Genomic DNA, 228,863 nt, shown 5'->3' with positions numbered 1-228,863 from the left:
GCATCTGATCGGCCTCGGCGTGACGCCGTCGGCGGTGATTCCGATTTCCGCGCGCGACGGCGACGGCGTTGCCGAACGCACGCCGCGGATCTCCTGGTACCAGGGGCCGAGCGTCGTCGAGGCGCTCGATGCGCTCGAACCGGCACGGCCGCTGGAGCAGCTCGCGCTGCGGCTGCCGGTGCAGGCGATCTACAAATTCGACGACCGCCGCATCGTCGCCGGCCGCATCGAATCCGGCAGTCTCAGCGCCGGCGACGAGATCGTCATCATGCCCGCCGGCAAGATCGCGAAAATCAAGACCGTCGAGAGCTGGCCGGTAACCCCTGTCAACGGCAGCCACGGCGCCGGCCGCTCGGTCGGCATCACGCTCGACCGCGAATTGTTCATCGAACGCGGCGACGTGATCGCCCATGCCGGCGCGACCCCGCGCGATACGCGGCGGATTCGCGCCCGGATTTTCTGGCTGCACGACAAGCCGCTTGCCAAGGGCGAGCAGATCCTGATCCGCCTCGGCACCCGCGAAAGCCGCGCCCATGTGGTCGCGATCGAGAAGGCGGTGGATCCCGGCGAACTCTCCAATGAGGAGACCAAGTCGATCGCGCGCAATCACGTCGGCGAAATCGACATCTCGCTGGCGCAGCCGGTTGCGGCCGATCCCTATCAGGATAATCCGCGCACCGGACGGCTGGTGATCGAGGTGAACGGCCGCATTGCCGGCGGCGGCCTCGTGCTGTCGGTCGATGCCGGACAACGCGCCGTTCCCATCGATATCGTCCCCGTGGAATCTGCGCTGCGCCCCGAAGAGCGTTCTGCGCGCTACCGCCACAACGGTGCGGTGATCTGGCTGACCGGCTTGCCCGGTTCGGGCAAATCGACGCTGGCCCGCGCGCTGGAGCGCCGGCTGTTCGGCAATGGCGGTTCGCCCATCCTGCTCGATGGCGACACGCTGCGCGCCGGCCTCAATGGCGATCTCGGTTTTTCGGCGCAGGACCGCACCGAAAATATCCGAAGGCTCGCCGAGGTCGCGACCCATCTGGCGCGCAACGGCCACATCGCCATCGTCGCCGCCGTCTCGCCCTCCTCTGAGGATCGTGCCGCGGCGCGCCGCATTGCCGACGCCGCCTTCCGCGAAATCTATGTCGCGACACCGGCCGAAGTCTGCGAGAGCCGCGACCCCAAGGGTCATTACGCCAAGGCACGCGCAGGCACGCTGCAATCCTTCACCGGGATCGGCAATGACTATCAGCCACCGACCCAGAGCGAGCTGCGGATCGACACCTCGACCGGTTCGGTTGCCGACGCCACCGATACGATCGAGCGGATGCTGGCCGAGACCGGCGTTTTGTTCGACGAACTGGTCGATCTGGCGGCCAATATCTAAAGCGTTTTCAAGCGAAGCCTGCCCCGGACTTGATCCGGGGTGGGCACCGGTTCGCGTCAGGAAAGCGCGTCAAATCAAGAAGCTAGGGCTCCGTTCCGATTACCATCGGAACGGAGCCCTAGGCTTTTTGGGGCCTTCTCATCGACCCGGCTTTAGGGCTAAAAGGGCGGCCGACGCTGCCCCTTTTGGCGCGCTTTTTGCTGTTTTCACACTGAAAACGCCTTCCTGTTCGCCGTTTCTACTCCGAGAAAGCCCATCATGAATCGTGTCGATGCCCACGGATTGAAGATCGCCCCTGAACTGTTCGATTTCATCGCCAAGGAGGCGACCCCCAAGACCGGGATTTCCCCCGACGCATTCTGGGCCGGGCTTGCCGCCATCATCGCCAAACTGGGACCGAAAAACCGCGAACTGCTGTCGGTCCGCGACGCGCTGCAGGCCAAGATCGACGGCTGGCACCGCGCCAACAAGGGCAAGGCGTTCGACATGAACGCCTATACCGCTTTCCTCAAGGAGATCGGCTATCTCTTGCCGGAGCCCGCGACCCACAAGGTCGAGACGGCTGATGTCGACGAGGAAATCGGCAAGATCTGCGGGCCGCAGCTCGTCGTCCCCCTCACCAACGCCCGCTACGCGTTGAACGCGGCGAATGCCCGCTGGGGCAGCCTGTATGATGCTTTCTATGGCACCGATGCGATCCCGCACGATCCGAGCGAGGCTGGCCGCGGCTACAACAAGGCGCGCGGCGACAAGGTGATCGCCAAGGCCAAGGCGTTCCTCGACGCCGCCGCACCGCTCGCGACCGGCAGCCACACCGACGTGACGTCCTACAGCGTGATCGCGGGCCAGCTCGCGGTCAAACTGAAGAGCGGCAACGCCACCGCGCTCAAGTCACCCGAACAGTTCGCCGGCTACCTGGGCGCCCCTGACGCGCCGACCGCGATCCTGCTGGTCAACAACGGCATGCATGTCGAAATCAAAATCGATCGCAGCAGCACCATCGGCAAGGACGACCCGGCTGGTGTCGCCGACATGATCCTGGAATCGGCGGTCTCGACCATCCTCGACATGGAAGACAGTGTCGCCGCCGTCGATGCCGAGGACAAGGTGCTGGTCTATCGCAACACGCTCGGCCTGATGGACGGCACGCTGTCGGCGGATTTCGACAAGGGCGGCAAGACGCTCAAGCGTTCGCTCAACCCTGACCGCGTTTACAAGACGCCCGACGGCAAGGACCTGACGCTGCACGGCCGCAGCCTGCTATTGATGCGCAATGTCGGCCATCACATGTTCACCGACGCCGTGCTGGACTCCAAGGGCGAGGAGATTCCGGAAGGCCTGCTCGATGCCGCCGTCGCCGGCCTGCTGGCGATCCACGATCTCAAGGGCTCTTCGAAGACCAAGAACAGCCGCACCGGCTCGGTCTATATCGTCAAGCCGAAGATGCACGGCCCCGACGAAGTCGCGCTGACCTGCGAGCTGTTCGGCGAAGTGGAAAAACTGCTGGGGCTGCCGGAAAACACCATGAAGGTCGGCATCATGGACGAGGAGCGCCGCACCACGGTCAACCTCAAGGCCTGCATCCAGAACGCCTCGAAGCGGATCTGCTTCATCAACACCGGCTTCCTCGACCGCACCGGCGACGAGATCCATACCTCGATGGAAGCGGGTCCGATGATCCGCAAGAACGACATGAAGGCGCAGCCCTGGATCAAGGCCTATGAAGACTGGAACGTCGACATGGGCCTGATCGACGGCCTGCCCGGGCATGCCCAGATCGGCAAGGGCATGTGGGCAGCCCCCGACAAGATGGCCGACATGCTGACGCAGAAGCTCGGCCACCCCTCAGCCGGCGCCACCACCGCCTGGGTGCCGTCACCGACCGCCGCCACGCTGCACGCGCTGCATTATCACCAGATCAACGTGCAGGCACGCCAGCAGGAGCTCGCCAAGGGCGGCCAGCGCGCGAAGCTTTCCGACATCCTGACCATTCCGGTGTCGCAGTCGAACTGGGCGCCTGACGACGTGAAGCAGGAGATCGACAACAACTGCCAGGGCATTTTGGGTTACGTGGTGCGCTGGATCGATCAGGGCGTCGGCTGCTCCAAGGTGCCCGACATCCACGGCGTCGGCCTGATGGAAGACCGCGCCACCTTGCGCATCTCGGCGCAGCATCTGGCCAACTGGTTGCATCAAGGCGTCATCACCAAGGATCAGGTGATGGAATCCCTGAAGAGAATGGCGATCGTGGTCGACGGCCAGAACAAGGACGATACGTTGTACAAGCCGATGGCGCCAAGCTTCGACGGCATCGCCTTCAAGGCGGCGTGCGACCTGGTGTTCAAGGGCCGCGAGCAGCCGAACGGGTACACCGAATACATCCTCACCGCCCGCCGTCGCGAAGCCAAGGCGCAGGGCGGCGAATAGGGAGTGGCGAGTAGCGAATGGGGTTTTTCTATTCGCTATTCACTATTCGCCATTCGCGTCCTCTTCAGGCCGCGCGTATCATCTGCAGGAATTTTCCTACCTCGAGCTTGAGGGAATGGCCTTCCTGCGAGAGCGAACGGGCGGAACCATGAACCTGTTCGGCCGCCGCCTGGGTGTCGGCCGAACCACGGCTGACATCGGCGAGACAGCCGCCGACCTCGATGGCACCCTCGGCCGCTTGATGGACGTTGCGCGCAATCTCCTGCGTCGCGGTGCCCTGCTGTTCGACAGCGGCGGCGATCGCCGTTGAAATTTCGGAGATCTGCCCGATCGTGCCGCCGATCGCCTTGATCGCGGACACCGACTGCTCCGTTGCCGACTGCATCTGGGTGATCTGGGCGCTGATTTCCTCGGTCGCCTTGGCGGTTTGGGCGGCAAGCGCCTTGACCTCGGAAGCCACCACCGCAAAGCCGCGGCCCGCCTCCCCGGCGCGCGCCGCTTCGATGGTCGCATTGAGCGCCAGCAGATTGGTTTGCTCGGCCACCGCCGCGATCAGCTTGACGACTTCGCCGATGCGGCCGGCCGCCTGCGACAATTCCGCGATCCGCTCATTGGTCTGCCCGGCCTGACGCACGGCTGCATGGGTGATGTTTTCCGATTGCTTCACCCGGCGGCTGATTTCGGTCACCGACGAAGCCATCTGCTCCGAAGCGGCGGCCGCCGATTGCGCGTTGGCCGATGAACGGTCGGAAGCGGATGCCGCCTCTGCCGTATGCTTGTGGCTGGTTTCGGCCGTCCTGGTCAGGCTGCCGGCGGCGAGTTCGATCTCGGAAGACGCCGATGAGACGGCCTCGATGATCTTGCCTATCGCCTGCTCGAAGCCGTCGGCGACCTGGCTCATCGCCAGCTTGCGTTCTTCCTCCGCCTTGAGCTTGAGGCCGGCCTGTTCGGATTCCATGGCCTGAACGCGCAGTGCGTTCTCCCTGAACACCTGGACCGCGCGGGCGATGGCGCCGACTTCATCGGTTCGTTTGAGGGACGGTATTTCGATATCCAATCCGCCGCCGGCGAGCCGGGCCATCACGCCGGTCATGCGGGTCATCGGCCGGATCACACCGAGGCCAACGCCGACTAGGCCACCGCCGATGATCAGGAAGACCAGGCCCGAGATGCCCCACAGAATAACGTTGAACGTGCCGACACGCTGGGTCGCGGCACTCTCGATGGCCGCGTTGTCGTCCGTGGTCTTCTTGACGATTTCGTCGATCAGGGCGCGGTGCGCCAGATAGGCGGCCGAGATTTCCGAATACGCCTTGGCCGCGGCGGCGGCATCTGCCTTGGCCAGCGACGGCAAGAACGCCTGCTCGATGGCGTTCCAGAAACGCTGCACCTCGCGATGCGAATCCACAACGAACTTGGCCTTGACCCCAGGCTCGAGGTCCGACTTCACCCAGAATTCGTGGCGCTCGTCATACTCTTTTTTCAATTGCTTCAACCGCTCGCGGCGGTTGGCGAGTTCAGCCGGATTGTTCAGGGCAAGGGTGGCTTCGAGATAGGATTCGATCACATATTCCGGCGGCGGCAGGATGTCGGCGATCAGATCGTTGCCGAGCTTGAGCTTGTTGTAGAGGGGTCCGCCGACCTTGACCTCGCTGAGCGCGAAGATGCCGGTGAACACCACGGCCCCCAGACCGATGGCCGTGACCAAGCCGAATAGCACGATGGCGCGAGTGATCGTCAGGCGAAATTTCATTGCCGGCGTATCCTCAAAATTGATGCGGTTCCGCTCTTCAGCGCCGAACTTAAATACCCTTGAAACGCGAGGACTATTCACTACTCGCGTTAACGTTCAGTTTGTCTTCCGCACAACCTCCGCTCCACAGCCGGTCGGACGCCCCGTTTAAATTCGGGAGGCGGCGCGCGATCTGTCGCAGGGCTGGCGCCGCTTTGCCGCACGCAGGAACGTTTGGATCGTGCGCCCGTTGAGAATTCATCTCAACTCACAGGGAGAGATGACGATGGATTGGAACCGGGTTGAAGGAAACTGGAAACAGTTCAAGGGCGCCGCCAAGGAGAAATGGGGCAAACTCACCGACGACGATCTCAATGTGATCGAAGGCCGTCGTGAGCAGCTTGAAGGCAAGCTGCAGCAACGCTATGGCTTCGCCAAGGACCAGATCCGCAAGGACGTGGACGACTGGTTCGGGACACTGAGATAATCACTCCAAGATGAAAAGCCCCGGCAGCGCCGGGGCTTTTTGTTGCTAGATCACCGCGATGTATTTCAACAGCGAGATCACGCCGAGGATGATCACGACAACGCGCGCGATCTGTTTGGCGCGGCCATCAAGCGGCAGCAGGTTGATGAGATAGAGAACGAGGATAACGACGAGAAACGTGACGAGTACGCTGACAATCATGCGGGCCCCCTCGGCTGGAATAGCGCTGTTGGTATTTTGTTAACGTGTCACGTCCCATTGGGTTCCGGACAGGGAACCTGCGTGCAAACACAAAAACTACAACCATTTCAATGGCCCCGTAGTTCTACGGCGCCGGCGCTCTCTAAGTATTTACCCTTTTACCCCCAAATGACCGCGGCTTTTGGGGGAGCATCATGTTGAACCGTCTGACCGTATCCACGTTGCTGAAGACCGTCATCCTGGCCACCGCCTTCTGCATCGTGGTGGGGTTCTCGCTCAACGCCTGGGATGCCTGGGGCCGCCTGCAGGTGGCAAACCGCATCTCGGTGGTCACCGACGCATCCGCCAATATGTTCAAGGCGATGCACAATCTGCGCACCGACCGCTCCACGACCAACCGGCTGTTGAATGGCAACGCGCCGATGGACAGCGACATCGAAAAGTATCTGCGCAGCCTTCGTGACACCGAAATGCCGGCGATGAACAGCGCACTTGGTCAACTCGGCAAGATCGAGTTCGCGCAGCAAGCGACGCTGGCCCCCGAATTCGACCGCCTGTTCAAGCAACTGCAGGCGCAGCAGAAGGAATTCTGGGAAGCCATGGCTCAGCCCAAGGAATCCCCCCGCCGTCCGGCGCTCGCCAAGGAGTATATGGAGACGACGGGCGCGCTGCTCACCACGCTCGACAAGCTCTCGGGGACACTTGCCGCCAATGTCAACCATCAGGATCCGGTGATCGACCAGTTGCTCGCGATCAAGCAGATCGCCTGGTTGCTGCGTAATACCGCGGGCGAAGCTTCGCTGTTGATTTCCAATGGACTGGGCACCGGAAAGGCGACGGCGGAGACCCGCATGGCCCACACCAAGTTCAGCGGTGGCGCCGATGCCGCCTGGAATGCGCTGGAACTGACCGCAGCTGGCATGCAACTGCCGCCGGCGCTTTCGAGCGCGATGGCCGCCACCAAGAAAGCCTATTTCGAACCGGATTATCTCGCCTTGCGCGAACGCCTGGTGACGGCTCTGATCGCCGGCGAGAAGCCTGAACTGACGGCGAACCAGTGGAGCCCGATCACGGTGGGACGACTCTCTGCCGCCGTAAACGTCGCCGAGGCGGCGCTCGACGCTGCCCGGGACCATACCGTGATGCAGTATTCCTCGGCGCGGCGCGCGCTGGTGGTGCAACTGGTGCTGCTGGTCGGCGCGCTGGTGTTGACGTTCGGCGCGTTGATTCTCGTCACCCGCCGCGTCATCAAGCCGCTGCACAATATGCGCGACGCCATGCTGAAGGTCGCCGCCGGCGACCTCACCGTCGACACCGGCTATGCGGTGCGCAAGGATGAAATCGGTGCGCTCGCGGGCGCGCTGGAGACGTTCAAGCAGCAGGCCGAAGACAAGGTCCGGATCGAGGCGCAGGAGCGCGAACGCAACGCCGGCGCCACCGCGCGCCAGCAGGCGATCGAAAGCTATGTCGGCGAATTCGAGACCATGGTGCGCCAATCGCTCGACCAGCTGGGCGACGCCTCCGGCCAGATGCGGACCACCTCGGACGGCCTGTCCGCGGTTTCCCGCCAGACCAACGCGCGGGTTGAGGTGGCCGAAAAGGCCTCCAGCGAAGCCTCGATGAGCGTCGAGACGGTCGCGGCCGCGTCGGAAGAACTGAGCGCCTCGATCAACGACATCAGCCAGCAGGCCGCGCACGCCGCCGGCATCGCCAGCCGCGCGGTGAGCCAGGCGCGTGAGACCGACGGCACCGTGCAGGGCCTTGCCGCATCCGCAGGCCGAATCGGCGAAGTCGTCGGGCTGATCAACTCGATCGCCGCCCAGACCAACCTGCTGGCGCTGAATGCGACCATCGAGGCCGCCCGCGCCGGTGAAGCCGGCCGCGGCTTTGCGGTGGTGGCTTCCGAAGTCAAATCGCTGGCGAGCCAGACCGCGAAGGCGACCGAGGAAATCTCGGAGCAGATCTCCGACATTCAGAAGGTCGCGAACGAGGCCATCGAGGCCATCAAGGGCATCGGCGGCGAGGTCAACGAGGTCGCGACCGCGATTGCGGCCGCCGTGCAGGAACAGGGCGCCGCGACGCAGGAGATCACGCGCAGCACGCAGTTCGCCGCCCAGGGCACCAAGAACGTCTCCGACAACATCTCGGGCGTGAAGACCGACGCCGATGCGGCAGCAGCCGCCGCCGACGACGTCAAGCACGCCTCCGAGACGCTGGAAACGCAGAGCAAGCAATTGGGTACTCAGGTCACTCAGTTCCTCGGCAAGATCCGCGCAGCGTAGTTTGGTTGTCATGCCCGGGCTTGACCCGGGCATCCATCGCTCTTCGCAAGAGTCCTGCGAAGGGTATGGATTGCCGGGTCAAGCCCGGCAATGACGGACAGATCACTCCCGCGCCACCACCGGCACGCGTTCGTACTTCGCGCGTACCTTGTCCGACGCGGGCGAAAAATTCAGCTCGGCGCCGCGCTTGTCGGCGCTGCGGCCGGCCACCAGCAAGCCATTTTCGCCGGCGACGATGTCGCCCTTGCGCAAGGTCGGATCGGCCTCGATCTTGACCGGCGCGAGGCCGATCTGATCCTTGCCGTTGCAGGTGCACCCGGCCACAAGTTCATTGCGATAGCGGAACGCGTTCGGCAGTTCCGAATAGGGCTTTCCGTTCTCGGCGGCGGCGTTGTCGATGTTGCTGCCGTAGAACACTTTGGTCTCGCTGGCCGGGCAGAAGCTGTCGCAGGACGCCGCACGGCTGGCATTGTCGGAGGCCGTGACGGGGAAATAGCGCCCGTCGCAGGTACGCACGCAAAACGCCTGACCGCCGCCGCCATAACGCCGCGTCTCGCCGCGCTGAACCGGCATCGGTCCGTCGTCATTCGCAAACGGCAACGGAATATAAGGGCCCCTCGCCCGGCCCATGCCGCCGAACAGCGCCGAGAAGAAGTCCTGGGCCTGCGCCGCAGGCGCCAGCGCGGAAACGCCTGCCAAAGCCGCCGCGCCCAAAATTGCCATTCTACTCATGTGCATTCGTATCTCCCGTCAGGTCGTCGGCTCAGTTGAGCTGCGACGCCGTCAAATTCATTGCCTGCCGCCCCGACGGCGGCGTCGTCAGCGCCGGACGCGCCGGCCGCACGCTGATGGTGGTCCGCGTTTCCATGCGCGGCGCGTTCTTCGGCAGCACCACGACCCTGGTGCCGACATCGACCCGGCCAAAGAGATCACTGACGTCCTCATTGGTCAGGCGGATGCAGCCTGAGGAAACGAACTTGCCGATCGTCGAGGGATCGTTGGTGCCGTGGATGCGGTACTGGCTGGAGCCGAGATACATCGCCCGGGCGCCGAGCGGATTGCCGGGGCCTCCGGCCATGAAGCGCGGCAGATAGGGCTGGCGCGCGATCATCTCGGCCGGCGGATGCCAATCCGGCCATTCCGCCTTGCGGCTGATGGTCTGCACGCCGGACCAGGTAAAGCCTTCGCGGCCGACACCGACGCCGTAGCGAACGGCGCGGCCCTGGCCAAGCACGTAATACAGCGCGGTGTTGCCGGTATCGATCACGATGGTACCAGGCGCCTCCGACGTGTTGAAAGCGACGACGGCACGGCGCAGCCGCTCCGGCACGACGCCCGCGTCGGGCTCAACCATCACCTCATCGGTGGGAAACGTATTCGGCTGGGTGGAAGCGTAACCCAGCAGCTGCGCGCTCGCCGCGCTGGAAAATACCGAGGGGGCCAGCAGCATGGTGCTGATGAAGACGAGCGCGTGGGTTACGCGCGACTGACGCCGGCGATGAGAGGACTGTGTCATGGGACTGCCCCGGTTGGATACGCATCGTGTGATGCTCTGAATTGGCAACGCGACCGAAGCTGCACGGTTCCCTGCGACTCGAATTGACCGGCCTGCTGTCAAGCGCGCCGGTGTTCACGCTTCCGCGATGGAACTTCTGCTCCCGGCGCTCGTTGGGGCGGTTGAGAATTCGGTTCGCGGGCCGATGTCGCGGCTGCCATGTGAACACCGCCTCGCGCGGGGGAGAAACGTTGTGCGCGTATTGCCCCCCAAGCCTTTGCCTGAAGAACGCAGGGCGCCTGACGATCGCAAGGCACCGTCCAATGAAAGCAAGCGGACGGAACGCAAGCCGGCGCAAGGCGGGGACAAGGCAACCGAACGAAAGCCATCCGACCGCAAGCCTTCTGACAACAAGTCCTCCGACAACAAGTCCTCTGACAACAGGTCCTCCGACAACAGGTTCTCCGACCAGAAGACTTCGCAGGGCGACCGCCAGAAAGCCAATGCCGCAGAAGGCAAACCGCTGCCCGACAGCAATGTCGAACTGCCCCCGCTGATCAGCCGCGCCGAAATCGTCGCCTTTTCGCTGGTATCGTTGCTGATCATCTGCGTTGTCGCCGTGCTCTACGCCGCGAAAGCGTTCTTCCTGCCGGTCACGATGGCGTTCATCGTCGGCACGATGCTGTCGCCGGCGGCGAGCTTCCTTGAGCGCTATCGTATTCCCCGCGCGCTGGGCGCCGTCCTGATCGTTGCCGCCGTCGTCACCGGCGCAGCCTTCATGATCGGCCTGATTGCATCGCCGGTAATGGAATGGAGCAGCAAGCTTCCGGAACTGGGGGCGCAGCTGAAGGAAAAAATGCACGTCTTCGACCGGCCGCTGGCGCTGTGGCAGCAGCTGCAAGGCATGCTCGGCAGCTCCGACACGCTGGCGACATTCCACATGCCGAAGTTCGAATGGGTGCAGCCGACGCTCGAATTCCTGTCGCCGACCCTCGCCGAGTTCCTGCTGTTCGTCGCTACCCTGATCCTGTTCATCGCGAGTTGGAAGGACCTACGCCGGGCCATGGTGATGAATTTCGGCGACCGGCCGGTGCGGCTTCGAACGCTGCGGATCCTCAACGAGATCGAGGAGCACCTGGGCAGCTATCTGATCATGGTGACGATGATCAACGTCGGCGTCGGCATCGCAACCGGCATCATCTGCGCGGTCACGGGCATGCCCAATCCGGCAGGTCTCGGCGCGCTGGCCGCGACCTTGAACTTCATTCCGATCATCGGACCGGTCGCGATGTTCGTCGTGCTGGTCGTGGTCGGCCTTGTTGCCTTCCCGACGATCAGCGGGGGGCTGCTCGCACCGCTGCTGTTCGCCGCGATGACCTTCCTCGAAGGCCATTTCCTCACGCCGACGATCGTCGGCCGCAGGCTCGAGCTCAACGCGCTGGCGGTGTTCATCGCGCTGGCGTTCTGGACCTGGCTGTGGGGACCGATGGGCGCGTTCCTGGCGTCGCCGATCCTGATCGTCGCGCTGATCCTCAAGGAGCATCTGATGCCGGTCAATTCGCCGCAGTTGCCCTAGAATCAAAGGGTTTCGCAGCAGGAACTTCCGCTTCGGGCGGGCGTTTCCCCAATAGCTGAATTGAATGCCCGGGAGCCTTCGATGTCGCCGACCGACAACGCCACCTACGAACGCCTGGAAAAGGATGTAACCGCCGTGAAAAACGATATCGCAGCCCTCACCGACCAGATCACCGATGCGCTCAACAGTTTTGCCGGCACCGCGGGCAAGCAGGCCCGCCGCGGCTACAGGCAGGCGCGCGCCAATGCGGAGCAGGCGGTGGACGACATGTCCGAGCGCGGCAGCGCCATGATGGACGCGGCTCAGGATGCGGCCTCCTCGATCGAGGAATCGCTGGAGGACGTCATCACGCAGCGGCCGCTGGCAACGGTCGGCCTCGCACTCGGCGTGGGCTTCCTGCTCGGCGCGATGTGGCGCCGGTAATCAGGCGATGATGCAATGATGACCCGCGCCGGAAAGCCCGCCTTCATCTCCCGATGGCGGCGCTGGCGCGAGGTCGTTTCTTTTATTGATGTTCTTTTCAGATCGAGGCGGGCCCATGTTTCAGCGACTGATCGATGACTTCAAGGATTCGACCGGCACTGCGCTCCGGCTGACCTCGCTCGCGGCAGCAGCCGCAGTTGCTTTGCTCGTCACCACATCGTTTCTGTGCGCGGCCGCCTTCATCTTCGTGCTGGAGAAGTACGGCCCCGTTTATGCTTGCCTGACCGGCGCCGGCATCTTCTTCGTGGTGACGATGATCGCGGCGATCTCCTACATGGTGCGCAAGAAACAGATCGAGACGCGCGTCAAGGAGACGACAAAATCCGCCGCCCAAACCATGCTGGCCGATCCGATGCTGGTCGCCGCCGGCATTCAGGTGGTGCGCGCGATCGGCATCAAGAAACTGATTCCGATTCTCGCGGTCGGCGGCCTGGCGCTGGGATTCTTGGCGAGCCGCGGGCAAAGCCAGGCCGGTGGCGAGGCGCCGGCGGAGTGAAGGTCGTTCGCGAGAGGCGGTTAGCACGTCGCCGTGAGACAAGGCAAAGGTGCGTTCCCTCCCCCCTTGCGGGGTCGAGACGAGCGAAGCTCGCTCTTGAGTTAGGGAGAGGGGTGGCGTCATCGGGACTGCCCGTGTGAACCCCTCTCCCCCGCCCTCCCCCGCAAGCGGGGAGGGAGCCGACCATCCGTGTCGCTCGCATTTCCGATCCAATTTTCAAAGAGCAGATATGGCTTCGCATTCTCGCGACGCATAGCGCCCGAGCTTTGCCAGAATTCCTTGCCCTCGAAAACAGAGGGCGCAGGGAAGACCGGGTGCGCGCTGCACCCGCGGTCCCGCGTGCGATTTGCACAGAAAAATGCGCACACGAGCATACAGGGCAGCGGAGAACACCCGGCCTTCCCTGCGCAATGGCTTTACGGCTTATGCCGTGATCTCCCCGGAGACGATTCTTGGTTGACTCCGTCACCACCGCTTCAGCTTGCGCTTAGCCGACGGCTTGACGCCAGCAACGGGCGCCAGAACCACACGGTTTTGCCGTACGCTTTTGTCGCGGTACGTCTTCGCGACATCAGCGTCCACCGCAACCCGTCCAACGTCCGTGACGACGGCCGACGCCCTTCTGAGTAGGACGGGATGGCGATAGATGCGCACTGATTTGGGCCGGCCGACAACAGAAATATTTTTGATTTACAGAAATTTTCTACTTGACACGGTTTCCGAAAAACAGAACTGATTTGCCCGTCGGGTTGATTTGTCGCATCGCTCCCCGTCATTCCCCGATGTGCAATTGCACAACAGAGAATCCATCGGGCGACAGCGCATGCGGCCTAATGGTTTCCGGGCTCGCGCCAAGCGGTGCGCCCCGGGATGACGGAGAGAGAGAGAGAGAGAGAGAGAGAGGTGGCGACCAACCCCTTACGTCACGCACCGCCCGGGCTGGAGCAGCTTGGCCACATCGGTCAGGACGCTGACCGGCGGCTCGCAGGCGATGGCGATTTTCTTGGACGCGGGCTTCGTGGCCGGCGGGGTCGGCGCCGGGCCGTTGCGCGTTTCGTTGCGCACCGCTTTGGCGACAGGCACGCGGACCAGCACCGAGGTATCGGCGACGCCGTCGTGCCGCAGCACAATGGTCTGGGTCTGCCCGGCCGCCGCGGGAACCGATGCGCGGTCGGACTTGCCGGCGCGATTGACGCCGGTTTCGGGCGCCGCGGCCGTAGCCTGGCGACTGCCGATCAGGTCGTGGGCGAATGCGAGCTGGACCGCGCCCGCGCCAAGGGTCAGGGCGATCGCGAGCGAGCCGAAAATTCCCTTATGAATCTGTGACATGTTGGTGTGTCCCTCGCCCCATGGCGATCATGAACACAACACGAACCAGGCCGTGCGGGTTCGGCGGACAACCGATCACTTAACCGTGTACGAAAATATTTGAAGGCGGCTGGAACGACTCCCCAGGTTGTGAGTCTTTCCAAAAGCCGGTCATTCCCCCTGCCCCATAGACCGGTGATGTGGGGCGCGACCGTGGTGATGCCGGTCGCGCCCCGCTTTTTTTGAAAATTCAGGAACATCGGCGCGAGCCGAGCCACCCGCGTCAATAAAGCTGCACAGGGAGCGGGGTGCCGTCCTTGCCGACCACGAGGCCCCAGGTCTCGCCGGCAGCGAACTCGAACTCCCGGTTGTGCGCCGTGCCGCTCGCGAGCTTGAGGCTGACCTTGTATTTGCCGGGCGGCAGATTGACTTCCTGACCATTGGGCGATTTGCGTCCGCTATGGGCATCGTCAGTCAAACTTTCTCCGGCGCCAGCGGCCAAATTGATGGTCTGCTGGTTGACGGTGATGACGGCCGCTTCCTTCGCGCCGTTGCCAAGCCGCAACCGCATTTGCCCTGGCATCGGCAGGATGTCGCCATCCGCGTCCGCAGGCTTGCGCTGCGACAAATCGGCGATCGTCCTGTCGACCTGGCGGGTGAGCCGAAGCTGCGCCGGTCCATCCTTGGTGGCAAACGTGATCGTGGCCTTGTCTCGCTCGATGACCGCGCCTTCATTTTCCGTCCAGCCGCGCTTGGCGAGTGCCTCGCGATAGAAGCGGAGTGTGCCTGCGAGATCGAGCGGCGTTTCGACGTGAACCGCGTCAATGAACCGTGAACTCTTGCCCGTCGTGACAACCCAGGGCTTGGGCCGCGGCAAGCCGGAGACTAGATCGTCGCTCGCGGCCTCTGCGGGCTTGGCGTCCGAGCTGACGCTGCAGAGCAGCCGCCTGCCGATGGCATTCTGCGGACAGTCAGCAATGGCCCATGCCGTCTTGTCGGTATAGCTCCCCTGGAATTTGGGCGGCGTGTTCGACGGGATTGCCGGAGTCCCCTGAGTGGTGGTCTGCGATGACCAATGAAGGGCGCACGGGACGACCAGCGGTGAATAGCCGGTCGCGCAATAATCATAGGGATCCAGCACTTTCGCGAGCGCCACCGTCAGCACGCCTACCGTGGAAGCGGCCGCCGCAACCAGCAGGCCGCTGACCAGCAAAACAACTTTCGTTCGACGCTTCATTGGATGGATTTCCGGTGTTGAGAGGGCTGGGCTCAAGTGCCCGTCCTGAGCTTAGTGGCGCCAGCCATGCAAAGCGTTCATCGCCTGCGAGTCGTTGTTTTCTCTGGCGATTTTCGGGGGGCAAACCTCGCGCCTGTTGCGGCCTCATGCTAGCGATGGCGCCCATGACATCAGGAAAGCGACCCGCCATGCCCCCCAACCCCCAGCAGTTTGCGAGCGACAATTATGCCGGCATTTGCCCGGAGGCGTGGGCGGCGATGGCGGAGGCCAATCAGGGGCACGCGACCGCCTATGGCGACGATCCCTGGACCCAGCGCGCGTCGGACGCGTTCCGGGAGTTGTTCGAAAAGTCTGACGCCGAAGTGTTTTTTGCCTTCAACGGCACGGCCGCCAACTCGCTGGCGCTGGCGTCGCTGTGCCAGTCTTATCACAGCGTGATCTGCTCCTCGTCGGCGCATGTGGAGACCGACGAATGCGGCGCGCCGGAATTCTTCTCCAACGGCTCCAAGCTTCTGATCGCGGCGAGCGAGGACGGCAAGCTGACACCCGACCTAGTGCGCGGCCTTGCCACGGGCCGATCGGACATCCATTTCCCGAAACCGCGCGTGGTCACGATCACGCAGCCGACCGAGACCGGCCAGGTGTATTCGCTGGGTGAAATCCGCGCGCTGGCGGCGACCTGCCGCGATCTCGGCCTGCGGCTGCACATGGACGGCGCCCGGTTTGCCAACGCCTGCGCGTCGCTGAATTGCTCGCCGGCGGAGATGACCTGGAAGGCCGGAGTGGATTTGCTGTGTTTCGGCGGCACCAAGAACGGCATGGCGGTCGGCGAAGCGATATTGTTCTTCGACCCGCGTCTCGCCGAGGATTTTGATTATCGCTGCAAGCAGGCGGGGCAGCTTGCCTCGAAGATGCGTTTTCTGGCGGCGCCCTGGGTCGGCATGCTGCAGGACGGCGCGTGGCTGCGCAATGCGCAGCATGCCAACGCCGGCGCCGCCCGGCTCGCCGCCGCGGTGGCCGACTTGGCGGATTTCAACCTGATGTTTCCAGTGGAGGCCAACGCGGTGTTCCTGCGCGCCTCCGCCGACCGGCTGGAAGCGCTGCGCCAGCGCGGCTGGCAATTTTATACCTTCATCGGCGGAAGCGCGCGTTTCATGTTCGCCTGGGACGCCGATCCGGACAGGGTCGATGCGCTGGCGAGGGATATCAGGGAGGTGTGTGGGGCGCGTCGCTGAGAGCGCGGCTCACAATTATTGTCGTCCCTGCGGACGCAGGGATGACGGAAGAGTGCGAAAAAAAACGGCGCGCCGTGAGGCGCGCCATTCCGATTCAGAAGAACGCTGCGCCTAACCCGTCGCCGCCCGTGGCGCGCGGTTGCGGGAGTTGCGCTGGAAGAACAGCGCCTGGCTGGCGACGGCCGAGACCATCGCAGGCTGGAACGGCTTTGAGATCAGGAACGCCGGCTCCGGGCGCTCGCCGGTGAGGAAGCGCTCGGGGTAGGCGGTGATGAACACCACGGGGACCTCGAACACCTTCAACAGCTCGTTGACCGCGTCCAGACCGGAAGAGCCGTCGGCGAGCTGGATGTCGGCGAGGATCAGGCCGGGCTTCTTGTTCTTGGCCAATGCGACCGCATCGGCATGGGTGCGGGCGACGCCAATGACGTTGTGGCCGAGGTTCTTCACCAGGCTCTCGAGGTCCATCGCGATGAAGGTCTCGTCCTCGATGATGAGAACGTCGGTGGCGATTTCCGCCGCCATCTCGCGGCCGGCGGCGTCCGCAAGCTTGCGGGTCTCGGCGATGTCGGTGCCGAGGATGTAACCCACTTCCTCCTCGGAAAAGCCTTCCAGCGACAGCAGGAGGAAGGCCTGGCGCGGCAATGGCGTGATGTTCGAGAGCCGGCGCTCCGACGGCAGGGCCAGCGTCGCAACATCAGGGTTCTCGTTGACCGAGACTGAATTCCAGATCTGCGTGAACAGCCGGAACAGTCCGGCGCGCGGACCGTGCTTTTCGTCGAGCAGCGAGCCATCCTGCAGCAGGGCCTCCAGCATGGCCCCGACATAAGCGTCACCTGACGACTGGTTTCCGGTCAGCGCGCGGGCGTAGCGCCGCAACAGCGGCAAATGTTCAGCAACGAGCTGTGATCGGGACATCCCCACTCCATCCTTGTCTGAGGCCCGTGCGGGCCACATTGGGTCGAACCTGAACGCCTGGTCCGGCGTAACCTATCCTGAAACGGGGCGACCCGGTTCCCCTTGTCATTTCGGAATACGCCTGAGGGGCAAAAAAGTTCCTTCAAACAGTTCCCTAATTTCGGAACTTTTCTGAACCCATCGCATTAGGCTTGACCAAGAGCGCGGGCGGCCAAGGCCTAATTTCGAGGAAAAGTCTTGAAATACAAGGTACTTAACACTCGGGGAAGCGTGGATGACATCATGAAAGAAGTAAAAAAGCAGGGCGGTCTCAATGCCGAGATCCAGTCTAGAATCGGCCACCAGCTGCGCGCCATGTATGACGACGTGGTGCGCCAAGGGGTACCAGACCGCTTTGCGGAGCTGATCCGGAAGCTCGACGGGCCCGAAGCGGCAGTGGCTCAAACGGCCCAACCGGACCAAGCTGCAAAAACTGACGGGAGGGACTAATGCCTCTCACAGACTCCCTTCGCGACGACATCCTGGCGTCGGTACCGTCCTTGCGCGCGTTCGCGATCTCGCTCAGCGGCAATGGCGACCGTGCGGACGATCTGGTGCAGGAAACCTTGCTGCGCGCGATCGCCAACATCGACTCGTTCCAGCCCGGTTCGAACCTGCCGGCATGGCTGTTCACGATCCTGCGCAACCTGTTCCGCTCCGACTATCGCAAGCGGCGGCGCGAGGTCGAGGACGCCGAGGGCAATTACGCCAAAACCCTGAAGACCCAGCCGGCGCAGAACGCGCATCTGGAGTTCGAGGAGTTTCGCGTCGCGCTCGACAAGCTGCCGCAAGACCAGCGCGAAGCGTTGATCCTGGTCGGCGCCTCCGGCTTCTCCTATGAGGACGCCGCGGCGATCTGCGGCTGCGCGGTCGGCACCATCAAGAGCCGCGTCAACCGCGCGCGCTCGAAGCTGTCCGCCCTGCTCTATGTCGACGGCGCCGAGGATTTCGGTCCCGACAACACGGTGCGCGCGGTGATCGGCGGCAACAACTGACATGCACCGGTAAGCATGACACAAAAGGCGGCCCGGTTGGGCCGCCTTTTTTGTTGTCGGGAAGTTTCGGGTTTTCTAGTTGAGGCCGCCGAAGGCGTAGATCAGCACGAGAATCGGCAGAGGTATGCCGAGCAGCCACAACAGCAGATAGCGTCCCATGGTGCGTCTCCGTCATTGCGATGATGCGGATAAATGCGCGGGGGACGCGGGTGGTTCCGCACGTCGTAGGGTGAGCAAAGGCGCGCTTGCGCCGTGCCCACCATCGATCGGCGTCGGCGTTTGAATGGTGGGCACGCTTGCGCTTTGCCCACCCTACGAAGTCACTATTTCACCGGCCGCACCGGGGCGGAGAGCTGTTCGGTGCGGTCGCGTTCGGTCATGTCGACGACGGTGACCATGGGCGCGGTCAGCTCATAGACGTAGCTGACGTCGGTGAAGTAGCGCTTGGCGGTGCCGCCGAGCGCTTCCGGCGCCACGCGGTCGAGCAGGATCAGGCCGAAATCACTGTCCTCGCGCCGGGTCGCCGCTGACGTGTTGAACTCCTCCCAGCGGAAATGGAAAACCGTATCCGGCTCCTCGCCCGAGATTTCCCAGTTCGCGACGATATGCGGATGCTTGCCGACCAGCGACAGGCCCTCGTCGGAATGCGACGCCAGTTCGAAGAACAGCAGCGACAGCGATTGCGCGGCGCGCGCGCTCACCGCGATATCAGGACCGTTGACCGCGATGCGGTCGGCATGCGGAATCGCGCGCGCCTCGAACAGCCCCTTCAGCTTGACGCCCTGCCACTGGCTCTCGCTCAGCAGCGTGACCACGTTCGACATCGCATGGATGCGCCCGATCAAAAGTTCGCGCGAGACGTCGATGTCGGATCCGTGGCGCAGCGTTCGCGTCACGATCGACTGGATCACGGCGAGGATGTTCTTGACCCGGTGGTTGAGCTCGTCGATCACGGCCGTCAGCCGCCGCTCGAAGCCGATCCGCACCTGGATCTCGCGGCTGAGCCTTAAGTTGTTGTAGGCGACATAGCCGAACAGGCCGCAGACGATACCGGTCAGCGCCAGCCCGATCGCCGCCACGATCGCCGCCGTCTGCTGCGCCCGCACGGCCACGTTGGACTTGGCGTAATAGCCGAGCGCCCAGTCGCGGCCGCCGAAGGTCACGGTGCGAACCATCGACGGCGCCGGGCCCTCCGGCTTGACCGGCTGCAAGGTGACGACACCCTGGTCGTTGGCGACGAATTCGTCATTGACGTCAGTCGGGTCTTTCAGCACCACCGCAAACAGCGACCTGTCGTCATTGGTCAGCATCAGCGTCGCCAGTTCGTAGGAAAACGTGACGAAGCCTGCGGCCTCGCTGGAGCCTTCCTGATAGACCGGCGCGGCGAGCACGATTCCGACCGGACCATCCTTGCGCAACAGCGGGATCGGGTCCGACGCGACAGGCTTGCCGCCCTTCATCACCTGCGTCAGCACCGGCCCGATGATCGAGTGGCGGTCGTAGGCGCGGCCCGGAAAGCTCAGCGTATCCGCGCTGCGCGGCTCGAGGTCCATCAGCACGTTGATCGGTTTGTCGATCGACTTCATATCCAGCGGCTGATCGTCGAAATCGCGAATCGTCGGATCGGTGAATCCCGAGCTCTTCAGCACCGCACGTGCTGCTTCCAGTTCGTCCGGCTTGAGCCGCGCGATCCAGTTGGCGACCACGAAATCGGTCTTGAAGGCGTAGATCGACGCACGCAGCGGCTGCAGCATGTTGGCCTTGAGCACCGACGGCGCGCGAAACAGGCCGGAGGCGACGCGCGCCAGCAGTTCGCGTTCGGTCAGCCGGTCCTGCACCAGGCTGGCGTGAACGTCGATGGCGCGCGCCAGCGCGATGCCGTCAAGGGTCACTTCCTGTTCATGAACGCGATACGCCGCAAGACCGGAGAGCAGAACTCCGATCAGCGCGATGAAGCCGATAATGAAACCCAGCCGGACCACTCGCTTACTCGGGAATGAAGTGTTGGCGCAAAGAAGAAAACATTCGAGGTCTGCCGGGACGGCAACAAATGTAAACCGGACGACGGCCGATCGCGGGCGAATATGAATGAGCGATCATCAGCACGCAACTAACGGGTTGGCAGCGGGCAACAAGCGGCCGCCGCTAACGCTGATTTCGCGGGGCCAGAAGATGCTAATGAAGCCGGACCCGTTTGGTTCCAGGCGTCCCGGCAATATCTTGCGAAGCGACATCCTGTCACCGTCGCGCCCCGGGATGGCGGATTTAAGAAGGCGCGCCGACGCAGGGCCGTGGGCCGCGGCCGTTAACCAAATCCGGCGGCGTTAACCCGGCCCTAACCTGCCTCTACCCAGCCTTGCTCTACCCAACCTTGGCCTTCGGCGCCGGGCGCAGGCCGCCCTTGGTCTCGATGAAGCCGATGATGCGCTCGAGCCCCTCGCTCTTCTTCAGATTGGTCATCACGAACGGGCGCTCGCCCCGCATCCTCCTGGCGTCGGTATCCATCTTTTCCAGCGACGCGCCGACATGCGGCGCGAGGTCGATCTTGTTGATGACCAGCAGGTCCGAGCGGGTGATGCCCGGCCCGCCCTTGGACGGGATCTTGTCACCGGCGGCGACGTCGATGACGTAGATCGTGAGATCGGCGAGTTCGGGCGAGAACGTGGCGGCCAGATTGTCGCCGCCCGACTCGATCAGCACCAGATCGAGATTGGGGAATTTCGCGCGCATGTCGGCGACCGCGGCGAGATTCATCGAGGCGTCCTCGCGGATCGCGGTGTGCGGGCAGCCGCCGGTCTCGACGCCGGCGATGCGGTCCGCGGTCAGCGAGCCCGAGCGCACCAGGAACTCGGCGTCCCATTTTGTGTAGATGTCGTTGGTGATCGCGGCGATGTCGTAACGCTCGCGCATCGATTTGCAGAGCAGGTCCATCAGCGCGGTCTTGCCGGAGCCGACGGGACCGCCGACGCCGACACGCAGGGGGCCGTGAGAACTCGCCATTTAAATCGTCCCCTCAATTGTCGTCGTCATCATGACCTGAACAACCTGGTGTATTGTGTTTCGTGCCGCAAGCTCGCGAGATCGGCGCGAAAGGTCGCGCTGCCGAGATCGTCGAGCGAGGCGTGCAGCGCGTGCGAGGCGGTCGCGACCACCACGGGCTCGAGTGCTGCCAGAATGCGCTGGCTGTCGGTCTGCCCCAATGGCACCAGCCGCGCGCCTGCGGAAATCCAGTTCGAGACCACCGCATGCAGGAACGCATGCATCGCAGGCGCCAGCGGAATTTTATGCGCGGCACTGACGAGGCCAACCGCGACGGGATAGACAGTGACGCCGCCGCAAGCTGAAACCAGTTCGTCGAGGCCGTCGCAGGTCCAGGCTGCGCGCGCGATGTCGATGAAAGCGCGGCCCTGCGTCGAGGTTTCGAGCTGGCGCTCGCGCGACGGCACGAAGGCCGCGGCAAGCTCCGCGATCTCGCCCAACGCGGCCTTGTCGTTTGCAGTCGCCGCCCGGTGCGCCTGCGCCAGAAACACGCCGTCGCAAAAGCCCGAGCCGTCGGCCAGCATCGCCGTCAGCCACGCGCGCAACGAGGCGGCATCGGTGATGTCGCCGGCCTCCACCGCCCATTCGATGCCGCTGGAATAGGAAAACGCGCCAACCGGAAAGGCCGGCGACAGCCACGTCATCAGCCGGTACAGCGCCGCGCCCTCGTCTGCCGTCATCCCGTCAACCGGGACGGGCTCACTTGCGGTCATGAGCATGGGAATGATCGTGGTGGTGATGATCGTGGTCGCAATGCTCATCATGATGATGGTGGTGGTCGTGATCGTGTGAATGACCGTGCGAGGCATGGTCATGCGCAGAATGATCATGGCCGGTATGCCCATGCGCGGCTTCCGGTGCGTGGGCATGGCCGGCATAGGCGCCGCCTTCGGGATCGAACGGCGCCTCGATCTCGATGATGCGCGCGCCGAGGCCCTTCACCATCGCCTCGATCACATGATCCCGGCGGATGCGAAGGCCCTTCGGCATGATCTGGGTCGGCAGATGGCGGTTGCCGAGATGCCAGGCGACGCGAACCAGGTGCAGCGGATCGGCGCCGCGGATCTCGATCAGCGGCTCGGGGGCGGCAACCACCTCGATTAGGCGGCCGTCTTCCAGCACCAGCGCGTCGCCGCCGCGAAGCGCGATGGCGTTTTCCAGGTCGAGCAGGAATTCGAGCCCGCGCGTGCCCGTCATCGCCATCCGCCGCCGGTGCCGATCGTCGAAATCGAGCACCACGGTATCGGCGGCGGCTTCCGTCCAGCGATGCTGGCCCTGAACGCGTGTTGCCCTAATCATTGAGCCTTCTTTGTTTGATGCGTTTTCTACCGCAGATAAGTCTACGCAATCTGCGTAAACTCGATTGCTATGCGAACCGGTTCCCACTTCGCTTGAAAACGCTATGCTAAAACTTCTCCACCTTGCCGTCGCTGATGATCTCGATCACGGTCGGCGCCGTCTTCATCTGCGACGAATACTCCCGCCACACCTTCATGTGCGGCGCCTTGCCATGCGCATTGAGGTCGTCACGGGTTTCCCAGCGCTCCACCACCACATAGAGATTGGGATTGTTGACGCTGACATTGCCGTCATAGGAGAGGCAGCCCTTCTCCTTGAGCGTTTCAATGGTGCAGGCCTTGTGCCCCTTGATGAAGTCGTCCTTGTTTTCCGGCTTCATCGGTGTGGTGGCGATAACGTAGATCATGGATTTCTCTCCCATTACTTTTCTTGATTAGCGGGTTTCGACTTTTTCGGGGGTGATGTATTCGATCTTCGGCGGCGCGCTCATGCATTTGACCGCGACCCGGCCAAAGGTTTTCATGTGCTCGGCGGTGCGGTGCGGCCCCAGCGCCTCCATGTTCTCCCACTGCTCCACGAACACCATCTTGGAATGGTCGGTGACGCTTTCGTGCAGATCATAGGCGATGTTGCCCGGCTCTTTCCGGGTTTCCATGATGCAGGCGGTGGCCGCCGCGATGAAATCGGCGCGCGTTTCAGGCTTGATGGTCAGCGTGGCAACGACGTAGATCACGTGAATTCTCCCGGACTTTTGTTCTGGCTTGAAGATCGCCGGGCAGAACCCTAGTACATGAAATAGCGCTGCGCCATGGGCAGAACCTCCGCCGGCGCGCAGGTCAGCAGCTCGCCGTCTGCGCGTACCTCATAGGTCTCGGAATCGACCTCGATCTTCGGCGTGGCGCCGTTATGGATCATGCTCTTCTTGGAGATGCCGTCCCGGGTATTTTTGACCGGATAGAGCTTTTTGGCGATGCCGAGCTTGCGCGCCAGCCCGCCCGTGATCGCCGCCTTGGACGTGAACACCACGGATGAAGCGGTCAGCGCCTTGCCGTAAGCCGCGAACATCGGCCGGTAATGCACCGGCTGCGGCGTCGGGATCGATGCGTTGGGATCGCCCATCGGAGCTGCCACGATCGAGCCACCCTTGATGACGCAATCCGGCTTGACGCCAAAGAACGCCGGCGACCACAGCACGAGATCGGCCATCTTGCCCTTCTCCACCGAGCCGATCAGTTTCGACACGCCATGCGCGATGGCGGGGTTGATGGTGTACTTGGCGATGTAGCGCTTGACGCGAAAATTGTCGTTGTTGCCCTTGTCCTCGGGCAGCGAGCCGCGCTGCTTCTTCATCTTGTCGGCGGTCTGCCAGGTGCGGATGATGACCTCGCCGAGCCGGCCCATGGCCTGCGAGTCCGACGACATCATCGAGAGCGCGCCGAGATCGTGCAGAATATCTTCCGCCGCGATGGTTTCTTTCCGGATGCGGCTTTCCGCGAACGCGAGATCTTCCGCGATCGACGGGTCGAGATGGTGGCACACCATCAGCATGTCCAAATGCTCGTCGATGGTGTTGCGCGTGAACGGCCGCGTCGGGTTGGTGGACGACGGCAGCACGTTCTTCAGGCCAGCAATTTTTATGATATCCGGCGCGTGGCCGCCGCCGGCGCCTTCGGTGTGGAAGGCGTGGATGGTGCGGCCCTTGAAGGCCTTCACCGTGTCTTCGACAAAGCCGGACTCGTTCAGCGTGTCGGAATGCAGCATCACCTGGACGTCGTAATCGTCGGCCACCGACAGGCAGTTGTCGATCGCGGCCGGCGTGGTGCCCCAATCCTCGTGCAGCTTGAGCGCACAGGCGCCGCCCTTGATCATCTCCACCAGCGCCGCCGGGCGCGCCGCGTTGCCCTTGCCGGATATGCCGAGATTGACCGGGAAGGCGTCGAACGACTGGATCATCCGCCCCATGTGCCACGGGCCGGGCGTACAGGTGGTGGCAAAGGTGCCGTGCGACGGGCCGGTGCCGCCGCCCAGCATCGAGGTGACGCCGCTCATCAGCGCGTGCTCGATCTGCTGCGGGCAGATGAAATGGATGTGGCTGTCGAAACCGCCGGCGGTGAGAATCTTGCCTTCGCCCGCGATGATGTCGGTGCCGGGGCCGATCACGATGGTGACCCCCGGCTGGATGTCGGGATTGCCGGCCTTGCCGATCGCGGCGATCATACCCTCCTTGATCGCGACGTCGGCTTTGACGATGCCCCAGTGATCGACGATCAGCGCGTTGGTGATGACGGTATCCGCCGCGCCCTGCCGGTTGGTAACCTGCGACTGCCCCATGCCGTCCCGGATCACCTTGCCGCCGCCGAATTTCACCTCCTCGCCATAGATGGTGAAATCCTTTTCCACCTCGATGATGAGATCGGTATCGGCCAGCCGCACCCGGTCGCCGGTGGTGGGCCCGAACATGTCGGCATAGACGGAACGTTTGATTTTTACGGACATGAACTGCTCCAGCCTTCAGATCGGCGGTTTGAAATCACGCACATTTAGACTCGCGGCTTACCCCTCTCCCCAACCCTCCCCCGCAAGGGGGGAGGGAGTCTGAGAAGTGTGCTCACCTCACATCGTGTTACGCCAGCCAACCGGCACATCACGGTTCCTCCCGAATGTCGTCGGGATCGGTTAGGGACGCATGACCGGAAGGGTTCCCTCCCCCCTTGCGGGGGAGGGTTAGGGAGAGGGGTGCGGCTTGCTCCGCTGCCAGACCAATGGCCGTCACAACACCCTCGAGATTCTTCATGACGTCGTCATTGGTGAAGCGCAGCACGCGATAGCCACGGGAAGAAAACCACTCATCGCGCCTGGCGTCGTGACGGATACGTTCTTCGAAATCATGGCTCTCACCGTCGAGTTCGACGATCAACTTGCAGGAATGGGCGACGAAATCCGCGATGTAGTTGCCGATGGGGGTCTGGCGTCGGAAGGCCAGGCCTGCGAGACGATCGGCCTTGAGGTGACGCCACAGCAGGGTTTCGGCACGCGTCATCGTGCGCCTCAATTGCTTGGCACGAGTTCGCTGAACCTTGCTGACCTCGTCATGCGGCATACCCCTCTCCCCTGCCCTCCCCCGCAAGGGGGGAGGGAGCCCGACTTGCGTGCTCACCTCACGTAAAATGGCGAAACCAGCGATCACAGCTTGCCCTGTACCTCGCCGCGAAAGCCGTAGATGACTCGCTTGCCGGCGAGAGCGACGAGTTGCACGTCGCGGGTCTGGCCGGGTTCGAAGCGGACCGCGGTGCCGGCGGCGATGTCGAGGCGCATGCCGCGGGCTTTCTTGCGGTCGAACTTCAGCGCCGGGTTGGTCTCGAAGAAATGGTAGTGCGAGCCGACCTGGATCGGGCGGTCGCCGGTATTGGCGACCGTGAGCGTCACGGTCTTGCGGCCGGCGTTGAGTTCGATCTCGCCGTCCTGGATGAAGCGTTCACCGGGGATCATCTTTTCTCCTCCGTCATTCCGGGGCGAGGCGAAGCCTCGAACCCGGAATCTCGAGATAAATAACTTCTGGATTCCCCGATGTGCACTTGCACATCTGAGGTCTGCGCCTGCGGCGCATCCCGGAATGACGATTTCAATCTCACCTGATCGGCTCATGCACGGTGACGAGCTTCGTCCCATCCGGAAACGTCGCCTCGACCTGGATGTCGTGGATCATCTCGGGAATCCCATCCATGCACTGAGCCCGCGTAATCACCTGCGCACCGGCCTGCATCAGGTCGGCGACCGTGCGGCCGTCGCGCGCGCCCTCGACGATGAAGTCGGAAATGATCGCGATCGCTTCGGGGTGGTTGAGCTTGACGCCGCGCTCCAACCTGCGGCGCGCCACCATCGCGGCCATCGAGATCAGGAGCTTGTCTTTTTCGCGGGGGGAGAGATTCATGCAGGCACTCGGGTAATTGGATCGATCTTAGTTGAGCCAGAGACGTTAGTTGAGCCAGAGACGTTAATTAAGCCAGAGTCTTGGCAGCGGCACATCGGAGGCGCGGCCGAGCACGGTCATCATGTCGGCGCGGAGCCGCGCCGCATCTTGGGCACAGAAGCGCGCCATTGCAAATCCATTCCACGCGGAGATTCCGACCTCACCACCAAAGGTGTCGGCAGCTTCGCGGATCCGCTCCACCACGGCTTCGTCGCCGGGTACGATCAACGCAGTGCCGACCGCGACGCCGCCTTTGGCGATGGCAGGTTGTGCGAGCTTTGCGCCGATATCGCCGTCGAGCCGGATGGTTTCGGCAAACACCAGCCGGCCACCACGGCGCAGCCGCCAGCGGTCAACGAACTCGCCATGCAGCATCTTTTCACCCATCGCGGCGCGGCCGAACACCACGATTTCGCACAGCAAAAGCGAAGCGTCATCGGCCAGATCGATATCGATGCGCCGTGAGATCCGCGCGCGGTCGAACAGGATGGTTTCCTGCGGCAGCCAGGAAAGGTGCGCGCCCGCCTCGGCCCTGAGCGCAATGTTGAGCCGGGCCGCAGGCCCCGGCGCGCGATAGACCTTCTCGGCCGCCGCCGTCGTCAGCGTCAGCCGCGCGCCCTCACCCGCCACAATGTCGATGTCGAAGCGGTCGCCGCCGGCGATGCCGCCCGCCGTGTTAACGAACACACCGGACAGGCCGTCGTCCTCGGGTGAGGGAAATCTTACGCGGAGCGAGCCGGATTCATGCAAGACGCCGCGGCGGGTGACACCGTCCTGCAGCCGCACGTCGAACTTCACCGCGCCCCGGGCCCGGTTGTCAGCGAAAGTCGATGAAGCTGCGCCCGTCGTTTCGGTCCGCATCCGTTCCCCAAAACCGGCCGCCGCGGCTCAATCCGTTTTAACGTTACAGCGCCATCTGGCGGCTGATCTCGGCGGGATCCATCGCACTCCGGTCGCACGCATATTTCACCGCGCCCCGGTCCATGACGGCGAAATTGTCGCCGAGCTCGCAGGCAAAGTCGAGATATTGTTCGACCAGCACGATCGCCATGGTGCCAAGGCTGCGCAGATAGGAGATGGCGCGCCCGATATCCTTGATGATCGAGGGCTGGATCCCCTCGGTCGGCTCGTCGAGCAGCAGCAGTTTCGGCCGCATCACCAGCGCCCGGCCAATCGCGAGCTGCTGCTGCTGGCCGCCGGAGAGGTCGCCGCCGCGCCGGCCGAGCATCGAATTCAGCACCGGAAACAGCGAGAACACGTCGTCGGGAATATTGCGGTCGTCACGCTTCAAAGGTCCAAAGCCGGTCTTGAGATTTTCTTCCACCGTCAGCAGCGGAAAAATCTCGCGGCCCTGCGGCACGAAGCCGATGCCTTTTCGCGCCCGCTCGTACGGCTTAAGGCCGGTGATATCGTCGCCGTTGAGCGTGATCGAACCCGAGGCAATCGGGTATTGGCCGACCATGGCGCGCAGCAGCGAGGTTTTGCCGACGCCGTTGCGGCCGAGCACACAGGTCACCTTGCCGGGCTCGGCCTTGATCGAGACGCCGCGCAGGGCCTGTGCTGCGCCGTAATAGAGGCTGATATTATCGACGTTCAGCATGGATCACCGCCCCAGATACACTTCGACCACACGGTCATTGGTTGAAACCTGGTCGATCGATCCTTCGGCCAGCACGGTGCCTTCGTGGAGGCAGGTCACCTTGACGCCGAGTTCGCGCACGAAGGTCATGTCGTGCTCGACCACCATGATGGTCTTGTCCTTGTTGATTTCCTTGAGCAGTTCGGCGGTCTGATGGGTCTCGACGTCGGTCATGCCGGCAACGGGCTCGTCGACCAGCAGCAGTTTCGGATCCTGCGCCAGCAGCATGCCGATCTCGAGCCATTGTTTCTGGCCGTGCGACAGGCTCCCGGCGAGCTTGGTCCGCGAATCCTTCAGCCGGATGGTTTCCAGCACGCGCTCGATGCGCTCGGCGTCGGGCTTGCTGCCGCGCCAGAACAGCGTGCCCTTGACGCTGTGATCGACATTGAGCGCCAGCAGCAAATTGTCCTCGATGGTCTGGCTCTCGAACACCGTCGGCTTCTGGAATTTGCGGCCAATGCCGAGTTCGGCAATGCGGGTTTCATCCAGCCGCGTCAGGTCGGTGACGCCGTCGAACAGCACCACCCCCTCGTCCGGTTTGGTCTTGCCGGTGATGATGTCCATCATCGTGGTCTTGCCGGCGCCGTTCGGGCCGATGATGGCGCGCATCTCGCCCGGCTCCAGCGTCAGCGACAGATTGTTGATGGCGTGGAAGCCGTCGAACGAGACGTGCACGCCGTCGAGATAGAGCAGCGCGGACGTCGTCCTTGTACCGATGACGTTCATACGCTCACTCCGCCGGATTCGGTTCGTTGACGCCGTCTTCGCGCGCCGCACTTTCAGCCATCAGCCGCTTCGCGCTCCAAGGCTCATACCAGGCATTGAAGGTGCCGATGATGCCCTTGGGCAGCAGCAGCGTCACCAGGATGAACAGCGCGCCCAGCATGAACAGCCAGTACGGCGCCAGCGGACCCGAGGTGAACACGGTTTTCGCGTAATTGACCACGATGGCGCCGAGCGCAGCCCCGATCAGCGTGCCGCGGCCACCGACCGCCACCCAGATCACCGCCTCGATCGAATTGCCCGGCGCGAACTCGCCGGGATTGATGATGCCGACCTGCGGCACGTATAGCGCGCCGGCGACGCCGGCCATGCAAGCCGACAGCGTGAACACGAACAGCTTGTAGGATTCGACGCGGTAGCCGAGGAAGCGCGTGCGAGACTCGGCGTCGCGGATCGCGATCAGCACCTTGCCGAGTTTCGACGTCACCACCGCGCGGCAGATCAGGAAAGTGATGATCAGCGCCAGGCAGCTCAGGATGAACAAAGCGGCGCGGGTACCGTCGGCCTGAACGTTGAAGCCCAGAATGTCCTTGAAGTCGGTCAGGCCGTTATTGCCGCCGAAGCCGAAATCGTTGCGGAAGAACGCCAGCAGCAACGCGTAGGTCATCGCCTGCGTGATGATCGACAGATAAACGCCGGTGACGCGGGAGCGGAACGCCAGCCAGCCGAAGCAGAAGGCGAGCAGGCCCGGCACCACCAAGACCATCAGCGCCGCGAACCAGAACATATCAAAACCGTACCAGTACCAGGGCAGCGACGGATAGTTCAGGAACACCATGAAGTCGGGCAGGACCGGATTGCCGTAGACGCCGCGGCTGCCGATCTGTCGCATCAGGTACATGCCCATCGCGTAACCGCCGAGCGCGAAGAACGCGCCATGGCCGAGCGAGAGAATGCCGCAATAGCCCCAGATCAGATCGATCGAGAGCGCCAGAATGGCGTAGCAGACATATTTACCGAACAGCGCCACCAGATAGGTCGGCACCTGGAACATCGAACCTGCGGGCAGCAGCAGGTTCGACAGCGGGATCAGCACGCCGAGACCGGCGACGATCAGCAGGAAGACGGTCGCGCTGCGATCCAGCGAGCGGGTAAGGACATGCGGCGTCATGCTTCGATCGCCCGTCCCTTGAGCGCGAACAGGCCGCGCGGCCGCTTCTGGATGAACAGGATGATCAGCACGAGAATCGCGATCTTGCCGAGCACGGCGCCCGCCACGGGCTCCAGGAACTTGTTGGCGATGCCGAGCGTGAAGGCGCCGACCAGCGTGCCCCAGAGATTGCCGACGCCGCCGAACACGACCACCATGAAGCTGTCGATGATGTAGCTCTGGCCGAGGTTGGGGCTGACATTGTCGATCTGCGACAGCGCCACGCCGGCGATCCCGGCGATGCCGGAGCCGAGGCCGAAGGTAAGCGCGTCGACGCGCGAGGTGGCGATGCCCATCGACGCCGCCATCCGGCGGTTCTGCGTCACCGCGCGCATCTCGAGCCCGAGCGCCGTGTAGCGCAGCATCGCGAGCAGGATCGCGAACACCGCCAGCGTGAAGCAGAGGATCCAGAGCCGGTTATAGGTGATGGTGATCTGGCCGAGTTCGAACGCGCCGCTCATCCAGCTGGGATTGCCGACCTCGCGGTTGGTGGGGCCGAACGCGGTACGCACGGCCTGCTGCAGCACCAGCGAGAGACCCCAGGTCGCGAGCAGGGTTTCCAGCGGGCGGCCGTAGAGGAAGCGGATGATGCTGCGCTCGATCACCACGCCGAGTGCGCCGGCAACGAGGAAGGCCAGCGGGACCGCCATCAGCAGCGAATAGTCGAACAATCCGGGATAGCTGGTGCGGATAACCTCCTGCACCACGAAGGTGGTGTAGGCGCCGATCATCACCATTTCGCCATGAGCCATGTTGATGACGCCCATCACGCCGAAGGTGATCGCAAGCCCGATCGCCGCGAGTAGCAGCACCGAGCCCAGCGACAGGCCGTACCAGGCATTCTGCACCATCGACCACATTGCAAGATTGCTCTGGATCGAGGTGATCGCACCGGCCGCGGCCTGCGCCACCGGCGGCGACGCGTCGCTGCCAAGGCCCGTCAACAGCGCCAGCGCTTCCTGATCGCCGCGCGCCTTGATGATGGCGATGGACTCCAGCTTCTCGGCGTCTGACGCATCCGCCTTGTAGAGCAGGATGGCGGCGCGGGCCTCGGCAAAAGCCGATTTCGCGGCCTTGTTGGTCTCTTTCGCCAGCGCGCCGTCGATGACCGGAAGCGCGGCCTCGTCATGGCTCTTGAACACCTGTTGCGCCGCCGCGATGCGCTTGGCGGGATCGGGGGACAACAGGGTCAGGCTGCCAAGGGCGGCCTCCACGGTGCGGCGCAGGCGGTTGTTGAGGCGAACGGCGGCAGCACCGGCAGGCAGGCTGGCCACCGCAGCCCCGGTCGCAGCATCGACGATCTTGCCGTCGGCCCCGGTGACGAAAACTTTCTTGGATTCCGGATCGGCCGACAGCCGGCCATCCTGGAGGGCGCTGATGATCGGAAAGGCCAGCGCGTTGCCTGACGATGCGATCAGGCCAATCGCTTCGTCGGTGTCGGAGAATTCGTCATTGGCAAATTTGGCGACCGCGTCCTCGAACGGACCGGCCAATGCCGGCACGGCGAAGGCTGCGATCAGGAAGACGGAAAGAACAAGCGCGCGAAGGCGGTCAAAGACATTGGCAGGCACTTTACGACCCCGGCAGAGGTAAAAGGAAGGCGGCGACATCGCCGCCTTCCGGTCTTCTCTTGGAAGTTTCTTCTTGCAGTCAGATTATGATCCTTCGGATCAAATCGGGATCATGATCCTGTCGATCAGATCGGGATCAGGAGCCCTGACCGCCGCACTTGTTGGTCTTGGTGTTGTAGTTGCCGCACTTCTTGCCAACCCAGTCGCCGATCAGGTCCTTGGAGCCGTCGAGCTCCTTCGACCATGCATCGCCGGCCACCAGGCCCGGGGTCTTCCACACCACGTCGAACTGGCCGTTGGCTTTGATTTCGCCAATGAACACCGGCTTGGTGATGTGATGGTTCGGAAGCATCTTCGAGGTGCCGCCGGTCAGGTTCTTGGCTTCGATGCCGGGCAGCGCGTCGATCACCTTGTCGGCGTCGGTCGACTTCACCTTCTCGACCGCCTTGACCCACATTTCGAAACCGATGACGTGCGCTTCCATCGGATCGTTGGTCACGCGCTTCGGATTCTTGGTGTAGGCCTGCCAGGCCTTGATGAACTTCTCGTTGGCCGGATCCTTGATCGACTGGAAGTAGTTCCAGGCGGCCAGATGGCCGAGCAGCGGCTTGGTGTCGATGCCGGCGAGTTCTTCTTCACCGACCGAGAACGCGACAACCGGAATGTCGGTCGCCTTGATGCCCTGGTTGCCGAGCTCCTTGTAGAAGGGAACGTTGGCGTCGCCGTTGATGGTGGAAACGACAGCGGTCTTCTTGCCGGCCGAGCCGAACTTCTTGATGTCGGCCACGATCGTCTGCCAGTCACTGTGACCGAACGGCGTGTAGTTGATCATGATGTCTTCCTGCTTGACGCCTTTCGACTTCAAGTAGGCTTCGAGGATCTTGTTGGTGGTGCGCGGATAGACGTAGTCGGTGCCGGCCAGCACCCAGCGCTTCACCTTCTCGTCCTTCATCAGGTAGTCGACCGCGGGGATCGCCTGCTGGTTCGGCGCCGCACCGGTGTAGAACACGTTGCGCTCGCTCTCCTCACCCTCGTACTGCACGGGGTAGAACAGGATCGAGTTCAGTTCCTTGAACACCGGGAGCACTGATTTACGCGACACCGAGGTCCAGCAGCCGAATACGACGGAGACCTTGTTCTTGGTGATCAGCTCGCGGGCCTTTTCCGCAAACAGCGGCCAGTTCGACGCCGGATCGACCACGACGGCCTCGAGCTTCTTGCCGAGTATGCCGCCCTTCTTGTTCTGCTCGTCGATCAGGAAGAGGACGGTGTCCTTCAGCGTGGTTTCGCTGATGGCCATGGTGCCGGAAAGTGAATGCAGGACGCCGACCTTAATGGTGTCGTCGGCCGCTTTGGCATTGGTGAACGCAGCGAGGCCCAAAACCAGACCAGCGGTCGCCGCCAGCCAACGGCGGCGGCTCAGCGTCGCTATATCGTGGGTAAGTTGTGTAAGCATGAAATGTCATCTCCCTGACGCAGGCGTGAAACGCTGCGAAACGGCCCCAACGGCCGCCTGCGTTAACGGAATCGCAAGAACCATGCCACGGTCTGAGCACAGGGTAAGCCTATAGAACTGCAGCGGAATCTTCCGCTTGCGGGGAAATCGCCGAAAAACCTGCCTATTTTTTGGACCCGAGAAATGTATTCTTTTGCGGCAAGCAGTCTATATTTTAGGCAAAATAGGCCATTTGTCTAATTTTACGGCACGAAAATTTGGCGATGCGGTGGCCAACGAGAGGTGCGCATGGCCAGTGGAACGAGCGAATTTCCGGCTGTTTCTGAACCGCGCCAAGCATATCCGGCGATTTACCTTGAAAGCGCCGCGTTCATGTTCCATATGAGCCCCGTGACCTAGAGAATCATCAGGTCCTTGCGAGCCGCGTGTTCTGATCCCGTTCAACGGTTTCTGGCTTGCCCCTTCAGCCTAGCAAAACCGACGCCCCAAACACGCGGGTGTCTCAGACACCCCCTCGCGCGCTCCTGGCTGTATCGGCCGGGCGCCTGCCTTTTTTAATGGAAAGAACCCCTCTTTTGACCTCCTTTCAGGATTTCGGCCTTGCCGATCCCATTTCGCGTGCCCTCAAGGAAGAAAATTACCTCACCCCGACGCCCATCCAGGCCCAGACCGTCCCCCTCGCAATGACCGGCCGTGACGTCGTCGGCATCGCCCAGACCGGCACCGGCAAGACCGCAGCCTTCGCGCTGCCGATCCTGCACCGCATTCTGGAGAACCGCGTCCGGGTGCAGCCCAAGAGCTGCCGCGTGCTGGTGCTCTCGCCGACCCGCGAATTGTCGGGTCAGATCCTCGACAGCTTCAACGCCTATGGCCGCCACATCCGCCTCTCCTCGGCACTCGCGATCGGTGGCGTGCCGATGGGCCGTCAGGTCCGTTCCGTGATGCAGGGCGTCGAAGTCATGGTGGCCACCCCCGGCCGCCTGCTCGATCTCGTGCAGAGCAACGGCCTCAAGCTGGGCCAGGTCGAGTTCCTGGTGCTCGACGAAGCCGACCGCATGCTCGACATGGGCTTCATCAACGACATCCGCAAAATCGTCGGCAAACTGCCGATCAAGCGGCAGACGCTGTTCTTCTCGGCCACCATGCCCAAGGACATCGCCGAGCTCGCCGAAGCGATGCTGCGCGACCCCGCCCGCGTGGCGGTAACGCCGGTGGCCTCCACCGTGGAACGCATCACCCAGCGCATCATCCAGGTCGATTTCGCGGCCAAGCAGGGCGTGCTGGCCCAGCTCCTGAAGCAGGAACCGGTCGACCGCGCACTGATCTTCACCCGCACCAAGCATGGCGCCGACAAGGTCGTGAAGGCGCTTGCCAAGTCCGGCATCAACGCCAACGCCATCCACGGCAACAAATCGCAGAACCACCGCGAGCGCGTGCTGGCGGCGTTCCGCACCGGCGAGATCCGCACCCTGGTCGCCACCGACATCGCCGCCCGCGGCATCGACGTCGACGGCATCAGCCATGTGTTCAATTTCGACCTGCCCAACGTGCCGGAAACCTATGTCCACCGGATCGGCCGCACCGCACGCGCCGGCGCCGAAGGCGTTGCGATCTCGCTGATCGCAGGCGCCGAGGAAATGGGTTATCTGCGCGACATCGAGCGGCTGATCCGCGTGGCGCTGCCCCGCGAAGACCGCCGCACACCGGGCACGCGCGATACTGCGCCTGCGACGTCCCAGAAGCCGTCCCAGAACCGGGGCGCACGCTCCGCGCCGCGCGGCCATTCCAATGGTCACAGTCATGGCGGCCGGTCGCATGAAGCCGCACCGGGCTCAAAAGGCCCTCGCCGTCCCCGCCGCGGTGGTGGTAATAATGCCGCGTCGCAGCCGACCCGGCATGAGTCGCCGCGTCCGGCGCAGGGTGGCAAGAGCGAAAGCATACAAGGCGTCGCCTTCTTGCATCGCGAGAGCCGCCCGAATACCCAACCCAACCGTACCCATCGGCCGCAGCGCTAGCCTCGATCGATCTGGAGACAAATATGGCTAAAGAAGAGCTGATCCAGTTCGAAGGACTGGTGACCGAAATCCTCCCCGACGCGCGCTACCGCGTGCAGCTCGACGCAGGACACGAAATTGTTGCCTACACCGCCGGTAAAATGAAGAAGAACCGGATCAAGACGCTGGCAGGCGATCGGGTCACGATCGAAATGTCGCCCTATGATCTGGAGAAGGGCCGGCTGATTTTCCGGCACAAGGATGAGCGTCCCTCGACCGGTGCCCCGCGTGGTGCACCGCCGCGCGGCGGCCAGTTCCGCCGCCGGTAACGGTTTCCCACGACCGATTGCCATCGTGCCCGACAGATGATGTCGGTGCGCGATGGCCAGGGCTTGCCCTGTTCAAAAAATCGTGCACGTCAGGATTGTTTTGGACCCCTTGATCGAATAATATTGAGCATCGATTTTCGGCCGGACGACATTAGCTATCCACCGGTACAGCCGGTTTAGACGCTGACGACCCTTCCAAAAATTCGATCTCACCAGCCCATCGAAAGGTGGGCTACGACTAGTATATCTGAGAAGGGACTACCCCCGTGAGCATGGGAACCGTGAAGTGGTTTAACGCAACCAAGGGCTATGGCTTCATCCAGCCGGATGACGGCGGCAATGACGTGTTCGTGCACATCAGCGCTGTCGAACGTGCCGGTCTTGGTACGCTGCGTGAAGGCCAGAAGATCAGCTACGAAATCGTGGCCGATCGTCGCTCTGGCAAATCTTCGGCCGACAATCTGCGCGCCGCTGGATGAGTGATTTTTCAGGACGCCCGGCGCGCCCTTGAAAATTGCTTCGAAATAACGAAAGGCCGCGCCCATGGCGCGGCCTTTTTTCGTACCGTACCGGCGGCTGCTTTTTGGTTTGACGCGTTTTCTTCACGCGAACCGGGCAACCACTTCGCTTGAAAACGCTACGCCTTTGTTTAACGCGTTTTCTTCACGCGAACCGGGCAACCACTTCGCTTGAAAACGCTACGCTTACGATTTTGTGCAGACCGTGGTGTTGTACATCACGCAGGTCGACTGGCGCGGGCGCGTATAGGTGAAATCGGTCAAATTGATTCCCGCCTTCGCCATCACATAGCCGATGGCCGGGACGTATTTGTAGCTGACCTCGCTGTAAATCAGATAGGTGTCGCCGACCTGCAGCGCGGCCGGAAATCGCCACCGTGCTTCCGGTCCCGCGCGGCGCCGCGCCCTTGCTCCACTGCACCCGGGCGATCTTGGTGGTGGGATCGACATACAGTTCCGTGATCGTGGAATTGAGCGGCGTGGCCGAATAGGGCGTCATGATGCCGGTGGAGGCGTTGAAGATGTTGGTCAGCTGGGCGTCGGTGACCGAGACGTTCTGTGACGTCAGATCGGACAGCGTCCGCGCCATCAGCGTCACCTTGCGGTCGACCGCGACGCCGGACGAGAACTCGACCGTGCCGAAAAACAGCACCAGCATCAGAGGTACCACCATCGCGAATTCGACGGCGGCCAGCCCCCTGGTATCGTCGGACAGATCGAGCGCCGAGCGCCGCATGCGAAGCCAGATTCTACTCATCAGACTCATCGCCTTGCCTATCTTGTCTTGACGCGTTTTCTCAACGCAAACCGGGTCCACTTCGCTTGAAAAATGCTTTTAGAAAGGTTCGTTCTGGAACGCAGCGGTCGCGCTCAACAGCCGCTTGCTGCCACTCAGGTTCGAGATGTCATAGCCGAACTTGGTGACCAGTATCGGCCATTGATAGAACAGCCGCACCACGACGATGTCGCCGGGGCCGCCGGGGCTATAATTGTTCGTCGGCACGAAATTCTTGCTGGCGTCGATCGGGTTGCTGACGTTGACGCTGCTGAACTGGGGATAGCTCTGCACGTCGACGGAGATTTGGTTGCAATCGAACAGCGCGGCGACCTTGCCGCAGACAAAGGTCTTGAACTGCGCCGGGGTGTAGGCGGCGTTCTGCGCCTGACCGGTCATGATCATGCGCGCCGAATCCTGCGTCACGGTCTCGAGCACCTGGCTGGCAAAGAACATAAAGGCCGTTTCGATGATCGCAAACAGCAGCGCAAAGAACATCGGCGCGACCAGCGCGAACTCGACGACGGTGGAGCCGCCGCGATTGCGGCGGAAACGGCGCAACAACTGGCTGAAAGAGCGGATATGCGACGGCATCGAAGCGACCTCAGGCGCGAGCGGAACTGCCGTCATAAGTAGCCGAAACAGATTGTCGAAGTGTTTCGCCGGATAGAAGCAGAACGACCCGCGCCGTTAAGCGGGTGTTAACCCTCTATCGCCTGGCGCAAAGCGGCGTGCAGCTCAGCACGTCGGCGCTGGTGCTTCCGCGGTAAACCGTGACCAGTTTGCTGTTGCCGGTTGAAGCAACGGCGGTCGTTTTGCTGTCCGCGATGCTGCGCAATGCCAGCGACAAAGTCCCGCTCAGGCGCGCTTTTCCCAGCACCTCGACGTCATCCGGCGTCATTTCCAGCGTCGCCGTTTTTCCCAGCACCGCGTTTTGGCCCTCTTTTTCCTTGGGGGCCTGGTCGATGGCGAGAACCCGGACATTGGTCAGAACGGTCTGGGAGGAGATGATATCGGGCGGCTGCCCCGCGCCATCGGTACTCTGCTGCTTCTCGCGCTTCGACAGAATCACGTCGACGCGGTCGTTCGGCAGAATGAAGCCGCCCGCCCCGGTTTCGGCCGAGATTTCAGTCGAGACGGCCCGCATTCCCGTCGGCAGGATCGCCGCCATGAACCCTGAACCGTTCGCCTTGACCAACTTCTGCTCGCGAATCGGTTCTCCCGCGATGAACGGCATGCGGGCGATGGAGCCAACGATTTGGGTGATGGCCTCGGGCCGGTCCTTCTTGCGAATGAAGCTGCCGCTCGAAGACGACTCGGTCCAGGTCTGCCACTGCAGGTTTTCGGCGGCGACAGTCTGGCCAAGGCCGATGTCATCTTTGGCCACGAGCACATCCACCGTCGGCAGTTGTGGTGCTGCTGCGACCGGTGCGGGAGCTTCTTTGTCGATACCGCTTGCGAGGTATGCGGCAACACCACCAGCACTGATTGCGATGGCCAGAACGACAATTCGGGCGGTATTCATACGCTTTTACTCATACATGACGCAGCGACGCTTCCGGCGCTGAAGCGAGTCTGCCGGATATAGGTCAAAGCAAGGTTAAGGGAGCGCATCGAAGTCGCGTTAACAAGCCCCGTTGTCCGGAACCGGACCGACGCCTGACGCTTCGCGTTCCCTGTCTATTTCCGGAATGGATAGGCCAGTTGCCCGGCGATCTCGCGCGGGAAGGTCGACTGATCGTCGACACCGTAATTGTCCGGCAAACGGTCTTTGGGCATCCGGAAGGTTCCGAACAGGATGTCCCAGAGCGGAAAGGTGCCCGCGAAATTGGTATTGCCGCCCTCTTCCTGCGCGGTGTGATGCCAGCGGTGGAATACCGGGGTGGCAAGCACGTATTTGAACGGGCCGAGCGTCCAGTTCAGATTGGCGTGAACGAACGCCGAATGGAAAATGTTGAAAGGGCCAAGCCACAGCATCACGTTCGGCGAAATACCCGCCATCAGCAGCGCGACGTCGATCCCGATGGTCCCGAGCAGCAGGTTGACGGGGTGAAAGCGCGCCGCCGAAATCCAGTCCACATCCTCGGAGGAATGATGGATGGCGTGGTATTTCCAGAAGCCGCCGCCATGGAACATGCGGTGCAGCCAGTACATCATGAAATCAGCAAGCACCAGGAACAGCACCGCCTGCAGCCACAGCGGCAGCGTCGACAGTGGCCCATGACCATTGTCATAGAAGGCGATCAGCTCGTCGGCATCATGAATTTGAAACACCAGGGCGGCGCCGAGCACCAATAGCCCGATCCGGAACACGCGGGCGAACAGCGGCACCAGAAACCAGTAGGCGAGATCGGTCACCAGCTCGCGCTTGCGCCACCACGGCCGGCCGGGATTGCAGGCCCAGAAATGCGCCAGCACCGAGAATACCAGCGCCAGGGCGATCGTCACCGGCACCACGATGGCCATCGTCTGGCCAAGCATCTCGACGATTTCCAGGCCCAGGAACATTGCCGCTTCTTAGCACCTTGCGCGATAAAGCGCCCCGCATAACTCGATTTCTGCAAGGCTCACGGCACGCAGCGTGCCGTGATCGCATTGGGCGGTCAATTCCGTCGTCGGGAGAACTTCCGGCAGAAATCTGCCGAGCCCCGCGCAGATCTTTCCGGACGGATGCCCATCCCCGGATCAAGTCCGAGGGCATGCTTCGCTCCAACGCGCGCTAATGGCGAAACGGATAGGCCAATTGCCCGCCGATTTCGGTCGGGACCGATTGATCGGCGTCGACGCCGTAATTGTCCGGCAGCACGTTTTCCGGCATCCGGAACGTTCCGAACATAATATCCCAGAGCGGGAAGGTGCCGGCAAAATTGGTATTGCCGCCCTCTTCCTGCGAGGTGTGATGCCAGCGGTGGAACACCGGCGTCGCCAGCACATATTTGAACGGGCCGAGCGTCCAGTTCAGATTGGCGTGGACGAAGGCCGAGTGGAAGGTCGTGAACGGCCCGACCCAAAGCATGATGTTGGGCGAGATGCCCGCCATCAAAAGGATGACGTCCACCATGATCGTTCCGATGAACAGGTTGACGGGATGAAACCGCGCCGCGGAAATCCACTCGAGATCTTCCGATGAGTGATGGATCGCGTGGTACTTCCAGAAGCCGCCGCTGTGAAACATCCTGTGCAGCCAATACAGCATGAAGTCGGAGGCAACCAGGAACAGCAGCGCCTGCACCCAGAGCGGAAGCGCGGCCAGCGGCCCGTGGCCATTGTCGTAGAATGCGATCAGGGCGTCGACATCATGAATGTTGAAGACGACACCGGCGCCGAGCACCAACAGCCCGATGCGGAGCACACGGGCGAACACGGGAACGAAAAACCAGTAGCAGATGTCGGTGATGAGTTCGCGCTTGCGCCACCACGGCTTGCCGGGATTGCAGGCCCAGAAATGCGAGAGCACCGTGAACACCAGGGCGAGGCCGATCGTAACCGGCACCACCTTCGCCATGGTCTGGCCCATCATCTCGATGACTTCCAACGGCATACCCGACATGACGGCCTCGCTTGATGGGGAGATTTAGGGGGTATCACCCTCGCGCTTAAGGAGCGGTGAATCCGGCACTGTCCAGGCCCTGCGCGGCTGCGACAACAAGGCCCGCAATACTACGCGCATTTTATCAACTGGCTTAATTCCGCGTTTACTCTGAGTGAGAACAGCGAGTTCCCCCCGGTTTTGCGCAATCGAATTAACTGCGCCGCAATGGTCGGGTTTTAGGGTGGCGTCATGGTCACGGTGCTGAGAACGCCGGCGAGACCAAATGATAGTTCGACCAGCCACGTGTACACAGGAGTTATCTATTATGAAGAATCTCGTTTCGCGTTTCGTCAAGGATGAGTCCGGCGCGACTGCCATCGAATACGGCCTGATTGCCGCCGGTATTGCGATCGCGATCATCACCGCCGTTCAGGGCGTCGGCGGCAAGCTGTCGACCAACTTCGGCACGATCTCGACCTCGCTGAAATAAGCGATCGTCGCAATCTGCTTCAAAGGCCCCGGGTCACCCGGGGCCTTTGTCGTTTGCACGACTTAGGGGTTCTTTTCCAAGACTCGGGTTTTGCGGGGGCCGTCTCGTGCAGGCCGTTTTCCGATTGTTCACTTCTCGTCGATAGGTTTGCCGGATGCTGGAACGTCTTCTTTCAGGTCTTCCCGGCCTTCGCGTTGGCAGCACGGGCTGTGTGAATCCATGATCCTCGATATTGCCCGCCTCATGCTGTTTCCGGCCCTGATGGCATTCGCGGCCGCGAGCGACCTTTTCACCATGACGATTTCGAACCGTATATCGCTGGCCCTGGTGGCCGGCTTTCTGGTTCTGGCGCCGCTGGGCGGAATGGGCCTGCACGATTTCCTGATGCATCTCGGCGCCGGCGCCACCGTCCTCGTCGTGGCCTTTGGCTGTTTCGCGATGGGCTGGGTCGGCGGCGGCGACGCCAAGGTCGCGGCCGGGGTGGCGCTCTGGTTCGGCTTCGATCACCTGCTCAACTATCTGCTCTATGCCTCGCTGCTCGGCGGCGCCCTGACGCTGCTGCTGCTCTATGCCAGACAATGGCCGCTCCCCCGGCCGCTCACGGGCCAGGCCTGGCTGCTCCGCCTCCACGACAAGCAGACCGGAATCCCTTACGGCATCGCGCTCGCGATCGGCGCGTTGATGGTCTATCCGGAGACCGAGTGGATCAAGTCGATCGACGTCACGCACCTCGCAATGCGTTGATCCTTCGAACGGTAACGCACCGTTAAGGCAATTTACTCACGCCTCATTAACCATGCTTTGACGAATAGCTGGTCAACTCCCATCACGGCGACGGAAGCGTCGCGGCGTAATGTGGAAAGTGAAGCGTATGAATACCGCTCGCATTGTCGTTTTGACCATCGCCATCGGCGCTGGCGGCATTGCCCCATATCCGGCCAGCGGATCCGCCGCGCCGGATCCGGTCGCGGAGCTGCAGACCACCGGTATTCTGGTCGCCAAGGGCGACATCGGCCTCGGCCAGTCGCTCAAGGCTGAGAATGCGCAATGGCAGACCTGGCCGGCCGCGACCGCCAGCGGCAGTTTCATCAGCAGGGCCAACAAGGCCGGAAACAAGACGGACGACCAGCCTAACCGGCGCGGCGACAGCATCAGCCTCGTCAGATACGGCGTGGCCAGCCAGCAGTCGGTGCAGACGTGACCGAAAGGACGCTCGTTATGAAGTGCAGGGGAAATCAGCCGATGCTGCGGACATTTATCGTCCGTGCCCTGTCGTTTTCGGCGGTCGCAGCACTGACGCTCAATCCGGCCCTGACCCCGGTCAAGGCAAGCGACTATCGCGCCGCGGCGCCGGTCGCCATGGACGGGCAGATGAACGCGCGCGCGGTTTCGCTCGGGATCGGAAAGTCGATCGTGATCGACCTGCCGCGCGACATCAAGGACGTGCTGGTCGCCGATCCGAAGATCGCCAACGCCGTCGTCCGTTCCGCCCAGCGCGCCTACATCATCGGCGCGGCGGTTGGCCAGACCAACATCGTATTCTTCGATTCGGCAGGCCAGCAGATCGCGGCCTATGACATCGCGGTCACGCGCGACCTCAACGGCGTGCGCGCGGCGCTAAAGCAGACGCTGCCGAACTCGGACATCCGTATCGACGGCGTCGGCGACGGCGTGGTGCTGACCGGCACGGCGGCAAGCCCGATCGACGCGCAGCAGGCCTTCGATCTGGCCTCCCGCCTCGCCGGCGGCACGGACAAGGTCGTCAATTCGATCGCCGTCCGCGGCCGCGACCAGGTGATGCTGAAGGTGACGGTTGCCGAAGTCGCGCGCAACATCATCAAGCAGATGGGCATCGACCTCACGGCCAGCATGACCTACGGCACGGCGGTGGTGAACTTCAGCAACGCCAACCCGTTTACCGCCTATGGCCGTCCGCTGGTCCCAGGCAACGTCGCATCGGGAACGTTCGGCGGCGGCAACGTCCCGTCGGTGACGGCTACCCTTCGCGCCATGGAAAGCGCCGGCGTGGTGCGGACACTGGCCGAACCCAATTTGACCGCTATTTCCGGTGAGTCCGCCACCTTCATCGCCGGCGGCGAGTTTCCGGTTCCCGCAGGCTATTCCTGCGACCCGGTCACGCGCGTTTGTACGACCCAGATCCAGTTCAAGAAGTTCGGCATTTCGCTCAATTTCACGCCGGTCGTGCTGACCGAAGGCCGCATCAGCCTGCGCGTGATGACCGAAGTATCCGAACTGTCCAACGACAACTCGATCACGTTGACCCAGTCGCTCAGCTCCGCGGGCACCAACTCGCTGACCATTCCCTCGATCAAGACCCGCCGCGCGGAGACGACGCTGGAAATCCCGTCGGGCGGCGCGATGGCGATGGCCGGCCTGATCCAGGAGCAGACCAAGCAGGCCATCAATGGCTTCCCGGGTCTGGCGCAATTGCCGGTGCTCGGCACGCTGTTCCGCAGCCGCGACTTCGTCAACAGCCAGACCGAGCTGATGGTCCTGGTCACCCCCTACGTGGTTCGCGCGGTGGCGCAGAAGGATCTTTCGCGCCCCGATGACGGGTTCGCCAACGCCTCCGATCCGCAGACTGATCTGCTCGGCAGCATCAATCGCGTCTACGGCGTTCCGGGCCGCAGCAATGAGCCGGGACGGAAGTATCGCGGCACCTACGGCTTTATTACGGACTGAGGCGGGACGATGACACGACAAAGCACATCCGCATTAACCGCCGACCGCAAGCGCGCTCTCCGCCTCGCGGGAGCGCTGATCGGTCTTGCCGTGGTGCTGGGCGCCTGCAAGCACACCGACCCGGTGGCGACGGCAAGCGTGCCGGACGATTATCGGCTGCGCCATCCGATCGCGATTCAGGAAGCCGATCGCACGGTGATCGTATTCGTCGGCCGTGGCCGCGGCGGACTTTCCGCGAACCAGCGCTCCGATGTGATGGGAATGGCCCAGACCTGGCTCAAGGAGGGCACCGGCGGCATCACCATCGACATGCCCACCGATACGCCGAACGCACGCGCTGCCAGCGAATCATTGCGCGAGATCCAGGCGACGTTCGCCGCTGCCGGCGTCCCGCCGCGCGGGGTCGCCGTACGCCAGTACCGTCCCGAGGACCCCAGGCATATGGCGGCGATCCGGCTGACCTATCCGAAGATCTCGGCCACCGCCGGCCCCTGCGGCCTGTGGCCCGACGACCTCGGACCGTCCGTCAACAACAGGGGCTATTTCGAAAACAAGCCCTATTACAATCTCGGTTGCTCCAATCAGCGCAATCTTGCCGCGATGGTCGATAACCCGTCGGATCTCGTGCAGCCGCGTGAGGAGACACCCGCCTATACGCCGCGGCGCAACATCGCCTTCGACAAATATCGCAAGGGTACGTCAACCACGACCGCTTATCCCGAAGCCGACAAGGCCAAACTCAGCGATACAGGCAAATGATCAGCTACTCGCGCCAGACCCCCGAACAGCAGCCGGACGGCCCGTCGCCGTCGACGGAAGATCATATCGCGCCGGCGCCGCGGGTGTCCGTCCAGGCATTCTGCGAGACGGTGGAAACCGCTGCCGCCGTGCAGTCGGCCGGCGAAGACCGCCGTCTCGGCAAGGCTCATTTGAAGATCCAGATGGGCGGCATGGCCGCGGCCATCGAGGCCTATCGCTCCGCGCCGACACCGAACGTGATCATCCTGGAAACCGAAGGCCGCAACGATATCCTGCTCGGCCTCGATCAGCTGGCCACCGTGTGCGACGCCGGAACGCGCGTGATCGTGATCGGCCGCATCAACGACGTCACGCTGTACCGCGAGCTGGTGCGCCGCGGCGTCAGCGACTATGTCATCGCCCCGGTCACCGCCATCGACGTCGTCCGCTCGGTCTGCAACCTGTTCTCGGCGCCCGAAGCCAAGGCGGTCGGCCGCATCATTGCCGTGGTCGGCGCCAAGGGCGGCGTCGGCTCGTCCACCGTCGCGCATAACGTCGCCTGGGCGATCGCCCGCGATCTGGCGCTGGATTCGGTGGTCGCCGATCTCGACCTTGCCTTCGGCACCGCCGGCCTCGACTACAACCAGGACCCGCCGCAGGGCATCGCCGACGCGGTGTTCTCGCCCGACCGGGTCGATACCGCCTTCATCGACCGCCTGCTGTCGAAATGTACCGACCATCTCAGCCTGCTCGCGGCGCCAGCGACGCTCGACCGGGTCTATGATTTCGGCGCTGACGCTTTCGATGCGATCTTCGACACGCTTCGCACCACGATGCCCTGCATCGTGCTCGACGTCCCCCATCAATGGTCGGGATGGACCAAGCGCGCGCTGATCGCAGCCGACGATATTCTGATCGTGGCGGCCCCCGATCTGGCCAATCTGCGCAACACCAAGAACATCTACGACCTATTGAAGGCGTCGCGGCCGAACGACCGCGCGCCGCTCTACTGCCTCAACCAGGTCGGCATTCCGAAGCGCCCCGAGATCCCGGCCAGCGAGTTCGCCAAGGCCATCGAGAGCCAGCCGATCGCCACGATCCCGTTCGAGCCGCAGATGTTCGGCTCGGCCGCCAACAACGGCCAGATGATTGCGGAAATCTCCGCCAATCACCGGACCACCGAGATGTTCCTGCAGATTGCGCAGCGGTTGACAGGCCGCGGCGAGACCAAGAAGCCGAAGGGGTCGTTCCTGTCGCCCCTGATCGAGAAGTTGCGGGCCAAGAAGTAAGCCGTCCGCGTGGAGTACGATCGTGTTTGGTAAGCGTAGCGGAGACAACGACACGCGGGCGCCGAAGCCCGCCATTCACGCGCCGGAGCCCTCCGGCATGGCGGCCGTTTCGCGCGAAATAACCGCGCCGACCGTCTCTTCACCGCCGATCGCGCCCTCGAAACCGCCGCCGGCGCCCGCCATGGAAGCGCGGCGCTCCGACAATTATTACCAGGTCAAGGCCACGATCTTCGGCGCCCTGATCGAGGCGATCGACCTTGCCCAGCTCGCCAAACTCGACGGCGAGTCGGCGCGCGAGGAAATCCGCGACATCGTCAACGAGATCATCGCGATCAAGAACATCGTGATGTCGATTGCCGAGCAGGAAGAACTGCTCGACGACATCTGCAACGACGTGCTGGGTTACGGTCCGCTGGAGCCGCTATTGTCGCGCGACGACATCGCCGACATCATGGTCAATGGCGCCGGCACGGTGTTCATCGAAGTCGCCGGCAAGATCCAGAAGACCGGCATCCGGTTTCGCGACAACCAGCAGCTGCTCAACATCTGCCAGCGCATCGTCAGCCAGGTCGGCCGGCGCGTCGACGAATCCTCGCCGATCTGCGACGCGCGTCTCGCCGACGGCTCCCGCGTCAACGCCATCGTGCCGCCGCTGGCGATCGACGGGCCCGCGCTCACCATCCGCAAATTCAAAAAGGACAAGCTGACCCTCGAGCAGCTGGTCAAGTTCGGCGCCATCTCGCCGGAAGGCGCGGAAATCCTCCAGATCATCGGCCGCGTCCGCTGCAACGTGCTGATCTCCGGCGGCACCGGCTCCGGAAAGACCACGCTCCTGAACTGCCTGACCCAGTTCATCGAGCATGACGAGCGCGTCATCACCTGCGAAGACGCCGCCGAGCTCCAGCTGCAGCAACCGCACGTGGTGCGGCTGGAAACCCGGCCGCCCAACATCGAAGGCGAAGGCCAGGTCACGATGCGCGAACTGGTCCGCAACTGCCTGCGTATGCGGCCCGAACGCATCATCGTCGGCGAAGTCCGCGGACCCGAGGCGTTCGACCTGCTGCAGGCGATGAACACCGGCCATGACGGCTCGATGGGAACGCTGCACGCCAACAACCCCCGCGAAGCCATGTCGCGCTGCGAATCGATGATCACGATGGGCGGATTCTCGCTGCCGTCCCGCACCATTCGCGAGATGATCTGCGCCTCGATCGACGTCATCGTGCAGGCCGCGCGTCTGCGCGACGGTTCGCGGCGCATCACCCACATCACCGAAGTGATGGGCATGGAAGGCGATACCATCATCACCCAGGACCTGTTTGTGTATGACCTGATCGGCGAAGACGCCAACGGCAAGATCATCGGCAAGCATCGCTCGACCGGCATCGGACGCCCGCGGTTCTGGGAGCGCGCACGATATTATGGCGAGGAGAAGCGTCTCGCGGCCGCGCTCGATGCCGCCGAAGTCACAGCTGAACCCGGAGCACGCTGATGTCCATGCAAGCGCTCGCACTGGCCTTTCTCGCGTTCACCGCGATCGGCGGCATCGCCTGGGTTTTCGTCTACCCGTTGCTGTCCGGCGAGAAGAAGGCGGAATCGCGCCGCGCCTCGATCGCGCGGTCCGAGCCCGCGGCAGCGCGTCAGGCCGACAAGAGCCAGCGTTCACGCCGCGAACAGGTCGAGGGGTCGCTGAAGGATCTCGAGTCGCGCCGGCTGAAGGAAAAATCCGTTCCCCTGAGCACCCGCATCACCCAGGCCGGACTTTCCTGGTCGACGCAGAAATTCTGGATCATCTCCGGCGTCCTGGCTGCGGTCGCCGGCTTCGCTGCGCTCAGCGCCGGCGGCGGAATTTTGGGCGCCGTCGGGATGGCCTTCGGCGCGGGCTTCGGACTGCCGCGCTGGCTGCTGGGCTATCTCAAGAAAAAGCGCGAGAAGGCATTTTTGAAAGCGCTGCCGGACGCCGTCGACGTCATCGTCCGCGGCATCAAGGCCGGACTGCCGCTGTTCGAATCGATCAAGGTGGTCGCGGCCGACTCGCCGGAGCCGCTGAGGAGCGAGTTCCTGGCTATCATCGAGACCCAAACCATCGGCATGCCGCTCGGCGAAGCCTGCGCGCGCCTTTATGAAAGGATGCCGGTGCCGGAAGCCAACTTCTTCGGCATCGTGATCGCGATCCAGCAGAAATCGGGCGGCAACCTGTCGGAAGCGCTCGGCAACCTTTCGAAGGTGCTGCGCGACCGCAAGAAGATGGCGGAGAAAATTCAGGCGATGTCGATGGAAGCCAAGGCCTCCGCCGCCATCATCGGCTCTCTGCCGCCGGTCGTGATGGTGCTGGTCTGGATTACAACGCCCGACTACATCTCGCTGCTGTGGACCGACCGGCTCGGCCAATTCATGCTTGTGTGCTGCGTTGGCTGGATGACGATCGGCGTTCTCGTGATGAAGAAAATGATCAACTTCGACTTCTGACGGTGTAGCATGGTTGAGTTCCTCATAAACAAGATGCACGACGCCCGGTTCATGACCATGTTCCTGGCCGCCATTGCCGCGACCCTGACCGCCTACACGCTGGTCACGCCGCTGTTTGCCGGCGAAGGCCTCGCCAAGCGCATGAAGGCGGTCGCCAGCGAGCGCGAACGGATCCGGCAGCGCGAGCGCGACCGTCTTGCAAAGACGGAAAAGGTATCGCTGCGCCAGAGCCCGAAGCAGCTGGTTTCCAAAGTGGTGGAAGACTTCAACCTGACCAAATGGCTGGCGCAGGAAGCCGCGCGCGACAAGCTGATCATGGCCGGCTACCGCGGCCACGCGCCCTACGTCACGTTCCTGTTCGCCCGCGCGGTGGCGCCGCTGGTGTGTCTCATTGGCGCGGTCCTCTACGTCTTCGTGATCACGCACATGGACAAATCGATGCCGGTCAAGATCGGCATCTGCCTCGGCGCGGCCTATTTCGGGCTGCAGGCGCCGATGCTGTTCCTGCAGAATGCGATCACCAAGCGCCAGCTTTCCATCAAACGCGCATTCCCCGACGCGCTCGACCTGCTCTTGATCTGCATCGAGTCCGGCATGTCGGTCGAAGTCGCCTTTCGCAAGGTCTCCGTCGAAATCGTCTCGCAATCGGTGGCGCTGTCGGAAGAATTCGCGCTGACCACGGCCGAACTGTCCTATCTGCAGGACCGCAAGGTGGCCTATGAGAACCTGGCGAAGCGCACCGGCCTCGACGGCGTCAAATCGGTCTGTCTGGCCTTGCAGCAGTCCGAACGCTACGGAACGCCGCTCGGCCAGAGCTTGCGCGTGATGGCGCAGGAAAACCGCGACATGCGCATGAACGAGGCCGAGAAGAAGGCGGCCGCCTTGCCGCCGAAGCTGACCGTGCCGATGATCCTGTTCTTCCTGCCGTGCCTGTTCATCGTCATTCTCGGGCCGACCTACATCAAGCTGCAGACGACGACGATCCTCTAAAGCATCATCGGTTCTGATCGAATCAGAACCGATAGCTCCTTTGGCCCGTTTTCTATCGCAGATGAACCTACGCAAGCTGCGTAAACTCCATTGCTGGGCGAACCGGTAGCCACCCCCGGATCAAGTCCGAGGACATGCTTCGCTCGAAAGCGTTCTAGATCGGGATTGGTGCGCCGGAAAATCTGGATTGAGCGGTCCGGCCGATCGACCCACCGCGCAGGTGTCAGTCGGGCCGGTTGAGCGCGGCCACCGGAACCGTCTTGCCGCCGCGCGGATCCTTGCGGCTCAGCATTTCGCGCAGATAGGCCACGTTCGCCGCGGCTTCCTCGGACGGCAGATCGCCCTTGGCGATGGTTTCGGCCTCAGTGAAGCGGCCCTGCAGACCGACCACCAGCGCCAGATTCTGCCGCACCCGCGCGTCCGCCCGCGGATTGCCATAGGCACGCCGCAGCGCAGCCTCGGCGTCGGGCAGTTCACGCGTCAGCATGTAGGAGAGTCCGAGATTGGACAGTACCGACGGTTCTTCCGGCGCGATCTTCAGTGCGCTGGCATAATAGCGGCGGGCTTCTTCGTGCTTGGCGAGCTTGTCGAGCACGGTGCCCTGCACCGAGAGGATGCGCCAGTCGGGGTTGTCGGGCGAATGGGCGCGGCTGAGAACGTCGAAAGCGGCTTGCGAATTGCCGTTATCGGCAAGCGCGCGGCCATAGCCGGCGAGCAGCGCCTTGTTGCCGGGATGGGCGATGGTGGCCTGTTCGAGAACGGCGGCGGCCTGCGAACGCTGGCCTGTGGCACGCAGCGCCTGGCCATAGGCCAAGGCGGCGTTGGCATCCTTGGGATTGGCGCGATAGCGCTCGCCATAGACTTCGACGGCACGGCGCGGATCGTCTGGAATGGCGGGAGCGGCGGCGCTGCTGCTGGACTTCTGGGTCAGCGCGCCCGTCACATCGGACATGGTCTGGCAGCCGCCAAGGCCTGCGGCCAAAATCGCCGTCACGGCCGCGGAGGCGAGAAACCGGGCCACATTGGGCCGGACAAGGCTGGACGATGGACGCATGGCACTTCAACTCACGATTTCGGGTGGAGCCGAACACGCCAGCAATAGACTGTTAACCCTAACGGCTGGTTAATCCGCAGGCGGGAGCTGCGGCGCCGGCATCCGCCGACGCGCTTAGGCTAAAGATGGAGCATCGCCACCACCACGCGTCAGGGCTCGCACCGCTGAGAGATGCCGCGGATCGCATATTGCGAGCACGTGATGCCGCCGAGCGACTGGCGACGCAGTGCTGATCATCCCTACGATACCACCCGTTCGGTTGTACCTGGACATCACTTGGCATTATTGGCGATCCATCCGAGCACGAAATCCGCCACCTGAAGGTTGTTCCTGTCCTGCATCATCATGTGGGAGTTACCCTTCATCCCTACATCGGGAAGCCGAATGAGCGTGGCCTTACCCTCTTGCTGCTTGTTGATGCGCTCCACGACTGCCTTTCGTCCTTCGTAGCGCGCGCGGCCGGTAAAGACGGGAGCGTCCAGGTGATCGCCGAACAGTTCGAGCACCGGGATGCCGCGGTAAGCCTCGATCTGGGCCTCCGTGGGAACGATGGCCTGCGCGCCTTCGATGTTGACCACAGCCTTGACCAGACGAGGTCGCAGTTCGACGAGGGCATCGGCAAAGGGGCCGGCGAGCGAATGCACGACGACCACGGCCGGACCGATCTTGTCGAGCAGCGCTGCGAGTGCTCGAGGAGCGGTTGCCATCGCGCCACCTTCGAGCGTGGCCTCCCCGAAGGGCACACCTTGCGACCCGAAGGCAGCGAACGCTTCGGTCGGGTACTGGCTGTCAGGAAACGCCGTGCCGGCTGCCGGCCCGAAGCGAAACAGCGGCCACCCCAGTTCGGCCGTAACCATGAGCAGGTTGCCCGGCAAAGCGGCCACGCTGGACTCGGCCTTCGCCTGGTTGATCGCCGTCGCGTTGAACCCCGAGCGGCCACGGCCGGGCGTGTCCACGACATAGACCGCGTATCCCTTGCGCGCCAGATAGGTCGCCCAGCCCTCGCGACCATCAGGCGTCGTCTCATAGCTGGCGCCGGTCAAGCCGCCGCCATGCACGAGCACGATCGGCAACGGACTGGTGAGTTGGGCCGGGACCCGATAGTGCACATACATCTGGTTGATCGTCACCGTGCCGGGCCGCGAAGGGCCCGCAGGAGAGGCGCCCGGATGCGTGGAGAGCAAGGACGTTCCGCTGACGAAGAACATGCCTTCGTCTGCCAGATTGAGCGCCCCGCCCAGAGATTTCGCCGGCGCCGGCTCGCTTGTGGCAGAACCTGCCAGGAGAACGACGCCAACAGACAACAGAACGCGCGATAGTGGGTTCATGAAACTGCCCTCCCCTTGTGTTTGATCGTCAGACCTGAGGCGGCGCGATCAGGCCGCCTCGCTCATCACCGGCTCAAGTGCGGGCGCTCGTGCGGGGCACCCCTCAGCAGATCCAGCGCCACGTCGACGATCATGTCTTCTTGTCCCCCAACCATCTTGCGCCTGCCCAGTTCTACCAGGATGTCGACGGCCTTCAGTCCGTACTTGTGTGCCGCAGCCTCCGCGTGCCGCAGGAAGCTCGAGTACACGCCCGCATATCCGAGGGCGAGCGTCTCACGGTCAACGCGCACCGGCCGGTCCTCCTGCAGTGGCCGCACGAGATCGTCCGCCGCATCCATCAGGGTGTGCAGGTCGGTGCCGTGATTCCAGCCCATGCGATCGGCCGCCGCGATGAATACTTCCAGCGGGGCGTTGCCCGCACCGGCGCCCATGCCGGCCAGGCTGGCGTCGACTCGGTCGCAGCCTTCCTCCACGGCGACGATCGAGTTCGCGACGCCCAGGCTGAGGTTGTGATGGGCATGGATGCCCGTCTGCGTCTCGGGTTTCAGCACCTCCTTGAAAGCCCGGAAGCGGTCCCGCACATCGTTCATCTTGAGCGCTCCGCCGGAGTCGACGACGTAGACGCAGGTTGCGCCATAGCTCTCCATCAGCTTGGCCTGCTCGGCGAGCTTCCGGGGCGTCACCATGTGGCTCATCATCAGGAAGCCGACCGGCTCCATACCCAACTCGCGCGCGTACTCCAGATGCTGGCGCGAGACGTCCGCTTCGGTGCAGTGCGTGGCCACGCGCACGACGCGGGCACCGGCGTCGTAGGCTTGGCGCAGGTCGTGCGTGGTGCCGATGCCGGGCAACAGCAGCGTAGCGACCTTGGCCTTCTTCACCGTCTCGGCGACGGCCGATATCCACTCCACGTCGGTGTGCGCACCGAATCCGTAGTTGAAACCGGACCCTTCGAGACCATCGCCATGTGCTACCTCGATGCTGTCGACACCGGCCGCGTCCAGCGCCGCGGAGATCGCCTTCATCTGGGCGATGCTGTACTGATGGCGAATTGCGTGACTGCCGTCGCGGAGCGTCACGTCCGAGATGTAGAGCTTCCTGTTCATGCCGACACTCCCTGGTGGTTCGGCGAAACTCGCGTCGGCTGCTTCAGGCCGCGGGCGATTCTCGCCTCGATACGTCGGCGAGCCATCATGTCGCCGCATGCCAGGGCCGCCGAGGTCATGATGTCCAGGTTGCCGGCATAGGACGGCAGGTAGTGCGCCGCGCCCTCGACTTCGAGGAAGACCGAAGTCTTCAGGCCATGCCGGGGCCCGAGCTTCGGCACGTTGAGCGGCGCGACCGGCGGAATGATATCGAACTGAACCCGCTGCTTGAGCCGGTAACCTGGCACATAAGCCTGCACGCGTGCGACCATCTCGGAGATGCTGGCCTCGATCGCGGCCTCCTCTGCGAGTTCGGACAGCACGAACACGGTGTCACGCATGATGAGCGGCGGCTCGGCCGGGTTCAGGACGATGACCGCCTTGCCCCGCTCGGCACCGCCGAGTTTCTCGATCGCCGTACGCGTGGTCTCGGTGAACTCGTCGATGTTGGCCCGCGTACCCGGCCCGGCCGACTTGCTCGAGATGGATGCCACAATCTCCGCGTAGTGAACTTTGGCCACACGGGATACGGCAGCGACGATGGGGATCGTGGCCTGTCCGCCGCAAGTGACCATGTTCATGTTCGAGGAATTCTCGGCCTCCAGGTTGATCGCCGGAATCACATAGGGCCCGACAGCCGCGGGGGTGAGATCGATCACCTGGATGCCATGACGCTGCAGCACCTTGTTGTGATGTCGGTGAGCACCCGCCGACGTGGCGTCGAAGACGACGTCGATCTCGGGGAATACGTCCAGCTTGAGCAGCCCTTCGATGCCTTCGGCGGTGGTCGCGACGTCGAGGCGTTTTGCGTGTGCGAGGCCGTCCGACTGGGGATCGACGCCTACCATCGCCCCCATTTCGAAGTGTCTGGCCTGGCGCATCACCTTGATCATGAGATCGGTGCCGATGTTGCCGGAGCCGATGATCGCGGCCTTGACCTTGTGGATCGTTGCGTTGGGCATAAGTCAGTGCTCCATGTGGAAACCGGCGCCGCCCAGCCGTTCCATCTCGATCGAGACATACTCGCCGGGCTTGATCCACTCGGCCGGCGTGGCGCCGCCCGCCATCACCACCCAGCCGGCCTGTAGCGGCTCGCCCGCCGCATCAGAAAGGCGCGCAGCGGCGACCAGCGACCGAAGCGGGTGACCGAGAATTGCCGCCGTCGATCCCACGTGCACGACGCGGCCGTCGATGCTCATGGTAAGGCCGAGGTTGCTGAAGTCCTTGCGTGGGTCGGTCCACGGCCCAACCACGATCCCACTGGATGACGCGTTGTCGGCGATCACTTCTGGCAACGTGAACTTGAAGTCGCGATAGCGCGAATCGATAATTTCGAGCGCTGGCGCGACCGCCTCCACGCTGGCGAGCGCCTCCGCCGCAGTGACATGGCCTGGCAATGGCTTCTTCAGGAGGAACGCGATCTCCGGTTCCGCGCGCGGATGCACGAAGCGTGCGAACGATGCGGCCATGCCTTCCTCGATCAGCATGTCACTGGTCAGGCGCCCCCAGATGACGTCGCTGAGGCCCATCTGGACCATCTTGGCGCGGCTCGTGAATCCCATCTTCACGCCGACCCGCCGCGCGCCACGTGACACGCGGCGCTGGATTGACGCGCGCTGGACCGCGTACGCATCCTGCAGCGACAACTGCCCCTCAGGATCGATCTGCGCGACTTCGCGACCGTCGCGCGCCGCGGCGTCGAGTTGCTCTGCCAATTCCTCGACACGGCTCATGTGAGTTGCCTTCCTGTCGGGTCAGTCTCGAATACGGCTTTGACGCTGCCCAAGCCGTTGATGCGGGTCTCGAAGATGTCGCCTGCGTTCACTGCGACCATGGGTCCAAGCGCACCTGACAGCACCAGGTGGCCTGCGCGGAGCGGCTGCCCAACGGCGGCCATCGTTCGGGCAAGCCAGACCACTGCATTGAGCGGGTTGCCGAGGCACGCGGCACCGGCGCCCACGGACACGGGTTCACCGCGCCGCGTCATCACCATGCCGCAAAGCCGGAGGTCGACGTCGGACAATTTTTTCGGCGTGCTTCCAAGCACGTATGCGCTTGAAGAGGCATTGTCCGCCACGGTGTCGACAAAGCGGATGTTCCAGCCCGCGATACGGCTACCGACAATCTCGAGTGCGGGCAGCAAATGATCGATCGCCTGGATGATTTCGGCGTGTCCGGGCTTCTCCATGTTCAGGTCGCGCCCGAGAACGAAGGCCACCTCCGCCTCGATCTTCGGCTGCTGCAACCCTTCCATCGAAACCGGTTCGCCGTCGCCGAACCCCATGTCGTCGAACAGCATGCCGAAGTCGGGCTGGTCGACGCCGAGTTGCGCCTGCACTGCCTTCGCCGTCAGGCCAACCTTGCAGCCAACGACGCGTCGGCCTTCCTCACGTATGCGGTGTTCCGTATTCGTGCGCTGGATCGCATAGGCGTCAGCCGCCGTTATCAGCGGGAACGTCTCGCGCAGCGGAGCGATGAAATTGCCGGTGCGGGCTGCATCGCGCAGCGAACGTGCGGCGCCGACAGTATCGATGCAAAATGTCGTCATGGCGTTGACCTGCATGATCGTCACAAGGAACGGTCGCCGAGACCCACCTTGGCGTAGATCTCGTTGACATGCCGCTTGACGCTCTCGGGCGTGGTGTCGTGCTCCGCCATGTGAATCCAGCCCACCTTCTCGCGCGCATACCGACCGATCTCTTCGTCCTGATCGCCGGTAGCGCCGCTGATGCCGTAGGCGCCGACCATCTCGGCGCCCTTGAAGACCGGCGCACAGCCGCCAGAAGCGACAACCTGGCCATTGGTAAGTACAGCGGCGTTCATCAGCATCTGAGGGTTGCGCTCCTTGAACCACTGCTGGATGACCAGCCCGTCCGCGAAGCGCGGACTCATCGATCGGAAGGCGGCGACGGTAAATGCCTTGGCGCGCGCCGTGTCGGGCGTGATGAAGCCGGCATCGTCCATGCGCTCCAGCGCAATCAGGTGCCCCTCGGGTCCGACGATCGCGACCGAGACGGGGACGCCCATCTCGGCCGCCTTTTCAGTGACGGCCTGGATGAACGCGCGGCACTCCTCGGCTCGAAGCTTGGCCATGTGCAATCTCCTTTGATGTTGAGCGGTTATTCGCGCTTGATGCCGGCGGTCTGGATGACCTTGACCCACTTGCCGGTTTCGCTGCGGATGTAGTGAGAAAACTCGTCCGGAGTGGACTTGACGACCTCGATGCCCTGGACGCGGAACTGATTCTGGATATCCGGCTGGTCGAGCGCGGCATGGGTCGCAGCCTGAATCTTCGCCACCACATCGGGCGGCGTGCCCACCGGCATCAGAAGTCCGAACCACACCGAACTTTCGAAGTCCTTGAATCCGAGTTCCTGGACCGTCGGCAGATCGGGCGCGAGCGGCGTTCGCTTCACACCGGTCGTCGCCAGCGCCTTCAGCGTGCCGGCGGCGATGTGCGGCAACACGGTGGAGGCCGGCGAGAACATCACCGCTACCTGACCGCCGAGCAGGTCGGTCACAGCCGGCGTGCTGCCACGGTACGGCACGTGCAGCATCTTGATGCCAGCCAGGGCGGAGAAGAGCTCACCGGATAAATGCGGCGACGTCCCGTAGCCCGAGGAGGCATAGGTGATCTGGCCCGGCTTCTCCTTCGCGGCACGGATCAACTGGTCGACCGATGTCACGCCGAGTGAGGGATTCACCACCAGTATGTTCGGCACGCTGCCAATCATCGTGACCGCGGCGAAATCCTTTGCCAGGTCGGGAGAGTTAGGGTCCGCGAATGCGACGTTGATCGTGTTCGCGACCGTTCCAACGAAGATCGTGTAGCCGTCGGGAGCAGACGTCGCCACCGCCTTGGCCGCGATGCTGCTCGCTGCGCCGGGCCGGTTATCGACGATGAAAGGCTGACCCAGCCGTTTGGCCAACGCTTCCGCGACGGCACGGGCTGCAACATCGGCGGCGCTTCCCGCCGGAAACCCGACGACCACCTTCACCAGGCGGGAGGGATAGCTGTCTTGCGCCGAGGCGGCGGGCGCGATGGTTGCCGCCGCTGCGAGCAACATCGCCCCAAGGCACTGACGTCGATCCATGTCGTTCCCTCGTTCTGATTGTTGCGCCGTTGTGCTCACTAGAGGCGCACGCGACACATGATTCAAACGAATATTTTCAATCAATTGATTGGGTAAACTCATGAATGTGATCGGACGTTAGACAGGAGCATTCGCGCGCCGGTATTCTGCGCCACGCGCAACCTTCCGATGTCGTACGCGGCAAAAACAGAGAATTTGACGCTACGGAGCGTCGACGTTGTAAGTGGCGGAGAGCGAACCTATAATGCAAGGAGGTTCTTCGGCCAGATTTATGAACTTTGCCAATGAATGTGACCGTCCGTCAGTTGCGTGCCTTCGTCTTCGTGGCTCAGCTCAAGAGCTTCACGAAGGCGGCGGAGCGCCTGTACCTGACACAGTCCGCCTTAAGCCTGCTGATCCGTCAGCTGGAGGACAACCTGCAAGTCCAGCTGATTGAGCGCTCCACTCGCAAGGTCGAGTTGACTGCCGCCGGGCTGGAGCTCATGGGCAGCGCTGAACGACTGTTGGATGATCTCGATACGACGCTTGCCAGCGTCGCGGAACTGGGCGCGAAACAGCGCGGCAAGGTCGTCGTTGCCGCTCCGTATATCCTCGCCACCACTTTCCTCGTCGAAGTGATCGCCGAATTCAGGGCTCGCTATCCGACGATCTCGGTGCACCTGAAGGATTCTTTGCCTGAGCAGGTTTTGATGCAGGTCCGCAGCGGCGGAGCCGATCTCGGCATAGGTAGTTTCCGCGAGTGGGAGTCCGGGCTGCAATGGAGCCCGCTGTTTCAGGAGCCGCTGGTGGGGGTCTATCCACGCGGCCACCCGATCGGGAAGCTACCGCAACTCAACTGGAGTGATCTTGCCAGCCTGCCGGTGATCTCGCTTAACCGCGACAGCATCTTCCGCGATTTGGCCGAAGACGGCTTTTCCCAGGCAGGCGTGACCTTAACACCGGCCTATGAGGTAGCCTATGCGGGGACGGCGCTAGCCCTGGTTCGGGCCGGCTTGGGGATAGCCATCTTGCCTCAATGCGTTGGCATCCTGATCGACCCGACAATCGGCCTCCGGCCGCTCGAAAACCCGCAGATCCTGCGCTCCGTCGCGGTGATCACACGAAACGGCCGATCCCTTTCCCCCGCCGCCGAGGCTTTCGTCGACATGCTGCGCAAGTCTGCGAAAGTGCCGGCTAGTCTGGCGGCGCCGCTGACTCAACAACGACCCCGACGCGCGGCGCGACGCGAATCCTGATGCGGATCCCCATCGGAAATTTGCCTTCAGCCGTCCCCCGCGCGCTGCGGCGGAGCATTCGGATTGGTAGCCGGGATCCGGGCGGATTTTCACGAACAATTTTGCAGCTTCACCATTGAAGTCACACGAATATCCTGCAAGCTCGGCAGCTGACCGAGCCGCCCCTTTTCCGCGAGACCAGCATGCAATCCCCGTTCGAGACCGCACCCGCCGCCTCCAGCATTCCGATTTATTTTGCCACCAAGGCGACATGGGCCACGGTCAGCAAGGAGCTTCCTCCACACGCCCAGCAATTTGCGCTCGCCAACGATTTTTCGGCCAAACCCGGCAAGTGCCTGACGCTCCCCGCGCCCGACGGACAGATTGCGCAGGTCATTTTCGGTCTCGAAGAGGAGGCAAGCAAATCCCGTGACCTGTTCCGGCCCGGCGCGCTGCCCGGGCTGCTGCCACCGGGCGTCTATCGCTTCGCCAATGCGCCGCACGACACGCGTCTCGCCACGCTCGCTTTCGCGCTCGGAAGCTATCGCTTCGGCCGCTATCGCAAGGCTGATAGCCCCGATGTGCGGCTGGTGCCGCCCGATGGCGTCGACATATCGGACATCGCGCGGATGGCAGAAGCAGCCTCGCTGGCGCGCGACCTCATAAATACGCCATCGAACGACATGGGTCCGGAAGAGCTGGCGGCCGCCGCCGGGCAACTCGCGGATCGTTTCGGCGCCAGCTTCAAGGCCATCGTCGGCGACGAATTGATCCAACAGAATTTCCCGCTGATCCACGCCGTCGGCATGGCCTCGACGCGCGCACCGCGGCTGATCGATATGAGTTGGGGCGACGCTTCGCACCCCAAGGTCACGCTGGTCGGCAAGGGCGTGTGCTTCGACACCGGCGGGCTCGACCTGAAACCCTCCAGCGGCATGCTGATCATGAAGAAAGACATGGGCGGCGCGGCCAACGTGCTGGCGCTGGCCCAGATGGTGATGGACGCCAAGCTGAAAGTCCGCCTGCGGGTGCTGATCCCCGCAGTCGAGAACGCGGTGGCCGGCAACGCCTTCCGCCCGCTCGACATCTTCAAGTCGCGCAAGGGGCCAACGGTAGAGATCGGCAACACCGACGCCGAGGGCCGGCTGGTGCTGGCCGACGCGCTGGCGTTTGCCTGCGAAGAGAAGCCGGACCTGCTGGTCGATCTGGGAACCCTGACCGGCGCGGCGCGTGTTGCATTGGGGCCGGATTTACCGCCTTTTTACACCAATGATGAGACGCTGGCGCAGGACGTTGCGCGTTTCGCGGTGGAGGAGCGGGATCCGTTGTGGCGCATGCCGCTGTGGCCGGCTTACGATTCCTGGCTGGATTCGAAAGTCGCCGACATCAACAACGCGCCGTCCGGCGGCTTCGCCGGGTCGATCACCTGCGCGCTGTTCCTGCAGCGCTTCGTCTCGGACGTCAAAAGCTGGCTGCATGTCGATATCTACGGCTGGACCCCGTCGGCCAAACCCGCGCGCCCCGAGGGCGGCGAATGCCAGGCCGCGCGCGCCATCTACAAACTGTTGAGTAAACGCTATGGATGATCCACGCCTGACCCCGGCACGTCCTGATCTCGCCGCCAAATATCTCGAAGGCAAGGTGAAGGCGGCGCGTTTCGTGACGGGCGTAGAATACTGTGTGATCGATGCGATCGCGCCGCTGCGCGAGGCGCCGGCCGCCGATGCCCCATTGCTGACGCAGGCGCTGAAAGGCGAACGCGTCACGATCTACGACCGCAACGGCGAAGGCTTTGCCTGGGGCCAGCTGAACAGCGACGGCTATGTCGGCTGGATCCCCGATGCCGCGCTCGGCAAACCAACTGCCGCTCCGACCCACAAGGTCACGGCGCTGCGGACCTTTGCGTTTCCCGCCGCCTCGATCAAACAGCCTCCAGTCGACACGCTATCGATGGGGGCGCTCATCGCCGTGGCACGCGAAGACGGCGCGTTCGCCGTGACGCGCGAAGGCTGGTACCTGCCGCGCCGCCATGTCGGCAGCATGGAGACGATGGAGAAGGATTTCGTTGCGGTCGCGGAGAAATTCGTCGGCACGCCCTATCTATGGGGCGGCAAGAGCAGCCTCGGCATCGATTGCTCCGGCCTCGTGCAGGTTTCGCTCAACGCCGCCGGCACTGGCTGCCCGCGCGACAGCGACATGCAGCAGGACGGCCTCGGCCGCACCTTGAATCCTTCGGAGACCAAAACGCTGCAACGCGGCGACCTGATCTTCTGGAAGGGCCATGTCGCGATCGTGCGCGACGCCGATACCATGGTCCACGCCAATGCGCATCACATGACGACAGTGATCGAAAACACGGCCGAGGCCATCGCGCGCATCAAGGCGGCAGGCAGCGAAGTCACGGCGATCAAGCGGCTTTAGTTCTTTGACGCGTTTTCTTTACGCGAACCGGTGTCCACTTCGCTCGAAAACGCGATCTAAACCTCCACTGTCCCGTCCGGCACGGCTTCGATCCGGAACGCGGCGGCGAACAGCGCGCGGGTGTAGTCGCTCTGCGGATTCTTGAACAGCTCCGCGGCCGGCCCTTCTTCCACCACCTTGCCGTGGCGCATCACGATCAGATGGCTCGCGAGCGACGCGACCACGCGCAGGTCATGCGAGATGAACATGTAGGTGAGGTCGCGCTTGCGCTGCAACTCGCGCAGGAGGTCGACCATCTGGGCCTGGAACAGCATGTCGAGCGCGCTGGTCGGCTCGTCCAGCACGACGAAATCCGGCTCCAGCACCACCGCGCGCGCGATGGAAATGCGCTGGCGCTGGCCGCCGGAAAATTCATGCGGATAGCGAAACCGGGTCTTGGGGTCGAGGCCGACATCCCTGAGGGCCTTGATGACGCGTGCCTCGCGCTCCTCATAGGTCAGCTTGGGCTGATGCACGGTCAGACCCTCGGCGACGATATCGCCGACCGACATGCGCGGTGAGAGCGCGCCGAACGGATCCTGAAACACGATTTGCATGTCGCGGCGGAACGGCAGCATCGCCTTGAAACGCAGGCCCTGGATGTTGTTGCCGAGGAACACGATCGGCCCCTCCGACGAGATCAGCCGCAGCAGCGCGAGGCCGAGCGTGGTCTTGCCGGAACCGGACTCGCCGACAACGCCGAGCGTCTCGCCCTTGCGCACCGCAAGGCTGACGCCGTCCACCGCCTTGATATGATCGACCGTCCGGCGCAGCAGGCCGCGCTTGACCGGAAACCAGACCTTCAAATTATCCGCCGACATCACCACCGGCGAATCGGGCCGCGGCGGCGCCGGGTCTGGCTTTGGTTCGGCCGCGAGCAAGTCTCGCGTGTACGAATGCTTCGGCGCGGTAAAAACCTGTTCCACCGGCCCCTGCTCGACGATCTTGCCGCCGTTCATGACGCAGACGACGTCGGCGATGCGGCGGACGATGCCGAGATCATGGGTGATGAACAGCATGCTCATGCCGAGCCGCGTGCGGATCTCGGCCAGCAGCGCCAGGATCTGGGCCTGCACCGTGACATCCAGCGCCGTGGTCGGTTCGTCCGCAATCAACAGGTCCGGCTCGTTGGCGAGCGCCATCGCGATCATGACGCGCTGGCGCTGGCCGCCGGACAATTGATGCGGATAGCTTTGCAGCCGCCGGCCCGGATCGGGAATGCCGACCTGGGTCAGGAGTTCGAGCGTGCGCGCCCGCGCCACCGCGCCGCGGACGCCGTTGTGGAGAAACAGTATCTCGCCGATCTGCGCCTCGATCGTATGAAGCGGATTGAGCGAGGTCATCGGCTCCTGGAAGATGATCGAGATGTCGTTGCCGCGGATTCCGCGCATCTCGTTCTCGGGCGCCGTCAACAGATCCTGGCCGCGGAAGCGAATGCTGCCGGAAGGATGCGAGGCACTCGGATAAGGCAGCAGTCTCAGGATCGACAATGCACTGACAGATTTTCCGGAGCCGGATTCGCCGACCAGCGCCACGCACTCGCCGCGCCGAATCGAAAACGAGACATGATCCACCGCAAGGCTGTCGCCGAACGCCACCGAGAGGTCGCGGACATCGAGCAAAGGCTGGTTGATGGCGTCCATGCGATCCTACCTGAACGTCTTGCGCGGATCGAAGGCGTCGCGCGCGGCCTCGCCGATGAAGATCAACAGCGTCAGCATAATCGCAACCGAAAAGAACCCGGTGAGGCCGAGCCAGGGCGCCTGCACGTTGGCCTTTGCCTGTGACAGCATTTCACCCAGCGAGGGCGAGCCCGGCGGCAGGCCGAAGCCGAGAAAATCCAGCGCCGTCAGCGTCATCACCGACGACGATACGATGAACGGCAGGAAGGTCATGGTGGCCACCATCGCGTTCGGCAACAGATGGCGGAACATGATCCTGGCATTGGAGACGCCGAGCGCCCTTGCGGCCTGGATGTATTCGAAATTGCGGCCGCGCAAAAACTCGGCACGAACCAGGCCCACCAGCGACACCCAGGAAAACAGCAGGAGAATGCCGAGCAGGATGAAGAAGCCCGGCGGCAGCACCGCCGAGATGATGAGGAGCAGATACAGCGAGGGAATCGCGTTCCAGATCTCGATGAAGCGCTGAAACAGCAAATCGGTCATGCCGCCGAAATAGCCCTGCACGCCGCCGGCGGCGATGCCGATTATCGAGGAGAAGATCGTCAAGGTCAGGCCGAACAGAACCGAGATGCGGAAGCCGTAGATCAGGCGCGCAACCACGTCGCGGCCCTGGTCGTCGGTGCCGAGCCAGTTGTATTCGAGGTCGCTGCAGCCATTGAGGCCCTTCTTCGTCACCACTTCCTTGCACTGGGCCTCGGTCAGCATCCAGGTCGGCTTCGACGGCGCCGGCGTCGGTAGATCGAGGTTATGCGTGCTGTAGGAATAGCGGATCAGCGGCCAGATGATGGTGCCGCCCTTGTCGGCGATCTGCTTCTGCAAATAGGGATCGCGGTAGTCGGCGGCGGTCTCGAAGTCCCCGCCGAAAGTGGTCTCCGAATAGCTGACGAAGGCGGGCCAGTACAGATGGCCTTCGTACTTGATCAGGAACGGACGATCGTTGGCGATCAGCTCCGCAAACAGCGAGATCACGAACAGGACCATGAAGATCCAGAACGACCAGTAACCCCTGCGGTTGGCCTTGAAGTTCTGCCAGCGGCGGCGGTTGAGCGGCGACGGCGTGAAGGCATGGCGCGTCATCGGCACGGCCTCGCCGAGCGGCGATTGCGTCGTGGCCTCGACCGGCTGGGGTGCGGTGATCGTCATCAGACCTCACGCGCCTCGAAGTCGATCCGTGGATCGACCCACATATAGGCGAGGTCGGAGATCAGATTGACCACGAGGCCGACCAGCGAAAAGATGAACAGCGTACCGAACACCACGGGATAGTCGCGGTTCAGCACGCTTTCGAAGCCGAGCAGGCCGAGCCCGTCGAGCGAGAAAATGGTCTCGATCAACAGCGAGCCCGAGAAGAAGGCGTGAATGAACGCGCTCGGGAAGCCCGCGATCACGATCAGCATCGCGTTGCGGAAGATGTGGTTGTACAGCACCTGCCGCTCCCCGCAGCCCTTGGCGCGCGCCGTCATCACATATTGCTTGCGGATCTCGTCGAGGAACGAGTTCTTGGTCAGCAGCGTCATGGTGGCGAAGGCGCCGAGCGCCATCGCGATCAGCGGCAGCGTGATGTGCCAGAAATAATCGATGATCTTCCAGTACCAGGGGAACTGCGCCCAGCCGTCCGAGGTCAGGCCGCGCAGCGGGAAGATGTTGAAGAACGAGCCGCCGGCGAACAGGATGATCAGCAGGATCGCGAACAGGAAGCCGGGAATCGCAAATCCAACGATGATGATCGCCGAGGTCCAGGTGTCGAACCGGGATCCGTCCTGCACGGCCTTGCGGATGCCGAGCGGGATCGAGATCAGATAGGTGAGCAGCGTCATCCAGATCCCGAGCGACATCGAGACCGGCAGTTTCTCCTTGATCAGCTGGATCACGCTGACGTCTCGGAAATAGCTCTTGCCGAAATCGAACCGCGCGAAATTCCATACCATCAGCGCGAAGCGCTCATACGCCGGCTTGTCGAAGCCGAACTGCACTTCCAGCTTCTTGATGAATTCCGGATCGAGCCCCTGCGCGCCGCGGTATTTGGAGCTGACGGCATCCGCCGACGCGCCGACCTGGCCGCGCGGGCCCATATCGCCGCCGCCGCCCGATATTCTGGAAGTGCCGCCGGTGTCGGCGCCGGAGAGCTGCGCGAGTACGCGCTCGACCGGACCGCCGGGGGCGAACTGTACGACGATGAACGACACGAACAGGATGCCGAGCAGCGTCGGGAGCATCAGGAAAATACGGCGGGCGATGTAAGCGGCCATGAATTATTTCGCCTGCTCGAGTTTCGCAGCCTTGTTCGGATCGTACCACCAGTTCTCGGGCGCTCCGGTGCCTTGTGTGTAGCGTGCCGGCTTGGGCGGATGCGCAAATTGATCCCAGTAGGCGATCGGGTGATTGGTGCGAAACCACTGCGGCACCCAATAACGGCCGGCCCGAAACACCCGATCGAGCGCACGGCACGCGATCGTCAGATCGGCACGCGTTTCGGCGCCGATGGCCTTGTCGACCAGCGCGTCAATTGCAGGATTAGCTACTCCCGCCAGATTGTACGAGCCCTTGGTGGCCGCCGCATGCGACGTGAAGTAAGGCCGCAGGCTGTCGCCCGGCGTCGGCGACATGCTGAGGCGCATCGTCGTCATGTCGAAGTCGAACGACTCCACCCGCGCGCGATACTGCACGGCATCGATCAGCCGGATTTCCGCCTCGATCCCGAGCAGTTCCAGGTTCTTGATGAAGGTCGCGTGATGCGGCTTGAACGAGGGCTCGTCGAGCAGAAACTCGATCTTGAAGACCTCGCCGTTCGGCAGCAGGCGCTTGCGGTCCTTCACGACAAGTCCCGCGTCCAGCAGCAACTGCCCGGCCTTGCGCAGCAAGGTGCGGTCCTGGCCGGAGCCATCCGACACCGGTGGCACGAACGGCTCACCGAACACCTCGTCGGGCACTTGCCCGCGGAACGGCTCGAGCAGCTTCAGCTCTTCAGGCGACGGCAGCCCGGTCGCCACCATGTCCGAATTCTGGAACGGCGAAACCGTGCGCGCATAGGCGCCGTACATCACGGTCTTGTTGGTCCATTCGAAATCGAACGCGTTGATGACCGCTTCGCGTACCCTGGGGTCTTTCAGCTTGTCGCGGCGGGTGTTGAAGAACCAGCCCTGTCCACCCGAGGGCAGCTCATCCGGCAGGGTTTCACGCTTGACCCGGCCGTCCTTGACCGCGGGAAAATCGTAACGGGTGGCCCAGATGCGCGCCGTGAATTCCTCGCGGTAGAGATAATTCTTGCCGGTAAAGCCTTCGAACGCGACATCGCGGTCGCGATAGAATTCATAGCGCACGGTGTCGAAATTGTAGCTGCCGCGATTGACGGGCAGATCGGCCGCCCACCAGTCCTTGACGCGGTCGTATTCGACGAAGCGGTTGATCTCGTATTTGCCGACCTTGTACGGTCCCGAGCCGAGCGGGATTTCGGTGGTCGATTCCTCGAATGGCCGCGTCGCGTAATAGGCTTTGGAGAAGATCGGCAGGCCAGCGACATAAAGTGGGACGTCGCGCGCGCGGTTCGGCGCGAACATCACCGCCACCGTCGCATCGTCGAGCGCCTCGGCCTTCACCATGTCGCGCAGCTGGACCACGATCAGCGGGTGGCCTTTTTCCTTCAGCGTATTGAGCGAGAAGGCGACGTCATGCGCCGTCATCTTCGAGCCATCGCGGAAGCGAGCCTCAGGACGCAGGGTGAAGCGGTAGGTGAGCTTGTCGGGCGAGATCCGCACCGACTTCGCCGCAAGGCCATACATCGCGTCGGGCTCATCATTGGCGCGCGCCATCAGCGTATCAAATGTCAGCTCCATGCCTTTGGCGCCTTCGCCCTTGAGGACGAAAGCGTTGAACGAATTGAACGTCTGGAAGGACTGGTTGTAGGCGCGGATCGACGGAATCGTTGAAAACAAGCCGCCCTTCGGCGCATCCGGATTGACGTAGTCGAAATGCTTGAAGTCAGCCGGGTATTTCAGGTCGCCGAAGACCGACATGCCGTGCATTTCGGTGCCGCCATTGTCGGCGGCGGCGGGACGAAACATGCCGGCACTCAGGGCGAAAACGCCGAGGCCAAGCGCCCGGCGGCGAGACAGCAGCGGCCCGCGCATGATTCGGTTCAAGATCGACCACCCGTCTTGGCCGCCTTGGCCGCGTCCCACCACCACAGCGTAGGAAAGCCCGTAACCCCGTATTTGGGCAAAGGCTCCGGACGACTGAAACGGTCCCATCGGGCACCGCGTTGAAATCCGGCGGCGAATTGCGGGACGACGTAAGCGTTCCAGAGCAAGACCCGATCCAGCGCCTTGCAACTCGCGACCAGGTCGGCGCGGTCTTTTGCAAAAATGATGCGCTCGATCAGGGCATCGACCGCCGGATTCTTGATGCCGGGAATATTACGCGAGCCGGGCCGGTCCGCCGATTCCGACCCGAAGAAATCCCGCTGCTCGTTGCCCGGCGACAGCGACTGTGGCCAAACGGTCGTCACGATGTCGAAGTCGAAACTGCGCACGCGATTTTGGTACTGCACGCTGTCGACGGCACGGATGTTCACAGTGATGCCCAGCCGCTCGATGTAGGGCTTGTAGAAAAGGAGACTCCGCTCGTCACCCTGGGCCTGGCTCAGGAACTCGACGCTGACGGGTTGACCTGCCTTGTCGACCAGCTTGCGGTCGCGCGTCTCGAACCCTGCCTCCTTGAGCAGGCGCGCGGCTTCACGAAGATTGTTGCGAGCCGCCTCGTCATTACCACCAACCGGATTCTTGTACGGCGCCGTGAACAGCTCGGCCGGCACCTTGTCGCGCAGCGATTCGAGAATTTTCAGTTCCGCGCCTTCCGGGAGACCAGTGGCCATGAATTCGGGGATACCATCGAAATAGCTGTTATCGCGGTGGTATTCCCCGTTCGAGAGCACCCGGTCCGACGTCTCCCAATCATAGGCAAGATTGAAAGCACGGCGCAACCTGACATCGGAAAATAGCGGCCGGCGAAGGTTGAACGCGTAACCCTGCATCACCCCCGAACTCGAATTGACGAATTTTTCCTTGATGACGCGCTTGTCGCTCACCGCGGGAAAATCGTAAGCGGTCGACCATTGTTTGCCGCTACGCTCGGTAAACCAGTCCAGCTGGTCGCCCTTGAAAGCCTCGCGTCCGACGGTATCGTCGCGAAAGAATTCATACCGGAGCTGGTCGAAATTGTTCTGTCCGACCGATACCGGAACGTCCTTGCCCCAGTAGTCGGGGACGCGCTCCAGCACGACCGATCGGCTCGCGACAAATTCCTTGATGCGATAGGGTCCAGACCCCAGCGGAATTTCCAGCGTGGTGGCGGACACGTCGCGCTTGCGCCCCTGCGGATCGTTTCCTTCCCACCAGTGCTTGGGCAGCACGGGCAATTCGCCGGCAATGCTCGGCAGTTCGCGATTCCCCGGACCATCGAAGGTAAACTTGATCTCGCGGTCGCCGACCTGTTCGGCCTTGACGATATGCTGGTAGTACGCGCTGTACATCGGACTGTTCTTCTTCAGCACCTCGAACGAGTAGACGACATCATCCGGCGTCACGGGTTTGCCGTCGTGCCACCGTGCGGCCGCGCGCAACCGGTAGATGACATAGGAAAAATCGTCGGGGTGGGCGGCAGCCTCCGCGAGCAATCCGTAGGCGGTCGACGGCTCATCAAGGGACTTGGTCATCAGCGTCTGGAAGATCAGCCTGACGCCGTCGGCCAGCGATCCCTTCAGCCCTTCGATGACAATATTAAAGTTGTCGAAGGTGCCGAATTCGAACATGCGGACGACGCCGCCCTTGGGCGCGTCTGGATTGACGTAGTCGTAACGTTTGAAATCGGCGGGGTATTTGATGTCGCCAAAGGTGGAGACGCCGTGGCGCCATTTCAGTCCGTCCGGCGCGGATTGCGCGTGCGCGGTCCCAATCGCGGAAAGACCTGTGTTGAGCCCCAGCGCCGGAGCCATCGCGGCGACCGCGCCGCCTTGCAGGAGATGTCGTCGGGTGATCGCCAAATGCGGAATTCCTGTGCTGCGGGCCGAGGGCATGATCCTAATCGGAAAACCGGTGGCCCCTTTTCCGGATCATGCTCCAGTGAGGACCCAATATAAGGCAAGGGTTCGACAAATTACGTTGCTTTTTCCTCATGTTATCAGCCAACGAAACGCGCCGGTGCGGCGAAAGGTCCCGATAACAACAACGCGATCCAGGATACGCAAACTGCGTATCCGGATATGCAAACGGCCAGGCAATGCCTGGCCGTCATGTCGCCGAAGTCCGTGCAGGACTGTCGAAATGTTATTTCGCCGCCGTCGGCAGCGGCACCGGCTTGTCCGCCAGCGTGGCCAGATAAGCGATCACGTCGGCGCGCTCGCTGTCTTTGGTGATACCGGCAAAGCCCATCGCGGTGCCCGGAATAAAGCCCTTCGGATTGGCGAGGAACTTGTTGAGGTCGTCAAAGGTCCAGGTGCCGCCCTTGCCCTTCATCGCAGCAGAGAAATTGAAACCGCCGCGCCCCTCGCCCTTCTTCTCGTTGATGACGCTGAACAGGTTCGGACCGACCCGGTTGGGGCCGCCCTTTTCGAAGGTGTGGCAGGCCGCGCACTTCTTGGCGGCGCCGAGACCCTTTTCAACCGAGGCGGTCTGCAGCAACTTCTCGATCGGCTCGGACGGCGCCGCGGCTTCCTTGGCCCCGCCCTGCGCCACTTCCTTCACGGCAATCTCGAAGCCCGGCTTTTCCGGCATATGGGGCGCGAAAATCGCGTTGGCGGCAAAGCTCGTCACCAGGACGAGAAGACAGGTGGCGAGAATGGCGCCGAGAATTTTGTTGAGTTCGAAGGAGTCCATAGCGGATCAGGCTCCAGGCCTTAAAGGATCGACTTAAAGGCCGGCAGAACGGCCGCGGTTTAGCCTCAGGAATCAGGCTTTCGCGCCGCACCCTCAGCAGGGTTGAGATATCGGTTTGCCCGGGCTCTGGCAACCCGTATAAACGCCCCGACTTTCCGCCAATCCCCATTATTTCCGGCCTGTTTTCGCTAGCCCGTGACCTCGCGCCCTATGACCGAAACCCGCAACCTGGTGCTGATTCCCGCCCGCATGGCCGCCACAAGGCTGCCCGGCAAGCCGCTGCTGGACATCGGCGGGGTGCCGATGATCGTCCATGTGCTGCGGCGGGCGGAAGCCGCCAACATCGGCCGGGTCGCGGTCGCCACCGACACGGCGGAAATCGCCGCCGCCGTGACATCCCATGGCGGCCTGGCCGTCATGACCCGCCCCGAACACCCTTCCGGCTCGGACCGGATTTACGAGGCGCTGAAAACCCTCGATCCCGAGGGCCAGGTCGAGATCGTGGTCAATCTGCAGGGCGATTTTCCGACCATTTCGACCGACAATATCCGCGACGTGCTGCCGCCGCTTGCCGACCCCGCGGTCGATATCGCAACGCTGGCGGCCGAGATTCACACCGAGGAAGAAGCCAACAATCCGAACGTGGTGAAGGCGGTCGGCTCGCCGATCGCCCCGCGAAGGTTGCGCGCGCTGTATTTTACGCGGGCAACGGCACCTACCGGCGTCGGGCCGCGCTACCATCATATCGGCCTCTATGCCTACCGCCGCGCCGCGCTGGAGCGTTTCGTGGCGCTGCCGCCCTCGCCGCTCGAACAGCAGGAGAAACTCGAGCAGCTCCGCGCGCTGGAAGCCGGCATGCGGATCGACGTCATGATCGTGGACACGGTCCCGCGGGGGGTCGATACCCCGGCCGACCTCGAAACCGCCCGCCAGATCCTGGCCAAAACCTGAACGGCTGATACAAGGCCCCCAGAAAGACGACATGACAAGCAAGCTGAAAATCGCGTTCCAGGGCGAACCTGGTGCCAACTCCCATATCGCCATCGTCGAGGCCTATCCGGACGCCGAGCCGTTGCCGTGCCCGACCTTCGAGGACGCGCTGGCCGCGATCTCCTCGGGCGAGGCGGATCTGGGGATGATCCCGATCGAGAATTCGGTCGCCGGCCGCGTCGCCGACATCCATCATCTGCTGCCGCATTCCGGGCTGTTCATCGTCGGCGAATGGTTCCTGCCGATCCATCACCAGCTGATGGCGCCGCGCGGCGCCAAGCTCGCCGACATCAAGACCGTCGAGAGCCACGTCCACGCGCTCGGCCAGTGCCGCCGCATCATCCGCAAGCTCGGCATCAAGCCGGTCGTTTCGGGCGACACCGCCGGAAGCGCGCGCATCGTCGCCGAACGCGGCGACAAGCATTGCGCCTCGATTGCGTCACGCCTCGCCGCCAATATCTATGGTCTCGACATTCTCGCCGAGGATGTCGAGGACGAGGCCCACAACACCACCCGCTTCGTGGTGCTGGCGCGCGAGGCCAAATGGGCCGAACAGGGATCGGGACCGCTGGTCACGACTTTTGTTTTCCGGGTGCGCAACCTTCCCGCCGCGCTCTACAAGGCGCTCGGCGGTTTCGCCACCAACGGCGTCAACATGACCAAGCTGGAAAGCTACATGGTCGACGGCGAATTCTCCGCCACGCAATTCTACGCCGATGTCGACGGCCATCCCGAGGACCGGGGCCTCGCGTTTGCGCTGGAGGAGTTGAAATTCTTCTCGCGCGAATTCCGCATCGTCGGCGTCTACCCGGCGCAACCGTTCCGCGCCACGTTCAGCGAGATGGTGGATTAGTCCCAACGTTCTCAACGCGTCGGGACCCATACCGCGTGATCTCTCGATGGGGCAGGCTGGCTGACGACTTTCGCAAAACGAGCGTCGGTGGCTATGGGTCCCGGCCTTCGCCGGGACGACAGGCGTTACGCCGCCGCTTTGCTGCTGAGCCCGAACGCATCCGACAGCAAGCTATACGACTTCTTGCGCGCGTCGTGGTCGTAGACCGCCGTGATGATCATCAGTTCGTCCGGCTGGCTTGCCGTGATCATCGGCTGCAGCTTGGCCATCAGCGTTGCCGGGCTGCCGACGAACAGCCGCGAGCGGTTGCGGGTGATCGAGGCCCGTTCGGCGTCCGAATAGGGATAGGCCAGCGCCTCCTCGACGCTTGGCAATGGCAGATACTGGCCGCGGTCGCGGCGCAGGCGATTGAGATCCATCGAGGACGCCAGCTTTTCGGCCTCCGCGTCGGTTTCGGCGGCGACGGCTGCGATCGCCAGAATGCCGTGCGGCGCCGGGCGCCAGCCCGACGGCTTGAAGCGCGCGCGGTAATGCGTCATCGCCTCGATCGCGTCATAGGAGGCGAAGTGATGCGCGAACGCGAAGCCCATGCCGACTTGGGCAGCGAGTTCGGAACTGTAGTCGCTGGAGCCGAGCAGCCAGATCGGCGGCAGCGGCGAGTCGTCCGGCATCGCCACCACATTGTTGTAGGGATGGCCGGCCGGGAAATCGCGCGTCTCCCATAAAATCAGTTCCTGCAACCGTTCCAGGAAATCGTCACCCTCGCGTTTATCGAGCCGGCTGCGCAAGGCGTAAGCCGTGGCGCCGTCGGTGCCCGGCGCGCGGCCGAGACCGAGATCGATGCGGCCGGGGAATAGCGCCTCCAGCATCTTGAAGCGTTCGGCTACCACCAGCGGCGCGTGATTGGGCAGCATCACGCCGCCGGAGCCGACGCGGATGTTTTTCGTCACCGCCGCGATCTGTCCGATCATCAGATCGGGCGCGGGGCTCGCGACCGAGGCGAGGTTGTGATGCTCGGCGAGCCAGTACCTGACATAGCCAAGCCCATCGACATGGCGCGCCAGATCAATGCTGTTGCGCAAGGCCGCAGCGGGTTTGGTGCCGGTGGTGACGACGGAGAGGTCGAGGACTGAAAGCGGGATCATCGCGCTAACCTAGTGCGGCAGGTGGAAGCCACAAAGGCCCGGCCTCGCGCAGATCAGGCCCGCGCTTCCGGTGACGGGGATCGGGATTGGACGCTCTGCCGCGTGGGACACTGTTCCATTTGACAGATCGATATCGATATGGCCCACCACTGCCTGAAGACCTGCCTAAGAACTAGAATTGGACTAAGTGACTGTATTTCGTGATATTTTGTACTGTTTGCCTCGAAGAGCATTCTGCCCATCAACATGCTGCGATGGCCTAACAATTCCCTATTCATGTAACAAGTGGGCAAATTCCCATCCTTGATGGGCTATTGAGACGGCCCCGTTTGGCTTATTTTAGCTGATGGCCGCTAGGCCTGATGCCCGTCCCGCCTGTGGAGCCAGTGAGTGCCATGACCGAAGTTACGTCCGCCGCGTCCAACGGCCACCGTGCGCTGCAATCGCCGAAAATCTCCTTTGAGTTCTTCCCGCCGAAAACCGAGGAGATGGAGCGCTCGCTCTGGGAAACCATCAACCGGCTGGCGCCGCTTGCCCCCAATTTCGTGTCGGTGACCTACGGCGCCGGCGGCTCGACCCGCGAGCGCACCCACTCGACCATCGCCCGCATCCTGAAAGAGACCAATCTGACGCCGGCCGCGCATCTGACCTGCGTCGGCGCCCCGAAGGGCGAGATCGACGACGTGGTCGCGCGCTATCACGAGATCGGCGTCCGCCACATCGTGGCGCTGCGCGGCGACCCCACGACCGGCATCGGCACCGCCTACAACGCGCATCCCGACGGCTATCAAAGCTCGCCCGACCTGATCGCCGGCATCAAGAAGCGCTACCCCGATTTTGAAATCTCGGTCTCTGCCTATCCGGAGAAGCATCCGGAGAGCCCGAACCTCGACGCCGACATCGACACGCTGCAGGCCAAGGTCGACGCCGGAGCGGCGCGCGCCATCACCCAGGTGTTCTTCGATAACGACCTTTATCTGCGTTACCTCGACCGGGTCCGCGCCCGCGGCATCAACATCCCCGTAGTGCCCGGCATCATGCCGATGCATAATTTCAAGCAGGCGCGCAGCTTCGTGACCCGCGCCGGCACCACGGTGCCATCCTGGCTGGCCGACAAGTTCGAAGGGCTCGACGACGACGCCGAGACGCGCAAGCTCGTGGCCGCAACTGTCGCGGCGGGCCAGGTGCAGAAACTGGCAAAGCAGGGCGTCGACACCTTTCACTTCTACACCATGAACCGCGCGGACCTCGTGTTCGCGATCAGCCATTTGCTGGGCATCCGTCCCAATGGCGCACAGAAAGCTGCCTGATCCGATGACCGTACCCGTGTCCCCGAAGCGAACCGCCCTGCTCGCTCAAGCCCGCGAACGCATCCTGGTGCTCGATGGCGCCATGGGCACCATGATCCAGGGCCTGCAATATGACGAGGCGGCGTTCCGCGGCGAGCGCTTCAAGGATTTTCACCGCGACGTCCGCGGCAACAACGATCTGCTGATCCTGACCCAGCCGCAGGCGATCGAGGACATCCACGCCGATTATCTGCGCGCCGGCGCCGACATCGTCGCGACCAACACGTTCTCCTCGACCTCGATCGCGCAAGCCGATTACGACATGTCGGATCTCGCCTACGAACTCAACCGCGACGGCGCGCGGCTCTGCCGCAATGCGGCCGAGCGCGTCACCGCCGAGGACGGCAAGCCGCGTTTCGTCGCCGGCGCCTTGGGCCCGACCAACCGCACCGCCTCGATCTCGCCTGACGTTTCCAACCCCGGCTACCGCGCCGTCACCTTCGACGATCTGCGCAAGTCCTATGGCGAACAGATCAACGGCTTGCTCGACGGCGGCGCCGACCTGTTGCTGGTCGAAACCATTTTCGACACGCTGAACGCCAAGGCGGCGCTCTACGCGATTGCTGAAATCTGCGAGCAACGCGGCATCGACGTGCCCGTGATGATCTCCGGCACGATCACCGATAAATCCGGCCGCCTCCTCTCCGGGCAATTGCCGGAAGCGTTCTGGAATTCGGTCAAGCATGCCAAGCCGGCCACGATTGGCTTCAACTGCGCGCTCGGCGCCGAGGATCTGCGCGCCCATATCGCCGACATCGGCCGCGTCGCGGACACGCTGGTGTGCGCCTATCCCAACGCCGGCCTGCCCAATGAATTCGGCCAGTATGACGAGAGCCCGGAATTCATGGCCGGACTGATCGGCGAGTTCGCAGCTGCCGGCCTCGTCAACATCGTCGGCGGCTGCTGCGGCACCACGCCCGCGCACATCGCGGCGATTGCGGCGGCCGTCGCCCCGCACAAGCCCCGCATCGTTCCCGTGATCGAGCCGCGTCTGCGGTTGTCCGGCCTGGAGCCGTTCGAGCTCACGCCCGCGATCCCGTTTGTTAACGTCGGCGAGCGCACCAACGTCACGGGTTCGGCGAAATTTCGCAAGCTGATCACCGCCGGCGATTACACCGCCGCGCTTCAGGTCGCGCGCGACCAGGTCGAGAACGGCGCCCAGATCATCGACGTCAACATGGACGAGGGCTTGCTGGATTCCGAAGCCGCGATGGTGACGTTCCTCAACCTCGTCGCCGCCGAGCCCGACATCGCCCGCGTCCCCGTCATGGTGGACTCCTCGAAATTCAGCGTGATCGAAGCCGGCCTGAAATGCGTTCAGGGCAAGCCGGTGGTGAACTCGATCTCGATGAAGGAGGGCGTGGAGAAGTTCATCCACGAGGCCCGCATCGCCCAGCGCCACGGCGCCGCCGTGGTCGTGATGGCGTTCGACGAGGTCGGACAGGCGGATACATTTGCGCGCAAGACCGAAATCTGCAAGCGCGCCTATGACATCCTGGTCGACCAGCTCGGCTTCCCGCCCGAAGACATCATCTTCGACCCGAACATCTTCGCGATCGCGACCGGGCTTGAGGAGCACAATAATTACGGCGTCGACTTCATCGAGGCGACGCGCTGGATCCGCCAGAACCTGCCGCATGCCCATATTTCCGGCGGCGTGTCGAACCTGTCGTTCTCGTTCCGCGGCAATGAGCCGGTGCGCGAGGCGATGCATTCGGTGTTCCTGTATCACGCCATCAAGGCCGGCATGGACATGGGCATCGTCAATGCCGGGCAGATGATCGTCTATGACGACATCGACCCCGAGCTGCGCCAGGTGTGCGAAGACGTCATTCTCAACCGCGATCCCGGCGCGTCCGAAAAACTGCTGGCGCTGGCGGAGAAATTCCGCGGCAAGGAGAAGCAGACCAAGGAACAGGATCTGGCGTGGCGCGAATGGCCGGTCGAAAAGCGGCTTTCGCACGCGCTGGTGCATGGGATCACCGAATATATCGAGGAAGACACCGAAGCGGTGCGCAAGACCGTCGAGCGGCCGCTCAACGTGATCGAAGGCCCGCTGATGGACGGCATGAACATCGTCGGCGACCTCTTTGGCGACGGCAAGATGTTCCTGCCGCAGGTGGTGAAGTCCGCCCGCGTGATGAAGCAGGCGGTGGCCTATCTGATGCCGTTCATGGAAGAGGAGAAGGCGCGCAACCTCGCCAATGGCGTCACCAGCAACGGCGGCCGCAACGCCGCCGGCAAGATCGTGCTCGCGACCGTCAAGGGCGACGTCCACGACATCGGCAAGAACATCGTCGGCATCGTGCTGCAATGTAACAATTTCGAGGTGATCGACCTCGGCGTCATGGTGCCGGCGGCCAAGATCATCGAGACCGCCAAGGCCGAGGGCGCGGACATCATCGGACTGTCCGGCCTGATCACGCCCTCGCTGGACGAGATGAGCTTCCTTGCCGGCGAGATGCAGCGGCAGGGCATGAAGATGCCGCTGTTGATCGGCGGCGCCACCACCAGCCGCGTCCACACCGCCGTCAAGATCGACCCGAACTACAAGGGTGGCCCAGTGGTGCATGTCAACGACGCCAGCCGCGCCGTCGGCGTGGCGTCGTCGCTGCTGTCGCCGGACCGCCGCGAGGCCTATGCCGCCGACATCAGGACCGAATACGCGAAAATCTCCGCGGCGCATTTCCGCGCCCAGGGCCGACAAGAAGCGGCTGAAGCTGGCCGACGCCCGCGCCAACGCGATGACTATCGACTTCGCCAAGACGCCGCCGAAAAAGCCGGCATTCTTCGGTATCAAGAGTTTCGACGCCTACGATCTGGCGGAGCTGGCCGAATACATCGACTGGACGCCGTTCTTCCAGACCTGGGAATTGACCGGGCGCTTCCCGGCCATCCTCGACGATCCCAAGATCGGCGAAGTCGCCCGCTCGCTCTATGATGACGCGCGCAAGATGCTCGACCTGATCATCAAGGAGAAGTGGTTCACCGCGCGCGCCACCATCGGCTTCTGGCCGGCCAACGCTGTCGGCGACGACATCAAGGTGTACGCCGACGATACGCGCAAGGCCGAGATCGCGACCTTCCACACGCTGCGCCAGCAGCTGGAGAAGCGCGAAGGCCGCTTCAATTCGGCGCTGTCGGATTTCATCGCGCCGGCATCTTCCGGCGTGCCCGACTATATCGGCGCCTTCGTGGTCACCGCCGGGATCGGCGAGGACGTCGTTGCCGACCGCTTCAAGAACGCCAATGACGACTACTCCTCGATCCTGTGCAAGGCGCTGGCCGATCGTCTGGCCGAAGCCTTCGCCGAGCGGATGCACGCGCGCGTGCGCCGCGAATTCTGGGGGTATGCGCCGGACGAGGCGCTGGCGCCGGATCAGCTGATCCTCGAACAATATGCCGGCATCCGTCCCGCGCCCGGCTATCCCGCGCAGCCTGATCATACCGAGAAGGCGACGCTGTTCCGCCTGCTCGACGCCGAGAACACCGCTGGCGTGAAGCTCACCGAGAGTTATGCGATGTGGCCGGGCTCGTCGGTGTCGGGGCTTTATTTCAGCCACGCCGAGAGTTTTTACTTCGGCGTCGGCAAGATCGAGCGCGACCAGGTCGAGGATTACGCCGCGCGCAAGGGCATGAGCGTCGCCGAAACCGAGCGCTGGCTGGCCCCGGTGCTGAATTATATTCCGTCGCAGGATCAACCGGCGGCACCGGCGCCCGCGCCGATCGCAGCCGTCCCCGCCAACGATGTCGCCTCGCATCCGCCCGGCTGCACCTGCGCGGTGCATCTGGCGTATCGCAAGAAGGCGGTGGGAGCGTAAGGCACATACCGCTGTCATCACCGGGCTTGACCCGGTGATCCATCTTCAAGAGACTCTTGCGAAGGTTGATGGATGCCCGGATCAAGTCCGGGCATGACAGAGTGTGCCGAGGCCTCCCCATGAAATTCTTTTCCTTCTGGCGATCGCTGGCGAGCTTTCGCGTTCGCATCGCGCTCAATCTGAAGAACCTCCCCGCCGAAGTCGTGTTCATCGATCTCGACGCCAACGCGCAGCGCGGCGAAGAGTATCGCCGCGTCAATCCGCAGATGGCGCTGCCGTCGCTGGTGCTGGATGACGGCACCGTGCTGTTCCAGTCGCTCGCGATCCTCGAATATCTCGAGGAGACCCACCCCGCCCCGCCGCTGCTGCCGGCCGATCCGCGCGGCCGCGCCCGGGTGCGCGGGCTCGCGCAAATGGTCGCCTGCGAAGGCCATCCGCTGCTGACGCCGCGGGTGCGCCGCTATCTCGATCACGAACTGAATTTGCGCGACACCCAGCAGGCCGCATGGCGGCGGCACTGGACCGTCGAGACGCTGGCGGCGCTGGAAGGCCATCTTGCCGGCCACGAGGACACGGGGCGCTTCTGCCACGGCGATGCGCCCGGCATGGCCGACATCTGCCTGGTCACCCACGTCACCGCCGCGGTCAATCAGCAGATCGACCTTGCGCCCTATCCTGTCCTGAAGCGCATCTTCGAGACCGCTATGGCGCTGCCGGAATTCGCAAGCGCGCATCCATCGATGCAGCCGGATATGCCGGAGGCGATGCGGAAGAAGGGGTGAGTGAACTTGTCGTCCCGGCGAACGCCGGGACCCATACCGCGTGATCTCTCAATGAGGACTCGGTAACAGAGACCATTCGCAAAACCTCTTCCTGTGGTTATGGGTCCCCCGATGCGCAATTGCGCATCTGAGCTCAAGGCCGGGACGACGGCGGTGTTTGTTGCGACACTGTACACTGAACGCACCTTCGCATTCTCGCGACGCATTACGCCCGAGCTTTGCCAGAAACTTCCTTACCCTCCAATGAGAGGGCGCAGGGAAGACCGGGTGCGCGCTGCACCCGCGGTCTCGTGTGCGGTTAGCACAGGAAATGCTGCACACGAGCATACAGGGCAGCGGTGAACACCCGGCCTTCCCTGCGCAATGGCTTTACGGCTTATGCCGTGATCTCCCCGGAGACGAGTTCTTGGTTGACTCCGTCGCTGCCGTTTCCGCTCACGCTTCTCCGACAGCTTGACGCCGGCAACGGGCGCCAGGACCACACGGTTTTGCCGTACGCTTAATCCACGCCGTCGTCAGACGTGAACAAGCGTCCACCGCATCCCGCCGCGCGTTCGTGACGTGCGCACGCCCCTCTTGTCGGGCGGGACGCGACGATTCAAACCGCTGATTTGCCCGACGAGGGAAGCGGAATTTTGCCCGTCGGGTTAATTTGTCGCAGCGCGATCACTTACCCTCCCCTGAAGGGTAAGAAAGAAGCTCATCCCTTCTGCAAGATCTCCGGGAACGTGGTAAGACCTCGCAGTACGCATCGAACTTCCGTCATTTTTGACCGCCATGATAGGACCGGTAGTTTATACGAAGCGTGCCCTCGGAGGGCCGCGATCATTGATTTCAGATCGGCGGTTTTTGGTATGCGAATAAAAAACGCCGCGGCACTGTTTGCCATCGGATTTTTGTCCGTCAGTTTTTGGCTGCCTGAGAGCGCGAGATGCCAAACCTCGCTTGCTCCACCGCTTTCGCTTGCCCGGCCGGCACCATCGCCGGACGAGGCTGTGCCGCCGCCTCCGGCTGTCATCCTGGCTTCGCCGCCAGCGGCAGCCGAGGACGCGCCTCCACCGAGGGCAACCGCCAAGCGCGCGGCGTCGCCGGTCGCCAGGGACGCGTTCCCGCCAGCGGCAACCGAGGACGCTCCTCCACCAAAGCCAACCGCCAAGCGCGCGCCACCGCCGGTCGCCAGGGATGCGTTCCCGCCAGCGGCAACCGAGGACGCTCCTCCGCCAAAGCCAACCGCCAAGCGCGCGCCGCCGCCGGTGGCCAGGGACGCGTCACCGCCAGCGGCAACCGAGGACGCTCCTCCACCAAAGCCAACCGCCAAGCGCGCGCCGCCGCCGGTCGCGAGGGACACACCGCCGCCGAAACCAGCCACCGACCACGACGGCTTGATCACAAGCATCGAGGACGAGCCCGTCGCAAAGTTACCGGACCTGCCACGCACAGCCAAACGGTCGAAACCCATCAAGGAGCCCGATAGCACCGCCCGGGGACCGTGGGCGGATTCCCCGGAAGATGAGACGCTCAGGCGCAAGCTGACGATCTGCCGCGACTGCAAATAATGGCGCCCGGAATGATGGGGAGATTCACCCCTTCGGCGGATCGAGCCGCTGCAAAATTTCCTGGAACGGCGGCAGCGCCTCGCATCTGATGGCGTGGGCCTGCAGCGCCGGATAGCGCGCATCGAACAGCGCTGGGTGCGCTTCGCTGATGAAGCGCAACGCGCAGGCCACCATGATGTCGGCGTGGCCGATGCGCTCCCCGAACCAGTATGGCGTCGGGATCGGCTCGCGCTCTCTCTCCAGCATCGCGAGCACGCCGCCGATCTGCGTCTGGCAGCGCTCGACCCAAAGCTGCAGCTGCTCCTTGCGCAGCACCCGCTCATAGATCAGGCTGACCGCCTTGTCAGCGAGGCCACTGCCGAGCGCGCAGATCCGCAATTGCCGGCGGCGCAAATCGCCGCGCTCGGCCATCATCGCCGCTTCCGGGCCGACCAGTTCATCGAGCGCATCCAGAATCGCGGCGCTCTCGACGACAGCCTCGCCGCTGGCGAGCACCAATGTCGGCACCCGGCGCAACGGATTATACGGCGCGATCTTGTCCGCATCGCCGAAGGTCGACCACGGCCGGTGCTCGAACGGCAAGCCATACAACCGCAGCGCAATCGCGACGCGGCGGACGAAGGGGGAGTCGTATTGGCCGATCAGGAACATGTTGTGTCTTTACCCTGCTTGTCATGGCCGGGCTTGACCCGGCCATCCATCTGCTTTGAAGGTATATCTTGAAGGCTGATGGATGCCCGGATCAAGTCCGGGCATGACATTCCCCAAACGGAAGGACGGCCATGCGCCTGCCACTCAACGTCCTCGGGCTTTTGTTGCTGCTCCTTGCCGGCTCAGCTCACGCCCAGAGCGGCCCCGCCGGCTTCGTGTCGCCATCGAAAAACATCGCCTGCGCTTATTTCGACTACGACAAGCAGAACACGCTCCGCTGCGACATCATGGAAGCCACGGTGACCGCGCGCCGGCCGGCCGATTGCGATCTCGAATGGGGCAAGGCGTTCGAGATGCGATCCAGGGGCAGCGCCGCGCGCCTGTGCTACGGCGATACAGTGATGGACCCCAAGATGCCGATGCTGGCCTATGGCGAAGTCTGGCAGCGCGGCGGATTTACCTGCACGTCGGAACAATCGGGCGTGACGTGCTTCAACGCGGACAGGCGCGGGTTTTCGCTGTCGCGGGCGAAGCAGGATTTGTTTTGATGTCTGACGAGCAGGAACCGCCGACCCTCGAAATTATCGGTGTGTATTCGCTGACCTCCGACGCAGAAGATTGCAAGCGTTTCATCATAGAGCAGGTCAACAAGCAGGCTTCAGCGGTTTTTACAGAAGAGCAGAAGGCGACGCTTTGCCGGATCGGCCGGGAAGGCGTGCTAGAACCGTACTCTGTCGAAGAAAAAGAGGAAATGGCGGCCGAGCTCTACGATCACCTAGCCGATGCGACCATGTTTGAAGTCCTGGTCAGCAACCCTCATTCAAACTTCGATGTCTGGGCATTCGTTCAACGAAATCCCGCTCAACCCGAAACCCTTTGGCAGGTTGCCTGGAATGAGAAATTCCTGACCGTGGATGGAGAGAATCTAATGGAAGTCGACCCGGGTGCAAAAGCGCCGGCCGCGCGAGTGTTTCGTGTTGCATTCATCATACATTGCTGGCGACCGGACCTTCCTCCGTTGCGCTACGGCGACAGGGAACTTTCGCTTCCACCCATTCATACCCTGCCCGAGCGCCTGTGGCGCCTGGCGCCATATGTACCGCCGCACTGAGAAACCATCTTACTCAATCACCGGCACATGCCTCGCCGCGTCACGCGGCGCGGTGCCATCAAGGCGCGGGTCGTCCTCGATCTCGATTTGCCGCCGGAAGGCGCGAAAGCCGGAGCGCTGATAGAACGCCACCGCTGATGGATGATCGTGCGTGCAGGTGTGCACCCAGAAACGCTCGATCGGCCGCGACCAGGACAGCTCCAGCGCGCGGTTCATCAGCCAGCGGCCGGCGCCGCTGCCGATCAGTTTTGCGGTGACGCCGAAGAAACCAAGCTCGCATTGGCCGGCCTCGCGAAAGTCCAGTTCCAGCAGGCCCTCGCCGCGCCCCTCATGCTCCAGCGCATAGACCTCCACCAGCGGTGAATGGATGATTGCCGCGAGCCTGGCATCCGGCATCCGCGTCCGCGAAATCCATAGCCATTCCTCGCCGACGCGGCGAAAGACGTCGCGATACCAGTCGAGCGCGGGCGTCTCGACCCGGCGCAGCGTCCATGCGCCCTCAGGGTCGGACGGGATCGCGGGAAGTTCGGTCATCTCCAGATGCGTAACGACGGTGGCGATCTTGCCGGAGGGGACGTCGAAGTTGCCGTCGGGGAGAATCATGCGTTCGCTCGCTGCCAGAGGACATCGACCTGCCCGCCACGCGGGAGGCGGACAGTCAATGTCAGTCGATCCTGAATAAGTTCGAAGACCCGCTCCTGATCGGTCCCGTTCCAATTCGGAAAGGAGCTGGCTTCGACGTGGATGGCAAGAACCCGGCGGGGTTCGTCGATGACGTAGGTGCCGAAATAGGTGATGGTTCCAAGCGCGGTCTTTTTTGCCTCTTCCGCCGATATCTGCGCGATCTGGCCGAAGTTCTCGATCTGGTAGTTGACGCGATCCGAGCGCATGACCGAGATCATGTAGTGGCCGGCCGTATCGAAGAAGGCCAGGCCCTGGGGATTCTCGCCGAATTGCTCCAGTTTGGTTCCATCACCGTTGGTCTGCTTCCATGAAACAAGGGTCCAGGTGCCGGCAAGCTGCTCCTTGAGCGGTCTTCCGGCGGCACCTTGCGTCATCAGCCCTCCCCCTCATCACTTGCCAGCACGCCCTTCACCGCCCGCATCCAGCCCGCCAGTTTCCGCTCCCGCGTCGCTGCACTCATCGCCGGTTTGAACCTGTGCTCCAGCCGCCAGTTGTCTGCAAACTTCGCGGGCTCGGGATAGACGCCCGCCTGCAGCCCCGCGAGGTAGGCGGCGCCCAAGGCCGTGGTTTCCTGGATCATCGGGCGATCGACCGGCGCGTCGAGCAGATCCGCAAGGCGCTGCATGGTCCAGTCGGAGGCGGTCATGCCGCCGTCGACGCGGAGCACGTTGGCGGCCTTTTCGCCCGGCCAGTCGGCACGCATCGCCTCGCGCAGGTCGTAGGTCTGGTAGCAAACGCTTTCCAGCGCGGCGTGCGCGAGTTCGGCCGGGCCGGTATTGCGGGTGAGGCCGAACAGCGCGCCGCGGACGCGCGGATTCCAGTAGGGTGCGCCGAGGCCGACGAAGGCCGGCACCAGATAGACGCTCTGCATCGAATCGGATTTGTCGGCGAGCGGGCCGGTCTCCGACGCCTGCTTGATGATGCCGAGGCCGTCGCGCAGCCATTGCACGGCGCTTCCAGCGACGAAGATCGAGCCTTCGAGCGCGTAGGTGCGCTTGCCGTTCAATTGATAGGCGATGGTGGTGAGCAGCTTGTTCTTCGAGGCCACCGGCGTGGTGCCGGTGTTGAGCAGGGCAAAACAGCCGGTGCCGTAGGTCGATTTGATCATGCCGGGCGTGAAGCAGGCCTGGCCGATGGTCGCGGCCTGCTGGTCGCCGGCGATGCCTGATATCGGAATCGCGCCGCCGAACAGGCCTGGCTCGCTCTCGCCGAATTTGGCGGAGGAATCCTTCACCTCTGGAAGCATCGAGCGCGGCACGCGCAGCAGCTTTAGCAGGTCGTCGTCCCATTCGCCGGTGTGGATGTTGAACAGCAGCGTGCGCGAGGCGTTGGTGGCATCCGTCGCATGCACCTTGCCGCCTGACAGACGCCACAGCAGATAGCAATCGACGGTGCCGAACATCAGTTCGCCGCGCACGGCGCGTTCGCGCGCGCCGGGCACGTGGTCGAGGATCCATGCAACTTTGGTGCCCGAGAAATAGGGATCGATGATCAGGCCGGTCCTGGCCGAGATCGCCGGCTCATGGCCTTCGGCCTTCAGCTTGGCGCAGATGTCGGCGGTGCGGCGGTCCTGCCAGACGATGGCGCGGTGCACGGCCTGACCGGTGGCGCGGTCCCACACGACCGTGGTCTCGCGCTGGTTGGTGATCCCGATCGCGGCGATGTCCTTTGCCTTCAGGCCCGCCTTCTCCAGCGCCTCGCGGCAGACCATCACCGTCGAGGTCCAGATATCCTCCGGCTCGTGCTCGACCCAGCCGGAGGCCGGGAAATGCTGCGGGAATTCCTGCTGCGCCGTGGCGGCGATCGAGATGTCGCTGCGAAACACGATGGCGCGCGAGGATGTGGTGCCCTGATCGATCGCCAGCACAAAGGACATGATGGTGCTTCCCGGAAAGGTTGGTGGTGGCCGAGAGGCAATCCGATTGAGAGGCGAAGGTCAATATGGGGGAACGGCGGTGCGCTCCCTCTCCCGCGCTTGCGGGGGAGGGTTGGGGTGGGGGCTCGCGCGGCGATGGGACTCGTGGAGAGAGCCCCCACCCGCCTTCGCTTCGCTACGGCACCCTAAGAGCGAGCTTCGCTCGTCTCGACCCCCGCAAGCGCGGGAGAGGGGAAGAAAAACTACGTCGCCGCTGTCGTCACCCCGCCATCCACCACAATCGTCTGGCCGGTCATGAACGTCGAGGCGTCGGAGGCAAGATACGCCACCGCGCCGGCGATTTCGTCGGGTTCGCCGATGCGGCGCAGCGGCGTTGAGGCGGTGCGGCGCTTCAGGTTCTCAGGATCTTCCCACAACGCCTTGGCGAAATCGGTTTTCACGAGGCCCGGCGCCACGCAATTGACGCGAACGCCCTTCGGGCCCCATTCGCCGGCGAGGCTGCGGCACAGCGAGAAATCCGCGGCCTTGGAGATGCCGTAGGCGCCGATCACGGTGGAGCCGCGAAACCCGCCGATCGAGGAGATGATGACCACCGAGCCGTTGCCGCGCTCCGCCATTTGCGGGATCGCCTGCGCGCACAGCCAGATGTTGCTCTTGACGTTGGAGCCCATGATCTTGTCGAAGGCCTCGTCCTTGATGTCGAGCAGCGGGCCGTAGTACGGATTGACCGCCGCGTTGCACACCAGGATGTCGACCTTGCCGTAATGCTTCGTGGTGCCCGAGATCAACGCGTCGACTTCCTCGCGGCGCGAGATGTTGCAGGGAATGACATGGGCATCGCCGCCGGCCTTCTTGATGCCTTCGGCGACCTCGTGACAGGCATCCGCCTTGCGGCTGGAGATCACGACCTTGGCGCCGAGCTTTGCGAGCAGTTCCGCCGAGGAGCGACCGATGCCGCGGCTCGAGCCGGTGATGACGGCGACACGGCCGGTGAGATCGAACGGGGTTCCCTTCACGATACGCTCCCTTTTTGTTTTTAGTCGTTTGTCATTCTCTGTCCGTCATGCCCGGGCTTGACCCGGGCATCCACGTCTTTCTTTGCCGCCAAGACGTGGATGGCCGGGACAAGCCCGGCCATGACGACGAATTATGTTCGTCATTCCGGGGCGATGCGAAGCATCGAACCCGGAATCTCGAGATTCCGGGTCTGGTCCTTCGGACCATCCCGGAATGACGGAAACCTACATCAACCCACCCGCATCCGTGACACGGCGGAGGTGGTAATCCGTGTCGCCAAAAGTGTTCTCGATCATGGTCAGGCGCTTGAAGTAGTGGCCGATCTTGGCTTCCTGGGTCATGCCGATGCCGCCGTGGAGCTGGATCGACTGCTGGCCGACGAACTTCAGCGATTTTCCAATTTGCACTTTCGCGGCCGCCACAGCCGTCGCGCGCTCCTTGGCGTTGTCGAAATCGGCCGCCATGGTCGCGAACATCGACATGCTGCGGGCCTGCTCGACGGCGACGAACATGTCGGCGGCGCGGTGCTGCAGGGTCTGGAAGGTGCCTATCGCGACACCGAACTGTTTTCGCGTCTTCAGGTACTCGACGGTGGATTTCAGCGATTCATCCATCGCCCCGACGGCTTCGGCGCACATCGCGGTGCGGGCGTCGTCGACCACGCGCTCGATCAGATCAAGCGCGTTCTCGGGATCGCCGATCGCAGCCTCGGCGCCAACCTCGACGCCGGTCAGCGTGATGTCGGCGGCGTGCAGGCCGTCCTGGGTCGGATAGCCCTTGCGGCCGACGCCCTTGGCATTGGCCGGCACCAGGAATACGCCGATGCCGTTCCTGTCGCGCCGCTCGCCCTTGGTGCGCGCCGTGACGATCAGGGTGTCGGCGTTCTCGCCGTTGATCACGACGAATTTTTCGCCGTCGATCACCCAGCCCGCGCCCTTCTTCTTCGCCGTCGTCGCGACGTCGGAGAGATCGTAGCGCGAGTTCTTCTCGAGCTGCGCAAACGCAAAGGTCTTGCTGCCGTCGATGATAGCAGGAATATGCGCGGCCTTCTGCTCGGCCGAGCCGCCATGGCGCAGGAAGCCGCCGGCGATCACGACGGTGGCCAGATAAGGCTCCAGCACCAGCGCCTTGCCCATCGCCTCCATCACGATCGCGGTTTCCACCGCGCCGGCACCGAAGCCGCCGTCTTCTTCCGAGAACGGAAGGCCGAGCAGCCCCTGTTCGGCAAGCTTGCCCCAGACGGTCTTGCTCCAACCGCCCTTCTCGGTGCGGTATTTCTTGCGCGCCTCGAAGTCGTAGGAATCGTTGAGGAGACCGTCGACGCTTTCCTTGAGAAGCCGCTGCTCCTCGGACAAATCAAAATCCATGTTCGTTACTCTCTCCGGCTATCCAAATTCTGTTGTCATGCCCGGGCTTGTCCCGGGCATCCACGTCTTCCTTTTCCGCATCAAGACGTGGATGGCCGGGTCACCTAGCGCGAAGACGCGCTTCGCGCTTTTACCCGGCCATAACGACGATGCGCCGCGCGGCTTACAGCCCCAGCACCGCCTTGGTGATGATGTTGCGCTGGATCTCGTTGGAGCCGCCGTAGATCGAGACCTTGCGGTTGTTGAAGTAGCTCGGCGCGATCTGGGCGGTCCAGTCCATCGCCTCGTTGGAGCCGTCGTCGCCATGCTCGTCATAGGGCGCGGCGAACGGGCCGATCACTTCCATCAGGAGTTCGGTCGTGGTCTGCTGGATTTCCGAGCCCTTGATCTTCAAGACCGAGGACGCGGGATTGGGCTTGCCCTTGCCGTGCTTGCCTTCATCGGCGACGACGCGCAGCTGGGTGAGTTCGAGCGCCTTCAGCTCGATCTCGCAGGCCGCGAGCTTCTCGCGAAAACCCTGGTCCTCGAGCACCGGCTTGCCGTTGGATTCGACCTTGGCGGCGAGATCCTTGATGCGGCGCAGCCGCTCCTTGGAAACGCCGACCCGGGCGATGCCGGTGCGCTCGTTGCCGAGCAGGAATTTTGCGTAATCCCAGCCCTTGTTCTCCTCGCCGATCAGGTTCTCGACGGGAACCTCGACGTCGTCGAAGAACACTTCGTTGACCTCGTGGCCGCCGTCGATGGTCTCGATCGGGCGCACCGTGATGCCCTTCGACTTCATGTCGAACACGATGAAGGAGATGCCCATCTGCTTCTTGGCGTTGTTGTCGGTGCGGCAGAGGCAGAAGATCATGTCGGCGTGCTGGGCCAGCGTGGTCCAGGTCTTCTGGCCGTTGATGATGTATTTGTCGCCACGGCGCTCGGCCTTGGTCTTCAGCGAGGCGAGGTCCGATCCGGAGCCCGGCTCGGAGAAGCCCTGGCACCACCAGTCGTCGACATTGGCGATGCGCGGCAGATACTGCTTCTTCTGCGCTTCATTGCCGAAGGTGTAGATCACGGGCCCGACCATGCTGACGCCGAAGGCGAGCGGCGCCGGCGCCGGGTGCATCTGCAGTTCTTCGTTGAAGATGTAGTGCTGCACGGAGCTCCAGCCGGTGCCGCCATATTCCTTCGGCCAGTGCGAGACGCCCCAGCCCTTCTTGTTCAGAATGCGCCACCAGGTGACCATCTCGTCCTTGGACAGGTGGCGGCCCTCCTGCAGCTTGCGCCGTGTATCCGGCGGCACGTTATCCCTGAAGAAGGCCCGCACTTCCTCACGAAACGCTATTTCTTCCTTGCTGAAAGCGAGATCCATCGGATCCTCCTTACTGAGCTAATCGTTGCTTGGGTTGAACCGCCTGCGGCGAAGGTTGCCGCAGACGCAATTCGTGACGCGACAATTTTCCGACCGGCGTGCGCGGCAATTCATCGACGAAATCGACCGCCGCCGGGATTTCATGCTTGCCGAGCTTGCCGGTGAGGAAGCTGCGCAGCTCTTCCAGCGCGAACGGTTTTGCATCCGCGCGCAGCTTGATGAAGGCTTTTGCCGCTTCGCCGCGGTAATCGTCGGGAATCCCGATCACGATCACTTCCTGCACCGACGGGTGCGTGTAGATCGCCTGCTCGATCATCTGCGGATAGACGTTGAACCCGCCGGAGATGATCATGTCCTTCTTGCGGTCGACCAGATAGAAATAGCCGTCGCCATCCATGTAGCCGATGTCGCCGGTCAGGAAGCGGTCGCCGACGAAGGCTTCCGCGGTTTCCTTCGGCCGGTTCCAGTAGCCTTTTGTCACATTTGGTCCGCGGATGCGGATTTCACCGACTTCGCCGACCGGCATCAGTTGCTTGGGATCGTCGAGCGACACCACGTCCATCTCGATCCCCGGCAGCATCAAACCGATCGAGCCCGGCTTGTCCGGGCCTTCCTTGGGATGCGCGGTGCCGGGCGAGCAGGTCTCGGTCATGCCCCAGCCGCTCTTCAGCTTCATGCCGACGCGTTGCTCCAGTATCCGCGCGACCTCGACCGGCAGCGGTGCGCCGCCCGAGCCGACGCTGACCAGCGAGGAGAGATCGCGCTTGTCGAGATCGGGCAAGGCCGCGATCGCGATCCACATCGTCGGCACGCCGGGGAACGCGGTGGCGCGCTTGACTTCGATGTCGCGCATGACGGACTCGACATCAAAGCGTTGATGCAGCGAGATCAGATGGCCGCGACGGATCGAGGACAGCAGCACCACCGTCAACGCATAGATATGGAACAGCGGCAGCACGCAGATCACGCGCTCGATCGGATTGTTGCGCTCGGCGCGCGACGGCTTGCCCCAGACGTCGTAGACCGAAACGGCAGAAGTCAGGTTGCCGTGGCTGAGCATGGCGCCCTTGGGCAGGCCCGTTGTGCCGCCGGTATATTGCAGCAGCGCGACATCGTCGGCGCTCATGACAGGCCATTGCGAAGGCTTGGCCGCGCCGTCGGTGAATTGTTTGTAGGTGATGACAGCGGGATTGTTCGGCAACGCCGTCTGCGGTGTGCCGACCTTGCCCCAATCATCGTCCTCGCAAACGATCAGGCGATCGAGCAGGCCCTTGTCGAGAAATTTCAGCGCGGTTGGCAACAGCGCCGACAAATTGCTGGTGACCAGCACGCGCGCGCCGGAATCCGAGAGCTTGTGCGACAGCGCGATCTCGCCGTCGAGCGGGCTGAGATGCACGATGCGGGCACCGGCCTTCAACGCACCGAAGAAATTAATGGGATGGTCCGGCGAATTGCCGAGGAACAGCGCGACCGAATGACCCTTGCCGTAGCCGGCGCGGAGGAAGGCCGAGGCTGCCGTCTCCACCAGGGATTCGAGCGCGGCGTAGCTGATCGGCCGGTCGCGGAATTCAAGCGCAGGACGCGATCCGAACTCGGCGGCTGCTGCCGACAACAAATCAGGCAGCGTGCCGCGCGGCAGCGGATCGTCCCAGTGAACGCCGTGCGGATAGAACTGTTCGCCGGGATGGGTCATGCAAATTCTGCGACGCGTGAGGTGAGCACAAATCTACGGGCTCCCTCCCCCCTTGCGGGGGAGGGTTGGGGAGAGGGGTCCACACGGGCAGTCCCGATGACGCCACCCCTCTCCCTGACCTCGAGAGCGAGCTTCGCTCGCCTCGGACCCCGCAAGGGGGGAGGGAACGGAGAGTGCGAGCCTGTGTCGCCTTCGGCCATCAAGCCGCCTTCGACTGTGCCAGCGACGCAAACGTCTTACCTTCGGCGGCGAGACGCTTGAGCAGCGGCGCCGGTTCGAGCGAGGGATCGTTGGTCTCCTTGGCGTAGTACGACAAGCGGTCCGCGATGTGCTTGAGGCCGACCTGGTCGGCATAGAACATCGGGCCGCCGCGATAGATCGGCCAGCCATAGCCATAGAGCCAGATCACGTCGATATCGCTCGGACGCGCCGCGATGCCCTCCTCCAGGATCCGCGCGCCTTCGTTGATCATCGGGTACATCATGCGCTCGAGGATTTCGTCGTCGCTGACGACACGGGTCTTGCGGCCGAGGCGCTGCAGGGTTTCCGCGATCAGCTTCTCGACTTCCGGATCGGGCATCGGCGAACGCGAGCCGCCTTCATACTTGTAGTAGCCCTTGCCGGTCTTCTGGCCGAAGCGGCCGGCTTCGCACAGCGCGTCGGCGATTTCCGACTTGAGGCCGCGGTCCTTGCGCGAGCGCCAGCCGATGTCGAGGCCGGCGAGATCGCCCATCGCGAACGGGCCCATCGGCATGCCGAATTTCGTCACGACAGCATCGACCTGCTGCGGCAAGGCGCCTTCGAACAGCAGCTTTTCGGACTGCTTGCCGCGCTGGGCGAGCATGCGGTTGCCGACAAAACCGTCGCAGACGCCGACCACCGCCGGAACCTTTGCAATTTTGCGCGCGATCGAGACGGCCGTGGTCAGCGCATCCGGCGCAGTCTTGTCGGCGCGGACGATCTCGCACAGCTTCATCACGTTGGCCGGCGAGAAGAAGTGCATGCCGAGCACGTCCTGCGGACGGCTGGTGACCTTCGCGATCTCGTCGATGTTGAGATAGGAGGTGTTGGAGGCGAGCACGGCGCCCTTCTTGGCGTATTTGTCGAGCGCGGTGAACACTTCCTTCTTGACCGCCATGGTTTCGAACACGGCTTCGATGACAAGGTCAGCGTCCTTGACGTTCTCGAGGCCGACCACGCCGGTGATCAGGCCCATGCGCTTGGCCGGAGCGTCGGCTGGGATGCCACCGCGCGCGGCGGTCGCCTCGTAATTCTTCTGCATCACGCCCATGCCGCGCTTGAGCTGCTCTTCGCCGGTTTCGATCAGCGTCACCGGGATACCGGCATTGGCGAACGACATCGCAATGCCGCCACCCATGGTGCCGGCGCCGATGATCGCAACGCGCTCGACATTGCGCGGCTTTGTGCCTTCGGGAACGCCAGCGACTTTTGCCGCCTCGCGCTCGCTGAAGAAGGCGTAGCGCTGTGCCTTCGACTGGTCTGATGACACCAGCTTGAGGAAACCTTCGCGCTCCTTCTTCAACCCTTCGTCGAACGGCAGTTCGATCGCGGCGCGCACGGCGTCCGCGGCGGCGAACGGGGCTTCCAGCCCGCGCGCCTTTTTGGTGAGGGCCGCGACGGCGTTGGTGAAGATCGAAATGTCGGCCTTCGCCGCGGCGAGCTTTGAATCGTCGTCGCGCAGCTTGCGCAGCGGGCGCTTCTCCGCCAGCACCTTGAGGGCAAAGGCCTCGCCGCCCGAGGCCGGGCCTTCGACGATTTCCTCGATCAGGCCGTTCTTGAGGGCATCGGCGGCGCTGATCGGATCGCCGCTGACGATCATCTTGACCGCCATTTCCGGGCCGATCGCGCGCGGCAGGCGCTGCGTGCCGCCGGCGCCCGGCAACAGGCCGAGTTTCACTTCGGGCAGGCCGAGTTTTGCCTCTTTGGTCGCGACGCGGTAGTGGCATGCCAGAGCGACTTCGAGACCGCCGCCGAGCGCGGTGCCGTGGATGGCGGCAATGATCGGCTTCGGGGAATTCTCCATCGCGACCAGCACTTCATGCAGGCCGGGCGGCTTCGGCGGCTTGCCGAATTCGGTGATGTCGGCGCCGGCGATGAAGGTGCGGCCGCCGCAGGTCAGCACGATCGCCTTTACCTCGGGATCAGCGATCGCGGCCTTCATGCACTCGAAAATGCCGCCACGCACGGCGGCGCTGAGCGCGTTTACCGGGGGGCTGTTGACCGTGACGATGGCGATGGCGTCATGACGTTCGAGTGTTACGACTTCGTTCACGGGACTCTCCCTTGATCCTTGTTCTTGGTTTGCCGCTCGACTTGCGTTGAGTAGCTACGGAGTTTTGTTGATTTCGCACTGCGAAATTCAATTCCACATCTTGACAGCGAGGGTTATTTTGAAGCACGTCCCTTGTCAACGAGCTCGGCACAGCAGCAGGCAATGAAACGTCCAGGGAAGAAAGCGGCGACTGACCGCAGCTTCGTCGTCGCGCTCTCCCGCGGACTTGATGTGTTGCGCGCATTCCAACCCAACGACGGGCTTCTCGGCAATCAAGAGATCGCTGCCCGTACTAAATTGCCGAAGCCAACCATTTCCCGGCTGACCTACACCTTGACCAAGCTGGGTTATCTTACACCCGTTCCGCGGTTCGAAAAGTATCAGCTCGCGCCATCAGCCATGGCCCTGGGGTATGCCGCGCTGGCCAATCTCGGCGTTCGGCATTTGTCCGAACCCTACCGTGAAGCGCTGATGCGCGAGACCGGCGGCGCGGTTGCGGTCGGCGGCCGCGACCGTCACAGCATGATCTATTTCGGCCAGAGCCGGACCGGCTTGCTTGGCGTGCAGCTCGACGTCGGTTCGCGGGTACCGATCGCGACCACCGCGATGGGACGCGCCTATATCTGGGCACTGCCCGATGACGAGCGCGCCGCTTTGTTGCGTGAACTGCGCGATCATTACGGCAGCCGCTGGGCCCGGATGCGCGACGGCATCGAACGCGCAGGCGAAATGGTGGTGCGTCAGGGATTCACGATCTCCGCAGGCGAATGGCAAGACGATGTGCACGCGGTAGGCGTCGCGTTGAAGCTCAGCGATGGAACCGGGCCGTATGCCTTCAATTGTGGCGCGCCTGCTTTCCGTTTCACGGAAGATCGCTTGATCAACGACATTGGACCTCGCCTTGTGACGATGGTAAGGAACATCGAGGCGGCGCTGGGCGGCGCAGCCCCGCAATCCAAAAAAGAAGAGAACAAGAAGTTGAAAGCAGGAGGGAAAGTTGCACGTGTGGTCGAGGGGATCAGGTAGCCATCATCATGACCAGCGCAGTTTTTCGCGCGGTCATTCCCGCCGCATGAGTCATGTGGGCGAGACGCGATGACGCAGGCACAGCTCGCGCAGGGAAATGCTCCCCTGCTTGCGGTTCGCGACGTCAGCGTCGTGTTCGGCGGCATCATCGCGTTGAATGGCGTGTCCTTTGACATGCACAAGGGCGCCATCCTCGGCCTGATCGGACCGAACGGCGCCGGCAAGACAACGCTCTTCAATTGCCTTTCCAGGCTTTATCAGCCGAGCACCGGCGACATCCTGATGGAAGGCGCCAGCATCCTGACGCGGCCAGCGCACAAGATCGCCGAGATCGGCATCGGCCGCACCTTCCAGAACGTCGCGCTGTTTCCCAATCTCTCGGTGATGGACAACGTTCGCGTCGGCTGCCACGCGCGCTCCTCAAGCGACATCATCTCGGATTCGCTGAAGCTCGCCTGGGTTCGCCGCGGCGAAGCCGAGATCAACAGGAAGGTTCATGAGATCCTCGATTATCTGGATCTCGGTGACGTCGCACACACCGTGGTATCCGGCCTGCCCTTCGGCACCCAGAAGCGCGTCGAGCTGGCGCGCGCGCTGGCTGCCGATCCGAAGATCCTGCTGCTCGACGAGCCCGCCGGCGGTCTCAACCACGAGGAAGTTCACGTGCTCGGCGATCTGATCCGCCGCATTCGCGATGAACGCCATATGACCGTGCTGCTGGTCGAACATCACATGGGCCTTGTCATGTCGATTGCCGACCATGTCGTCGCACTCAACTTCGGCCGCAAGCTTGCCGAGGGAACCCCGGCCCAGGTCCAGGCCGACCCGGATGTCATCAAAGCCTATCTGGGGAGCAAGGACGACCAATGACCGCGATGCTCAACGTCAAGGATTTGCGGGCCTATTACGGCCAGGTCCAGGCGCTCCATGGCCTGTCCTTTGCCCTCAACGAGGGCAGCCTGACCACCCTGCTCGGGGCCAACGGCGCCGGCAAGACCACCACTTTGCGGGCGATCTGCAACATGGTGCGCTCCACCGGCGCGATCGAATTCGAGGGCAAGTCGCTCTCCGGCCGCTCGACCGAAAACGTCGTCCGTCTCGGCATTGCGCATGTGCCACAGGGCCGCGGCACCTTCACCACCATGACGGTGGAAGAGAACCTGCAGCTCGGCGCCATCACGCGCAGCGACTCCAAGGCCATCGTTTCCGACATCGAGCGCATGTACGCGCATTTCCCGGTGCTGAAGGAACGCCATACCCAGCAGGCCGGAACGCTGTCGGGCGGCGAACAGCAGATGCTCGCCGTCGCGCGTGCGCTGATGTTGCGGCCGCGGCTGATGCTGCTGGACGAGCCGTCGTTCGGTCTCGCCCCCCTGATCGTGCGCGACCTGTTCAAGATCCTCGGCAAGATCAACCGTGAGGACAAGGTTACCATTCTGGTGGTGGAGCAGAACGCGCAACTGGCGCTGGAGCTCGCCGACCAGGCCTATGTGATCGAAACCGGAAAAATCGTGATGTCGGGGAACGCGAAGGAAATCGCGAGCAACGAAGACGTCCGCAAATCCTATCTGGGCTACTGAGGAGCACGGCCGTGGAACTATTTACCAACCAAGTCCTGGCCGGCGTCGCCACAGGCGCGATCTATGCCTGTATGGCGCTCGCGGTGGTCATGATCTACCAGGCGATCGACCATCTGAATTTCGCCCAGGGCGAAATGGCGATGTTCTCGACCTTCATCTCCTGGCAATTGATGCAATGGGGCGTGCCCTATTGGTGGTCATTCCTGCTCACGCTGGCGATTTCGTTCGCAGGCGGCATCCTCATCGAGCGGCTGCTGTTCAAGCCGCTCGCCAAGGCCCCGGTCCTGACCAACGTCGCCGGCTTCATCGCTCTGTTCGCCATCGTCAACTCGGTCGCCGGCCTGATCTGGGATTTCACCATCAAGCAGTATCCGACGCCGTTCGGATCCTCGCCCTTCCTCGGCAGCCAGCTGATCTCGACCCACCAGGCCGGGATGATCGGTGTCACTCTCCTGATGCTGGTCGGGCTGTACCTGTTTTTCCAGTTCACCCGGATTGGCCTTGCGATGCGCGCTGCTGCGGCGTTGCCGGAATCGGCGCGGCTGGTCGGCGTCAACACCTCCTGGATGATTGCGCTCGGCTGGGGCATGGCCTCCGCGATCGGCGCCGTCGCCGGCATCCTGATCGCCCCGGTCGTGTTCCTCGAACCGAACATGATGGGCGGCGTCCTGGTTTACGGCTTTGCCGCCGCCGTGCTCGGCGGACTTAGCTCGCCGCTTGGCGCCGTCATCGGCGGCTTCCTGGTCGGCGTCTTCGAGAACCTCGCCGGCACCTACATCCCCGGCGTGGGCAATGAACTGAAACTGCCGATCGCGCTTGCGCTGATCATCACCGTCCTGGTCTTCAAACCTGCCGGTCTCTTCGGCCGAGCCATCGTCAAGCGAGTCTGATCATGAGCGCAGCTGCAGAAGACGCCGTTACAGAATCCCCGGCCGTCGAGGCCGTTCCGAAGCGCGCCATGACGCTTGGCACCGGCACCTCGCTGGTGATCCTGGCGGCGCTGCTCGTTACCCCTATATTCGTGAAGAACTTCGTCGTCTTCCAGATGACGATGGTCATGATCTACGGGATCGCGGTGCTGGCGCTCAACATCCTGACCGGTGGAAGCGGTCAGTTCTCGCTCGGCCAGAGCGCGTTCTACGCGCTCGGCGCCTACACGTCAGCGGTCCTGATGGAAGTCGCCAACGTGAACTACGCGCTGACGTTGCCGATCGCGGGGCTGGTGTCGTTCGGCGCCGGCTATTTGTTCGGCAAGCCCGCCTTGCGGCTTTCCGGCATCTACCTGGCGCTGGCCACCTTCGCGCTGGCGGTCGCCATGCCGCAGCTCCTGAAGCTGCATTTCCTCGAGGCTTGGACCGGCGGCGTGCAGGGCCTCACCGTCATGAAACCCGATGCGCCGTTCGGCCTGCCGATCGGACAGGACAAGTGGCTCTATTACTTCACACTGGCGATCTCGCTGGCGATCTATATCGGCTCGATCAACCTGCTGCGCTCGCGCTCGGGCCGCGCCTTCATGTCGATCCGCGACAATGAGATCGCGGCCTCAGCCATGGGCGTTGACGTCGCACAGTACAAGACGCTCGCCTTCGGCGTGTCCGCGGGCATCACCGGCATCGCCGGCGGGCTCAGCGCCATCGTCGTGGCGTTCGTGGCGCCCGACAGCTACACGATCAACCTCGCCATCGCGCTGTTCCTCGGCATGGTGGTCGGCGGCGTCGGCTGGCTGCCGGGCTCGTTCGTCGGCGCCGCCTTCATCATCTTCGTGCCCAACATCGCCGAGAGCATCTCCAAGGGCCTCTCCGGCGCCGTGTTCGGCGTGCTGCTGTTCCTTGTCATCTTCCTGGTGCCGCACGGCGCAAGGCAGGTCGCAATGGTTGCCCAGCATTTGCTCGGCAAACTAACGAAGAAGAACTAACCTCAAACTCGAAGACAGGAATCCGGATATAATGATGCTTTCGACAAGAAGCGCCGCGTTCGCGACGGCGCTCATCGCCTCTGTTGCCGTCAGCGGCAGTGCCCTCGCCCAGAAGAAGTACGACACCGGCGCGTCCGATACCGAGATCAAGATCGGCAACATCATGCCCTACAGCGGACCGGCGTCCGCTTACGGCGTGATCGGCAAGACCGAAGAGGCCTACTTCAAGAAGATCAACGCGGAAGGCGGCATCAACGGCCGCAAGATCAACTTCGTCACCTACGACGACAGCTACAGCCCGCCGAAGGCCGTCGAGCAGGCCCGCAAGCTGGTCGAGAGCGACGAAGTGCTTGTGGTGTTCAATCCGCTCGGCACGCCGTCCAATTCCGCGATCCAGAAGTATCTCAATTCGAAGAAGATACCGCAGCTGTTCGTCGCGACCGGCGCCACCAAATGGAACGAGCCGAAGGACTTCCCCTGGACGATCGGCTGGCAGCCCAGCTACCAGAGCGAAGCGCGGATCTATGCCAAGTTCCTGATGAAGGAAAAGCCGGATGGCAAGATCGCGGTGTTTTATCAGAACGACGACTTCGGCAAGGATTACCTCAAGGGCCTGAAGGACGGCCTCGGCGCCAAGGCGTCGATGATCGTGGCCGAGGAAAGCTATGAGACCTCGGAGCCGTCAATCGACTCCCACATCGTCAAGCTGAAAGCCACCGGCGCTGACGTCTTCATCAGCATCACGACGCCGAAGTTCGCCGCCCAGGCCATCAAGAAGATCGCCGAAGTCGAATGGCGGCCGCTGCACATCGTCTCCAACGTCTCGGCCTCGGTCGGCAGCGTGATCAAGCCGGCGGGCTTCGAGAATGCGCAAGGCATTCTCTCGGCCAACTACGCCAAGGACGGCGCGGACGCGCAGTGGGACAATGATCCCGGCATGAAGAAGTTCTACGAATTCCTCGCCAAGTATTATCCCGAAGCCAACAAGCTCGACGGCTCGGTGGTCTATGGCTACGGCGCGGCGCAGACCATGGTGAAGGTGCTGGAGATGTGCGGGGACGACCTGACCCGCGCCAACGTAATGAAGCAGGCCGCCAGCCTGAAGGACTTTGCGCCCGACACCCTGCTGCCCGGCGTCAAAATCAACACGTCAGCCAAGGACTTCGCCCCGATCGAACAGCTTCAGATGCAGCGGTTCAAGGGCGAAAAATGGGAGCTGTTCGGCGACATCATCAGCGGCGAACTCAATAATTAGTCTTTCTTTTTGACGCGTTTTCTACCGCAGATAAGTCTACGCAATCTGCGTAAACTTGATTGCTGGGCGAACCGGTACCCACTTCGCTCGAAAACGCTCTGATATTCCGCGTCACGGGCAGTCCGCCCGGGACTTGAGACTAAAATATCGCCCCCCGCGACACCGTCGCGGGGGGCTTTTTGTTGCCCGGCGCGACCGAAAGGTATTGAATGATGGCAGGGGCCGCAAAGTGCTCCAACTTCAAGAAAAAACGACACATTCATCGTGGTCTCCAGGGAGAGAAAAACATGCCTGCTATCAACTTGCGATTGGGGGCCTTTTCGGCCGCCCTCGCATTGCTCGCCGCCACCAGCAGCGGCGCGATTGCCCAAAAGAAATACGACACCGGCGCATCCGATACCGAAATCAAGATCGGCAACATCATGCCCTACAGCGGACCCGCATCCGCCTACGGTGTGATCGGCAAAACGGAAGCCGCCTATTTCAACAAGATCAATGCAGAGGGCGGCATCAACGGCCGCAAGATCAACTTCGTCTCCTACGACGACGCCTACAGCCCGCCGAAGACGGTCGAGCAGGTGCGCAAGCTGGTGGAGAGCGACGAAGTCTTGCTCGTCTTCAATCCGCTCGGCACGCCGCCGAACTCGGCGATCCAGAAATACATGAACCAGAAGAAGGTGCCGCAACTGTTCGTCGCCACCGGCGCGACCAAATGGAACGACCCCAAGGAGTTTCCCTGGACCATCGGCTGGCAACCGAACTACCAGAGCGAAACCATCATCTACGCCAAGTACATTCTGAAGCACAAGCCGGACGCCAAGATCGGCGTGCTGTACCAGAACGACGATTACGGCAAGGATTACCTGAAGGGCCTGAAGGACGGACTTGGCGCCAAGGCGGCGTCGATGATCGTCCTGGAAGAGAGCTTCGAGGTTTCGCAGCCGACCATCGACTCCCATATCGTCAAGCTCAAGGCGAGCGGCGCCGACGTGTTCATCAACATCACGACGCCGAAGTTCGCTGCGCAGGCGATCAAGAAGAACATGGAGATCGGCTGGAAGCCGCTGCACTTCCTCAACAACGTCTCGGCCTCGATCGGCAGCGTCATCAAGCCTGCCGGCTTCGAAAACGCCCAGGACATCATTTCGTCGAACTACCTGAAGGATCCGACCGACAAGCAATGGAAGGACGATGCGGGGATGAAGGCCTGGAACGAGTTCCTGGACAAATACTACCCCGAAGCCAACCGCGCCGACGCGTCGGTCATGTACGCCTACACCGTGGCCCAGGGCCTCGTTCACGTGCTGAAAGCCAGCGGTGACAACCTGACCCGCGAAAACATCATGAAGCAGGCCGCCAGCATCCAGAACCTCGAGCTCGGCGGCTTGCTGCCCGGCATCAAAGTCAACACCTCGGCGACCGACTTTGCCCCGATCTCGCAATTGCAGCTCATGAAGTTCAAGGGCGAGGGCTGGGAACTGTTCGGCGAAATTCTCACCGGCGACGTCGGCGGCTAGTTCGACTGCCTGACTACTAAAGGAGCAGCCCCTGCGGCATCGCCGCAGGGGCTTTTTCTTGATGCTTTCCGCTAAATCGTATTCAATCCCGTCCACGTCATGCGCGAACTGCAATCAACAACAGAGCATGACGCTTGCACAAAAAGACAATCTCAAAAAGGGAGACTTGGAATGCCTATTGCTACCAGCAGACTCGCCATTGCCTCGGCCGCGCTCATTGCGTTCGCAGCCACGAGCAACGGCGCGCTCGCTCAAAAAAAATACGACACCGGCGCGTCCGATACCGAAATCAAGATCGGCAACATCATGCCCTATAGCGGCCCTGCTTCGGCCTACGGCGTGATCGGCAAGACCGAGGAGGCCTATTTCAAGAAGATCAACGCGGAAGGCGGCATCAACGGCCGCAAGATCAACTTCATCAGCTATGACGATACCTACTCACCGCCGAAAACCGTCGAGCAGGCACGCAAGCTGGTCGAGAGCGACGAGGTGCTGCTGGTGTTCAACCCGCTCGGCACTCCGCCGAATTCGGCGATCCAGAAATATATGAACAGCAAGAAGGTGCCGCAGCTGTTCGTCGCCACCGGCGCCACCAAGTGGAACGATCCGAAGAACTTCCCCTGGACCATGGGATGGCAGCCCAACTATCAGAGCGAAACGCAGATCTATGCGAAGTACATCCTGAAGGAGAAGCCGAACGCCAAGATCGCCGTGCTCTATCAGAACGACGACTACGGCAAGGACTATCTGAAGGGCTTCAAGGACGGGCTCGGCGCCAAGGGCGCGTCGATGATCGTGATCGAGGAGAGCTATGAAGTCTCCGAGCCGACGATTGATTCCCACATCGTCAAGATGAAGGCGACCGGCGCCGACGTGTTCATCAACATCACCACGCCGAAATTCGCGGCGCAGGCGATCAAGAAGAACGCTGAAATCGGCTGGAAGCCGCTGCACTTCCTCAACAACGTCTCGGCCTCGATCGGCAGCGTCATCAAGCCGGCCGGCATGGAAAACGCCCAGGACATCATCTCGTCGCAGTACCTGAAGGATCCGACGGATGCGCAGTGGAAGGACGATCCCGGCATGAAGGCCTGGAACGCGTTCCTGGACAAGTATTATCCGGAAGCCAACCGCGCCGATGCGTCGGTGATCTTCGGCTACACCGTGGCCCAGGGTCTCGTTCATGTGTTGAAGGCTTGCGGCGACGATCTCACGCGCGAGAACGTCATGAAGCAGGCGGCCAACATCAAGAACCTCGAACTCGAAGGCTTGCTGCCGGGCATCAAGGTCAACACGTCACCCACCGACTTTGCGCCGATTTCGCAGGTGCAACTGATCAAGTTCAAGGGCGAGACCTGGGAACGCTTCGGCGAAATCCTCTCCGGTGACGTCGGCGGCTAGAGCCTTTTCCGTTGAATCGGAACGGGGCTCTAGATTCTTGATCTGACGCGTTTTCTTGACGCGAACCGTTGGCCACTTCGCTGGAAAACGCTCTAGCTATTTGGAATTTCGATCGGCCCATTTGTGGCCTCAAGCGCCCCCGCGGTCTCACCCGCGGGGGTTTTCTTTTGCGGCGATTGGATGGATAACCGGTCTTCCATTCGCGATCTCTGGCGTGAAACCGATGACCGACCGACGTCCCCTCCTGCGTGCGATCTTCGATGCGGCCGTCGCGGCCGCGCATCCCGATGTGGTGCTGTCGGCGCATTTGCCTCCCGCACCCCAAGGCCGGGTGATCTGCCTCGCCGCCGGCAAGGGCGCCGCGGCCATGGCCGCGGCCGCCGAGCGCTACTATCTCGATACGCTCGGGCTCGACCCGGAGCGCCTCACCGGCATTGCCACCACCCGGCACGGCCACGGCGTGCCGACGCGGCGGATCAGGGTGGTCGAAGCCGGCCATCCCGTGCCCGACGAAGCCGGGCTGAAAGCCGCCGACGACACGCTGCGTCTCGCGGCCGAGGCTACCGCCGACGACCTGTTGCTGGTGCTGCTGTCGGGCGGTGGCTCGGCGAACTGGATCGCCCCGGTCGAGGGCGTGTCATTTGCACAGAAGCAGCAGGTGAACCGCGCGCTATTGCGTTCGGGCGCGCCGATCGGCGAGATGAATGTCGTCCGCAAGCATCTGTCGCGCATCAAGGGCGGCCGGCTGGCCCGCGCCGGGCACCGCGCCGCCGAAATCGTCACGCTGGCGATCTCGGACGTGCCGCACGACGATCCATCCGCGATCGCGTCGGGGCCGACGGTGCCGGATCCGACCACGCTGGCGGACGCCCGCGCGCTGGTCGCGAAGTACAATCTCGCCGTCGACGATGCGGTTCGGCGTGCGCTGGACGACCCGAAGAACGAGAGCTGCAAGCCCGGCGATCCCGCGTTCGCGCGAGCGCGGTTCGAACTGATCGCGCGGCCGAAGGCCTCGCTCGATGCGGCGATCAGGATCGCCCAGGATGCTGGCTACGCCATCATCGGTCTCGGCGCCGACCTCGAAGGCGAGGCGCGCGAGGTCGCGGCCGCGCACGTCCGACTGGCGCTGAAAGCGCGCAGCGAGGGCAAGCGCACCGCGATCGTGTCGGGCGGCGAACTCACCGTGACCGTGCGCGGCAATGGCCGCGGCGGCCCCAACCAGGAATATGCGCTGGCGCTGGCGGACCTCTTGAAAGAGATACCGGACGTTAGTGCTCTGGCCGGCGACACCGATGGCGCGGATGGCGGCGCCGGCAGCGCGAGCGATCCCGCCGGGGCCGTGATCGACCAGACCACATTTGCGAAGATGAAATCGCTTGGCCTCGATCCCAGGGCGTATCTGGACAATAACGACGCCACCGCCTTCTTTGTGGCAACCGGCGACCTGCTGCTGACCGGTCCGACGCTCACCAATGTCAACGACGTCAGGGTGATCCTGGTCGATTGAATTTAGGGCCGCGGTCCTTCGGTTTGTTCCTTCGGTTTGATATCCGCCCGGGCCGGCGGCATTAACGTTTTGTTGAGGACATTCGCAGGAACCCGCAAGCAATTGCCGCCTCTCAAAGCTGCAATTCACCAGCCTGGTCCTTAATAGGACCCTCCTTATTGCCGGGGTGCCGCAAATCGCGGCAGGGGGAACGCGGAAATGGTGGATTCTGTAGCGGGGGCGATCCGCCCCGAGCCCGCTCACTTGAGTGCGCGGCTCGAGGAGGCGATCAATCATCTGTCGCTAGGCATTGTCGTCTTCGACGAGAAGCGGCAAGTCGTCTTCTGCAACAGACGTTACATGCAGATGTACGGGCTTTCGCCGGAACAGGTGAAGCCGGGAACGCCGACCAGCGAACTGATCCGGCACCGACTGAAGCTCGGCCTGAAGGTGGCGGTGGCGCCGGATGATTACGTTCGCGCCCGCGTCGGACAGGACATCGCGCTCGACACCACGTTCCAGGAATTCACCGACGGGCGGATCATCGCCTACACGGTCTACCCGATGCCCGGCGGCGGCGGGATGTCGACCCACGAGGACATCACCGAGCGCGAAGAACTCCATGCGCGCCTGAAGACCCAGTACGACCTGGGACGGGAGCAGGAAGAGGCGCTGCGGATACGAAACTTCCAGTTCGACACCGCGATCAACAACATGTCGCAGGGGCTGTGCTTCTTCGATTCAGACCACCGCCTGATCGTGTGCAACGACCGCTTCGTCGAGATGTACGACATCCCGTTCGGCCGCGTCGGCCCCGGCACGCCGCTGACCGACATCGTCGATCTTCGCTTTGAAGCCGGCAGCTTCCCCGCGATGACCCGGGATGAATATCTGAACTGGCGTACCAATGTGGCGGTTTCCAACGTCGCCAAAGACAGCATCGTCGAACTGCAGAACGGGCGCACCTTCAAGATCCGCCATCGGCCGATGCCCGGCGGCGGCTGGGTCGCCACGCACGAAGACATCACCGAGCAGCGGCAATCCGAGGTCAAGATCGAATACATGGCTCACCATGATTCGCTCACCGAGCTCGCCAACCGGGTGCTGCTCAACGAACGGCTCGAACACGCCCTGGGCCGCGAGGAAACGGTCGCGGTTCATCACCTCGATCTTGATCAGTTCAAGGCCGTGAACGACACGTTTGGCCATCACGCCGGCGACAAGCTTCTGAAGATCGTCGCCGAGCGCCTGTGCGGGCTGGTTCGTGACACCGACACCATTGCGCGAATGGGCGGCGACGAATTCGTCATCGTGCAAGCGCCGATCGCGGACCCGGCCGACGCAACGTCGCTGGCGCAGCGCGTCATCGGCCTTTTGAGCGAGCCCTACGACCTTGACGGCCACCAGGCCGTGATCGGCGCCAGCATCGGCATCTCGGTCGGACCCGGCGACGGCAACAGCCCCGACAAGTTATTGCGGAGTGCGGACCTTGCGCTGTACCGCGCCAAGGGCGACGGACGCGGCACGTTTCGCTTCTTTGAGCCGGTGATGGATCTGCAGATGCAGACGCGCCGCGTCATGGAACAGGATTTGCGCAAGGCGCTGCCGGCCGGCGAGTTCGAACTGCACTATCAGCCCGTCGTCAATCTGGCGAGCAACGAGATCAGCGGATTTGAGGCCCTGATCCGCTGGAATCATCCGACCAAGGGCATGATTTCTCCGGCCGCGTTCATCCCGCTGGCGGAGGAGATCGGATTCATCGTCCCGATGGGCGAATGGGTCATCCGCCAGGCCTGCGCGACCGCGGCGCAATGGCCCGGCAACCTGCACATCGCCGTCAACATTTCGGCGGTGCAGTTTCGCAACCCCGGCCTGATGCAGGTGATAACAGGCGCGCTTGCCGCCTCGGGACTGGACCCGGCCCGGCTGGAGATCGAAATCACCGAGACCGTGCTGCTGCACAACAAGGAAGCGACACTCGCGGTGCTGCATCAGTTGCGCGAGCTCGGCATCCGGATCGCGATGGACGATTTCGGCACCGGCTATTCCTCGTTGACCTATTTGCAGAGTTTTCCGTTCGACAAGATCAAGATCGACCGCTCCTTCGTCAAGGACATCACCGAGAACTCCGGCTCGCTCAACATCGTGCGGGCGGTCGCAGCGCTCGCCAACGGCATGGGCATGACGGCCACCGCCGAAGGCGTGGAGACCAAGGAACAGCTCGACAGCATCGCGTCCGAAGGATGCACGGAGATGCAGGGCTTCCTTTTCAGCAAGCCGCTCCCCGCCCGCGAGATCGAGCGGCTGTTCCTGACGGGAAACGGGGCGAAGGCAGTTGTTGGACGTATCGTCGCGGCTTAGTCGCGGCCGTCATTCCGGGGCGCGCGAAGCGCGAACCCGGAATCTCGAGATTCCGGGTTCGCGCTTCGCGCGCCCCGGAATGACAGCTGGGTTAAAACTCCGCCGCGATCTTCGACAGCATATCGAGCAGCGCGACGCGATTGGCCGGCCCCAGCACTTCGTTGAGGCGGGCTTCGTGCTTGGTGGCAACGAGCTTCTTGGCGCGCGCCAGCACCGCCCGTCCCTTGTCGGTCAGCATCAGGATGTGGGAACGGCGGTCGTTGGTCGAACGCATCCGCGTGCAGAGATCGCGGCTTTCCAGCGCGTCGAGCATCGCGACGAAATTCGGCCGGAGGATGCCGAGCGTATTGGCGATCTCGGTCTGGTTGCGGCCGGGATTCTTGTCGAGCAGCAGCAGCACCGAAAACTGCGCGGGCGTCAGCTGCAGCGGCGCGACGCAGCGCAGGAAGTCCTCGAACACCCTCAGCTGTGCGCGCTTCAGCGAATAGCCGAGCAGGTCGGACAATTCGCCCATTTGCAGAGCGACGTTTTCCGCAGCGCCGTCGACAGGATCCTTGCCGCCTGCGCGGGAAGGCTTGACGGCGTCAGTGGCCGCCTTGGAAACTGTCATCGCAGGGGGCTCGCAATCCCGATAAAAAGGTCCGCCAGTGGTCCGGGCCTTGAGGTTATGTTTGATAATTGTTATAGACTATATCAAATGTCGGCTTCTTTCAACTGCCGATATCGGACCGCCGGCTAGCCCTAAAGGGTCGAGATCGGCGCGACGCCTGAGGGGGAGCGCCAAGTCTTGAATACGACGATCATGCTGTTCCTGCTGCAGGACGGCATCACCAATGGCGCGATCTATGCGTTGCTCGGGCTTGCGCTGGTGCTGGTGTTTGCCGTCACGCGCGTGATCCTGATCCCGCAGGGTGAATTCGTGACCTTCGGCGCGCTGAGCTACGCCATGCTGGCGACCGGTCAGGTGCCGGGTACGGCGCGGCTGGCGGTCGCGATGGGCCTGGTCGCCTTCGGCCTTGATCTGTATGCGGCGCGGCGGTCGCTCCGCCTCAAGCTGTTGGCGCGCTCGGTGCTGCTCAACATCGTGCTGCCGGTGGCGATCCTGGCGCTGACCTACGCCCTGGCCGGTCCCAAAACCCCGATTGCAATCAATATCGCATTGTCGCTGCTGATCGTCGCGGCGATCGGGCTGTTTCTCTATCGCATCGCCTTTCAGCCGCTCGCGCACACCTCGGTGCTGGTGCTGTTGATCGCCTCGGTCGGCTGCCACCTCGCGCTGCAGGGTCTTGGCCTCGTGTTCTTCGGCGCCGAAGGCCTGCGCGGACCTGCGCTGTCGAATGCCGCGTTCACGGTGGGACCGCTGCGGTTCACCGGCCAGAGCATCGCCGTCTACGGCCTGACCATCGCCTTCATCATCGCGCTGTGGCTGTTCTTTGGCTTCACGCTGATGGGCAAGGCGCTGCGCGCCACCGCCGTCAATCGCCTCGGCGCCCGCCTCGTCGGCATAAGGACCACGCTGTCGGGACAGATCGCCTTCCTGCTGGCCTCCGTGATCGGCGCGATTTCGGGCATTCTGATCGTGCCGATCACGACGCTCTACTACGACACCGGCTTCCTGATCGGCCTGAAAGGCTTTATTGCCGCCATCATCGGCGGGCTGGTGAGTTACCCGCTGACGGCGGTCGCGGCCCTGGTGGTCGGCAGCGTCGAGGCCTTCTCCTCGTTCTACGCCAGTAACTTCAAGGAGGTCATCGTCTTCACGCTGATCCTTCCCGTGCTGGTGCTGCGTTCGCTCGCAGCCCCCGCGGTCGAGGAAGAGAAGGACTGACGGCGATGACGCAGCGGCTTCCCCTCATCATCTTCGCGATCGTCATGGCGGTGATCCCGTTCCTTCCGGGCATACCACCGTTCTGGATCGTGCTCCTGGACAATATCGGCCTCGCCGCACTGGTCGCGATGGGCCTCGTGCTGCTGACCGGCGTCGGCGGCCTCACCTCGTTCGGCCAGGCCGCGTTTTGCGGCTTCGGCGCCTACACCACGGCGGTGCTGACCACCGCCTATGGCGTGTCGCCATGGCTGACGCTGCCGCTCTCGCTGCTGGTCAGCGGCATCGCGGCGGTCCTGCTCGGCATCGTCACTGTGCGGCTGTCCGGTCACTATCTGCCGCTCGGCACCATCGCCTGGGGCATCGGGCTGTTTTACCTGTTCAGCAAGCTCGAATTCCTCGGCCGCAACGACGGCATTTCCGGCATTCCGCCGCTGAGCATCGGCGGCTTCCGGATGCTCGATCCCGGCACGATCTATTTCGCAATCTGGATCGCCGTGCTGCTCTCGGCGTTGCTGACCATGAACCTGCTGGATTCCCGCACCGGCCGCGCCATCCGCGCGCTGCGGCGCGGGCATATCGCCGGTGAAGCGTTCGGCGTGCAGACGCCGCGCGCCAAGCTTCTGGTGTTCATCTATGCGGCGGTGCTGGCCGGGCTTTCCGGCTGGCTCTATGCGCACTTCCAGCGCGCCGCCAACCCGACGCCGTTCGGAGCCCAGGCCGGCATCGAATATCTGTTCATCGCCGTCGTCGGTGGCGCCGGCTATGTCTGGGGCGCGGTGCTCGGCGCCGGCATCGTGGTGATCCTCAAGGAGATCCTGCAGAGCTATCTGCCGTATATTTTCGGCGGCCAGAGCCAGCTCGAGACCATCGTATTCGGCATCCTGCTGGTGGTTCTGCTGCAGCTGGCGCCCACCGGCGTGTGGCCCTGGCTGATGTCGAGGCTGCCGTTCAAGCCGGCCCGCAAGATCCCTGACACCTCCCTCGAGCTGCCCGCGCGGGTGCGGGCGCCGTCGACACCTTCGGTGCTGCTGCATATCGACAAGGCGCGCAAGCAATTCGGCGGCGTCATCGCCGTCAACGATGTCTCCTTCGACGTCGGGGCGCGCGAGATCGTCGCCCTGATCGGCCCCAACGGCGCCGGCAAGAGCACGACCTTCAACCTGATCACGGGGGTTTTGACGTCGACCAGCGGCGCGATCTCGGTGCTCGGCACCAAGGTCGACAACGCGCCGCCACAGGAAGTCGTCAAGCTCGGCGTCAGCAGAACCTTCCAGCACGTCAAGCTGGTGCCCGACATGACCGTGCTCGAGAACGTCGCGATCGGCGCGCATCTGCGCGGCCATGCCGGCGCGATATCAAGCATGTTCCGGCTCGACCGGGCGGATGAAGCCCGATTGCTGGCGGAAGCCGCGCGCCAGATCGAGCGCGTCGGCCTCGGCGACCAGATCGACCAGCTGGCGGGAAGCCTGTCGCTCGGCCAGCAGCGCATCGTCGAAATCGCCCGCGCGCTGTGCGTCGATCCGCTGCTGCTGCTGCTCGACGAGCCCGCCGCCGGCCTGCGCCACATGGAGAAACAGCGGCTCGCCGCATTGCTGCGTCAATTGCGCGACGGCGGCATGTCGGTGCTTCTGGTCGAGCACGACATGGGTTTTGTGATGGATCTGGCCGACCGGATCGTGGTGCTCGACTTCGGCACCAAGATCGCCGAGGGCACGCCGGCTGATATCAAGACCAACCCCGACGTGATCAAGGCCTATCTCGGAGCCACCACATGACCGCGCTGTTGAAGGTGAGCGATGCGCATGTCGCCTATGGCAAGGTCGAGGCGGTGCGCTCGGTGTCGCTCGAAGTCGCCGACAACGAGATCGTCACCATCATCGGCGCCAATGGGGCCGGCAAGACCACGCTGCTGAACGCGATCATGGGCATCCTGCCGCTCACGGGATCTGCGGCTTTCGCCGGCGCGGACATGGCTTCCCTCGACATCGAGGACCGCGTCGCTGTCGGACTCAGTCTCGTGCCCGAGCACCGCGAACTGTTCGGCACCATGAACGTCGAGGACAATCTGCTGCTCGGCGCGTTCCGGATTCCGAAGGCGATTGCTGCCAGATCGTTCGAGCGGGTCTACACGCTGTTTCCGCGGCTGAAGGAGCGACGCAAGCAGCTGGCCGGCACGCTCTCCGGCGGCGAGCAGCAGATGCTGGCGATGGGGCGCGCGTTGATGGGCGCGCCGAAGCTGCTGATGCTGGACGAGCCGAGCCTTGGCCTCGCCCCGATCATCGTCGCCGACATCTTCCGCACCATCGGCGAACTCCGCGCCGCCGGAGTCTCGGTGCTGCTGGTCGAACAGAACGCGCAAGCCGCATTGAAGATCGCCGACCGCGCCTACGTGATGGAGCTCGGCGAGTTCGTCCTGAGCGGCCCGGCCAGCGAGATCGCCACCAACGCGCGCGTCGCCGCGAGCTATCTCGGTTTTACGCACGAGGGCGAGAGCGCGATTTAGGCAGTAGGGTGGGCAAAGGCGCTCTTGCGCCGTGCCCACCATTCTTCGTGGAGATAGTGGTGGGCACGCTTCGCTTTGCCCACCCTACGATTCCCCTCACTTCGCCGGAACGTACTTCCCGTTGTTCACCGTCAGGATGATGCGCGAGCGGTCATCCAGGCCGTAGCGGTCTTTTTCGGTGAAGTTGTAGACGCCCTGGCTGGCGGCGATGTCGCGTTCGGTCAGCAAGGCCTGACGGATGCCTTCGCGGAATTCCGGCGTGCCGGGCTTGCCGGCCTTCAGTGCCGGCGGAATGACGCGCTTGAGGACTTCAAAGGCGTCGTAGGAATGGCCGGCGAACTGGCTGCGGCTGTTGGCGCCGTACTTGGCTTCATAGGCGGTGTTGAGCGCGAGGCCCGGCTTCTTGGTCAGTGCGCTGTCGGGCTGGGTTTCCGGCGACATCACCGGACCGGAAGACATGATCACGCCTTCCGCCGCCGCACCCGCAATACGGATGAAGTCCATGCTGGCGGCGCCGTGGGTCTGATAGATCAGGCCCTTGTAGCCACGCTCACGCAGCGCGGCCTGCGGCAAGGCGGCGGCGGTGCCGGAGCCGCCGACGAGGACCGCGTCGGGATTGGCGGCGAGCAGCTTCAGCACCTGGCCGGTGACCGACGTATCGGTACGGGCATAACGCTCTTCAGTCGCCAGGGCTATGCCCATCGGAACGGCCTGGGCCTTGAAATCATTGAACCAGAGGTCGCCGTAGGAATCCGAGTAACCGATGTAACCGACGGTCTTGATGCCGTGGGCCTTCATGTGCTCGTACAGCACCTTGCCCATGATCGGGATCGGCTGCGGCATCGCGACCGACCATTTCATGCGCGCCTCGTTGATCGGCAGCGGCGCCAGCGCGAAATGAGGAATGCCGGCTTCGTTGGCGACGGTGGAGACGGCGATCGTCGGCGGCGTGGTCGACGAACCCATGATGATGTCGGCCTTGGATTCGGTGACGAAGCGCCGCGCGTTGGTGGTGGCGGCGGTCGGATCGCCGCCGTCGTCGAGCACGATCAGTTTCAGCGGCACGCCGCCGATTTCCTTCGGCACGAATTCCAGCGCATTGCGCTCGGGAATGCCAAGGGCCGCGGCCGGGCCGGTGGTGACGATGGTGATGCCGATGACGATTTCATTGGCTTGCGCCAACGCGGGCACGGCCGGCAGCGCCAGCGACGCCGCAATCACGGCAGCGGACAGATAAAACTTCTTCATTCATTCCTCCCTTGGATATTGTTCTAATTTTAGATCAAAAATTGGTAGCCAATTCAGCCCCTTCTTTAGGTCATGCAACACGCCGAGTCAGCTAACAAGTCAGCCATATACGCCTCAGCCCCGCGAAAACCGCTCGATGATCTCCGGCGGCATCGGAGCCGATTTCAGCCGCGCGGGATCGTCCGGATGCTTGCCGACCAGCACGCGGGTCTCGAACGCCTCGATCGCCAGCGCCTCACCCTTGAACACGTTGTGGACCACCTCGAAGCTGGAGCGCTTGAAGCTCTCGATCCGGCTTTCGATTCTGATCCAGTCGCCATGGGTCGAGGGGATGTGGAATTTCGCCCGCGTATCGACCATGGGAATGCCGACGAGGCCGTATTTGTGGATGATGTCCTGCTTCGAAAAACCGGCCGCCTCGAACATGATCGAGGTCGAATCGTCGAACATCGCGAAATAGCGCGGGTAGTAGACGATGTTGGCGGGGTCGCAATCGCCCCACTGGATCTGCACGTCGCGCTTGTTAACGAACATTGTTGTTCTACCTCAACGTCGCCGCAACGAAAGTTTTCTTCCCTTCTCCCCTTGTGGGAGAAGGTGGCCCATAGGCGGCCGCTCATTCGATCCACCCTCTCCCACAAGGGGAGAGGGGAAGTAGCCAAGCGCAGTCCTGCCGACCATACTTAGCGCGGGGCCATGCGGAGCGCGGCATCGAGCCGCACCACTTCGCCGTTCAGATAGGGGTTGTCGATCATGTGCAGCGCCAGCGAGGCAAATTCATCGGCCTGCCCGAGCCGGCGCGGGAACGGGATCGCGGCGGCGAGCGAGTCCTGCGCCTCCTGCGGCAAATTGGCCAGCAGCGGCGTGAGGAACAGGCCGGGCGCGATGGTCAGCACGCGAATGCCGAACTGCGCCAGCTCGCGCGCGATCGGCAGCGTCATCGCGACAATGCCGCCCTTGGAAGCCGAGTAGGCAGATTGCCCGATCTGGCCGTCATAGGCCGCGACCGAGGCGGTCGAGATCACGACGCCGCGCTCGCCTGACTCAAGCGGCTCCAGCTTCGACATGCCTGCTGTCGCAAGCCGCAGCATGTTGAACGAGCCGATCAGATTGACCCTGATCACGCGGTCGAAATCGGTGAGCGCCATCGGGCCTTCCTTGCCGATCACGCGCTTGGCAACGCCGATGCCGGCGCAATTGACCAGCACGCGCGCCGGGCCGTGCGCCTCGGCGGCGGCGGCGACCGCCGCTTCGGCCGAGACGGCGTCCGAGACGTCGCAGACCACGGCAACGCCGCCGATTTCGGCGGCGACGGCTTCAGCGAGCTTGGCGTTGAGGTCGCACACCGCGACCTTGGCGCCCTGCGCGGCAAGCCGGCGCGCGGTGGCGGCGCCCAATCCGGATGCACCACCGGTGACGATGGCGGCCTGATCTTTCAACTGCATTGTGTTTCTCCCTGGTAGAATCTTCTCGAAGTTGAATTCCCTGAATTCATTTCAGCGCGATGACCTGCGCCGGCGGCGCCGGTGAATAGATCTGCTCGATCAGCCCACTGCGATGCTCGATCACCGCACGCTGGTTGATGGAACCCTTGTCGGTGACTTCGCCGCGATCGATCGACAGCGCCGCATCGAACAGCACCGCGCGCGTGATCCGGTTCGACGAGCCCGTGGCATCGGCCAGCAGCTTCTGGAACCGCTCGCGGAATGCCGCGCGGATCAGCGGATCGGCCGCCGCCGCCGCGAGATCGTTCGCCGGAAGCTTTGGGTTGACGAGACGGCAGCCGTCGAGATCGAGCATCACCAGCGCCGACAATTCATCGCGGTTGATGCCGGCGATCACGACGTCGCGCACCAAAGGCGCGCAGGCCGCGACGAAGCGCGCCCTCAAGGGGCCGACACTGACCCAGGTGCCGCTGGCAAGCTTGAAGTCCTCGGCGATGCGGCCATCGAAGTCGAAGCCGGCGTCGATATTATCGGGATCGACCGGCTTGAGCGCATCGCCGAACTTGTAGAAACCTTCCTCGTCGAATGCCGCCGCGGTCAGCTCGGGCTGACGCCAGTACCCCGGCGTGACGTTCGGCCCCTTGGCGCGGACCTCCAGCTTGCCGTTGTTGGGCAGCAATTTTGCGTCGTTGCCTAGCACGGGAAGGCCGACATGGCCGGAGCGGCTGGTGTCGGGACGTACCGACATGAAGAACGGCGAAGTTTCCGTGGCTCCGAGGCCGGTCAGCATCGGCACCCGGAAACCGGTCTCCTGCACCGCGAGCTCGTCGAGGCTGTTCCAGACGAACGGCGACAGCGCCGCGCCGGAGAAGAACATCGCGTGCAGCCGTCCGAAGAACTTTGCGCGCAGCGCTGAATCTTCGCGCAGATAAGGCAGCAGCGATTCATAGCCCTTGGGGACGTTGAAATAGACCGTCGGCGAAATCTCCCGGAGATTGCGCACCGTCTCCTCGATGCCGCCGGGCATCGGCTTGCCCTCGTCGAGATACATCGAGCCACCGTTGAACAGCGTCAGCCCGATATTGTGGTTGCCGCCGAAGGTGTGATTCCACGGCAGCCAGTCGATGATCACAGGCGGCTCGTCCATCAGGAACGCCAGCGTTTCGCGCAGCATCACCTGGTTGGCGCAGATCATGCGCTGGGTGTTGATGACGGCCTTGGGATTGCCGGTCGAGCCCGACGTCAGCAAGAACTTTGCAATTGTGTCCGGGCCGATGGCCTCGTGGGCCGCGTCGAGCCGCCAATGCTCCGGCGTCGCCAGGAGATCCGACAGCAGCGTCACGTCGCGGCCGGGCACCTCGCCGCGTGTTGCTGCGATCTCTGTTCCCTGCGAAACGTTGGTGGCAAGCGCATCGGCGAATTTCGTGGCGTCGTCGGCGAAGACGAGGCCGGGTGTCAACAGCTTCATCAGGAAGGCGAGCTTGCCGTAGTCGCGCGACACCAGCGAATAGGCCGGCGACACCGGGCAGAAGGGAATGCCGGCATAGAGCGCGCCGAACGCCAGCAGCGCATGGTCGACCGAATTGCCTGACAGGATCACGATCGGCTTTTCCGCCGAGAGCCCGCGCGCCAGCAGCGCCGAGGCGATGCGCCGCGTCGAGGTCAGGAGTTGCGCGTAGGTGATTTTTCGCCAGCCGCCCGTCGTCGCGTCGCGTTCCGCCATGAAGACGCGCTCGGGCGCCTCAACGGCCCAATGATGCAGGCGATCGGTGATGCGCACGGGATAGTCGCGCAGTTTGAGCTTCGGCCGCAGATAAATGGTGCCGTCATCGCGGCGCTCGACCGTGACGTCGGGATTGCCGAACGAGATGGCGCGCAGCGGATGGGCGCTGCCGGTGCGCGCGGCGCTTTCACTCGGGGACATGTTGGGCTTCGCGCTCATGTCAGGTCGGTTTCACTTTGGCGGTCTTGCGATCGAGAAACTCGCGGATACGGCGTTTTGCCTCTTTGTCGCTCTGCGCTACGGTGGCCATCAGCGACTCCATCAGGAGACCGGCCTGTGGATTGGCTTCCGCGATCATCGGCAGCGCCTGCAGCACCGCAAAATTGGTCAGCGGGGCGTTGGCCGCGACGCGCTCGGCCAGTTCCAGCGCCTTGGGCAGCGCGCCGCCGGCCTCGGTAAGATATTGCGAGAAGCCGTAGGCGGCGCCTTCGGTCGCAGAATAGACCCGCCCGGTCAGCATCATGTCGGTCATCCGCGCCACCCCGATCAGCCGCGGCAGCCGCACCGAGCCGCCGCCGCCAACGAAGATGCCGCGCTGGCCCTCGGGCAACGCGAAATAGGCTGACGGTTCGGCGACGCGGATGTGCGCGGCGCAGGCCAGCTCCAGCCCGCCACCAATCACCGCGCCCTTGAGCGCCGCGATCACAGGCACCGGGCTGTACTGAATGCGGTCGAACACCCGATGCCACATCTGCGAGTGCCGCAGGCCCTCGGTGGCGTCGTGCTCGGTCAGTTCAGACAGATCGAGGCCGGAGGAGAAATGGTCGCCGATGCCATGGATGACCACGGCGCCGGTCCCTTCGGGCAGATTGGCGAAGCAATCCTGGATCGCAAGGATGATGCCGTCGTTCAGCGCATTGCGCTTGGCGGGGCGATTGAGACCCACGGTCAGCACCGCGCCTGATTTCTCGATGGTGAGCAATCCGGCCTGGTCAGCGGTTGCGGAAGCGGCGTTTCCCATGGATTATTGTTTCCCGTCCAGAATAGTTATATTTTATAACTATTGGCGCGGGAGTCAATCCTCTAGCTTTTGTCGTCCCGGCGAACGTGCGGCCCCACATTCCGCTGTCATCCCCGCGCAGGCGGGGATCCAGTACGCCGCGGCCTATCGGTTCAATCATGAGTGTCTCTGGAATACTGGGTCGCCCGGTCAAGCCGGGCGATGACACCTGAATGTGCGTTCGCATTCTCGCGACGCATTGCGCCCGAGCTTTGCCAGAAATTTCCTCGCCCTCCAATGAGAGGGCGCAGGGAAGACCGGGTGCGCGCTGCACCCGCGGTCCCGTGTGCGGTTTGCACTAAGTAGGCTGCACACGAGCATACAGGGCAGCGGAGAACACCCGGCCTTCCCTGCGCAATGGCTTTACGGCTTATGCCGTGATCTCCCCGGAGACGAGTTCTTGGTTGACTCCGTCGCTGCCGTTCAGCTCTCGCCTACCCGACAGCTTGACACCTGCAACGGGTGCCAGGACCACACGGTTTTGCCGTACGCTCATCCACGCCATCGTCGAGGCGTAAACAAACGTCCACCGCAACCCCGTCCAACGTCCGTGACGACGGCCGACGCCCTTCTGACCAGGACGGGATGGCGATAGATGCGCACTGATTTGGGTCGGTCGACAACAGAAATACTTTTGATTTACGGAAATTTTCTACTTGACACGATTTCCGTAAATCAGAACTGAGTTGCCCGTCGGGTTGTTTTGTCGCACGCAAGTATCGAAATTGGTCTTGCATGCCAAGCGACGCCGTTTCGGGGTTTCGTAGGATGGGTTGAGCGAGACCGTAGCCCGGATGAGCAACGCGACATCCGGGTCTTGTTTCGCAATGCTCCGGATGTCGCTCCGCTCATCCGGGCTACGGTTGCTCATCGGAACAATCCCGGGCAAATTACGATGCCGCAGCACGTGAACGCCGCCCTCTCCGAGCGACACACAATAAAAAGCGGATGAACCATTCTGGTATTCCCACATAGCGCGCCGTTTCGACCATGCCCTGATCGTCGCGTTCTTGGGAGTTTACATCGGAAAAATAGTCGCTGTTGCTGCCATACCATTCCACGGTGCTCGCAATCTCCTGCTGGAATGGCTCGCTGTTCGGCAATTTAGTGAGGAAATTCAACTCCCGCCTAAGGCAGATCGCCTCGATCCTGAAGCGCGCCGTCTCGACGTAGTCGATGCCCCATTTGTCCAGCCTTGCATGGGTTGCTTCGTGAACAATCGCGGATGCAATCCGTTCTAGCGTCGTTGTTTCCGAAAGCACAAAACGCTTATCAAGTACGCAAGCGTTCAACGACAGCTGGTAGTGGGCGAGCGCGCCGGGGATCAGATGGATACATATGCGATCGAGATTTTGGATGACGCGGCCATAGTGAAGTGAATCGTGGTCCTTTATCAATCGTAGCGCATCCTCGACGCGACGTAAGGCGGGCTGAGGTTTGCTTTCCGTACTCCCCACCCAGAGGCCATCAACCTTGTGGCCTGTGGATATCCAGAGGCCAAATCGGTCGGCCAGAGATGGCTTAGGGTGCGGCTTGCCTGCCAAGCCGACGCCGCGCAAACCCCGCAGCGCTTTCGTATGTTGCAAACGTCGCCCCTTCGTCACGGCCGGGTCCGTTTTCCGATGACGATCTATAAGAGAATCGCTCTTACGGGTTACTTAAAGGCTTGATTCAAATCACATCGATCGTCACGCGGCCCATCCCTCGGGACGCCGCTGACGCGGTTCCTCGGGATGAGGGGGGTATGAAAGCCCTCACAACACCTGATGCACGTCGATGACGACGCGGTCGGCGTGGCGGGCGGCGGAGCCGATGAAGAGGTTTTCCATCAGCCAGCGGTATTTTTCGTGGCCGGTCTCGAATTTCGGGACGGTGCGGAAGTAGATCAGCCTGGGATCGACCGGCTCGCCGCGCTTGAGTTTTTGCAGCAGATCGAGCGGGCCGAAACGCAGACCCTTGTTCTCGACATAGACGGTCGCACCATCGTCGGTCTCGAAGGCGTATTTGGCTTCGAGCTCGATCAGCTCGTTGGGGCGGATAATCTGAAAATCCGCGCCGAACGCGCAGATTTTTCCGCTGATGCCCTCGCCGCGCACCTCACCGCCGAGGATCGGGATGATCCGGCGCACGCCGTGACCGGTTTCGCCGGCTGACGTCACCTCGCCGATGCGGACGGTGAGCGTGAAGACATACTTTGTCTCGAGCTGAGGAGTCATGGAAGTCCTTTAGTGGAGCATGATCTTGATCGGAAAACCGGTACCCACTTTTCCGGATCATGCTCTACCCCATCATGCGTTGCGGCAGCCAGAGCGCCAGGATCGGGAATGCGATCAGGATCACGAGGCGGATCAGGTCGGTCACGACGAACGGGATCACGCCGCGGAAGATCGTGGTGAACGACACGTCCTTGACCACGCTCTTGATGACAAAGACATTCATGCCGACCGGCGGATGGATCAGGCCGAGCTCGACCGTCATCACGATGATGACGCCGAACCAGATGGGGTCGAAGCCGAGATGCATGATGACCGGGAAGATGATCGGCACCGTCAGGATGATCATGGCCATCGCGTCCATCAGGCAGCCCAGCACCAGATACATCACCATGATCAGCGCGAGGATGCCGTAGGGGCCGAGCCCGAGGCCGGTGAGCAGTTCGGTGACCTTTTGCGGAGTCTGCGTCACCGTGAGGAAATAGCCGAAGATCAAGGCGCCGATCAGCACGGTGAAGACCGCCGCGGCGGTGCGGGTCGCCTGCAGCAGCGAGTTCAGGATTTTTTCCTTGTTCAGCCGCCCGGTGAGCACGCCGATCAGGAACGCGCCGGTGGCGCCGACACCGCCGGCTTCCGTCGGGGTAAAGCGCGGCAGGAACGGCAAGCCGTAAAGTCCGCCGATCACGAAGACGAACAACAAGACCGGCGCCCAGATGTCTTTCAGTCCGGCAAAGCGTTCGCGCCAGGTGGTTTGCGGTCCCTTCGGCAGGAAATCGGGCCGGAACCAGCCGATCAGCGAGATCGTGATCATGTACATGGCCATCGCGAGCAGGCCGGGAATGATGCCGGCCATGAACAGTTTGCCGATGTCCTGCTCGGTGATGATGCCGTAGACCGCCAGCACCGTCGACGGCGGCAGCATCGCGCCCAGCGTGCCGCCGGCCGCGATCACGCCGGTGGCGAAGGATTGCGGATAGCCGAAGCGGCGCATTTCCGGATAGGCAACGGCGGAGAATGTCGCGGCCGTCGCCACCGACGAGCCGCAGATTGCGGCAAAGCCGCCGCAGGCCGCGACGGTGGCGATGCCGAGACCGCCGCGCAAATGGCCGACGAAGCCGTTGGCGGCGCGAAACAGTTCGCGGCTCATTCCGGAATTGCTGACGAAGGCGCCCATCAAGAGGAACATCGGAATGACGCCGAACGTATAGTCGGTCACCGTGCGCATCGAGGTCTGGCCGACCATCTTGAGCGCCGGGGAAAAGCCGACGAGATATCCAAAGCCGGTGACGCCGACGAGGCCCATCGCCATGCCGACCGGCACGCGCAGCAACATCAGCGCGAACAGCGCGACAAATCCGAGAATGGCGACGGCGTCGGTGCTCATGATGCCCTACTCCACCGTGGTTTCTTTGGCATCATGGATGTCTTCCGGATGGAAGATCAGGCGATAGGTGCGGATCGCGATCAGCAGCACCGCGGAGGCGTCGCCGGCCCACGCGATCGCGAAGAACGGCCAGGTCGGCATGCGCATGTCGAAGGTCAGGACGTTGTCGTTGTAGGTGCCCTGCACCTTGTCGAACAGCGTCCAGGTCTGCACCGCCACCACGAACAGCAGAACCAGGGTGGCGAAAACGTCGATCATCCGCTGGTATTTCGGACCGACATTGGCCCAGACCAGATCGACGGTGATGTGCCCGCCGCGATAGCTGGTCGCCGCGATGCCCCAGAAGATCAGGATGCCGAGCATCATGCGGCCGATGTCGAAGGAATCCGGGATCGAATAGTTGAAGATGTTACGCAGCAGCACGGCCAGGAAGATATTGGCGGCGACGATGCCGACAAATGCCGCCGCGATCCATTCGATCGTATCGATGAAACGATCCATCGAAGCGCGATTCATGTGGGGAGGTCCTGTGACTTCGAATTTAAGCGGTGTGGCTTGGGGCTGACTTACCTCTCCCGCTTGCGGGGGAGGTCGGCACGCGCAAGCGTGACGGGTGGGGGAAGCTCTCTCCACACGAACAGTGTGACTCGCGGCGGCACCCCCACCCCGACCCTCCCCCGCAAGAGCGGGAGAGGGGGCGCAGCGGAGTGCGTTACTGCGCCAAAGCGTTGTGCTTGGTCAGTTCGGCGCGGAGCTCGGTCATCGCCGCATCGGGGTCGCCGCCGGCTTTCTTGACGTTGTCAGCCCAGGTCTTGATCAGCGGCTCGGACGCCTTCTTCCACAGCGCGGTCTGCTCCGGCGACAGTTTGTAGACTTCATGGTCGGGCAGCGCCTTGATCTTTGCGACACCTGAGTTCTCGTAGATACCCCAGGGTTCGCCGACGCGGCCGGCGGCCTCGGTGTTGCAGTTGTTGTCGATCGCCTTCTTCTGGCGGTCGGACATCTGGTTGTACTTGTCCTTGTTCATCACGAAGGCGAAGGTCGTGACGTAGATCGGCGCCTCGATGTGATACTTCGTGACCTTGTCGATGCCGAACAGCAGCACCGATCCCCATGGGAAGGTGACGGCGTCGGCGACGCCGCGCTCGATGATGTCGCGGACCTCGGGCGCCGAGGACTGCACGTTGGTGCCGCCGAGCAGGGTGACGTAATTCGCCATGGTGGCGTGGGCGGGGCGGATCTTCATGCCCTTGATGTCGTCGGGCACCACGATCTTCTTGGTGCGCGAATGGAAGGTGGAGGGCGAGTGAATGAAGCCAAGGCAGAACTTGACGTCCTTCATCTCCTTCTCGGCATATTTGCGGTACCAGGCGTCGAGCGCCATCGAGCCGCCCTTGGCGTCCGACATCAGGAACGGCAATTCGCCGGCGCCGATGATCGGGAAGCGGCCGGGCTGATAACCCGGATTGATATAGGTGACGTCGGCGATGCCGTCGCGCGCCATGTCATAATGGTCGAACGCCTTGCCGAGCTGCTGGGCCGGGAACACCTTGTACTTGATGGTGCCGCCGGATTCCTTTTCGACCGCGGAGCCCCAGTCTTCCAGCGCCTTCTGCAGCGGGTGCGACGCCGGCACCCAATGCGACAATTTCAACTCGAAGTTTTTTTCCTGCGCCATCGCAGGCGTCACACTGGCGGCGAGCAGCAGCGCCAAAAACGCTTTTCTCATCGGCATTCTCTCCCTTTGCGCATGAAGGCGGGCTTGGCGCCCGGTCTCGTTAGTTAACATGTTATATAGTTGGCGAGGCTTTTCAAGCCGGACGTTTGGCGCGGCGCTTCCACGCGTCCGTCGACAGGACGGCCTTGCGGTGCAGCGCAACAAACGACAATGTTTCGCGCCAACGCCCTTTGCGAAAATTGTTATATGATATAATTATCATTGCAACACCTCGCGCAAGCGTCGGCGTGTCAATCTGTATCAGACCATGGGAGCAAGCAATTGCGGACTAAAGTCGCAATCATAGGCGCCGGGCCGGCTGGATTGTTGCTTGGGCAACTACTTCACCGCTACGGCATCGATAACGTCATTCTCGAGCGCCAGACCCCGGAATATGTGCTCGGCCGCATCCGCGCCGGCCTGCTGGAAGAGGGCACCGTGGCGCTGCTCGACGAGGTCGGCGCCGGGGCGCGCGCCCATCGCGAGGGCTTGGTGCACCATGGCGTGGAACTGGCTTTCGGCGGCGCGCGGCACCGCATCGACATGCATGCGGCGACCGGCAAGACGGTCATGATCTACGGCCAGACCGAGGTGACGCTCGACCTGATGAACGCGCGCAAGGCCGCCGGCCTCACCACGGTCTATCAGGCCAGTGAGGTCAAACCGCATGATTTCGACACCGATCATCCGCGTGTCACCTACACCAAGGATGGCGCCAGCCACGAGATCGCCTGCGACTTCATCGCCGGCTGCGATGGTTTCCACGGTGTCAGCCGCGCCAGCGTGAAACCCTCGGCGATCCAGACCTTCGAGCGGATCTATCCGTTCGGCTGGCTCGGGATTCTTTCGGAAACCCCGCCGGTCAGCCATGAGCTGATCTACTCCAACCACGCGCGCGGCTTTGCGCTGTGCACCATGCGCTCGACCCAGCGCAGCCGCTATTACGTGCAATGCCCGCTCGACGACCACATCGACCAATGGCCGGACGAGCGGTTCTGGGACGAACTGAAGCGCCGGCTCGACCAGAAGGCGGTCGATGAACTCGTCACCGGGCCGTCGATCGAGAAGAGCATCGCCCCCTTGCGCAGCTTTGTCGCCGAACCGATGCGGTTCGGAACAATGTTCCTGGCCGGCGACGCCTCCCACATCGTGCCGCCGACCGGCGCCAAGGGACTGAACCTGGCCGCCAGCGACGTGCATTACCTCTCGAGCGCGCTGCGCGAATATTACGACGAGAAATCCAGTGCCGGGATCGACAATTATTCGGCCAAGGCGCTGACGCGGGTCTGGAAGGCGGTGCGGTTCTCGTGGTGGATGACCTCGATGCTGCACAAATTCCCCGATCAGGGCGAGTTCGGCGCGCGGATTCAGCTGGCGGAACTGGAGTACCTGGTCAGTTCGAAAGCGGCGTCGGCGTCGCTGTCGGAGAATTACGTGGGGTTGCCGTTGTAGCTCACAACCGTCATTGCCTGCGACAAACGCGAAGCGTTTGCGCAAGGGAGCACTTGCGACGAAGCAATCCATCTCTCCCGGAGTTCGCAGTGGATTGCTTCGCTTCGCTCGCAATGACGAGATCAGGCGCAACGTCGGATACGAATTACCAGCGTGATGGCTCCGGCGATTTCAAACACCCATGCGAATCCCGTTTAAAACTTTGTAGGCAGTGACTTTGCAGGCGCGTTGCGTTCAATGACGAGAAACATCGTCAGCACGTGGGCCACACATGACAGTCAGCGAAATCCCCGATGGTTTTGAGCTTCACACCCGCAAGAGCCCGCTCACCGAGCCATGGGAGCCGCTCTATGCCAGGCGGACCGACAAGGCCGTCATCATCGGGCTGCGACTTGCGAAACCGCACACCAACGGCCGCGGCCTCATTCATGGCGGACTGATCGCGGCCCTCTCCGACAACGCGATGGGCTATAGCTGCGCGCAGGCGACGAACTGGACGACGTCATTCGTGACGATCGGGCTCGCGGTTGACTTCATCGGCACCGCGGAGGTCGGGCAATGGCTCGCGATCGAGACCGAGGTGATCAAGACCGGCCGCACGATCTGCTTTGCACAGAGCCTGATCAAGGCCGACGACGTCGTGATCGCGCGCGCCAATGCGACGTTCCGTGTGGTGCCGAGAAAGGCGCCCGTCGCAACAGAACAGGCGTGACGCGGACGGTCAGCCGAAATGCCAATCCGCAGTCTCGGTCACCAGATCGATGAAGGTGCGCACTTTCGCCGACAGCAGCCGCGAGGTCGGATAGACGATGTGGATCGGCAGCGCCGGCTGCTCGAATTCCGCCAGCACTATACGGAGCCTTCCCGCTTTCAGTGAATCGGCGGCCTGATAGGCCAGCACCCGGGTCAGGCCGCCGCCCGCTTCCGCATACTGGATCGCGGCGTCGGCGCTGTTGGAGGTAAAGCGCGGCGTGCTGGAGACGCGGATCTCACGGCCGTCGGCGTCAAAGCGCCAGTCCGGTGCAGCGGTCATGGCGCCGAAATGGATGGTATCGTGGGTCGCGATCGCCTCCGGCGTTTTGGGCTCGCCGCGCCGCTTGAGATACTCCTTCGAGGCCACCACGATCCGCCGCATCTCGCCGACATGGCGCGCGACCAGCGTCGAGTCCGGCAAATGGCCGATCCGCACCGCCAGATCGACGCCCTCTTCCACCAGATTGATCATGCGGTCCGATAGCCTGAGATCCGCCGAGACGTCGGGATAGCGGTTCAGATAGGCCGTCATCACAGGGCTGACGTGCAGCCGCCCAAAACCGTTCGGGGCGGATACCGACAGCCGGCCGCCCGGCCTGGTGCGCTCGCCCTCGGCGGCGCTTTCGGCCTCCTCGACATCGCTGAGGATCTGGCGGGCACGCTCCAGGTAACGGGCGCCGGTGTCCGTGAGCGTCAGGGATCGCGTGGTCCGCTGCAGCAGCCGGGCGCCGAGACGGTCCTCCAGCGCCGCGATCAGCCGCGTCACGCCTGATGGCGACAGCCCGAGCTTGCGCGCGGCGGGAGCAAAGCCCTGCAAATCGGCGACGGTGACAAAGGCCTGCATGGCATCGATACGGTCCATGCCATTATTTCATATATTGCAATAGTGTCGTGTCAACCGGGATGATTGTTTTAATTCCTGGTGAGAGCATCTTATGACCAGCAGAGGCGCACCGGCGCCGCCGAACTTGGCAGGAGCAACTCCAATGTCAGACGTTCACACCTATTCCAGCGATGTCGCCTTCACCCCGGCGGTGAAGGCGGTGCAGGCCCGCAAGGGATCGCGCGACGCCTATGCCCGCGTCGAAGAGAACGGCGGCTGGCGCACCGAGATCGATGAAAACCTCGCGGGCTTCCTGGGCGAAACCAACAGTTTCTATTTCGCCACCGCCTCGGCCGCCGGCCACCCCTACATCCAGCACCGCGGCGGCCCGAAGGGGTTTGTCAAAATCATCGACAAGAACACGATCGCGTTCGCCGATTACAGCGGCAACCGGCAATACATCACGCAAGGCAATCTCTCGGAGAACCCGCAGGCGCATATTTTCGTGATGGACTATGCACATCGGAGGCGCGTCAAGATCTGGGGCGAGGCGCGCGTCGTCGATGACGACCCGGCGCTGACGCAGGCGTTGATGCCGAAGGGATACAAGGCGCGGCCTGAACAGGTCATCCTGTTCCGGATCTCGGCGTGGGACACCAATTGCCCGCAGCACATCCCGCAAAAGTTCGACGCGGGCGACGTTGCGGCGGCCTTGGCCTCTCGCGACGCCCGCATCTCCGAGCTTGAAGCAGAACTGGCCGCCCTGAAGGGCCAGCCTGCATCGGCGACCTGAGCTGTGCAGTGATCAATCGATCATGCCGCTTGGCCGCAAGGCGCGGTAGTATCAGGCTGAAGCAGCACCGACCTGGAAACCGGAAGCCTTCGCACCCGCTGGACGACCAGGCGAACATTCAGGGGAGACGCCATTGCCTGGAACCGTCGCTTCCCGAGCCGCGGCATTGCTGATGCTTTGGTGGATCCCAGGTGCGCTGATGGCTGATGCCTGGGCCGCACCGCTGGAGCGCGTAGAGTTTGAAAGCGCCTCTCAGCGGCTCGTTTCAGGCACGCTCATTCTGGGCGAGCGCATCCAGGGCGATCTGGCCAGGCCGGATGGCGCAGGGCCTTTTCCGGCGGTCGTCGGACTGCACGGCTGTGCCGGGATGCACGACACGACAAAGCAAAAACTGACCGATGAACTTGTCGCCCGGGGCTATGTCGTCCTGCTCGTCGACAGCTATGCAACGCGTCTCGGGACCGATCACGCCTGCACATCAAGCGCGTTTGCCACCTTCGTCAGGCGCAGACCGGATGCTTACGGGGCGCTCGTCTTCCTGGCCGGGCAAAGCTTCGTCGATCCGAGCCGTGTGGCTGCGGTCGGCTTCTCGGCAGGCGCTCGGGTCGCCCTCTCTGTGGCGGAGCCCAATTCGTTCGAACTGTTCGGCCCTCCAACCAATCTCCGGTTCCGGGCGGCGGCTGCGTTCTATCCTCCGTGTCAGCAAGCCATGGCGCGGCCGGGGATACCCACGCTCATTTTCACCGGGGCCCTGGACGATTGGACGCCGGCGGCAGACTGTTCCGATAAAATTGCGAGTTGGGGCAATGAGGGGCCGCCGGTCGAGCTAATTGTCTATCCCGGCGCGTACCATGGATTCTATTACGCGCACCTGAAACCCGGCACGACCCTGTTTGGTCACTGGCTGGAATACAACAGTGAGGCAGCGGACAATGCAAGTCAGCGCCTGCACCAGTTTCTCGATCGCCATCTCAACTGAGGGGATGCCGATCGCTGTGAGTCCACGTCACGGCAAGTTGGATCAAAATGAAAACTCGCCCGTGTCGTCCACGGGCGAGTTCTCAAACGTCATCCGATCAATAATAGCTGCGGCAAACGTTGATCACGCCGTAGGAGGTCACCCGCCAGCAGCCGTAACCATGGGCGTGGTGGTAGTGGCCGTGATGATGGTGGCCGTGGTGGTGATGGCCATGGTGGTGGTGGCCGTGATGGTGGTGGCCGTGGTGATGATGGCCATGGTGATGGCCGCCATGCCCGTGGCCGTGGCCGTGCCCACCGGCAAACGCCGCGCTATTGACAGACAGCGAGGCAGTGCTCAGAGCGAGAACTGCAATCGCCGAAACAATGAGCTTCCTGATCTTGGTCATAGTCATTCTCCCGATTTGTGCAGCGCGAGTATCGCCTGCCATGATCGGGAACGTAGACGCCCTCAACTCCATGCGATGTGACGGAGGTCACTCAGGCCGCTGGAGCGTGCCGGTTCCTGCCCGGCACGCCGGAGATGCGTGAAAAGACCTGCTTACGCAGCCTCCTGCTGCAGCGGCGCCCACCTGAACTCGGGATAATATCGCAGCATCATCCGGTCGACATAGGCGGTCAGGTTGCCGAACTTCTCGGTCTGCTGCCGCAGCGGCGATTCGAAGTACGGCGTCAGGATGCCGGCAATCGCACCGAAGGCGGTGGCATCGGTGCCGCAAGGCGTGTCGCCGAACAGATAGGGCTTGTCGCCGAGCTGAACCGACAGCGCAAACAGCGAACGGACCGCAAGGTCGACATCCTCTTCCGGGGCATGGCGGCCGAGACCGCTCAGCAGATAGTTCTCCGCCACCCGGAACTGCGCGTCCTCGCGCAGCTTCTCACGCAGGTGCTCCGGCGCGCCGTCGAAGAAGTGCGCCGGTCCCTTGGCGAAATTCTCGGTATCGACCCAGCGCGCGCCGACCAGCGCCCAATAGACATGGTGCTCGATCATCCGCTCGAACGCCCAGGCCTGCGCCCGCGCCTGCAGCGACAGCGGCGCGTCGAAATCGAAGCCGTATTTGCCCTCGATATGGGCGCGGATGAAGGTGGAATCGGCGATGCTCTCGGCCTCGTCGACGATGTATGGCAGCTGCCCTTTGGGCGATGCCGGCGGCATCGCCTTCTCCTTGCGATACGCAAGTCCAGCCATCTTCAGCTGGACCTCGGTCTTGGTCACAAAGGGGCTGATTTCCGGCAAGCCAAAGCCCGCGCCAAAGCCATAGAGCGTGATCATCCGAAAAACTCCTGATTTCTTAAGAACGTGGGAAAAGCCTAGCGACGCCCTGCTGCCACCGTGGTGTCAGCAGCAGCAATGCCGGCCGCGACCTTCCTCTTCTCGCGGCGCACGGCGCCCACGGGCCCACGACGGCAACTGCCCTTGCGCAAAGGCGAACATTGCTGTGAATGAACGCCATGCCAGCTCGACCATCGCCCAGCGCAGATCTGACGTGACGCAGTGGATGGAAACCAGCTGTTCCAGGGCGAAGACCTCGCTATTCGCAAGACGCCGGCGGCTTCCCAGGGGGCCAAATTCGCTGAAAATCGTCATGGACAAATTCCCTTCAGTTGAGGTGTTGTCCCGATATACCGACCCCCTGCTGCCAACATGCTGTCAGCATCGGCCAGGCGGACCTATGAAAAGTGGACTTGCGAAAAGCGACCAGAAAAGAGACTCGCCATGAGACGCGCCGACCGGCTGTTCCAGATCATTCAGGTGCTCCGGCGCACGCGAAAGCCGCTGACGGCGGACGCGATCGCGGCCGAACTCGAGACCTCGAAACGCACCATCTATCGCGACATCGCCACGCTGATCGAACAGCGCGTGCCGATCCGCGGCGAGGCCGGCATGGGCTACATCCTGGAGAAGGGATTCGACCTGCCGCCCTTGATGCTGACGCCCGACGAGATCGAAGCCGCCGTACTCGGCGCGCAATGGGTCGTAGGCCATGCCGATCCCGTGCTGGCACGCGCCGCGCAGGACCTGATGGCGAAGATCGCCGACACGGTCCCGGAGCGGTTGCGGCCTTTCGTTCTCGAACCCGCAAGCCGCGCGCGGTCGGTCTGGAACCGGGAACCAGACCGTATCGACATGGTGCGGACACGCGCCCAGATTCACGAGGGCAAGAAAATCACCCTGGACTATCGCGACGAACATGGCCGCGAGAGCAAGCGCACGATCTGGCCGATCGCCATCGGCTATCACGAAGCGGTGCGGATCATGGCGGCGTGGTGCGAGCTGCGGAAGGATTTCCGGAGCTTTCGCACCGACCGGGTCGTCGACGCGGTGTACCACGACGAAAAATATCCGGAGCGGCGCGATTTGCTGCGGGCGAAATGGCGGCGCAGCCTGGTCTGGGAAGCCCCGAGGGATACGTAAAGCGACCTCCACACGAACAGTACGAATCGCGGCCGCACCCCCACCCCAACCCCAACCCTCCCCCGCAAGCGCGGGAGAGGGAGTGCAGTTCCATTGTGGACGCAGTTCGATCTTCTCGTCACGCACTCGCCGCGACTGGCCGGGCGCTTCATTCCGCGCTAAACGGCAGCGATGGATGAAACCGGATCAACGATTGCCAGCGAAAGCCCCTGCCAGGCCTGCGGCGCCTGCTGCAGCTATTCGCAGAACTGGCCGCGCTTCACGACCGAGGATGACGCCGACCTCGACCTGATCCCGGAAAAATTCGTCAACGACCGGCTGTCGGGAATGCGCTGCGACGGCGACCGCTGTTCGGCGTTGTCGGGCAAGGTCGGCGAGGCGACGGCGTGCACGATCTATGCGGTGCGGCCCGAGGTATGCCGGACCTGCATGCCCGGCGATCCCGAATGCGCGATGGCGCGGAAGAGGCATGGGCTGGCAGTGTTGGTGTAGCTCACCGCTGTCGTCCCTGCGAAAGCAGGGACCCACACGCCGCGGCAGGAATTGCTGGAAAAGGAAGACAACTTCCAGCGTGTGAAATAATCTCGGCTGGTGGTTATGGGTCCCTGCGTTCGCAGGGACGACGGATGGAAAAACTTACGCCGGCACCGCTTCGGCGAGGTCTTCGTCGTCGAGATCTTCAATCGGAGCGAAGGTGGAGAGCGGCTTGGTCGAGAGCGTGATCGGCTTGCGATTGCCGTAGGACGACGAGGGCGTGGAGCGCGCGGCCGGCTCGCGGGACAGTGCATAGAGGGTCGAGCCGACGCGCCCGCCCAGCGAGATCAGCTCGCGCTCGGTGCAGCTGGCGGCAATGGCGAGGGCGAGCGAATGCAGATGGCTGCGGCGGTAGCAGAACAGCGCCAGCATCGCGCGCGTCTCCGAGGAGACGCTCTCCACCAGAAGCGGCAAGCCGTTGGCGTTGGCGCGGTACATCTCGCCGAGCAATTCGTCCCGGACCGGGCAGAAATCGTTCTCGAAGGCTTCGCGGCTTGAAAACATTGCGGTTCTCCCTATTCGGAAGATGCAGTGCAATACTCTAACGAAAGGTTAACCACCCGTACCAGTAGTGTTCCGGTGCTCTTGCCAGTTTCGACCAAATCGGACCGGCGCAGCCGGTGATTCGCGCGGCGCGAATTGCGCCTAAACCCCGCCGCCACGGGCTGGCTGGCGGTCACGTGCAGACCAGGGAAGGCTATGCGTGAGGGAGGCTGGTGCCTATCCGGAATACTGCGGTCCGATTGTTGTTTTGACGCGATTTCTTTACGCGAACCGGTATCCACCCCGGATCAAGTCCGAGGGCATGCTTCGCTGGAAAACGCTCTGGCCGGATCAGTTCGCCGCCATGTAGATCGCCAGGCCGAAGCCGGTGAGATGGTGCAGCGCCTGGTCGACGCCGATCAGCGTCCAGAACCAGGGATGCTCATTCTCCAGCGTCACGCCGAAGGACGATGCGCAGATCCCCTTGATGCGGTCGATCGTGATGTGGATCGCGAAATCGATAAAGGCGACGAACCAGAACCGCGGCGCGACCACCATGATCAGCAGCAACGATGTCACGAGATGCACCGAGCAGTGCGCCAGCAACGGCATCGCCCAGCCGGTCTTCTGGTCCTTGCCGATCGCCATCCAGGAAGTCTGAAAAATGAAGTCGGCAATGATGTGCTTCACCGTGAGAAGCAACATCCATCCCACCAGCGCAGCAATCGGGACCGACGACGACATGGAAGGAAACAACAAAGCTGACGCCCTTTGCTGGGACTAACGAGGTGGCAATAAACCGGGGGTCTAGGCTGTCAGCGAATTTTCTTCTCGAACCCGGACGTGAACGTTGCCGGTATTTATGGCACCTCCCGGACCGGAATGCACCTGTGGGTGGTTGGAAAAAAACATGGTGTGGCCCAACAGCGATACTGCGGCATCGGCGCCCGGCTTGCGCGGGTAAGGTTACCCGCGGGGGGACGGTTTGCAATCCGACGGGGGCAGGATATCATTGCCGCGCAGGAAATTGTCGTTCGTTTCTAGGTATTTACGAATTCATTTGGATGGCCTGCGCCGCCGATTTGGCGGCGGGATGTCCTCCGACCGGGTATGGCCATGAGTGCTGAAGCCCCAACACCAAGACCCGGTATGCCACGGCGCCTGCGTATGCCGGTGGTCAAGAGCAACCGCTCCCAGATCGTGCTGTTTTCGATTCTCACCCTCGTCCTCACCGCCGCAACGGTGTGGGCCGGCCGGACCTGGGTGCGAAATGCCGAAACGCTGGTCTTCGCCGTCGGCCAAGCCAACGGCCCCGAGGCGCGCTTTGCGGCCCGGCTTGCCACCGTCCTGAAGAACAATTCGTCGCGGCTGCGCCTCAAGATCGTGCCCAACAGCGACAGCGCCAAGGCGATCGCCCAGTTTGACCGTAAGGAAGCCAACCTTGCGATTCTGCGTACCGACGCAAAAATCCCGCCCCGGGCGCGCGCGGTCGCGATCCTCGAACATGACGTGCTGCTGCTGGTCAGCCCCGCCGGCAAGAAGATCAAGACCCTCGCTGAACTTAAGAAAAAGAAGATCGCCGTCCTCGCCGAGAACGAAAGCAGTGTCACGCTGATCCGCACCATTCTCGACCTGTCGGAGGCGCCGGCGGCGGCACGAGTCCAGATGGCGCCGCCGGGTACGACGCTAGACAAGCTGCTCACAACATCGGGCTTTGGCGCAGTGATCGCGGTCGTCCATGCCTCGCGGACCGTAAAGGACAAGAACTTCGAGCAAATTGCGCGGCGCGGTACCTTCGCCCTCAACGCCATCGATGCGGCAAAGGCCCTGACGCGAAAATATCCGGTCCTATCGGAAGAAACGATCGCATCCGGTACGCTTTCGGCCTCACCCACCATCCCAGAAGAGGATGTGGAGACGGTGGGCCTGCAGTGGTTGCTGGTCGCGCAATCTGGTCTGTCGACGCCGACCGTGAGCGATCTCGCGCGCATCATCTATGAAAACAAGTCGGAACTGGCGCTCGACGGCGGCTTCGCCTCGAAGATCGAGCCGGCCGCGACCGACAAGGATGCCTTCATCGTCGCGCATCCAGGGGCAACCGAATACATCAACGATGAATCCAAATCATTTATCGAGCGCTACAGCGACCTGATGTACGTCGCCCTTGCTGCACTCGGCATCATCGGATCGCTGTTCGCCGCGCTGTACGCCAAGGTGACCCGGATCGCGCCGGAGAGGGCCAGTGAACTGGCAACCGCCGTTCTCGATGTCGGCGAGCGTATAGCGGATGCACAATCGCTCGGCGCGCTCGACGATCTGCAGGATGAACTCGAAACCATCCTTCGGCGTGTGGTGATGGGGATGCGCGACGGCACCATCTCCGGCGACGGGATGGACACATTCAAGCTCGGCTACGAATTCGTGCGCGACGAAATCGGCATGCGCCGCGATCACCTGAAGCGGCACCCGCCGCCCCAGGACGACAAGGTGGTAGCCGTGAAGACTGCGCAAAGCGCGTAATCACGCCACCGCTCACCCCGCCACGGCGCTCGAGCCGCTGGCCGACACCCGCGCCCTGATTTCCTCGATCTTGCGCTTGAGCGTGGCCCGCCGCGGATCGGGCAGCGCCGCCGCGCGGGCTTCCGCTACCGCTCCGGCGAGATCCGATAGCGCCAGCACGCCGTCGAAGGTCGGCTTGGCCAGGCCGTCGATGATCGCGTTCCAGTCCGCCATGCCCTGGCGGTAGACGTCGCCATAGCCCTCGATCATGGTCGCGGTCTGCACGATTTCAGAAGCTGCGGCCGGCTGTTTGTCCAGGCTGCGGCTGACCATGTGCAGCCAGCGTTCGACCCACAGCCGTTCCTTGGCGTAACGCACCGAATAGCGCCGCCACCGCTTCAGCCCGGCTTCAATCTTGAGGCGGCGAACGCCGAGACGGCTTGCTGCGCTGAAACGCATGGAAATCCGCCTGTGCGCCCACCCCGCCCAGTCAAGCGCATCGATCAGATATTCCGCGATAATGGCGGGGAGCGCGCTGACCAGTTCGTCGACCCGGAACTTCCTGATATCGACGACCGGATTGTAGTTCCCGCCGGCCCCCTCGTTGAATTCGGCAAGCTTGAGCTGCGCGATCCGGATCGGATCCTCGTAGCTCATGCGCACCGCCATCAACCGCGCAATCTCGACCAGCATCGCATCATCGACCCCGTTGCGGCCGACGAACCGCCGCAGCCGGTCGACGTAAAGCTGCGCATAACTCGTGCTCTGATAGTCGATCAGCAGATGGATGGCATCGCTCGCGGTATCGGTCACCGCCTCCGGCAAGCCCTCAGGCAGGAATGGCGGGGTGTCGTCCTCCTCACCGATGAAATCGGCGAACAGATAACGCAACGACGACATGAAACCGCGGTCTGACACTCCCGTAGCTCCCGGCCTCTATGCGGGTTTCGGCGCGGCGGCAGATGCCGCCGTTTGCTGGGCCAGCTGGTGCTGCAGCGTCTCGAGATTCTGAAACAGCCGGGCGCTGGCGAGGCGAAGGAAGTAAAAGCCGAACGCCGGGTTTTGAACGTAGAGTTCCTCGACCTTGCTGTAGCTGACGCTCAGCACGAGGCCGGCCTCGATGCATTCCAGCGACTGGGTGCGCATGTTCGACGGCGACAGCATCCCGAGCTCGCCGACGATGGCGCCGACCGGCAAGACGATGCCGGACTCGACCAGCTTGAACTTGCCGCTGACGATGTAGAGCATGTCTTCGGCCTTCTCGTCCTTGTAGAACAGCATTTCCCCGGCCGCGCAATCGCGCTCGGTCATGAACGGCTTCAGCCAATCCATCGACAGGTCGCTGTTGACCGATTTTTTCACGTCGCGCACGAGCTGCAGCATCTGGTGCAGCCGCCAGGAATTGACCAGCAGCATCGCCACCTGCACGACCATGACCAGATAATTACGGGACGGAATGGCGGTCAGGAACAGGGCGATGTTGGCGAGAATGCCGAACACCCGCAAAGGAATCATCGTCCGCATCGTGGTGGTGGCGATCACGAAGATCGACGCGAAGAGGGCGCCGGCCGTGCCGGCATGTTGTGCCAAATGAGACGGATCCATTGGAAGCCAACCAATTTTTCAGGGAGTGAATTTTTTCGCGATTTTATTGCAGTGCCGCTATTGTAAAGGCCGCAGGCTATTTTCGATATGCGGGGAAAAAACGACGATTTGTCGGGATTCGACAAAATTCATTCCTGCACCGGGCTTGCCGCGCAGCCAGCCTCGCCGGCGGGCATTTCGACGCGAGAACGCCGTTTGCCGGCTTTCGTTGACGGCCTTCCCTGCGGCAGGCACTTTCGGCAGCACCACGCGGCTGCAGAAGCTGTTGGCGCTTGACCTCGTCGATTTCCGCCTGCTGATGGCACGGCATCCTGACCTCGCCCAGACCATCGACGCCGAGGCCGAACGGCGCGCGCGAGAGAACAAGTAAATAACAAGAATGGAGAACGATATGCCCAATTCAGCCGCGGCGGCGAGCTCGCCGGTCCTCGACATCAGCGGCGCGCGCGCCACCATCCGCCTCAACCGGCCGAAACATTTGAACCGGCTGCAGAGCGAGGATCTCGGCGAACTCGTGAAACTGTTCGACCGGATCGAGGCCGATCCTGCGATCCGGGTGCTGGTGCTGACCGGCACCGGCCGCGCCTTCTCGGCCGGCTACGACCTCAATTCGGTCGCCGACCGCGCCGTCAGCGCCAAAGAGGAGCAGAGCGCCGGCTCCGCGTTCGAGGTGGTGGTCAACCGCCTGGAGGATCTCGGGGTGCCGACGATCTGCCGGCTCAATGGCGGCGTCTATGGCGGCTCGACCGATCTGGCGCTGGCCTGCGATTTCCGCATCGGCGTCGATACGGCTGAAATGTTCATGCCGGCGGCGCGGCTCGGCCTGCATTATTACAAGAGCGGCATCGAGCGTTACGTGACGCGGCTCGGCGTCGACAATGCCAAGAAACTGTTTCTGACGGCGGAGAAGATCTCGGCGCCCGAGATGCTGCGGATCGGCTATCTCACCGCGATGGTGCCGATGGAGGTGCTTGACGAGGAAGTCGGCAAGCTTGCGGACATCCTCGCCGGTAACGCACCTGTCGCGATGCGCGGCATGAAACGCGCCATTAACGAATTCGCCCGTGGCAAGCTCGACGAGGCCGCCGCGAACCAGCGCCACCGCGAGAGCATGCGCGGCGACGAGATCAAGGAAGGCATCAAGGCCTTTGCGGAGAAGCGACCGCCAAGATTCTGATTCTGCCTTCTCCCCTTGTGGGAGAAGGTGGCATAGGCGGCCTATGGCCGCCGTTCTTAGAACGCCGATGCTTCGCATCGGCTATGGCGCCGGATGAGGGGTCTGTATCCGCGGAGGCAACCCCTCATCCGCCTTCGCTGCGCGAAGGCACCTTCTCCCACAAGGGGAGAAGGGAAGAAAAGGTGTCGCCCCCCGCCCCCCACGAAACATTCCTGAAACACGATTCTCCGGAACCGGCGTGAACGAATATTCACGTCGCGCCGACGAAGATGCAGGGACGAAACAACGGCCCCCGCGCCATTCAATTGGAGAATACAATGCTTCGCAAGGTTACCCTCGGACTGATCGCCGCCACCGCCCTCACCTTCGCCGCTGCCGCGCCCGCCGCTGCCGGCCCCTTCCATCATCACCACCACCACGGCTATTGGGGCCATGGTTTTGGCCTTGGCTTCGGCGGCGTCTACCTCAACACCGGCTATGGCTACAACGACTGCATCCAGCAGCGCTGGGTCGAAACCCGTCGCGGTCTGCGCCTGCGCACCGTCAATGTCTGCGCCTACTGATCTCGTCTGAATCCAGATAGCGAAAAGCCCCGGCCGCCATTGGCGATCGGGGCTTTTCCTGTGCGCTTGATGATTTGAATTAGCTACTCGTCGAAGAACGTAACCGTGTCGGCCACGCTTGCGCGCGAGGTGCGGTAGCTGTTGACCTTGTGCGCGTTGTCGGCAAAGCCGAACGAAATGCCGCAGACCACGCGGCGGTCATCGGCGAGATTGAAGTGCCGGCGGATCAGCCCGGAATGCCGCGCCAGTGCGGCCTGCGGGATGGTGCCGAGGCCGAGCGCCTGCGCCGCCAGCATGAAATTGCCGACATAGGCGCCGCAATCGACCGCGCCGTAAGTGCCGAGCGGCTCGTCGGTGTGAATGACGGCGACATGCGGGGCGCCGAAGAAATTGTAATTCTCCAGCGCCTGCTTCGCGTACGCCATCTTGTCGCCCCTGACGATGCCGAGCGTGTTGTAGAGCTGGAAACCGCTCTCGCGCCGGCGCTCGAGATAGACGCCGAGATATTCACGCGGCGGCGTGAAGTCATGGTCGTCCTTGCCGCCCGAGGAAGCCTCCGCATAGATCGCCTTGCGAAACCGCTCCTTGGCCTCGCCGCTCGCGATCAAGACCTGCCATGGCTGGCTGTTGCACCATGACGCGGTGCGCTGCGACACGGTGAGAATATGCTCGATGGTCTCGCGCGGCACCTCGCGCGGCAGGAAGGCGCGCACCGAATAGCGCTCGCCGAGCAATTCCTCGAGCACGCCGATGCGATCTTCGCTGGCGTAGCGCGCCTTCGGCGCTTTTGCATCCATGGTCATCGCCCTTTGGTCGGGATCTTGTTGAACGGCACGTCCTTGTCGACACGGATGTCGCCGGGCAGGCCGAGCACGCGCTCGGCGATGATGTTCCGCAGGATTTCGTCGGTACCGCCGGCAATACGCATCGAGGGCGAAGAGAGCAGCATCTGCTGGAACTGGCCGCTTGCGGTCTCCTCGTCGGCCCCGGTCAACGCACCGGCCGCACCCTCCAGGTCCATCGCGTAGGTCGCGATGTCCTGCAGCATCGCGCCCGACACCAATTTACCGATGGAGTTCTCAGGTCCCGGACGCTCGCCCTTCGACAGCGACGAGATTGCGCGGTAGCTGGTGTATTTCAGCCCGCTCGCCTTCACCGCCCAGCTCGCCAGCTTGGAGCGTGTGGCGGGATCATCGATCGCGAGCCCGTCCTCGGTCATCAGATTGGAGCAGAACTCGAACATTTCGGGGAAACCGGTGGCGAGCCGCGAGCCGATCGACATGCGCTCGTTCATCAGCGTGGTCAGCGAAACGTTCCAGCCGTCGCCGACCGCGCCGAGGCGCTGGCTGTCCGGGATCACGACGTCGGTGAAATAGACCTCGTTGAACTCCTGCATGCCGTTGGCCTGCTTGATCGGCCGCACCTCGACGCCCTTGCTCTTCATGTCGAGGAAGAACATCGTCAGGCCCTTGTGCTTGGGCACGTTGGGATCGGTGCGCGTGATCAACAGGCCGTAATCCGAATAGTGCGCGCCCGAGGTCCAGATCTTCTGGCCGTTGACGATCCAGTCGTCGCCCTTCTTCTCGGCACGGGTACGCAGGCCCGCGACGTCGGAACCACCGGCCGGCTCGGAGAACAGCTGGCACCAGATATGCTCGCCGGACGCCAGCTTCGGCAGATAATGCCGCTTGTGCTCCTCGCTGCCGAACGCCATCACGGTCGGGCCGCACATGCCCTCGCCGATCTGGAACGGCTGCGTCAGCTTGCCGTAGACGCCTTCTTCCTGCTGCCAGATCACCTTCTCGATCGGGGTGGCGCCGCGGCCGCCATATTCCTTCGGCCAGTGCAGGCAGGCCCAGCCGCCTTCGGCCTTCTTCTTCTGCCAGGCCTTGCCGACATCGACGATCTCTTCCTTCTCCAGCCGGATGCGGCCGAGCGAGGATTTGGAAAGCTCCGCCTCGTATTTCTTCGGCGCGTTGGCTTCCATCCATTTACGGGCGGTGGCGCGGAATTCGGCTTCCTGCGGGGTATCGTCGAAGTTCATTGGGCGGCTCCTTTCGCGCTTACGCGCGTCCCTTGGTCGGAATCTTGTTGAACGGCACGTCCTTGTCGACCCTGATGTCGCCGGGCAGGCCAAGCACGCGTTCGGCAATGATGTTGCGCATGATCTCGTCGGTGCCGCCCTCGACGCGGGTGCCCGGCGCACGCAGCAGCATGGCCTGGAATTTCCCGGCGATCTCCGCATCCTCCGGCCCGCTCAGCACGCCGGCGGCGCCCTGCAAATCGAGCGCGTACATCGCGACTTCCTGTACCATCGAGCCCGCCACCAGCTTGCCTATGGAATTCTCGGGACCCGGACGATCGCCCTTCGACAGCGCCGAGATCGCGCGCATGCTGGTGTATTTCAGCCCGCTCGCCTTCACGGCATAGTTCGCCAGCCTCGAACGCACGTTGCGGTCCTCGATCGCAGGGCCATCGTCCAGCACCAGGCTGTTGCAGAAATCGAACAGCTCCGGAAAGCCGGTGGAAACGCCGGCGCCGATCGACATGCGTTCGTTCATCAGCGTCGTCAGCGAGACGTTCCAGCCGTCATTGACGGCGCCCAGTCGTTGCGAATCCGGGATTTTCACATCGGTGAAGTAGACCTCGTTGAAGTCGGACTGGCCGCTGGCCTGCTTAATGGGTCGCACCTCGACGCCCGGGCTCTTCATGTCCAGGAAGAACATGGTGAGGCCCTTGTGTTTTGCCACATTGGGATCGGTGCGCGTCAGCAAGATGCCGTAGTCCGAATAATGCGCACCGGAGGTCCAGATCTTTTGGCCGTTGATGATCCAGTCATCGCCCTTTTTTTCGGCGCGGGTGCGAAGCCCGGCGACGTCGGAGCCGCCAGCGGGTTCGGAGAACAGCTGGCACCAGACCTTTTCGCCCGAGGCCAGCGGCGGCAGGTACTTTCGCTTCTCCTCCTCGCCGGCAAACGCCATCATGGTCGGCCCGCACATGCCGTGGCCGATGATGAACATGCCTGAGAGTTTGCCGAACGGGCCTTCCTCCTGCTGCCAGATTACGCGCTCGATCGGCGACGAACCACGGCCGCCATATTCCTTTGGCCAATGCAGGCAGGCCCAGCCGGCGTCGGCTTTCTTCCTCTGCCATGCCTTTGCGACCTCGAGGATGTTGGCGCCCTTGAGCACGGTGCGGCCGAGCGAGGATTTGCGCAGCTCTTCCTCATACTGCTTCGGCGCATTGGCTCCGATCCAGGCTTTCGCCTCGGCGCGGAACGCGGCCTCCTGCGGGGTGTCATCGAAGTTCATGTTTTTCTACTCTCTCGGGGCGTTCCCCGGATGCTGCGCAGCGCGAAGCGGTGCGCTGCTGATCCGGGGTCCATCAATCAATGGGTCCCGGCTCTGCGAAGCAGCGCGAAGTGCGCTGCATCGCGTCCGGGACACGAGTGTTTCGTTAAGCCGCGTTCTTCTTGCGCATGCGGTCGATCAGCTGATCTTCCCAATAGGACAGACTGCCGAGCGTCACCGCGGCCGCGTTGGCGCGGCGGTAGTACATGTGGCAGTCGAACTCCCAGGTGAAACCCATGCCGCCATGGACCTGGATGTTGTTCTTGGAGCAATGCTGGAACGCCTGCGTCGCGCTGATGCGGGCGGCGGCCGCCGCTTCCGGCAGTTCCGAGGCGTTGGTCGAGAGCGCCCAGGCGCCGTAATAGCAATTCGAACGCGCCAGCGTCGCCGAGACGTACATGTCGGCGAGGATGTGCTTCACCGCCTGGAACGAGCCGATCGGCCGGCCGAAGGCGATACGATCGAGCGCGTAGTCGCGGCCCATTTCCAGCGCGCGGTCGGAACCGCCGACCTGCTCGAACGCCATCAGGACCGCGGCGCGATCGAGCACTTGCGTGAGAATGCCCCAGCCTTCACCGGCCGCGCCGAGCGGCTCGGCCTTGCAGTTCTTGAAGGTGAGTTCGGCCTGGCCGTGGGTCGGATCGATGTTGGTCAGCGACCTGACCTCGACGCCGCCGGCCTTGAGGTCGACCAGGAACAGCGAGATATCGGCATCGCGGCCGGTCGATCCCGTGCGTGCGGCAACGACCGCGAAGTCGGCGATGGCGCCATCCGGCACCGGCTTCTTGACGCCGCTCAGCGTACCGCCGGAGGCCGACAACTTGATCGCCTGCGGCGACGGATTGCCCTTGCCTTCGAACAGCGCCAGCGTGCCGATCGCGTCACCGGAGGCAATCTTCGGCAACCATTTCTGCTTCTGCACATCACTGCCCGCGAGCAGCAGCGCTTCGGCAGCCAGATACACCGTCGAGGAGAACGGCACCGGCGCCAGCGCGCGGCCCATTTCCTCGGCGATCACGCAGAGTTCGAGATGACCGGCGCCCGCGCCGCCGAACTCTTCCGGGATCGCAACGCCAAGAAAGCCCATCTCGGCGAGGCCCTTCCACAAGGCCTTGTCGTAGGTCGCCTTGCCATCCAGCACCTCACGCACCGCTTTCGGCGGGCACTTCTCGGCAAGGAATTTCCTCGCCGCGTCGCGCATCTGCTTTTGTTCGTCGGAGAAATCGAAATTCATGGCGTGTCACTCGGGTTGATGTTTGAGGTGTATTTTTCCGGCGTCGTCCCCGCGAACGCGGGGACCCATAATCACCGGTGTTTGTGTTTTAACTCGGAACTAGCTCCAATTTTTCATCGATAGGCCTCGGCGTATGGGTCCCCGCGTTCGCGGGGACGACGACGAAGGGTGTCTTCATTTCAGTACAATCACGTCTTCCCCGGGATGAGCGGCGTAAAGTTTTTCGACCAGCGCGGCGCGGCGCTCTAAGCCGGCGCGCTGGTTGATGTAGCCCTTGTCGGTGAGTTCGTTGCCGTCGATGGAGGGCGGCTCCGCCATCAGCATGGCGCGGGCGATCCGCATGCTGCTGCCGGTACAGGAGGCGTTGTGCGCTTCCAGCCCTTGCTTGACGCAGGCGATCACCTCGGGGTGCCCAACCACATCCTCAAACGTCGCGTCGGGATTGCCGACGAGTTGCCGGCAGGCGTGCAGATTGGGCCAGGCCAGCAGTCCGATGAATTCGCGGTCCTGTCCCGCGACCAGCGCGTCATGCACCGCAGGGGTCGCGGCGGCGATGGCGTCGGTCCGTAGCGAGCCGACGTGCACAAAAGTGCCGGTGGTGAGTTTGAAGTCCTCGACCACGCGGCCGGCGAAGATGATGCCTTGCAGCGGATCGTTGTCGTCAACGAAGATGCCGGCGTCACCAATGCAATAAAAACCTTCCTCGTCGAACATCTTCTTCGTGAGATCAGGCTGGCCGAAATAACCCGGCGTGACGTTGATGCCGCGCAGCCGCAGCTCATATTTCGAGCCGCACGGCACCATCTTCAGCTCCACGCCGGGGAACGGCAGCCCGATCAGGCCGACGCGCTCGGTGTCCCAGTAAGTGCCGGTGGAGGTCGGCGCGGTCTCGGTCGAGCCCCAGCCGGTATAGAACACGATGCGCTGACCGGTGGTCTTCACCGCCAGCGCCTGCATGCGGTCATAGAGATCGTCCGGCAGCCGCGCGCCGCCATAGGCCATGACGGTCAGATTCTTGAAGAAACTACGACATAGCGCGTCGTCCTTCTCCATCGCCGCCGCCAGCGCGGCATACCCCGCTGGCACGTTGGCGTAATAGGTCGGCGACACCTCGTGCAGGTTGCGAAGGGTCTCCTCGAACAGGCCCGGCATCGGCCGCCCGTCGTCGATATAGAGTGTGCCGCCATCGACCAGGATCGGATGGAATGCCGCGTTGCCGCCCATGGTGTGATTCCAGGGCATCCAGTCCAGCATGGTCGCGATCGGCCCGTTCGGATCGCGCGGCCGCACCTGCATCATCATCGCCGCATTGGCGCACATCATCTCCTGGGTGTTGATGACGGCCTTGGGCATGCCGGTCGAACCCGACGTGAACAGCAGTTTTCCAATCGTATCCGGCGTGATTTGTGCGATCGACTCGTCCACCGCCTTCGTCACCGCCGTCGCCGCGAGATCGGCATAAGAGACGCTGTTGATGCCTTCGCAGGGCCGCAGCACATGCACGACGGTGACGCCGGTGAGATCGAGGGCTTTGAGCGCCTTCTCGAAGGTCGGGCCGTCCTGCACCATCACGACCGCAGGCTTGATCAGGTCGAAGAGGTATTTGAGCTTGAGGTGATCCTGGCTCATCAGCGAATAGGCCGGCGACACCGGTGCCGCCGGCAGGCGCGCCTGCATCGCGGCCTGCGTCATCAGCGCATGCTCGATCGAATTACCGGAGAGGATGGTAACGGGGCGGCCATCTGCAACGCCGAGGTTGAGCAGGCCTTGCGTCAGCCCATCGACGGTGCGCTTGGCTTCGCCGTAGGAAACTTTCCGCCATTGCCGGTCCGCGCCGCCGCGTTGTGCGAGCCAGATGCGATCGGGCGCTTGCTTTGCCCATTTCGCCAGCGAGGCCGGAATGTGCTTCTCGTAAGACTGCAGCGGAATGCGCGACTTCAGCACGATGACGCCGTCCGCCCGCCGCGCGACATCGATATCGCGCTTCAGCCATTCGATCTTGCGAAAGCCGGGTTTTGTGAGCACCGCGGCGGCATTCCCACTCATTATTGCGTCTCCCGGAATTCGGTCCTTTTGCGGATCCTTTTCTACCGTTTGATATAGACAGGCTTTCGCTTTTCAAGGAAGGCCCTGATGCCTTCGCTGAATTCTTCCGAGCGGCTGCACAGCACCTGGTTGCGGTCTTCCATCGCAATCACGGCTTCGATCGAGCCGGCATCGACGCTCATGTTGAGGCATTCCTTGGAAAGCCGGAGGCCCACCGGCGACGCCGTCATCATCGCCTCTACATAAGGTTCCGCTGCCGCATCGAGCGCGCCTTCCTCGACCACTTCTGAGACGAGTCCAACCGCGAGCGCGCGGTCCGCGCCGATGAAGCGTCCGGTGAGGATCAGTTCCGACGCCACGGAGACGCCGACCAGCCGCGGCAGGAAATAGCTGGTGCCGATATCGCAGCCGCCGAGGCCTAGCTTGATGAAGGCGCAGTTCATTCGCGCCGATCTGGTGGCGATGCGAATATCCGCCGCCAGCGCCAGCGCAAAACCGCCGCCGGCCGCGGCGCCCTGCACCAGCGCGATGATCGGCTGCGGGCAACGCCGCATCAGCATCACGATGTCGGCGATCCGGCGCTGCGAATCCAGCGACTCGGTGACACCGGGCGGCTCCTGCTGCCCGGCCCGGCGCTTCATCGCGTGTTTGAGATCGAGCCCGGCGCAGAACGCGCTGCCTGCGCCCTTCAGCACCACCACGCGCGTGGTGCGGTTACGCTGCAGGCCTTCGAAATAGGCGTTGAGCGCATCGATCATGTCGGGGTTGAGCGCGTTGAGGCTATCAGGGCGATTGAGCGTCACCCGGTCGACCCCGTCATCATGTTCGATCAGCAGCGGTTGAGTCACGTTGTACTCCTGCATCCGCGAGCGCAGTGCCAGCTGCTGCGCCCTCTCCCCTTGTGGGAGAGGGCATCACCGGCAGTGCCGTACATTCGATTGGGTGAGGGGTTGGCTCCGCAATAGAACTGTCTCTGCGGAGAGAACCCCTCATCCGGCGCTTCGCGCCACCTTCTCCCGCAAAGGGAGAAGGGAAGAAGTGCGAACCCTACCGCGGCGCCATGCGGATGGCGCCGTCGAGGCGGATGGTTTCGCCGTTGAGCATCGGGTTCTCGACGATGTGGACCGCGAGGTTGCCGTACTCGGAAGCATCGCCGAGGCGAGCCGGATGCGGCACCTGCGCGCCGAGGCTCTTTCGTGCTTCCTCGTTCAATCCCATCAGCAGCGGCGTCAGGAACAGGCCCGGCGCGATGGTGTTGACGCGGATCTTGAGGCTGGCGAGGTCGCGCGCGGCCGGCAGCGTGAGGCCGACGACGCCACCCTTCGACGCCGAATAGGCGATCTGGCCGATCTGGCCTTCATAGGCCGCGACGCTGGCGGTGTTGATGGCGACGCCGCGCTCTTCGCCGATCGGGGGCGCGGTGGCGAGCCGTTCGGCGAACAGGCGCAGCACGTTGAAGGTGCCGATCAGATTGACGTTGATGATGCGAACGAATTTTGCCAGCGGATAGACGCCGTCCTTGCCGACGGTGCGCTGCGAGCCGCCGATGCCGGCGCAGTTCATCAGCACGCGCGCGATGCCGTGCGCGGCTTCGGCCTTGGCGATCGCGGCCTTGATCGCTTCCTCGTCGGTGACGTCGGCATGCAGGGCGACGCCCTTGACTTCGGCGGCGACGGCTTCGGCGTTTTCCTTGTTCTGGTCGATCACGCCGATTTTCGCGCCCTTGGCGGCCATGGCGCGGGCGGTAGCGGCACCGAGACCGGAGCCACCGCCGGTGATGAGAACGGCAACATCATTCAACTGCATTTTACAAACCTTTCCTTGGGCGTTTCTTCTCTGGACTTTACGAATGGCGAATAGGGAGTGGCGAACGGAAGAGATCCATTCGCTATCCGCTACTCGCCATTCGCGGCTTTCTTTACACTCAGCACGCCGCCGCAGATCAGCGCTTCCATGTGCTTGATGTACTGGCGGCAGACTTCGTCGGTGACCGGACCGACGCCGGTCGCGCGCGACATCGCGTGGCGGCCGAAAAACAGGTGATCGCAGGCGCCGACCAGGCTGGTGTAGAACATCACGGGATCGATGTTGCGGAACTCGCCGGCCTTGATGCCCTCCGCGAGCAGCCGCTTCTGGAACTCGAGCAGGGGCGCGACGAAGAATTTCGACACCTCGTCGGCCGCTTCCGTGCTGCTTTCATGCAGCAGGTAGTGGATCAGCCGGTTCATGTACGGGAACTGGTAATAGGCGCGGATGATGCCGCCGATATGCAGCTTGAGTTTGGCGGTCGGCGTGATCGGCTGGCTGATCAGATATTCGAGTTGCGACATCTCGGTCGCGGCATCGCGCGCCAATAGCGCCAGCAACAGGCCGTCCTTGTTGCCGAAATGGTATTTCACCAAAGCGGCGTTGACGCCGGATTTCTGCGCGATGTCGGAGAGCGACACCTCGATCGAGGCGCGCTCGATCATCAATTCGCTTGCCGCGACGAGCAGCTTCTCGGCGGTGGTATTTTTGCCGCCCGCAAGTCTGGTCGGTATGCTGGTATTCAACTCAGATGCCATCACTGCCTGCTGGGAAATCCGGCCGCACATAAGCGCATGCCGCGGCTGCACTCAAGAGTTAATTGATTGATTGACTAAATCCCGGACCACCCCTTAAATCCGGCCCATCATTCAAAAGCCATCCAACAACAATTCAGGGAGAACAGACATGGCCGAGGCCTATATCGTTGCCACCGCTCGCACCGCCGGTGGCCGCAAGGGGGGACGTCTCGCAGGCTGGCATCCGGCCGATCTCGCCGCCTCGGTGCTGGATTCGCTGATCGATCGCAGCGGCGCCGATCCCGCGCAGGTCGAAGACGTCATCATGGGCTGCGTGATGCAGGCCGGCGAACAGTCCAACAACATCGGCCGCAACGCCGTGATGGCTTCAAAACTGCCCGAGAGCGTGCCCGCCACCTCGATCGACCGCCAGTGCGGCTCGTCGCAGCAGGCGCTGCATTTCGCGGCGCAGGCGGTGATGTCCGGCACCATGGATTGCGTGATCGCAGCCGGCGTGGAGTCGATGACGCGGGTGCCGATGGGCCTCGCGTCGTCATTGCCGGCCAAGAATGGCTTTGGCCACTACAAGAGCCCCGGCATCGAGAAGCTTTATCCGAACATCATGTTCAGCCAGTTCACCGGTGCTGAAATGATGGCGGAGAAATACGGTCTCTCCAAGGAAGAGCTCGATACCTACTCCTACAACAGCCACCAGCGCGCGATTGCAGCGACCCAGGCCGGCAAATTCAAGGACGAGATCGTTTCGCTGCAGATCACCCGCGCCGACGGCTCGACCGACACCCACCACATCGATGAAGGCATCCGCTTCGACGCCAGCCTCGACGGCATCAAGGGCGTCAAGCTGATCGCCGAGAACGGCAAGCACACCGCGGCCAGCGCCAGCCAGATCTGCGACGGCGCTTCGGGCGTGATGGTCGTCAACGAAAAGGGCCTCAAATCGCTCGGCGTCAAGCCGCTGGCGCGGATCCATCATCTCACCATGATGGGCGGCGATCCCGTGATCATGCTCGATGCGCCACTACACGCCACCAAGCGCGCGCTGGAAAAGGCCGGCATGTCGGTCGACGACATCGACCTGTTCGAGGTCAACGAGGCCTTTGCCGCCGTGCCGGTGGCGTGGCTGAAGACCACCGGCGCCGATCCTGAAAGGCTCAACGTCAACGGCGGCGCGATCGCGCTCGGTCATCCCCTCGGCGGCTCCGGCACCAAGCTGATGACCACGCTGGTCAACGCGCTCAAGCAGCGTGGCAAGCGCTACGGCCTGCAGACCATGTGCGAAGGCGGCGGCATGGCGAATGTGACGATTGTGGAGCGGCTGTAGGCCGCAGCGATAACAGGTATTGCAATAACAAATGGTGTCGTCCCGGCCTTGAGCCGGGACCCATAACCACAGGTTTCCGTGGTGAAAATTGGCTGGAGCTCCAGCCCGCTTCAACAGTTCAAATCGGTGGTTATGGGTCCCGGCTCAAGGCCGGGACGACACCGGTGATTGTTTCAGGATTTTTCCATGACCCATCCGTCCCTCTACGCCCGCACACATCCCGACAAGATCGCCTACCAGATGGCGGGCACCGGAAAAGCAATCACCTATCGCGAGCTCGATGAGCTCTCGAACCAGGGCGCGCATCTGTTCCGCGCGCTCGGCCTGAAAGCCGGCGACCACATCGCGTTCCTGATGGAGAACCGCCTGGCGTTCATGGAGATCTGCTGGGCGGCGCAGCGCGCAGGACTCTATTACACCGCGATCAGCCGCTATCTCACCGAGGATGAGATCGCCTACATCATCAAGGATTGCGGCGCCAAGGTCTTCATCACCACGCCGAAATGCGCCGAGAAGGTGCAAGGCCTGATCAAGGGCGAGCCGGGCGAACCGCCGTTCTTCATGGTCGACGAGCCGCAGGCCGGTTTTCGTTCCTGGGACAAGGAAGCGATTGCGCAACCGACGACGCCGATCGCGGACGAGGTCGCCGGCTACGACATGCTGTATTCGTCGGGCACTACCGGGCGGCCGAAGGGCATCAAGAAGGCGTTCGAGGGCAACAGGATCGACGTGCCCAACCAGTTCCTGAAGGTCCTCTGCGGCGACATGTGCGGCATGAATGCTGACAGCATCTACCTGTCGCCGGCGCCGCTCTATCACGCGGCACCGCTGCGCTTCAACATGATGGCGACCATCCTCGGCGGCACTTCCATCATCATGGAGTCCTTCGACGCCGAGGAGTTTTTGAAACTGGTCGAGAAATACAAGGCCACCCAATCGCAGCTGGTGCCGACCATGTTCGTGCGGATGCTGAAGCTGCCCGACGAAGTGCGCACGCGCTACGACGTTTCAACGTTGAAGGGCGCGATCCACGCCGCCGCACCCTGCCCGGTCGATGTGAAGGCCAAAATGATCGAGTGGTGGGGACCGATCCTGATCGAGTATTACGCCGGCTCCGAGGGCAACGGCGTCACCGTGTCGAACTCGCAGCAATGGCTGAGCCATCGCGGCACCGTCGGCCGCGCCGTGGTCGGCAAGGTCAAGATTCTGGACGAGAACGATCAGGAAGCGCCCACCGGGCAGATCGGCACGGTGTATTTTGCGGATGCGCCTGTGTTCGCCTATCACAACGATCCCGAGAAGACGAAACGCGCCTACAACGACCGCGGCTGGTCGACGCTCGGCGACGTCGGCTATCTCGACGACGAGGGCTTTCTCTACCTCACCGATCGCAAGAGCTACATGATCATTTCGGGCGGCGTGAACATCTACCCGCAGGAGACCGAGGACGTGCTGATCACCCACGCTGATGTCGCCGACGTCGCGGTGTTCGGCGTGCCGAATGAGGAAATGGGCGAAGAGGTCAAGGCGGTGGTGCAGCCGCACGACATGGCCAAATCCGGCAAGGAGCTCGAGGCCGAACTGATCCTGTTCTGCCGCAAGCATCTTTCGCCGATCAAATGCCCCAAAAGCATCGACTTCGAGGCCGAACTGCCGCGCACCCCGACCGGCAAGCTGGTGAAGCGGCATCTGCGGGATCGGTATTGGCCGAAGCCGGCGGCGAAGGGGTGAGTCGTGCTTGCACACTCCTTGGGTGGGTGGGCAGTTAGCAGGAACGAATTACATCGATGCTGTCGGCGAGCACGTCAGGGATGGCGCTGCGCGCAGATGCATTCGCCCGCGCTGCTTGGTGGCAGTAGTGGTCCATTGCGCTTCGATTCGCTGAAAGTCTTTCGACAGCTTTCCGCGATGGCTGCCGCCCGTCTCGAAGGCGGCATTCCCCTCGGGCGACAGCTCGAAGATTTCGACCTGCAGATCCGACAATCTGACGAACATCTGGACCTTTATCTTCGTCACCTGGCGTCCGACCTCGTATGAGCCGCATCCCAACGCTTCAACATTCTTCTCGTTCAGGGCGCGCACCGAATCCAGGGTAATGACGACGTTCTGCACCGTCCTGTCACCATCCCAACTGAACTCGCCAAAAAAGCCGCGCGGCAAATTCCGGGTCAGATCCGTCATGTCAGCCGCGCGCACGGGAGAAGCAAGCAGCAGGCTCGCCGCCGCGACCATCAGAACGAAGCGCGAAATCCAGCCGTGAAAGTTTGTCAGCCCTAGCCAACACATGTGGTATGCATCCTGCGAGTTCATGTTGCGGTCGTTAGTGGCCTCGGAGCGGGCCAAGGTTCATGCCATTGTCTTGGAGCACGCCGACCGCCAAATTGCAGCATCTGCGGGGAACGCGTTGGACCAGGGCCGCCGCGCGTTGATGAGGCTTCCTTCCCTTCTCCCCTTGTGGGAGAAGGTGCCTTCCCGAAGGGAAGGCGGACGAGGGGTCTCTATCCGCGGAGACAGACCCCTCACCCGTCTCGAATGAGCTTCGCTCATTCGATCCACCCTCTCCCACAAGGGGAGAGGGAAGAAAGGCGACAACCATGACCGCCCTCCCCGACATCCCCCTCCCCTCCGGCATTCGCTCCCGTTACGTCGACGGCATCAACGGCCTGCGCATGCATGTGCTGGAAGCCGGCTTCGAGACCCGCGGCCGGCCCTGCGTGCTGTTGCTGCACGGCTTTCCCGAGCTGGCCTTCAGCTGGCGCAAGATGATGCCGCAGCTGGCGGCCGCCGGCTATCACGTGATCGCGCCGGACCAGCGCGGCTATGGCCGCACCACGGGGTGGGATGCCAATTACGACGGCGATCTTGCCTCGTTCCGGCTCACCAATCTGGTGCGCGACGCGCTCGGGCTGCTGTCGGCTTTTGGCTATCGACACGTCGATGCCGTGTTCGGGCATGATTTCGGCTCGTCGGTCGCGGCCTGGTGCGCGCTGCTGCGGCCGGACGTATTCCGCTCGGTCGCGCTGATGAGCGCGCCATTTGCGGGCCCGCCGGCGCTGCCGTTCAACACCGCAGATGCACCGGCCAGGCATGCCGCGGAAGACCCCATCCACCGCGAACTGGCGGCGCTGCCGCGGCCGCGCAAACATTACCAATGGTACTATTCGACGCGCGAGGCCAACGCCAACATGCACCACGCGCCGCAGGGCGTGCATGATTTCCTGCGCGCCTACTACCATCACAAGAGCGCGGACTGGAAAGACAACGCGCCCTATCCGCTGAAATCGTGGACGGCGGCCGAAATCGCCAAACTGCCGACCTATTATGTGATGGATTTTGTAAAGGACATGGCCGCGACCGTCGCCGAGGAAATGCCCTCTGCCGCCGCGATCGCCGCGAACACATGGTTGCCGGACAGCGAACTCTCGTTCTACAGCGCCGAATATACCCGCACCGGTTTTCAGGGCGGCCTGCAATGGTACCGCTGCGGCACCTCCGGCGCGTTTCTGCCTGAATTGCAGACCTGGTCAGGCCGCACCATCGACGTGCCCTCGGCCTTCATCTCGGGCAAGCAGGATTGGGGCACCTATCAGCGCCCGGGCGTATTCGAGACCATGCAGTCGAAGGCCTGCACCAACATGATCGGCTGTCACCTCGTCGATGGCGCCGGCCATTGGGTGCAGCAGGAGCAGCCAGCCGAAGTGAGCCGGCTGCTGCTGCAGTTTCTGGAAAAGGCCAAATCTGTTCGCTGATGGTTTGAAAAGGGAACCGCGGCCGCCTACATCTGGAACTTCCGGAAATGGGGCGTCCGCGTGAAGAATTTTTCCGAACTGACCGAACGTGAAGTGCTGGCCGTTGCGATTTCCTCCGAAGAGGAGGACAGCCGCATCTACATGACGTTTGCGGAAGACCTCGCCGAGCGATATCCGGACTCAGCAAAACTGTTCCGGGAGATGGCGGAGGAAGAGACCGGCCATCGCCATCGGCTGCTCGAACTCTATCAGCAGCGCTTTGGGCCGCATCTGCCGCCGATCCGCCGCGAGGACGTCCGGGGATTCTTCAAGCGGCGTCCGATCTGGCTGACCAAAAACCTGCCGCTCGACACGATCCGTAAAGAGGTCGAGGTGATGGAGCTGCAGGCCGAGCAGTTTTACGTCAAGGCCGCCGAACAGGCCGAGGATGTCGGCGTACGCCGGTTGCTCGGCGACCTCGCCGAGGAGGAAAAGGGCCACGAGAAGCTCGCGGTGAAGCTCACCGACCAGATTCTCAGCCCCGACGTGCGCGCCGAGGAAGACAAGACGCGGCGGCGCGCCTTCGTGCTGCAATATGTCCAACCCGGTCTCGCCGGATTGATGGACGGCTCGGTCTCGACGCTGGCGCCGTTGTTCGCCGCTGCCTTTGCCACGCATCAGAACTGGCAGACGTTTCTGGTCGGCCTTGCCGCCTCGATCGGCGCAGGCATCAGCATGGGCTTTGCGGAAGCGCTGTCCGACGACGGCTCACTGACCGGGCGCGGCTCGCCGTGGCTGCGCGGGGCGGCAAGCGGCATCATGACCGCGCTCGGCGGCCTCGGCCACACCCTGCCCTATCTGGTGCCGGATTCCTGGCCCAACGCGTTCTGGATCGCGACCGCGGCGGCCGGCGTCGTGGTGTTCTTCGAACTATGGGCGATCGCCTTCATCCGCGCGAAATACATGGACACGCCGTTCCTGCAGGCCGTGTTCCAGATCGTTCTCGGCGGCGTGATCGTGCTCGGCGTCGGCATCCTGATCGGGGCGTCGTAGGCTCAGCTCACAGCAAGCTCGGCATCACTACGTCGGTGATGACTCGCCGCGGCGGCAAATTGGCATCCTTGGTGTTGTAGTTGCCGGCCGTGCTTGCGACCACCAGATCGAGCCCCGGAAATACAGTCAGCCGCTGGCCGCCATTGCCGGCGGCGTTCCACAAGTGCTGGTTGGAGCGCGGCATGGTCGGCGTCTCCATGGTGAAATCCAGATTGTACCATTGGTAGCCGTATTTCCGCTCTTCCTCGATCGGCACCACGGGCGAGGTGCTGCGCGCGATCCATTCCGCCGGCACGACGGAACGGCCTTCCCAGACACCGCCGCGCAGCGTCAGTTCGCCGATCCTGGCAAGATCGCGCGGCGTCATGCGGATGCCGGACGCCGCGATCAGTTCGCCGCGGTTGTCCGCGTGCCAGTCGGTCGGGCCGATCCCGATCGGATCGAACAAGGCTTCGCGCGCATAGGCGTGCAGCGATTTGCCCGTCCCCTTGGCGATCAGGCGTCCGAGCAGTGCGGTGGCGCCGCCATTATAGATCCAGCGCTGGCCGGGCTCCGTCACGATCGGCCGGTCGAGAATGTAGCGGTACCTATCCGGCGCCATGTCCATGGCGGTCTCGCTGTTGGCCGGATTGGTATAGGGCATCGATTCGTTCCAGTCGGTGCCCATCGTCATCGACAGCACATGATGCAACGTCCAGCGGCTTCGCGCAGGGTCGGCCGCAAGATCGGCGTATTCGGGAAACGATTGCATCAGGCGATCTTCCGGAGCCGGCACTTTGCCGGCGGCCAGCGCGATCCCGTACAACAGGCCGACGATGCTCTTGGACACCGAGCGCAGGTCGTGCAGCGTGTCCGGCTTGAACGAAACCATCCCCACTGGCCGGTTTCCCCTCGCGGTGTCCTCACCCTCGAAATAGCGCTCGAACACCAGCCGACCGCGCCTCACCACGACGACGCCATGGAGATTCCATATCCGCTTGTCCGCGATTGCCTTGTCGAGGCGCGCCGGCAGATCATCATCGAAGCCGGCTTCGCGGAGCGAAATCGACTGCCAGTCGGCGGCCGCGGCCGAAACGGGGCCGGCGGCCAGGGGGCCCATCAGTATCCCACACGCACCGGCCAGAAGCTGCCGGCGGTTGAACCTCGACACATTCACGATCCTGCCTCCCGCGGTTGGCGCGCGGCCGTCACAGGAATACAGCTTCATGTCCGACTTGTGACACCGTCGCCAAAGGGCTTCAACTTCCGTTGAGGTCGCCGATCTCCGGAAAGAACAGGTCTTTCCACGAGACCGGCTCGTTTTTGATGGTAGCGACCTTGCGCATGAATTTGGCGAATTTCATCGTCGCCGCCGGCGTCATGGTCCATTCGACATTGGAACCGGTGACGACCTTCGTCACCATTTCGAGCGGCAATTTGGAGCCCGAATCGTTGATCCAGCTTTGCGCCGTGCCCTTGGGATCGGCGGCGATGATCGAGGTGGCTTCCTTCACCGCGTCGAGGAAGGCGGCGTAGAGTTCGGGATTGTCCTTGCGGAACCGCGCCGAGGTCCATGCCACCGTGAAAGTATGCGGCCCCAGCACGTCGAACGAGGTCAATATGGTGCGGATGTTCTTCTGCTCGAGTTGCTGAAACTGGAACGGTGGCACGCTGAAGGCCGAGGACACGCCGCCCGCGCCGCTCAACAGCGCGATGGTCGCATCCGGCGGTGACATCGACACCGTCAGCGGATCAAGCTTGGCGTAGTTCGCCTCACCAAAAGCTTCCGCCGCCGCCATCTGCAACAGGACTGCCTGCACTGATACCTTGATCGAGGGCACCGCGATGCGATCGCGCTCGCTGAAATCCTTGATCGATTTGATATCGGGATTGGCGGTGTTCAGCAGAAACGGCTGCGAGGAGAGCGCGCAGATGCCCTTGACTTCAAACGAGGTGCCTTTGGTCTTGTCCCACAGCGTGATCAGGCCAGGCACGCCGCCGCTGACGATGTCGGTAGAGTTCGACAGCAGCGCCTCGTTCATCGCCACCGGGCCGTTGAAGCGCTGCCAGGACACCTTGAAGTCCTTCAGGCCGCGTTGCGACGCGTATTTCTCGATGAGCTTGTCGCGCTTCATGACGTTGAATTGCAGGTAGCCCATCGAAAACTGTTCGGCCAACCTGATTTCGGCCGCACCGGCCGTCGTCGTTGCGCTGCCGATGGCGAAAGCGATCGCGACAGCTGCCACCCAAGTGGTCCTCATGGACGTCTCCCGTCTTTTCATTTTTTATTGATCGGGAGACTAGCGCGCGAAAGGCGTGCGCGCCAATAGCATTGGCAGCATGGCCGCCCCGCCGCTGTACAGCTATTGCTCTTGCGGCGCCCTACCAAACTGAGCATCATCGCCGCCGCATCAAGAACAGACCGGGAGCAAGCCTTGGCCAAGTCGCAATGGAGCTTCAAGACCGCCGTTGAACTATCGGCAGCGCTCGCTGCAAAAAAGGTTTCCGCCGTCGAGCTGGCGCAGGATGCGATCGGCCGCATCGAACGACACGATTCCAGGATCAACGCGATCTGCGTGCGCGATTTCGACAGCGGCCTCGCCGCGGCGCGTGCCGCCGATGCGGAACTGGCGCGCGGCGTCAGCAAACCGCTGCTCGGCATCCCCATGACGGTGAAGGAATCCTTCAACATCGCGGGCCTGCCCACGACCTGGGGCATCCCGGCGCAGAAGGATTTCAAGCCGACCGAAGACGCGCTCCCCATATCGCGCGTCAAGGAAGCCGGCGGCGTGATCCTCGGCAAGACCAACGTGCCGCTCGGGCTCGCCGACTGGCAGAGCTACAACGACATCTACGGCACGACAAACAATCCGTTCGATCTCGGCCGAACGCCGGGCGGCTCGTCCGGCGGATCGTCGGCGGCACTTGCGGCCGGCTATGGCGCGCTTTCGCTCGGCTCCGATATCGGCGGCTCGCTGCGCGTGCCGGCGTTTCACTGCGGCATCTATGCGCACAAGCCGACCTTCGACCTCGTGGCCATGCGAGGCCACACGCCGCCGCCCTTCCCGCCGCTGCCGTCCAACCGCGATCTTTCCGTGATCGGACCGATGGCGCGCGGCGCGGCCGATCTCTCGCTATTGCTCGATGTGATGGCCGGCCCCGATCCGCTCGACGCCGGCAAGGGTTACAGGCTGGAGCTACCAGCGGCGCGCCACACCGCGCTGAAGGATTTTCGCGTGCTGCTGATCGACACCGATCCGCTGATGCCGACCGACAAGGCCGTGCGCGGAACGCTGGAAGCACTTGCCGCCAATCTTGCCAAGGCCGGCGTCAAGGTCGAGCGCCAAAGCCGGCTGTTGCCGGACTTCGCCGCATCATCCCGGCTCTATATGCGGATGCTGCTGTCGTTCCTCTCCGCATCCTATGCGCCCGAGATCTATGCCGGCGCGCAGGCCGCCGCGGCCTCACTTCCGGCCGACGACATCAGCCTCGGCGCCGAACGGCTGCGCGGCATCGCGCTCAGCCATCGCGACTGGCTGATGGCGGACGGCGGACGCGTGCGTCTGCGCGCGCAGTGGCGCGAGCTGTTCAAGACGTTCGATGCCGTGATCTGCCCGATCATGCCGACACCGGCCTATCCGCACGATCACTCGGCCGACCAGGAACAACGACGCATCAGGATCGACGGCAAGGATTACGTCTATCCGGATCAGCTCGCCTGGCCCGGCATCGCCACCCTGCCCGGCCTGCCCTCCACCGCAATCCCGACCGGCTTCGCGCCGGACGGATTGCCGATCGGCGTCCAGATCGTCGGCCCCTGGCTGGAAGACCGCACGCCGCTAAAACTCGCCGAACTGATCGAGCGCGAATTCGGCGGGTTCAAGCCGCCGCCGATGCTGGATGATTGATGGGCGAAACTTACCTGCGACGTCATTGCCTATGGCGCGTGGCGATCCATAATCGCCCGAACAAGCCGAAGGAAAAGCTATGAGCCAGGATATCGAACAACTCACCGCGCTGAACCGCGACTATATCGACTCGGTGCAGAACAGCGACGTCAAACGCTTCGACCAGATCCTGGCGCAGGACTTCTACTGCTCCAATCCCGACAAGACGCTGATCGACCGCGCGGCGTTCCTCAAGCAGACCGCGGTGCCGGTGACGATCCGGAATCTCAGAGCGGAGGACGTGAAGATTCGCATCCTCGGCGATTTCGCCATCATCCACGCCGCGACGCGCTATACGATGGCGGATGGGCAGGAAGGTCGTGGGCGGTATACGGACTGCTGGGCGAAACAGGACGGGAAGTGGCTCGCGGTTTCGGCGCATGTGTCGCGGTGACGCCACGACCTCAGCTGTCGTCCCGGCGAAGGCCGGGACCCATAACCACCAGCGGCAATTGCTTTTGCACGCTGGTCGTTATCTTCCTTGCTTAGCCACGATGGCCGCGGCGTATGGGTCCCGGCGTTCGCCGGGACGACACAGATTTTTGCGCTGCGTAACTCACGCATCGAACATGATCACGCTGCGCACGGTTTTCCCTGCCTTCATGTTGGCAAAGCCCTCGTTGATCTCGCTCAGTTTCAGCTTGGCCGAAATCCAGTCTTCGAGATGCAGCTTGCCGCGCATGTAGAATTCGACCAGGCGGGGCATGTCGACGCGGAAATGGTTGGAGCCCATCGAGGAGCCCTGGATCCGGCGTTCGCGCAGGAAGTCGAAGCCGTGCAGCTCGATCTTCTGGCCGAACGGGATCATGCCGACGATGGTCGCGGTGCCGCCGGCGGCCAGCATCGCGAACGACTGCTCCGCGGTTTCCTTGCGGCCCAAGACTTCGAACGAGTGGTTGACGCCGCCCTTGGTGAGTTCGCGCACCTGCTGCACGACATCGCCGTTGCGGGGATCGACGATGTCGGTGGCGCCGAGCTTGGTCGCCAGCTGCAGTTTGGCGGGATTGGTGTCGATCGCGATGATGCGGCCGGCGCCGGCGATCGCAGCGCCGTTGATCGCGGCCATGCCGACACCGCCGCAGCCGATCACCGCGACGGTTTCACCGGCGGTGACCTTGGCGGTGTTCACGACCGCGCCGTAACCGGTGATGACGCCGCAGCCGATCAGCGCAGCCAGTTCGAGCGGCATATCGTTGCGGATTTTGACGATGGCGTTTTCGTGCACCAGCATCTGCTCGGCGAACGACGACAGATTGAGGAACTGGTTGAGTTTCTCCGAGCGCGCCCAGGACAGCCGGTTGGACACGCCTGGCAGCATTTTCACCGTCGTGTCGGTGCAGAGCACGGTGCGGCCGGTGGTGCAATTGTCGCAGGTGCCGCAGAACACCGACAGGCAGGTCACGACGTGATCGCCGGGTTTAACATAGGTGACGTCGGAGCCGACTTTCTCCACCACGCCGGCCGATTCATGGCCGAGCACCGCGGGCAGCGGATGCGGATAGAGCCCTTCCATGAAATGCAAATCAGAGTGACAGAGGCCGGCGACGCGCGTGCGGATCAGGACTTCGCGCGGACCGGGATTCGGCACGCTGACATCCTCGATCACGAGCGGCTGATTGACTTCATGCAGAACGGCGGCCTTCATCGGGTACTCCCTTGATTGTTGTTCTTGAACTCACGAAGCCTACGCTGCGGTGAGCAATTCGCCAACCTCGGTCATCCCTACCGCGCGTTCGCCGAGCAGGTGCTCCGTGATCGCACGCTGCGTGGCATTTTCCGCCAAGCGGAACGGATCGGACGCAGAGACCCGGTGATCGATCACCATGCGCGAAAGCAGCAGCCGTCTGGCGTCGCCGCGCATCTCATGGATGCGGCCGCCCTCCCACGACAAGGCCACGGCGCTGGCGACATGATAAAGCAGGCTGGTCGCACGCCGCGCATCGCCTTCGTTATCCGACTTGCTGGCGACCTCGCGCGCAAAACCGATAGCGCGGTCGGTGAGGTCCCGCAGGCGATTGCGCCAGGCCTGCGGCACATTGGCGCTGTCGTCGAGGCGGGCATGCAGATCGGCGGCGAGCGCGGCATCGGCGCCGTGACGGCCGACCGCACGCTTCAGCGCATCAATCGCGACGATATTGCCGGTGCCTTCCCAGATCGAACCGAGATGTGCGTCGCGCAACAGGCGCGCGGTAGCGAATTCCTCAATGTAGCCGATGCCGCCGCGCATCTCCAAGGCATCGCCGCAGACCTTGCGGGCGTCGCGGGTGGCGCGGAATTTCAGCGTCGGCGTCAGGATGCGCAGCAATGCTGCCGCGTCCTGGCTGCCGGCTTCAGCGCGATCAAGCGCGTCAGCGGTAAGGAAGCTCATCGACAGCGCCTGTTCGGTTGGCAGCATGATCTTCATCAATTGCCGCCTTGCCAGCGGCAGATCGATGATGCGCTGGCCAAACACCACACGATTTTTCGCCACCATCATCGCGTCATGACAGGCGCGCCGCATCAGCGCGGTGGATTTGACGCCGTTGGAAAGCCTGGACGAATTGACCATCTCGGCCATCTGCACAAAGCCGCGATCGAGCTTGCCGACGGCATAGGCAATCGCGCCTTCGAGCTTGATCTCGCCCGAAGCCATCGAGCGGGTGCCGAGCTTGTCCTTTAGCCGAACGATCCGGTAGTGGTTTTGCGACCCATCCTCAAGCCGCCGCGGCATCAGGAACAGACCTACGCCACGCGTGCCGGGCCCCGCGCCTTCCGGGCGCGCCAGCAGCATCACCACTTCGGCGTCGGCGTTGGAGCAGAACCATTTCTCGCCATGCAGCCGCCAGTGATCGCCTTCCGGCACGGCCGTCGTGGTGAGCGTGCCGACGTCGGAACCGCCTTCCTTCTCGGTCATGAACTGGCCACCCTGGGTCAGCTTGCTCATGTCGGTTTGCGTCAGGCCGTCGAGATATCGCGCCTTCAGCGCTTCGCTGCCGAAATTATTCAACAGCTTGGCGCAGCCGTCGGTGACGTTGATCGGACAGCCCATGCCGAACTCGGCCTGATTGAACAGGAACGTAAAGGCGTGCTTGGCGACGACAGGATATTTGTCCGGCCATCCCATGATGCCCTTGCGGATCGACAGCGCGTGAATGCCGAACTCGCCGAACGCTGCCTTCTCCAGCTCGCGATAGGCCGGATGATATTCGATATACTGGGAATCGCGACCAAAACGGTCGCGCTGGTGCAGCACCGGCGTGTGGCGATCGGCCAGCCGCGCGCATTCGTCGAGGTGCCCGCCGGCCAGTTCGCCGAGCCGGTCGAGATGCGGTTCGATGTGGCGGAACAATGCCTCCGGCAAATGCAGCCTCAGCAGATCGGTCAGCGCCGGATCGGCCCGGTAGAAGTTCATCCCCGAGGTATCAGGCGCAAGCAATCCTGGCTTGTCGGCCGCGGCCGTGCTGCGATCATGCGTGAGAGGCTGCTGCATATTTATCTCTTGTTCGTTCCGCCCGATATTGATCATCTACCGATAGCGCAGGCGATCAAGCCGTCAACAAGCATAATTGGAGGGTCACCCCATGGCGGACGGATATCAGCCTCGCCATGACCCGGCGGGTTGTCTGGCGGAATTACGCCCCTAAATACTTGTTCCCGGTCATTTCTGGAGAGCCGCCATGCCGACCCCGCCAACCTACAAGACCGCCCTGATCGTCGGCGCCGGCGAGGGATTGAGCGCATCGCTGGCGCGATTGTTCGCCAGGGAGAAAATCCGCGTCGCGCTGGCAGCCCGCAAAATCGAAAAACTCGGCGCGCTGTGCACCGAAACCGGCGCCCGCGCCTATGCCTGCGACGCCACCAACGCCGACGACGTCGAACGGCTGTTCGGTCAGGTCGAGCGCGAGATCGCGACACCCGATGTCGTCGTCTATAACGCCAGCGGACGGGCGCGCGGCCCCTTTACCGACCTCGTGCCCGCCGACGTCGCCAACGCGATCGCGGTCAGCGCCTTCGGCGGTTTCCTGGTGGCGCAGCAGGCGGTGACGCGCATGCTGCCCAACAAGCACGGCGCGATCCTGTTCACCGGCGCCTCCGCCAGCGTCAAGGGCTATCCGCAGTCAGCCCCGTTCGCGATGGGCAAGTTCGCCCTGCGCGGCCTTGCCCAGAGCATGGCGCGTGAACTATCGCCGCAGGGTATTCACGTCGCGCATTTCGTCATCGACGGCGGCATCCGCAGCGCTGCCCGCACCGAGCCCGCCGACCGGCCGGACTCGATGCTCGACCCTGACGCCATTGCGTTGAGTTACTGGAACGTGCTGCAACAGCCGCGCAGTGCCTGGACCTGGGAACTGGAATTGCGGCCGTGGGTGGAGAAGTTTTAGGGAATGCGTAAGGTGGGCAAAGGCGCGCTTGCGCCGTGCCCCCCATCCATCGCCGGACTGAGGGTCAATGGTGGGCACGCTGCGCTTTGCCCACCCTACGAAAAACAACAACTGGGGGAAGCATGACCGAAATCACCGTCGACACCGGCACCAATGAATTGCTGTGCGTGATCCGCGACCGTGTCGCCATCATCACGCTGAACCGCCCCGAGGCGCGCAACGCGATGTCGGATAATCTGACGCCGGCGCTGCGCAACATGATCAAGACCTGCGGCGAGAATCCGGAAGTCGGCGCGCTGCTGCTCACCGGCGCCGGAACGGCATTTTGCGCCGGCGGCAACGTCAAGGGCATGGGCGCCAACCGCGACAAGAAGAAGCTCGAAATGTCGCATGACGAGCGGGTCGCCGATCTGCAGGAACGGCAGCGCCTGCTGACCGGCGCCCTGGCCTCGGTGCGCAAGCCGACCATTGCTGCCCTGCCCGGCCCCGCGGTCGGCGCCGGGCTTGCGCTGGCGATGGCCTGCGACATCCGTATCGCCGCACAATCGGCCTTCCTTTCCACCGGCTATCTCAAGGTGGGCCTGAGCGGCGACTATGGCATCGCCTGGCTGCTGACGCGTCTCGTCGGCACCGCGCGGGCGCGCGAATTGATGTTCACCTGCGAGCGGGTCGATGCCGACAGGTGCGAGACGATCGGCCTCGTCAATCGCGTGGTCCCGGACGACAAGCTGCAGGCCGAAGCCTTTGCGCTTGCCAGATCGATCGCGGAAGGCCCGACGATCGCAATCCGCTATATGAAGGACAATCTCGACGAAGCCCTGATGTTCGACTTCGCCACCGCGCGCGACCATGAGGCCGAGCGCATGATCCGCACCCAGGTGACGGCAGATCACAAGGAAGCAGTGCAGGCCTTCATCGAAAAGCGCAAGCCGGTGTTCAAAGGCAGTTGAGAGGCTAGCTTATCGGGTTCTCGGCAAACAGCCGCGCTACCATCACCGAATCCAGATAGGCGCGCACGCGCACGATCTTGTTGTTCCTGAAATAGCAGACCCAGCAATAGTGGTTGTCGAATCGAAAGCCGTTCCTGGCGGTCGCTTCCGAATGCAACTCCACTATCGCGACATCGTCATCCACGATCAGATTGTCGACGTGCAATTGCGCGCCATTGGGCAACACCTTGCCGAGCTTCGCAAAGGTCCCGGCAATGAAATCGGCCTTTGATGTGTAGTGGCCGGCGAGCGGATGCGTGCCCATCACGATCCAGTCGACATCGTCAGTGACATGGCCAAAGAATGCTGCGCCGTCGCCATGCTCGAGGCCGGCAAAGATCTTCCGCACGAATTCAGCATCGACTGACATGCGCCGCCCTCCGCTCGGTGGGGCAAGGCTAAACGGGGCTGGCGCGGTTTTCAATCGATAGCCGCCAGCCCTCGCCCAACCTCTGTCATGCCCGTGACGTCCTTGCATTCGCGCGCGGCGTGACCGACGCGCCCGCGGCGCGCGCAAAATCGACGAACGCCCGCAGCGCCGCCGGCAGCTGGCGACGGCTCGGATAATACAGGAAGAAGCCGGGATAGGCGGGACACCAGTCGGCGAGTACGCGTACGAGCTTGCGGTTCGCGATCAATTCCTCAACCTGACCTTCGAATACGAAGGCGAGGCCCGTCCCCTCCAGCGCCGCATCCACCATCAGATCCTGGTCGTTCAGCGTCAGCGGGCCCTCGACGTCGATTTCGACCTCGATGCCGCCACGCTCGAATTCCCAGCGATAAACCGCGCCGCCGGAGAAGCGGTAGCGGATGCACGGCATGACCTTGAGATCATGCGGCGTCACCGGTGGCTTGTGCCGCTTGAAATAGCCGGGCGAGCCGATCACCGCAAAACGATGCCGCGGGCCGATCGGCACCGCGATCATGTCGGCGGCGACCGTCTCGCCAAACCTGACGCCGGCGTCGAAGCCGGCCGAAACCATGTCGATCAGCGCGTCGTTGATCACGATCTCGACGCTGACGTCGGGAAATTCCTTCAGAAATTCCGTCACGATCGGCAACAGCACCAATTGAGTGGATTGCCGGGCGGCATTGAAGCGCAAAGTGCCGGCCGGCTTGCCGCGAAAATTATTCAGGTCCTCGAGCGCGTCGTCGATGTCGCGAAACGCCGGGCTGATGCGCGTGAACAGGCGCTGGCCGGCCTCGGTCAGCGCGACGCTGCGGGTGGTGCGGTTGATCAGGCGCAGATCAAGCCGCTCCTCGATATTGCGCAACGCGTGGCTGAGCGCCGAGGCCGAGACGCCAAGCTCGGTCGCCGCCGCGCGCAAGCTGCGGTGCCGGGCGATCGCAAGGAAGGTCGCGAGGTCGGAGGGGTCGATCCGCATTGATGAATTTTGCTCAGTAGCTTGTGGAATATTTAGCGGATTATCTCACTTATGGCCAGCCGCTATTGCTTGCCCATCAGCCCGGCGAGAGCGCTGGGCAGCAACGAAAAGGGCTAAGAACATGCGTGTCTGGTTCATCACGGGAGCTTCCCGGGGGTTTGGCGCTTTGATCGCGGAAGCCGCTTTGAAAGCGGGCGATGCGGTGGTTGCGACTGCCCGCGACCCCTCCACCGTCACCGCCCGGCTCGGTTCGCATGAGCGTTTATTGGCGACCCGCCTCGACGTCACCAGCGAGGCCGAGGCCCACGAGGCCGCGGGCGCGGCGGTTCGCAAGTTCGGCCGCATCGATATCCTGGTCAACAACGCCGGCTACGGCCTCTTGGGCGCGATCGAGGAAGCCAGCGCCGCGGAGACGGTAAAGCTGTTCGGCACAAACGTGTTCGGCCTGCTCGGCGTTACCAGAGCGGTGCTGCCGCATATGCGCCGGCAGCGCGCGGGCCACGTCATCAACATCTCGTCGGTCGGCGGCTACGCTGGTTTTCCCGGCTGGGGCGTCTACGGCGCGACCAAATTCGCGGTCGAGGGCATTTCCGAAGCGCTGGCCGGCGAAGTAGCGCCGCTCGGGATCGATGTCACCGTGGTGGAGCCAGGTTTTTTCCGCACCGATTTTCTCGACGAATCCTCGCTGGCGCGCACCGCGCAGCATATCGAGGATTACGCCGACAGCGTCGGCAAGACCCGCGCGCATGCTGATGACGTCAACCACGGCCAGCGCGGCGATCCCCGCAAGCTGGCGCCAGGCCTTCATCAGGCTTGCCAACACCAAGACGCCGCCGCTGCGGCTGCCGCTCGGCAGCGACACGGTGGAGCGGATCGAAGCCAAGAACGCCTTTGTCGCCAAGGAGCTCGCGGCCTGGCGCGAGGTTTCGACTTCGACCGACTGGACTGAAGAGGCTGCGTGAATGTTGCCGAACGCCGAGGCATAAAAATAGCCCGGTTCTGGCTAGCCAGAACCGGGCCTAGTTTCGTCAAACCGCAACCGAGGACATAGTGGCCTGGCGGGAGAGGGCGGCAAGACGCCAGCTTGCACAGGGGATGTCTTGCGGTTCGACGTCGATATGCTTTTCAAAGCGCACCAGCTTCCAGTCGCCGGGGGTCGGCATGAAGGCGTAGCTGGACTTGCGGGCGAGGCCGATCATGGCCTCATTGGAACGCAGGGTGTCGCCGAACAAACGGTCAGCTCCAAACGAAGCGGCGCGGCATTCGAGATTTTTCAACACCGCCTTGCCGATGCCGTGGCCCTGCCAGCGGTCGTCAACCGACATGCCGAATTCGATGCTGCCGTTCTCGAACGCGTAGCGGGCTTCGCCGACGATGATCTCATGGCCATCGACCAGCATGGTCGCGACCACGCTGAAGCGGTCAGCTTCGCCGATATGGATGAAATCCTCGAGCACCGACGGCGGCAGTTCGCGCGTGGCGCCGAGAAAGCGGTTGTAGCGGGAGCGGATCGTCAGCGCGCGGAAATAGCTTTGCAAAGCCTCGGCATCGCGCGGCTCGACGAAACGCACGGTCAGGGCCGCGCCGCTGCGCGCGCGCAGCACGTCCGAATATTGCCTGAGATCGTCGAAACGCATCGTCGTCATCGCACGCTCCCGTCGCTCGAAAAGAATGGCCGGCGTCCCCCTGATGAGGCGACGCCGGCCTGGCTGCCTTTAGGCCCGCCAGAATGGTTTTGAGGCTTCGTAGACGGCATCGCCGTGGGAGACGCCGATATCGTGGAGTTCCCGGTCGGACCAGTTGGCCAGTTCCCGGCGAGCCGCGGAACGCTGCCGCCAGACATGGATCAGTTCGGCAACCTGGCTGAAAAGGCTCTGTCCATGATGATTTATCATCGATTCATGCGTGAAAGTAGACATTTGAAGCTCCTATCTCTAATCTGTTGTCGCTAATATCTGCGCTACCAAGGCCTTTCACAAACGACACTTTGTACCGCTTCGGATGATAAAAACTCATATATCGAGGATGTGCTGGAGATGACCGCCAGGCTGCCGTCGCTGAATGGGTTGCGCGCCTTCGAGGCTGCCGCCCGGCATCTGAGTTTCACGCAGGCGGCGGCCGAGCTGAACGTCACGCAGACCGCGATCAGCCATCAGATCAAACGGCTGGAAGAAGAGCTCGGCGTCCGCCTGTTCGTGCGCCAGAACCGGGCGCTGACGCTGACGCCGCAGGCGGTGGATTACCTGCCCGGCATCCGCGCCGCCTTCAACGACCTGCGGCTCGCCACCGATCGGCTGCTGCGCAAGGACGACGACCATGTGCTGACGGTTTCGACGCTGGCCTCGCTTGCCGCCAAATGGCTGCTGCCGCGCCTTTCCGCGTTCCAGGAAGCGCATCCCGGGATCGACGTGCGCATCACCACCTCGACCAATCTGGTCGACTTCCAGCGCGACAATGTCGATGCCGCGATCCGCTACGGCCGCGGCCAGTGGGCGGGATTGCGCGCCGACTGGCTGATGGCGGACGAGCTGTTTCCGGTATGCAGCCCAAATCTCTTGAAGGGCAGCAAGCCGCTGAAATGCCCCGAAGACCTCCGCGACCACGTGCTGCTGCATACCAGCAACTTCAACAGCGACGACTGGCGGCTGTGGCTGACGGCGGCCGGCCTGCCGGCGGACTTTTCCAAACAGCCGGGCGTGACCTTCGATCTCATCTTCATGACGGTGCAGGCCGCGATCGACGGCCTCGGCGTCGCGATGGGCCGCTCGGCCTATGTCGAGGACGACATCGCCAAGGGTCGCCTCGTCGTGCCCTTCAAGATCACGCTGCCGACCGATGCCGGGTTCTATCTGGTCTCGCCCGCGGGACGAACGGACCCGCCGAAATTGTCGGCGTTCCGGCAATGGCTGGTTGCCTCGGTACAGAACAAGCCCTGAAAGACCGACATTCCGCGTTCTCAGGGCACCTTCCACGTTTTGCGGGTTGCCGCCACGCTTAACTGTGCCAAATTGTCGCATCAAGCAGGCTAACTGTCTCGGCCAACGAGGCTTTTTGCGCTGGCGGCAACACAGCGGGAGGACGGCGTCATGGCGCAGGCAAGTGGTTCGGAAATACCGCAAATCAAATCGCGTGTCGGCGCCATCCTGCGCGCAACCAGCGGCAACTTCCTCGAGCAGTTCGATTTCTTCCTGTTCGGATTTTACGCCAGCGCCATCGCGAAGGCGTTCTTTCCTGCCCAGAACGAAACGACGGCGCTGCTGAATGCGTTCGGGGTGTTCTGGCTCGGCGCGCTGATGCGCCCGGTCGGCGCCATCGTGCTCGGCGCCTATATCGACCGCATCGGCCGGCGCCGGGGTTTGATCGTGACGCTCGGGATCATGGCGATCGGGACGGTCGTGATCGCCTTCTGTCCGGGGTATGAGACGATCGGAATCGCCGCTCCAATCATCGTGCTGCTTGGCCGGTTGCTGCAGGGATTTTCCGCCGGCGTCGAACTCGGCGGCGTCTCGGTCTATCTGGCGGAGATCGCCACCCCCGGCAACAGGGGCTTCTACACCTCGTTTCAATCTTCCAGCCAGCAGGTCGCCATTTTTGTCGCCGCGATCCTCGGCTATGTGCTGAGCGAGGTGATGCCGGCCGAAACGGTTGCGGCGTGGGGCTGGCGCATTCCATTCTTCATCGGCTGCCTCATCATTCCCTTCATTTTCGTGCTGCGGCGGACGCTGGAAGAAACACCCGAGTTCCTGGCCATGAAAAAGCATCCGAGCGCATCGGAAGTGTTCGCGTCCGCGGTGGCAAACTGGCGCATCGTCATTCTCGGCATGATGATGGCGGTGTTGACCACCACGACCTTCTACTTCGTCACCGTCTACACGCCGACCTTCGGCAAGACCGTGCTGAAGCTGTCCACGCCGGACGCCCTCCTCGTCACCCTGCTGTGGCCAATTTCATCTGGAATCCGGTCGGCGGCGCGCTGTCCGACCGGATCGGGCGCAAGCCGGTATTGCTGGCGATTGCATGCCTGTCCCTGGTGACCGCCTATCCGGCGCTGCACTGGCTGATCGCGGCGCCCACATTCGGCAAGATGCTCGCCGTCGAAATGATGTTCGCGTTCTATTTCGGCGTTTACAGCGGCACCATGCTGGGCGCGCTGGTCGAGGTGGTGCCGGCGCATGTCCGAACCACCTGTTTCTCGCTGGCCTTTGCGCTCGCCGCGGGCCTGTTCGGGACGTTTACGCCATTTGCGTCGACCTGGCTGATCGATCACACCGGCGACAAGGCATCCCCCGCCTACTGGCTGATGTGCGCCGCGGCGCTCGGCATCATCGCAGCGCTCGCCATCTATCGCGGCGGAGAAACCATCGCGACCCGCGACGCCGTCCCCGCCTAGAGCGTTGCAGGGAAACCCTGACGGTTCATTCCGCGATGCGCGCCGTATCCGACATTGTCGCATGTCGCGCGGCAGCCAATTTGATTTCCATGCAAACAACGATAACAAGAGCGCATGGTGGATTTGAAACGCAGGTTCGATGTTCTGGTGATCGGCGGCGGCAACGCTGCGCTGTGCGCCGCGATCAGCGCCCGCAGGGCCGGCGCCTCGGTGCTGGTGCTGGAGGGCGCGCCGAAATTCTATCGCGGCGGCAATACCCGCCACACCCGCAACATGCGCTGCGCCCATGACGCCGCGACCGCCATTCTCACCGGGCCCTACACCGAGGAGGAATTCTGGCAGGATCTGTTGCTGGTGACCGGCGGCGAGACCGACGAAGAGCTGGCAAAATTCATGATCCGGGAGTCCAAGGACATCCTGGACTGGATCGTCGAACAGGGCGTGCGCTGGCAGCCGTCGCTCGGCGGCACGCTCAGCCTCGGCCGCACCAATTCGTTCTTCCTCGGCGGCGGCCGCGCGATGCTGAACGCGCTTTATCTGACCGCCGAGCAACTCGGCGTCCAGATCCTCTATGACGCCGAGGTCGCTGATCTCCACATCGAGGACGGCATGTTCCTGGCAGCTCACCTGAAGCAGCCGATCGACGGGGCCACCGAAATCCGCGCCTCGGCGCTGGTCGCCGCGGCCGGCGGGTTTGAGGCCAACATCGAATGGCTGAAGGAATATTGGGGCGAGGCCGCCGACAACTTTCTCATTCGCGGCACGCCCTATAATCGCGGCTCGATCCTGAAAATGCTGCTGGCCAAGGGTGTGCAGGACATCGGCGATCCCACCCAATGCCATGCGGTCGCGATCGACGCCCGCGCGCCGAAATTCGACGGCGGCATCATCACGCGGCACGACTCGGTCGTGTTCGGCATCGTCGTCAACAAGCACGCCCAGCGCTTCTACGACGAGGGTGAGGACATCTGGCCGAAGCGCTACGCAATCTGGGGCCGGCTGGTGGCGGCCCAGCCCGACCAGATCGCCTACATCATTTTCGATTCGGCCGTGGTGACGAGCTTCATGCCGACGCTGTTCCCGCCGATCGCGGGCGACACCGTCGCCGAACTCGCAACCAAGCTTGAGCTCGACCCGGTCGCACTGGAAAAGACCATCACCGATTTCAACGCCGCGGTGCAGCCCGGCACATTCGACCACACCATCCTGGATGATTGCCGCACCGAAGGCATCACGCCGCAAAAAACGCATTGGGCGCGCAAGATCGAGGCCGCGCCGTACCTCGCCTATCCGGTGCGGCCCGGCATCACCTTTACCTATCTCGGCACCCGCGTGAACAAGCAGTCGCGCATGCTGATGAAGGACGGCAAGCCTTCCGCCAACATGTTCGCCGCCGGCGAAATCATGGCCGGCAACGTGCTCGGCAAGGGCTACGCCGCCGGCATCGGCATGACCATCGGCAGCGTGTTCGGACGGGTGGCGGGACGGGAAGCGGCGAAGAATGCGAAAAACTAACGGCCGCCAAGACTCATGAGAGGGTTCATGTCGCGATTTGCTTTTCTTTCCATTGCAGCCCTTCTGATGACGGGCGCGGCCAACGCCGCCGAGCCGATCGCGCTGCGCGACATGGGCTCGTTCCATGTCGGCGGCCGCTTGGTCGAAATCTCCGGCAAGCCGGTCAAGGAAGTGACGTTTACGCCGGGCGGCGTGCCCGCCAAGGTCGATCCGAACGGCACCTACCAGGTCGAACAGATGTACGTGCAGTATTTTCTGCCCGCCGTTGAGAAGGGAGCCTATCCGCTGCTGATGTGGCACGGCGGCGGGCTGACCGGCGTCACCTATGAGACCACGCCGGACGGACGCGAAGGCTGGCTGAACTATTTTCTGCGCAAGGGCTGGGCCGTCTACAATTCGGATGCGGTCGAGCGCGGCCGCGCTGGCTGGGCGCAATATCCTGACATCTTCAAGAGCGAACCGGTGTTCCTCACGACAGCCAATCCGTTCGAGCGCTTTCGCATCGGCGACGGCGCCGGTTCCTACAATTCCGATCCGGCCAAGCGCAAGCTGCTGCCGGGCAATCAGTTCCCGAACGACGGCTATGAGAACTTCGTCAAGCAGAACGTGCCACGCTGGACCACCACCGATGATGCGATCATTGCCGCCTATATCGCCGAGATCGACCGCGTCGGCCCCTCCATCATCCTGTTCCACAGCCAGGCCGGCAGCTTCGGCTTCAAGGTGGCGCAGGCGCGGCCCGACAAGGTCAAGGCGCTGATCGCGATCGAGCCCGCCGGGGTCGGCGATCCCGCCAAGGTCGATGTACTCAAGAACATTCCGACGCTGATCGTCTATGGCGACTATATCGAGCAGGACTCGCGCTGGCCGAAGATCCGCGCCACCGGCGTCGCCTTTGCGGAAGGCATCAAGGCCGCGGGCGGCAGCGTTGATGTCGTCGACCTGCCGAAGGCCGGCATCAACGGGAATTCGCACATGGTGATGATGGACAAGAACAACGCCGAGGTAGCTGGCCTGATCCAGAAATGGCTCGAAGGCAAGGGTCTCACCAAGTAACGGACGCTTCGAAAGCATAGCGTTTTCAAGCGAAGTGGCCACCGGTTCGCGTGAAGAAAACGCGTCAGACAAGAAGAGCACCGCGCAATGCACGGAACTAGAATTCTGGAGGAGGCGGACCGCCTGATGACGGTCTGCAATTCCTGCCGCTATTGCGAGGGGCTCTGCGCGGTATTTCCGGCGATGGAGATGCGCCGCGCGTTTTCCGACGGCGACCTCAATTACCTCGCCAATCTCTGCCATAGCTGCGGCGCGTGCTACACCGATTGCCAGTTCTCGCCGCCGCATGAATTCAATGTCAATGTGCCGCAGACGCTGGCCGTCGCGCGGAACGAGTCCTATGCTGCTTACGTCTGGCCGCGCGCCTTTTCCGGCGCCTTCGCGAGCAACGGCCTCGTGATCAGTATCGTTGCCGCGCTCAGCGTCGCCGCCTTCATCTTCGGCTTTGCCGCCTTCCACGACCGGCAAGTGCTGTTCGGCGTCCACACCGGGCCGGGCGCGTTCTACAAGTTGATGCCGCACAACGCGATGGCGGCGCTGTTCGGCGCCGCCTTCCTCTATGCGATCGTGGCGCTTGTCATGGGCGTGCGCGCGTTCTGGCGCGATATCGGCGAGCCCATCGGCATGCGCGCCGATGCGGGCTCGATCTGGCAGGCGATCCGCGACGCTGGCGAGCTGCGTTATCTCGACGGCGGCGGCGTCGGCTGCTTCAACGAGGACGATCGCCCGACCGACCGCCGCAAGATCTATCACCACCTCACCTTCTACGGTTTCGGGCTGTGCTTTGCCTCGACCAGTGTCGCGACGCTCTATCATTATTTCCTGGCGCGTCAGGCGCCCTACCCGTGGTGGGACCTGCCGGTGGTGCTGGGCACGCTCGGGGGCATTGGGCTGTTGATTGGACCGGTGGGACTGCTCCTCGAAAAATGGAAGCGCGATCCTGTGCTGGTCGATGAAAAACGCCTCGGCATGGATGTCGCGTTCATCGTGATGCTGTTCCTGACCAGCCTGACCGGCATGGCGCTCTTGTTCTTGCGCGCAACGCCGGCGATGGGTCCGCTACTGGCGCTGCATCTCGGCGTGGTGTTCTCGCTGTTCATCACCATGCCTTATGGGAAATTCGTGCACGGCATCTATCGCTTCGTCGCTCTGGTGCGTTATGCACGGGAGCGGCGGATGATGGGGCATGTTTGACTCGGCACCTCCGACGTCGTCATTGCGCTTCTCAGCTCTCTCCACGCGTCGGCCCGGTGATTTCTGCTGTCATCCTCCGCGAAAGCGGGGGATCCAGTACGCCGCGGCTTCTCGGCTCAATCATTGCGGTCTCTGGAATACTGGGTCCCCGCCTTCGCGGGGACGACAATTGTGGGTGTGACACACACCTCGACGATCTCGCGACGCATTGCGCCCGAGCTTTGCCAGAAACTTCCCGCCCTCCAATGAGAGGGCGCAGGGAAGATCGGGTGCGCGCTGCACCCGCGGTCTCGTGTGCGGTTTGCACAAAACAAAGTGCACACGAGCATACAGGGCAGCGGAGAACACCCGGCCTTCCCTGCGCAATGGCTTTACGGCTTATGCCGTGATCTCCCCGGAGACGAGTTCTTGGTTGACTCCGTCGCTGCCGTTTCCGCTTGCGCTTCTCCGACAACTTGACGCCGGCAACGGGCGCCAGGACCACACGGTTTTGCCGTACGCCCACCTGCGCCCATCGTCGAAGCGCAAACAGGCGTCCACCGCAACCCGCCCAACGTCCGTGACGACGGCCGACGCCCTTCTGACCAGGACGGGATGGCCAAACACATACCTCTGATTTTCATTCTGGTAAACAGAAATATTTTTTATTTCGGGGCTTGACACGACTTCCGTAAATCGGAAGTTACCTGCCCTCGTCGGCCGATCGACGACATTCTGCCCCGACCGACCCGGTTAGGCCCGTTGCGGACAAGCCTTTGTTGCCGCATCATCCAAATCATGAACGCTCACGTACGCTACCTTACCCATCCGCAGGTGAAAATAGATCCGTCTCTCCCTGTTCCGAGATGGGGATTGAGTGAGGTCGGAAGAATGCGCACCGAAGCGCTGGCGAAGGCTGGATGGCTATCGGAGACAACGCAGATCATCTCCAGCGCAGAGCTGAAGGCAATTGAAACAGCCGAGATTATCGGCCGGGAATTGAACCTCACGGTGGAAGTGAAGGAGGCAATGCACGAGAACGATCGGTCGGCTACGGGTTTCTTGCCACCTGAAGAGTTCGAATTGGTTGCCGATCAGTTTTTCGCGCAACCCCTTGTCAGCATCCGGGGGTGGGAGCGGGCCGTCGACGCCCAACTGCGGATCACGCGCGAGGTCGAACACGTCCTGGCGCGAAAGCAAACGGGCGACGTGCTGTTCGTGGGCCACGGCGCTGTAGGGACCCTATTGTTCTGCCACTATTCCGGTTTTGCGATTGATCGAACGCACGATCAACCCGCCGGCGGCGGGCATTACTTCACGTTCGCTCGGGACGGGCGACAGGTACTTCATCCATGGCGTCCGATGGAATACTGACCCGGCGCATGAACGGTCGACGTCCGCTTGCGCCTTGCCCGAACCGGTGGCGGCTTTGAACGCGATGATGGCTTGAATGGCGGGCTTCTGCCCGCAAAAAGCGGAATACCAGCCTCCCCACACTGATATGTAGCGCACAAGGGGCTTGCTTCAAGACCCCCTTCATCCCGTAGAACGCCAGCCGAAACCATGGCGACGGAGGGACGAAATGGGTGCGGCAAAGACTGGGCATGCGGTGGTAATCGCCGGAGGCGGCCCAACGGGGCTGATGCTGGCGGGCGAGTTGGCGCTCGCGGGCGTCGACGTCGCCATTGTCGAACGGCGGGCCAGCCAGGAACTTGCGGGATCGCGCGCCGGCGGCCTGCATTCGCGAACCATCGAGATCCTCGATCAGCGCGGCATCGCCGACCGGTTCCTCTCGGAGGGACAGACGTTCGGGGTGGTGCACTTCCACGTTCCGCTCGATATCAGCGACTTTCCCACCCGGCACAATTACGGGCTCGGGCTGTGGCAGAACCATATCGAGCGCATCCTGGCCGAGTGGGCCCTTGAGCTGAGGGTGCCGATCTATCGCGGAACGGAGGTGACAGGTTTCGCGCAGGACGACCGCGGCGTGGACGTCGCGCTGTCCGGCGGTACATCGCTGCGCGCGCGGTATCTCGTCGGCTGCGACGGCGGACGCAGCCTGATCCGAAAAGTTGCCAGCATCGCATTCCCCGGATCGGATCCGACCGTCAGCAATTTGATCGCCGAGGTCGAGGTGACCGAGCAGCCGAAACTGGGCATCCACCGCAACGAATTTGGCGCGCATGGCTTCAGCAAGTTGAACTACGAGATCCGCGACGGCGAGATCGTCTACCTGGATGGGGGGCCGCTACGGGTCATGGTGACCGAACGGAACGTCGGGTCCGGCGAACCGACCTTGAGCGATCTCAGCGAGGCGCTGATCGAAATCTTCGGGACTGACTACGGAATCCACAGTCCGACCTGGATTTCGCGATTCACCGACATGACAAGGCAGGCCGCGTCCTACCGCGACAGACGGGTGCTTTTGGCCGGCGACGCCGCACATGTGCATTACCCGGCGGGCGGACAGGGCCTCAACCTCGGTGTGCAGGATGCGGTGAACCTCGGCTGGAAGCTGGCGCAGGTGATCAAGCAGACGGCGCCGGAAAGCCTGCTCGACACCTACCATGCCGAGCGGCACCCGGTCGCCGCGCTCGCGTTGCGCAACACGATGGCGCAAGTCGCGCTGCTCCGCACCGACGACCGCACCAAAGCCTTGGGCGAGGCCGTGTCCGAACTGATGCGCATGGACGGGCCGCGCAAGCGGTTCGCCGCTGACATGTCGGGTCTCGGTATTCATTACGATCTCGGCGAGGGACACAAACTGCTCGGACGCCGCATGCCCGATCTCGACCTGATCACCGAGGACGGCCCGCTGCGGCTATTCACCCTGCTGCACGGTGCCCGGCCGGTGCTGCTCAATCTCGCCGAGCCCGGCAGCCTGGACATCACGCCATGGGCGGATCGGGTGCAGCTGATCAACGCCAAATATGATGGCGCGTGGGAGCTTCCGGCACTCGGCGCGGTCACGGCTCCCGACGCCGTGCTGATCCGGCCCGACGGATATGTGGCCTGGGTGGGGGATTCTACCCAGATGGGACTCGCTGACGCGCTGGCCATCTGGTTCGGACCACCTGCCGCAGCGTAGCCGCACTAGTTCTCCCGCGGCCGCTTGCTGATCTGCGGGCTGGCCGCGGACGTCACCAATTCAGCTTTGGCATTTTCGACGCTTTGACCGCTTGCGGCTCATCTCATCCCAAAAGCTGACACAATCGCGGAGCCTCGGCGTGTCTCAAAAGTACCAAGAGCCGACATGATAAAGGAAGCCGAGAGGCGGCGGCCTCGTTAGCTCCTGGTAAGAAAAAGAGGGCCGAAGCCACCTTTCAAGATTAGTAGCGACGATAGCCCCGATGATATCCATAACCGCGACGTACATACGGGCGGCGGACGACGTAGGCTCCTCGCCGATACACGGGCGCTGTGCGAACGCAGCCGCGTGCACCGCAGACCACTGCAACACTTTCGATATTCGAAGGCTGGAGCTTTCCCAAGGGGGCGAGCGGAATACCCGAAGCGGTTCCGGTCGAAAGCGCAGCGCCAGCTAAAGTGGCCAGCGCGAGAAGTGCGAATTTGAGCTTCATCTGGTTTTCTTCCTTTGAGTATATCGTCCACAACAGCGCATAAGTTCCTCTGCAAACGAAGGCTGAGTGCGAAATGCGGCGGAGAGTTGCCCGGCTTTGAATATAAACGACGGTGTCTGCCGCGTCGCGCTGCGCGATCAAGGCGCCAGCAGGATTTCGATCATCAGCTAAATGGCATGGTTGACCCAAGTCGCGCAGCCATCGGTCTCAATGGCCCGTCCCGGGTTCGATTTTGCCGTCGAAAATTTCCGGGTTGGGTGGCCCTTCAACATGCAACATGCCGACCAGGCCGCGCTCGGCGCGCGACAGAGCATGATCAACCAGCATATAGTTGCCGGGAACATCGACCTTGAATTCCGTGATGACTGCACCACCCGCAGGAACGGTGACGGTCTGCACGCCGCGCAATGGCTCGCTTAGCAAGCCGCCGAGATTGTAGACTCGGTCGAAAATTTCACCGATGACATGGAAGGAGGACGTGTAGTTGGGTCGCCGACGCCGAAATAGATTCGAACGGTTTCACCGACCTTGGCCTCCAGCGGATGCAATTTTGAAAGCGCCCCCACCGAACCGTTGAAAACGAAATATTCCGGCCGCTCGTTCAGCAATTTTTCAACACTGAATTCCTGACTGCCGCGATGGCCGAACGGCGCCTCAGTATAGATCTCGCCCTGCATAACGTAGAACTCGCGATCCACCGCCGGCAGTCCGCCTTCGGGCTCGACCAGCATGAGACCATACATCCCGTTGGCGATATGATGGGCCACCATTGGCGTGGCGCAGTGGTAGACGTACAGTCCCGGAATAAGCGCTTTGAATTTGAATGATTTCTCCGCCCCGGGATCGACTTGTGTGGAAGCGGCTCCGCCCCCGGGTCCGGTGGTCGCATGGAAGTCGACCGAATGAACCATCGTACTGTCAGCGGAATTCTTGACGCGCACATCCACGGTGTCGCCGACGCGAACGCGCAGCATCGGCCCGGGAACGCGGCCGTTGAACGTCCAATAGCCGAACGTAGTCCCTTCCGCGAGGCGGCCTTCGAGTTCGACTGCGTTGAGTTCGACTTGCACTGTCTGCGGCGGACGTTGGCCGACCGGCGGTGGAACCTCGGTCGATTTCCTCGAGATGTCGGCTTCGACCAGCACCTGATCGGGCGGAAGCGGCGTGACGACGAGTTGTCCGCGCATGCCCGCCAACTCGTGACCTGGAACGCTACACAAGTAGGTGAAATCTCCGGCGCGCGTGGCGCGGAACGCGAACGCTGTGCTTGCGCCGGGGCTAAATATACGTGACGACCTTGCATTCTGTTCCGGAAATACGATGTCGTGCTCGGCCCCTTCTCCGTTGATCAGGATGATCTGCACCGTCTGTCCCTCCGCGGCTGAAAGAAGCGGATTGACTTGTCCGTCGATGGTGCCGCCGACGCCGAGATAGACCTTCCGCCCTTCTGCAATGCCGGTACGCAGGGTGTAGCGGGCCTCCGGCAAATAAACAGAAGCGCGCTGTTCGCCCGAGGCTGACGGTTGCGCCGGCGCAGCCGCCGGCGAGGGCGAACGCTGCGCAACAGCCGGCGCGCCGGCCGGAGACGCGGCCGCAACCAGATAGGCGATCACATCCTTGCGCTCGTTCACGGTCTTCAATCCCGCGAACGGCATTTTGTTCTGCGGAACCAGCTTTGATGGATCAAGCAGATAGGCGTCGAGTGTCGCTGCGTCCCAAGTCAAATTGGCAGCCTTCATCGCAGGCGAATAATTGTAGTTGGGCACCTCGCCGGACTTCTTGCCAATGATGCCGGCGAGGCTCGGGCCAAGGGCGTTCTTGCCGACCTCCAGCGAGTGGCAGGCTTGGCATTTTCGGTAGACCTGGCGGCCTGTCGCCGCATCGCCGTCGACGGCTGTCCCGCCAGCCGGTGTTGGGGGTGATGTGGAAGTAACGGGTTGCGTCGGAGGAGCGTTCGTCGCAACAGCCGTGCGCGCGGGAGCGCTCGACGGCTGCGTTGGTGCGTGGCCATGCATCTGGTGTGCCGTCGGTCCGGACGACGCCGGGGGACGGTTTGGCGTCGCCGAGTCCGCTGGTGCTGGGACCGCGGCCGGACTTTGTGGCGCCGCCGCGGAATTCTTGGAAGCAACTGAAGACGCCTGCGGCTGAGAACTGGCGGCGGTGGGCGCGACCGCCAGCGATTCCGGCGGTGTTGATGAGAAAGAAGCTGCGTACAAGATTCCGCCAAGAGCAATACAAAGTGCGGTTATAAGGATGGACCATTCGCGGAGTTTCGCAAGTATCGTTGCCTGCATATGCGATCTCCGCCTGAGCTAAAGATAAGAAAACCCGATCAAACAAAGACTTCGGAATCACCCTGCTTTTCGACCTCAACGAGATCCGCGCGGGCGCTCAATACCGGTCAAGACATTCTGGACGAGGAGCACAATGCTTCCATGGCCCGAGCGTTACTGACTCGCTGTCACCAACCGCTGCCATGACTGGGGCCATGATGGAAGCAGCATGCGCTTCTGGATCCGATGTGACTGGTCAATATTGACCACTATTCAAAATTCCACACACGAGGAGATGGCTCAACTCGGGGAAACGGGGGTCATCATATGGGAGGCCCGGCGCTGGTGGTCGGATTATCTTGTCTCCCTGAGAAATCCAGCCGAACGTCCGCTTTGAGTCAGAACTGATATCGGAGCGGTGGCGGCAAGGGCTCAGGGCAAGATGCAGGCATTGCAGCAGCTTGCATGATCAGCCATGATTGATTTCTCGAAATCGACCGAAGGTATGCACGATGAAGGTTGCCATCGTTACGGCAGGAGGAAGCGGCATGGGCGCCGCAGCCGCGCGGCGTCTCGCGCAAGACGGTTACAAGATCGCGATCCTTTCGTCCTCCGGGAAGGGCGAAGCGATCGCGAACGAGCTTGGCGGGATCGGGGTCACCGGCTCCAATCAATCGAACGACGATCTGAAACGGCTCGTGGATACTGTCGTCTCGACGTGGGGCCGCGTCGACGTGCTTGTGAATAGCGCGGGACACGGCCCTCGCGACAAGATTCTCAAGATCACCGACGAGCAATGGCTGAAAGGCATGGACACCTACCTGCTGAATGTGATCCGGCCGACGCGCATCGTGACGCCGATCATGGTCCAGCAACGTGGCGGCGCGATCATCAACATCTCGACTGCGTGGGCCTTCGAGCCAAGTTCGATGTTTCCCACATCGGCCGTCTTCAGAGCCGGACTGGCAGCATTCACAAAAATCTTCGCGGACGAGTACGCGGCTGACGGCGTGCGGATGAACAACGTGCTTCCGGGCTGGATCGACAGCTTGCCGGCCACCGAGGAGCGCCGGTCATCCGTGCCGATGCAGCGATACGGTACGAGTGAGGAAATAGCGGCCACGATCGCCTTCCTTGCGTCCGAGGGTGCGGCCTACATTACTGGTCAGAACCTGCGGGTCGACGGAGGCCTGACACGCTCGGTTTGACGAACGTGCGTCCACTCCGGCGCCGCCTGCGCGTGAACACATCGGGGAGAAATCCGTTGCGTCCAAACCCCATAAAACCACGGCTTGCGGCCGGCGGCTGCGCGTTCGGAACGATGACATTCGAGTTCTTCACGCCCGGCTATCCCTCAATCTGCCGCGAGGCCGGCGCCGAATTCATCCTCTACGACATGGAGCATTCGGGCGTCGGCTTCGAAACCATGAAAGCGCAGTTCGCGTTCTGCCGCGGGCTCGACCTGGTGCCGCTGGTGCGCGTCCCCTCCGGCGACTACCATCACATCGCCCGCGCGCTCGATATCGGCGCGATGGGCATCATGGTGCCGATGGTCGAAACGCCGGAGCAGGCCGGGGCGATCGTTGGTTGCACGAAATATCCACCCATCGGGCGTCGCGGCGCCGCGTTCAATGTCGCGGCGCATGATGACTATGCCGGCGGCGCCGAGACCGACAAGATCGCCGAGGCGAACGCGCGCACCATGGTGATCGCACTGGTGGAGACCGCCAAGGGAATCGAGAACGTCGACGCGATCGCCGCGATCGACGGCGTCGACGTGGTCTGGCTCGGCCACTACGATCTGACGAACTTCATGGGCATCCCGGGGCAGTTCGACAACCCGAAATTCCACAGCGCTGTCGATAGACTGGTCAAGGCCTGCGAGAAACACGGCAAGACACCAGGATTCCTCGCCGGCGACGCGAAGTGGGCGCGTGATTTCCGCGCCAAAGGCTTTCGCATGATCGCCTATGGGGTCGACACGCTCTTGATGCAGCGCGCGCTCGCCGACGGCATCAAGCTGCTGCAGGGGACGTTGAAGACATAGCGGCGATGGCGACGTTGCGGGACGGCCCGCCGCAACTCGACGAACTCCGCCAATTTCGGTGGGCAACGGGACAAAGCAGATCAATCAATGGGTGTGTTTACCGAGGAAGTGACGACGACCTTTGAAGGACATCAGATCGCATGCAGCGCGGTCCCGGATATGGAGAAAGCCGGATTGATGATTTTGAAGTTGCACATCGACGGGCAGCTGGTCGATTCAGCCACCGGTGTGTCGCTTTACAACCGCAAGGCCTTGCTGCGCGGCGCGTTGAAAACGAGCGAGGCCAACCGCGTTGTGGAGATTTTTTCCTCCGGATTTTTCAACAAGCGATTGAACATTCATGTCGATGGCCGGCACATAGCTCGAAGCCAGGGCTGAGCTGCCGCCTGCATCCCTCATCGCGGCTGAAGGGATTTGTTGTGTCATTGCAAGATGATCAGGGCAGGCCCAGCGGCGCGTAACCTCACAGGAGGCCGGATGCGCCGCAACGATACAAGCCTCCTGCAGGTGCCGATCGATTCGAAAAGCGGTTCCCCACAGGCCGATCTACGCCTTGCGTTTTGGGCCTCGATAGGTTTTAAGCCCGGTAGCTTCATGACCGCAGCCATGAACGGGAAGCGATTTGCGTGGCCTTGCCGCGCTCCAGACCGGGTTATGCAACCAGCGTAGCGCGTGCGCTTCAATCCGTTCTCCCCCACACAGAAAGGTAATTTTCAATGGCCAAGATGACCAAGACTCAGTTGATCGATGCAATCGCAGAGGGAACGCAGCTTTCCAAGAATGACGTCAAGGCCGTCATCGAGCAGATGGCCACCGTCGGCTACAAGGAGCTGAATGAATCCGGTGAGTTCGTCATTCCCGGCTTCGTCAAAATGTCCGTCGTGAACAAGCCGGCAACTGAAGCCCGCAGCGGCATCAATCCGTTCACGAAAGAGCCGATGGAATTCGCGGCCAAGCCGGCCAGCAAATCGGTCAAAGCGTCGCCGCTGAAGGTTGCCAAAGACGCTGTCTAGGGATGGCGAAGCGGCCGGCGTTCACCGGAACGGCGGCCGCTACAGATCGACCACCACGTAGTCGCTCTCGACCGATACCGCGATCGTCTCCGCCACATACGGCCCCTTCACCACGCTGGTGCCCGGCTCGACATTGACGGGATAGGCTTTGACGCGGAAGCGTTTGGGGTCGCAGTAGGACTGGCCGGTGCGGATATCGAATTCCCAGCCGTGCCAGGGGCAGCGGATAATCTCGCCCAATTTGGTGTACTCGATCTCGCCGGGGTCCGAAGATGTGGCGAGCCCGATCAGCGGGCCTTCGCATAGCGCCGCCCCCTGATGTGGGCAGCGGTTCAACAGGCCGAAAAACTCGCCCTTGACGTTGAAGATCGCGATCGGCCGCTCGTCGATGGTGAGGAATTTTCGCGTGCCCGGCGGAAGTTCATCCACCGGGGCAATGACGTGTCGAGCCATATTATTTCCTACGCATGATCTTTTTCGGAAAACCGGTTCCCACCCCTCGGGTCGTGGCCCGAGGGCATGCTTTTCCTGATCATGCGATCCCGTACAGCTTCTTCGCATTGTCGAGGTAGAACGCCTGCTTGTTGGCGTCGCTGACGCCGGGGGGCAGCACGCGCGAGGGCTCGTCGAAATCCCAATGCGGGTAGTCGGTGGCGAACAGCAGTTTGTCCCAGCCGATCCATTCGATCAGCTCGAACAGATGCTCGCGGCGTTCCGGATCTTCCATCGGCTGCGTGGTCCACCAGATGTGATCGCGGATATATTCCGACGGACGGCGCTTCAGATGCGGCACCTCGCTGCGCAGCCGGTCGAAACTCTTGTCCAGCCGCCAGGAAAGCGACGGCGCCCAGCCGAAGCCGGCCTCGATCATCACCATCTTCAGTTTCGGATAGCGCTCGAACACGCCCTCGAGCACGAGGCTCGCGAGCGCGGTCTGCTGGCATTGCGAATGGCCGACCATCTCCTCGATGTAAAAGCTCGGCCAGCCGGACGCGGTGATGGGATTGCCGCCGAAGCCGAAGGCATGGACGCCGACAGGAAGGCCGATCTCCTGCGCCGCCTCATAGATCGGCCAGTAGCGGCGCTGGCCGAGCGGCTCGACATTGCGGCTGAGCAGCAGCACCTGCACGAAATTCTTGTCACCGGCGCGCTTGCGGATCTCGGCGGCGGCCGTGGGGCCGTCTTCATTGCCGACGACGATCGAGCCCTTCAGACGGGAATCCTTGCTGGTCCATTTCTCGATCTGCCAATCGTTGATCGCGGTCGCCAGCGCCGCGCTGAGATCGTGGTTGCGCAGGCCCTGCCCGGTGTCGAGCGGATTGAGCACGCCGAGCGCGACATTGTAGGGATCGAGCAGCTGCTTCTGCATGAAGGACAGCGAGGAGCCTTGTTTGCCGCCTTCCGGCGGATAGGCGTCGCGGCGCGAGGCATTCGGTTGCGCCTTCGGATAGGGCGGGCCTTCCATCATGCCTTGATAGGCGTGCTTGCCGTAGGTCTCCAGATGCGAATGCCAGCGCTTTGCCAGGAACGGATAAAGCTCGGTCCCGGTGGCGCGCGCGGGATGGATGTCGCAATCGGCGATCGCGGTCCTGACGCTCGCGGAAGCGGCCGGTTCGGGGCGAAACTGCACGTTCATGGCGTTGCCTCCTTGATCGCGGGCTGCGTGAGACGAGGATAGGTCGCGTGCGGATTATCGATCATGATCTTGCGAACAAGACCTTCCGAAATCCCCTCCGGCAGCACCTCGTCGCCGTCGAATTGCCAGTGCGGATAGTCGGTCGAGAATAGGAGCAATTCGTCCGACTGCATATGGTCGAACAGGCGATTTAACGTGGCGGGATCCGGTGGCGCGTCGACCGGCTGCAGCGAAAAGCGGATGTTGCTGCGCACAATTTCCAGCGGCGCGCGGTCGACCCAGGGCGTTTCCATCCGCACCCCGCGCCAGAACTTGTGCAGCCGCCACAGATATGACGGCAGCCAGGTGAAGCCACTTTCCAGCATCACCATCTTCAGCTTCGGATGCCGGGCGAACACGCCCTCGACGATCAGGCTGGTCAACTGGGTCTGGAACGCCTGCGCCTGGGCAACGTAATCCTCGACATGATAGGAACCCCAGCCGACCGAGGTCGGCGGGTTGTGATAGGCGGAGCCGGCGTGGATGCCGACGGCCAGCCCGAGCCGCTCGGCGGCGGCATAGATCGGCCAATAGGCGCGCTTGCCGAGCGGCATGTCGCCCATCACAAGCATCAGCACCTGAACGAAACGCGGGTCTTTGGCACAGCGCTCGATCTCGGCGACTGATTTTTCCACGCTCTGGGTCGGGATCACGATCGAGCCGCGCAGGCGGGAATCCTTGTCGAGCCACTCTTGCACCAGCCAGTCGTTCAGCGCGCGGCAGAAAGCGTCCTGCATGTCCTCGGAAAACACCATCTGCACGCCGTACAACGGATTGCAGATGCCGTAGCTGACCTGAAACCGATCGAGCGCCTGCTTTTGCATGTCGCCGAGGCTGGAGCCCGGCTTGCCCTGCGCCGGGCGCCAATCGGGGCGCGCGCTGATCGGCGAATTGGCCGGGTAGGATTGCGACACCAGATCGGTCATGCCGCGCGTCGTCACCTGGTCGCGCCAGTAGTCGTTCATATACGGCAGCAGGCTGGTCAGATGGGGCACGGCGGGATGCAGGTCGCAATCCACGCCGCCTGCGATCGGTGACGTCATGACGTTTCCTCGGGCATGTTTCCTCGTGCGCCGACGCGGTCTCACGGCATCTTGTAAGCCGCGCCGCTTGGTTCTTTGGCCGCATTCAAGCAGGCTGGTCGGTGCGCCGCAACTCGGCAAACGCTAGCCCCCTGTGCTAGGAAAACATGGGTCGGCCCTTAGGAGATTTTGATGATTCGGACTGGAAGCACGGCGGTTGCCATCACCCTTTTGCTGGCTGGCGCGGTAGCCGCGCAGACAGCTCCCCCTGCCCCGCCTGCCGCACCCCCGCCGGTCGATTTCTCCAAGGTCGAGATCAAGACCACCGATCTCGGCGACAACGTCTACATGCTCGAGGGTCAGGGCGGGAACATCACCGTGGCGGTCGGCAAAACCGGCATCATCATGGTCGACGGCCAGTTCGCGCCGCTGCACGACAAGATCAAGGCCGCGATATCGACCATCTCGAACCTGCCGATCAAGTATCTTGTCAACACGCATTATCACGGCGACCACACCGGCGGGAATGAAGCCTTCGCCAAGGACGGCGTCACCATCGTCTCCGACGTCAACGTCAAGATTCGCCTGGCGGAGGGAACCACCAACGGCCTGACCGGCGTCAAGACGCCGCCGGCCGCAGCCGGCGCGCTGCCGAAGAAGACCTATGCCGGCGGGACGCTCAAGATCCGGCTTCCCGGCCGCGTCGCCGACCTCAGGCACATCGCCCACGCCCATACCGACGGCGACACCTATGTGTGGTTCAAGACCGCCAATGTGCTGTCGACCGGCGACACCTTCACCAATGGCCGCTATCCCAACATCGACTTCGCCAATGGCGGCAACATCAAGGGCATGATCGCGGCGGCCAACGCCTATCTCAAGATGACCAACGCCAAGAGCCGCATCGTGCCGGGCCACGGCCCGATCGCCGACAAGGCGGCTCTGACCGAGTATCGCGCCATGCTGGTCACCGCGCGGGACCGCATGGCGAAGCTGGTGAAGGAAGGCAAGAGCGAAGACGACGTGCTGGCCACCAAACCGTTCGCCGATCTCGACAAGAAATGGGCGCCGACGGAGCTCGCCTCCAAGAACTTCATTCGCGTCGTCTATCATTCGCTGGCGGACAAGCCCGACAAGAAGTCGTTGCTGAAGCGCATGCTGCGCCGGAGCTGAGGGAACATGAAAGAACTCGTTGAGATCGCCGAGAAGGTCGCCGCCAGACTGATCGAGCGCAAACAGACCATCGCGATCGCGGAATCCTCCACCGGCGGACTGATCTCGGCGGCGCTGCTGTCGGTGCCCGGCGCATCCGCCTATTTCCTCGGCGGCGGCGTGGTCTACACCCGCGACGCACGGCGCATCCTGATGGACATTTCCGATGAGGCGATGAAGGGCCTCCGCTCGGCGTCGGAGCCCTATGCCAAACTGCTGGCGAGCCAGGTGCGCCAGCGCTTTGCCACCGACTGGGGCCTGTCCGAGACCGGCGCCACGGGACCGACCGGCAACCGCTACGGCGACGCCGCCGGCCACAGCTGCATGGCGGTCGCGGGCCCGCAGAATGCGGTGTTCACGCTCGAGACGGGAAGTTCGGACCGGCAGGCGAACATGCAGAAGTTTGCGGCCACGGCGCTAGGCCTGCTGCTGGAGAATGTGTCGAAGTAGGCGAAGCGACGCGCCAATTGTGAACTGCTTCACACATCGCGGGTCCAATTGACCAAGATCAAGGCCGTCTCAAGCTAAACAAAAGAACAAATCGTGCTTCCCTGAAAGTCATGGAAGCGCACGTGGTGCATGTTGTTGCTGCGAAAGGGGGTGTTCACCGTTTCGAAGGAGAAACAACATGTCGATGCTAAACCATACGTCCAGTACTTTTGTCACGACCGGCGCGATGCGCAGCACTTTGAGGTCATGGCAGGCCTGGCTTGGCCACATGATCAATGGCTATATCGCAAAGCTGATTGCCCAGCGCGAGCAACAGGCCAATCTCGTCATCCTGCGATACCTTGCCGACCGGGAGCTGAGGGACATGGGCATCAATCGCAGTCAGATCGGCGAAGGACTGGCGGAAGCCGCCAAGGATCGCTCGGCGCTGCAGGAAGCCCTCCAACGCCCGTCAACGATGTTGCAATGACGTTGAACTTACGGTTCGGACCGCAAGCGCGAACCAGTTCTAGCGCTGCGGTCCGGACAGGTTCACTTCCCGCTCCGCCCGGAAGACGTTGCTGTGCAGGTTGGCGATCCATTGCCGGCCGCTGGAGGTGACGTTGAGATAGCGGATCGCAAGCTGGATCTGCGGCGCGACGTTGGTCCAATAAAACTGCGGAAATCGATAGACGATGTCGGCGGGCGTGGCGTAGCCCAGCGTCTTGTTCATTCCGATTTCCTCGAATTCGTAAAACAGCGCATTCGACTTGCGCATGTAGTTGGGGTCGCCGAGTTGGCCGATCAGATCGGCCGCGCGCAGCAGCAATCCCTCCTCCTCGTTGAGGTCATCACCGTCGTTCGGAATCGTCGCGTACGGGAAGCGGGTATATTCGATGGCCCGGGAAATCCGGGCCGCGTCGACTTCCTCCATGGTATCGAGCCGCTCGATCACGAACAGCTTCGAGCGGTCGACATGGTAGGGCGCGAGCGCGGCGTCGGACGATCCAACCGGCAGATGGATCTTGCGGCCGCTGAGATCAGCAACAAAGGCATCATCCTCGTCGCCCTGGACGACACCGCGGACATATCCGATATCATGGGCGAGGCAGGCCATGATGAAGTTGGCGTAATCGTCGGCCGTGGTGTGGCGCGCCAGCGCGCGGCCGACCAGGATGTCGTGGCCCACCAGCGTCACCAGCATGGTGTGTTCGATGTTGTGATACAGCGCATCGCTGTTGCCGATGCACTCCAAGGCCAGCTTCGCGGCAAAAGGCAGCAGTTTCGTCAAATCGGAATGCGAGGAGCCGAACCGTCCCTCGGTTTCCCGTGACAGGAACGAACCCAGCGCTTGCGCGGTCAGTTGGGGGATTGTGATCATCTCGGCACCCGCTCCCGTCTGTGGTCGCGCCGCGACGACGGCCTTCGCCGCAGCGTCCCGGCTTTCCGATCGCTCACGTATCGAGGCTATCCTAACACCAATTCCTGCACGCCCGGCTGGCTATATCCGCCGCACCCTTTGAAATGTCTGATCGGCGATGCCCGTGATGCGCTCGAGGAAGATACCTGCTCGTCGCGGCGACGGCTGGATCATGGCACCGCGCCTGACTATAATCCGCTGGAACCTCGGGGGATCGCAGCCATGCAACAGCCGTTCGACCGCGCCGCAGAAGACCTCGGCAACTCGATCCATTTCGAACACGTCAATGTCTTCGTGCCCGATCAGCGGCTGGCGACGTTGTTCTATGTCACCGGGCTTGGACTGACGCGCGATCCCTATCTGATGGTGTCGGACAGCAACATGTGGGTGAATGTCGGCAAGAGCCAGTTTCATTTGCCTGATGGTGAGGCACAGGTGCTGCGCGGCCATACCGGCATCGTGATCTCAGGCCGTGAGGCGCTGCTCGAACGGCTGGCGTCGGTCGCCAAAAAGCTCGAAGGCACCAAATTCGCGTATCGCGAACACAATGATTATGTCGAGGCGATCTGCCCCTGGGGCAATCGCGTGCGCTGCTATGAGCCGGACGCCGCGCGCTTCGGCCGCATCACGCTCGGCATTCCCTATGTCGAATTCGACGTGCCGGTCGGGTCAGCGAAAGCCATTTGCGGCTTCTACCCCGAGATCATGGGGATGCCGGCCGAACTCAAAAACGGCGACGGCACCACAGCGCGCGTCAAGGTCGGCAAGGATCAATATCTGCAATTCCGCGAGACCGACCGACCGCAGCCGGCATTCGACGGCCACCACGTGCAGATCTACATCACGAATTTCTCGGGCCCCTACCGCAAGCTCCTGGAGCGCAATCTGGTCTCGCAGGAAGACAACCCGTACCAGTACCGCTTCAAGGACATCGTCGACCTCGATAGCGGCAAGCATCTGTTCACGGTCGAGCACGAGGTGCGCAGCGCCACCCACCCGATGTTCATGCGGCCGCTGGTCAACCGCAACCCGGCGGAAACCAACCGCACCTACGCGCCCGGCCACGAACAATGGGCCTGGGCGATGGGACCTGACGAATATGACAGGCGGTAATTTGACGTCGTCCCGGCGAAGGCCGGGATCCATACGCCGCGGCCCATATTTTGAGAGACGCTGTTCGACGGCTGTCGCGCCACACGTGCGCCTGTGGTTATGGGTCCCGGCTTTCGCCGGGACGACGGCGGTGTATTTGGCTTGGACGGGCTATGGCCCCTCGAAAGACGGCCCTATTAACGTTACATCTTAACCAATCATTAAGTATGCGTTTGCGGGCGCGAAATGCCCGACCTAGCGTAGATCAGGGAGCGGCTTGGGGGAGCCGCCTGGAAACCAACGATTGGTATGTGCCATGGCGTATAGAATGCATTCGGCGCTTGTCGCGTCTCTCAGCGCAGCCGCGCTTTTGCTTGCCGCAGGCGATACATTCGCCAGATCAGGAACAGCGCCGGGTGGCGTGCGTTCGGGTCCCCATTCGCCGGCCGTCCACGGTTTCGGACACCACCGCCGGCACAATGTCGGGACCTACTGGCCGGGAGGCGGCGGCTATTACTATTCGCCCTCGAATGGCGAGACCGTGGTCGAGGCGCCGCAGTCCACCACGCGCGATATCCGTTACACCTACACCTATGACGTGCCCTGGGATTGGGCGCATCGCTATCCGCCGAACGTTGTGCCGTCCGACCGGCCCTATGTGTCAAGCTGCTCCTCGGAGCCCGTCACGGTTCCCGGGCGCAACGGCCAGACGACCATCAACATCACGCGCTGTTATTGATCAACTATCAACGTCGTCCCTGCGAACGCAGGGACCCATAACCACAGGCTTCCGTGGTTAGGCAAAGTCGTCGAACACCGTCTCTCGCAACTACCGACACGGCGTATGGGTCCCGGCGTTCGCCGGGACGACGAGAAGCACTGTGCTGCGACAGCAACTCACTTCTCTCTGAAAGAGCGCATCAGCTGATCGCTCAGCGGCTTCATCAGATACGAGAACATGGTGCGGTCGCCGGTTTGCACGAAGGCTTCCACCGGCATGCCCGGGATCAGCTTGTTGTTGTCGCCGAGGCGGGCGACTTCTGCCGGCGGCAACGAGACGCGGATCGTGTAATAGCTTTGCCCGGTGCGCTGATCGGTGGTGACGTCGGCCGACACCCTGGTGACCTTGCCGTTCAGTTCCGGCGTGGTGTGCTGGTTGAAGGCCGATAGCCGCAGCAATGTCTTCTGGCCGATCTGCAGCTTGTCGATGTCCTGCGGATTGACCTTGGCCTCGACCGAGAGATCGTCGGCCTGCGGCACAATCATCATGATGGCATCACCGGCGGTGATCACGCCGCCGACAGTATGCACCGTCGACTGCAGCACCATGCCGGTTTGCGGCGCCCGGATGTCGATGCGGCGGAGCTGATCTTCCGCGGTGACCTTGCGCTCGACGAACTCGCCGATCTTGTCGTTGGTCTCGCGCAAATCCTTGGAAACCTCGCTGACCAGCTCCTTGTCGATCTGGATGATCTGCAGCTCGGTCTCGGTGATCTTGCCCTTGGCCTGTGCGCGCGAGGCGATGTACTGCGCGCGCTCGCCCGACAGGCGGGCGGAATCGCGCTCCAGCGTGGTCAGGCGCGAAATCTGGATCAGCCGCTGGTCGTAGAGCTGGCGGACGCCGACCAGTTCCTTTTCGACCAGTGCGATTTCCTTGTCCTTGGCTTTCTCCTGCGCCGAGAGGCCCTCGATTTCCTCATTGAGCTGCATGACCCGCTCGCGCAGCTGGGCCTTTTGCCCGGCGCGGCCGTTGACACGAACCTCGAACAATTTGGTTTCGCTCGCCATGACGTCCCTGACGTCGGGATCGTCGGCGCGATCGGCCAGCATCGGGGGGAACTTGATCTTGTCGGTGCCGCGCTGTTCGGCCTCCAGCCGTGCCGCGCGCGCCAGCAATCCGTTGAGGGTTTTGACGACGATCGCCAGGCTCGCCTTGACCACGGTCTCGTCGAGACGAACCACGACATCGCCGGCTTTAACGGTATCGCCGTCGCGCACCCGCACTTCGCCGACCACGCCGCCGGTCGGGTGCTGTACCTTCTTGACGTTGGAATCGACCACCACGGCTCCCGGCGCGATCAGCGCGCCCGAGATCGGCACCGTCGAGGCCCATCCGCCGAATCCGCCCACCAGCACCAGCATCAGCGCCAGGCCGACCACCAGATGCGACCGTATCGAACGGCGTGCGCCTTTCAACTCCTCGCTCATGATTTGGCTCCAGGGGCAACGATCTTGATCGGTGCGGGCGGCGGCGGGACGGCGCGCTGCAGCACCTGGCCGAGAACGGTTTCCTTCGGCCCGAACGCCTGCATGCGGCCGTCCTTCAGCACCAGCAATTGGTCGACCGCCTCGATGCCGATCGGGCGGTGCGCCACCACGATCACGATGGCGCCGCGCTCGCGCGCGCCGCGAACCGCACGGGTCAGCGCCTCGTCGCCCTCGGTATCGAGGTTGGAGTTGGGCTCGTCGAGCACGATCAGGAACGGGTGGCCAAACAGCGCCCGAGCCAGCCCGACGCGCTGCGCCTGCCCGGCAGACAACGCGGTTCCCTGCTCGCCAATCTGGGTGTCATAGCCCTCGCGCATCTTGATGATCATGTCATGCACGCCGGCCTCCTTGGCCGCGGTGATGATCGCATCCGATTTGGCGTCGGGATCGAAACGGGAAATGTTCTGGGCGATCGAGCCGGCGAACAATTCGACGTCCTGCGGCAGATAGCCGATGTGACGGCCGATCACATCTGATGACCATTGGTCGAGCGCGGCGCCGTCGAGCCGCACCTTGCCGCGCACCGGAATCCAGACGCCGACCAGTGCGCGGATCAGTGACGACTTGCCCGACCCGCTGGGCCCGATCACGCCGACGCCGGTTCCGGCCTCGACTGCGAAAGTGACATCCTGGACGATGACCCGCTGATCGCCGGGCGGCACGATGGTGACGCCCTCGACCGACAGGCGCTTGGTGGGACTCTGCAGCAAGGTCTGGGTGTTCTGCGCCGGGATCTGTTCAAGCAGTTTGTTGAGGCGATGCCAGCTCTGGCGAGCCGCGACAAAACCCTTCCAGTGCGCGATCGCCAGATCGACCGGCGCCAGCGCCCGCGCACTCAGGATCGAGCCTGCGATGATGATGCCGCCGGACGCCTCCTGATGGATCACCAGATAGGCGCCGACCGCCAGCACCGCCGATTGCAGCATCATGCGCAGCACCTTGGCGATTGCACCTAAGCCGCCCGCGACGTCGCTGGCACGCTGATTGCCGGCCAGATAGGTCTCGTTGGCCTCGGTCCAGCGCTTGGTCAGCCGCCCGGCCATCCCCATCGCGACCAGCACTTCGGCGTTGCGCCGGCTGGTTGCCGCCAGATCGTTGCGCCGCGCCGCCAGCATCATGGCGTCTTTGGCCGGCTGGCGCGACATCACTTCGGTGATCACGGTGAGGATCACCAGGATGATGGCGCCGACCAGCGCGGTCAGGCCCAGCAGCCAGTGGAATGCGAAGCAGATGGCGAGGTAGAACGGCAGCCAGGGCAGATCGAAAAACGCGCCCGGCCCCTGGCTGCCGAGGAAGGAGCGCACGTTATCGAGGTCGCGCAGCGGCTGCAGGCCTTCATTGCGGGCGCCCACCATCAGCGGCAGGCGCACGATGGTATCGAACACGCGGGCATTGATGGCTTCATCGAGCGCGGTGCCGATGCGGCCGAGAATCCGGCCCCGGATCAGGTCGAGGCCGCCCTGGGCGACGTATAGTCCCCCGGCGAGCACGACCAGGCCGATCAGGGTCGGCACGCTCCGGCTCGGAATCACGCGGTCATAGACCTCCAGCATGAAAATCGAGCCGGTCAGATACAGCAGATTGATCATGCAGCTCATGACGCCGACGCCGATAAACGCGTTGCGACAGGCGCGCAGCGCAATACCGAGTTCGGACTGCCGGACACCGGGAGCAGCTGCCATCAATTCTTGTCTCTTCAAAAGGGATTAGCTAACGGGCTGGTTCTACCGATGTTTGTGGCCAGCGTCTATTTAAGTCACGTTAACCTGAATGCGGTTTACGCCCGCGGCCGGCAGGAGGTCTGGCCGAAACAGCTGGAAATGGGCCGACGGAACGGGTTAGGCGGGTCCGGCGCGGGGGCTTTGCCGGTTCGGCCTCGCAAAAGGCGGTGGAATCACGGATATCGAGGCCCGTCCAAATTCGCCGTGCAGGTCGAACACTCTCTCCCGGTCCTTAGGGCCGCCTGCCGGCCGCCGGCGGGTTCTACCGCACCTTCCGTCAAGCCTATAGGATGGCGCCGGGTGACGTGCGGAGGCCGCGTGGGTTCGCGTTTGTCCTTAGGGATGACACCAATCGGATTTCAAGCTTAAGCCGCTGAATTCCCGTCCGTCCCAATGCAGCGATTGATCGCGGATACCGTCGGGCGCGCAAAACGCTAGCGCCGAATACGACAGCCAGAGGGAACCTAATCCGCTCTCATCACTTGTTGGATCACCTCACCCCCACCATTGGAGATATCATGATCCGCCGATTCATCGGAATTGCTGCCCTTGCCGCTATCATGGCGCTGCCCGTCGCAGCACAAGCGCAAGGCGTCCCCGGCGGGGTCGAGCGAGGCTCCCGGGAAGGCGAAAGAGCGGGAGGTCCCGTTGGCGCGATCGTCGGCGGCGTGATCGGCGGTGTCGTCGGCGGCGTGAACGGTGTCCTGGGCGTCGACGAACGTCCGCGCTTTCGCAGCTATGTCGTCGAGCAACGGCGTCCTTCCTACCAATATCGCGAGGATGTGCGCATCGGCGCGGTTCTACCGGAAGAAGGCGTCACCTATTACGACGTACCGCAGGAATATGGCGTCCGGGAGTATCGCTACACGGTTGTGAACGGCCGCACGGTTCTGGTCGAACCGCGTAGTCGCCGGATTGTCGAGATCGTCGAATAACAAGCCGCCGGCCTTGATGACATCAGAGGGCCATCCGTTGGGATGGCCCTTTTTTCTGATGTCGGCCGGGCGTCAGAGCCGACCGCCGGTTCGAACCAGCCGCACCACCAGCAACAGCAGGATCGCGCCGATCGTGGAATAGACGATCTCGGAAACCAGCCCGGTCCCGATACGAATGCCGAGCTTGGGAAACAGGAGGCTCGCCACCAGCGCGCCGGCGATGCCGACCAAGATATCGCCGATGATGCCAAAGCCGGTGCCGCGCACGATCTTGCCGGCGAGCCAGCCGGCGATAAGGCCGACAAACAGAACAACGAGAATGCCTTCGTTTGAGATGTTCATCGGAAAATTTCCCCCGCTTCGCGCGCGTCATCCGCCCCGCGGTTTTAGACTACCGGCAATTCCCCGATGTGACGACCTGAATCTGCCCGCCACGCCGCTCGTGGTGGAACTGTCAATCGCAGTCCGCGTTATCCGGCAATGACGCAACCTGATATTTGGTATGTAAGTTTTGGGCCGGAGCGGACCGACGAGAGTGCGACGAGCATGGTCCGTTCGACCCGCAAATTTAAATCGGAAGTCGACGCCAAGCTGTTCGCGATGCAGATTCTGGCGAAGGGCTGGTCTGCGAGCGCAGGCACGCTCAATCCGCACCAGCCGAAGCAGATCGTGGGGCCCGCCCAGATCGAACAATGGGCAGATCCGGGGTTGGGTGGATAGCGCGTTTTCGTCATGCCCGGTCTTGTGCCGGGCATCCACGTCTTTCTTTCGCAAACGAAGCGAAGACGTGGATGGCCGGGTCAAGCCCGGCCATGACGACTCGTTAGATAACGCTCTATCAGCTCGCGGCGGCTGCGGCCTGTTCGGCCAGGACGCAGCGTGCGATTCGATCCGGCGCGACCTGCACATTGGGCGGCAGTTGCTCGGTACAGCGCGGCTGCGCCACACTGCAGCGCGGTGCGAACGAGCAGTTCACCGGCGCCTTGTCGAGTGAAGGCGGCGTGCCCGGGATGGTCTCCAGCCGCTGGCCGCGTTTGGCGCCGTGGGTGGTCGATGCCAGGAGCCCACGCGCATAGGGATGCATCGGCGTCCGCACGATGTCGCGCAGCTTGCCCTGCTCGACGATCTGGCCGGCATACATGACAGCGACGCGGTCGCAGATTTCGATGGCGACGCCGATGTCGTGGGTCACGAAAATTACCGACATGCCGAACTCGCGCTGCAATTCGCGCAGCAGCAGCAGGATCTGGATCTGCACGGTGGCGTCGAGCGCCGTGGTCGGCTCGTCGGCGAGCAGGATCTTCGGCTTGCAGGCCAGTGCCAGCGCGATCATCGCGCGCTGCCGCATGCCGCCGCTCATTTCGTGCGGATAGGCATCGAGGCGGCGCCTGGCGGAGGGAATGCGTACGACTTCGAGCATTTCCAGCGCCCGCGCGGTGCCCTCCTTCTCGCTCTTGCCCTCATGACGCATCACGGATTCGGAAATCTGCCGGCCGATGGTGTAGACCGGGTCGAGCGCCAGCGCCGGCTCCTGGAAGATCATCGAAACGGTCTGGCCACGAAACTTCGACAATTCCTCGTCGTTCAGCGCCAGCACGTCGCGTCCCAGTACATTCACGCTGCCCGAAATCTGCGTCCGCTTCTTCGGCAACAGCCGCATCAGCGCGCGCAACGTCACGCTCTTGCCTGAACCGGATTCACCGAGCAGGCCGAGCACCTCGCCCTCGCCGAGCGAGAGCGAGATGTCGTTGACGGCGTGCACGGTGCGCTCGCCGGTGAAGCGGATGCTGAGATCGCGGATTTCGACGAGGTTGGTCATGCCGGTTTGGGTACCTGTTTATGATAGTCCGTTGCGCGCTGGAACGCCGCGCCGATCCGCAGCAGCATGGCCTCGTCGAAGGAGCGGCCGATCAATTGCAGGCCGACCGGCAAACCGCTTTTGGTGAAGCCCGAGGGAATCGAAAGCGAGGGCAGGCCGAGGTAATTGACCGGGCGGGTAAATTTCGTGATCCGCTGGATCACGGCCTCGGCGTCGCGGCTGTTGCCGACATCGCTCTCGGCGATGGTCGCCGCCGGCATCGGCGCGACCGGCGCAATCACCGCATCGGTGCCGGTGACCGCCGCGAGATACGCCGCCAGCGCCGGACCGCGCCAGCGCATCGCTTCCAGATACGACACCGCCGGGATCGAGAGCCCGTTCTGCAGCCGCATCAGGACCTGGGCGCCGTAATCCTGCGGCCGTTCGATCATCCACCTTTTGTGGAACGCGGCGGCTTCGGTTGCGAGCACCAACTGGCAGGCGGCCGTGAGCTGGCGCTGGTCGGGCAATTCGACCGAGACGATCTCGGCGCCCTCTTTCTTCAGCGTCGCGATCGTTTCATCGAGCACGCGCGCCACTTCGGCATCGAGGTCGTCGACATAGAACGCGGTCGGCACGCCGATCCTGAGGCCTTTGAGCGAGCCCTTGGTGGCCGCCATATAGTCCGGCACCGGCAGCGTGGAAGCGGTGAGATCATCGGGGTCGGCGCCCGCCATCAACCCGAGCAGCAGCGCGCAATCTTCCGCGCTCTGCGCCAGCGGGCCGACCGTATCGAGCGATTGCGACAGCGGCATCGCGCCGGCGCGGCTGACGCGGCCGACCGTCGTCTTCAACCCGGTGACGCCGCAGAAATGCGCGGGCATCCGGATCGAGCCGCCGGTGTCCGATCCCAGCGCCGCAAAGGTCAGCCGGGCAGCGACCGCCGAGCCCGAGCCGGACGACGAGCCGCCGGTGATGTGATCGACATTCCAGGGATTGCGCACCGCGCCGTAATGCGGGTTGTGGCCGGTCGGCCCGTAGGCGAACTCCACCATCTGCAGCGAGCCGAGCCTGACGGTACCGGCGTCCTTCAGGCGCTGCAGCGCGGTCGAGGTCGTGGTGGCGACGAAGTCGCGGCGGATCTTCGAGCCGCAGGTGACCACCTTGCCGGCCTCGTAATACATGTCCTTGTGCGCCAGCGGCACGCCATGCAGCACGCAGTGCGCATTGCCTTTGGCAAGCGCGGCATCGGCGGCATCGGCTGCTGCCAGCGCCTCTTCCGCCTCGATCGCCATGAAGGCGTTGAGCCGTGGCTGCCATTGCGCGATGCGGTCGAGACAGGATTTTGTCACCTCGCGCGACGAAACTTCCTTGGCTGCGATCGCCTTGGCGACCGACACCAGCGACATCAGGGCCGGGTCGGTGCTCATTTCGACACCCCGAGGTTCTGCGCCAGAAGAAAGCTCGCGGGCTCCAGATCGAACGGCAGGGTGCCGGCGACCGGCGCAAAGCCTTCGAACGCCGGCCCGATCGAATTGGCGATCCGCTCGGCGACTTCGGCACTCGCCGGCACGCCCGCGACATCGGTCATGACCTTGACCTCTTTTGGACTGGGTTTTGTCATTGCGGATTTGCTCCCTTATGCGTTTTTCTTGGTCGTTTCTTTGGCCGGTGCGCGGCTGTGTCCTGATCCCGGAATGGCCATGTAACACGCCGCCTGGTGCCCCATTGTATCGAGGTCGCTGAGTTTTGGCGTCGCATTTGCGCAGAGCGGCTCCGCATATGGACAACGGGTGTGAAACCGGCAGCCGGGCGGCGGATCGATCGGATTGGGCGGATCGCCCGAGATCGGCGGCGTCTGGGTGCGGTTATCAGGATCGGCCGAAGGCATCGCCGCCAGCAGCGCCCTTGTGTAGGGATGCGCCGGCTCATCCCAGACCTTGTCGACCGGGCCGAGCTCGACGACCTCGCCGAGATACATCACCAGCACGCGATCACTGATGTAGCGCACCACGTTGAGATCGTGGCTGATGAAGAGGTATGTGAGACCGAATTCGCGCTTGAGATCGGCCAGCAGATTGAGCACCTGGGCTTCGACCGATTTGTCGAGCGCCGACACGGCTTCGTCCAAAATCACCAGCCGCGGCGACAGCGCCAGCGCGCGCGCGATGTTGACGCGCTGGCGCTGGCCGCCGGAAATCTCGTGCGGATAGCGGTTAGCGAAGGTCTCGGGCCGCAAGCCTACCTTGCCTAATAGTTCGCGCGCCAGCGTGCGCGCGGCGGCATCCGCCATACCATGCACCTTCGGACCGAACGCGATCGAATCCTCGATGGTGAGGCGCGGGTTAAGCGAGGCGTAGCTGTCCTGAAACACCATCTGCATGCCGCGGCGCAGATCGCGCAGCGACAAGGCGCGGCCGACCTGCATGCCGTCATAGATGATGTCGCCAGCATCCGATTTCATCAGGTGCATCAGAAGCCGCGCGGTGGTCGACTTGCCGCAGCCGGATTCGCCGACGATCCCGACGGTTTCACCCTTGGCGATGGAAAACGAGACGTCGTCGACCGCCCGGACGGTCTTGCGCGCGCTGAACAGATCACCGCGCACCGGGAAATGCTTGGTCAGGCCGTTGACCTGCAGCAGCGGCTGCGCGGCGCCGCCGACATCCTCGATCTTTTCCAGCGGTTCTACCGATGGGCTGGTTTCGGTCATCGCGTCAGTTCCTGATGTCCATGGCGCTGCGCATGCCGTCGCTGAGCAAATTGAAACAGATCGACACCGCAAAGATCATGGCGCCGGGCAACGCCGCGACCCACGGATTGACATAGATCGCGGTGCGCAGGGTGTTGAGCATCAGGCCCCATTCCGGCTCCGGCGGTTTTGTACCCAGACCGAGGAACGACAGGCCGGCGGCGAGGATCATCGATACCGAGATCAGGCCGGTGGCGTAGACGAAGATCGGGCCCAGCACGTTGCCGAGCATGTGCACGCGCATGATGGTGAAGGGCCCGGCGCCGGAAGCGCGCGCGGCCTCGACGAAGTCCATGTTGCGCACGCCGGTGGTGACGCTCTCGGCGACGCGGGTGATCTGCGGCACGAACACGATGGTCAGCGAGACGATGGAGTTGACGATGCCGGCGCCCAGCGCGCCGGAAATCGCGATCGCCAGCAGCACCGAGGGAAACGCATAGAACACGTCGATGGTACGCATGATCGCAGTGTTGAGCTTGCCGCCGACATAGCCGGCGACGAGGCCCAGGGAGGTGCCGATAAAGAAGGCGAGGATCACAGGCAGAATGCCGATGATCAGGGACAGCCGGCCGCCATAGATCAGCCGCGCCAGCATGTCGCGGCCGAGCTCATCGGTGCCGAGCGGATAGTTCGGCGTGCCGATATGCCGAAGCCGGCGGATCATCGAGCCCTGATAGGGATCGGCGAGGCCCAGCCACGGTGCCAGCAGCGCGGACATGAAGATCAGCACCAGAATGAAGGCGCAGACCATGCTGACCTTGTCGCGCCGGATGCGGCGGCCGACGGTGGCCCAATAGCCTCGCGCCTGGGTGGCCGGTGCCGCCTGCAGGGCGGTATCTGTGATCGCGCTCATGCTAGCTCCGCTTGATGCGCGGATCGATCGACGCTTGCGCGATATCGACCAGGAGGTTGAGGGCCACGAAGAACAACGCCAGCACCAGGATGGTGCCCTGCAGCAGCGGCAAATCGCGCTGGAAGATCGCCGAATTGAGCAGCAGCCCCGAGCCCGGCCATGAGAACACGGTTTCGATCAGGATCGAGCCGCCGAGCATATAGCCGAGCTGAAGGCCCATCACCGCAAGCGCCGTCGGCGCGGCGTTCTTGATGACATGGCGAAACACGTCGGTCTCGCGCAGGCCTTTGGCGCGCAGCGCCTCGACGAAGTCCTGGCTCAATATGTCGCCGGTCAAAGCCCGCACCGTGCGGGTGACGATGCCCATTGGAATGACGGAGGTCGTGATCGCGGGCAGGATCAGATATTTCATGTGCTCCCAATCCCAGCCCCAGGCGCCGGAGCCGCCGGGACCGGCGCCGACCGCGGGCAGCCAGTTGAGCTGCACCGAGAAGATGATGACCAACACCATGCCGAGCCAGTAATGCGGCACGGAAACGCCGGCGATCGCGATCGAGGTCGCTACCTTGTCGATCCAGGTGTCGCGGAAATAGCCGGCGATCAGGCCAAAAAACAAACCCAGCGTGAAGCCGATCGACGCGGCGGCAATCGCCAGCGTCACGGTGTTGCCGACCGCGCGCAGCACCTCCGACAGCACCGGACGGCCCGTCGCAATCGAATTGCCGAGATCACCATGCAGCGCGCGCCACAGCCAGAGCCCGAACTGGACCGGCAGCGGGCGGTCGAAGCCATAGGCGGTGCGCAACTGCGCCGCGAGTTCCTGGCTGGCGTCCGCCGGCAGCACCGCCACCAGGGGATCGCCCGGCGTGATGTGGACCAAGAGGAAGCACACCAGCGCCACGCTGGCCACGATCGGGATCACATAGACGATACGGCGGGCGATATAGACGAGCACGAGACATTCTTTCTTCCTTCTCCCCTTGTGGGAGAAGGTGGCGCGCAGAGCGCGCCGGATGAGGGGTTCTATCCGCAGACGCAGTCATTGCGAATGAGAGAGGAGCGTCCGCGGATAGCACCCCTCACCCGTCTTCGCTTCGCGAAGCCGATGCCATGGCATCGGCGTCTTTAGTGACGGCGGCCGGAGGCCGCCTATGCCTCTCCCACAAGGGGAGAGGGGGCGCACGCGAAACCAGCGTGCTGCGCCTTACGGCGCGATCGTCACCGGCGAGAAGTCGACGAACCAGCTCTTCGGCTGCACGAAGCCCTTCACCTTCGGGCTCATGGCGCGCGGAGACACGTCATGGGCGACATAGAGGAAGGCGGCATCGTCGACCGAGGCCGCATGCAGTTCGGCCAGCGCCGCATCGCGCGCGGCGGGGTCGAAGGTCTGGCGTGCCTTGGTCACCAGCTCATCGAATTTGGGATTGTTGATGAAACCCCAATTGTTCGAGACCGGCGGCGCCATACCTGACTGCAGGAAGCGCACCAGCGCGAAGAACGGATCCATCGCCGCATAGGTGACGTTGGTGGCGTGGGCACCGTTGGCGGACGCGTCCTTGGCGCCGCGGCGCCAGTTGGTGAACAGCGTATTCCATTCGATGACGTCGAGCTGGACGTCGAAATAGCATTCCGCCAGCGCCTGCTGCAGATATTCGTTCATCGGCAGCGGTTGCATCTGGCCGGAGCCGGACGCCGAGGTCTGGGTCTTGACCGCCAGTTTCTTCGACGGACCGTAACCGGCCTCCTGCATCAGCTTTTGCGCCGCCTTCAGGTCATACTTGATCTCGAAGGTCGGCTTGCCGCGCCAGGGATGACCGGCCTCGAACGTGCCGGTCGCCGGCACCATCAGGCCGGCGAGCAGGCCCTCCTTGAGGCCTTCGCGATCGATGCAGAGATTGGCCGCCTTGCGCACGCGAATGTCGTTCCAGGGCGAACCCTCGATGCGGGAGAACTGCCACGGCCAGACATGCGGCGATTCGTTGGCCTGCAGCGCGAAGCCGCGTGCCTTGATTTCCTTGACCGCGTCGGGCGCGGGCGCCTCGACCCAGTCGACCTGTCCGGAGAGCAACGCCGCGGTGCGGGCATTGGCTTCCGGCATCGGCAGCAGCACCATCTTGTCGACCTTGGGCACGCGCGCCTTGTCCCAATAGCCGTCGTTCTTCACGAGTTCGAGCCGCTCGCGCGGCGTGAACTTCGACATCTTCCAGGGGCCGGTGCCCGAAGCCTCGCGGGCGAACGCCGCCCAGGCGGCCTGCGATTTCGCCTTGGCATCCGCGCCTTCAGCCTTGTCGTAAAACGCCTGCCACTTGGTCGGGCTCGCCATGAACAGATTTGTCAGGTTGATCGGCAGGAAGCTGTCCGGCTCCTTGGTGGTCAATTCCACCGTCAGATCGTCGATTTTCTTCGCGGAGGCCAGCGTCGGCATGCGCGAGGCGGTGACGCCGACCTGGCTGGCGTCGAACTGCGGCGCATCCTGCTTCAGCACCTTCTCGACATTCCAGACCACGGCGTCGGCATTGAACGGCGAGCCGTCGTGGAAAGTGACGCCGGGACGCAGCTTGAAGGTCCACTTCTTCTTGTCGGCCTCATCGACCTTCCATTCGGTCGAAAGCCCGGGGATCATCACGCTCGCCTTGCTGGCCGAGGACAGGTCCCACATGGTCAGCGCGTCATACATCGTGAGGCCGGTGAAGCGATTGCCCTCAAAACCCTGGTCCGGCTGCCCCAGCGTGCGCGGAATATCGGCAGCCGTCATGCCGATGCGCAGCACGGTTTCAGCGCTGGCGGCCAGCGGCAGACCGGCCACTATCGCCGTCGCCAGCATCCACGCCGTGGCGGTTTTCTTGAATGTCTCGTTACGCATATGCAGCAATCCCTTCTCTACTTCAGGTGACTATTTCTTATGCAAAGTTATGCAACGCCTATGCCAGAAGAGATAGTTCTTCGCAAAATAGCCATGTGACATATGGTTTCTTCCCGCTCCGCACGAAGAAAAGCCAGTGCTGCCTATTCTGGCATCAAGCTTGCAAGTTGGCATCAGGTATTCCGCATACTGCCAACGGAGCTTAGTTCATGCGCACCCGCAATTCGATGCTACTCGTCGCCGCTGTGGCGCTCGCCATCGGCGCCCTGCCGGCCACGCCGGCACAGGCCGAATCCGTGGTGCGCTACGGCATTTCGATGGCCGATATCCCCCTGACCACCGGTCAGCCGGACCGCGGCGCCGGCGCCTATCAGTTCAGCGCCTACACGATCTACGATCCGCTGGTCGCCTGGGAAATGGACGTGGCTGACCGACCCGGCAAGCTGGTGCCGGGGCTCGCGACTGAATGGAAGGTCGACGACAAAGACAAGACCAAATGGCGCTTCAGCCTGCGCAAGGATGTCAAATTCCATGACGGCAGCGCATTCAACGCCGACGCGGTGATCTGGAATCTCGACAAGGTGCTGAACGAAAAGGCACCGCAGTTCGACAAGCGCCAGAGCGCGCAGGTGAAGACCCGCCTGCCCTCGGTAGCCAGCTACGCCAAGATCGACGACGACACCATCGAGATATCAACCAAGGCGGTGGATTCGTTCTTCCCCTACCAGATGCTCTGGTTCCTGGTCTCGAGCCCCGCGCAGTATGAAAAGCTCGGCAAGGACTGGGACAAGTTCGCCAGCCAGCCCTCCGGCACCGGGCCGTTCAAACTGACGAAGCTGGTGCCGCGCGAACTCGCCGAGCTCACCAAGAATGCGGATTACTGGAACAAGAAGCGGATTCCGAAGGCCGACAAGATCGTCCTGATTCCGATGCCGGAAGCGCTGACGCGCACCAATGCGCTGCTCGCCGGCCAGGTCGATCTGATCGAAACGCCGGCACCCGATGCGGTGCCGCAGCTGAAATCCGCCGGGATGCGCATCGTCGACAACATCACGCCGCATGTCTGGAATTATCATCTCAGCGTGCTGCCGGGTTCGCCCTGGACCGACATCCGCCTGCGCAAGGCGCTCAACCTTGCGATCGACCGTGAAGGCGTCGTCGGCCTGATGAACGGCCTGGCAAAGCCCGCCAAGGGTCAGGTCGATCCTTCGAGTCCGTGGTTCGGCAAGCCGAGCTTCGAGCTCAAGCATGATGTGGCGGCGGCCAAGAAACTGGTCGAGGAAGCCGGCTACTCCAGGCAGAAGCCGCTGAAGGCCACCTTCATCATCGCGCAAGGCGGCACCGGACAGATGCTGTCGCTGCCGATGAACGAATTCCTGCAGCAGAGCTTCAAGGAAATCGGCATCGAGATCGACTTCAAGGTGGTCGAGCTCGAGACACTATATACGCACTGGCGCAAGGGTGCGGCCGACGAGATGAACGCCGGTATCACCTCCAACAACATCGCCTATGTCACTTCGGATCCGCTCTACGCCATCGTGCGCTTCTTCCACTCCGGCCAGATCGCGCCTGTCGGCGTCAACTGGGGCGGTTACAAGTCTGCGAAGGTCGATGCGCTGATCGACGAGGCCAAGCAGACCTTCGATGCCACCAAGCAGGACGAGTTGCTGGCGCAGGCCCATGCCCAGATCGTCGACGACGCCGTGCTGGTGTGGGTGGTGCATGACACCAACCCGCACGCACTGTCGCCCAAGGTGAAGAAATTCGTGCAGGCGCAGCACTGGTTTCAGGATCTGACGACGATCGGGCTGGAGTAGATTTCCTGTCGTCCCGGCCTTGAGCCGGGACCTATAACCACAGGGTGCAGTTGTCGGTGAAAGGTCTCTCCCACACCGCCTCATCGAGAAATCACGCGGTATGGTTCCCCCGATGCGCAATTGCGCATCTGAGCTCAAGGCCGGGACGACAGAAGTCACTTCGTCAGCAGCGCGAACGCGCCGTTCCAGTCTTCCGGCGGCGGGGCTTCCCGGAAGTTGAGAATTCTCGCCTCGTAGAGATTGAACAACAGCTCGAGCGACCGCACCTCGTCGGTGCGGCGGCCGCGCTCGATTGCGGCCAGCGCGCCTTCCCAGTCGCGGCCGCGATAGCAGGCCAGCATCTCGATGGTCAGGTTGCGCAAGCGCTGGAAGCGGCCGGACTGCGCGGTGTCTTCCCGTCCGGCGATGGCGTAGATCACCTCGGGTTCCTTCTTGCCCTTCACCATGATGAAGTCGAGTTCGAGGATCGCGAACTTGTCCTTGACCGCGAGCGCGGTTTTCGAGCCGACGATGATCGGGAAGCCGTATTCCTTGGACTGGCCCTCCAGCCGTGAGGCCAGATTGACGCTGTCGCCGAACACCGAATAATCGAACCGCATGTCCGATCCCATGTTGCCGACCACGCAGGTTCCGGTATTGAGTCCGACGCCGACATTGAGCGGAATGAACGGACGGCCCTCCTCCTCGGCTTCCTCCATCCGCTCCTGATTGAGCTCGTCGACACGCTCCAGCATATCGAGCGCCGCCTCGCAGGCGTTGAGCTGGTGATCCTTGTCGTCGAGCGGCGCGTTCCAGAACGCCATGATGGCGTCGCCCATATATTTGTCGATGGTGCCCTTGCGGTGGAGGATGGCGTTGGTCAGCGGCGTCAGGAAGCGGTTCATCAGCGCGGTGAGGCCCTGCGGGTCCCGCTTGTAGGTCTCCGAGATCGAGGTGAAGCCGCGCATGTCGGAGAACATGATGGTCATCTCGCGCTCCTCGCCGCCGAGCACGAGCTTTTCCGGCGACTGCGCCAGCTGGGCGACCAGCGCGGGCGACATGTACTGGGAGAACGCGTTGCGGATCTGTTTGCGCTGCTTCTGCTCCCGGACGAAACTCGAGAAGATCAGCGTGAGATAGATCGCCGTCGTCGATATCAGGGGATAGGTGAAATCGATCAGCAGCCGGTGCAGCGAATAGAAATACCAGGACGTTCCGATCAGCGCGGTGGCGAACGCCGCACCGAGGGCGACCAGCGTGACCGGTCCGAACAAGGGCGCGAACGCGATCACCAATATTCCGAACAAAACCGCGGTGGCGAATTCGATCGAGATGCCGTAGATCGGCTGCGAGATCACCTCCCCGGTCAGCGCGCTCTCGAGCACCTGGGCGTGGATCTCCACGCCGGGCATGGCGCGCGACACCGGCGTGGTCTTGATATCGTTGAGACCGACGGCCGAGGTGCCGATCAGCACCAGTTTGCCGGCGATCTTCTCGGGCGCGACGGTCTTTTCCAGCACGTTGATCGCCGGGACATAGAGCGAGGCATCGTGCCGGGCGTAATGGACCCAAAGCTGGCCATTGCCGTCGGTCGGCAGCTGAAAGCCCTTGATGCCGAGACTCTTGATGCCGCCCTTTTCGGCCTTGATCAGGATCGTGCCCGAACCGGTGGCGACGCGCAGCATCTCAAAGCTCAGCGAGGGCATGGTCTGGCCCTGCGCCTGCATGATCATCGGCACCCGCCGCACGATGCCATCGCGTTCGGGCTTGATGGTGAACAGCCCGCGTCCGGCCGCTGCGTGCTCCAGCACCTTGGTGTTGCGCAGCAGGCCGGGGAATTCGAACATGAAGCGTTGCGGCTCCTCGCCGAGCATCGCAAGCCCGGTCACCGGAAGCGTCTTGTCGAGCACACCCAGTTCTTCCGGCAAACCCGATTCACCGAGCACCACGCGCGAGGCGCGGATGGCGTCGGCGAAAACCTGGTCGTTGCTCGGCAGCGAACGCAACCGGCTGCGGGTTTCCTCGTCGAGATTACGGTAGGTATCGGCGACGAATTCCGGGTTGAGCCGGTCGGGCTCCGAAAACACCACGTCGAAGGCAATCACGACGGCGCCGAGATTGGTCAGCTCCGTTACCAGATCCGCGAGCCGCGTCCGCGGCCACGGCCACTGTCCGAGTTTTTCCAGGCTCTTGTCGTCGATATCGACGATGGTGACCGGACGCGCGGTCTTCTTGCGCGGATCGACGCGCTGGAAGGCGTCGAAGGTTCGAACGCGGATCTCCTCGACCGGAGCCGGGTCCCACACGCGCAGCGCGGCAATCCCGATCAGCAGGGCAACGCAGGCGAGCCGGGCATAGCCAAAGCGCCGCTTGAACCACCGCCAGAATATTCTCAGCCGCTTCATGCTGCTTCGGTATCACGGTCAGGCGGATTGTTCCAACGGGTTGCGCCCCGCGCCGCGCCGGTATTGCGCTCAGGGCGTTTCCCAGCGGCCAAATCGCCTGCTTTCGCTGATAATCCGGCCGGCTGAGGTAGCTACGCGGGGAGCAATCGAATTCACAATGTCAGACATAGCAAGCTCGGCCTGACGCTGCGGCCGCTGATCCCATCAGAATGAGGCGAGCGTTCGTGAAGAGGCCGATCGACTACCCGCCTTCGCTCGCCAGTATCGCCGTCAAATACCGACGCCGCCACCGGGATGAAGGATGAAGTCGTTGTGTGTGAGGGGCGCCGCATTGCGAAGGATGATGGTATCCGCAGCATCGATGGTTACCACCATATCCAGCGCGTTTGTCGTCGAGGCCACCACATGCTGGTTGAACCAGCCTTCAGGATCGTCGGTCGTCACGATCGCCGACAGGTCGATCTTGTCCTGCCCGGACATGAAATTCATGATCGTGTCGTGATTGGAGTTGGCCGCAAACACGAATTGATCGACATTTTCGGTCCCGAAGAACACATCCTTGTTGGCGGTGCCCGCGAGCATCACCGGCGTGACGGGGGTGACGGGGGTGGTCGCGACATTGAAAATGAAATTGACGGTATCGCTCGCGCTGAATGCATCGGTGACGGTCAGCGTTACCATGTCGGTCGAAGTCGGCGTCGAGCCCTCATTGTAGGCGATGCCGGAGAGCAGCGTCGCATTGACGTGCGCCAGCGTGCCTGAGTCCGACACAGGTGCCGCACTGGTGCCCGAACCGCTGCCTGCCGTCGTCGTCGTCAACGTGAGTGTGGCGGCATCCGGGTCGATGACGGAAAGGCCGGAAATCGTCGTCGTTCCTTCGCCATTGGACGTCGCGGCGACCTGTTCGATCGAAATCACCGGCGCATCGTTGGTGCCATTGATCGTGATGGTCTCGGTCTGCGCGACCGTCGCACCCTGCGCATCGGTCACGTTGTAGGACACCACGATCTTGGCGTGCTCACCGACTGCGAGATGATCGAACGCCGGATCGGCCGGATCGACCGTGAGCGTATGGCCGTCAGCGCCGAGCGAGACGCCGGCCGGCGCCGTCCCGGAGGCCGCTCCGCCGTTTACCGCGTAAGTCACGCCCCCAACATACAGCGTCGCGGTCTCGCCCTGATCGACGTCGGACGCGCCGTTCAGCAGATTCCTGGTGAAGGCGGCAACGCCCTCGTTGACGCTGTCAGTCAGCGCCGCAACGACCACCGGCGCATCATTGGTGCCGGTGACATCGATCGTCAGCGTCGTCGTCGACGTGCCGCCATGACCATCGGATTCGGTGTAGCTGAAAATGTCGCTCGCGTGCACGTCCTGCGCCAGCACGTTGGTCAGCGGATTGGTGTTGTCGAGCGTATAGGTCCAGCTGCCGTTGGCGTTGAGAACCAGCGATCCATAAATGCCGGCGACAATCGTCCCGACATCGTCGTTCGTCAGCACCCCGCCCATCGAACCCGCCACGACACCGATGACGTGATGGCTATCGGAAAGATCGACGTCAGTATCGTTGGCGAGCACATCGCCCGACGTGGTCGCGACGCCGGCCAGCACGGAATTGTCGCTGTTGTTGCCGGCTTCGACGATATGGCCGATGTCGGTGTCGGCCACCGCGACAGGCGCGTCGTTGGCGCCAGTGACGGTGAACGTGATCGGCTGGGTCGAGGCGGCGTTATGTTCGTCGGATACGGTGATGTCGTAGGTGACCGTGAGCTTCTCGCCGGCGGCCAGGAAATCGAAAGCGCTGTCGACAGCGCTGTAGCTGAAATCGACCGAGCCGAAGCCGGTGCCGATGCTGTCGTTCAGGGTCAGCGTGAGCGCGCTCGCCGCCGTCAGCACGCCCACCTGGGCCTGGGAAAGCGACAGCGCTTGGCCGTCTGAATCCAGCCAGCCAAACGCCGCTTTGGAACTGCCGATCGTATGCGTATCGGTCAGATCTACATCGCGGAAGGCCAGTGAACCATCGGCGCCGTCAAGATCGGTTGAACCGGTTACGGTCGTCCGCTCGGCGATCGCGTGCAACGCCGTTCCGGCGTTGCCGGAAACGTCGGCGACGACTTCCGGCGCGTCGTTGCTGCCGTTGACGGTGACGACAACGTTCTGTGTCGTGATGCCGCCATGATGGTCATCGATCTCCACCGTGTAGGTCAGCTTGACCCACTCGCCATCGGCGAGATAGTCGAAATAATGATCCGACGCCGAGAACGTCCAGTCTTGCGAACCCGCGACGCCGCCGGTGGAATCGGCCAGCGTATCGAGCGACAGCCAGCCGAGTTGCAGGCCATAGCTATAACCGGCGAGACCGGTGGTCTCCCCTGATGCGCTGAAACCGGTGATCGTCACATCGTGCGAATCGCTCCAATCGGCATCGGCGAACTGTATCGTGCCATAGGCCTCATCCGGCGTCGGCGAATCGTGGGTGTCGGCGGCTTCCGTGATCGAGGCGGTTTGCGGCCCACCGGTGATCGCAGGTGTATCGTTGGTGCCGGTAATGGTGATGGTGATGGGTTTTGTAACCACCCCGCCATGGCCGTCGTCGATGGTCGCGGTATAGGTCAGCTCCAGGATTTCGCCGACCGCCAGGAAGTCGAACTTGCCGTCGGCGACGCTGTAGGACCAGCTCGCCGAACCGTTATGGGTGTTGCCCGGCGTCTGCGTCACGCCCAGCGCCACGGCCACGTTGGCCAATTGCTGCGCCGTCAGCGTCAACCCGTCGTCCGAACCGCCGGTGTAGACATACGAGGTGTATGCCGCGCTCACCACCGGCCGGTCGGTCAGATCGACGTCGGTGAAGGTGATCGTGCCCGATGCCGTATCCGGTGTCGGCGATCCCGTCGGATTGGGCTGATCAGGGTTCGACAGTTCGGCGAACGCGTCGTCCGTCGTCGTGATGGTGGGGACGTCGTTGGTGCCGATCACGGTGACGTCGGCGCCGTTGATCGAGATGCTGACCGGCGTGAACACCACGCCGCCATGGCCGTCGTCGACCTTGATGACGTAGTTGAGGATCAGCGTCTCGCCCTTGGCGATGAAATCAAAGGCATGGTCGGCGATGCTGTAGGTCCAGGTCGCCGAACCGTTATGGCCGTTTCCGCCCCCCTGCACCACATTCAAGGGAACCTTGACGGTCGCAATCGCGTCCAGTTGCGCCTGCGTCAGCGTCGCGGTGACGTTATGCCCCTGCGCGTCGAGATATCGGAACGGCTCGTTGGTCGAGAGCGCCGCACTCACCACCGGACGGTCGGTCAAATCGGTGTCGGTGAAGGTGACGGTGCCCGAAATCGTATCGATCGTGGTATTGCCGGTGCCGTCCCGCTCGATGACGGTGCCACCGCTGGTGGCGACGGTCGGCTTGTCGTTGGTGCCGGTTATAGTGATGGTGAAGGTCTTGAACGTGATTTCATTGTTCGCCGCGAAATTATTGTCGACCCGCGCCAGATAGGTCAGCGTCAAGGTCTCGCCGGCAGCCAGGAAGTCGAAGGCGCCGTCCGGGACGCTGTAGGTCCAGGTCGCCGTGCCGCGGTTTTTTTGGTTGGGATCCTGCACGACGGCAAGCGGCACTTCCACCGCCTTGATCGCGGCTACCTGCTCTGATGTCAGCGATGCGGTGACGTCGCTGTGCTGCGCGTTCTCATACTTGAACGAGGCAAAACTCGCCTGGGCGGTCGGCACGTCGCCCGGATTGAGGTCGGAATACGCGATCTCGCCGGTCAACGTATCTTGCGCGGCACTGCCGGTCAGGCCGGCGCGCTCGGTGAAAGCCGCATTGGAGGTGACGACGTCAGGCGGCCCCGGAATGTGGTCGGTCGCTTTGGCTGCCGTACCGGTATTCGTCGGGAGAGGAGTGTCGACGAACGGAGTCACCGTCACCTTCACGGGCACGGTTTCGCCGCTCGCCAGTCTGATGAACATGTTTTCCGGTACCGGCGAATCGGTGAACCGGTGCAGCTGCTGAGGATTGTTCAGGTCGGTGAATTTCAGCTGGAAGACATCGGAGATGATCTTCTGTGCATCCGGCGACAGCTGCACGGAGGAGAGGAAATTGACCGTGCCCTGGCCGCTGACGATGGTCTGCGTGCCGGCCTGATTGACGGTCGCGATCGGCGTCATCGTGGTCTTGTCGAACAGGATGTAGGAGCCGGTGGTGCCGTCGGGCTCGACCAGCACCTGGAATTTCGCCGGCGGCGCTCCGCCCTGGCCCGGCACGGCGAAATCGATTTCGACCAGCACCGCGGTGCCGCGGATGCCCATGGTCGCAACCGGCGTGTCGACCTTCATGTCGCCCTTCTTGGCGGTCGCGCCGGCGACGAACGAGATGGTGCCCTGCACCAGGCTGATCAGCGACGAATTGTTCGACCCGTTCGGGTCGTAGATCATTTCGTTCAGCACCATCCTGGCGTTCGACGCGAGGCCGAACACGCTGCCGTCGATGAAGGTGATGCCGAGCGTCGAATCGGAACCGGACTGAACCACGTCGCCTTTGTTGACGTTGTCGCCATTGTTCAGAATGATGGAAACGCCGTTGCGGATCGCGGTCGCGGTACCGACCAGCTTGGTGACATGGCCGATGACCTGGGCCACGCTCGGGCTGCCGTCGGCCTGCGCCAGCTGGGTGTGACCGGTCAGCGCGTTGACAAGATTGCCGGTCAGATGGGCGCCATCGGGGGATGCCAGGGCTGCGCGCTTCTCGCCCTTGAAATAGTCATGCAGCACCAGCTCGCGGCCGTCGCCCGACAGGACGAGGTCGACACCCGTGCGCTTGAAATCGCCGGTGAAGAGCAAATGGGCGTCTGGAACGATAATGGCGCCCGACGGCGCATGCGTGGAAACGCTGTCGACGTGGACGTGCCCACCGAGGTGAGCGCCGTGGCCGTCAGGCAACACGTCGGTAAATTTGCCGGCCAAAGTCAAATGGGCCCCGCCGCCGCTAAGGTTAATGAAAATACAATATTCAAAGGTCTAAGCGTGCATATCACGAATGGTCTTTTAGGGAACCATCCATTTTTTGTGCAATCTGCTTAGGTTAGAGCCATTTTCCAGATCAGTCTTCTGTATTCTTCTCAAGCTAATCTAGTACTCCCCTACCATACGCGGAGGAATACATAGTTAAGCTTGAGCATAAGGGAGGTTAGCTGAGGTATTCGCAGAAAAACGTCGTGGACTTATACATATCAATCCTCTTCCCCCGTAGAACCCCGGTATATGATGCCATTTTCCAAGTCAAAACTGTGACTTGGCTTACAAGTTACGCGAATCTGACCAGGTTAGTCATATTAACCTGAAAACAACGATAACGCACGGTTAAGCACCATCCCATGGATAGGGCAGTCGCGGCTCCGCAAAGGTTCGATAAAATTTTCGGGAACCCGGCGAGACAAATTTTAAGCTGTTTTGCGCTTTCCGGCCTGATATCGCGGGTTTTAAGCAGATCAAAAGTCCACCTACCCACTATGCCCCCAGCGAAATGATCCGGTCACGAGTAGGTTAACGAGCCTGCCGATAATGCCCGGACGAGGGGTGTCAGATGGCGATCTCAAATTATCCGCGTGCGTTGCGCGCAGCCTTCTTTGTGTGCGGCCTGGCCTGGTTCGGGCCAGCGGCGGCGGCCGGAACGCTGCTCTCCCCCGGCACGGCGGTTCTGATCAAGAAATCCGCCCAGCCGTTCGGGCAGCCCACCGCGATGCTTCTCGACGGCGGACTGCACGAGAAATGGCAAAATCTGCAACGCCGCCTCGACGATGAAATGGTGCAGCTTGCGCTGTGCGAGGGCGATCGCGAAGGCTGCGTCTCGCCGGCCGCGCTGCAATTCCTCGCCATCATCGACGCCGCCAAGCTTCGCGAGGGCCGCGCCCGGCTCGGCGAGATCAATCGGGCCATCAACCTTGCGGTCCGGCCGATCAGCGACCTCGCACAATATGGCCAGCTCGACGTCTGGGCCTCGCCGCTTACCACGCTGACGCGGGGCGGCGACTGCGAGGATTACGCCATTGCGAAATTCGTGGCGTTGCGACAGGCCGGGATTGCGCCCGACGATCTGCGGATCGTGATCATGCGCGACACCGTCCGCGGCGAGGATCACGCGGTTGCCGCCGCGCGTCTGGACGGGCACTGGCTGACGCTCGATAACCGCCGCATGGCGATGGTTGAAGATTCCGACATCCGGAATTACCGGCCGACCTTCGTGATCGATCAGCACAGCGTCATGCGATACACCGATGCGCCCGTGCTCACCGCCGCATCCGGGAATCCCGAAGCGCCGGTGGTCATCAGCGCGCTGGCAGCGTCCGGCCTTGTCGCGCCTGCCAACCAGGCTCCGACGACAGCCGATTGAGCGATTTCATTCCGCGGCGACGATTGAAACGCCGCACGACCAGCGCTGCGGCCGACCGACCTGGTGTCGCCGTGCGCGCCCCAAGATCCGCATCTGGAATATCGGATACAAGGCGTCCTGCAATTTTCATTGCGTGATCAACGAGAGTCATCATGCCATGCTGCAGTGCAGCCGGACCGCATGCTGCATTCTGTTTGGCGAAAACATGACGATACAAATTTTCTCTTTTTCTTTTCGTGCTCGCACTTGATTGACGCCGTCGTTCCCACCGGCATACCATTCCGACAGATCCGCTAGAGATCATTGGAGGGGACTAGGATGACGCGTTCGCCGTGCGGTGATTCTGTTTGCCGTTTTTTTCCTGAAAGCTTTTCCAATTTGCATCGGCCGGTTCGCCTTGCGCTGGCGATCGGGTTTGGGCTGGCAGTCTCCTCCACGGCGACGCTCGCGCAAAGTCCCGCCAAGGGATCGCCGGAGCACATCAAGGCCGTCACCTCCGCGGTCGACGGCGCCTCGATCAAGGCCAACACCGCGACATCGAACGACTGGCCGACCATCGGCCTCGACTACGCGGAAACGCGCTTTTCCAAGCTGAACCAGATCAACACCGACAACGTCAAGAAGCTCGGCCTGGTGTGGAGCTATCCGCTCGAATCCTCCCGCGGTGTCGAGGCAACCCCGGTGGTCGTCGATGGCATCATGTACCAGACGGCCTCCTGGAGCGTGGTCCATGCGATCGACGCCCGAACCGGCAAGAGACTCTGGACCTTCGATCCCGGCATCGACAAGGAGAAGGGCTACAAGGGCTGTTGCGACGTCGTCAATCGCGGCGTGGCGCTCTGGAAGGGCAAGGTTTTCCTCGGCGCCTATGACGGCCGCCTGATCGCGCTCGACGCCGTCACCGGCAAGGTCGTCTGGGAAAAGGACACCATCGTCAGCAAGGAGCACTCCTACACCATCACCGGCGCGCCGCGCGTATTCAACGGCAAGGTCGTGATCGGCAATGGCGGCGCCGAATATGGTGCGCGCGGCTACATCACCGCCTATGACGCCGAGACCGGCAACCAGGCCTGGCGCTGGTTCACGGTGCCCGGCGATCCCTCAAAACCGTTCGAAGATGAATCGATGGCGGCAGCCGCCAAGACCTGGGATCCGGCCGGGAAATACTGGCTCAACGGCGGCGGCGGAACGGCGTGGGACACCATCACCTTCGATCCCGACCTGAACATGGTCTATGTCGGCACCGGCAACGGCTCACCGTGGAATCGGGACATCCGCAGCCCGTCCGGCGGTGACAATCTCTACTTGGCGTCGCTGGTGGCGCTGAACGCCGACACCGGCAAGTACATCTGGCACTATCAGGAAACCCCCGGCGATCATTGGGACTACACATCGACGCAGCCGATGATCCTGGCGGACATCAACATCGATGGCGCGCCAAGGAAGGTCATACTTCATGCGCCGAAGAACGGCTTCTTCTTCGTCGTCGACCGCATCAACGGCAAGTTCATCTCGGCCAAGAACTTCGTCGATGTGAACTGGGCGACCGGTTACGACGCCAATGGTCGGCCGATCGAAGTGCCGGCTGCGCGTGGCAAGGAGCCGTATGACAGCATCCCCGGCCCGTACGGTGCCCATAACTGGCATCCGATGTCGTTCAATCCGCAGACCGGCCTCGTCTATCTGCCTGCGCAGAACATTCCGGTGAACCTGACGCCGGAAAAGGCCTTCAAGCATAATGCACAGGAGCCGGGCAAATTCGGTTCCGCATCCGGCTGGAACGTCGGCTTCATGCTGAACGCGACGCCGCCGAAGGCGCCCGCCTTCGGACGGCTGCTGGCCTGGGATCCGGTCAAGCAGAAGGAGGCCTGGCGCGCGGAATATGTGGCGCCGTGGAACGGCGGCACGCTCACCACCGCGGGCAATCTGGTTTTCCAGGGCACGGCTGACGGACGTTTCATTGCCTACAACGCCACCTCAGGCGAAAAGCTCTGGGAGTCGCCGACCGGCACCGGCGTGGTCGCGGCAGCCTCCACCTACATGCTCGACGGCAAGCAATATGTGTCGATCGCGGTCGGCTGGGGCGGCGTGTTCGGCATCGCCGCACGCGCCACCGAGCTGCGCAGCCCGGGCACGATCTACACCTTCGCGGTCGACGGCAAGGCGCCGCTGCCCGCCTTCGTGAAGTACCAGACCGAAGGCCTGCTCGCCGGCGTCAAGTACGACCCGAAGGACGTGCCCGACGGCACCGCGCTCTATGTCACCGCCTGCGCCCAGTGCCACGGCGTGCCCGGCATCGACAAGGGCGGCAATGTCCGAAACCTCGGCTATGTTCCGAAGGAGACCATCGAGAACCTGAAGGACTTCGTGTTCAAGGGTCCGTTCCGCGACCAGGGTATGCCTGACTTCACCGGCAAGCTGACCGAAGCGGATGTGACGAAGATCGCCGCCTTCATCCAGGGTACGGCGGATGCGATCAGGCCGAAGCCGGCCGAAGCCGCGGGACAGCCGAAGCAATAGCCCAACTCGTCTTGGCCGGGCATAGCCGTCCGAAGGACGGCGTCGCTACCGCTTGCCTATGCCCGGCCATCCACGTCTTCGTTCTTTATGCCGCCAAGACAGGATGCCCGGGACGTAGGCGAGCGGAAGCGACGCCGTCCTTCAGACGGCGATGCCCGGGCATGACGGAGAGTGGGATCCATCCAAACAAAAAGGGCTGCGCGAGGTGATCGCGCAGCCCTTCGTCGTTTCGAAGGCGAACCTTCGGAACACGAGCCTCAGAACATCAGGCCTTCCTTCACCAGCACCCAACGGCCGTTCTTGACCTGCTGGACCTGGGTAACGGTGGTGGCGAGATGGTTGGTCTTCGAGAACACGGTCGGCGGCGAACTGAAGATATCCTGGAACTTGTCACCGGACTCCAACGCGTCGAGCAGCTTCTGACCGGTCAGATCCTTGCCGGCCAGTTTCACGTAATGCGCAAACGTCATTACCGCATTGTAGCCGATGATCGCCTGGGTATTTGCGTCGGTGCCGAAGCTCTTCTTGTAGTTGACGAGCCAGTCCTTCACTTTTCCCTTCGCGGTGTCTTCGTAGGGAATTTCGAAACCTGAAGCGGCATAGAGCCCTTCCACCGCTTCCTTGCCGAGCGCCGGCACTTCGAGCACGTTCACCGGAGTGGCGCCGAGGAAGGTGACATCCCATCCGAGCTTCTTGGCTTCGCTCATCGTGCCGATCGGCTCGCGGAGCACGGCGCCCAGGACGACCAGATCGCAGCTGTCGGATTTCATCTTGGCGACCTGCGCGCTGAAGTCGGAAGCGCCGCGCTTGTAGCTGGTGATGGAGGCCGGTGTGACCTTCATCGCGGTGAGTTGCTGGTTGAAGCCATCGAGCACGTTCTTGCCGTACTCGTCGTCCTGATACATGATGCACGGCTTCTTGAAGTTCTTTGCCTCCATCATGTATTTGACGGCCGCGCGGGTGCTCTCGACGTATGGCAGCAGGTTGTTGAACTTCAGCCGTTCCTGCGGCTTGGCCGGATCGAACTTGAAGGTGAATTCGGCCGCCGTCAGCGGAAACAGCTGCATCACCCCCGCTTCAAGCAAAATGTCCTGCGAGGCGAGCACGGTGGGCGATCCCATCGGGCCGACCATCGCGAAGATCTTGTCGCGCTCGACCATCTTCTGCGACGCCAGCACCGCCTTCTTCGGGTCGTAGCCACTGTCCTCCACGATCAGCTTGATCTTGCGGCCGTTGATACCGCCGGCGGCGTTTACTTCCTCAACCGCCATCTTCATGCCGTTGGAAACCGGAACGCCCCAGCCCTTGATGGGGCCGGACAGATCCTGATGGGTACCGATGACGATCTCGGACGCCGAGATGCCTTCATTGGTTATTTTGGTTTGGGCGTAGGCCGGCAAATGGGTCAGCGCAAGGGCGCTCACCGCAAGGCACAACGCCCTAGACGATTTCGACATTGCAGTCTCCTCTTCGTTGGCCCGTGTTGAGCGAAGGGTGGGGCCTTCTTGTCCTTCGCCGTTTCCGAAAGTCGCGCATTGTGCCACGACCCGTCTACTTCTCGTGAACCAAATCATGCATCACGTCAGAATCGTTATTCGACATAAGTCTCTACCAATTCGCTGCGGCGCCGACGCCACCTATCTCCCGGCCACAAAAAAGAATTCTCTTCTGCCGGAAACAGAGCCGTAACTGAAAGGCTGCTGACGATTATTCGTCGCGGCCATGACATCGTCACGCACGATGTCGAACAGCCGCCGGACTTCGAGACCCGGCTCCATCATCCGCTCGATCAACGCCGAGACAAACGGGCTGTGGCTTCCGTCGCCATCCAGCGCCGTTTCGCCGTGCTTCGCCGCATAGACCAACAGCGTTCCGGCCTCCGGCTCGACCCGCGCAAAACCGCGGCCGATCGAGCGAGTTGCGGCCGTCCGGCGCATCTGGCTCGCAAACGGATTGTCGCGGCAAGCGTCGAGAAGAACAAGGCGCAGCTTTTTTGCACCCTCGACGGCGTTCATGACCTTTTCGATCCGGATTGCCTCATATTCAATGTCTCGGTCCGTCAGCAACTTGGCATCGACCGGAATCAGGTAGTTCGTGCCGCCCATTTCCATGCCGTGGCCTGCGAAATAGATGACAGCCCAGTCAGCGTCGTCAGCGTCGCCTGCGAACGCACGCAACGTGTCCGTAAGCTTCTCTCGGGTGAGATCGACTTCGACCACGACTTTCTGGAAACCAAGATCGCGGAACGCCTTACCCATGGCGCCCGCATCATGCGAAGGATTTGACAGAGGCGCCGCGCCTTTATAGGCGGAATTGCCTATCGCCAGCGCGACGCGTCGTCCGAAATCCGCACCGGCCGGCGAGGGCGCCGGCAAGATCGAGGTCTGTGGCGGCGCCACCACGACCTGGGTTGAGGGCCGGGTAGCAGCAGTTTCGGGCGAAACCGCAGGTGCAGTGGACATGGCCGGCGTTCCGGAAGGCTCGACGCTATCCTTCAACGTCACCCAGCGGCCGCCCTTGATTTGCTGGACCCGTGTCACGGTGCTGGCAAGGTGATCGGTCTTCGAGAATCTGGTTGGCGCTGAACCAAAGATATCCAGGAACTGGTCGCCGGACTCCAGGGAGTCCAGCATCTTCTGCCCGGTCAGATCCCGGCCTGCTCTTTTCGCGTAGTGCGCGAACGTCGTAACGGCATTGTATCCGATGATCGCTTGCAGGCGGGCGTCGGACCCGAACATCCTGCTGTAGTCAGTCAGCCAGTCCTTCGCTCTCCCCTTGGCCGTGTCGGGATAGGGCATTTCAATGCCTGATGCGGCATAAAGGCCATCGACCGTTTTCCCGCCGCGCGTCGGCACTTCCTGCACGTTGGTGGGTGTCGCGCCGAGGAACGTGACGTCCCAGCCGAGCTTCCTGGCTTCGCCCATCGCGCCGATGGTTTCGCGAATTGCGGTACCGAGCACGACGAGGTCGCAGCCGTCGGCTTTCATCTTGACGACCTGCCCGCCGAAGTCGGTGGCGCCCCGCCTGTGGCTAACGATCGAGGCCGGCGTCAGTCTCATCGCTGCGACTTGCTGGGTAAAGCCTTCGAGCACGTTTTTTCCGTACTCGTCGTCCTGGTGCATCACGCAGGGCTTCTTGAAGTTCTTCGTCCTGCCCAAATAAGCGAGTGCGGAGCGGATGCTGTCGGCGTAGGGCAGCTGGTTGCTGAATTTCAAACGCTCCTGCGGCCTTGCCGGGTCGAAGCGATAGGTGAACTCGGCAGCAGGCATCGGAAACAGTTGCAGTACGCCGGCATCGAACAAGACATCCTGCGCAGCCAGTACAGTCGGCGAACCCATCGGGCCGACCATGGCGAAAATCTTGTCCTGCTCGACCAGCTTTTTCGTCGCCAGCACCGCCTTGTTCGGATCGTAGCCATTGTCTTCGACAATGAGCCGCAGTTTGCGCCCGTTAATGCCGCCTGCGGCGTTGATTTCCGTGGCGGCCATCTTCATGCCGTTGGAAACCGGAAGGCCCCAGACCTTGATCGGGCCGGACAAATCCTGATGGGTGCCGATGACGATCTCGGTGCCAGAAATGCCCTGATTTGTCACCCTGGTCTGCGTCGACGCGGGCAGATGGGTCGACAGCAGGACAACCACGGCCAAGCACAGGGCCGTGGACAATCTCGACATCGATTTATCTGCCAGTGCCTTCATTGCGCAAAGGGCCCTCTCACCCTCGCCGCCTCCAAAAAACCCTGCTCAAGAGGCAGCACCTCACGCCACCGCCCGTTCGCCGTACATGGCGCCGATCTCGGCCGCGTAACGCTTGTTCACAAAGCTGCGCTTCAATTTCATGGTCGGCGTCAATTCCTCATCCTCGGGCGTCAGCTGACGCTCGATCAGGAAAAATTTCTTGATGGTCTCGACCCGCGCGAAGTTGACGTTGACCGCCTCGATCTCGCGCTGGATCAGGTCCTGGATCTCGGGCGCGCGGCACAGGCTCGCGTAATTGGTAAAGGGAATGTCGTGGTCCTGCGCGAACTTCTCGACATTCTCCTGGTCGATCATGATGAGACAGGTGAGGAACGGCCGCTTGTCGCCGATCACCACCGCGTCGGAGACGTAGGGCGAGAACTTCAGCTGGTTCTCGATCTCGGACGGCGTGACGTTCTTGCCGCCCGAGGTGATGATGATGTCCTTCATCCGGTCGGTGATCTTGACGAAGCCCTCATTGTCGATCGAACCGACGTCGCCGGTGTGCAGCCAGCCTTTGGCGTCGATGGTCTCGGCGGTCTTTTCCGGCTGGTTGAGATAGCCCATGAACAGGAAGTCGCCCTTGATCAGGATTTCGCCTTGCGGGGAAATCGCGACCTCGCCCCAGGGCGCGGCCTTGCCGACCGAACCCAGCTTCATGCGGTCGGGCGGCATCACGGTGGCCACACCGCAATTCTCGGTCTGGCCGTAGACCTCGCGCATGTCGATGCCGAGCGCGAGATACCAGCGGATCAAATCCGGCGCGATCGGCGCAGCCCCGGTGAAGGCCAGACGGCAGCGATCGAGCCCGAGCATGCGGCGGATGTTGCGGAACACCAGCCAATAGGCGAACTGATTGGCGATCCGCAAGGTCAGCGGCGGCGTTTCACCCTCGAGCTTGCTCTCGGTCACGCGATTGCCGATTCCCAGCGCCTGGCGGTACATCCAGTTCTGGAACGGCGTCGCGTCCTTGAGTGCAATCGTGATCCCGGAATAGAATTTTTCCCAGATCCGCGGCACCGCCAGGAACGCGGTCGGCTGCACCTCGCGCAGATTGTCCGGCACGGTTTCCGGGCTTTCGGCAAAATTCATCACCGAGCCCAGCGCCAGCGAAATGTAATAGCCACCGATCCGCTCGGCGACGTGGCAGAGCGGCAGGAACACCAGCCGCTCTTCGGCGTCGGTGGAGGGGAACAGATCGTTGGCGTGGCGCATCTGGTGCGTGACGCTGCGGTTGGAATGCATCGCGCCCTTGGGCGGACCGGTCGTGCCTGACGTGTAGACGAGGATGGCCAGATCACCCGCGCCTCGGCTTGCGATCATCGTATCCCACAGAGCCGGATCGTCGTGGCTGTGATTGCGCCCGAGGGCGGTGAATTCGGCCAGCGACATCACCATCGGGTCGCTGAAGCCAGAGAGGCCCTCCATGTCGAACACGACGATCTTCTGCAAAGTCGGGCAGCGTTCGCGGCAGGACAGGATCTTGTCGAGCTGCTCTTCATCCTCGGCGAAGATCACGCGTGTAGAGGAATCGTTGATGAGGTATTCGACCTGGACCGAGGAGTCGGTCGGATAGATCCCGGACGAGACGCCGCCGGCGCAGAGGATGCCCATGTCGGCATACACCCATTCGGGAACCGCGTTCGCGATGATCGACGCGACGTCGCCCGGCTTGAAGCCGGTGGCATGCAAGGCGTAAGCGATATCCTTCGATATCTGCAGCCACTGCCGCCAGCTGGTCGGCTGCCAGATGCCGAACGTCTTTTCGCGGATCGCCGGCCGGTCGCCGCGCGTTTCCACCGCCAGCAAAAAGCTCTTCGCGATCGTGTCGGCGACCGTCAGCACTGCCGGTCTGGCCATGCGTCTTCCTCCCTCTCTCGCCTGCGTCCGACGCCGGTCTTGTCAGCCGGTCTTGTTGTCGAGGCAGGCTCGAATTTAGCTCCAAATCACTAGGAACGCCAATGTCTTAACTGCGTCGTTTAGCGCCATGTCTTCTTCTTTTTCCAGCGCCGTTCGCCACGGGCGCCCTCTTCCTTGGCGCCAAGATAGAATTCCTGGATGTCCTTTGAATGCATCAGCCGCTCGCAGCTGTCGTTCATGACGACACGGCCGATTTCCAGCACATAGCCATAGTGCGCCGTCTCCAGCGCCACCTTGGCGTTCTGCTCGACCAGCAGGATCGACATGCCCTGCTCTTGGTTGACGCGCTTGATGATGGTGAAAATCTCCTTCACCAGAATCGGCGACAGCCCGAGCGAGGGTTCGTCCAGCAGCAACAGCGTCGGCCGGTTCATCAACGCGCGCCCGATCGCCAGCATCTGCTGCTCGCCGCCGGAGAGCTGTCCGGCCGGCTGGTTGATGCGCTCCTTCAGCCGCGGGAAATAGCCGTAGACCCGTTCGAGATCCTCGGCGACGCCGTCGCGATCCCTGCGCGGATAGGCGCCCATCATCAGGTTCTCGCGCACGGAGAGGAACGGGAACACTTCGCGCCCCTCCGGCACGTGGCTTAGGCCCAGCCGCACGATCTTGTCGGCTTCCACGCGCTGGATCGATTTGCCCAGAAATTCGATCGAGCCCTTCTGCGGATCGAGGATGCCGGAAATGGTTTTCAGAACGGTGGTCTTGCCGGCGCCGTTGGCGCCGAGCAGTGTGACGATCTTGCCACGCGGCACTTCGAGGCTGATGCCCCTGATCGCCTGAATCGGTCCGTAATAGCTCTCGATATTGCTGAGCTTCAGGATGATGTCGGGAGCGCTCATGGCATCATCCTCATGCGCCGAGATAGGCCGCGACGACGTCGGGATGGCGCTGCACTTCGGAGGGTGACCCCATCGCGATCACCTTGCCGTAGTTCAGTGCGATCACCCGGTCCGACACCCGGTTCACCAGCGACATGTCGTGCTCGACCATCAGCACGGTGATGCCGAGGTCGGTCTTCAGGTCGCGGATCCAGAACGACATGTCGCCGGTCTCCTCGACGTTCAGCCCGGAGGACGGCTCGTCGAGCAGGATCAGTTTCGGCTCCGAGCACAGCGCGCGCGCGAGCTCGATCACCTTGCGGACGCCGTAGGGCAGCCCCGAGATCAGCTTGTCGCGATAGACTTCGAGGTCGAGGAACTCGATCACCTGCTCGACGCGGCGGCGATGCGCCTTTTCGTGGGCGCGCACGGTCGGCAGGAACAGCAACTCCTGCCACAGCTGAGTGGTGGAGTGGCGGTGCCGACCGACCAGGAGATTGCTCAGCATCGTCGCGTTCTCGAACAATTCGATGTTCTGGAAGGTGCGGGCAATGCCGAGGCCGGCAATTTCGTAAGCCGGCTGCTGGGTGATGTCCTGATCCTCGAAGTAGATCTTGCCCGAGGTCGGCGGGTAAATGCGCGAGATCAGATTGAAGATCGAGCTCTTGCCCGCGCCGTTGGGGCCGATGATCGAGAGGATCTCGCCCTTCTCCACCGCGAAGCTGACGGCATCGACCGCCTTGAGGCCACCGAAGTGCAAGGACAGGTCTTCGGCCCGGAAATAGGTCATCGGTTCCGCTCCGACTTCACATAGATTTTCTGCCGCTTGAAAGTGGCGCGCTTGTAGAGCGGGAACAGCTGGAAGAAGAGCTTTATCTTCAGCCAGCGTCCGTAGAGGCCAAGCGGCTCGAACAGCACGAACAGCACGATGATCAGGCCGTAGATCGCGCCCTTGAGGCCGTTGGCGGAGGCGATGGCGGCGGCCTTGTCCTGAATGTGAGACGCGCTCTCCTTGCCCGCGCCAAACGTCGAGGCGACGCCCGCGATCATGCCGGGCAAGTCGTCCTTCAGATAGGTCAGGAGCGGATCGATCATGACCAGGAAGATCGCGCCCAGCACCGCGCCGTGCAGACTGAACGAGCCGCCGATCAGGATCACGATGATGAACTCGATCGAGAGCAGCAGCGTGAACATTTCCGGGCTGATGAAGGACAGTTTGTGGGCGAACAGGCAGCCTGCGAATCCGGTGATCGCGGCGCTGATCGCAAACGACTTCACCTTGTAGAGCGAGACGTTGATGCCCATGCTGCGCGCCGCCGTCTCGCTGTCGCGGATCGCGACGAAGGCGCGGCCGGTCGGCGAACGCAGGAGATTGAGTGTGCCGACAATGGTCAGGATCAGGAAGCCCAGACAAAGAAAATAGAAGGTCGGGCTATCGCGCGATATCGCCATGCCGAACACCTGCATGGTCTTGACGCGCATGCCCTCATTGCCATGGGTCACGCTTTCCCAGCGCGCCAGGATTTCCTCGACGATGAAGGCAAAGGAAATCGTCGCAATGACGAGATAGATGCCCTGCAGCCGCAGCGCCGGGAATCCGACCAGCGCGCCGACCACGCCGGTCAGCAGGCCTGCGGCCAGGAAATACACCGGGAACGGGACGTTGTATTGCTGCAGGAAGGCCGCCGTATAGGCGCCGATGGCGAGGAAGGCGGCGTGGCCCAGCGACGCCTGCCCGGTGAAGCCCGTCAGGATCATCAGCCCGACGCCGACGGTGGCGTAGATGCAGACGAACACCAGCTGGCTCATGATATAGCTGGAGAGCACGAACGGCGCGACCGCCAGCAATGCCAGCAGCACGCCGTAGGTGACCAGGTAGCCGCTGTGCGGCATCAGCCGGATGTCGTCTTCATAGTCGGTCTTGAAGAGAAAACGCATCGCTGCCCCTAAACCTTCTTGCGCGTGTGCACGCCGAACAGACCTTCGGGCTTGAGCAGCAACACGACGAGGAGAACGAGGTAAGGCGCGACGTCTTTCCAGCCTTGCGGCAGATAGAAGCCGGCCATGCTCTCAATCACGCCGATCAGGATGCCACCGACCACCGCACCCGGAATCGATCCGAAACCGCCAAGCACCGCGGCGGGGAACGCCTTCAATCCCAGCACCAGCCCGACGTTGGAATGAATGAAGGTGATCGGCGCCAGCAACACGCCGGCGGCGGTTGCGACCGCGGCGCTGATCGCCCAGACGATCGACACCACCCGCTTGACCGGGATGCCCATGTAATAGGCAGCCAGCATGTTCTCGGAACTGGCGCGCATCGCCGTGCCGAGCGTGGTGCGGTTGAAGAACAGATAGAGCAGCCCGCAAAGGATGACGGTCGCGGCGATCACCGAGAGCTTGTCGTGGGCCAGCACCAGCGAGCCGATCCGCAACACGCCCTGGCTGAACGGCGTCTCGATCTTGAGATCGTCGGTGCCCCAGATCATGCCGGCGATGGAGCGCAGGAAATATCCGAGCCCGATCGTCGCCATGATGATGGAAAACTGGGGATAGCCGAGGATCGGACGCACCACCACGCGTTCGGCCAGCATGCCAAACAGCGCCATGCAGATGACAGCGCCGGCGAATCCGAGCCAGTAGTTAAGGCCGAGCATACCGATGAAAGTGAAGGCGAAGAAACCGCCCAGCATCATCAAATCGCCCTGGGCGAAATTGACGACCTCCGTGGCCTTGTACACCAGCACGAAGCCGAGCGCGATCAGGCCGTAAACGCAGCCAAGTGCGATGCCACTCACCAGTTGCTGAACGAAGTCCAGCATTGATTCCCCTCCCCCGGATGCCCCGCGATTCTACGGATCGCCTTAACGCATCCTGTCTTCGCGCTCTTGTGTCGAAGCGCTGAAGCCACATATGTCCGTCCCCATTGAGACCAAAGCGCCGACGACTGTCAACAGAGCGCTGGTTGCGGCCCGCGTTAACAATTGCGCAGAAATGCCGCAGGGCGGAAGTTGGCTTCGAAGTGGCCTTGGAAGTTGCCTTGGAAGCGTTCATATCGGCGCGATTTGGGGTCTTCGATTCACCGCCCCGAAAGTTCTTGGGTCCATGGTTCGCGGCGACACATGAAACCCGGACTGTCCCGACCTCATGAACCCCGATGTATCAGCGCTGCAGGTGCGAGGGTTAACGAAGCGTTTTGACCGCCCTGCGGTCGATGCGCTCGATCTCACCGTCCACCGCGGCGAATTCTACGCCCTGCTCGGCCCCAACGGTGCCGGCAAGACCACGACGTTGCGCATGGTGGCCGGGCTGCTGCGACCCGACGCCGGCGCGGTCTCGATATTAGGCATCGATGCGCTCGCCGATCCCGCCGCCGCCAAGCAGATCATGGCGTGGGTGTCGGACGAGCCGATGATTTATGACAAGCTGACGCCACTGGAATATCTCGAATTCGTTGCCGGCCTCTGGGGCGTCGATGCTTCGATTGCCGAATCCTCCGCGCAGGATCTCTTGCTGTCGCTCGGGCTTCAGCCGCATCTGCACGAACGCTGCGAAGGCTTTTCGAAAGGCATGCGCCAGAAGGTGGCGCTGGCGGGTGCGCTGGTCCACGACCCCCGCCTGATCATCCTCGATGAACCGCTCACCGGCCTCGACGCGCTGTCTGCGCGTCACGTCAAGGGATTGCTGCAGGCACGCGTCCGCGCCGGCTGCACCGTGATCATGACGACGCATATTCTCGAAGTCGCCGAACGGATGGCCGACCGGATCGGCGTCATCGCCGCGGGCCGGCTGGTGGCCGAAGGAACGCTCACCGAATTGCGCCAGCAGAACGGCCGCAACGACACCAGCCTCGAAGACATGTTCATTGCACTTGTCGACACCGACGCGGCCGCATGAGTTCGGCCGCTGATCTCACCTGGTTTGCCCGCCACGAAATCCGGCTGGCATGGCGCGAATGGCTCGCCATGATGACGGGCGCGCGGCGAAAACGAACGCGCGCCGTGATCGGGCTGCTCGTGCTCGCCGCCTTCCTGCACCTGCCGGCCTATGCGGTGATCGGCCGCTTTGCCGATCTGCAAGCGCCGCTCGACAAGCCGACGCTGATCGTGATGTCGGCAACGATCTTCCTGGCCTGGGCCCTGATGCTGTCGCAGGCGATCGAATCGGTGACACGCGTGTTCTATGCGCGCGCCGACCTCGATCTGATCATGTCCTCGCCGGTCAGGCTGACCAACATCTTCTCGGTGCGGATCGCGTCAATCGCGCTCTCGGTCACGGCCATGGCGCTGCTGTTATCGAGCCCCTTCGTCGACGTTCTCATGATCGGCGGCGGCATCAGGTGGATTTCCGCGTTTGGCGTCGTCATCGCCATTGGCCTGTCGGCCGCGGCGGTTGCGATCGCAATCACGGTATTGTTGTTTCGCTTGATCGGTCCGAGCCGGACGCGGCTCGCTGCGCAAATTCTCGCCGCCGTCATCGGCGCGGGTTTTGTCATCGCGCTCCAGGTCGCCGCGATCCTCTCCTACGGCACGCTGTCGCGGTTCACGGTGCTGACGTCGGACGCCGCCGCGGCCTATGCTCCCGATTTCGACAGTCCGCTGTGGTGGCCGGCGCGCGCCGCGATCGGTGACGGCGAAATGCTCTCGCTTCTGCTGGCCGGCAGCCTCGTGCTGCTCGGCGGCGTGATGGCGGTCTTCTCGCCGAAATTTGCCGGCACCGTCGTCAGCGCTTCGGCAACGGCAACGACGATCCGTCGCGGGTCGCGCGCGACCTCGTTTCGCCGCGGTTCGCGGCAGGCCGCGCTGCGCTGGAAGGAGTTCATGCTGCTGCGGCGCGATCCCTGGCTGGTGTCGCAGAGCCTGATGCAATTGCTGTATCTGGTGCCGCCGGCGCTGATGCTGTGGCGCAGCTTCTCCGATAGTTCGGCCGCGACCGTGCTGGTCACGCCTGTGATCGTGATGGCGGCCGGACAACTCGCCGGCGGTCTCGCCTGGCTGACGATTTCAGGCGAGGACGCGGCAGATCTGGTCGCCACCGCCCCGATGCCGCCCGGCAGCGTGATCCGCGCCAAGGTCGAGGTGGTGATGATCGCGATCGGCGTCATCTTCGCTCCCTTGGTGGCTGCACTGGCCTTGGCCTCACCCCTACAGGCAGCGGTCACTGCCATCTTCGTCGTCATCGCCACCGTGTCGGCGGCCGCGATCCAGCTCTGGTTTCGCGTCCAGGCCAAGCGCAGCCAGTTTCGCCGCCGCCAGACCTCGTCACGCATCGCGACATTTGCCGAAGCGTTCTGCTCGATCGGATGGGCGGCGACCGCGATCCTCGCCGTCACAATCCCGATCGCTGCCGTCATCAGCGGCGCCATGACCGCGCTGATGCTGGCAGGGACGTGGAAGATCAGCCCGCGAAGGGATTGATGCGGAAGCGTCCGGCATTCAGCCGTGAACCTCGGCAGACCGAACCCCGACAAAGCGATATCCTATTGAAGTTGAGGGCAGATTTCCGGCAGGCCAGACTGGCTGGAAGGACGCGCCACCAGCATCGATTCGTTTGGCTGGCTAGGCTATCTTGCCGAAGCACTACCGCGGCACCATGTGGCGGGAACGAGCACGCAGGAGAGGAAGCGCGATGAGCGAAGCCATCAATGTCCCGGCGGTCATGGTGGACGCATCCGCGGTCGCGCGGATCAAGTCGGAGATCGACATCTCCGACCGGTCGCGCATCGTTACCTTCGGCGATCGCGCGCAGCGATCGGTCGTTGAGTTCGCGGACCGCATCCTCGCCCAAACCCAGAACCGGGAGCTCGGGACAACAGGCAAATTGTTGTCGGACATCCTGGGCAAGGCGCGTGGGCTCGATCCGGCGACGCTCAAGGACAGCGGCTTTTTCACGCGCCTGTTCTCCTCGATGGAATCGCGCTTGCGGCGGTTCTCCGAACAGTTCGGCGACGTCGCCTCCCAGATCGACCGCGTCTGCGTCGAACTCGACCGCAACAAGGAAACCTTGCGGCGCGATATCGCCGTGATGGACGAACTGCACGAACAAACCAAGGCATCGCTCGGCGACCTCGATTCGCATATCGCCGCCGGCAAGGCCTTTGCCGAGGACTTCCGCCGTGGCCGGCTGGTCGAACTGGAGCAGGCCGTGAAGGCGGCCGGCGAAGGCAGCGACGCCTTGCTGGCGGCGCAAACCTATCAGGATGCCGCGCAGGCGCTCGACCGGCTCGAGAAGCGCGTCTTCTATCTGCAGCAGGCGCGCCAGATCGGCATTCAACAGCTGCCGCAGATCCGTATCGCGCAGTCCGGCGACGAGACCCTGATCGAGAACCTGCAGGCGACCACCGAACTCGCGATCCCGGTCTGGAAGCAGAAGATGATCCTGCTGCTCGGCCTCACCCGCCAGAGGTCCGCGCTGGACTTGCAGACGACCGTCACCGACGCCACCAACGAGATGATGAAACAGGCCTCGGAGATGATGAAGACCCAGGCGATCGAGATCGAAAAGCAATCACAGCGCGGCATCATCGATATCGCGACGCTGGAGAAAACCAATAGCGATCTGGTCGACACGATTTCGGGCGTCCTCAACGTCCAGGCGGAAGGTCGCAAGAAACGCGCCGAGATCGAGCAGCGGATGGCGCAATTGACCGACGAGTTGAAGTCAGCGATGTCCAAGTCGACGACATGAGGTCCGCGATGCGACGTTGCCTTGCCGGCCTGCGGTTCGCGCTGGCGCTCGGCGTTTCGCGCGGTGCGAGGCTATAACGGAATGCTAACAGGCTTTTCAGCCATGAACTGGATCGCGGGCGGCGCCACGGCAGCCGTCCTGCTGCCGGTGCTGGCGATCGGCGCGGGCATGCCGTTCTGGGTCGCCTGCATCGTCAGCCTGGCGGCGGGCGGCGGGCTGGTGACGGCATTTTCGCCGCGCAAACCGTTCGAAAGGCTGGATGCCAGCGGGGCCGCGCGGGGCAGAATCGAATTCGCGCGGGAACTGCTGACCGACGCCGAGCCGCTGGCGGTGCGGCTGGAAGTCGCCGTGAGTTCGATCGGCACGCCCAAGGTCGCCGACCGCGTGCGCCATCTGGCGCAGGTTTCCCGCGAGATCTTCGCGGGTGTCGAAGATGACCCGCTGCGCGTCGACCTGGTGCGGCGCTTCCTCACCTATTATTTGCCGCGGGCAGCCGAACTCGCCGAGGCCTACGCGCTGCTTGAAAAGGGCGGCCGCGACATGACACGTATCACCGCGACCGCTGAACTGATCGACCGGCTCGATGTCGCGTTCACCCATTACGCGCGGAGTTTGCAGAGTGCCGACCTCGGCAATCTGGACATTGAGCTCAAACTGCTGAAGAGCTCGCTCGACGAGGACCTCGGGCCACCGCCGCAACTCGGCGCTCCCTCGGGTCCAGGGAAAGGGAGAGCCTGATGGCTAGATTGGATCGGTTGGCGTCGGCGTAGCCAGCTGCTGCTTCTCCAACTTCGCTCGTTCGATCACGTCGCTGCTCTGGCCTACACCCCGATCAATTCCAGCACCGCCGCTGCAAACGCCTCGGGCTCTTCCTGCGGCAGATTATGCCCGGCGCGCGGCACCACCCGATGAACCCGTCGGCCGGCGAATTTCGGCGCGCTCTTGCTGCCGTCGGTGGCCGGGCTCACGCCATCCCCGTCGCCATCGAGCGTAATGGTCGGCACCACAATCGCGGGCTGCGCCGCCAGCCGGCGCTGCAGATCGGCATATTGCGGATCACCCTCGGCAAGGCCGTAGCGATGGCGGTAGCTGTGGATCACCACCTCGACATAGTCAGGATTGTCGTGCGCGACTGCCGTCCGCTCGAAGCAGGCGTCGTCGAAATGCCAGTTCGGCGACCATTGCTGCCATAATAGCTTGGCGATCCCGCGCCGATCGGCGGCAAGGCCGGCACGGCCGCGCTCGAGCTGGAAATAATACTGATACCAGAGCGCCGCCTCGCGGTCCGGCCGTGCCGGCACCATCGCCTTGGCGATATCCTGGATGTTGTAGCTATTGACCGACACCAGGCCGATGCAGCGCTCCGGCCATAGTGCCGCGCCGATACAGGCGGCGCGGCCGCCCCAATCGTAGCCCGCGAACACCGCGCGCTTGATGTCGAGCGCATCCATCAGCGCCATCAGGTCCGCGCCCAATGCCGCCTGCTCGCCCGAACGCCGCGTCACCTTGTCGCGAAACCGGGTTGGCCCGTAGCCGCGCAGATAGGGAACGATGACGCGGCATCCCTCGGCGGCAAGCTGCGGGGCCACGTCCACATAGGCGTGAATGTCGTAGGGAAAGCCGTGCATCAGCATCACGACCGGCCCATCTGCCGGACCCGCCTCGTAATAGGCGATTCTGAGCACACCGGCATCGATGGAGCGCAGCGGTTCCAGCCGTTTCGACGATGGTACGCGCGCGGCATTTTGACTTGGTGTGGAGGCTTGCTCGGTCAAGGCGTCACTCCGTTGTGGCATCGGGCCATACGGTATCGCCTAGCGCCAGTGAAGCAAATGCGGCACAGGAGCTGTGCGCGATTGACATCATGACGGGCGCTGAATTCGGCGATACAGTATGCCAGCGGCCGTCGCCGCATACGGGTCATGCCATGCTGCGATCGCTCGTGCTTGCCACTGCCTTCCTCGGTTCGCTGATCATGCCGGCGACAGCCCAGGCGCCGCTGCGCAGCGAATGCCTTGCGATGGCCAACGCCCCGCCACGGGCTGTGCCGGTCAGCCTCCGCCGCACCGCGGCCAAGGTGGAGGAAGTCGCGATCACCTATGTCGGGCATTCCACCTATTACATCGACACGCCCGGCGGTGTGCGGATCGGGACCGATTTCAACGGCTACTATCAGACCGGGCGGCTGCCCGACGTCGTCACCATGAACCGGGCGCATTCGACGCATTTCACGCTGTTTCCCGATCCCAAGATCAAGCATGTGCTGCACGGCTGGGGCGACAAGGGGCAGCCTGCCCTGGTCGGCCTGCGCGTCGATGACGTCTATATCCGCAACGTGACCACCGACATCCGCCGCTACTACGGCGATGGTGCGGGCGGCGAGATGATCCGGGACGGCAACTCGATCTTCATCTTCGAGGTCGCCGGCCTCTGCATCGGCCATCTCGGCCATCTGCATCACAAGCTCGACGACAGCCATTTCGCAGCGATCGGACGGCTCGATATCGTGATGGTTCCGATCGACGGCACCTTTACGATGTCGCTCGACGGCGTCTCCGAAATCACCAAGCGCCTGCGCGCCTCCGTCGTGCTGCCGATGCACCGCTTCGCCACCCCGCTCGACGAATTCATGCGCCTGATCGGCAAGCAGTTCGAGATCGACCAGCGCACCCAGCGCACCCTGAAGATTTCGCGGGAAACGCTGCCCACCACGCCCACGGTGATCATTCTCGACGGCGTGTGAGGCGAAGGCCAGAATGTCACCGCCGTCATTGCGAGCCAACGGGACGCAATGACGAGAGAGCAACAATAAGAATCAGGGAGTGACCATCGATGGCCGTCAGCACTGCACCCGCCTCGAAGAGCGGGCTCTATGCCGATCCGCGCGAAGACTGGTTGGCGCAACACACCGAGGAGATCATCGACCCCGACCGCCCGATCGTCGACCCCCACCATCATCTCTGGGACCGCGGCGGGCTGCGCTACATGATCGAGGAGATGGCGGCCGATATCGCCTCCGGCCACAACATCATCGCCACCGTCTATGTCGATTGCCGCTCGATGTACCGCGCGCACGGGCCCGAGGCGTTCCGCCCGGTCGGCGAGGTCGAGTTTGCCAACGGCGTCGCGGCAATGGCCGCGAGCGGCGGTTACGGCAAGGCTGCGATCTGCGCCGGCATCGTCAGCCACGTCAATCTGCTGCTCGGCGAGGACGCCAGGCCGGTGCTGGAGGCGGAGATCGTCGCCGGCAATGGCCGCTTCCGCGGCATCCGGCATTCCGCGGCGTGGGATGCCGATCCCAATGTCGCCGGGATGTATGCGACGCGGCCGAAGGGTCTGCTGCTCGATCCAACATTCCGCAAGGGGTTCGCCTGTCTCGCCCCGCTCGACCTCAGTTTCGAAGGCTGGCTGTTTCATCCGCAGATCGGCGAACTCACTGATCTTGCCCGCGCCTTTCCGGAGACGAAGATCGTGCTCGACCATTGCGGCGGCCCGATCGGCATCGGCAGCTACGCGGGCCGGCGCGAGGAGATCTTTCCGGTCTGGAAGGCCTCGATCCAGGAAATCGCCAAATGTCCCAATGTCGTGGTCAAGCTCGGCGGGCTCGCGATGGCCCTCCTCGGCTATGACTTTCATCTGCGGCCGAAGCCGCCGACCTCGGAACAGGCCGCCGCTGCGTGGCGTCCCTATATAGAGACCTGCATCGAGGCCTTTGGGCCCAATCGATGCATGTTCGAGAGCAATTTTCCGCCGGACAAGGGCCAGTGCAGCTATCAGGTGATCTTCAACGCCTTCAAGCGCCTCGCCGCGCAATACAGCGAGGCGGAGAAGACGGCGATGTTTTCCAAGACGGCGACGGACTTTTACAAGTTGAAGCTCGCCTAGCTCACGGCCGGCGTGAGCTGCCGCTCACGCCCATTCGCCCTTGCGGAAGACCGGAACGCTGCTGCCGTCGGCGTGAATGCCGTCGATGTCGGTCTCGGCCGAGCCGATCATCCAGTCGATATGAATGAGGCTCTTGTTGCCGCCTTGCGCCGCGATCTGCTGCGGCGTCAGCTTGTCGCCGCCGACGAAGCATTTCGAATAGCATTGGCCGAGCGCGATGTGCGAGGCGGCGTTCTCGTCGAACAGCGTGTTGAAGAACAGCAATCCGCTTTTCGAGATCGGCGAGGAATGCGGCACCAGCGCCACTTCGCCGAGACGCGCGGCGCCCTCGTCGGTATCGAGCACTTTCTTCAGCACTTCCTCGCCGCGCGAGGCCCTGGCTTCGACGATGCGGCCTTCCTCAAACCGCACCGCGATGTTGTCGATCAGGGTGCCCTGATAGGACAGCGGCTTGGAACTGACGACATGCCCGCTGACGCGCCGGCAATGCGGCGTGGTGAAAACTTCCTCGGTCGGAATGTTGGCGTTGCAGGTGATGCCGTTCTTGGCCGTCGATGCGCCGCCTTCCCATTCGTGGCCGTCGGCGAGACCGATCGTCAGGTCCGTGCCCGGTCCCGAATATTTCAGCGCGTGGAAGCGCTGGCCGTTCAGCCATTGCGTGCGCTCGCGCAGCACCGCGTTGTGCTTCTCCCACGCCGCGACCGCGCCGTCCTGATCGACGCGCGAGGCCGCAAAAATCGCGTCCGCCAGTTTGGCCACCGCGACATCCTCTGCAACGTCGGGAAATACCTGCTTCGCCCATGCCGGGCTCGGATAGGCGATGATGTTCCAGTTGGTTTCGAAATTGACGATCTTTTCCAGCGCCGGCTGATAGGCCATCGAATTGGCCTTGCTGGCGCGCGCCACCTTGGTCGGATCCTCGCCCGACAGCAGCATCGGATTGTCGCCGACGATCGCCAGCCGCGCGGTGTTATTGCCGAACGCCTTCGCCATGCCCTCATAGAGCCAGCCGGCGGCGCGATCGAACCCGTCATTGTGGCCATAGCGATAGCGCGACAGCGTGATCTCTTCGTCGGACAGGAACGGTGTCACCAGGCCCGCACCGGCCTTGTAGGCATGCTCGGCGATTTTTCGAACCAGCGGCAGGGCCACCGACGGCGCGGTCAAAAGCAGGTCCTGGCCCGGCTGCAACTGCAGGCCGACCTTCACGGCGACCTCGGCAAGGCGGTCGAGTTTCACGGGATCGATCGGCGTCGAAAAATTACGTTCGTGTGCGGTCATGACGGGCCCTCAAATCAATCGTTGCTACAGAGATAGGCGAACCGGCCGGTTCCTTCAACGCTTCGACGCCGCCAATACGCGGTCGACCATCTCGGGCGCGAGACCGAGGTAATTCTTCGGCGAGGTCAGCCGGTCGATGGTCGCGCGGTCGATGCGCGAGGAGACCCGCGGGTCCGCGGACAGCGCATCCGCCAGCGTCATGCCTTTTTCATTGGCGACACGGCAGGCGTCATAGACGACGTCGTGCGCCTCCTGCCGGCCGATGTCGGGCGCCAAGCCCATCATCACGGCTTCGGCGACGATCAACCCGCGGCTGATGTCGAGATTTTCAGACATCTTCTTCTCGTCCACGATCAGGCCGCCGAGCGCGAATTTGGCCTGATGCAGCGCGCCTGCGGTGAGGACAAAACTTTCCGGGATCGCCATCCATTCGGCGTGCCACGGCCCGGTGGCGCGCTCAAAGTCCTGCACCATCGCGTCCAGCATCAAGCCCGCATGCTGACGCACGCCCTTAGCCGCCGCCAGCATCAATTCGGATGAAATCGGGTTGCGCTTCTGCGGCATGGTCGAGGACGCACCGCGGCCCTTCACGAACGGCTCATAGAGTTCGGCAAATTCCGTCGAGGCCATGATCATGATGTCGAGCGCGATCTTGCCGAGCGAGCCGGTGACGAGGCCGAAGAAATTGATCACTTCCGCAAGGCCGTCGCGTGCGACATGCCAGGTCGAGACGGGCACGCCGAGCCCGAGTTCCTCGCACAGCGCTTTTTGAACCTCGAACCCCTTGTCGCCGAGCGAGGCCAGCGTGCCGGCGGCGCCTGCGAACTGGCCGACAAGGACGCGCGGCTTCAATTGCACGAGGCGTTCGGCGTGGCGATCGAACATCGCCAGATAAATCGCGGTCTTGTAGCCGAACGTCACCGGCAGCGCCTGCTGCAGATGGGTGCGGCCGGCCATCGGCGTATCGCGATAGCGCTTCGAGAGATCGGCGAGGATGCCGCGGAGGGCGGCGATGTCAGCCTCGATGATTTCAAGGCCGGCGCGGACCTGCAGGACCACGGCGGTGTCCATGATGTCCTGCGTCGTCGCGCCCCAATGCACGTAGCGGCCGGCCTCGCCGCATTGTTTGACCATCTGGTGCACCAGCGGCAGGATCGGATAGCCGACGATGTCGGTCTCGCTGCGCAGCAGGTCGAAATCGAACGCCGAGACGTCCGTCCGTTTTGCGA

At 62.9% G+C, this 228,863-nt stretch carries 203 protein-coding genes and 5 pseudogenes (2 of these 208 only partly in view); 93 read left to right on the top strand and 115 right to left on the bottom strand.

Annotation, left to right across the window (positions count from 1 at the left end; genetic code table 11):
• Together cysC and ABIE49_RS25805 are read left to right on the top strand one after the other, a co-directional pair.
• Positions 1–1,381: the 3' portion of an adenylyl-sulfate kinase gene (gene cysC, locus ABIE49_RS25810; protein WP_192737190.1), read on the top strand. Its footprint begins 536 nt before the window's first position; only the last 1,381 of its 1,917 coding nucleotides appear in the window; the start codon falls outside the window, past its left edge; its stop codon occupies positions 1,379–1,381.
• 258 nt (positions 1,382–1,639) lie between these two features.
• Positions 1,640–3,808, top strand: a complete 2,169-nt coding sequence (locus ABIE49_RS25805; RefSeq protein WP_192737189.1) for a malate synthase G — start codon at positions 1,640–1,642, stop codon at positions 3,806–3,808.
• Between the two features lie 64 nt (positions 3,809–3,872).
• Here the strand turns inward: ABIE49_RS25805 and ABIE49_RS25800 are convergent, their stop codons facing one another.
• On the bottom strand, positions 3,873–5,561 hold the full coding sequence (locus tag ABIE49_RS25800; RefSeq protein WP_192737188.1) for a methyl-accepting chemotaxis protein: 1,689 nt from the start codon (positions 5,559–5,561) through the stop codon (positions 3,873–3,875).
• Positions 5,562–5,826: 265 nt separating this feature from the next.
• Here ABIE49_RS25800 and ABIE49_RS25795 point away from each other — a divergent pair, with 265 nt between their 5' ends.
• A complete protein-coding gene (locus ABIE49_RS25795; RefSeq protein WP_192737187.1) occupies positions 5,827–6,027 on the top strand; it encodes a CsbD family protein in 201 nt (66 codons plus the stop codon).
• A gap of 45 nt (positions 6,028–6,072) precedes the next feature.
• Here the strand turns inward: ABIE49_RS25795 and ABIE49_RS25790 are convergent, their stop codons facing one another.
• A complete protein-coding gene (locus ABIE49_RS25790; protein ID WP_192737186.1) occupies positions 6,073–6,228 on the bottom strand; it encodes a Thivi_2564 family membrane protein in 156 nt (51 codons plus the stop codon).
• A gap of 194 nt (positions 6,229–6,422) precedes the next feature.
• On the opposite strand from ABIE49_RS25790, the gene ABIE49_RS25785 reads away from it, so the two are divergent.
• Positions 6,423–8,510 carry a methyl-accepting chemotaxis protein gene (locus ABIE49_RS25785; RefSeq protein ID WP_192737185.1) on the top strand — a complete coding sequence of 696 codons (2,088 nt, stop codon included), beginning with the start codon at positions 6,423–6,425 and terminating at the stop codon, positions 8,508–8,510.
• A 102-nt stretch (positions 8,511–8,612) separates the two neighbouring features.
• Here the strand turns inward: ABIE49_RS25785 and ABIE49_RS25780 are convergent, their stop codons facing one another.
• Together ABIE49_RS25780 and ABIE49_RS25775 are read right to left on the bottom strand one after the other, a co-directional pair.
• Positions 8,613–9,242, bottom strand: coding sequence for a DUF2865 domain-containing protein (locus ABIE49_RS25780; protein ID WP_354066975.1), 630 nt, complete (start codon positions 9,240–9,242; stop codon positions 8,613–8,615).
• A gap of 31 nt (positions 9,243–9,273) precedes the next feature.
• On the bottom strand, positions 9,274–10,026 hold the full coding sequence (locus ABIE49_RS25775; RefSeq protein ID WP_192737183.1) for a L,D-transpeptidase: 753 nt from the start codon (positions 10,024–10,026) through the stop codon (positions 9,274–9,276).
• Positions 10,027–10,528: 502 nt separating this feature from the next.
• Here ABIE49_RS25775 and ABIE49_RS25770 point away from each other — a divergent pair.
• The 3 genes from ABIE49_RS25770 to ABIE49_RS25760 all read left to right on the top strand — a co-directional run bounded on the left by ABIE49_RS25770 (position 10,529) and on the right by ABIE49_RS25760 (position 12,560).
• Positions 10,529–11,581, top strand: a complete 1,053-nt coding sequence (locus tag ABIE49_RS25770) for an AI-2E family transporter (protein ID WP_192737216.1) — start codon at positions 10,529–10,531, stop codon at positions 11,579–11,581.
• Positions 11,582–11,662: 81 nt separating this feature from the next.
• The gene (locus ABIE49_RS25765) at positions 11,663–12,004 is read left to right on the top strand and encodes an ElaB/YgaM/YqjD family protein (RefSeq protein WP_192737182.1); all 342 of its coding nucleotides are present in this window, start codon (positions 11,663–11,665) and stop codon (positions 12,002–12,004) included.
• 115 nt (positions 12,005–12,119) lie between these two features.
• On the top strand, positions 12,120–12,560 hold the full coding sequence (locus ABIE49_RS25760; RefSeq protein ID WP_192737181.1) for a hypothetical protein: 441 nt from the start codon (positions 12,120–12,122) through the stop codon (positions 12,558–12,560).
• A 918-nt stretch (positions 12,561–13,478) separates the two neighbouring features.
• Here ABIE49_RS25760 and ABIE49_RS25755 read toward each other — a convergent pair.
• Together ABIE49_RS25755 and ABIE49_RS25750 are read right to left on the bottom strand one after the other, a co-directional pair.
• On the bottom strand, positions 13,479–13,889 hold the full coding sequence (locus ABIE49_RS25755) for a hypothetical protein (protein ID WP_192737180.1): 411 nt from the start codon (positions 13,887–13,889) through the stop codon (positions 13,479–13,481).
• Positions 13,890–14,151: 262 nt separating this feature from the next.
• Positions 14,152–15,105: a hypothetical protein gene (locus ABIE49_RS25750; protein WP_192737179.1), complete on the bottom strand. Its 954-nt coding sequence runs from the start codon at positions 15,103–15,105 to the stop codon at positions 14,152–14,154.
• 188 nt (positions 15,106–15,293) lie between these two features.
• Here ABIE49_RS25750 and ABIE49_RS25745 point away from each other — a divergent pair, with 188 nt between their 5' ends.
• Positions 15,294–16,340 (top strand): threonine aldolase family protein, encoded by a 1,047-nt coding sequence (locus ABIE49_RS25745; RefSeq protein ID WP_192737178.1) that lies wholly within the window; start codon positions 15,294–15,296, stop codon positions 16,338–16,340.
• 111 nt (positions 16,341–16,451) lie between these two features.
• On the opposite strand, the gene ABIE49_RS25740 is transcribed toward ABIE49_RS25745, so the two are convergent.
• A complete protein-coding gene (locus tag ABIE49_RS25740; RefSeq protein WP_192737177.1) occupies positions 16,452–17,258 on the bottom strand; it encodes a response regulator in 807 nt (268 codons plus the stop codon).
• Positions 17,259–17,540: 282 nt separating this feature from the next.
• Between ABIE49_RS25740 and ABIE49_RS25735 the strand changes: the two genes are divergently transcribed.
• Both ABIE49_RS25735 and ABIE49_RS25730 read left to right on the top strand, forming a co-directional pair.
• On the top strand, positions 17,541–17,747 hold the full coding sequence (locus ABIE49_RS25735; RefSeq protein WP_192737215.1) for a NepR family anti-sigma factor: 207 nt from the start codon (positions 17,541–17,543) through the stop codon (positions 17,745–17,747).
• On the top strand, positions 17,747–18,292 hold the full coding sequence (locus tag ABIE49_RS25730) for a sigma-70 family RNA polymerase sigma factor (RefSeq protein ID WP_192737176.1): 546 nt from the start codon (positions 17,747–17,749) through the stop codon (positions 18,290–18,292). The genes ABIE49_RS25735 and ABIE49_RS25730 overlap by 1 nt, the downstream gene beginning before the upstream one ends.
• Before the next feature lie 323 nt (positions 18,293–18,615).
• Here ABIE49_RS25730 and ABIE49_RS25725 read toward each other — a convergent pair whose 3' ends face one another.
• The 16 genes from ABIE49_RS25725 to urtA all read right to left on the bottom strand — a co-directional run bounded on the left by ABIE49_RS25725 (position 18,616) and on the right by urtA (position 33,199).
• Positions 18,616–20,274 (bottom strand): CHASE domain-containing protein, encoded by a 1,659-nt coding sequence (locus ABIE49_RS25725; RefSeq protein ID WP_192737175.1) that lies wholly within the window; start codon positions 20,272–20,274, stop codon positions 18,616–18,618.
• A 379-nt stretch (positions 20,275–20,653) separates the two neighbouring features.
• On the bottom strand, positions 20,654–21,292 hold the full coding sequence (ureG, locus tag ABIE49_RS25720; RefSeq protein WP_192737174.1) for an urease accessory protein UreG: 639 nt from the start codon (positions 21,290–21,292) through the stop codon (positions 20,654–20,656).
• Positions 21,293–21,321: 29 nt separating this feature from the next.
• The gene (locus tag ABIE49_RS25715; RefSeq protein ID WP_192737214.1) at positions 21,322–22,050 is read right to left on the bottom strand and encodes an urease accessory protein UreF; all 729 of its coding nucleotides are present in this window, start codon (positions 22,048–22,050) and stop codon (positions 21,322–21,324) included.
• On the bottom strand, positions 22,031–22,630 hold the full coding sequence (gene ureE / locus ABIE49_RS25710; RefSeq protein WP_192737173.1) for an urease accessory protein UreE: 600 nt from the start codon (positions 22,628–22,630) through the stop codon (positions 22,031–22,033). Before ureE ends, ABIE49_RS25715 begins: the two co-directional genes overlap by 20 nt.
• 106 nt (positions 22,631–22,736) lie before the next feature.
• Positions 22,737–23,036 carry a putative quinol monooxygenase gene (locus tag ABIE49_RS25705; RefSeq protein WP_192737172.1) on the bottom strand — a complete coding sequence of 100 codons (300 nt, stop codon included), beginning with the start codon at positions 23,034–23,036 and terminating at the stop codon, positions 22,737–22,739.
• A gap of 27 nt (positions 23,037–23,063) precedes the next feature.
• The gene (locus ABIE49_RS25700; RefSeq protein WP_192737171.1) at positions 23,064–23,363 is read right to left on the bottom strand and encodes a putative quinol monooxygenase; all 300 of its coding nucleotides are present in this window, start codon (positions 23,361–23,363) and stop codon (positions 23,064–23,066) included.
• A 50-nt stretch (positions 23,364–23,413) separates the two neighbouring features.
• Positions 23,414–25,126 (bottom strand): urease subunit alpha, encoded by a 1,713-nt coding sequence (gene ureC / locus ABIE49_RS25695; protein ID WP_192737170.1) that lies wholly within the window; start codon positions 25,124–25,126, stop codon positions 23,414–23,416.
• A gap of 148 nt (positions 25,127–25,274) precedes the next feature.
• On the bottom strand, positions 25,275–25,730 hold the full coding sequence (locus tag ABIE49_RS25690; RefSeq protein WP_192737169.1) for an endonuclease domain-containing protein: 456 nt from the start codon (positions 25,728–25,730) through the stop codon (positions 25,275–25,277).
• An 83-nt stretch (positions 25,731–25,813) separates the two neighbouring features.
• On the bottom strand, positions 25,814–26,119 hold the full coding sequence (locus tag ABIE49_RS25685; protein WP_192737168.1) for an urease subunit beta: 306 nt from the start codon (positions 26,117–26,119) through the stop codon (positions 25,814–25,816).
• A gap of 139 nt (positions 26,120–26,258) precedes the next feature.
• Entirely contained in the window at positions 26,259–26,561 is a 303-nt protein-coding gene (locus ABIE49_RS25680) for an urease subunit gamma (protein WP_192737167.1), read from the bottom strand.
• Between the two features lie 63 nt (positions 26,562–26,624).
• On the bottom strand, positions 26,625–27,461 hold the full coding sequence (locus ABIE49_RS25675) for an urease accessory protein UreD (protein WP_192737166.1): 837 nt from the start codon (positions 27,459–27,461) through the stop codon (positions 26,625–26,627).
• A gap of 43 nt (positions 27,462–27,504) precedes the next feature.
• Entirely contained in the window at positions 27,505–28,200 is a 696-nt protein-coding gene (urtE, locus tag ABIE49_RS25670) for an urea ABC transporter ATP-binding subunit UrtE (RefSeq protein WP_192737165.1), read from the bottom strand.
• A 3-nt stretch (positions 28,201–28,203) separates the two neighbouring features.
• On the bottom strand, positions 28,204–28,965 hold the full coding sequence (gene urtD / locus ABIE49_RS25665; protein WP_192737164.1) for an urea ABC transporter ATP-binding protein UrtD: 762 nt from the start codon (positions 28,963–28,965) through the stop codon (positions 28,204–28,206).
• Positions 28,966–28,969: 4 nt separating this feature from the next.
• Entirely contained in the window at positions 28,970–30,133 is a 1,164-nt protein-coding gene (urtC, locus tag ABIE49_RS25660) for an urea ABC transporter permease subunit UrtC (protein WP_192737163.1), read from the bottom strand.
• Positions 30,130–31,743 (bottom strand): urea ABC transporter permease subunit UrtB, encoded by a 1,614-nt coding sequence (gene urtB, locus ABIE49_RS25655; RefSeq protein ID WP_192737162.1) that lies wholly within the window; start codon positions 31,741–31,743, stop codon positions 30,130–30,132. The genes urtC and urtB overlap by 4 nt, the downstream gene beginning before the upstream one ends.
• Before the next feature lie 136 nt (positions 31,744–31,879).
• On the bottom strand, positions 31,880–33,199 hold the full coding sequence (gene urtA / locus ABIE49_RS25650; RefSeq protein ID WP_192737161.1) for an urea ABC transporter substrate-binding protein: 1,320 nt from the start codon (positions 33,197–33,199) through the stop codon (positions 31,880–31,882).
• Positions 33,200–33,756: 557 nt separating this feature from the next.
• Between urtA and ABIE49_RS25645 the strand changes: the two genes are divergently transcribed.
• The 3 genes from ABIE49_RS25645 (at position 33,757) to ABIE49_RS25635 (ending at position 36,001) form a co-directional block, all read left to right on the top strand.
• Positions 33,757–35,214, top strand: a complete 1,458-nt coding sequence (locus ABIE49_RS25645) for a DEAD/DEAH box helicase (RefSeq protein WP_192737160.1) — start codon at positions 33,757–33,759, stop codon at positions 35,212–35,214.
• 23 nt (positions 35,215–35,237) lie between these two features.
• Entirely contained in the window at positions 35,238–35,522 is a 285-nt protein-coding gene (gene infA / locus ABIE49_RS25640) for a translation initiation factor IF-1 (RefSeq protein WP_025588295.1), read from the top strand.
• 266 nt (positions 35,523–35,788) lie between these two features.
• Positions 35,789–36,001: a cold-shock protein gene (locus tag ABIE49_RS25635; RefSeq protein WP_002714433.1), complete on the top strand. Its 213-nt coding sequence runs from the start codon at positions 35,789–35,791 to the stop codon at positions 35,999–36,001.
• Positions 36,002–36,226: 225 nt separating this feature from the next.
• Here the strand turns inward: ABIE49_RS25635 and ABIE49_RS25630 are convergent.
• From ABIE49_RS25630 to ABIE49_RS25610, 5 genes and pseudogenes are all read right to left on the bottom strand, one after another.
• Positions 36,227–36,806, bottom strand: a pseudogene (locus ABIE49_RS25630) (TadE/TadG family type IV pilus assembly protein).
• A gap of 69 nt (positions 36,807–36,875) precedes the next feature.
• Positions 36,876–37,409 carry a TadE/TadG family type IV pilus assembly protein gene (locus tag ABIE49_RS25625; protein ID WP_192737158.1) on the bottom strand — a complete coding sequence of 178 codons (534 nt, stop codon included), beginning with the start codon at positions 37,407–37,409 and terminating at the stop codon, positions 36,876–36,878.
• Positions 37,410–37,524: 115 nt separating this feature from the next.
• Entirely contained in the window at positions 37,525–38,340 is an 816-nt protein-coding gene (gene cpaB, locus ABIE49_RS25620) for a Flp pilus assembly protein CpaB (RefSeq protein WP_192737157.1), read from the bottom strand.
• 155 nt (positions 38,341–38,495) lie between these two features.
• On the bottom strand, positions 38,496–39,323 hold the full coding sequence (locus ABIE49_RS25615) for a sterol desaturase family protein (protein WP_192737156.1): 828 nt from the start codon (positions 39,321–39,323) through the stop codon (positions 38,496–38,498).
• Between the two features lie 211 nt (positions 39,324–39,534).
• Positions 39,535–40,365: a sterol desaturase family protein gene (locus ABIE49_RS25610; protein WP_192737155.1), complete on the bottom strand. Its 831-nt coding sequence runs from the start codon at positions 40,363–40,365 to the stop codon at positions 39,535–39,537.
• A gap of 307 nt (positions 40,366–40,672) precedes the next feature.
• Here ABIE49_RS25610 and ABIE49_RS25605 point away from each other — a divergent pair, with 307 nt between their 5' ends.
• The 9 genes and pseudogenes from ABIE49_RS25605 (at position 40,673) to ABIE49_RS25565 (ending at position 49,026) form a co-directional block, all read left to right on the top strand.
• Positions 40,673–40,837 carry a Flp family type IVb pilin gene (locus tag ABIE49_RS25605; protein ID WP_192737154.1) on the top strand — a complete coding sequence of 55 codons (165 nt, stop codon included), beginning with the start codon at positions 40,673–40,675 and terminating at the stop codon, positions 40,835–40,837.
• Positions 40,838–41,056: 219 nt separating this feature from the next.
• The gene (locus ABIE49_RS25600) at positions 41,057–41,581 is read left to right on the top strand and encodes an A24 family peptidase (protein WP_192737153.1); all 525 of its coding nucleotides are present in this window, start codon (positions 41,057–41,059) and stop codon (positions 41,579–41,581) included.
• Positions 41,582–41,708: 127 nt separating this feature from the next.
• Positions 41,709–41,933, top strand: a pseudogene (locus ABIE49_RS25595) (Flp pilus assembly protein CpaB); the annotation flags it as partial.
• 122 nt (positions 41,934–42,055) lie between these two features.
• Positions 42,056–43,540, top strand: coding sequence for a type II and III secretion system protein family protein (locus tag ABIE49_RS25590; protein ID WP_192737152.1), 1,485 nt, complete (start codon positions 42,056–42,058; stop codon positions 43,538–43,540).
• 9 nt (positions 43,541–43,549) lie between these two features.
• Positions 43,550–44,299 (top strand): CpaD family pilus assembly protein, encoded by a 750-nt coding sequence (locus ABIE49_RS25585; protein ID WP_192737151.1) that lies wholly within the window; start codon positions 43,550–43,552, stop codon positions 44,297–44,299.
• The gene (locus ABIE49_RS25580; RefSeq protein ID WP_192737150.1) at positions 44,296–45,567 is read left to right on the top strand and encodes a CpaE/TadZ family protein; all 1,272 of its coding nucleotides are present in this window, start codon (positions 44,296–44,298) and stop codon (positions 45,565–45,567) included. The genes ABIE49_RS25585 and ABIE49_RS25580 overlap by 4 nt, the downstream gene beginning before the upstream one ends.
• A 22-nt stretch (positions 45,568–45,589) precedes the next feature.
• On the top strand, positions 45,590–47,059 hold the full coding sequence (locus ABIE49_RS25575; protein ID WP_192737149.1) for a TadA family conjugal transfer-associated ATPase: 1,470 nt from the start codon (positions 45,590–45,592) through the stop codon (positions 47,057–47,059).
• Positions 47,059–48,036 carry a type II secretion system F family protein gene (locus tag ABIE49_RS25570; protein ID WP_192737148.1) on the top strand — a complete coding sequence of 326 codons (978 nt, stop codon included), beginning with the start codon at positions 47,059–47,061 and terminating at the stop codon, positions 48,034–48,036. The genes ABIE49_RS25575 and ABIE49_RS25570 overlap by 1 nt, the downstream gene beginning before the upstream one ends.
• A gap of 9 nt (positions 48,037–48,045) precedes the next feature.
• The gene (locus tag ABIE49_RS25565) at positions 48,046–49,026 is read left to right on the top strand and encodes a type II secretion system F family protein (RefSeq protein ID WP_192737147.1); all 981 of its coding nucleotides are present in this window, start codon (positions 48,046–48,048) and stop codon (positions 49,024–49,026) included.
• Positions 49,027–49,249: 223 nt separating this feature from the next.
• Here ABIE49_RS25565 and ABIE49_RS25560 read toward each other — a convergent pair whose 3' ends face one another.
• The 8 genes from ABIE49_RS25560 to ABIE49_RS25525 form a co-directional block, all read right to left on the bottom strand.
• Entirely contained in the window at positions 49,250–50,080 is an 831-nt protein-coding gene (locus tag ABIE49_RS25560; protein ID WP_192737146.1) for a tetratricopeptide repeat protein, read from the bottom strand.
• A gap of 272 nt (positions 50,081–50,352) precedes the next feature.
• The gene (locus ABIE49_RS25555; RefSeq protein ID WP_192737145.1) at positions 50,353–51,408 is read right to left on the bottom strand and encodes an alpha/beta fold hydrolase; all 1,056 of its coding nucleotides are present in this window, start codon (positions 51,406–51,408) and stop codon (positions 50,353–50,355) included.
• 65 nt (positions 51,409–51,473) lie between these two features.
• Positions 51,474–52,514, bottom strand: a complete 1,041-nt coding sequence (gene dmpG / locus ABIE49_RS25550; protein WP_192737144.1) for a 4-hydroxy-2-oxovalerate aldolase — start codon at positions 52,512–52,514, stop codon at positions 51,474–51,476.
• Entirely contained in the window at positions 52,511–53,515 is a 1,005-nt protein-coding gene (locus ABIE49_RS25545; protein WP_210337334.1) for an acetaldehyde dehydrogenase (acetylating), read from the bottom strand. Before ABIE49_RS25545 ends, dmpG begins: the two co-directional genes overlap by 4 nt.
• A gap of 3 nt (positions 53,516–53,518) precedes the next feature.
• Entirely contained in the window at positions 53,519–54,286 is a 768-nt protein-coding gene (locus tag ABIE49_RS25540) for a 2-keto-4-pentenoate hydratase (protein WP_192737143.1), read from the bottom strand.
• Positions 54,283–55,116, bottom strand: coding sequence for a 2-keto-4-pentenoate hydratase (gene mhpD, locus ABIE49_RS25535; RefSeq protein WP_354067606.1), 834 nt, complete (start codon positions 55,114–55,116; stop codon positions 54,283–54,285). Before mhpD ends, ABIE49_RS25540 begins: the two co-directional genes overlap by 4 nt.
• 5 nt (positions 55,117–55,121) lie before the next feature.
• Positions 55,122–55,646 (bottom strand): GlcG/HbpS family heme-binding protein, encoded by a 525-nt coding sequence (locus ABIE49_RS25530; RefSeq protein WP_192737141.1) that lies wholly within the window; start codon positions 55,644–55,646, stop codon positions 55,122–55,124.
• Positions 55,647–55,672: 26 nt separating this feature from the next.
• Entirely contained in the window at positions 55,673–56,749 is a 1,077-nt protein-coding gene (locus tag ABIE49_RS25525; RefSeq protein ID WP_210337333.1) for a tripartite tricarboxylate transporter substrate binding protein, read from the bottom strand.
• Between the two features lie 182 nt (positions 56,750–56,931).
• On the opposite strand from ABIE49_RS25525, the gene ABIE49_RS25520 reads away from it, so the two are divergent.
• The 3 genes from ABIE49_RS25520 (at position 56,932) to ABIE49_RS25510 (ending at position 60,282) form a co-directional block, all read left to right on the top strand.
• Positions 56,932–57,882: a LysR family transcriptional regulator gene (locus tag ABIE49_RS25520; RefSeq protein WP_192737140.1), complete on the top strand. Its 951-nt coding sequence runs from the start codon at positions 56,932–56,934 to the stop codon at positions 57,880–57,882.
• A gap of 182 nt (positions 57,883–58,064) precedes the next feature.
• The gene (locus tag ABIE49_RS25515; protein WP_192737139.1) at positions 58,065–59,447 is read left to right on the top strand and encodes a leucyl aminopeptidase family protein; all 1,383 of its coding nucleotides are present in this window, start codon (positions 58,065–58,067) and stop codon (positions 59,445–59,447) included.
• Positions 59,440–60,282 (top strand): C40 family peptidase, encoded by an 843-nt coding sequence (locus ABIE49_RS25510; protein ID WP_192737138.1) that lies wholly within the window; start codon positions 59,440–59,442, stop codon positions 60,280–60,282. Before ABIE49_RS25515 ends, ABIE49_RS25510 begins: the two co-directional genes overlap by 8 nt.
• A gap of 56 nt (positions 60,283–60,338) precedes the next feature.
• Here the strand turns inward: ABIE49_RS25510 and ABIE49_RS25505 are convergent, their stop codons facing one another.
• The 6 genes from ABIE49_RS25505 to ABIE49_RS25480 form a co-directional block, all read right to left on the bottom strand.
• Positions 60,339–61,964, bottom strand: a complete 1,626-nt coding sequence (locus ABIE49_RS25505; protein WP_192737137.1) for an ABC transporter ATP-binding protein — start codon at positions 61,962–61,964, stop codon at positions 60,339–60,341.
• A gap of 6 nt (positions 61,965–61,970) precedes the next feature.
• Complete coding sequence (locus tag ABIE49_RS25500; protein WP_192737136.1) at positions 61,971–63,149, bottom strand: ABC transporter permease; 1,179 nt, start codon at positions 63,147–63,149, stop codon at positions 61,971–61,973.
• Positions 63,149–64,255, bottom strand: coding sequence for a microcin C ABC transporter permease YejB (locus ABIE49_RS25495; protein ID WP_192737135.1), 1,107 nt, complete (start codon positions 64,253–64,255; stop codon positions 63,149–63,151). Before ABIE49_RS25495 ends, ABIE49_RS25500 begins: the two co-directional genes overlap by 1 nt.
• 3 nt (positions 64,256–64,258) lie before the next feature.
• A complete protein-coding gene (locus ABIE49_RS25490) occupies positions 64,259–66,133 on the bottom strand; it encodes an extracellular solute-binding protein (RefSeq protein ID WP_192737134.1) in 1,875 nt (624 codons plus the stop codon).
• 8 nt (positions 66,134–66,141) lie between these two features.
• Positions 66,142–68,043, bottom strand: a complete 1,902-nt coding sequence (locus ABIE49_RS25485) for an ABC transporter substrate-binding protein (RefSeq protein WP_192737133.1) — start codon at positions 68,041–68,043, stop codon at positions 66,142–66,144.
• 283 nt (positions 68,044–68,326) lie between these two features.
• On the bottom strand, positions 68,327–68,875 hold the full coding sequence (locus tag ABIE49_RS25480) for a c-type cytochrome (protein WP_192737132.1): 549 nt from the start codon (positions 68,873–68,875) through the stop codon (positions 68,327–68,329).
• Positions 68,876–69,085: 210 nt separating this feature from the next.
• Here ABIE49_RS25480 and ABIE49_RS25475 point away from each other — a divergent pair, with 210 nt between their 5' ends.
• Both ABIE49_RS25475 and ABIE49_RS25470 read left to right on the top strand, forming a co-directional pair.
• A complete protein-coding gene (locus ABIE49_RS25475) occupies positions 69,086–69,826 on the top strand; it encodes a 3-deoxy-manno-octulosonate cytidylyltransferase (RefSeq protein WP_192737131.1) in 741 nt (246 codons plus the stop codon).
• Between the two features lie 31 nt (positions 69,827–69,857).
• Positions 69,858–70,718 (top strand): prephenate dehydratase, encoded by an 861-nt coding sequence (locus ABIE49_RS25470; RefSeq protein WP_192737130.1) that lies wholly within the window; start codon positions 69,858–69,860, stop codon positions 70,716–70,718.
• 125 nt (positions 70,719–70,843) lie between these two features.
• On the opposite strand, the gene ABIE49_RS25465 is transcribed toward ABIE49_RS25470, so the two are convergent.
• Positions 70,844–71,863, bottom strand: a complete 1,020-nt coding sequence (locus ABIE49_RS25465; RefSeq protein ID WP_192737129.1) for an LLM class flavin-dependent oxidoreductase — start codon at positions 71,861–71,863, stop codon at positions 70,844–70,846.
• Between the two features lie 395 nt (positions 71,864–72,258).
• Here ABIE49_RS25465 and metF point away from each other — a divergent pair, with 395 nt between their 5' ends.
• The 3 genes and pseudogenes from metF (at position 72,259) to maiA (ending at position 77,815) form a co-directional block, all read left to right on the top strand.
• Positions 72,259–73,173, top strand: a complete 915-nt coding sequence (gene metF, locus ABIE49_RS25460; protein ID WP_192737128.1) for a methylenetetrahydrofolate reductase [NAD(P)H] — start codon at positions 72,259–72,261, stop codon at positions 73,171–73,173.
• 4 nt (positions 73,174–73,177) lie between these two features.
• Positions 73,178–77,033: pseudogene (gene metH, locus ABIE49_RS25455) on the top strand (methionine synthase).
• A gap of 119 nt (positions 77,034–77,152) precedes the next feature.
• Positions 77,153–77,815: a maleylacetoacetate isomerase gene (maiA, locus tag ABIE49_RS25450; protein ID WP_192737127.1), complete on the top strand. Its 663-nt coding sequence runs from the start codon at positions 77,153–77,155 to the stop codon at positions 77,813–77,815.
• A gap of 1,580 nt (positions 77,816–79,395) precedes the next feature.
• On the opposite strand, the gene ABIE49_RS25445 is transcribed toward maiA, so the two are convergent.
• Positions 79,396–80,022: a glutathione S-transferase family protein gene (locus ABIE49_RS25445; protein ID WP_192737126.1), complete on the bottom strand. Its 627-nt coding sequence runs from the start codon at positions 80,020–80,022 to the stop codon at positions 79,396–79,398.
• Positions 80,023–80,153: 131 nt separating this feature from the next.
• On the opposite strand from ABIE49_RS25445, the gene ABIE49_RS25440 reads away from it, so the two are divergent.
• Both ABIE49_RS25440 and ABIE49_RS25435 read left to right on the top strand, forming a co-directional pair.
• Complete coding sequence (locus tag ABIE49_RS25440; protein WP_192737125.1) at positions 80,154–80,570, top strand: DUF6636 domain-containing protein; 417 nt, start codon at positions 80,154–80,156, stop codon at positions 80,568–80,570.
• A complete protein-coding gene (locus tag ABIE49_RS25435; RefSeq protein WP_192737124.1) occupies positions 80,570–81,133 on the top strand; it encodes a hypothetical protein in 564 nt (187 codons plus the stop codon). Before ABIE49_RS25440 ends, ABIE49_RS25435 begins: the two co-directional genes overlap by 1 nt.
• Before the next feature lie 9 nt (positions 81,134–81,142).
• Here the strand turns inward: ABIE49_RS25435 and ABIE49_RS25430 are convergent, their stop codons facing one another.
• The 8 genes from ABIE49_RS25430 to ABIE49_RS25395 form a co-directional block, all read right to left on the bottom strand.
• Positions 81,143–81,736: a GNAT family N-acetyltransferase gene (locus tag ABIE49_RS25430; protein ID WP_192737123.1), complete on the bottom strand. Its 594-nt coding sequence runs from the start codon at positions 81,734–81,736 to the stop codon at positions 81,143–81,145.
• Positions 81,733–82,191, bottom strand: coding sequence for a lipocalin-like domain-containing protein (locus ABIE49_RS25425; protein WP_192737122.1), 459 nt, complete (start codon positions 82,189–82,191; stop codon positions 81,733–81,735). The genes ABIE49_RS25430 and ABIE49_RS25425 overlap by 4 nt, the downstream gene beginning before the upstream one ends.
• On the bottom strand, positions 82,191–83,693 hold the full coding sequence (gene glpK / locus ABIE49_RS25420; RefSeq protein ID WP_192737121.1) for a glycerol kinase GlpK: 1,503 nt from the start codon (positions 83,691–83,693) through the stop codon (positions 82,191–82,193). The genes ABIE49_RS25425 and glpK overlap by 1 nt, the downstream gene beginning before the upstream one ends.
• Before the next feature lie 242 nt (positions 83,694–83,935).
• Positions 83,936–84,709 (bottom strand): SDR family NAD(P)-dependent oxidoreductase, encoded by a 774-nt coding sequence (locus ABIE49_RS25415; RefSeq protein ID WP_192737120.1) that lies wholly within the window; start codon positions 84,707–84,709, stop codon positions 83,936–83,938.
• A gap of 225 nt (positions 84,710–84,934) precedes the next feature.
• Entirely contained in the window at positions 84,935–86,077 is a 1,143-nt protein-coding gene (pimD, locus tag ABIE49_RS25410) for a pimeloyl-CoA dehydrogenase small subunit (RefSeq protein WP_192737119.1), read from the bottom strand.
• Positions 86,078–86,240: 163 nt separating this feature from the next.
• Positions 86,241–87,431: a pimeloyl-CoA dehydrogenase large subunit gene (pimC, locus tag ABIE49_RS25405; RefSeq protein ID WP_192737118.1), complete on the bottom strand. Its 1,191-nt coding sequence runs from the start codon at positions 87,429–87,431 to the stop codon at positions 86,241–86,243.
• Between the two features lie 10 nt (positions 87,432–87,441).
• Complete coding sequence (pimA, locus tag ABIE49_RS25400) at positions 87,442–89,124, bottom strand: dicarboxylate--CoA ligase PimA (RefSeq protein WP_192737117.1); 1,683 nt, start codon at positions 89,122–89,124, stop codon at positions 87,442–87,444.
• 199 nt (positions 89,125–89,323) lie between these two features.
• Positions 89,324–91,417 (bottom strand): 3-hydroxyacyl-CoA dehydrogenase NAD-binding domain-containing protein, encoded by a 2,094-nt coding sequence (locus ABIE49_RS25395; protein ID WP_192737116.1) that lies wholly within the window; start codon positions 91,415–91,417, stop codon positions 89,324–89,326.
• 162 nt (positions 91,418–91,579) lie between these two features.
• On the opposite strand from ABIE49_RS25395, the gene ABIE49_RS25390 reads away from it, so the two are divergent.
• The 10 genes from ABIE49_RS25390 to ABIE49_RS25345 all read left to right on the top strand — a co-directional run bounded on the left by ABIE49_RS25390 (position 91,580) and on the right by ABIE49_RS25345 (position 103,958).
• Positions 91,580–92,443 carry an IclR family transcriptional regulator gene (locus ABIE49_RS25390; RefSeq protein ID WP_192737210.1) on the top strand — a complete coding sequence of 288 codons (864 nt, stop codon included), beginning with the start codon at positions 91,580–91,582 and terminating at the stop codon, positions 92,441–92,443.
• A gap of 69 nt (positions 92,444–92,512) precedes the next feature.
• Entirely contained in the window at positions 92,513–93,313 is an 801-nt protein-coding gene (locus tag ABIE49_RS25385; protein ID WP_192737115.1) for an ABC transporter ATP-binding protein, read from the top strand.
• The gene (locus ABIE49_RS25380; protein ID WP_192737114.1) at positions 93,310–94,023 is read left to right on the top strand and encodes an ABC transporter ATP-binding protein; all 714 of its coding nucleotides are present in this window, start codon (positions 93,310–93,312) and stop codon (positions 94,021–94,023) included. Before ABIE49_RS25385 ends, ABIE49_RS25380 begins: the two co-directional genes overlap by 4 nt.
• Before the next feature lie 11 nt (positions 94,024–94,034).
• On the top strand, positions 94,035–94,913 hold the full coding sequence (locus tag ABIE49_RS25375) for a branched-chain amino acid ABC transporter permease (RefSeq protein WP_192737113.1): 879 nt from the start codon (positions 94,035–94,037) through the stop codon (positions 94,911–94,913).
• 2 nt (positions 94,914–94,915) lie between these two features.
• On the top strand, positions 94,916–95,938 hold the full coding sequence (locus ABIE49_RS25370) for a branched-chain amino acid ABC transporter permease (protein WP_192737112.1): 1,023 nt from the start codon (positions 94,916–94,918) through the stop codon (positions 95,936–95,938).
• A gap of 34 nt (positions 95,939–95,972) precedes the next feature.
• Positions 95,973–97,193: an ABC transporter substrate-binding protein gene (locus ABIE49_RS25365; protein WP_192737111.1), complete on the top strand. Its 1,221-nt coding sequence runs from the start codon at positions 95,973–95,975 to the stop codon at positions 97,191–97,193.
• A gap of 287 nt (positions 97,194–97,480) precedes the next feature.
• The gene (locus ABIE49_RS25360; RefSeq protein WP_192737110.1) at positions 97,481–98,710 is read left to right on the top strand and encodes an ABC transporter substrate-binding protein; all 1,230 of its coding nucleotides are present in this window, start codon (positions 97,481–97,483) and stop codon (positions 98,708–98,710) included.
• Positions 98,711–98,881: 171 nt separating this feature from the next.
• A complete protein-coding gene (locus ABIE49_RS25355; RefSeq protein WP_192737109.1) occupies positions 98,882–100,111 on the top strand; it encodes an ABC transporter substrate-binding protein in 1,230 nt (409 codons plus the stop codon).
• 223 nt (positions 100,112–100,334) lie between these two features.
• Complete coding sequence (locus tag ABIE49_RS25350) at positions 100,335–101,618, top strand: glycerate kinase type-2 family protein (protein WP_192737108.1); 1,284 nt, start codon at positions 100,335–100,337, stop codon at positions 101,616–101,618.
• 198 nt (positions 101,619–101,816) lie between these two features.
• Entirely contained in the window at positions 101,817–103,958 is a 2,142-nt protein-coding gene (locus tag ABIE49_RS25345; protein WP_192737107.1) for a sensor domain-containing protein, read from the top strand.
• Positions 103,959–104,049: 91 nt separating this feature from the next.
• Here the strand turns inward: ABIE49_RS25345 and ABIE49_RS25340 are convergent, their stop codons facing one another.
• Positions 104,050–104,568 (bottom strand): MarR family winged helix-turn-helix transcriptional regulator, encoded by a 519-nt coding sequence (locus ABIE49_RS25340; protein WP_192737106.1) that lies wholly within the window; start codon positions 104,566–104,568, stop codon positions 104,050–104,052.
• Between the two features lie 177 nt (positions 104,569–104,745).
• Between ABIE49_RS25340 and ABIE49_RS25335 the strand changes: the two genes are divergently transcribed.
• Genes ABIE49_RS25335 through ABIE49_RS25325 form a run of 3 tightly spaced genes read left to right on the top strand, consistent with a single transcriptional unit; the run spans position 104,746 to position 108,289 of the window.
• Positions 104,746–105,786 carry a branched-chain amino acid ABC transporter permease gene (locus tag ABIE49_RS25335; RefSeq protein WP_192737105.1) on the top strand — a complete coding sequence of 347 codons (1,041 nt, stop codon included), beginning with the start codon at positions 104,746–104,748 and terminating at the stop codon, positions 105,784–105,786.
• A 5-nt stretch (positions 105,787–105,791) separates the two neighbouring features.
• The gene (locus tag ABIE49_RS25330; RefSeq protein WP_192737104.1) at positions 105,792–107,561 is read left to right on the top strand and encodes a branched-chain amino acid ABC transporter ATP-binding protein/permease; all 1,770 of its coding nucleotides are present in this window, start codon (positions 105,792–105,794) and stop codon (positions 107,559–107,561) included.
• Positions 107,558–108,289, top strand: coding sequence for an ABC transporter ATP-binding protein (locus ABIE49_RS25325; protein ID WP_192737103.1), 732 nt, complete (start codon positions 107,558–107,560; stop codon positions 108,287–108,289). The genes ABIE49_RS25330 and ABIE49_RS25325 overlap by 4 nt, the downstream gene beginning before the upstream one ends.
• A gap of 96 nt (positions 108,290–108,385) precedes the next feature.
• Here ABIE49_RS25325 and ABIE49_RS25320 read toward each other — a convergent pair whose 3' ends face one another.
• From ABIE49_RS25320 to ABIE49_RS25275, 10 genes are all read right to left on the bottom strand, one after another.
• The gene (locus ABIE49_RS25320; protein WP_192737102.1) at positions 108,386–109,537 is read right to left on the bottom strand and encodes an ABC transporter substrate-binding protein; all 1,152 of its coding nucleotides are present in this window, start codon (positions 109,535–109,537) and stop codon (positions 108,386–108,388) included.
• A 114-nt stretch (positions 109,538–109,651) separates the two neighbouring features.
• Complete coding sequence (locus tag ABIE49_RS25315) at positions 109,652–110,071, bottom strand: acyl-CoA thioesterase (RefSeq protein ID WP_192737101.1); 420 nt, start codon at positions 110,069–110,071, stop codon at positions 109,652–109,654.
• Between the two features lie 149 nt (positions 110,072–110,220).
• Positions 110,221–110,982, bottom strand: coding sequence for an SDR family NAD(P)-dependent oxidoreductase (locus tag ABIE49_RS25310; protein ID WP_192737100.1), 762 nt, complete (start codon positions 110,980–110,982; stop codon positions 110,221–110,223).
• A gap of 46 nt (positions 110,983–111,028) precedes the next feature.
• Positions 111,029–112,906 (bottom strand): feruloyl-CoA synthase, encoded by a 1,878-nt coding sequence (locus ABIE49_RS25305; RefSeq protein WP_502915923.1) that lies wholly within the window; start codon positions 112,904–112,906, stop codon positions 111,029–111,031.
• A 19-nt stretch (positions 112,907–112,925) separates the two neighbouring features.
• A complete protein-coding gene (locus ABIE49_RS25300) occupies positions 112,926–113,726 on the bottom strand; it encodes a crotonase/enoyl-CoA hydratase family protein (RefSeq protein ID WP_192737098.1) in 801 nt (266 codons plus the stop codon).
• 929 nt (positions 113,727–114,655) lie between these two features.
• Positions 114,656–115,369, bottom strand: coding sequence for a hypothetical protein (locus ABIE49_RS25295; protein WP_210337332.1), 714 nt, complete (start codon positions 115,367–115,369; stop codon positions 114,656–114,658).
• Between the two features lie 150 nt (positions 115,370–115,519).
• Positions 115,520–115,981, bottom strand: a complete 462-nt coding sequence (locus ABIE49_RS25290) for a DUF3237 domain-containing protein (protein ID WP_192737096.1) — start codon at positions 115,979–115,981, stop codon at positions 115,520–115,522.
• Positions 115,982–116,045: 64 nt separating this feature from the next.
• Entirely contained in the window at positions 116,046–117,362 is a 1,317-nt protein-coding gene (locus ABIE49_RS25285) for a TRAP transporter large permease (protein WP_192737095.1), read from the bottom strand.
• A 6-nt stretch (positions 117,363–117,368) separates the two neighbouring features.
• Positions 117,369–117,878 (bottom strand): TRAP transporter small permease, encoded by a 510-nt coding sequence (locus ABIE49_RS25280; protein ID WP_192737094.1) that lies wholly within the window; start codon positions 117,876–117,878, stop codon positions 117,369–117,371.
• Between the two features lie 196 nt (positions 117,879–118,074).
• A complete protein-coding gene (locus ABIE49_RS25275) occupies positions 118,075–119,091 on the bottom strand; it encodes a TRAP transporter substrate-binding protein (RefSeq protein ID WP_192737093.1) in 1,017 nt (338 codons plus the stop codon).
• Between the two features lie 270 nt (positions 119,092–119,361).
• On the opposite strand from ABIE49_RS25275, the gene pobA reads away from it, so the two are divergent.
• Positions 119,362–120,531, top strand: coding sequence for a 4-hydroxybenzoate 3-monooxygenase (gene pobA, locus ABIE49_RS25270; RefSeq protein ID WP_192737092.1), 1,170 nt, complete (start codon positions 119,362–119,364; stop codon positions 120,529–120,531).
• Positions 120,532–120,802: 271 nt separating this feature from the next.
• Positions 120,803–121,243 (top strand): PaaI family thioesterase, encoded by a 441-nt coding sequence (locus tag ABIE49_RS25265; RefSeq protein ID WP_192737091.1) that lies wholly within the window; start codon positions 120,803–120,805, stop codon positions 121,241–121,243.
• A 9-nt stretch (positions 121,244–121,252) separates the two neighbouring features.
• Here the strand turns inward: ABIE49_RS25265 and ABIE49_RS25260 are convergent, their stop codons facing one another.
• A complete protein-coding gene (locus ABIE49_RS25260; protein ID WP_192737090.1) occupies positions 121,253–122,146 on the bottom strand; it encodes a LysR family transcriptional regulator in 894 nt (297 codons plus the stop codon).
• 124 nt (positions 122,147–122,270) lie between these two features.
• On the opposite strand from ABIE49_RS25260, the gene ABIE49_RS25255 reads away from it, so the two are divergent.
• The 3 genes from ABIE49_RS25255 (at position 122,271) to ABIE49_RS25245 (ending at position 124,348) form a co-directional block, all read left to right on the top strand.
• Positions 122,271–122,900: a pyridoxamine 5'-phosphate oxidase family protein gene (locus ABIE49_RS25255; RefSeq protein WP_192737089.1), complete on the top strand. Its 630-nt coding sequence runs from the start codon at positions 122,271–122,273 to the stop codon at positions 122,898–122,900.
• A 133-nt stretch (positions 122,901–123,033) separates the two neighbouring features.
• Complete coding sequence (locus ABIE49_RS25250) at positions 123,034–123,879, top strand: dienelactone hydrolase family protein (protein WP_192737088.1); 846 nt, start codon at positions 123,034–123,036, stop codon at positions 123,877–123,879.
• Positions 123,833–124,348 carry a hypothetical protein gene (locus tag ABIE49_RS25245; protein WP_192737087.1) on the top strand — a complete coding sequence of 172 codons (516 nt, stop codon included), beginning with the start codon at positions 123,833–123,835 and terminating at the stop codon, positions 124,346–124,348. The genes ABIE49_RS25250 and ABIE49_RS25245 overlap by 47 nt, the downstream gene beginning before the upstream one ends.
• A gap of 71 nt (positions 124,349–124,419) precedes the next feature.
• Here the strand turns inward: ABIE49_RS25245 and ABIE49_RS25240 are convergent, their stop codons facing one another.
• The gene (locus tag ABIE49_RS25240; RefSeq protein WP_192737086.1) at positions 124,420–125,151 is read right to left on the bottom strand and encodes a glutathione S-transferase family protein; all 732 of its coding nucleotides are present in this window, start codon (positions 125,149–125,151) and stop codon (positions 124,420–124,422) included.
• A gap of 66 nt (positions 125,152–125,217) precedes the next feature.
• Positions 125,218–125,466, bottom strand: a complete 249-nt coding sequence (locus ABIE49_RS25235; RefSeq protein ID WP_192737085.1) for a hypothetical protein — start codon at positions 125,464–125,466, stop codon at positions 125,218–125,220.
• Positions 125,467–125,595: 129 nt separating this feature from the next.
• Between ABIE49_RS25235 and ABIE49_RS25230 the strand changes: the two genes are divergently transcribed.
• Both ABIE49_RS25230 and ABIE49_RS25225 read left to right on the top strand, forming a co-directional pair.
• Positions 125,596–126,294: a helix-turn-helix transcriptional regulator gene (locus ABIE49_RS25230; protein ID WP_192737084.1), complete on the top strand. Its 699-nt coding sequence runs from the start codon at positions 125,596–125,598 to the stop codon at positions 126,292–126,294.
• A 171-nt stretch (positions 126,295–126,465) separates the two neighbouring features.
• On the top strand, positions 126,466–126,786 hold the full coding sequence (locus ABIE49_RS25225) for a YkgJ family cysteine cluster protein (RefSeq protein ID WP_192737083.1): 321 nt from the start codon (positions 126,466–126,468) through the stop codon (positions 126,784–126,786).
• A 144-nt stretch (positions 126,787–126,930) separates the two neighbouring features.
• Here ABIE49_RS25225 and ABIE49_RS25220 read toward each other — a convergent pair whose 3' ends face one another.
• Positions 126,931–127,332: a hypothetical protein gene (locus tag ABIE49_RS25220; RefSeq protein ID WP_192737082.1), complete on the bottom strand. Its 402-nt coding sequence runs from the start codon at positions 127,330–127,332 to the stop codon at positions 126,931–126,933.
• Between the two features lie 330 nt (positions 127,333–127,662).
• A complete protein-coding gene (locus ABIE49_RS25215; RefSeq protein ID WP_192737081.1) occupies positions 127,663–128,016 on the bottom strand; it encodes a DUF3307 domain-containing protein in 354 nt (117 codons plus the stop codon).
• Positions 128,017–128,427: 411 nt separating this feature from the next.
• On the opposite strand from ABIE49_RS25215, the gene ABIE49_RS25210 reads away from it, so the two are divergent.
• A complete protein-coding gene (locus ABIE49_RS25210) occupies positions 128,428–129,831 on the top strand; it encodes a TAXI family TRAP transporter solute-binding subunit (protein WP_192737080.1) in 1,404 nt (467 codons plus the stop codon).
• Between the two features lie 12 nt (positions 129,832–129,843).
• On the opposite strand, the gene ABIE49_RS25205 is transcribed toward ABIE49_RS25210, so the two are convergent.
• Positions 129,844–130,710 (bottom strand): DUF6537 domain-containing protein, encoded by an 867-nt coding sequence (locus ABIE49_RS25205; RefSeq protein WP_192737209.1) that lies wholly within the window; start codon positions 130,708–130,710, stop codon positions 129,844–129,846.
• 36 nt (positions 130,711–130,746) lie between these two features.
• On the bottom strand, positions 130,747–131,415 hold the full coding sequence (locus ABIE49_RS25200; RefSeq protein WP_192737079.1) for a Crp/Fnr family transcriptional regulator: 669 nt from the start codon (positions 131,413–131,415) through the stop codon (positions 130,747–130,749).
• Between the two features lie 235 nt (positions 131,416–131,650).
• Here ABIE49_RS25200 and ABIE49_RS25195 point away from each other — a divergent pair.
• From ABIE49_RS25195 to ABIE49_RS25185, 3 genes and pseudogenes are all read left to right on the top strand, one after another.
• Positions 131,651–131,785: pseudogene (locus ABIE49_RS25195) on the top strand (cyclic nucleotide-binding protein); the annotation flags it as partial.
• Between the two features lie 21 nt (positions 131,786–131,806).
• Positions 131,807–132,592, top strand: a complete 786-nt coding sequence (locus ABIE49_RS25190) for an enoyl-CoA hydratase/isomerase family protein (protein ID WP_192737078.1) — start codon at positions 131,807–131,809, stop codon at positions 132,590–132,592.
• A gap of 317 nt (positions 132,593–132,909) precedes the next feature.
• Positions 132,910–133,155: a hypothetical protein gene (locus ABIE49_RS25185; RefSeq protein WP_192737077.1), complete on the top strand. Its 246-nt coding sequence runs from the start codon at positions 132,910–132,912 to the stop codon at positions 133,153–133,155.
• An 83-nt stretch (positions 133,156–133,238) separates the two neighbouring features.
• Here ABIE49_RS25185 and ABIE49_RS25180 read toward each other — a convergent pair whose 3' ends face one another.
• From ABIE49_RS25180 to ABIE49_RS25145, 8 genes are all read right to left on the bottom strand, one after another.
• Entirely contained in the window at positions 133,239–133,952 is a 714-nt protein-coding gene (locus ABIE49_RS25180; protein ID WP_192737076.1) for a nitroreductase, read from the bottom strand.
• Between the two features lie 2 nt (positions 133,953–133,954).
• Complete coding sequence (locus tag ABIE49_RS25175) at positions 133,955–135,199, bottom strand: acyl-CoA dehydrogenase (RefSeq protein WP_192737075.1); 1,245 nt, start codon at positions 135,197–135,199, stop codon at positions 133,955–133,957.
• 19 nt (positions 135,200–135,218) lie between these two features.
• Positions 135,219–136,466 carry an acyl-CoA dehydrogenase gene (locus ABIE49_RS25170; RefSeq protein ID WP_192737074.1) on the bottom strand — a complete coding sequence of 416 codons (1,248 nt, stop codon included), beginning with the start codon at positions 136,464–136,466 and terminating at the stop codon, positions 135,219–135,221.
• 145 nt (positions 136,467–136,611) lie between these two features.
• On the bottom strand, positions 136,612–137,739 hold the full coding sequence (locus tag ABIE49_RS25165) for an acyl-CoA dehydrogenase family protein (RefSeq protein WP_192737073.1): 1,128 nt from the start codon (positions 137,737–137,739) through the stop codon (positions 136,612–136,614).
• 174 nt (positions 137,740–137,913) lie between these two features.
• The gene (locus ABIE49_RS25160; RefSeq protein ID WP_192737072.1) at positions 137,914–139,785 is read right to left on the bottom strand and encodes an AMP-binding protein; all 1,872 of its coding nucleotides are present in this window, start codon (positions 139,783–139,785) and stop codon (positions 137,914–137,916) included.
• 41 nt (positions 139,786–139,826) lie between these two features.
• The gene (locus ABIE49_RS25155) at positions 139,827–140,633 is read right to left on the bottom strand and encodes an enoyl-CoA hydratase/isomerase family protein (protein ID WP_192737071.1); all 807 of its coding nucleotides are present in this window, start codon (positions 140,631–140,633) and stop codon (positions 139,827–139,829) included.
• A gap of 199 nt (positions 140,634–140,832) precedes the next feature.
• Positions 140,833–141,591: an SDR family NAD(P)-dependent oxidoreductase gene (locus tag ABIE49_RS25150; protein WP_192737070.1), complete on the bottom strand. Its 759-nt coding sequence runs from the start codon at positions 141,589–141,591 to the stop codon at positions 140,833–140,835.
• Positions 141,592–141,680: 89 nt separating this feature from the next.
• Positions 141,681–142,349: a TetR family transcriptional regulator gene (locus ABIE49_RS25145; RefSeq protein WP_192737069.1), complete on the bottom strand. Its 669-nt coding sequence runs from the start codon at positions 142,347–142,349 to the stop codon at positions 141,681–141,683.
• A 148-nt stretch (positions 142,350–142,497) separates the two neighbouring features.
• Between ABIE49_RS25145 and ABIE49_RS25140 the strand changes: the two genes are divergently transcribed.
• Positions 142,498–143,670 (top strand): acetyl-CoA C-acetyltransferase, encoded by a 1,173-nt coding sequence (locus ABIE49_RS25140; protein WP_192737068.1) that lies wholly within the window; start codon positions 142,498–142,500, stop codon positions 143,668–143,670.
• 186 nt (positions 143,671–143,856) lie between these two features.
• Entirely contained in the window at positions 143,857–145,401 is a 1,545-nt protein-coding gene (locus tag ABIE49_RS25135) for an acyl-CoA synthetase (RefSeq protein ID WP_192737067.1), read from the top strand.
• A gap of 48 nt (positions 145,402–145,449) precedes the next feature.
• Here ABIE49_RS25135 and ABIE49_RS25130 read toward each other — a convergent pair whose 3' ends face one another.
• On the bottom strand, positions 145,450–146,013 hold the full coding sequence (locus tag ABIE49_RS25130; RefSeq protein WP_354066974.1) for a hypothetical protein: 564 nt from the start codon (positions 146,011–146,013) through the stop codon (positions 145,450–145,452).
• Between the two features lie 251 nt (positions 146,014–146,264).
• On the opposite strand from ABIE49_RS25130, the gene ABIE49_RS25125 reads away from it, so the two are divergent.
• A complete protein-coding gene (locus ABIE49_RS25125) occupies positions 146,265–147,419 on the top strand; it encodes an alpha/beta hydrolase (RefSeq protein ID WP_192737066.1) in 1,155 nt (384 codons plus the stop codon).
• 60 nt (positions 147,420–147,479) lie between these two features.
• Complete coding sequence (mbfA, locus tag ABIE49_RS25120; protein WP_192737065.1) at positions 147,480–148,451, top strand: iron exporter MbfA; 972 nt, start codon at positions 147,480–147,482, stop codon at positions 148,449–148,451.
• A gap of 7 nt (positions 148,452–148,458) precedes the next feature.
• Here mbfA and ABIE49_RS25115 read toward each other — a convergent pair whose 3' ends face one another.
• Positions 148,459–149,607, bottom strand: coding sequence for a serine hydrolase domain-containing protein (locus ABIE49_RS25115; RefSeq protein ID WP_210337330.1), 1,149 nt, complete (start codon positions 149,605–149,607; stop codon positions 148,459–148,461).
• A gap of 82 nt (positions 149,608–149,689) precedes the next feature.
• Complete coding sequence (locus tag ABIE49_RS25110) at positions 149,690–150,691, bottom strand: ABC transporter substrate-binding protein (protein WP_192737064.1); 1,002 nt, start codon at positions 150,689–150,691, stop codon at positions 149,690–149,692.
• A 174-nt stretch (positions 150,692–150,865) separates the two neighbouring features.
• Here ABIE49_RS25110 and ABIE49_RS25105 point away from each other — a divergent pair, with 174 nt between their 5' ends.
• Both ABIE49_RS25105 and ABIE49_RS25100 read left to right on the top strand, forming a co-directional pair.
• Positions 150,866–152,338 carry an amidase gene (locus tag ABIE49_RS25105; protein WP_192737063.1) on the top strand — a complete coding sequence of 491 codons (1,473 nt, stop codon included), beginning with the start codon at positions 150,866–150,868 and terminating at the stop codon, positions 152,336–152,338.
• A 79-nt stretch (positions 152,339–152,417) separates the two neighbouring features.
• The gene (locus ABIE49_RS25100; RefSeq protein WP_192737062.1) at positions 152,418–152,771 is read left to right on the top strand and encodes a nuclear transport factor 2 family protein; all 354 of its coding nucleotides are present in this window, start codon (positions 152,418–152,420) and stop codon (positions 152,769–152,771) included.
• Positions 152,772–152,933: 162 nt separating this feature from the next.
• Here ABIE49_RS25100 and ABIE49_RS25095 read toward each other — a convergent pair whose 3' ends face one another.
• Both ABIE49_RS25095 and ABIE49_RS25090 read right to left on the bottom strand, forming a co-directional pair.
• The gene (locus tag ABIE49_RS25095) at positions 152,934–154,022 is read right to left on the bottom strand and encodes a Zn-dependent alcohol dehydrogenase (protein WP_192737061.1); all 1,089 of its coding nucleotides are present in this window, start codon (positions 154,020–154,022) and stop codon (positions 152,934–152,936) included.
• 39 nt (positions 154,023–154,061) lie between these two features.
• Positions 154,062–155,846 (bottom strand): acyl-CoA dehydrogenase family protein, encoded by a 1,785-nt coding sequence (locus ABIE49_RS25090; protein ID WP_192737060.1) that lies wholly within the window; start codon positions 155,844–155,846, stop codon positions 154,062–154,064.
• Between the two features lie 187 nt (positions 155,847–156,033).
• Between ABIE49_RS25090 and ABIE49_RS25085 the strand changes: the two genes are divergently transcribed.
• Positions 156,034–156,738 carry an SDR family NAD(P)-dependent oxidoreductase gene (locus ABIE49_RS25085; RefSeq protein WP_192737059.1) on the top strand — a complete coding sequence of 235 codons (705 nt, stop codon included), beginning with the start codon at positions 156,034–156,036 and terminating at the stop codon, positions 156,736–156,738.
• A 122-nt stretch (positions 156,739–156,860) separates the two neighbouring features.
• Positions 156,861–157,688 (top strand): enoyl-CoA hydratase, encoded by an 828-nt coding sequence (locus ABIE49_RS25080; RefSeq protein WP_192737058.1) that lies wholly within the window; start codon positions 156,861–156,863, stop codon positions 157,686–157,688.
• 4 nt (positions 157,689–157,692) lie between these two features.
• Here the strand turns inward: ABIE49_RS25080 and ABIE49_RS25075 are convergent, their stop codons facing one another.
• Positions 157,693–158,097 (bottom strand): nuclear transport factor 2 family protein, encoded by a 405-nt coding sequence (locus ABIE49_RS25075; RefSeq protein WP_192737057.1) that lies wholly within the window; start codon positions 158,095–158,097, stop codon positions 157,693–157,695.
• 85 nt (positions 158,098–158,182) lie between these two features.
• Positions 158,183–159,112, bottom strand: coding sequence for a LysR family transcriptional regulator (locus ABIE49_RS25070; protein ID WP_192737056.1), 930 nt, complete (start codon positions 159,110–159,112; stop codon positions 158,183–158,185).
• A 121-nt stretch (positions 159,113–159,233) separates the two neighbouring features.
• Between ABIE49_RS25070 and ABIE49_RS25065 the strand changes: the two are divergent.
• A pseudogene (locus ABIE49_RS25065) lies at positions 159,234–160,074 on the top strand (oxidoreductase).
• Positions 160,075–160,140: 66 nt separating this feature from the next.
• Here the strand turns inward: ABIE49_RS25065 and ABIE49_RS25060 are convergent.
• Both ABIE49_RS25060 and ABIE49_RS25055 read right to left on the bottom strand, forming a co-directional pair.
• Complete coding sequence (locus tag ABIE49_RS25060) at positions 160,141–160,758, bottom strand: GNAT family N-acetyltransferase (protein WP_192737054.1); 618 nt, start codon at positions 160,756–160,758, stop codon at positions 160,141–160,143.
• A 69-nt stretch (positions 160,759–160,827) separates the two neighbouring features.
• The gene (locus ABIE49_RS25055) at positions 160,828–161,031 is read right to left on the bottom strand and encodes a DUF1127 domain-containing protein (protein ID WP_192737053.1); all 204 of its coding nucleotides are present in this window, start codon (positions 161,029–161,031) and stop codon (positions 160,828–160,830) included.
• 117 nt (positions 161,032–161,148) lie between these two features.
• Between ABIE49_RS25055 and ABIE49_RS25050 the strand changes: the two genes are divergently transcribed.
• The 8 genes from ABIE49_RS25050 (at position 161,149) to ABIE49_RS25015 (ending at position 170,334) form a co-directional block, all read left to right on the top strand.
• Positions 161,149–162,048, top strand: coding sequence for a transcriptional regulator GcvA (locus tag ABIE49_RS25050; RefSeq protein WP_192737052.1), 900 nt, complete (start codon positions 161,149–161,151; stop codon positions 162,046–162,048).
• A 150-nt stretch (positions 162,049–162,198) separates the two neighbouring features.
• Positions 162,199–163,146 carry a tricarballylate/proton symporter TcuC gene (tcuC, locus tag ABIE49_RS25045; RefSeq protein ID WP_354066973.1) on the top strand — a complete coding sequence of 316 codons (948 nt, stop codon included), beginning with the start codon at positions 162,199–162,201 and terminating at the stop codon, positions 163,144–163,146.
• On the top strand, positions 163,050–163,502 hold the full coding sequence (locus tag ABIE49_RS25040; RefSeq protein WP_354066972.1) for an MFS transporter: 453 nt from the start codon (positions 163,050–163,052) through the stop codon (positions 163,500–163,502). Before tcuC ends, ABIE49_RS25040 begins: the two co-directional genes overlap by 97 nt.
• A gap of 114 nt (positions 163,503–163,616) precedes the next feature.
• Complete coding sequence (tcuA, locus tag ABIE49_RS25035; RefSeq protein ID WP_192737051.1) at positions 163,617–165,017, top strand: FAD-dependent tricarballylate dehydrogenase TcuA; 1,401 nt, start codon at positions 163,617–163,619, stop codon at positions 165,015–165,017.
• A gap of 27 nt (positions 165,018–165,044) precedes the next feature.
• Positions 165,045–166,073 (top strand): alpha/beta hydrolase, encoded by a 1,029-nt coding sequence (locus ABIE49_RS25030; RefSeq protein ID WP_192737050.1) that lies wholly within the window; start codon positions 165,045–165,047, stop codon positions 166,071–166,073.
• An 87-nt stretch (positions 166,074–166,160) separates the two neighbouring features.
• Positions 166,161–167,267, top strand: a complete 1,107-nt coding sequence (gene tcuB / locus ABIE49_RS25025; protein WP_192737049.1) for a tricarballylate utilization 4Fe-4S protein TcuB — start codon at positions 166,161–166,163, stop codon at positions 167,265–167,267.
• Between the two features lie 777 nt (positions 167,268–168,044).
• The gene (locus ABIE49_RS25020; protein ID WP_192737048.1) at positions 168,045–168,620 is read left to right on the top strand and encodes a histidine phosphatase family protein; all 576 of its coding nucleotides are present in this window, start codon (positions 168,045–168,047) and stop codon (positions 168,618–168,620) included.
• Positions 168,621–168,828: 208 nt separating this feature from the next.
• Positions 168,829–170,334, top strand: coding sequence for an FAD-dependent monooxygenase (locus tag ABIE49_RS25015; RefSeq protein WP_192737047.1), 1,506 nt, complete (start codon positions 168,829–168,831; stop codon positions 170,332–170,334).
• A 700-nt stretch (positions 170,335–171,034) separates the two neighbouring features.
• Here ABIE49_RS25015 and ABIE49_RS25010 read toward each other — a convergent pair.
• Both ABIE49_RS25010 and ABIE49_RS25005 read right to left on the bottom strand, forming a co-directional pair.
• Positions 171,035–171,226 (bottom strand): multicopper oxidase domain-containing protein, encoded by a 192-nt coding sequence (locus tag ABIE49_RS25010; RefSeq protein ID WP_354066971.1) that lies wholly within the window; start codon positions 171,224–171,226, stop codon positions 171,035–171,037.
• A gap of 17 nt (positions 171,227–171,243) precedes the next feature.
• Entirely contained in the window at positions 171,244–172,842 is a 1,599-nt protein-coding gene (locus ABIE49_RS25005; protein ID WP_354066970.1) for a multicopper oxidase domain-containing protein, read from the bottom strand.
• Between the two features lie 770 nt (positions 172,843–173,612).
• On the opposite strand from ABIE49_RS25005, the gene ABIE49_RS25000 reads away from it, so the two are divergent.
• The 4 genes from ABIE49_RS25000 to ABIE49_RS24985 all read left to right on the top strand — a co-directional run bounded on the left by ABIE49_RS25000 (position 173,613) and on the right by ABIE49_RS24985 (position 176,160).
• The gene (locus tag ABIE49_RS25000; protein ID WP_192737046.1) at positions 173,613–174,308 is read left to right on the top strand and encodes an SDR family oxidoreductase; all 696 of its coding nucleotides are present in this window, start codon (positions 173,613–173,615) and stop codon (positions 174,306–174,308) included.
• A gap of 56 nt (positions 174,309–174,364) precedes the next feature.
• Positions 174,365–175,147, top strand: a complete 783-nt coding sequence (locus ABIE49_RS24995) for an HpcH/HpaI aldolase family protein (protein WP_192737045.1) — start codon at positions 174,365–174,367, stop codon at positions 175,145–175,147.
• Between the two features lie 87 nt (positions 175,148–175,234).
• Positions 175,235–175,525 carry a hypothetical protein gene (locus ABIE49_RS24990; protein WP_192737044.1) on the top strand — a complete coding sequence of 97 codons (291 nt, stop codon included), beginning with the start codon at positions 175,235–175,237 and terminating at the stop codon, positions 175,523–175,525.
• A 338-nt stretch (positions 175,526–175,863) separates the two neighbouring features.
• The gene (locus ABIE49_RS24985) at positions 175,864–176,160 is read left to right on the top strand and encodes an HU family DNA-binding protein (protein ID WP_192737043.1); all 297 of its coding nucleotides are present in this window, start codon (positions 175,864–175,866) and stop codon (positions 176,158–176,160) included.
• 39 nt (positions 176,161–176,199) lie between these two features.
• On the opposite strand, the gene ABIE49_RS24980 is transcribed toward ABIE49_RS24985, so the two are convergent.
• The 3 genes from ABIE49_RS24980 to ABIE49_RS24970 form a co-directional block, all read right to left on the bottom strand.
• On the bottom strand, positions 176,200–176,613 hold the full coding sequence (locus ABIE49_RS24980; protein ID WP_192737042.1) for a Rieske (2Fe-2S) protein: 414 nt from the start codon (positions 176,611–176,613) through the stop codon (positions 176,200–176,202).
• Positions 176,614–176,692: 79 nt separating this feature from the next.
• Entirely contained in the window at positions 176,693–177,796 is a 1,104-nt protein-coding gene (locus ABIE49_RS24975; RefSeq protein WP_192737041.1) for an amidohydrolase family protein, read from the bottom strand.
• A complete protein-coding gene (locus ABIE49_RS24970) occupies positions 177,793–178,878 on the bottom strand; it encodes an amidohydrolase family protein (RefSeq protein WP_192737040.1) in 1,086 nt (361 codons plus the stop codon). Before ABIE49_RS24970 ends, ABIE49_RS24975 begins: the two co-directional genes overlap by 4 nt.
• Positions 178,879–179,049: 171 nt before the next feature.
• Between ABIE49_RS24970 and ABIE49_RS24965 the strand changes: the two genes are divergently transcribed.
• The 3 genes from ABIE49_RS24965 to ABIE49_RS24955 all read left to right on the top strand — a co-directional run bounded on the left by ABIE49_RS24965 (position 179,050) and on the right by ABIE49_RS24955 (position 180,988).
• Positions 179,050–180,030, top strand: coding sequence for an MBL fold metallo-hydrolase (locus tag ABIE49_RS24965; RefSeq protein WP_192737039.1), 981 nt, complete (start codon positions 179,050–179,052; stop codon positions 180,028–180,030).
• A 6-nt stretch (positions 180,031–180,036) separates the two neighbouring features.
• Complete coding sequence (locus ABIE49_RS24960) at positions 180,037–180,519, top strand: CinA family protein (protein ID WP_192737038.1); 483 nt, start codon at positions 180,037–180,039, stop codon at positions 180,517–180,519.
• A gap of 178 nt (positions 180,520–180,697) precedes the next feature.
• A complete protein-coding gene (locus tag ABIE49_RS24955) occupies positions 180,698–180,988 on the top strand; it encodes a hypothetical protein (RefSeq protein ID WP_192737037.1) in 291 nt (96 codons plus the stop codon).
• Positions 180,989–181,027: 39 nt separating this feature from the next.
• On the opposite strand, the gene ABIE49_RS24950 is transcribed toward ABIE49_RS24955, so the two are convergent.
• Positions 181,028–181,879: a metal-dependent phosphohydrolase gene (locus ABIE49_RS24950; RefSeq protein ID WP_192737036.1), complete on the bottom strand. Its 852-nt coding sequence runs from the start codon at positions 181,877–181,879 to the stop codon at positions 181,028–181,030.
• A 261-nt stretch (positions 181,880–182,140) separates the two neighbouring features.
• Here ABIE49_RS24950 and ABIE49_RS24945 point away from each other — a divergent pair, with 261 nt between their 5' ends.
• Complete coding sequence (locus ABIE49_RS24945) at positions 182,141–183,031, top strand: VOC family protein (RefSeq protein ID WP_192737035.1); 891 nt, start codon at positions 182,141–182,143, stop codon at positions 183,029–183,031.
• A 295-nt stretch (positions 183,032–183,326) separates the two neighbouring features.
• On the top strand, positions 183,327–183,749 hold the full coding sequence (locus ABIE49_RS24940; protein ID WP_192737034.1) for a hypothetical protein: 423 nt from the start codon (positions 183,327–183,329) through the stop codon (positions 183,747–183,749).
• 158 nt (positions 183,750–183,907) lie between these two features.
• Here the strand turns inward: ABIE49_RS24940 and ABIE49_RS24935 are convergent, their stop codons facing one another.
• Positions 183,908–185,218, bottom strand: coding sequence for an HlyD family type I secretion periplasmic adaptor subunit (locus ABIE49_RS24935; protein ID WP_192737033.1), 1,311 nt, complete (start codon positions 185,216–185,218; stop codon positions 183,908–183,910).
• Entirely contained in the window at positions 185,215–186,960 is a 1,746-nt protein-coding gene (locus tag ABIE49_RS24930; RefSeq protein WP_192737032.1) for a type I secretion system permease/ATPase, read from the bottom strand. The genes ABIE49_RS24935 and ABIE49_RS24930 overlap by 4 nt, the downstream gene beginning before the upstream one ends.
• Positions 186,961–187,517: 557 nt before the next feature.
• Between ABIE49_RS24930 and ABIE49_RS24925 the strand changes: the two genes are divergently transcribed.
• Complete coding sequence (locus tag ABIE49_RS24925) at positions 187,518–187,934, top strand: DUF1236 domain-containing protein (protein ID WP_192737031.1); 417 nt, start codon at positions 187,518–187,520, stop codon at positions 187,932–187,934.
• 72 nt (positions 187,935–188,006) lie between these two features.
• Here ABIE49_RS24925 and ABIE49_RS24920 read toward each other — a convergent pair whose 3' ends face one another.
• On the bottom strand, positions 188,007–188,276 hold the full coding sequence (locus ABIE49_RS24920; protein ID WP_192737030.1) for a GlsB/YeaQ/YmgE family stress response membrane protein: 270 nt from the start codon (positions 188,274–188,276) through the stop codon (positions 188,007–188,009).
• Positions 188,277–188,480: 204 nt separating this feature from the next.
• On the opposite strand from ABIE49_RS24920, the gene ABIE49_RS24915 reads away from it, so the two are divergent.
• Entirely contained in the window at positions 188,481–188,654 is a 174-nt protein-coding gene (locus tag ABIE49_RS24915; RefSeq protein WP_192737029.1) for a hypothetical protein, read from the top strand.
• 118 nt (positions 188,655–188,772) lie between these two features.
• Here the strand turns inward: ABIE49_RS24915 and ABIE49_RS24910 are convergent, their stop codons facing one another.
• The 7 genes from ABIE49_RS24910 to ABIE49_RS24880 form a co-directional block, all read right to left on the bottom strand.
• Positions 188,773–189,753 (bottom strand): ABC transporter ATP-binding protein, encoded by a 981-nt coding sequence (locus tag ABIE49_RS24910; RefSeq protein WP_192737028.1) that lies wholly within the window; start codon positions 189,751–189,753, stop codon positions 188,773–188,775.
• Positions 189,750–191,162: an amidase gene (locus ABIE49_RS24905; protein ID WP_192737027.1), complete on the bottom strand. Its 1,413-nt coding sequence runs from the start codon at positions 191,160–191,162 to the stop codon at positions 189,750–189,752. The genes ABIE49_RS24910 and ABIE49_RS24905 overlap by 4 nt, the downstream gene beginning before the upstream one ends.
• Positions 191,159–191,356, bottom strand: a complete 198-nt coding sequence (locus ABIE49_RS24900) for a hypothetical protein (protein WP_192737026.1) — start codon at positions 191,354–191,356, stop codon at positions 191,159–191,161. Before ABIE49_RS24900 ends, ABIE49_RS24905 begins: the two co-directional genes overlap by 4 nt.
• A 15-nt stretch (positions 191,357–191,371) precedes the next feature.
• Positions 191,372–192,445: an ABC transporter ATP-binding protein gene (locus ABIE49_RS24895; RefSeq protein WP_192737025.1), complete on the bottom strand. Its 1,074-nt coding sequence runs from the start codon at positions 192,443–192,445 to the stop codon at positions 191,372–191,374.
• A 4-nt stretch (positions 192,446–192,449) separates the two neighbouring features.
• Positions 192,450–193,337, bottom strand: a complete 888-nt coding sequence (locus ABIE49_RS24890) for an ABC transporter permease (RefSeq protein ID WP_192737024.1) — start codon at positions 193,335–193,337, stop codon at positions 192,450–192,452.
• Between the two features lies 1 nt (position 193,338).
• Positions 193,339–194,292, bottom strand: coding sequence for an ABC transporter permease (locus ABIE49_RS24885; RefSeq protein WP_192737023.1), 954 nt, complete (start codon positions 194,290–194,292; stop codon positions 193,339–193,341).
• 249 nt (positions 194,293–194,541) lie between these two features.
• A complete protein-coding gene (locus tag ABIE49_RS24880) occupies positions 194,542–196,161 on the bottom strand; it encodes an ABC transporter substrate-binding protein (RefSeq protein WP_354067601.1) in 1,620 nt (539 codons plus the stop codon).
• A 248-nt stretch (positions 196,162–196,409) separates the two neighbouring features.
• Here ABIE49_RS24880 and ABIE49_RS24875 point away from each other — a divergent pair, with 248 nt between their 5' ends.
• Positions 196,410–198,017 (top strand): ABC transporter substrate-binding protein, encoded by a 1,608-nt coding sequence (locus ABIE49_RS24875; RefSeq protein WP_192737021.1) that lies wholly within the window; start codon positions 196,410–196,412, stop codon positions 198,015–198,017.
• A 155-nt stretch (positions 198,018–198,172) separates the two neighbouring features.
• Here ABIE49_RS24875 and ABIE49_RS24870 read toward each other — a convergent pair whose 3' ends face one another.
• Both ABIE49_RS24870 and ABIE49_RS24865 read right to left on the bottom strand, forming a co-directional pair.
• Positions 198,173–200,401 carry a CHASE2 domain-containing protein gene (locus ABIE49_RS24870; RefSeq protein WP_192737020.1) on the bottom strand — a complete coding sequence of 743 codons (2,229 nt, stop codon included), beginning with the start codon at positions 200,399–200,401 and terminating at the stop codon, positions 198,173–198,175.
• A 270-nt stretch (positions 200,402–200,671) separates the two neighbouring features.
• Positions 200,672–205,366 (bottom strand): VCBS domain-containing protein, encoded by a 4,695-nt coding sequence (locus ABIE49_RS24865; protein WP_192737019.1) that lies wholly within the window; start codon positions 205,364–205,366, stop codon positions 200,672–200,674.
• A gap of 613 nt (positions 205,367–205,979) precedes the next feature.
• Between ABIE49_RS24865 and ABIE49_RS24860 the strand changes: the two genes are divergently transcribed.
• Positions 205,980–206,786 (top strand): transglutaminase-like cysteine peptidase, encoded by an 807-nt coding sequence (locus ABIE49_RS24860; protein WP_192737018.1) that lies wholly within the window; start codon positions 205,980–205,982, stop codon positions 206,784–206,786.
• A 408-nt stretch (positions 206,787–207,194) separates the two neighbouring features.
• Complete coding sequence (locus ABIE49_RS24855; RefSeq protein WP_502916003.1) at positions 207,195–209,306, top strand: PQQ-dependent dehydrogenase, methanol/ethanol family; 2,112 nt, start codon at positions 207,195–207,197, stop codon at positions 209,304–209,306.
• A gap of 257 nt (positions 209,307–209,563) precedes the next feature.
• On the opposite strand, the gene ABIE49_RS24850 is transcribed toward ABIE49_RS24855, so the two are convergent.
• From ABIE49_RS24850 to ABIE49_RS24820, 7 genes are all read right to left on the bottom strand, one after another.
• Positions 209,564–210,763 (bottom strand): ABC transporter substrate-binding protein, encoded by a 1,200-nt coding sequence (locus tag ABIE49_RS24850; protein ID WP_192737016.1) that lies wholly within the window; start codon positions 210,761–210,763, stop codon positions 209,564–209,566.
• A gap of 180 nt (positions 210,764–210,943) precedes the next feature.
• On the bottom strand, positions 210,944–212,980 hold the full coding sequence (locus ABIE49_RS24845) for an ABC transporter substrate-binding protein (RefSeq protein ID WP_354066967.1): 2,037 nt from the start codon (positions 212,978–212,980) through the stop codon (positions 210,944–210,946).
• Between the two features lie 84 nt (positions 212,981–213,064).
• Positions 213,065–214,903: an AMP-dependent synthetase/ligase gene (locus tag ABIE49_RS24840; RefSeq protein WP_192737015.1), complete on the bottom strand. Its 1,839-nt coding sequence runs from the start codon at positions 214,901–214,903 to the stop codon at positions 213,065–213,067.
• A gap of 119 nt (positions 214,904–215,022) precedes the next feature.
• Positions 215,023–215,802 carry an ABC transporter ATP-binding protein gene (locus ABIE49_RS24835; RefSeq protein WP_192737014.1) on the bottom strand — a complete coding sequence of 260 codons (780 nt, stop codon included), beginning with the start codon at positions 215,800–215,802 and terminating at the stop codon, positions 215,023–215,025.
• 10 nt (positions 215,803–215,812) lie between these two features.
• Positions 215,813–216,571 carry an ABC transporter ATP-binding protein gene (locus ABIE49_RS24830; RefSeq protein ID WP_192737013.1) on the bottom strand — a complete coding sequence of 253 codons (759 nt, stop codon included), beginning with the start codon at positions 216,569–216,571 and terminating at the stop codon, positions 215,813–215,815.
• Positions 216,568–217,719 (bottom strand): branched-chain amino acid ABC transporter permease, encoded by a 1,152-nt coding sequence (locus ABIE49_RS24825; protein ID WP_192737012.1) that lies wholly within the window; start codon positions 217,717–217,719, stop codon positions 216,568–216,570. Before ABIE49_RS24825 ends, ABIE49_RS24830 begins: the two co-directional genes overlap by 4 nt.
• An 8-nt stretch (positions 217,720–217,727) precedes the next feature.
• On the bottom strand, positions 217,728–218,603 hold the full coding sequence (locus ABIE49_RS24820) for a branched-chain amino acid ABC transporter permease (RefSeq protein ID WP_192737011.1): 876 nt from the start codon (positions 218,601–218,603) through the stop codon (positions 217,728–217,730).
• A gap of 325 nt (positions 218,604–218,928) precedes the next feature.
• On the opposite strand from ABIE49_RS24820, the gene ABIE49_RS24815 reads away from it, so the two are divergent.
• The 4 genes from ABIE49_RS24815 to ABIE49_RS24800 all read left to right on the top strand — a co-directional run bounded on the left by ABIE49_RS24815 (position 218,929) and on the right by ABIE49_RS24800 (position 223,206).
• Complete coding sequence (locus ABIE49_RS24815; protein WP_192737010.1) at positions 218,929–219,678, top strand: ABC transporter ATP-binding protein; 750 nt, start codon at positions 218,929–218,931, stop codon at positions 219,676–219,678.
• Positions 219,675–221,198, top strand: a complete 1,524-nt coding sequence (locus ABIE49_RS24810; RefSeq protein ID WP_192737009.1) for a permease — start codon at positions 219,675–219,677, stop codon at positions 221,196–221,198. The genes ABIE49_RS24815 and ABIE49_RS24810 overlap by 4 nt, the downstream gene beginning before the upstream one ends.
• A 211-nt stretch (positions 221,199–221,409) precedes the next feature.
• Positions 221,410–222,468, top strand: a complete 1,059-nt coding sequence (locus ABIE49_RS24805) for a toxic anion resistance protein (RefSeq protein ID WP_192737008.1) — start codon at positions 221,410–221,412, stop codon at positions 222,466–222,468.
• A 102-nt stretch (positions 222,469–222,570) separates the two neighbouring features.
• Positions 222,571–223,206 (top strand): 5-bromo-4-chloroindolyl phosphate hydrolysis family protein, encoded by a 636-nt coding sequence (locus ABIE49_RS24800; RefSeq protein WP_354066966.1) that lies wholly within the window; start codon positions 222,571–222,573, stop codon positions 223,204–223,206.
• 83 nt (positions 223,207–223,289) lie between these two features.
• On the opposite strand, the gene ABIE49_RS24795 is transcribed toward ABIE49_RS24800, so the two are convergent.
• Positions 223,290–224,174, bottom strand: a complete 885-nt coding sequence (locus tag ABIE49_RS24795) for an alpha/beta fold hydrolase (protein ID WP_354067597.1) — start codon at positions 224,172–224,174, stop codon at positions 223,290–223,292.
• A gap of 221 nt (positions 224,175–224,395) precedes the next feature.
• Between ABIE49_RS24795 and ABIE49_RS24790 the strand changes: the two genes are divergently transcribed.
• Both ABIE49_RS24790 and ABIE49_RS24785 read left to right on the top strand, forming a co-directional pair.
• A complete protein-coding gene (locus tag ABIE49_RS24790) occupies positions 224,396–225,211 on the top strand; it encodes an MBL fold metallo-hydrolase (RefSeq protein WP_192737005.1) in 816 nt (271 codons plus the stop codon).
• Between the two features lie 89 nt (positions 225,212–225,300).
• Positions 225,301–226,353 carry an amidohydrolase family protein gene (locus tag ABIE49_RS24785; protein ID WP_192737004.1) on the top strand — a complete coding sequence of 351 codons (1,053 nt, stop codon included), beginning with the start codon at positions 225,301–225,303 and terminating at the stop codon, positions 226,351–226,353.
• Between the two features lie 24 nt (positions 226,354–226,377).
• Here ABIE49_RS24785 and ABIE49_RS24780 read toward each other — a convergent pair whose 3' ends face one another.
• Both ABIE49_RS24780 and ABIE49_RS24775 read right to left on the bottom strand, forming a co-directional pair.
• On the bottom strand, positions 226,378–227,634 hold the full coding sequence (locus tag ABIE49_RS24780) for an aminopeptidase (protein WP_192737003.1): 1,257 nt from the start codon (positions 227,632–227,634) through the stop codon (positions 226,378–226,380).
• A gap of 54 nt (positions 227,635–227,688) precedes the next feature.
• On the bottom strand, positions 227,689–228,863 hold the 3' portion of the coding sequence (locus tag ABIE49_RS24775; protein ID WP_192737205.1) for a class-II fumarase/aspartase family protein. 187 nt of this gene lie beyond the right edge of the window; only the last 1,175 of its 1,362 coding nucleotides appear in the window; its start codon lies beyond the right edge, outside the window; its stop codon occupies positions 227,689–227,691.

Source organism: Bradyrhizobium sp. OAE829 (assembly GCF_040546575.1).
Lineage (GTDB): Bacteria > Pseudomonadota > Alphaproteobacteria > Rhizobiales > Xanthobacteraceae > Bradyrhizobium.
This window is presented reverse-complemented; position numbering and strand designations above follow the sequence as displayed.

Excerpts from the sequence above, each read along its gene's own strand:
- ABIE49_RS25615 (WP_192737156.1), bottom strand. The coding sequence starts at position 39,323 with ATGTTCCTGGGCCTGGAAATCGTCGAGATGCTTGGCCAGACGATGGCC.
- ABIE49_RS25705 (WP_192737172.1), bottom strand. The coding sequence starts at position 23,036 with ATGATCTACGTTATCGCCACCACACCGATGAAGCCGGAAAACAAGGAC.
- ABIE49_RS25805 (WP_192737189.1), top strand. The coding sequence starts at position 1,640 with ATGAATCGTGTCGATGCCCACGGATTGAAGATCGCCCCTGAACTGTTC.
- ABIE49_RS25090 (WP_192737060.1), bottom strand. The coding sequence starts at position 155,846 with ATGCAGCAGCCTCTCACGCATGATCGCAGCACGGCCGCGGCCGACAAG.
- ABIE49_RS25540 (WP_192737143.1), bottom strand. The coding sequence starts at position 54,286 with ATGAGCCGTGTCGAGGAATTGGCAGAGCAACTCGACGCCGCGGCGCGC.
- ABIE49_RS25350 (WP_192737108.1), top strand. The coding sequence starts at position 100,335 with ATGACCGACCGACGTCCCCTCCTGCGTGCGATCTTCGATGCGGCCGTC.
- cpaB (WP_192737157.1), bottom strand. The coding sequence starts at position 38,340 with ATGAATACCGCCCGAATTGTCGTTCTGGCCATCGCAATCAGTGCTGGT.
- ABIE49_RS25580 (WP_192737150.1), top strand. The coding sequence starts at position 44,296 with ATGATCAGCTACTCGCGCCAGACCCCCGAACAGCAGCCGGACGGCCCG.
- ABIE49_RS24810 (WP_192737009.1), top strand. The coding sequence starts at position 219,675 with ATGAGTTCGGCCGCTGATCTCACCTGGTTTGCCCGCCACGAAATCCGG.
- ABIE49_RS25530 (WP_192737141.1), bottom strand. The coding sequence starts at position 55,646 with ATGGCCAAGCTTCGAGCCGAGGAGTGCCGCGCGTTCATCCAGGCCGTC.
- infA (WP_025588295.1), top strand. The coding sequence starts at position 35,238 with ATGGCTAAAGAAGAGCTGATCCAGTTCGAAGGACTGGTGACCGAAATC.
- ABIE49_RS25305 (WP_502915923.1), bottom strand. The coding sequence starts at position 112,906 with ATGTCCCCGAGTGAAAGCGCCGCGCGCACCGGCAGCGCCCATCCGCTG.
- ABIE49_RS24920 (WP_192737030.1), bottom strand. The coding sequence starts at position 188,276 with ATGAACATCTCAAACGAAGGCATTCTCGTTGTTCTGTTTGTCGGCCTT.
- ABIE49_RS25220 (WP_192737082.1), bottom strand. The coding sequence starts at position 127,332 with ATGTTTTCAAGCCGCGAAGCCTTCGAGAACGATTTCTGCCCGGTCCGG.
- ureC (WP_192737170.1), bottom strand. The coding sequence starts at position 25,126 with ATGTCCGTAAAAATCAAACGTTCCGTCTATGCCGACATGTTCGGGCCC.
- ABIE49_RS25425 (WP_192737122.1), bottom strand. The coding sequence starts at position 82,191 with ATGACGCAAGGTGCCGCCGGAAGACCGCTCAAGGAGCAGCTTGCCGGC.
- ABIE49_RS25390 (WP_192737210.1), top strand. The coding sequence starts at position 91,580 with ATGAAACGTCCAGGGAAGAAAGCGGCGACTGACCGCAGCTTCGTCGTC.
- ABIE49_RS25625 (WP_192737158.1), bottom strand. The coding sequence starts at position 37,409 with ATGCCGTCGCATATCCGCTCTTTCAGCCAGTTGTTGCGCCGTTTCCGC.
- ABIE49_RS25380 (WP_192737114.1), top strand. The coding sequence starts at position 93,310 with ATGACCGCGATGCTCAACGTCAAGGATTTGCGGGCCTATTACGGCCAG.
- ABIE49_RS24955 (WP_192737037.1), top strand. The coding sequence starts at position 180,698 with ATGTCGATGCTAAACCATACGTCCAGTACTTTTGTCACGACCGGCGCG.
- ABIE49_RS25070 (WP_192737056.1), bottom strand. The coding sequence starts at position 159,112 with ATGCGGATCGACCCCTCCGACCTCGCGACCTTCCTTGCGATCGCCCGG.
- ABIE49_RS25790 (WP_192737186.1), bottom strand. The coding sequence starts at position 6,228 with ATGATTGTCAGCGTACTCGTCACGTTTCTCGTCGTTATCCTCGTTCTC.
- ABIE49_RS25285 (WP_192737095.1), bottom strand. The coding sequence starts at position 117,362 with ATGAGCACCGACGCCGTCGCCATTCTCGGATTTGTCGCGCTGTTCGCG.
- ABIE49_RS24910 (WP_192737028.1), bottom strand. The coding sequence starts at position 189,753 with ATGACCAACCTCGTCGAAATCCGCGATCTCAGCATCCGCTTCACCGGC.
- ABIE49_RS25385 (WP_192737115.1), top strand. The coding sequence starts at position 92,513 with ATGACGCAGGCACAGCTCGCGCAGGGAAATGCTCCCCTGCTTGCGGTT.
- ABIE49_RS25685 (WP_192737168.1), bottom strand. The coding sequence starts at position 26,119 with ATGATCCCCGGTGAACGCTTCATCCAGGACGGCGAGATCGAACTCAAC.
- ABIE49_RS25185 (WP_192737077.1), top strand. The coding sequence starts at position 132,910 with ATGCTTCGCAAGGTTACCCTCGGACTGATCGCCGCCACCGCCCTCACC.
- ABIE49_RS25565 (WP_192737147.1), top strand. The coding sequence starts at position 48,046 with ATGGTTGAGTTCCTCATAAACAAGATGCACGACGCCCGGTTCATGACC.
- ABIE49_RS25330 (WP_192737104.1), top strand. The coding sequence starts at position 105,792 with ATGACGCAGCGGCTTCCCCTCATCATCTTCGCGATCGTCATGGCGGTG.
- ABIE49_RS25745 (WP_192737178.1), top strand. The coding sequence starts at position 15,294 with ATGCCCCCCAACCCCCAGCAGTTTGCGAGCGACAATTATGCCGGCATT.
- ABIE49_RS25590 (WP_192737152.1), top strand. The coding sequence starts at position 42,056 with ATGAAGTGCAGGGGAAATCAGCCGATGCTGCGGACATTTATCGTCCGT.
- ABIE49_RS25680 (WP_192737167.1), bottom strand. The coding sequence starts at position 26,561 with ATGAATCTCTCCCCCCGCGAAAAAGACAAGCTCCTGATCTCGATGGCC.
- ABIE49_RS25495 (WP_192737135.1), bottom strand. The coding sequence starts at position 64,255 with ATGGCCGCTTACATCGCCCGCCGTATTTTCCTGATGCTCCCGACGCTG.
- ABIE49_RS24815 (WP_192737010.1), top strand. The coding sequence starts at position 218,929 with ATGAACCCCGATGTATCAGCGCTGCAGGTGCGAGGGTTAACGAAGCGT.
- ABIE49_RS25260 (WP_192737090.1), bottom strand. The coding sequence starts at position 122,146 with ATGGACCGTATCGATGCCATGCAGGCCTTTGTCACCGTCGCCGATTTG.
- ABIE49_RS24960 (WP_192737038.1), top strand. The coding sequence starts at position 180,037 with ATGAAAGAACTCGTTGAGATCGCCGAGAAGGTCGCCGCCAGACTGATC.
- ABIE49_RS25775 (WP_192737183.1), bottom strand. The coding sequence starts at position 10,026 with ATGACACAGTCCTCTCATCGCCGGCGTCAGTCGCGCGTAACCCACGCG.
- ABIE49_RS25730 (WP_192737176.1), top strand. The coding sequence starts at position 17,747 with ATGCCTCTCACAGACTCCCTTCGCGACGACATCCTGGCGTCGGTACCG.
- ABIE49_RS25110 (WP_192737064.1), bottom strand. The coding sequence starts at position 150,691 with ATGAGGACCACTTGGGTGGCAGCTGTCGCGATCGCTTTCGCCATCGGC.
- ABIE49_RS25785 (WP_192737185.1), top strand. The coding sequence starts at position 6,423 with ATGTTGAACCGTCTGACCGTATCCACGTTGCTGAAGACCGTCATCCTG.
- ABIE49_RS25170 (WP_192737074.1), bottom strand. The coding sequence starts at position 136,466 with ATGAACTTCGATGACACCCCGCAGGAGGCCGCGTTCCGCGCCGAGGCG.
- ABIE49_RS25605 (WP_192737154.1), top strand. The coding sequence starts at position 40,673 with ATGAAGAATCTCGTTTCGCGTTTCGTCAAGGATGAGTCCGGCGCGACT.
- metF (WP_192737128.1), top strand. The coding sequence starts at position 72,259 with ATGACCGAAGTTACGTCCGCCGCGTCCAACGGCCACCGTGCGCTGCAA.
- ABIE49_RS25225 (WP_192737083.1), top strand. The coding sequence starts at position 126,466 with ATGGATGAAACCGGATCAACGATTGCCAGCGAAAGCCCCTGCCAGGCC.
- ABIE49_RS25360 (WP_192737110.1), top strand. The coding sequence starts at position 97,481 with ATGCCTGCTATCAACTTGCGATTGGGGGCCTTTTCGGCCGCCCTCGCA.
- ABIE49_RS25675 (WP_192737166.1), bottom strand. The coding sequence starts at position 27,461 with ATGCGGACCGAAACGACGGGCGCAGCTTCATCGACTTTCGCTGACAAC.
- ABIE49_RS24980 (WP_192737042.1), bottom strand. The coding sequence starts at position 176,613 with ATGGCTCGACACGTCATTGCCCCGGTGGATGAACTTCCGCCGGGCACG.
- ABIE49_RS25030 (WP_192737050.1), top strand. The coding sequence starts at position 165,045 with ATGTCGCGATTTGCTTTTCTTTCCATTGCAGCCCTTCTGATGACGGGC.
- ABIE49_RS25150 (WP_192737070.1), bottom strand. The coding sequence starts at position 141,591 with ATGCAGTTGAATGATGTTGCCGTTCTCATCACCGGCGGTGGCTCCGGT.
- ABIE49_RS24830 (WP_192737013.1), bottom strand. The coding sequence starts at position 216,571 with ATGACCTATTTCCGGGCCGAAGACCTGTCCTTGCACTTCGGTGGCCTC.
- ABIE49_RS24835 (WP_192737014.1), bottom strand. The coding sequence starts at position 215,802 with ATGAGCGCTCCCGACATCATCCTGAAGCTCAGCAATATCGAGAGCTAT.
- ABIE49_RS25515 (WP_192737139.1), top strand. The coding sequence starts at position 58,065 with ATGCAATCCCCGTTCGAGACCGCACCCGCCGCCTCCAGCATTCCGATT.
- ABIE49_RS25735 (WP_192737215.1), top strand. The coding sequence starts at position 17,541 with ATGAAAGAAGTAAAAAAGCAGGGCGGTCTCAATGCCGAGATCCAGTCT.
- ABIE49_RS25055 (WP_192737053.1), bottom strand. The coding sequence starts at position 161,031 with ATGTCTACTTTCACGCATGAATCGATGATAAATCATCATGGACAGAGC.
- ABIE49_RS24965 (WP_192737039.1), top strand. The coding sequence starts at position 179,050 with ATGATTCGGACTGGAAGCACGGCGGTTGCCATCACCCTTTTGCTGGCT.
- ABIE49_RS24825 (WP_192737012.1), bottom strand. The coding sequence starts at position 217,719 with ATGCGTTTTCTCTTCAAGACCGACTATGAAGACGACATCCGGCTGATG.
- ABIE49_RS25175 (WP_192737075.1), bottom strand. The coding sequence starts at position 135,199 with ATGAACTTCGACGATACCCCGCAGGAAGCCGAATTCCGCGCCACCGCC.
- ABIE49_RS25525 (WP_210337333.1), bottom strand. The coding sequence starts at position 56,749 with ATGAGTTTACCCAATCAATTGATTGAAAATATTCGTTTGAATCATGTG.
- ABIE49_RS24860 (WP_192737018.1), top strand. The coding sequence starts at position 205,980 with ATGGCGATCTCAAATTATCCGCGTGCGTTGCGCGCAGCCTTCTTTGTG.
- ABIE49_RS25800 (WP_192737188.1), bottom strand. The coding sequence starts at position 5,561 with ATGAAATTTCGCCTGACGATCACTCGCGCCATCGTGCTATTCGGCTTG.
- urtC (WP_192737163.1), bottom strand. The coding sequence starts at position 30,133 with ATGACGCCGCATGTCCTTACCCGCTCGCTGGATCGCAGCGCGACCGTC.
- ABIE49_RS24975 (WP_192737041.1), bottom strand. The coding sequence starts at position 177,796 with ATGAACGTGCAGTTTCGCCCCGAACCGGCCGCTTCCGCGAGCGTCAGG.
- ABIE49_RS24880 (WP_354067601.1), bottom strand. The coding sequence starts at position 196,161 with ATGCTGGCGACGGCGATAGTGGCCGGTCTGCCGCTGGCCGCCAGCGCT.
- ABIE49_RS25510 (WP_192737138.1), top strand. The coding sequence starts at position 59,440 with ATGGATGATCCACGCCTGACCCCGGCACGTCCTGATCTCGCCGCCAAA.
- ABIE49_RS25750 (WP_192737179.1), bottom strand. The coding sequence starts at position 15,105 with ATGAAGCGTCGAACGAAAGTTGTTTTGCTGGTCAGCGGCCTGCTGGTT.
- ABIE49_RS24900 (WP_192737026.1), bottom strand. The coding sequence starts at position 191,356 with ATGACAAAACCCAGTCCAAAAGAGGTCAAGGTCATGACCGATGTCGCG.
- dmpG (WP_192737144.1), bottom strand. The coding sequence starts at position 52,514 with ATGAACAGGAAGCTCTACATCTCGGACGTGACGCTCCGCGACGGCAGT.
- ABIE49_RS25000 (WP_192737046.1), top strand. The coding sequence starts at position 173,613 with ATGAAGGTTGCCATCGTTACGGCAGGAGGAAGCGGCATGGGCGCCGCA.
- ABIE49_RS24890 (WP_192737024.1), bottom strand. The coding sequence starts at position 193,337 with ATGAGCGCGATCACAGATACCGCCCTGCAGGCGGCACCGGCCACCCAG.
- ABIE49_RS24945 (WP_192737035.1), top strand. The coding sequence starts at position 182,141 with ATGCAACAGCCGTTCGACCGCGCCGCAGAAGACCTCGGCAACTCGATC.
- ABIE49_RS24870 (WP_192737020.1), bottom strand. The coding sequence starts at position 200,401 with ATGAAGCGGCTGAGAATATTCTGGCGGTGGTTCAAGCGGCGCTTTGGC.
- ABIE49_RS25135 (WP_192737067.1), top strand. The coding sequence starts at position 143,857 with ATGACCCATCCGTCCCTCTACGCCCGCACACATCCCGACAAGATCGCC.
- ABIE49_RS25545 (WP_210337334.1), bottom strand. The coding sequence starts at position 53,515 with ATGCCCAACGCAACGATCCACAAGGTCAAGGCCGCGATCATCGGCTCC.
- ABIE49_RS25610 (WP_192737155.1), bottom strand. The coding sequence starts at position 40,365 with ATGTCGGGTATGCCGTTGGAAGTCATCGAGATGATGGGCCAGACCATG.
- ABIE49_RS25210 (WP_192737080.1), top strand. The coding sequence starts at position 128,428 with ATGAGTGCTGAAGCCCCAACACCAAGACCCGGTATGCCACGGCGCCTG.
- ABIE49_RS25085 (WP_192737059.1), top strand. The coding sequence starts at position 156,034 with ATGCCGACCCCGCCAACCTACAAGACCGCCCTGATCGTCGGCGCCGGC.
- ABIE49_RS25290 (WP_192737096.1), bottom strand. The coding sequence starts at position 115,981 with ATGACTCCTCAGCTCGAGACAAAGTATGTCTTCACGCTCACCGTCCGC.
- ABIE49_RS25230 (WP_192737084.1), top strand. The coding sequence starts at position 125,596 with ATGAGACGCGCCGACCGGCTGTTCCAGATCATTCAGGTGCTCCGGCGC.
- ABIE49_RS25780 (WP_354066975.1), bottom strand. The coding sequence starts at position 9,242 with ATGAGTAGAATGGCAATTTTGGGCGCGGCGGCTTTGGCAGGCGTTTCC.
- ABIE49_RS25280 (WP_192737094.1), bottom strand. The coding sequence starts at position 117,878 with ATGAATCGCGCTTCGATGGATCGTTTCATCGATACGATCGAATGGATC.
- tcuB (WP_192737049.1), top strand. The coding sequence starts at position 166,161 with ATGCACGGAACTAGAATTCTGGAGGAGGCGGACCGCCTGATGACGGTC.
- ABIE49_RS25095 (WP_192737061.1), bottom strand. The coding sequence starts at position 154,022 with ATGAAGGCCGCCGTTCTGCATGAAGTCAATCAGCCGCTCGTGATCGAG.
- ABIE49_RS25245 (WP_192737087.1), top strand. The coding sequence starts at position 123,833 with ATGCAAGTCAGCGCCTGCACCAGTTTCTCGATCGCCATCTCAACTGAG.
- mhpD (WP_354067606.1), bottom strand. The coding sequence starts at position 55,116 with ATGCAGGTCAACGCCATGACGACATTTTGCATCGATACTGTCGGCGCC.
- ABIE49_RS25440 (WP_192737125.1), top strand. The coding sequence starts at position 80,154 with ATGCGCCTGCCACTCAACGTCCTCGGGCTTTTGTTGCTGCTCCTTGCC.
- ABIE49_RS25200 (WP_192737079.1), bottom strand. The coding sequence starts at position 131,415 with ATGGATCCGTCTCATTTGGCACAACATGCCGGCACGGCCGGCGCCCTC.
- ABIE49_RS24950 (WP_192737036.1), bottom strand. The coding sequence starts at position 181,879 with ATGATCACAATCCCCCAACTGACCGCGCAAGCGCTGGGTTCGTTCCTG.
- ABIE49_RS25050 (WP_192737052.1), top strand. The coding sequence starts at position 161,149 with ATGACCGCCAGGCTGCCGTCGCTGAATGGGTTGCGCGCCTTCGAGGCT.
- tcuC (WP_354066973.1), top strand. The coding sequence starts at position 162,199 with ATGGCGCAGGCAAGTGGTTCGGAAATACCGCAAATCAAATCGCGTGTC.
- ABIE49_RS25190 (WP_192737078.1), top strand. The coding sequence starts at position 131,807 with ATGCCCAATTCAGCCGCGGCGGCGAGCTCGCCGGTCCTCGACATCAGC.
- ABIE49_RS25020 (WP_192737048.1), top strand. The coding sequence starts at position 168,045 with ATGAACGCTCACGTACGCTACCTTACCCATCCGCAGGTGAAAATAGAT.
- ABIE49_RS24915 (WP_192737029.1), top strand. The coding sequence starts at position 188,481 with ATGGTCCGTTCGACCCGCAAATTTAAATCGGAAGTCGACGCCAAGCTG.
- ABIE49_RS25080 (WP_192737058.1), top strand. The coding sequence starts at position 156,861 with ATGACCGAAATCACCGTCGACACCGGCACCAATGAATTGCTGTGCGTG.
- ABIE49_RS25645 (WP_192737160.1), top strand. The coding sequence starts at position 33,757 with ATGGAAAGAACCCCTCTTTTGACCTCCTTTCAGGATTTCGGCCTTGCC.
- ABIE49_RS25690 (WP_192737169.1), bottom strand. The coding sequence starts at position 25,730 with ATGCCGCATGACGAGGTCAGCAAGGTTCAGCGAACTCGTGCCAAGCAA.
- ABIE49_RS24785 (WP_192737004.1), top strand. The coding sequence starts at position 225,301 with ATGGCCGTCAGCACTGCACCCGCCTCGAAGAGCGGGCTCTATGCCGAT.
- ABIE49_RS25275 (WP_192737093.1), bottom strand. The coding sequence starts at position 119,091 with ATGAGAAAAGCGTTTTTGGCGCTGCTGCTCGCCGCCAGTGTGACGCCT.
- ABIE49_RS24930 (WP_192737032.1), bottom strand. The coding sequence starts at position 186,960 with ATGGCAGCTGCTCCCGGTGTCCGGCAGTCCGAACTCGGTATTGCGCTG.
- ABIE49_RS25325 (WP_192737103.1), top strand. The coding sequence starts at position 107,558 with ATGACCGCGCTGTTGAAGGTGAGCGATGCGCATGTCGCCTATGGCAAG.
- tcuA (WP_192737051.1), top strand. The coding sequence starts at position 163,617 with ATGGTGGATTTGAAACGCAGGTTCGATGTTCTGGTGATCGGCGGCGGC.
- ABIE49_RS25015 (WP_192737047.1), top strand. The coding sequence starts at position 168,829 with ATGGGTGCGGCAAAGACTGGGCATGCGGTGGTAATCGCCGGAGGCGGC.
- ABIE49_RS25125 (WP_192737066.1), top strand. The coding sequence starts at position 146,265 with ATGACCGCCCTCCCCGACATCCCCCTCCCCTCCGGCATTCGCTCCCGT.
- ABIE49_RS25715 (WP_192737214.1), bottom strand. The coding sequence starts at position 22,050 with ATGCTCATGACCGCAAGTGAGCCCGTCCCGGTTGACGGGATGACGGCA.
- ABIE49_RS24840 (WP_192737015.1), bottom strand. The coding sequence starts at position 214,903 with ATGGCCAGACCGGCAGTGCTGACGGTCGCCGACACGATCGCGAAGAGC.
- ABIE49_RS25795 (WP_192737187.1), top strand. The coding sequence starts at position 5,827 with ATGGATTGGAACCGGGTTGAAGGAAACTGGAAACAGTTCAAGGGCGCC.
- ABIE49_RS25520 (WP_192737140.1), top strand. The coding sequence starts at position 56,932 with ATGAATGTGACCGTCCGTCAGTTGCGTGCCTTCGTCTTCGTGGCTCAG.
- ABIE49_RS25165 (WP_192737073.1), bottom strand. The coding sequence starts at position 137,739 with ATGAATTTCGATTTCTCCGACGAACAAAAGCAGATGCGCGACGCGGCG.
- ABIE49_RS24925 (WP_192737031.1), top strand. The coding sequence starts at position 187,518 with ATGATCCGCCGATTCATCGGAATTGCTGCCCTTGCCGCTATCATGGCG.
- ABIE49_RS25555 (WP_192737145.1), bottom strand. The coding sequence starts at position 51,408 with ATGAACCCACTATCGCGCGTTCTGTTGTCTGTTGGCGTCGTTCTCCTG.
- ABIE49_RS25140 (WP_192737068.1), top strand. The coding sequence starts at position 142,498 with ATGGCCGAGGCCTATATCGTTGCCACCGCTCGCACCGCCGGTGGCCGC.
- urtD (WP_192737164.1), bottom strand. The coding sequence starts at position 28,965 with ATGAACGTCATCGGTACAAGGACGACGTCCGCGCTGCTCTATCTCGAC.
- ABIE49_RS25240 (WP_192737086.1), bottom strand. The coding sequence starts at position 125,151 with ATGATCACGCTCTATGGCTTTGGCGCGGGCTTTGGCTTGCCGGAAATC.
- ureG (WP_192737174.1), bottom strand. The coding sequence starts at position 21,292 with ATGGCGAGTTCTCACGGCCCCCTGCGTGTCGGCGTCGGCGGTCCCGTC.
- ABIE49_RS25465 (WP_192737129.1), bottom strand. The coding sequence starts at position 71,863 with ATGATCCCGCTTTCAGTCCTCGACCTCTCCGTCGTCACCACCGGCACC.
- ABIE49_RS24875 (WP_192737021.1), top strand. The coding sequence starts at position 196,410 with ATGCGCACCCGCAATTCGATGCTACTCGTCGCCGCTGTGGCGCTCGCC.
- ABIE49_RS25370 (WP_192737112.1), top strand. The coding sequence starts at position 94,916 with ATGAGCGCAGCTGCAGAAGACGCCGTTACAGAATCCCCGGCCGTCGAG.
- ABIE49_RS25445 (WP_192737126.1), bottom strand. The coding sequence starts at position 80,022 with ATGTTCCTGATCGGCCAATACGACTCCCCCTTCGTCCGCCGCGTCGCG.
- urtA (WP_192737161.1), bottom strand. The coding sequence starts at position 33,199 with ATGCTTACACAACTTACCCACGATATAGCGACGCTGAGCCGCCGCCGT.
- ABIE49_RS25060 (WP_192737054.1), bottom strand. The coding sequence starts at position 160,758 with ATGACGACGATGCGTTTCGACGATCTCAGGCAATATTCGGACGTGCTG.
- ABIE49_RS25755 (WP_192737180.1), bottom strand. The coding sequence starts at position 13,889 with ATGTCACAGATTCATAAGGGAATTTTCGGCTCGCTCGCGATCGCCCTG.
- pimC (WP_192737118.1), bottom strand. The coding sequence starts at position 87,431 with ATGGATCTCGCTTTCAGCAAGGAAGAAATAGCGTTTCGTGAGGAAGTG.
- ABIE49_RS25740 (WP_192737177.1), bottom strand. The coding sequence starts at position 17,258 with ATGTCCCGATCACAGCTCGTTGCTGAACATTTGCCGCTGTTGCGGCGC.
- ABIE49_RS24805 (WP_192737008.1), top strand. The coding sequence starts at position 221,410 with ATGAGCGAAGCCATCAATGTCCCGGCGGTCATGGTGGACGCATCCGCG.
- ABIE49_RS24800 (WP_354066966.1), top strand. The coding sequence starts at position 222,571 with ATGAACTGGATCGCGGGCGGCGCCACGGCAGCCGTCCTGCTGCCGGTG.
- ABIE49_RS25315 (WP_192737101.1), bottom strand. The coding sequence starts at position 110,071 with ATGTTCGTTAACAAGCGCGACGTGCAGATCCAGTGGGGCGATTGCGAC.
- ABIE49_RS25145 (WP_192737069.1), bottom strand. The coding sequence starts at position 142,349 with ATGGCATCTGAGTTGAATACCAGCATACCGACCAGACTTGCGGGCGGC.
- ABIE49_RS24905 (WP_192737027.1), bottom strand. The coding sequence starts at position 191,162 with ATGAGCACCGACCCGGCCCTGATGTCGCTGGTGTCGGTCGCCAAGGCG.
- ABIE49_RS25075 (WP_192737057.1), bottom strand. The coding sequence starts at position 158,097 with ATGTCAGTCGATGCTGAATTCGTGCGGAAGATCTTTGCCGGCCTCGAG.
- ABIE49_RS24935 (WP_192737033.1), bottom strand. The coding sequence starts at position 185,218 with ATGAGCGAGGAGTTGAAAGGCGCACGCCGTTCGATACGGTCGCATCTG.
- ABIE49_RS25560 (WP_192737146.1), bottom strand. The coding sequence starts at position 50,080 with ATGCGTCCATCGTCCAGCCTTGTCCGGCCCAATGTGGCCCGGTTTCTC.
- ABIE49_RS25355 (WP_192737109.1), top strand. The coding sequence starts at position 98,882 with ATGCCTATTGCTACCAGCAGACTCGCCATTGCCTCGGCCGCGCTCATT.
- maiA (WP_192737127.1), top strand. The coding sequence starts at position 77,153 with ATGAAATTCTTTTCCTTCTGGCGATCGCTGGCGAGCTTTCGCGTTCGC.
- ABIE49_RS25570 (WP_192737148.1), top strand. The coding sequence starts at position 47,059 with ATGTCCATGCAAGCGCTCGCACTGGCCTTTCTCGCGTTCACCGCGATC.
- pimA (WP_192737117.1), bottom strand. The coding sequence starts at position 89,124 with ATGACCCATCCCGGCGAACAGTTCTATCCGCACGGCGTTCACTGGGAC.
- ABIE49_RS25310 (WP_192737100.1), bottom strand. The coding sequence starts at position 110,982 with ATGCAGTTGAAAGATCAGGCCGCCATCGTCACCGGTGGTGCATCCGGA.
- ABIE49_RS25180 (WP_192737076.1), bottom strand. The coding sequence starts at position 133,952 with ATGGATGCAAAAGCGCCGAAGGCGCGCTACGCCAGCGAAGATCGCATC.
- ABIE49_RS25365 (WP_192737111.1), top strand. The coding sequence starts at position 95,973 with ATGCTTTCGACAAGAAGCGCCGCGTTCGCGACGGCGCTCATCGCCTCT.
- ABIE49_RS24970 (WP_192737040.1), bottom strand. The coding sequence starts at position 178,878 with ATGACGTCACCGATCGCAGGCGGCGTGGATTGCGACCTGCATCCCGCC.
- ABIE49_RS24845 (WP_354066967.1), bottom strand. The coding sequence starts at position 212,980 with ATGTCGAGATTGTCCACGGCCCTGTGCTTGGCCGTGGTTGTCCTGCTG.
- ABIE49_RS25205 (WP_192737209.1), bottom strand. The coding sequence starts at position 130,710 with ATGTCGTCGTTGCGTTATCTGTTCGCCGATTTCATCGGTGAGGAGGAC.
- ABIE49_RS25490 (WP_192737134.1), bottom strand. The coding sequence starts at position 66,133 with ATGCGCGGGCCGCTGCTGTCTCGCCGCCGGGCGCTTGGCCTCGGCGTT.
- ABIE49_RS25100 (WP_192737062.1), top strand. The coding sequence starts at position 152,418 with ATGAGCCAGGATATCGAACAACTCACCGCGCTGAACCGCGACTATATC.
- ABIE49_RS25235 (WP_192737085.1), bottom strand. The coding sequence starts at position 125,466 with ATGACGATTTTCAGCGAATTTGGCCCCCTGGGAAGCCGCCGGCGTCTT.
- ABIE49_RS25265 (WP_192737091.1), top strand. The coding sequence starts at position 120,803 with ATGACAGTCAGCGAAATCCCCGATGGTTTTGAGCTTCACACCCGCAAG.
- ABIE49_RS25475 (WP_192737131.1), top strand. The coding sequence starts at position 69,086 with ATGACCGAAACCCGCAACCTGGTGCTGATTCCCGCCCGCATGGCCGCC.
- ABIE49_RS25500 (WP_192737136.1), bottom strand. The coding sequence starts at position 63,149 with ATGACGATCACCGCACCCCAGCCGGTCGAGGCCACGACGCAATCGCCG.
- glpK (WP_192737121.1), bottom strand. The coding sequence starts at position 83,693 with ATGTCCTTTGTGCTGGCGATCGATCAGGGCACCACATCCTCGCGCGCC.
- pimD (WP_192737119.1), bottom strand. The coding sequence starts at position 86,077 with ATGGATTTTGATTTGTCCGAGGAGCAGCGGCTTCTCAAGGAAAGCGTC.
- ABIE49_RS24850 (WP_192737016.1), bottom strand. The coding sequence starts at position 210,763 with ATGTCGAAATCGTCTAGGGCGTTGTGCCTTGCGGTGAGCGCCCTTGCG.
- ABIE49_RS25585 (WP_192737151.1), top strand. The coding sequence starts at position 43,550 with ATGACACGACAAAGCACATCCGCATTAACCGCCGACCGCAAGCGCGCT.
- ABIE49_RS25215 (WP_192737081.1), bottom strand. The coding sequence starts at position 128,016 with ATGTTGCTTCTCACGGTGAAGCACATCATTGCCGACTTCATTTTTCAG.
- ABIE49_RS25345 (WP_192737107.1), top strand. The coding sequence starts at position 101,817 with ATGGTGGATTCTGTAGCGGGGGCGATCCGCCCCGAGCCCGCTCACTTG.
- ureE (WP_192737173.1), bottom strand. The coding sequence starts at position 22,630 with ATGATTAGGGCAACACGCGTTCAGGGCCAGCATCGCTGGACGGAAGCC.
- ABIE49_RS24790 (WP_192737005.1), top strand. The coding sequence starts at position 224,396 with ATGCTGCGATCGCTCGTGCTTGCCACTGCCTTCCTCGGTTCGCTGATC.
- ABIE49_RS24780 (WP_192737003.1), bottom strand. The coding sequence starts at position 227,634 with ATGACCGCACACGAACGTAATTTTTCGACGCCGATCGATCCCGTGAAA.
- ABIE49_RS25300 (WP_192737098.1), bottom strand. The coding sequence starts at position 113,726 with ATGGGAAACGCCGCTTCCGCAACCGCTGACCAGGCCGGATTGCTCACC.
- ABIE49_RS24985 (WP_192737043.1), top strand. The coding sequence starts at position 175,864 with ATGGCCAAGATGACCAAGACTCAGTTGATCGATGCAATCGCAGAGGGA.
- ABIE49_RS25470 (WP_192737130.1), top strand. The coding sequence starts at position 69,858 with ATGACAAGCAAGCTGAAAATCGCGTTCCAGGGCGAACCTGGTGCCAAC.
- ABIE49_RS25760 (WP_192737181.1), top strand. The coding sequence starts at position 12,120 with ATGTTTCAGCGACTGATCGATGACTTCAAGGATTCGACCGGCACTGCG.
- ABIE49_RS25160 (WP_192737072.1), bottom strand. The coding sequence starts at position 139,785 with ATGAGTGGGAATGCCGCCGCGGTGCTCACAAAACCCGGCTTTCGCAAG.
- ABIE49_RS25005 (WP_354066970.1), bottom strand. The coding sequence starts at position 172,842 with ATGCATGGCCACGCACCAACGCAGCCGTCGAGCGCTCCCGCGCGCACG.
- ABIE49_RS24820 (WP_192737011.1), bottom strand. The coding sequence starts at position 218,603 with ATGCTGGACTTCGTTCAGCAACTGGTGAGTGGCATCGCACTTGGCTGC.
- ABIE49_RS25505 (WP_192737137.1), bottom strand. The coding sequence starts at position 61,964 with ATGGACGCCATCAACCAGCCTTTGCTCGATGTCCGCGACCTCTCGGTG.
- ABIE49_RS25765 (WP_192737182.1), top strand. The coding sequence starts at position 11,663 with ATGTCGCCGACCGACAACGCCACCTACGAACGCCTGGAAAAGGATGTA.
- ABIE49_RS25255 (WP_192737089.1), top strand. The coding sequence starts at position 122,271 with ATGTCAGACGTTCACACCTATTCCAGCGATGTCGCCTTCACCCCGGCG.
- ABIE49_RS24940 (WP_192737034.1), top strand. The coding sequence starts at position 183,327 with ATGGCGTATAGAATGCATTCGGCGCTTGTCGCGTCTCTCAGCGCAGCC.
- ABIE49_RS25340 (WP_192737106.1), bottom strand. The coding sequence starts at position 104,568 with ATGACAGTTTCCAAGGCGGCCACTGACGCCGTCAAGCCTTCCCGCGCA.
- urtE (WP_192737165.1), bottom strand. The coding sequence starts at position 28,200 with ATGCTGAACGTCGATAATATCAGCCTCTATTACGGCGCAGCACAGGCC.
- ABIE49_RS24895 (WP_192737025.1), bottom strand. The coding sequence starts at position 192,445 with ATGACCGAAACCAGCCCATCGGTAGAACCGCTGGAAAAGATCGAGGAT.
- ABIE49_RS25480 (WP_192737132.1), bottom strand. The coding sequence starts at position 68,875 with ATGGACTCCTTCGAACTCAACAAAATTCTCGGCGCCATTCTCGCCACC.
- ABIE49_RS25435 (WP_192737124.1), top strand. The coding sequence starts at position 80,570 with ATGTCTGACGAGCAGGAACCGCCGACCCTCGAAATTATCGGTGTGTAT.
- ABIE49_RS25320 (WP_192737102.1), bottom strand. The coding sequence starts at position 109,537 with ATGAAGAAGTTTTATCTGTCCGCTGCCGTGATTGCGGCGTCGCTGGCG.
- ABIE49_RS24990 (WP_192737044.1), top strand. The coding sequence starts at position 175,235 with ATGGGTGTGTTTACCGAGGAAGTGACGACGACCTTTGAAGGACATCAG.
- ABIE49_RS25430 (WP_192737123.1), bottom strand. The coding sequence starts at position 81,736 with ATGATTCTCCCCGACGGCAACTTCGACGTCCCCTCCGGCAAGATCGCC.
- ABIE49_RS25600 (WP_192737153.1), top strand. The coding sequence starts at position 41,057 with ATGATCCTCGATATTGCCCGCCTCATGCTGTTTCCGGCCCTGATGGCA.